Source organism: Paenibacillus sp. JT22N1, from assembly GCF_059692155.1.
This window is the reverse complement of the sequence record NZ_JCAUAW010000011.1, coordinates 56,796-287,481: the sequence shown is the minus strand read 5'-3', so window position 1 is coordinate 287,481 and position 230,686 is coordinate 56,796. Positions and strand designations below refer to the sequence as shown.

The 230,686-nt window shown below is 44.1% G+C and carries 228 protein-coding genes, 6 pseudogenes, 2 riboswitches and 1 other annotated feature (1 of these 237 running past the window's edge); of the genes and pseudogenes, 34 read left to right on the top strand and 200 right to left on the bottom strand.

Features of this window, described 5'->3' with window-relative positions:
- From AC58UU_RS22235 to AC58UU_RS22180, 12 genes are all read right to left on the bottom strand, one after another.
- A protein-coding gene (locus tag AC58UU_RS22235) for a M20 family metallopeptidase (RefSeq protein ID WP_497318925.1) crosses the window boundary here: on the bottom strand, positions 1 to 314 show its 5' end (the start). The gene continues 1,000 nt to the left of window position 1, outside the view; the window shows 314 of its 1,314 coding nt (coding positions 1-314); its start codon is at positions 312 to 314; the stop codon falls past the left edge of the window.
- Between the two features lie 26 nt (positions 315 to 340).
- Positions 341 to 733 carry a RidA family protein gene (locus tag AC58UU_RS22230; protein WP_497318924.1) on the bottom strand — a complete coding sequence of 131 codons (393 nt, stop codon included), beginning with the start codon at positions 731 to 733 and terminating at the stop codon, positions 341 to 343.
- 25 nt (positions 734 to 758) lie between these two features.
- Complete coding sequence (locus tag AC58UU_RS22225) at positions 759 to 1,781, bottom strand: alanine racemase (RefSeq protein ID WP_497318974.1); 1,023 nt, start codon at positions 1,779 to 1,781, stop codon at positions 759 to 761.
- A gap of 162 nt (positions 1,782 to 1,943) precedes the next feature.
- Positions 1,944 to 3,491 carry an FAD-dependent oxidoreductase gene (locus AC58UU_RS22220; RefSeq protein ID WP_497318922.1) on the bottom strand — a complete coding sequence of 516 codons (1,548 nt, stop codon included), beginning with the start codon at positions 3,489 to 3,491 and terminating at the stop codon, positions 1,944 to 1,946.
- Positions 3,492 to 3,544: 53 nt separating this feature from the next.
- Complete coding sequence (locus AC58UU_RS22215) at positions 3,545 to 4,597, bottom strand: alpha/beta hydrolase family protein (protein WP_497318920.1); 1,053 nt, start codon at positions 4,595 to 4,597, stop codon at positions 3,545 to 3,547.
- 39 nt (positions 4,598 to 4,636) lie between these two features.
- On the bottom strand, positions 4,637 to 6,289 hold the full coding sequence (locus tag AC58UU_RS22210) for a right-handed parallel beta-helix repeat-containing protein (protein ID WP_497318919.1): 1,653 nt from the start codon (positions 6,287 to 6,289) through the stop codon (positions 4,637 to 4,639).
- A 102-nt stretch (positions 6,290 to 6,391) separates the two neighbouring features.
- On the bottom strand, positions 6,392 to 8,125 hold the full coding sequence (locus tag AC58UU_RS22205; RefSeq protein WP_497318917.1) for an amylo-alpha-1,6-glucosidase: 1,734 nt from the start codon (positions 8,123 to 8,125) through the stop codon (positions 6,392 to 6,394).
- A gap of 108 nt (positions 8,126 to 8,233) precedes the next feature.
- Positions 8,234 to 9,064 carry a carbohydrate ABC transporter permease gene (locus tag AC58UU_RS22200; RefSeq protein ID WP_497318915.1) on the bottom strand — a complete coding sequence of 277 codons (831 nt, stop codon included), beginning with the start codon at positions 9,062 to 9,064 and terminating at the stop codon, positions 8,234 to 8,236.
- Entirely contained in the window at positions 9,057 to 9,944 is an 888-nt protein-coding gene (locus tag AC58UU_RS22195; protein WP_497318914.1) for a carbohydrate ABC transporter permease, read from the bottom strand. Before AC58UU_RS22195 ends, AC58UU_RS22200 begins: the two co-directional genes overlap by 8 nt.
- Before the next feature lie 36 nt (positions 9,945 to 9,980).
- Positions 9,981 to 11,303 (bottom strand): ABC transporter substrate-binding protein, encoded by a 1,323-nt coding sequence (locus tag AC58UU_RS22190; protein ID WP_497318912.1) that lies wholly within the window; start codon positions 11,301 to 11,303, stop codon positions 9,981 to 9,983.
- Positions 11,304 to 11,381: 78 nt separating this feature from the next.
- The gene (locus AC58UU_RS22185) at positions 11,382 to 12,356 is read right to left on the bottom strand and encodes a LacI family DNA-binding transcriptional regulator (RefSeq protein WP_497318911.1); all 975 of its coding nucleotides are present in this window, start codon (positions 12,354 to 12,356) and stop codon (positions 11,382 to 11,384) included.
- Between the two features lie 95 nt (positions 12,357 to 12,451).
- Positions 12,452 to 13,735 (bottom strand): Gfo/Idh/MocA family protein, encoded by a 1,284-nt coding sequence (locus AC58UU_RS22180; protein WP_497318973.1) that lies wholly within the window; start codon positions 13,733 to 13,735, stop codon positions 12,452 to 12,454.
- A 163-nt stretch (positions 13,736 to 13,898) separates the two neighbouring features.
- On the opposite strand from AC58UU_RS22180, the gene AC58UU_RS22175 reads away from it, so the two are divergent.
- Positions 13,899 to 14,729 (top strand): helix-turn-helix transcriptional regulator, encoded by an 831-nt coding sequence (locus AC58UU_RS22175; RefSeq protein WP_497318909.1) that lies wholly within the window; start codon positions 13,899 to 13,901, stop codon positions 14,727 to 14,729.
- A gap of 1,270 nt (positions 14,730 to 15,999) precedes the next feature.
- Here the strand turns inward: AC58UU_RS22175 and AC58UU_RS22170 are convergent.
- Complete coding sequence (locus AC58UU_RS22170) at positions 16,000 to 16,368, bottom strand: hypothetical protein (protein WP_497318907.1); 369 nt, start codon at positions 16,366 to 16,368, stop codon at positions 16,000 to 16,002.
- Positions 16,369 to 16,721: 353 nt separating this feature from the next.
- Between AC58UU_RS22170 and AC58UU_RS22165 the strand changes: the two genes are divergently transcribed.
- On the top strand, positions 16,722 to 18,008 hold the full coding sequence (locus AC58UU_RS22165) for a galactokinase (RefSeq protein WP_497318905.1): 1,287 nt from the start codon (positions 16,722 to 16,724) through the stop codon (positions 18,006 to 18,008).
- A gap of 157 nt (positions 18,009 to 18,165) precedes the next feature.
- Here AC58UU_RS22165 and AC58UU_RS22160 read toward each other — a convergent pair whose 3' ends face one another.
- The 14 genes and pseudogenes from AC58UU_RS22160 to AC58UU_RS22095 all read right to left on the bottom strand — a co-directional run bounded on the left by AC58UU_RS22160 (position 18,166) and on the right by AC58UU_RS22095 (position 30,688).
- On the bottom strand, positions 18,166 to 18,369 hold the full coding sequence (locus tag AC58UU_RS22160) for a DUF8617 domain-containing protein (RefSeq protein WP_497318972.1): 204 nt from the start codon (positions 18,367 to 18,369) through the stop codon (positions 18,166 to 18,168).
- A gap of 206 nt (positions 18,370 to 18,575) precedes the next feature.
- Positions 18,576 to 19,442: a DUF4846 domain-containing protein gene (locus AC58UU_RS22155; protein ID WP_497318903.1), complete on the bottom strand. Its 867-nt coding sequence runs from the start codon at positions 19,440 to 19,442 to the stop codon at positions 18,576 to 18,578.
- Between the two features lie 487 nt (positions 19,443 to 19,929).
- Positions 19,930 to 20,244 (bottom strand): annotated as a pseudogene (locus AC58UU_RS22150) (hypothetical protein); the annotation flags it as partial.
- Positions 20,245 to 20,256: 12 nt separating this feature from the next.
- Positions 20,257 to 20,706 (bottom strand): glyceraldehyde 3-phosphate dehydrogenase NAD-binding domain-containing protein, encoded by a 450-nt coding sequence (locus AC58UU_RS22145; RefSeq protein WP_497318971.1) that lies wholly within the window; start codon positions 20,704 to 20,706, stop codon positions 20,257 to 20,259.
- A 47-nt stretch (positions 20,707 to 20,753) separates the two neighbouring features.
- Positions 20,754 to 21,317: an NADPH-dependent FMN reductase gene (locus AC58UU_RS22140; protein ID WP_497318901.1), complete on the bottom strand. Its 564-nt coding sequence runs from the start codon at positions 21,315 to 21,317 to the stop codon at positions 20,754 to 20,756.
- Between the two features lie 172 nt (positions 21,318 to 21,489).
- The gene (locus tag AC58UU_RS22135; RefSeq protein WP_497318899.1) at positions 21,490 to 21,705 is read right to left on the bottom strand and encodes a DUF896 domain-containing protein; all 216 of its coding nucleotides are present in this window, start codon (positions 21,703 to 21,705) and stop codon (positions 21,490 to 21,492) included.
- A gap of 354 nt (positions 21,706 to 22,059) precedes the next feature.
- Positions 22,060 to 22,470 carry a hypothetical protein gene (locus AC58UU_RS22130; protein ID WP_497318897.1) on the bottom strand — a complete coding sequence of 137 codons (411 nt, stop codon included), beginning with the start codon at positions 22,468 to 22,470 and terminating at the stop codon, positions 22,060 to 22,062.
- 85 nt (positions 22,471 to 22,555) lie between these two features.
- Complete coding sequence (locus AC58UU_RS22125; RefSeq protein WP_497318896.1) at positions 22,556 to 23,080, bottom strand: hypothetical protein; 525 nt, start codon at positions 23,078 to 23,080, stop codon at positions 22,556 to 22,558.
- Between the two features lie 817 nt (positions 23,081 to 23,897).
- A complete protein-coding gene (locus AC58UU_RS22120) occupies positions 23,898 to 24,236 on the bottom strand; it encodes a hypothetical protein (protein ID WP_497318894.1) in 339 nt (112 codons plus the stop codon).
- 314 nt (positions 24,237 to 24,550) lie between these two features.
- A complete protein-coding gene (locus AC58UU_RS22115; protein WP_497318892.1) occupies positions 24,551 to 25,030 on the bottom strand; it encodes a DL-endopeptidase inhibitor IseA family protein in 480 nt (159 codons plus the stop codon).
- Positions 25,031 to 25,295: 265 nt separating this feature from the next.
- Positions 25,296 to 26,081 (bottom strand): DUF817 domain-containing protein, encoded by a 786-nt coding sequence (locus AC58UU_RS22110; RefSeq protein ID WP_497318890.1) that lies wholly within the window; start codon positions 26,079 to 26,081, stop codon positions 25,296 to 25,298.
- A 563-nt stretch (positions 26,082 to 26,644) separates the two neighbouring features.
- Complete coding sequence (locus AC58UU_RS22105) at positions 26,645 to 27,079, bottom strand: SRPBCC family protein (protein ID WP_497318888.1); 435 nt, start codon at positions 27,077 to 27,079, stop codon at positions 26,645 to 26,647.
- Between the two features lie 159 nt (positions 27,080 to 27,238).
- Positions 27,239 to 28,807, bottom strand: coding sequence for a Spo0E family sporulation regulatory protein-aspartic acid phosphatase (locus tag AC58UU_RS22100; protein ID WP_497318886.1), 1,569 nt, complete (start codon positions 28,805 to 28,807; stop codon positions 27,239 to 27,241).
- 978 nt (positions 28,808 to 29,785) lie between these two features.
- A complete protein-coding gene (locus tag AC58UU_RS22095) occupies positions 29,786 to 30,688 on the bottom strand; it encodes a LysR family transcriptional regulator (protein ID WP_497318885.1) in 903 nt (300 codons plus the stop codon).
- A 196-nt stretch (positions 30,689 to 30,884) separates the two neighbouring features.
- Here AC58UU_RS22095 and AC58UU_RS22090 point away from each other — a divergent pair, with 196 nt between their 5' ends.
- Entirely contained in the window at positions 30,885 to 31,358 is a 474-nt protein-coding gene (locus tag AC58UU_RS22090) for a DinB family protein (protein WP_497318884.1), read from the top strand.
- Between the two features lie 138 nt (positions 31,359 to 31,496).
- On the opposite strand, the gene AC58UU_RS22085 is transcribed toward AC58UU_RS22090, so the two are convergent.
- The 11 genes and pseudogenes from AC58UU_RS22085 to AC58UU_RS22035 form a co-directional block, all read right to left on the bottom strand.
- Positions 31,497 to 33,839 carry a glycoside hydrolase family 95 protein gene (locus tag AC58UU_RS22085; RefSeq protein WP_497318883.1) on the bottom strand — a complete coding sequence of 781 codons (2,343 nt, stop codon included), beginning with the start codon at positions 33,837 to 33,839 and terminating at the stop codon, positions 31,497 to 31,499.
- Between the two features lie 571 nt (positions 33,840 to 34,410).
- On the bottom strand, positions 34,411 to 34,869 hold the full coding sequence (locus AC58UU_RS22080; protein WP_497318882.1) for a type II toxin-antitoxin system VapC family toxin: 459 nt from the start codon (positions 34,867 to 34,869) through the stop codon (positions 34,411 to 34,413).
- Positions 34,870 to 34,882: 13 nt separating this feature from the next.
- On the bottom strand, positions 34,883 to 35,185 hold the full coding sequence (locus AC58UU_RS22075; RefSeq protein ID WP_497318880.1) for a hypothetical protein: 303 nt from the start codon (positions 35,183 to 35,185) through the stop codon (positions 34,883 to 34,885).
- Positions 35,186 to 36,033: 848 nt separating this feature from the next.
- Entirely contained in the window at positions 36,034 to 36,450 is a 417-nt protein-coding gene (locus tag AC58UU_RS22070; RefSeq protein ID WP_497318879.1) for a cupin domain-containing protein, read from the bottom strand.
- 24 nt (positions 36,451 to 36,474) lie between these two features.
- A complete protein-coding gene (locus tag AC58UU_RS22065; RefSeq protein WP_497318878.1) occupies positions 36,475 to 36,801 on the bottom strand; it encodes an MATE family efflux transporter in 327 nt (108 codons plus the stop codon).
- Between the two features lie 168 nt (positions 36,802 to 36,969).
- Positions 36,970 to 38,010: an NAD(P)-dependent alcohol dehydrogenase gene (locus AC58UU_RS22060; RefSeq protein ID WP_497318876.1), complete on the bottom strand. Its 1,041-nt coding sequence runs from the start codon at positions 38,008 to 38,010 to the stop codon at positions 36,970 to 36,972.
- A gap of 526 nt (positions 38,011 to 38,536) precedes the next feature.
- Entirely contained in the window at positions 38,537 to 39,523 is a 987-nt protein-coding gene (locus AC58UU_RS22055; protein ID WP_497318874.1) for an aldo/keto reductase, read from the bottom strand.
- Positions 39,524 to 39,961: 438 nt separating this feature from the next.
- Positions 39,962 to 40,066: pseudogene (locus tag AC58UU_RS22050) on the bottom strand (S-layer homology domain-containing protein); the annotation flags it as partial.
- A 186-nt stretch (positions 40,067 to 40,252) separates the two neighbouring features.
- A complete protein-coding gene (locus AC58UU_RS22045; RefSeq protein WP_497318873.1) occupies positions 40,253 to 41,389 on the bottom strand; it encodes an MFS transporter in 1,137 nt (378 codons plus the stop codon).
- Between the two features lie 61 nt (positions 41,390 to 41,450).
- On the bottom strand, positions 41,451 to 42,431 hold the full coding sequence (locus tag AC58UU_RS22040; RefSeq protein ID WP_497318872.1) for an aldo/keto reductase: 981 nt from the start codon (positions 42,429 to 42,431) through the stop codon (positions 41,451 to 41,453).
- A 51-nt stretch (positions 42,432 to 42,482) separates the two neighbouring features.
- The gene (locus AC58UU_RS22035) at positions 42,483 to 42,812 is read right to left on the bottom strand and encodes a carboxymuconolactone decarboxylase family protein (protein WP_497318870.1); all 330 of its coding nucleotides are present in this window, start codon (positions 42,810 to 42,812) and stop codon (positions 42,483 to 42,485) included.
- A 201-nt stretch (positions 42,813 to 43,013) separates the two neighbouring features.
- On the opposite strand from AC58UU_RS22035, the gene AC58UU_RS22030 reads away from it, so the two are divergent.
- Positions 43,014 to 43,559, top strand: coding sequence for a TetR/AcrR family transcriptional regulator (locus AC58UU_RS22030; RefSeq protein ID WP_497318868.1), 546 nt, complete (start codon positions 43,014 to 43,016; stop codon positions 43,557 to 43,559).
- 146 nt (positions 43,560 to 43,705) lie between these two features.
- On the opposite strand, the gene AC58UU_RS22025 is transcribed toward AC58UU_RS22030, so the two are convergent.
- Positions 43,706 to 44,224, bottom strand: a complete 519-nt coding sequence (locus tag AC58UU_RS22025) for a GyrI-like domain-containing protein (RefSeq protein WP_497318866.1) — start codon at positions 44,222 to 44,224, stop codon at positions 43,706 to 43,708.
- Between the two features lie 303 nt (positions 44,225 to 44,527).
- Here AC58UU_RS22025 and AC58UU_RS22020 point away from each other — a divergent pair, with 303 nt between their 5' ends.
- Positions 44,528 to 45,124 carry a hypothetical protein gene (locus AC58UU_RS22020; RefSeq protein ID WP_497318864.1) on the top strand — a complete coding sequence of 199 codons (597 nt, stop codon included), beginning with the start codon at positions 44,528 to 44,530 and terminating at the stop codon, positions 45,122 to 45,124.
- A gap of 235 nt (positions 45,125 to 45,359) precedes the next feature.
- On the opposite strand, the gene AC58UU_RS22015 is transcribed toward AC58UU_RS22020, so the two are convergent.
- Both AC58UU_RS22015 and AC58UU_RS22010 read right to left on the bottom strand, forming a co-directional pair.
- Positions 45,360 to 46,277 carry a DMT family transporter gene (locus tag AC58UU_RS22015; RefSeq protein ID WP_497318862.1) on the bottom strand — a complete coding sequence of 306 codons (918 nt, stop codon included), beginning with the start codon at positions 46,275 to 46,277 and terminating at the stop codon, positions 45,360 to 45,362.
- A gap of 353 nt (positions 46,278 to 46,630) precedes the next feature.
- Complete coding sequence (locus AC58UU_RS22010) at positions 46,631 to 48,130, bottom strand: malate:quinone oxidoreductase (protein ID WP_497318861.1); 1,500 nt, start codon at positions 48,128 to 48,130, stop codon at positions 46,631 to 46,633.
- A gap of 501 nt (positions 48,131 to 48,631) precedes the next feature.
- Here AC58UU_RS22010 and AC58UU_RS22005 point away from each other — a divergent pair.
- Positions 48,632 to 48,853, top strand: a complete 222-nt coding sequence (locus AC58UU_RS22005; RefSeq protein ID WP_497318860.1) for a PLDc N-terminal domain-containing protein — start codon at positions 48,632 to 48,634, stop codon at positions 48,851 to 48,853.
- Positions 48,854 to 48,889: 36 nt separating this feature from the next.
- Here AC58UU_RS22005 and AC58UU_RS22000 read toward each other — a convergent pair whose 3' ends face one another.
- The gene (locus tag AC58UU_RS22000; RefSeq protein ID WP_497318858.1) at positions 48,890 to 49,429 is read right to left on the bottom strand and encodes an RDD family protein; all 540 of its coding nucleotides are present in this window, start codon (positions 49,427 to 49,429) and stop codon (positions 48,890 to 48,892) included.
- Between the two features lie 181 nt (positions 49,430 to 49,610).
- On the opposite strand from AC58UU_RS22000, the gene AC58UU_RS21995 reads away from it, so the two are divergent.
- The 3 genes from AC58UU_RS21995 (at position 49,611) to AC58UU_RS21985 (ending at position 51,630) form a co-directional block, all read left to right on the top strand.
- On the top strand, positions 49,611 to 50,447 hold the full coding sequence (locus tag AC58UU_RS21995; RefSeq protein ID WP_497318856.1) for a sugar nucleotide-binding protein: 837 nt from the start codon (positions 49,611 to 49,613) through the stop codon (positions 50,445 to 50,447).
- 228 nt (positions 50,448 to 50,675) lie between these two features.
- Positions 50,676 to 50,981, top strand: a complete 306-nt coding sequence (locus AC58UU_RS21990) for a hypothetical protein (protein ID WP_497318854.1) — start codon at positions 50,676 to 50,678, stop codon at positions 50,979 to 50,981.
- On the top strand, positions 50,968 to 51,630 hold the full coding sequence (locus AC58UU_RS21985; RefSeq protein WP_497318853.1) for a PspA/IM30 family protein: 663 nt from the start codon (positions 50,968 to 50,970) through the stop codon (positions 51,628 to 51,630). Before AC58UU_RS21990 ends, AC58UU_RS21985 begins: the two co-directional genes overlap by 14 nt.
- Before the next feature lie 164 nt (positions 51,631 to 51,794).
- Here AC58UU_RS21985 and AC58UU_RS21980 read toward each other — a convergent pair whose 3' ends face one another.
- Together AC58UU_RS21980 and AC58UU_RS21975 are read right to left on the bottom strand one after the other, a co-directional pair.
- Positions 51,795 to 52,772: an aldo/keto reductase gene (locus tag AC58UU_RS21980; RefSeq protein ID WP_497318852.1), complete on the bottom strand. Its 978-nt coding sequence runs from the start codon at positions 52,770 to 52,772 to the stop codon at positions 51,795 to 51,797.
- A 79-nt stretch (positions 52,773 to 52,851) separates the two neighbouring features.
- Entirely contained in the window at positions 52,852 to 54,033 is a 1,182-nt protein-coding gene (locus tag AC58UU_RS21975; protein ID WP_497318850.1) for an MFS transporter, read from the bottom strand.
- 186 nt (positions 54,034 to 54,219) lie between these two features.
- On the opposite strand from AC58UU_RS21975, the gene AC58UU_RS21970 reads away from it, so the two are divergent.
- Positions 54,220 to 55,140 carry an AraC family transcriptional regulator gene (locus AC58UU_RS21970; RefSeq protein WP_497318849.1) on the top strand — a complete coding sequence of 307 codons (921 nt, stop codon included), beginning with the start codon at positions 54,220 to 54,222 and terminating at the stop codon, positions 55,138 to 55,140.
- 326 nt (positions 55,141 to 55,466) lie between these two features.
- Here AC58UU_RS21970 and AC58UU_RS21965 read toward each other — a convergent pair whose 3' ends face one another.
- From AC58UU_RS21965 to AC58UU_RS21940, 6 genes are all read right to left on the bottom strand, one after another.
- Positions 55,467 to 56,306, bottom strand: coding sequence for an SDR family oxidoreductase (locus tag AC58UU_RS21965; protein ID WP_497318847.1), 840 nt, complete (start codon positions 56,304 to 56,306; stop codon positions 55,467 to 55,469).
- A 28-nt stretch (positions 56,307 to 56,334) separates the two neighbouring features.
- Positions 56,335 to 56,814, bottom strand: a complete 480-nt coding sequence (locus AC58UU_RS21960) for a carboxymuconolactone decarboxylase family protein (protein ID WP_497318846.1) — start codon at positions 56,812 to 56,814, stop codon at positions 56,335 to 56,337.
- Between the two features lie 503 nt (positions 56,815 to 57,317).
- Positions 57,318 to 58,223, bottom strand: coding sequence for an RNA polymerase sigma-70 factor (locus AC58UU_RS21955; protein WP_497318844.1), 906 nt, complete (start codon positions 58,221 to 58,223; stop codon positions 57,318 to 57,320).
- Positions 58,224 to 58,745: 522 nt separating this feature from the next.
- On the bottom strand, positions 58,746 to 60,047 hold the full coding sequence (locus AC58UU_RS21950) for a hypothetical protein (protein ID WP_497318843.1): 1,302 nt from the start codon (positions 60,045 to 60,047) through the stop codon (positions 58,746 to 58,748).
- Between the two features lie 540 nt (positions 60,048 to 60,587).
- Positions 60,588 to 60,800, bottom strand: coding sequence for a hypothetical protein (locus tag AC58UU_RS21945; RefSeq protein WP_497318842.1), 213 nt, complete (start codon positions 60,798 to 60,800; stop codon positions 60,588 to 60,590).
- A 117-nt stretch (positions 60,801 to 60,917) separates the two neighbouring features.
- Positions 60,918 to 61,235, bottom strand: coding sequence for a hypothetical protein (locus AC58UU_RS21940; RefSeq protein ID WP_497318841.1), 318 nt, complete (start codon positions 61,233 to 61,235; stop codon positions 60,918 to 60,920).
- 151 nt (positions 61,236 to 61,386) lie between these two features.
- Between AC58UU_RS21940 and AC58UU_RS21935 the strand changes: the two genes are divergently transcribed.
- Together AC58UU_RS21935 and AC58UU_RS21930 are read left to right on the top strand one after the other, a co-directional pair.
- Positions 61,387 to 62,559 (top strand): CapA family protein, encoded by a 1,173-nt coding sequence (locus tag AC58UU_RS21935; RefSeq protein WP_497318840.1) that lies wholly within the window; start codon positions 61,387 to 61,389, stop codon positions 62,557 to 62,559.
- A 149-nt stretch (positions 62,560 to 62,708) separates the two neighbouring features.
- Positions 62,709 to 63,515, top strand: coding sequence for a hypothetical protein (locus AC58UU_RS21930; protein WP_497318839.1), 807 nt, complete (start codon positions 62,709 to 62,711; stop codon positions 63,513 to 63,515).
- A gap of 112 nt (positions 63,516 to 63,627) precedes the next feature.
- Here AC58UU_RS21930 and AC58UU_RS21925 read toward each other — a convergent pair whose 3' ends face one another.
- The 3 genes from AC58UU_RS21925 to AC58UU_RS21915 are packed head-to-tail and all read right to left on the bottom strand — an operon-like array spanning position 63,628 to position 64,952.
- Positions 63,628 to 64,014, bottom strand: coding sequence for a VOC family protein (locus AC58UU_RS21925; RefSeq protein WP_497318838.1), 387 nt, complete (start codon positions 64,012 to 64,014; stop codon positions 63,628 to 63,630).
- 18 nt (positions 64,015 to 64,032) lie between these two features.
- Positions 64,033 to 64,512 carry a DinB family protein gene (locus AC58UU_RS21920; RefSeq protein ID WP_497318969.1) on the bottom strand — a complete coding sequence of 160 codons (480 nt, stop codon included), beginning with the start codon at positions 64,510 to 64,512 and terminating at the stop codon, positions 64,033 to 64,035.
- A 50-nt stretch (positions 64,513 to 64,562) separates the two neighbouring features.
- A complete protein-coding gene (locus tag AC58UU_RS21915) occupies positions 64,563 to 64,952 on the bottom strand; it encodes a VOC family protein (protein WP_497318836.1) in 390 nt (129 codons plus the stop codon).
- 165 nt (positions 64,953 to 65,117) lie between these two features.
- Between AC58UU_RS21915 and AC58UU_RS21910 the strand changes: the two genes are divergently transcribed.
- Entirely contained in the window at positions 65,118 to 65,984 is an 867-nt protein-coding gene (locus AC58UU_RS21910) for an EcsC family protein (protein WP_497318835.1), read from the top strand.
- 280 nt (positions 65,985 to 66,264) lie between these two features.
- Here AC58UU_RS21910 and AC58UU_RS21905 read toward each other — a convergent pair whose 3' ends face one another.
- From AC58UU_RS21905 to AC58UU_RS21815, 19 genes are all read right to left on the bottom strand, one after another.
- Positions 66,265 to 67,068: a serine/threonine protein kinase gene (locus tag AC58UU_RS21905; RefSeq protein WP_497318833.1), complete on the bottom strand. Its 804-nt coding sequence runs from the start codon at positions 67,066 to 67,068 to the stop codon at positions 66,265 to 66,267.
- A 72-nt stretch (positions 67,069 to 67,140) separates the two neighbouring features.
- The gene (locus tag AC58UU_RS21900; RefSeq protein WP_497318832.1) at positions 67,141 to 67,746 is read right to left on the bottom strand and encodes a hypothetical protein; all 606 of its coding nucleotides are present in this window, start codon (positions 67,744 to 67,746) and stop codon (positions 67,141 to 67,143) included.
- A 29-nt stretch (positions 67,747 to 67,775) separates the two neighbouring features.
- Complete coding sequence (locus tag AC58UU_RS21895) at positions 67,776 to 68,360, bottom strand: TetR/AcrR family transcriptional regulator (protein ID WP_497318830.1); 585 nt, start codon at positions 68,358 to 68,360, stop codon at positions 67,776 to 67,778.
- A 318-nt stretch (positions 68,361 to 68,678) separates the two neighbouring features.
- On the bottom strand, positions 68,679 to 69,896 hold the full coding sequence (locus AC58UU_RS21890; RefSeq protein WP_497318829.1) for a M24 family metallopeptidase: 1,218 nt from the start codon (positions 69,894 to 69,896) through the stop codon (positions 68,679 to 68,681).
- Positions 69,897 to 69,937: 41 nt separating this feature from the next.
- Positions 69,938 to 70,690 (bottom strand): amino acid ABC transporter ATP-binding protein, encoded by a 753-nt coding sequence (locus tag AC58UU_RS21885; RefSeq protein ID WP_497318828.1) that lies wholly within the window; start codon positions 70,688 to 70,690, stop codon positions 69,938 to 69,940.
- A gap of 14 nt (positions 70,691 to 70,704) precedes the next feature.
- Positions 70,705 to 71,349, bottom strand: a complete 645-nt coding sequence (locus AC58UU_RS21880; protein ID WP_057302250.1) for an amino acid ABC transporter permease — start codon at positions 71,347 to 71,349, stop codon at positions 70,705 to 70,707.
- Positions 71,350 to 71,376: 27 nt separating this feature from the next.
- The gene (locus AC58UU_RS21875; protein WP_497318827.1) at positions 71,377 to 72,246 is read right to left on the bottom strand and encodes a transporter substrate-binding domain-containing protein; all 870 of its coding nucleotides are present in this window, start codon (positions 72,244 to 72,246) and stop codon (positions 71,377 to 71,379) included.
- A gap of 32 nt (positions 72,247 to 72,278) precedes the next feature.
- Positions 72,279 to 72,860, bottom strand: a complete 582-nt coding sequence (locus tag AC58UU_RS21870) for a TetR/AcrR family transcriptional regulator (RefSeq protein ID WP_497318967.1) — start codon at positions 72,858 to 72,860, stop codon at positions 72,279 to 72,281.
- A gap of 169 nt (positions 72,861 to 73,029) precedes the next feature.
- A complete protein-coding gene (locus AC58UU_RS21865) occupies positions 73,030 to 73,155 on the bottom strand; it encodes a hypothetical protein (protein WP_497318826.1) in 126 nt (41 codons plus the stop codon).
- A 208-nt stretch (positions 73,156 to 73,363) separates the two neighbouring features.
- The gene (locus tag AC58UU_RS21860) at positions 73,364 to 75,037 is read right to left on the bottom strand and encodes a response regulator transcription factor (protein WP_497318824.1); all 1,674 of its coding nucleotides are present in this window, start codon (positions 75,035 to 75,037) and stop codon (positions 73,364 to 73,366) included.
- A gap of 38 nt (positions 75,038 to 75,075) precedes the next feature.
- Positions 75,076 to 76,809, bottom strand: a complete 1,734-nt coding sequence (locus AC58UU_RS21855) for a sensor histidine kinase (RefSeq protein WP_497318966.1) — start codon at positions 76,807 to 76,809, stop codon at positions 75,076 to 75,078.
- 42 nt (positions 76,810 to 76,851) lie between these two features.
- Entirely contained in the window at positions 76,852 to 77,736 is an 885-nt protein-coding gene (locus AC58UU_RS21850; protein WP_497318823.1) for a carbohydrate ABC transporter permease, read from the bottom strand.
- Between the two features lie 31 nt (positions 77,737 to 77,767).
- Complete coding sequence (locus AC58UU_RS21845) at positions 77,768 to 78,673, bottom strand: ABC transporter permease (protein WP_497318965.1); 906 nt, start codon at positions 78,671 to 78,673, stop codon at positions 77,768 to 77,770.
- 82 nt (positions 78,674 to 78,755) lie between these two features.
- On the bottom strand, positions 78,756 to 80,444 hold the full coding sequence (locus AC58UU_RS21840) for an extracellular solute-binding protein (RefSeq protein ID WP_497318822.1): 1,689 nt from the start codon (positions 80,442 to 80,444) through the stop codon (positions 78,756 to 78,758).
- A 483-nt stretch (positions 80,445 to 80,927) separates the two neighbouring features.
- Positions 80,928 to 81,350, bottom strand: coding sequence for an SMI1/KNR4 family protein (locus tag AC58UU_RS21835; protein WP_497318821.1), 423 nt, complete (start codon positions 81,348 to 81,350; stop codon positions 80,928 to 80,930).
- Positions 81,351 to 81,398: 48 nt separating this feature from the next.
- On the bottom strand, positions 81,399 to 82,073 hold the full coding sequence (gene lepB / locus AC58UU_RS21830; protein WP_497318820.1) for a signal peptidase I: 675 nt from the start codon (positions 82,071 to 82,073) through the stop codon (positions 81,399 to 81,401).
- A 161-nt stretch (positions 82,074 to 82,234) separates the two neighbouring features.
- A complete protein-coding gene (locus AC58UU_RS21825; RefSeq protein ID WP_497318819.1) occupies positions 82,235 to 82,399 on the bottom strand; it encodes a DUF4037 domain-containing protein in 165 nt (54 codons plus the stop codon).
- Between the two features lie 782 nt (positions 82,400 to 83,181).
- Positions 83,182 to 83,289: a YjcZ family sporulation protein gene (locus AC58UU_RS21820; RefSeq protein WP_216628019.1), complete on the bottom strand. Its 108-nt coding sequence runs from the start codon at positions 83,287 to 83,289 to the stop codon at positions 83,182 to 83,184.
- A 37-nt stretch (positions 83,290 to 83,326) separates the two neighbouring features.
- Positions 83,327 to 83,590: a hypothetical protein gene (locus tag AC58UU_RS21815; protein WP_497318818.1), complete on the bottom strand. Its 264-nt coding sequence runs from the start codon at positions 83,588 to 83,590 to the stop codon at positions 83,327 to 83,329.
- Between the two features lie 337 nt (positions 83,591 to 83,927).
- On the opposite strand from AC58UU_RS21815, the gene AC58UU_RS21810 reads away from it, so the two are divergent.
- The gene (locus AC58UU_RS21810; RefSeq protein WP_497318817.1) at positions 83,928 to 84,125 is read left to right on the top strand and encodes a hypothetical protein; all 198 of its coding nucleotides are present in this window, start codon (positions 83,928 to 83,930) and stop codon (positions 84,123 to 84,125) included.
- A gap of 62 nt (positions 84,126 to 84,187) precedes the next feature.
- Here the strand turns inward: AC58UU_RS21810 and AC58UU_RS21805 are convergent, their stop codons facing one another.
- From AC58UU_RS21805 to AC58UU_RS21770, 8 genes are all read right to left on the bottom strand, one after another.
- Entirely contained in the window at positions 84,188 to 84,409 is a 222-nt protein-coding gene (locus AC58UU_RS21805; RefSeq protein ID WP_497318964.1) for a VOC family protein, read from the bottom strand.
- Positions 84,410 to 84,456: 47 nt separating this feature from the next.
- A complete protein-coding gene (locus tag AC58UU_RS21800) occupies positions 84,457 to 84,981 on the bottom strand; it encodes an NUDIX hydrolase (RefSeq protein ID WP_497318816.1) in 525 nt (174 codons plus the stop codon).
- Between the two features lie 261 nt (positions 84,982 to 85,242).
- Complete coding sequence (tsaA, locus tag AC58UU_RS21795) at positions 85,243 to 85,701, bottom strand: tRNA (N6-threonylcarbamoyladenosine(37)-N6)-methyltransferase TrmO (RefSeq protein ID WP_497318815.1); 459 nt, start codon at positions 85,699 to 85,701, stop codon at positions 85,243 to 85,245.
- Between the two features lie 246 nt (positions 85,702 to 85,947).
- Positions 85,948 to 86,613: an HAD family hydrolase gene (locus tag AC58UU_RS21790; protein WP_497318814.1), complete on the bottom strand. Its 666-nt coding sequence runs from the start codon at positions 86,611 to 86,613 to the stop codon at positions 85,948 to 85,950.
- Entirely contained in the window at positions 86,610 to 87,041 is a 432-nt protein-coding gene (locus AC58UU_RS21785) for a hypothetical protein (protein ID WP_497318812.1), read from the bottom strand. Before AC58UU_RS21785 ends, AC58UU_RS21790 begins: the two co-directional genes overlap by 4 nt.
- A 130-nt stretch (positions 87,042 to 87,171) precedes the next feature.
- Positions 87,172 to 87,624 carry a cupin domain-containing protein gene (locus AC58UU_RS21780; protein WP_497318962.1) on the bottom strand — a complete coding sequence of 151 codons (453 nt, stop codon included), beginning with the start codon at positions 87,622 to 87,624 and terminating at the stop codon, positions 87,172 to 87,174.
- 117 nt (positions 87,625 to 87,741) lie between these two features.
- Positions 87,742 to 88,188, bottom strand: a complete 447-nt coding sequence (locus tag AC58UU_RS21775) for a DUF2269 family protein (RefSeq protein ID WP_497318811.1) — start codon at positions 88,186 to 88,188, stop codon at positions 87,742 to 87,744.
- A gap of 45 nt (positions 88,189 to 88,233) precedes the next feature.
- Complete coding sequence (locus tag AC58UU_RS21770) at positions 88,234 to 88,629, bottom strand: DUF4267 domain-containing protein (protein ID WP_497318809.1); 396 nt, start codon at positions 88,627 to 88,629, stop codon at positions 88,234 to 88,236.
- Between the two features lie 117 nt (positions 88,630 to 88,746).
- On the opposite strand from AC58UU_RS21770, the gene AC58UU_RS21765 reads away from it, so the two are divergent.
- Positions 88,747 to 89,079 carry a winged helix-turn-helix transcriptional regulator gene (locus tag AC58UU_RS21765; protein ID WP_171647283.1) on the top strand — a complete coding sequence of 111 codons (333 nt, stop codon included), beginning with the start codon at positions 88,747 to 88,749 and terminating at the stop codon, positions 89,077 to 89,079.
- Between the two features lie 135 nt (positions 89,080 to 89,214).
- Here the strand turns inward: AC58UU_RS21765 and AC58UU_RS21760 are convergent, their stop codons facing one another.
- Positions 89,215 to 89,349, bottom strand: coding sequence for a hypothetical protein (locus AC58UU_RS21760; RefSeq protein WP_281367150.1), 135 nt, complete (start codon positions 89,347 to 89,349; stop codon positions 89,215 to 89,217).
- Between the two features lie 114 nt (positions 89,350 to 89,463).
- The gene (gene asd, locus AC58UU_RS21755; RefSeq protein WP_497318807.1) at positions 89,464 to 90,549 is read right to left on the bottom strand and encodes an aspartate-semialdehyde dehydrogenase; all 1,086 of its coding nucleotides are present in this window, start codon (positions 90,547 to 90,549) and stop codon (positions 89,464 to 89,466) included.
- 150 nt (positions 90,550 to 90,699) lie between these two features.
- Positions 90,700 to 90,966: a binding site (T-box leader), on the bottom strand.
- Positions 90,967 to 91,131: 165 nt separating this feature from the next.
- Between asd and AC58UU_RS21750 the strand changes: the two genes are divergently transcribed.
- Complete coding sequence (locus tag AC58UU_RS21750) at positions 91,132 to 91,296, top strand: hypothetical protein (RefSeq protein ID WP_171689317.1); 165 nt, start codon at positions 91,132 to 91,134, stop codon at positions 91,294 to 91,296.
- 79 nt (positions 91,297 to 91,375) lie between these two features.
- On the opposite strand, the gene AC58UU_RS21745 is transcribed toward AC58UU_RS21750, so the two are convergent.
- From AC58UU_RS21745 to AC58UU_RS21710, 8 genes are all read right to left on the bottom strand, one after another.
- Complete coding sequence (locus AC58UU_RS21745; RefSeq protein WP_497318805.1) at positions 91,376 to 92,878, bottom strand: MDR family MFS transporter; 1,503 nt, start codon at positions 92,876 to 92,878, stop codon at positions 91,376 to 91,378.
- A gap of 451 nt (positions 92,879 to 93,329) precedes the next feature.
- Entirely contained in the window at positions 93,330 to 93,752 is a 423-nt protein-coding gene (locus tag AC58UU_RS21740) for a GTP pyrophosphokinase (RefSeq protein WP_497318803.1), read from the bottom strand.
- A gap of 214 nt (positions 93,753 to 93,966) precedes the next feature.
- A complete protein-coding gene (coaW, locus tag AC58UU_RS21735) occupies positions 93,967 to 94,767 on the bottom strand; it encodes a type II pantothenate kinase (protein ID WP_497318961.1) in 801 nt (266 codons plus the stop codon).
- Positions 94,768 to 94,832: 65 nt separating this feature from the next.
- Positions 94,833 to 95,171 carry an HIT domain-containing protein gene (locus AC58UU_RS21730; RefSeq protein ID WP_497318801.1) on the bottom strand — a complete coding sequence of 113 codons (339 nt, stop codon included), beginning with the start codon at positions 95,169 to 95,171 and terminating at the stop codon, positions 94,833 to 94,835.
- Positions 95,172 to 95,335: 164 nt separating this feature from the next.
- Complete coding sequence (locus tag AC58UU_RS21725) at positions 95,336 to 96,310, bottom strand: NAD(P)-dependent alcohol dehydrogenase (protein WP_497318800.1); 975 nt, start codon at positions 96,308 to 96,310, stop codon at positions 95,336 to 95,338.
- 40 nt (positions 96,311 to 96,350) lie between these two features.
- Positions 96,351 to 97,025: a DUF4386 domain-containing protein gene (locus AC58UU_RS21720; protein WP_497318798.1), complete on the bottom strand. Its 675-nt coding sequence runs from the start codon at positions 97,023 to 97,025 to the stop codon at positions 96,351 to 96,353.
- 36 nt (positions 97,026 to 97,061) lie between these two features.
- The gene (locus AC58UU_RS21715) at positions 97,062 to 97,967 is read right to left on the bottom strand and encodes an NUDIX hydrolase (protein ID WP_497318796.1); all 906 of its coding nucleotides are present in this window, start codon (positions 97,965 to 97,967) and stop codon (positions 97,062 to 97,064) included.
- Positions 97,968 to 98,178: 211 nt separating this feature from the next.
- Positions 98,179 to 98,859, bottom strand: a complete 681-nt coding sequence (locus tag AC58UU_RS21710) for a DUF6022 family protein (protein WP_497318794.1) — start codon at positions 98,857 to 98,859, stop codon at positions 98,179 to 98,181.
- 113 nt (positions 98,860 to 98,972) lie between these two features.
- Here AC58UU_RS21710 and AC58UU_RS21705 point away from each other — a divergent pair, with 113 nt between their 5' ends.
- Entirely contained in the window at positions 98,973 to 99,689 is a 717-nt protein-coding gene (locus AC58UU_RS21705; RefSeq protein WP_497318792.1) for a TetR/AcrR family transcriptional regulator C-terminal domain-containing protein, read from the top strand.
- Positions 99,649 to 100,110: a lipocalin family protein gene (locus AC58UU_RS21700; protein WP_497318790.1), complete on the top strand. Its 462-nt coding sequence runs from the start codon at positions 99,649 to 99,651 to the stop codon at positions 100,108 to 100,110. Before AC58UU_RS21705 ends, AC58UU_RS21700 begins: the two co-directional genes overlap by 41 nt.
- 118 nt (positions 100,111 to 100,228) lie before the next feature.
- On the opposite strand, the gene AC58UU_RS21695 is transcribed toward AC58UU_RS21700, so the two are convergent.
- The 8 genes from AC58UU_RS21695 to AC58UU_RS21660 all read right to left on the bottom strand — a co-directional run bounded on the left by AC58UU_RS21695 (position 100,229) and on the right by AC58UU_RS21660 (position 105,775).
- Complete coding sequence (locus AC58UU_RS21695; protein ID WP_497318788.1) at positions 100,229 to 101,014, bottom strand: arylamine N-acetyltransferase family protein; 786 nt, start codon at positions 101,012 to 101,014, stop codon at positions 100,229 to 100,231.
- Positions 101,015 to 101,052: 38 nt separating this feature from the next.
- Positions 101,053 to 101,859, bottom strand: coding sequence for a phosphotransferase family protein (locus AC58UU_RS21690; protein WP_497318787.1), 807 nt, complete (start codon positions 101,857 to 101,859; stop codon positions 101,053 to 101,055).
- A 134-nt stretch (positions 101,860 to 101,993) separates the two neighbouring features.
- Positions 101,994 to 102,824 carry a GNAT family N-acetyltransferase gene (locus tag AC58UU_RS21685; RefSeq protein ID WP_497318785.1) on the bottom strand — a complete coding sequence of 277 codons (831 nt, stop codon included), beginning with the start codon at positions 102,822 to 102,824 and terminating at the stop codon, positions 101,994 to 101,996.
- A 91-nt stretch (positions 102,825 to 102,915) separates the two neighbouring features.
- Positions 102,916 to 103,746 (bottom strand): sugar phosphate isomerase/epimerase family protein, encoded by an 831-nt coding sequence (locus AC58UU_RS21680; RefSeq protein ID WP_497318783.1) that lies wholly within the window; start codon positions 103,744 to 103,746, stop codon positions 102,916 to 102,918.
- A 187-nt stretch (positions 103,747 to 103,933) separates the two neighbouring features.
- Complete coding sequence (locus tag AC58UU_RS21675; protein WP_497318782.1) at positions 103,934 to 104,227, bottom strand: DUF5316 domain-containing protein; 294 nt, start codon at positions 104,225 to 104,227, stop codon at positions 103,934 to 103,936.
- Between the two features lie 14 nt (positions 104,228 to 104,241).
- Complete coding sequence (locus tag AC58UU_RS21670; protein ID WP_497318780.1) at positions 104,242 to 104,748, bottom strand: DUF402 domain-containing protein; 507 nt, start codon at positions 104,746 to 104,748, stop codon at positions 104,242 to 104,244.
- A 33-nt stretch (positions 104,749 to 104,781) separates the two neighbouring features.
- Entirely contained in the window at positions 104,782 to 105,237 is a 456-nt protein-coding gene (locus AC58UU_RS21665; protein ID WP_497318779.1) for a GNAT family N-acetyltransferase, read from the bottom strand.
- 100 nt (positions 105,238 to 105,337) lie between these two features.
- Positions 105,338 to 105,775, bottom strand: coding sequence for an Lrp/AsnC family transcriptional regulator (locus tag AC58UU_RS21660; RefSeq protein WP_497318777.1), 438 nt, complete (start codon positions 105,773 to 105,775; stop codon positions 105,338 to 105,340).
- A 151-nt stretch (positions 105,776 to 105,926) separates the two neighbouring features.
- On the opposite strand from AC58UU_RS21660, the gene AC58UU_RS21655 reads away from it, so the two are divergent.
- Positions 105,927 to 106,934 carry an oxidoreductase gene (locus AC58UU_RS21655; protein WP_497318776.1) on the top strand — a complete coding sequence of 336 codons (1,008 nt, stop codon included), beginning with the start codon at positions 105,927 to 105,929 and terminating at the stop codon, positions 106,932 to 106,934.
- A gap of 67 nt (positions 106,935 to 107,001) precedes the next feature.
- Here the strand turns inward: AC58UU_RS21655 and AC58UU_RS21650 are convergent, their stop codons facing one another.
- The 17 genes and pseudogenes from AC58UU_RS21650 to AC58UU_RS21570 all read right to left on the bottom strand — a co-directional run bounded on the left by AC58UU_RS21650 (position 107,002) and on the right by AC58UU_RS21570 (position 120,008).
- Positions 107,002 to 107,484: a DinB family protein gene (locus AC58UU_RS21650; protein WP_497318774.1), complete on the bottom strand. Its 483-nt coding sequence runs from the start codon at positions 107,482 to 107,484 to the stop codon at positions 107,002 to 107,004.
- Positions 107,485 to 107,678: 194 nt separating this feature from the next.
- Positions 107,679 to 108,179: an LURP-one-related/scramblase family protein gene (locus AC58UU_RS21645; RefSeq protein WP_497318773.1), complete on the bottom strand. Its 501-nt coding sequence runs from the start codon at positions 108,177 to 108,179 to the stop codon at positions 107,679 to 107,681.
- A 266-nt stretch (positions 108,180 to 108,445) separates the two neighbouring features.
- On the bottom strand, positions 108,446 to 109,096 hold the full coding sequence (locus tag AC58UU_RS21640) for a CAP domain-containing protein (protein WP_497318771.1): 651 nt from the start codon (positions 109,094 to 109,096) through the stop codon (positions 108,446 to 108,448).
- Between the two features lie 4 nt (positions 109,097 to 109,100).
- A riboswitch (cyclic di-AMP (ydaO/yuaA leader) is annotated at positions 109,101 to 109,233 on the bottom strand.
- A 163-nt stretch (positions 109,234 to 109,396) separates the two neighbouring features.
- On the bottom strand, positions 109,397 to 109,867 hold the full coding sequence (locus AC58UU_RS21635; protein WP_497318960.1) for a DinB family protein: 471 nt from the start codon (positions 109,865 to 109,867) through the stop codon (positions 109,397 to 109,399).
- A 110-nt stretch (positions 109,868 to 109,977) separates the two neighbouring features.
- Positions 109,978 to 110,787: an RnfABCDGE type electron transport complex subunit D gene (locus AC58UU_RS21630; protein WP_497318769.1), complete on the bottom strand. Its 810-nt coding sequence runs from the start codon at positions 110,785 to 110,787 to the stop codon at positions 109,978 to 109,980.
- On the bottom strand, positions 110,777 to 111,670 hold the full coding sequence (locus AC58UU_RS21625; RefSeq protein ID WP_497318768.1) for an FAD:protein FMN transferase: 894 nt from the start codon (positions 111,668 to 111,670) through the stop codon (positions 110,777 to 110,779). Before AC58UU_RS21625 ends, AC58UU_RS21630 begins: the two co-directional genes overlap by 11 nt.
- A gap of 11 nt (positions 111,671 to 111,681) precedes the next feature.
- Entirely contained in the window at positions 111,682 to 112,110 is a 429-nt protein-coding gene (locus AC58UU_RS21620) for an FMN-binding protein (protein WP_497318767.1), read from the bottom strand.
- 236 nt (positions 112,111 to 112,346) lie between these two features.
- A pseudogene (locus tag AC58UU_RS21615) lies at positions 112,347 to 112,448 on the bottom strand (Gfo/Idh/MocA family protein); the annotation flags it as partial.
- Positions 112,449 to 112,556: 108 nt separating this feature from the next.
- Positions 112,557 to 112,715 carry a DUF1427 family protein gene (locus AC58UU_RS21610; protein ID WP_497318765.1) on the bottom strand — a complete coding sequence of 53 codons (159 nt, stop codon included), beginning with the start codon at positions 112,713 to 112,715 and terminating at the stop codon, positions 112,557 to 112,559.
- A 3-nt stretch (positions 112,716 to 112,718) separates the two neighbouring features.
- Positions 112,719 to 113,043 (bottom strand): annotated as a pseudogene (locus AC58UU_RS21605) (NAD-binding protein).
- Positions 113,044 to 113,739: 696 nt separating this feature from the next.
- Positions 113,740 to 114,579, bottom strand: coding sequence for an ABC transporter ATP-binding protein (locus AC58UU_RS21600; protein ID WP_497318764.1), 840 nt, complete (start codon positions 114,577 to 114,579; stop codon positions 113,740 to 113,742).
- A 42-nt stretch (positions 114,580 to 114,621) separates the two neighbouring features.
- Positions 114,622 to 115,410, bottom strand: coding sequence for an ABC transporter ATP-binding protein (locus AC58UU_RS21595; protein ID WP_497318762.1), 789 nt, complete (start codon positions 115,408 to 115,410; stop codon positions 114,622 to 114,624).
- Between the two features lie 4 nt (positions 115,411 to 115,414).
- Positions 115,415 to 116,260, bottom strand: a complete 846-nt coding sequence (locus AC58UU_RS21590) for an ABC transporter permease (protein ID WP_497318760.1) — start codon at positions 116,258 to 116,260, stop codon at positions 115,415 to 115,417.
- Positions 116,261 to 116,263: 3 nt separating this feature from the next.
- Positions 116,264 to 117,214: a nickel ABC transporter permease gene (gene nikB / locus AC58UU_RS21585; RefSeq protein ID WP_497318758.1), complete on the bottom strand. Its 951-nt coding sequence runs from the start codon at positions 117,212 to 117,214 to the stop codon at positions 116,264 to 116,266.
- Positions 117,211 to 118,845, bottom strand: a complete 1,635-nt coding sequence (gene nikA / locus AC58UU_RS21580) for a nickel ABC transporter substrate-binding protein (protein ID WP_497318756.1) — start codon at positions 118,843 to 118,845, stop codon at positions 117,211 to 117,213. The genes nikB and nikA overlap by 4 nt, the downstream gene beginning before the upstream one ends.
- A gap of 17 nt (positions 118,846 to 118,862) precedes the next feature.
- Entirely contained in the window at positions 118,863 to 119,558 is a 696-nt protein-coding gene (locus AC58UU_RS21575; protein ID WP_497318754.1) for a class I SAM-dependent methyltransferase, read from the bottom strand.
- 72 nt (positions 119,559 to 119,630) lie between these two features.
- Positions 119,631 to 120,008, bottom strand: coding sequence for a (2Fe-2S) ferredoxin domain-containing protein (locus tag AC58UU_RS21570; RefSeq protein WP_497318753.1), 378 nt, complete (start codon positions 120,006 to 120,008; stop codon positions 119,631 to 119,633).
- 324 nt (positions 120,009 to 120,332) lie between these two features.
- Here AC58UU_RS21570 and AC58UU_RS21565 point away from each other — a divergent pair, with 324 nt between their 5' ends.
- Positions 120,333 to 122,084 carry an ABC transporter ATP-binding protein gene (locus tag AC58UU_RS21565; protein ID WP_497318752.1) on the top strand — a complete coding sequence of 584 codons (1,752 nt, stop codon included), beginning with the start codon at positions 120,333 to 120,335 and terminating at the stop codon, positions 122,082 to 122,084.
- A gap of 300 nt (positions 122,085 to 122,384) precedes the next feature.
- On the opposite strand, the gene AC58UU_RS21560 is transcribed toward AC58UU_RS21565, so the two are convergent.
- The 9 genes and pseudogenes from AC58UU_RS21560 to AC58UU_RS21520 all read right to left on the bottom strand — a co-directional run bounded on the left by AC58UU_RS21560 (position 122,385) and on the right by AC58UU_RS21520 (position 132,666).
- Positions 122,385 to 124,610, bottom strand: a complete 2,226-nt coding sequence (locus tag AC58UU_RS21560; protein ID WP_497318751.1) for an FAD-dependent oxidoreductase — start codon at positions 124,608 to 124,610, stop codon at positions 122,385 to 122,387.
- 100 nt (positions 124,611 to 124,710) lie between these two features.
- Entirely contained in the window at positions 124,711 to 126,336 is a 1,626-nt protein-coding gene (locus AC58UU_RS21555; RefSeq protein ID WP_497318750.1) for a response regulator, read from the bottom strand.
- Positions 126,333 to 128,072, bottom strand: a complete 1,740-nt coding sequence (locus tag AC58UU_RS21550; RefSeq protein WP_497318749.1) for a sensor histidine kinase — start codon at positions 128,070 to 128,072, stop codon at positions 126,333 to 126,335. Before AC58UU_RS21550 ends, AC58UU_RS21555 begins: the two co-directional genes overlap by 4 nt.
- Positions 128,073 to 128,329: 257 nt before the next feature.
- The gene (locus AC58UU_RS21545; RefSeq protein ID WP_497318748.1) at positions 128,330 to 128,671 is read right to left on the bottom strand and encodes a DUF1801 domain-containing protein; all 342 of its coding nucleotides are present in this window, start codon (positions 128,669 to 128,671) and stop codon (positions 128,330 to 128,332) included.
- A 33-nt stretch (positions 128,672 to 128,704) separates the two neighbouring features.
- Positions 128,705 to 129,139 carry a YciI family protein gene (locus tag AC58UU_RS21540; protein WP_497318747.1) on the bottom strand — a complete coding sequence of 145 codons (435 nt, stop codon included), beginning with the start codon at positions 129,137 to 129,139 and terminating at the stop codon, positions 128,705 to 128,707.
- Between the two features lie 113 nt (positions 129,140 to 129,252).
- Positions 129,253 to 130,518 (bottom strand): RNA polymerase sigma factor, encoded by a 1,266-nt coding sequence (locus AC58UU_RS21535; RefSeq protein WP_497318746.1) that lies wholly within the window; start codon positions 130,516 to 130,518, stop codon positions 129,253 to 129,255.
- Positions 130,515 to 130,949, bottom strand: coding sequence for a YciI family protein (locus tag AC58UU_RS21530; RefSeq protein WP_497318745.1), 435 nt, complete (start codon positions 130,947 to 130,949; stop codon positions 130,515 to 130,517). The genes AC58UU_RS21535 and AC58UU_RS21530 overlap by 4 nt, the downstream gene beginning before the upstream one ends.
- A gap of 124 nt (positions 130,950 to 131,073) precedes the next feature.
- Positions 131,074 to 131,886 carry an alpha/beta fold hydrolase gene (locus AC58UU_RS21525; protein ID WP_497318744.1) on the bottom strand — a complete coding sequence of 271 codons (813 nt, stop codon included), beginning with the start codon at positions 131,884 to 131,886 and terminating at the stop codon, positions 131,074 to 131,076.
- Between the two features lie 259 nt (positions 131,887 to 132,145).
- Positions 132,146 to 132,666, bottom strand: a pseudogene (locus tag AC58UU_RS21520) (class I SAM-dependent methyltransferase).
- A 529-nt stretch (positions 132,667 to 133,195) separates the two neighbouring features.
- On the opposite strand from AC58UU_RS21520, the gene hflX reads away from it, so the two are divergent.
- A complete protein-coding gene (hflX, locus tag AC58UU_RS21515; protein ID WP_497318743.1) occupies positions 133,196 to 134,461 on the top strand; it encodes a GTPase HflX in 1,266 nt (421 codons plus the stop codon).
- Between the two features lie 218 nt (positions 134,462 to 134,679).
- On the opposite strand, the gene AC58UU_RS21510 is transcribed toward hflX, so the two are convergent.
- The 9 genes from AC58UU_RS21510 to AC58UU_RS21470 all read right to left on the bottom strand — a co-directional run bounded on the left by AC58UU_RS21510 (position 134,680) and on the right by AC58UU_RS21470 (position 145,465).
- Positions 134,680 to 135,153, bottom strand: a complete 474-nt coding sequence (locus tag AC58UU_RS21510) for a (2Fe-2S)-binding protein (protein WP_497318742.1) — start codon at positions 135,151 to 135,153, stop codon at positions 134,680 to 134,682.
- Positions 135,150 to 135,989, bottom strand: a complete 840-nt coding sequence (locus tag AC58UU_RS21505) for an FAD binding domain-containing protein (protein WP_497318741.1) — start codon at positions 135,987 to 135,989, stop codon at positions 135,150 to 135,152. The genes AC58UU_RS21510 and AC58UU_RS21505 overlap by 4 nt, the downstream gene beginning before the upstream one ends.
- Complete coding sequence (locus AC58UU_RS21500; protein ID WP_497318740.1) at positions 135,989 to 138,307, bottom strand: xanthine dehydrogenase family protein molybdopterin-binding subunit; 2,319 nt, start codon at positions 138,305 to 138,307, stop codon at positions 135,989 to 135,991. The genes AC58UU_RS21505 and AC58UU_RS21500 overlap by 1 nt, the downstream gene beginning before the upstream one ends.
- 245 nt (positions 138,308 to 138,552) lie before the next feature.
- On the bottom strand, positions 138,553 to 139,395 hold the full coding sequence (locus tag AC58UU_RS21495) for an RMD1 family protein (protein ID WP_497318959.1): 843 nt from the start codon (positions 139,393 to 139,395) through the stop codon (positions 138,553 to 138,555).
- 129 nt (positions 139,396 to 139,524) lie between these two features.
- The gene (locus tag AC58UU_RS21490; protein WP_497318739.1) at positions 139,525 to 140,673 is read right to left on the bottom strand and encodes a response regulator; all 1,149 of its coding nucleotides are present in this window, start codon (positions 140,671 to 140,673) and stop codon (positions 139,525 to 139,527) included.
- Positions 140,648 to 142,477 (bottom strand): sensor histidine kinase, encoded by a 1,830-nt coding sequence (locus AC58UU_RS21485; protein ID WP_497318738.1) that lies wholly within the window; start codon positions 142,475 to 142,477, stop codon positions 140,648 to 140,650. The genes AC58UU_RS21490 and AC58UU_RS21485 overlap by 26 nt, the downstream gene beginning before the upstream one ends.
- A 120-nt stretch (positions 142,478 to 142,597) precedes the next feature.
- Positions 142,598 to 143,560 carry an NAD(P)H-dependent glycerol-3-phosphate dehydrogenase gene (locus tag AC58UU_RS21480; RefSeq protein ID WP_497318737.1) on the bottom strand — a complete coding sequence of 321 codons (963 nt, stop codon included), beginning with the start codon at positions 143,558 to 143,560 and terminating at the stop codon, positions 142,598 to 142,600.
- 32 nt (positions 143,561 to 143,592) lie between these two features.
- Complete coding sequence (locus AC58UU_RS21475) at positions 143,593 to 144,288, bottom strand: aspartate/glutamate racemase family protein (protein ID WP_497318736.1); 696 nt, start codon at positions 144,286 to 144,288, stop codon at positions 143,593 to 143,595.
- A gap of 55 nt (positions 144,289 to 144,343) precedes the next feature.
- Complete coding sequence (locus AC58UU_RS21470; protein WP_497318735.1) at positions 144,344 to 145,465, bottom strand: amidohydrolase family protein; 1,122 nt, start codon at positions 145,463 to 145,465, stop codon at positions 144,344 to 144,346.
- Between the two features lie 433 nt (positions 145,466 to 145,898).
- Between AC58UU_RS21470 and AC58UU_RS21465 the strand changes: the two genes are divergently transcribed.
- Complete coding sequence (locus tag AC58UU_RS21465; protein ID WP_497318734.1) at positions 145,899 to 147,914, top strand: GxGYxYP domain-containing protein; 2,016 nt, start codon at positions 145,899 to 145,901, stop codon at positions 147,912 to 147,914.
- 128 nt (positions 147,915 to 148,042) lie between these two features.
- Here AC58UU_RS21465 and metE read toward each other — a convergent pair whose 3' ends face one another.
- The 5 genes from metE to AC58UU_RS21440 form a co-directional block, all read right to left on the bottom strand.
- The gene (gene metE / locus AC58UU_RS21460) at positions 148,043 to 150,346 is read right to left on the bottom strand and encodes a 5-methyltetrahydropteroyltriglutamate--homocysteine S-methyltransferase (RefSeq protein WP_497318733.1); all 2,304 of its coding nucleotides are present in this window, start codon (positions 150,344 to 150,346) and stop codon (positions 148,043 to 148,045) included.
- 108 nt (positions 150,347 to 150,454) lie between these two features.
- Entirely contained in the window at positions 150,455 to 151,357 is a 903-nt protein-coding gene (locus AC58UU_RS21455) for a LysR family transcriptional regulator (protein WP_497318732.1), read from the bottom strand.
- Between the two features lie 124 nt (positions 151,358 to 151,481).
- Positions 151,482 to 152,405, bottom strand: a complete 924-nt coding sequence (locus AC58UU_RS21450) for a hypothetical protein (protein WP_497318731.1) — start codon at positions 152,403 to 152,405, stop codon at positions 151,482 to 151,484.
- Between the two features lie 150 nt (positions 152,406 to 152,555).
- Positions 152,556 to 153,233 carry a sensor histidine kinase gene (locus AC58UU_RS21445; protein WP_497318730.1) on the bottom strand — a complete coding sequence of 226 codons (678 nt, stop codon included), beginning with the start codon at positions 153,231 to 153,233 and terminating at the stop codon, positions 152,556 to 152,558.
- Between the two features lie 35 nt (positions 153,234 to 153,268).
- Positions 153,269 to 153,886, bottom strand: coding sequence for a hypothetical protein (locus AC58UU_RS21440; protein ID WP_497318729.1), 618 nt, complete (start codon positions 153,884 to 153,886; stop codon positions 153,269 to 153,271).
- Between the two features lie 202 nt (positions 153,887 to 154,088).
- Here AC58UU_RS21440 and AC58UU_RS21435 point away from each other — a divergent pair, with 202 nt between their 5' ends.
- Positions 154,089 to 154,502, top strand: coding sequence for a hypothetical protein (locus AC58UU_RS21435; RefSeq protein WP_497318728.1), 414 nt, complete (start codon positions 154,089 to 154,091; stop codon positions 154,500 to 154,502).
- Positions 154,503 to 154,506: 4 nt separating this feature from the next.
- Positions 154,507 to 154,665: a hypothetical protein gene (locus AC58UU_RS21430; protein WP_497318727.1), complete on the top strand. Its 159-nt coding sequence runs from the start codon at positions 154,507 to 154,509 to the stop codon at positions 154,663 to 154,665.
- Positions 154,666 to 154,704: 39 nt separating this feature from the next.
- Here AC58UU_RS21430 and AC58UU_RS21425 read toward each other — a convergent pair whose 3' ends face one another.
- Positions 154,705 to 155,385, bottom strand: a complete 681-nt coding sequence (locus tag AC58UU_RS21425; RefSeq protein WP_497318726.1) for a response regulator — start codon at positions 155,383 to 155,385, stop codon at positions 154,705 to 154,707.
- Positions 155,386 to 155,502: 117 nt separating this feature from the next.
- Between AC58UU_RS21425 and AC58UU_RS21420 the strand changes: the two genes are divergently transcribed.
- On the top strand, positions 155,503 to 155,892 hold the full coding sequence (locus tag AC58UU_RS21420) for a group I truncated hemoglobin (RefSeq protein WP_497318725.1): 390 nt from the start codon (positions 155,503 to 155,505) through the stop codon (positions 155,890 to 155,892).
- Between the two features lie 88 nt (positions 155,893 to 155,980).
- Here the strand turns inward: AC58UU_RS21420 and AC58UU_RS21415 are convergent, their stop codons facing one another.
- From AC58UU_RS21415 to AC58UU_RS21405, 3 genes are all read right to left on the bottom strand, one after another.
- Positions 155,981 to 156,049 (bottom strand): hypothetical protein, encoded by a 69-nt coding sequence (locus AC58UU_RS21415; protein ID WP_497318958.1) that lies wholly within the window; start codon positions 156,047 to 156,049, stop codon positions 155,981 to 155,983.
- Positions 156,050 to 156,244 carry a tautomerase family protein gene (locus AC58UU_RS21410; RefSeq protein WP_497318724.1) on the bottom strand — a complete coding sequence of 65 codons (195 nt, stop codon included), beginning with the start codon at positions 156,242 to 156,244 and terminating at the stop codon, positions 156,050 to 156,052.
- A 154-nt stretch (positions 156,245 to 156,398) separates the two neighbouring features.
- Positions 156,399 to 157,025, bottom strand: coding sequence for a GrpB family protein (locus AC58UU_RS21405; RefSeq protein ID WP_497318723.1), 627 nt, complete (start codon positions 157,023 to 157,025; stop codon positions 156,399 to 156,401).
- Between the two features lie 488 nt (positions 157,026 to 157,513).
- On the opposite strand from AC58UU_RS21405, the gene AC58UU_RS21400 reads away from it, so the two are divergent.
- On the top strand, positions 157,514 to 157,963 hold the full coding sequence (locus tag AC58UU_RS21400) for a MarR family winged helix-turn-helix transcriptional regulator (RefSeq protein WP_497318722.1): 450 nt from the start codon (positions 157,514 to 157,516) through the stop codon (positions 157,961 to 157,963).
- A 2-nt stretch (positions 157,964 to 157,965) separates the two neighbouring features.
- Complete coding sequence (locus AC58UU_RS21395) at positions 157,966 to 159,156, top strand: MFS transporter (protein WP_497318721.1); 1,191 nt, start codon at positions 157,966 to 157,968, stop codon at positions 159,154 to 159,156.
- A 520-nt stretch (positions 159,157 to 159,676) separates the two neighbouring features.
- Here AC58UU_RS21395 and AC58UU_RS21390 read toward each other — a convergent pair.
- Positions 159,677 to 160,615, bottom strand: a complete 939-nt coding sequence (locus tag AC58UU_RS21390) for a DMT family transporter (protein ID WP_497318720.1) — start codon at positions 160,613 to 160,615, stop codon at positions 159,677 to 159,679.
- A gap of 116 nt (positions 160,616 to 160,731) precedes the next feature.
- On the opposite strand from AC58UU_RS21390, the gene AC58UU_RS21385 reads away from it, so the two are divergent.
- Positions 160,732 to 162,156, top strand: coding sequence for an aminotransferase-like domain-containing protein (locus AC58UU_RS21385; RefSeq protein WP_497318719.1), 1,425 nt, complete (start codon positions 160,732 to 160,734; stop codon positions 162,154 to 162,156).
- Between the two features lie 292 nt (positions 162,157 to 162,448).
- On the opposite strand, the gene AC58UU_RS21380 is transcribed toward AC58UU_RS21385, so the two are convergent.
- The 8 genes from AC58UU_RS21380 to AC58UU_RS21345 all read right to left on the bottom strand — a co-directional run bounded on the left by AC58UU_RS21380 (position 162,449) and on the right by AC58UU_RS21345 (position 168,716).
- Positions 162,449 to 163,507, bottom strand: a complete 1,059-nt coding sequence (locus AC58UU_RS21380) for an S-layer homology domain-containing protein (RefSeq protein ID WP_497318718.1) — start codon at positions 163,505 to 163,507, stop codon at positions 162,449 to 162,451.
- A gap of 115 nt (positions 163,508 to 163,622) precedes the next feature.
- Positions 163,623 to 163,850 carry a hypothetical protein gene (locus AC58UU_RS21375; RefSeq protein WP_497318717.1) on the bottom strand — a complete coding sequence of 76 codons (228 nt, stop codon included), beginning with the start codon at positions 163,848 to 163,850 and terminating at the stop codon, positions 163,623 to 163,625.
- Between the two features lie 572 nt (positions 163,851 to 164,422).
- Positions 164,423 to 164,998, bottom strand: a complete 576-nt coding sequence (locus AC58UU_RS21370; protein WP_497318716.1) for a hypothetical protein — start codon at positions 164,996 to 164,998, stop codon at positions 164,423 to 164,425.
- Positions 164,999 to 165,099: 101 nt separating this feature from the next.
- A riboswitch (SAM riboswitch) is annotated at positions 165,100 to 165,229 on the bottom strand.
- Between the two features lie 157 nt (positions 165,230 to 165,386).
- Positions 165,387 to 166,172, bottom strand: coding sequence for an alpha/beta fold hydrolase (locus AC58UU_RS21365; RefSeq protein WP_497318715.1), 786 nt, complete (start codon positions 166,170 to 166,172; stop codon positions 165,387 to 165,389).
- Between the two features lie 113 nt (positions 166,173 to 166,285).
- Positions 166,286 to 166,507 carry a hypothetical protein gene (locus AC58UU_RS21360; RefSeq protein ID WP_497318714.1) on the bottom strand — a complete coding sequence of 74 codons (222 nt, stop codon included), beginning with the start codon at positions 166,505 to 166,507 and terminating at the stop codon, positions 166,286 to 166,288.
- 134 nt (positions 166,508 to 166,641) lie between these two features.
- Entirely contained in the window at positions 166,642 to 167,010 is a 369-nt protein-coding gene (locus AC58UU_RS21355) for a VOC family protein (protein WP_497318713.1), read from the bottom strand.
- Positions 167,011 to 167,074: 64 nt separating this feature from the next.
- Complete coding sequence (locus AC58UU_RS21350) at positions 167,075 to 168,055, bottom strand: sigma-70 family RNA polymerase sigma factor (RefSeq protein WP_497318712.1); 981 nt, start codon at positions 168,053 to 168,055, stop codon at positions 167,075 to 167,077.
- Positions 168,056 to 168,233: 178 nt separating this feature from the next.
- The gene (locus AC58UU_RS21345) at positions 168,234 to 168,716 is read right to left on the bottom strand and encodes an NUDIX domain-containing protein (RefSeq protein WP_497318711.1); all 483 of its coding nucleotides are present in this window, start codon (positions 168,714 to 168,716) and stop codon (positions 168,234 to 168,236) included.
- 391 nt (positions 168,717 to 169,107) lie between these two features.
- Here AC58UU_RS21345 and AC58UU_RS21340 point away from each other — a divergent pair, with 391 nt between their 5' ends.
- Complete coding sequence (locus tag AC58UU_RS21340; RefSeq protein WP_497318710.1) at positions 169,108 to 170,526, top strand: SH3 domain-containing protein; 1,419 nt, start codon at positions 169,108 to 169,110, stop codon at positions 170,524 to 170,526.
- Entirely contained in the window at positions 170,504 to 170,983 is a 480-nt protein-coding gene (locus AC58UU_RS21335; RefSeq protein WP_497318709.1) for a hypothetical protein, read from the top strand. Before AC58UU_RS21340 ends, AC58UU_RS21335 begins: the two co-directional genes overlap by 23 nt.
- Before the next feature lie 163 nt (positions 170,984 to 171,146).
- On the opposite strand, the gene AC58UU_RS21330 is transcribed toward AC58UU_RS21335, so the two are convergent.
- The 16 genes from AC58UU_RS21330 to AC58UU_RS21255 form a co-directional block, all read right to left on the bottom strand.
- The gene (locus tag AC58UU_RS21330; protein WP_497318708.1) at positions 171,147 to 171,638 is read right to left on the bottom strand and encodes a hypothetical protein; all 492 of its coding nucleotides are present in this window, start codon (positions 171,636 to 171,638) and stop codon (positions 171,147 to 171,149) included.
- A gap of 232 nt (positions 171,639 to 171,870) precedes the next feature.
- Positions 171,871 to 172,152, bottom strand: coding sequence for a hypothetical protein (locus tag AC58UU_RS21325; protein WP_497318707.1), 282 nt, complete (start codon positions 172,150 to 172,152; stop codon positions 171,871 to 171,873).
- A 79-nt stretch (positions 172,153 to 172,231) separates the two neighbouring features.
- On the bottom strand, positions 172,232 to 172,444 hold the full coding sequence (locus AC58UU_RS21320; protein WP_497318706.1) for a hypothetical protein: 213 nt from the start codon (positions 172,442 to 172,444) through the stop codon (positions 172,232 to 172,234).
- 75 nt (positions 172,445 to 172,519) lie between these two features.
- Positions 172,520 to 173,620, bottom strand: a complete 1,101-nt coding sequence (locus AC58UU_RS21315) for a Ger(x)C family spore germination protein (protein ID WP_497318705.1) — start codon at positions 173,618 to 173,620, stop codon at positions 172,520 to 172,522.
- Positions 173,617 to 174,708, bottom strand: a complete 1,092-nt coding sequence (locus tag AC58UU_RS21310) for a GerAB/ArcD/ProY family transporter (RefSeq protein WP_497318704.1) — start codon at positions 174,706 to 174,708, stop codon at positions 173,617 to 173,619. Before AC58UU_RS21310 ends, AC58UU_RS21315 begins: the two co-directional genes overlap by 4 nt.
- Entirely contained in the window at positions 174,689 to 176,149 is a 1,461-nt protein-coding gene (locus AC58UU_RS21305) for a spore germination protein (RefSeq protein ID WP_497318957.1), read from the bottom strand. The genes AC58UU_RS21310 and AC58UU_RS21305 overlap by 20 nt, the downstream gene beginning before the upstream one ends.
- A 126-nt stretch (positions 176,150 to 176,275) precedes the next feature.
- Complete coding sequence (locus AC58UU_RS21300) at positions 176,276 to 177,367, bottom strand: Ger(x)C family spore germination protein (RefSeq protein ID WP_497318703.1); 1,092 nt, start codon at positions 177,365 to 177,367, stop codon at positions 176,276 to 176,278.
- Positions 177,364 to 178,470 (bottom strand): GerAB/ArcD/ProY family transporter, encoded by a 1,107-nt coding sequence (locus AC58UU_RS21295; RefSeq protein WP_497318702.1) that lies wholly within the window; start codon positions 178,468 to 178,470, stop codon positions 177,364 to 177,366. The genes AC58UU_RS21300 and AC58UU_RS21295 overlap by 4 nt, the downstream gene beginning before the upstream one ends.
- Complete coding sequence (locus AC58UU_RS21290) at positions 178,467 to 179,789, bottom strand: spore germination protein (protein ID WP_497318701.1); 1,323 nt, start codon at positions 179,787 to 179,789, stop codon at positions 178,467 to 178,469. The genes AC58UU_RS21295 and AC58UU_RS21290 overlap by 4 nt, the downstream gene beginning before the upstream one ends.
- Positions 179,790 to 180,100: 311 nt before the next feature.
- The gene (locus AC58UU_RS21285; RefSeq protein WP_497318700.1) at positions 180,101 to 181,333 is read right to left on the bottom strand and encodes a cytochrome P450; all 1,233 of its coding nucleotides are present in this window, start codon (positions 181,331 to 181,333) and stop codon (positions 180,101 to 180,103) included.
- Positions 181,334 to 181,611: 278 nt separating this feature from the next.
- Positions 181,612 to 182,265, bottom strand: a complete 654-nt coding sequence (locus AC58UU_RS21280; protein ID WP_497318955.1) for an alpha/beta hydrolase — start codon at positions 182,263 to 182,265, stop codon at positions 181,612 to 181,614.
- Between the two features lie 476 nt (positions 182,266 to 182,741).
- On the bottom strand, positions 182,742 to 183,287 hold the full coding sequence (locus AC58UU_RS21275) for a nucleoside/nucleotide kinase family protein (protein ID WP_497318699.1): 546 nt from the start codon (positions 183,285 to 183,287) through the stop codon (positions 182,742 to 182,744).
- A 284-nt stretch (positions 183,288 to 183,571) separates the two neighbouring features.
- On the bottom strand, positions 183,572 to 185,347 hold the full coding sequence (locus tag AC58UU_RS21270) for a Rieske (2Fe-2S) protein (RefSeq protein ID WP_497318698.1): 1,776 nt from the start codon (positions 185,345 to 185,347) through the stop codon (positions 183,572 to 183,574).
- 245 nt (positions 185,348 to 185,592) lie between these two features.
- The gene (locus AC58UU_RS21265; protein ID WP_497318697.1) at positions 185,593 to 185,817 is read right to left on the bottom strand and encodes a hypothetical protein; all 225 of its coding nucleotides are present in this window, start codon (positions 185,815 to 185,817) and stop codon (positions 185,593 to 185,595) included.
- Positions 185,818 to 185,934: 117 nt separating this feature from the next.
- Positions 185,935 to 186,600, bottom strand: coding sequence for a stalk domain-containing protein (locus AC58UU_RS21260; RefSeq protein ID WP_497318696.1), 666 nt, complete (start codon positions 186,598 to 186,600; stop codon positions 185,935 to 185,937).
- 191 nt (positions 186,601 to 186,791) lie between these two features.
- On the bottom strand, positions 186,792 to 186,983 hold the full coding sequence (locus AC58UU_RS21255; RefSeq protein ID WP_497318977.1) for a hypothetical protein: 192 nt from the start codon (positions 186,981 to 186,983) through the stop codon (positions 186,792 to 186,794).
- Positions 186,984 to 187,113: 130 nt separating this feature from the next.
- Here AC58UU_RS21255 and AC58UU_RS21250 point away from each other — a divergent pair, with 130 nt between their 5' ends.
- The gene (locus AC58UU_RS21250) at positions 187,114 to 188,553 is read left to right on the top strand and encodes an ABC transporter substrate-binding protein (RefSeq protein WP_497318695.1); all 1,440 of its coding nucleotides are present in this window, start codon (positions 187,114 to 187,116) and stop codon (positions 188,551 to 188,553) included.
- Between the two features lie 188 nt (positions 188,554 to 188,741).
- Here the strand turns inward: AC58UU_RS21250 and AC58UU_RS21245 are convergent, their stop codons facing one another.
- From AC58UU_RS21245 to AC58UU_RS21220, 6 genes are all read right to left on the bottom strand, one after another.
- Complete coding sequence (locus AC58UU_RS21245) at positions 188,742 to 189,713, bottom strand: proline dehydrogenase family protein (protein WP_497318694.1); 972 nt, start codon at positions 189,711 to 189,713, stop codon at positions 188,742 to 188,744.
- A 78-nt stretch (positions 189,714 to 189,791) separates the two neighbouring features.
- Entirely contained in the window at positions 189,792 to 190,598 is an 807-nt protein-coding gene (locus AC58UU_RS21240) for an AraC family transcriptional regulator (RefSeq protein WP_497318693.1), read from the bottom strand.
- A gap of 1,020 nt (positions 190,599 to 191,618) precedes the next feature.
- Positions 191,619 to 192,872, bottom strand: coding sequence for an ankyrin repeat domain-containing protein (locus AC58UU_RS21235; RefSeq protein WP_497318692.1), 1,254 nt, complete (start codon positions 192,870 to 192,872; stop codon positions 191,619 to 191,621).
- A gap of 247 nt (positions 192,873 to 193,119) precedes the next feature.
- Entirely contained in the window at positions 193,120 to 193,671 is a 552-nt protein-coding gene (locus AC58UU_RS21230; RefSeq protein ID WP_497318691.1) for a GNAT family N-acetyltransferase, read from the bottom strand.
- Between the two features lie 396 nt (positions 193,672 to 194,067).
- Positions 194,068 to 194,328 (bottom strand): hypothetical protein, encoded by a 261-nt coding sequence (locus tag AC58UU_RS21225; RefSeq protein ID WP_497318690.1) that lies wholly within the window; start codon positions 194,326 to 194,328, stop codon positions 194,068 to 194,070.
- Between the two features lie 26 nt (positions 194,329 to 194,354).
- A complete protein-coding gene (locus AC58UU_RS21220; protein WP_497318689.1) occupies positions 194,355 to 195,824 on the bottom strand; it encodes an MDR family MFS transporter in 1,470 nt (489 codons plus the stop codon).
- A gap of 62 nt (positions 195,825 to 195,886) precedes the next feature.
- Here AC58UU_RS21220 and AC58UU_RS21215 point away from each other — a divergent pair, with 62 nt between their 5' ends.
- Positions 195,887 to 196,141 carry a hypothetical protein gene (locus AC58UU_RS21215; RefSeq protein ID WP_497318688.1) on the top strand — a complete coding sequence of 85 codons (255 nt, stop codon included), beginning with the start codon at positions 195,887 to 195,889 and terminating at the stop codon, positions 196,139 to 196,141.
- Here AC58UU_RS21215 and helD read toward each other — a convergent pair.
- The 9 genes from helD to AC58UU_RS21170 form a co-directional block, all read right to left on the bottom strand.
- Positions 196,069 to 198,486 carry an RNA polymerase recycling motor HelD gene (gene helD, locus AC58UU_RS21210; protein WP_497318687.1) on the bottom strand — a complete coding sequence of 806 codons (2,418 nt, stop codon included), beginning with the start codon at positions 198,484 to 198,486 and terminating at the stop codon, positions 196,069 to 196,071. The genes AC58UU_RS21215 and helD overlap by 73 nt on opposite strands.
- Before the next feature lie 691 nt (positions 198,487 to 199,177).
- Positions 199,178 to 199,945, bottom strand: a complete 768-nt coding sequence (locus tag AC58UU_RS21205) for a sugar phosphate isomerase/epimerase family protein (RefSeq protein WP_497318686.1) — start codon at positions 199,943 to 199,945, stop codon at positions 199,178 to 199,180.
- Positions 199,946 to 200,031: 86 nt separating this feature from the next.
- On the bottom strand, positions 200,032 to 200,484 hold the full coding sequence (locus AC58UU_RS21200) for a GNAT family N-acetyltransferase (RefSeq protein WP_497318685.1): 453 nt from the start codon (positions 200,482 to 200,484) through the stop codon (positions 200,032 to 200,034).
- An 82-nt stretch (positions 200,485 to 200,566) separates the two neighbouring features.
- On the bottom strand, positions 200,567 to 201,094 hold the full coding sequence (locus AC58UU_RS21195) for a GNAT family N-acetyltransferase (RefSeq protein WP_497318684.1): 528 nt from the start codon (positions 201,092 to 201,094) through the stop codon (positions 200,567 to 200,569).
- Between the two features lie 166 nt (positions 201,095 to 201,260).
- Positions 201,261 to 201,773 (bottom strand): GNAT family N-acetyltransferase, encoded by a 513-nt coding sequence (locus tag AC58UU_RS21190; protein ID WP_497318683.1) that lies wholly within the window; start codon positions 201,771 to 201,773, stop codon positions 201,261 to 201,263.
- Positions 201,774 to 202,046: 273 nt separating this feature from the next.
- A complete protein-coding gene (locus AC58UU_RS21185; protein WP_497318682.1) occupies positions 202,047 to 202,763 on the bottom strand; it encodes a WecB/TagA/CpsF family glycosyltransferase in 717 nt (238 codons plus the stop codon).
- A gap of 188 nt (positions 202,764 to 202,951) precedes the next feature.
- Positions 202,952 to 203,515, bottom strand: a complete 564-nt coding sequence (locus tag AC58UU_RS21180; RefSeq protein WP_497318681.1) for a dihydrofolate reductase family protein — start codon at positions 203,513 to 203,515, stop codon at positions 202,952 to 202,954.
- A 76-nt stretch (positions 203,516 to 203,591) separates the two neighbouring features.
- Positions 203,592 to 203,780, bottom strand: coding sequence for a helix-turn-helix transcriptional regulator (locus tag AC58UU_RS21175; RefSeq protein ID WP_497318680.1), 189 nt, complete (start codon positions 203,778 to 203,780; stop codon positions 203,592 to 203,594).
- 264 nt (positions 203,781 to 204,044) lie between these two features.
- Positions 204,045 to 204,884 (bottom strand): helix-turn-helix transcriptional regulator, encoded by an 840-nt coding sequence (locus tag AC58UU_RS21170; RefSeq protein WP_497318679.1) that lies wholly within the window; start codon positions 204,882 to 204,884, stop codon positions 204,045 to 204,047.
- 117 nt (positions 204,885 to 205,001) lie between these two features.
- On the opposite strand from AC58UU_RS21170, the gene AC58UU_RS21165 reads away from it, so the two are divergent.
- Complete coding sequence (locus tag AC58UU_RS21165; protein ID WP_497318678.1) at positions 205,002 to 205,856, top strand: NAD-dependent epimerase/dehydratase family protein; 855 nt, start codon at positions 205,002 to 205,004, stop codon at positions 205,854 to 205,856.
- A 142-nt stretch (positions 205,857 to 205,998) separates the two neighbouring features.
- On the opposite strand, the gene AC58UU_RS21160 is transcribed toward AC58UU_RS21165, so the two are convergent.
- From AC58UU_RS21160 to AC58UU_RS21115, 10 genes are all read right to left on the bottom strand, one after another.
- Positions 205,999 to 208,998: a hypothetical protein gene (locus AC58UU_RS21160; protein WP_497318677.1), complete on the bottom strand. Its 3,000-nt coding sequence runs from the start codon at positions 208,996 to 208,998 to the stop codon at positions 205,999 to 206,001.
- Between the two features lie 334 nt (positions 208,999 to 209,332).
- Complete coding sequence (locus AC58UU_RS21155) at positions 209,333 to 210,076, bottom strand: PIG-L deacetylase family protein (protein ID WP_497318676.1); 744 nt, start codon at positions 210,074 to 210,076, stop codon at positions 209,333 to 209,335.
- Between the two features lie 21 nt (positions 210,077 to 210,097).
- On the bottom strand, positions 210,098 to 211,084 hold the full coding sequence (locus AC58UU_RS21150; protein WP_497318675.1) for an N-acetylglucosamine kinase: 987 nt from the start codon (positions 211,082 to 211,084) through the stop codon (positions 210,098 to 210,100).
- On the bottom strand, positions 211,084 to 212,592 hold the full coding sequence (gene argH, locus AC58UU_RS21145) for an argininosuccinate lyase (RefSeq protein WP_497318674.1): 1,509 nt from the start codon (positions 212,590 to 212,592) through the stop codon (positions 211,084 to 211,086). Before argH ends, AC58UU_RS21150 begins: the two co-directional genes overlap by 1 nt.
- Positions 212,579 to 213,358, bottom strand: a complete 780-nt coding sequence (locus tag AC58UU_RS21140) for a creatininase family protein (protein ID WP_497318673.1) — start codon at positions 213,356 to 213,358, stop codon at positions 212,579 to 212,581. The genes argH and AC58UU_RS21140 overlap by 14 nt, the downstream gene beginning before the upstream one ends.
- 62 nt (positions 213,359 to 213,420) lie before the next feature.
- The gene (locus AC58UU_RS21135) at positions 213,421 to 215,946 is read right to left on the bottom strand and encodes an NEW3 domain-containing protein (RefSeq protein ID WP_497318672.1); all 2,526 of its coding nucleotides are present in this window, start codon (positions 215,944 to 215,946) and stop codon (positions 213,421 to 213,423) included.
- Between the two features lie 77 nt (positions 215,947 to 216,023).
- Positions 216,024 to 217,754 (bottom strand): ABC transporter permease, encoded by a 1,731-nt coding sequence (locus tag AC58UU_RS21130; RefSeq protein ID WP_497318671.1) that lies wholly within the window; start codon positions 217,752 to 217,754, stop codon positions 216,024 to 216,026.
- A 15-nt stretch (positions 217,755 to 217,769) separates the two neighbouring features.
- A complete protein-coding gene (locus tag AC58UU_RS21125; RefSeq protein ID WP_497318670.1) occupies positions 217,770 to 218,852 on the bottom strand; it encodes an ABC transporter ATP-binding protein in 1,083 nt (360 codons plus the stop codon).
- A gap of 65 nt (positions 218,853 to 218,917) precedes the next feature.
- Positions 218,918 to 220,048 carry an extracellular solute-binding protein gene (locus tag AC58UU_RS21120; RefSeq protein WP_497318669.1) on the bottom strand — a complete coding sequence of 377 codons (1,131 nt, stop codon included), beginning with the start codon at positions 220,046 to 220,048 and terminating at the stop codon, positions 218,918 to 218,920.
- Positions 220,035 to 221,246 (bottom strand): ROK family transcriptional regulator, encoded by a 1,212-nt coding sequence (locus tag AC58UU_RS21115; RefSeq protein ID WP_497318668.1) that lies wholly within the window; start codon positions 221,244 to 221,246, stop codon positions 220,035 to 220,037. The genes AC58UU_RS21120 and AC58UU_RS21115 overlap by 14 nt, the downstream gene beginning before the upstream one ends.
- Before the next feature lie 254 nt (positions 221,247 to 221,500).
- On the opposite strand from AC58UU_RS21115, the gene AC58UU_RS21110 reads away from it, so the two are divergent.
- Positions 221,501 to 221,938: a DUF6376 family protein gene (locus AC58UU_RS21110; protein WP_497318667.1), complete on the top strand. Its 438-nt coding sequence runs from the start codon at positions 221,501 to 221,503 to the stop codon at positions 221,936 to 221,938.
- A 4-nt stretch (positions 221,939 to 221,942) separates the two neighbouring features.
- Here AC58UU_RS21110 and AC58UU_RS21105 read toward each other — a convergent pair whose 3' ends face one another.
- From AC58UU_RS21105 to AC58UU_RS21070, 8 genes and pseudogenes are all read right to left on the bottom strand, one after another.
- On the bottom strand, positions 221,943 to 222,821 hold the full coding sequence (locus tag AC58UU_RS21105; protein WP_497318666.1) for a GNAT family N-acetyltransferase: 879 nt from the start codon (positions 222,819 to 222,821) through the stop codon (positions 221,943 to 221,945).
- Positions 222,822 to 222,843: 22 nt separating this feature from the next.
- Complete coding sequence (locus tag AC58UU_RS21100; RefSeq protein ID WP_497318665.1) at positions 222,844 to 223,452, bottom strand: TetR/AcrR family transcriptional regulator; 609 nt, start codon at positions 223,450 to 223,452, stop codon at positions 222,844 to 222,846.
- Positions 223,453 to 223,480: 28 nt separating this feature from the next.
- On the bottom strand, positions 223,481 to 224,713 hold the full coding sequence (locus AC58UU_RS21095) for an aminopeptidase (RefSeq protein ID WP_497318664.1): 1,233 nt from the start codon (positions 224,711 to 224,713) through the stop codon (positions 223,481 to 223,483).
- 437 nt (positions 224,714 to 225,150) lie between these two features.
- Complete coding sequence (locus AC58UU_RS21090; protein WP_497318663.1) at positions 225,151 to 226,581, bottom strand: serine hydrolase domain-containing protein; 1,431 nt, start codon at positions 226,579 to 226,581, stop codon at positions 225,151 to 225,153.
- Between the two features lie 151 nt (positions 226,582 to 226,732).
- On the bottom strand, positions 226,733 to 228,355 hold the full coding sequence (locus tag AC58UU_RS21085) for a right-handed parallel beta-helix repeat-containing protein (RefSeq protein ID WP_497318662.1): 1,623 nt from the start codon (positions 228,353 to 228,355) through the stop codon (positions 226,733 to 226,735).
- A gap of 226 nt (positions 228,356 to 228,581) precedes the next feature.
- Positions 228,582 to 228,761 (bottom strand): annotated as a pseudogene (locus tag AC58UU_RS21080) (GH36 C-terminal domain-containing protein); the annotation flags it as partial.
- Between the two features lie 365 nt (positions 228,762 to 229,126).
- Complete coding sequence (locus AC58UU_RS21075; RefSeq protein WP_497318661.1) at positions 229,127 to 229,543, bottom strand: DoxX family protein; 417 nt, start codon at positions 229,541 to 229,543, stop codon at positions 229,127 to 229,129.
- An 864-nt stretch (positions 229,544 to 230,407) separates the two neighbouring features.
- Positions 230,408 to 230,581 carry a hypothetical protein gene (locus AC58UU_RS21070; protein WP_497318660.1) on the bottom strand — a complete coding sequence of 58 codons (174 nt, stop codon included), beginning with the start codon at positions 230,579 to 230,581 and terminating at the stop codon, positions 230,408 to 230,410.
- Positions 230,582 to 230,686 lie beyond the last annotated feature (105 nt).

Sequence of the window (230,686 nt, the reverse complement as noted above, 5' to 3'; positions counted from 1 at the left end):
CCGGAAAATAGAAGCGATCTGCCGGTACCGCCAAAAAAGCTCCCCGCTACATTGGGACGGTTCCTATACACCCTGCTGTCCATATAAGCGTGATGATCCTTTAAGTCGGGCACATCCGTAAGCTGGTACATATCTACCTCAGCCCCTGCTTCTTGTAACCACTGGGCCAGAAACCGCTGATATTCCGCTTCATCCCCATCAGGCGGGTGGTTGACGCTTGGTATTTGTACTAGTTTGGCCGCCAGTCCGACAGCCTCCTCCCGATGATCTTCCACCCATCGGCGGATCGCTTGCGACAACCGATCGCGTTCCATCCCGCATACCCTCCTTAGCTATCCTGTTATTCCTGCTTTCTTTTTGCCGGAGCATATGCGATTACATCGATTTCTATTAGATACGCTCCAATATCGACAGGCGCCGTTGTTCTTGCGGGATAAGGCTGCCGGAACACCTCGGCATAGGTCCGGTTATACCCGGGAAAATCTTCCGTTTTGCTGACAAAAGCGTTCGTTTTTACGACATGATCCAGTGTAAGGCCCACCTGCTCCAAGATGATCTCGATATTCCGCAGACACTGCCGGGTCTGATCTTCGATCGTAGGACCGACAACTTCACACGTAACGGGGTCCACACCAACCTGCCCGGAAACATAAACGAAATCTCCAGCGCGGACGGCATGAGAAAATGGCAGCGGAAACTGCGGAGCCTGAGGGACGTTATAAGCTTTAGACAAAGTAATCAACCTCTCTGCAAAATAATTATTGGATGCGGCCGCGAGCGTCGACGGCAATCAGCCTCTCAACCTTCCGATGACGTACGCCATGCAGGGTATCGTGCATATTGGTTACGGTACAGCAATGGTTGGGAATAAATTCGAGCCGGTCTCCGATAGATAACCGTACACCCTCGGGAACTTTGACGATGCCATGCTCTTCGCTAAGGCGTTCGATGTACACCGACGGATCACTTCGGAGAAAGCCGTAACCCGGACGGTGCGGATTCGTATCGCTACTGAACGTTTTGGAACCTGCATCGATAATGACGGTCCCGGATCGAGGCGTACCGACAACGGTCGCCAAGATGCTCATCGCAAGCTCATCCATGGTGATGGAACCGATCTCCAGCTGGGAGATGTCGCCGAATACGTAGGCGCCCGGTCTTGTTTCCGTCGCCCCTGTCTGTTCCGCAATAAACTTGGAGGTCGGTGTCGATCCTACGCTGATTTCGGGAATGTGGATGCCCGATTTCATAAGCAGCTCTTGCGTTCGGACAAGTCCGCCGACCTCGTCAGCGGCCGTTTGCCAGAGCTCGCTCAGGCTCTTCTTGCCGTAAGCATGACCGCCGTGGGTCATCAGCCCGCGTACCTCCACACCAGGCAGCACGGCAAGCTGCCGGATCAAAGCCGCGGTCTCCTCACCTGGCTCGCCGCCGCAGCGATTCAAGCCGGTGTTCACATCGACATACAGGGGAATACGGCGACTCAGCGATTCGCCCACCTGGGATATGCCTGCGGCTACAGCAGCGTGATCCGCCGATACGGTAACCTTAATTCCGCGTTCGATCAAAGCGCGCAGCCTGCCAAGCTTGGCTTCACCAACAAGCGGGAAAGCGATCAGCAGATCTTCAATTCCAGCATCGGTAAGCACTTCAGCTTCGCCAAGCTTGGCGACTGTCAAGCCGCAAGCCCCGTATTCGATCTGCTTGCGTGCGATCCATACGCTTTTGTGTGTTTTGAAATGCGGCCTCAATTTCACTCCGGCATGCTTGGCCAGTTCCGCCATCAGCTTGATATTTCTTTCGAGTACATCCAGATCGATAAGCACTGCCGGCGTTTCCAGCTCCGCTATGTCCAACGGTCGGGTTATGATAACCGCCTCCTTCGCGTTTCAACATAAAAAGCCTGACGAATTACCAGCGTCAGGCAGCTAACTCAAGACATAGAGCTATGCATCCAGCACCTGTCCGTCTAGCACAAGTCTTTCACGGAGCTTGGCGTAGTCGATCTCCTGCACGGCGCAGCCGGCTTCCATAGCGAGCGCCGCCGCCGTTGCCGCAGATTGCCCGAGTATCATGAATACGGGCTCCATGCGAATCGAACCATAGGCAATGTGCGAAGAGGACAGACAGACCGGCACGATCAGATTCGTGCATTCCTCGCCTTTGGGTACAATAGATCGATAGGAAATCGGATATGGACCGATAGGGCTTATTTCCACATTGCCTTCATTGACACACCGTCCGTCCAATACAAGCCTTCGGCAGTTATGAGAATCCATCGTGTAAGTAGCCAGACCGACAGAGTCCTCCGCTACGGTATACTTACGGCAGTGATGTTCGGTCATTACGACTTCGGCAATCATCCGGCGTCCTTCTCTGATATAAAGCTGATGCGGCCAACCGCCCGTCTCTTGGAACTCGTCGGCAGGCAGTCCCCACTGGCGCGCTTCCGCACGGACATAGGCGGGAAGCGATTCATCGTTGGCGAGAAAATACAGCATCCCCAGATTGTAATTCACATGGTCCTGAAATATAGCCTCACGAGCGGCATAACTCCCCTCCGGCCAATTGTAGTTGGCTCCGATATGATCGGTGCTGACCGCTCCTCGGTTATTGAGGTCGGATTTGCCCCTTGGCATAATTTTATTCAGCTGCATAGTATCCCATACACCGGATTGAATGTAGCGCGCTAGCAGTGCGAACCGGTCGGGGTTGTAATTCGGCGGCTCGGGGAAAGCGATCCGGTTGTCGGGAACATTCGTTAAGCATATACGGAAATTGTAAGCCTGAACGCTGCGGTCTCCCTGTCCCTGATAGCCCGGCGCTTCATCGCTGATGCCCGGAAGGAGTCCGCTGTCCGGTTTACCTTCGATCCGGTACGGATCGGTCCAGGCATAGAAATTATGCTTCGGATGCCCGAAGTGGATGCCGTTTAATGTTTCTTTGTAGACCGAGTTCGCTTCCCGGCCCACATGATAGGACACCCCTGCCCGAGCCAGCAAATCTCCCTCGTAGGTTGCGTCAATAAATACGGAGGCTGTGAAGGTATTGCCGTTTTCCATCCGAATAAGGACGATCCTGCCGTTCGCCATGTCGACCGAGTCCAGATGCTGCCGGTAATACACAGGCGTCTGCGCACGTTCCAACCAGTCGTGAAAAGTCGCTTCCGCGATATGCGGCTCAAACGCCCATGCGGCTCCATCCGGCTCATCGCTGCCGTAATGCTTGCCGATGGTCCGATAAAACTCGCGAGAGATTCCGCCGATTGCCTCCTTGTTTCCGACATCGGTGCGGCCGAGCCCGCTTGCCGTCATCCCTCCCAGATGGGTGCCGAACTCGGCAATGACGCAGCGCAGCCCCATCCGGCTTGCTTGAACGGCTGCGGCTATCCCGGCAGGAGTGGCTCCATAAATACATAAATCCGTTTCGATATTGTCCGGGGCTTCTGACGCTACCTGCGGTGCATAATACATTAATTTACTGAAATCAGCCATTTTGTCATATCTCCTTATTCCCTGGACTCTATCTCTATGAAAGGCAACTTGCTTCATTCCTTGACTTGTGCCATACCTTCAATCACCGCTCCATCCTCCGTCTCAATCCGATAAGCGCAAGGATGCTTAGCGGTAACCTCGAACGTTGACGTCTGCAGATCATATTCGACACATGCGGTGCGGTCGACGTTATCCAATCGAATCTTGAACCGCTTCGTATATAAATATCCGCCAACCAGAAACGATCCGTGATCGGGTATATGGATCGGAACAGTATGTGTGCATTCATGAGCAGCCTTGTCATGATCAAACTGCCTTAAGCTTACTTCCGGCAGGCGGTCCCTATGACCTTCACCGCCGACACACGGCCACTCCACATAGGTTAGCAAATCGTCTTTACCCGCCTGTTCCGCAGCCTTCAAGTACATTCGACTATGGCTGACAGGAACGCGCGCATCAAAGGTGCCGTGAGCGATCAACAGAGGCGTTAGCTGATTAGACGCCAGAAACGCGCCGCTTCTGGCTTCATACGGCTCCAACGACTCCCATGGTGGAACCCCGATCCAGACATCCATATCGTCACGGAATTCACCGATGCGATCGCAGGCATACCATTGCGCGTAATCCGCAATTCCATAAAGCGCGGTCGCCGCCGCAAACAGATCAGGAAATTTATTGACGGCAGCAAGCACATTGCCGCCTCCCCCGCTGCCTCCTTCCAGATACGCGACTTCGGGATCGAGCAGATGCTCCGCATACTGCTCTCTTACGAATTGCACCGCATCGTAGATATCGATCAGCTCCAAGCCGTTGCAATCGGCAGCGCCTTCCGAGTAAGCTCTGCCCCGCATATCAACCTGGATGATCAGATATCGTTGATCCGGCACCGGTATATACCGTTCCTGTGGCTTGGGCATACTCATATGCCAGCCGTGCAGCTGCACAAGCAGCCGGGATGGCTGCGCAGGCTTGATGACATTGACAGCAAGCCGCACACCCGGAGAAACGGAGGATTCATAGTATCGAAAATCCTGATACGGCGTGAGAAATTCCAGCTGCAGCTTAGCTGACTCCATACGAATCCGGTCTTCATACTGCTCGAACATGGGGCCTCTCCTCCATTCTACCGTCATACGAACCTAAGCTCATTCGGGTGTTGCAGCTTCAAACCATCTGCCGACGAATCCGATGATATCCCAATTGCCGTCCGCCCTTCCTCTTAAGGTGATGGTATCCCCTGGATTCGCGGATTGAAGTTCTCCCTTGAGGCCAGAGGGCGTTCTGACCGACGAGCCGGACTGAGGCGTCAGCTTAACCGCATAGGGAGACTCAACCGCAACTGTAATCTGCTGCCCCTTCCTTGACAGCGGCAGCGAGTACGCCGAAGCGCCTGATGCACCTGTATTGGTAACAAGATGTCCGTTGGCGCCAGGATCAATCGCTGCTGCGGATGTCAGCGCCAGCTCCGGCTGCGGGTACAGGTCTGCGAACACCCGGTCTGCGGCCGGATCTACATACAGCAGACGCTGTGCTCCCCCTCTAGCCGTACAGTTAATAAATCGGATGTCTCGAATGGCTTCCGAACTGTTTTTCTTCACCGAGAATCCACGCACAATCAAAGGTGTCGGCCGCTCTTCAATTGAAGCGCATTCCACGAATTCAACGTTCCCGATAGCGGTCCTTGGGAACTGCGGCACGGTCGTTACAATGAAAGATGAGCCGTAACCATAGGGATCTTCAGGCGCAGTCACTTGCTCGGTGATCGCTGGAGCACTGTTGCAGCGGAAGAAATAACGCGCTTTGCCTTTGTTCCCTGCAATGGTAATCCGCTTGTTCGAATAAGCCGTATTGGGATTGTAGGAGTTAATGAAATAAATTTCGCTGTAAAACTCATTTTTCTCGATCCAGATATCCTCTACGATATCCGAGCCCGTTGAGGAGCTGTTCGGCTCCAAATCAATCGTGGCCACATACGGAAAGGGGTCCTTGATCACGTTGCCTGTGATCCATACTTTGCGCCCCGATACAACGGCAACCGCGCATCTCCTTGGATTGCTGAGCACGTTGTCCAGAATATGCACATTCTCACTGGCTGCAATATAAACAGAGTCAACACTGGAGCCTATATAGACACAGTCTCCATAGGGAGCATGCAAAACATTGTTATGAACGAATACATTGACGGAATTGGCGATCCTGACCAGATGAGATTGCTCGTCGGCGGTGCCGGTCGTATAACCGCCATCCAGGTGCAGTCCCGTTACATGAAGTCCCCCGCCCTGATAATTATGAATTAGCAGCATGCGTTTCTGCTCGGACCCGTCGGATCCGCTCATACGGATTTCCGGCATGCCGATTCCGATCATGGATGCCGTGAGCGACACGCTGCCGCTCAGCTTATAGAAGGACGACGTCCTAGGAACAATGATCGGCTTACCCGTAGCGGCAGCATCCCGGAAGAAGGTCGTGTCATCCGTAACTCCGTCCCCGACAGCGCCGTAGTCAAGGACATTGACCCAGCCCGGGTCGTTCGCGTTCAACAGAGTTAACCCTTCCTGGCCGTACACATTTTCATTTACAGTGCTTCCTGCCGCCGCCGCTGCTGGCATTCCTATCAGGTTCATTAGAACCCCTCCGGCCGCTGCCGTTAATCCAGCCGCTCCAAGAACGGCAAGCAAATTTCTGCGAGTCATCGTACGGGCTTGGCTGCCCTCTTCTTCCTGAACAGCTTTGTCCAGCTGGTGCTGCGTGTCGATTTCTTGAAGTTTGACATCATGGAGCTCTGAATCCCTCATCATAATCCCTCCTACATCGTAGTTATTCGGATCTATGCGGTTCGAGTCATAGGTGTACAAAACTTCCCATTTCCGGCTTACATCTTCTTCCTCTTCTTCTTATCGCTAACCCGACTTTGCCTGCGAATCTAACAGCAGACAGGCCGTTAACGCTGCCGACCAGTGAAAATCACGGATCGTGTCGATCTTGCGGCGTAGATCGTATTGCTGCAGAGGTGGTCCCTTCCGGCAGCAGGCTGGCGGCGGTACCGTGTCATTCGCATCGAAATATTCAAATACGACGCCATGCCGCTCATACCAGAATTGCACGGCAGCAATTGTTCTCTCGGCGAGCTTGTTCGCTTCCTCCTCCTTCCCCTGCTTGCGCAGACCTGTGATCACCAAATAATTCGTGCTGATCCAAACAGGCCCGCGCCACATATCCGTGGAATAGGCAGACTCGGAGACGGCGGTGCTGGGAACAGGCAGCTGCGTACCGAAGTGCTGCGGATCGTGCAGCATCGCGAGCAGGCGCTCCGTCCGTGCTTCCTCTATATCCTCAAGCAGCAACGGCATAAAGCCGCTTACCGCCTTCACCTTCGACAACTTGCCGTTCATGGCAAGATCATAGTAGAATCCGTCTTCCTCGTCCCACAATTGACTATGTATATTAGCCGACATTTCCACTGAACGCCGGGACCATAGCAATGAACGCTCGCGGTCTCCCAACTCTTCGGCGATGAGTGACATATATCTCATATCGGCGGCTGCATACGAGGAGAAGTCCACAGCATCCAACTGAGCAGCCTCATCGAATCTCGGGGAATTATCCATGCCGGATTCGCCGGACCGGCAGAGCGGATTGCCTTCGATCATCCATTCCAGCAGACCGCTCTGGTTTGCGTCCCGGTGTTTGAGAATCCATTCCATATAACGTTCCAGACGAGGCAGCGCAACGCCCAGATTGGCCCTGCTCTTCATCACGCGGAAATTCTCCCAAACGCCCCATGCCAGTATAGGAGGTTGGGTAATGGAAGAAACCGTGCCGTCGGCTCGGCTCATATGCGGAATCATCCCGTCGTCGCGTTGGGTTTCGAGCACACTCTGGAGAAACATCCAAGAGGTTTCGGCATGAAGGCGGTTCATGGCGAAGGAGTGAAAGACAGAATCCCACAGCCACATGGCTCTGTGCGGTACCCGGTCAGGTGTCGACCAGATCTGGCCGATCGACGCCTCGGCTGAGAGTGTATTCACTTTCATGACACTCACGCATTTTTTTAGCAGCCTGGCTCTTGCAGGATCTTTAAGCTCGGGCAGCTTAGTGTAGATCGTCAGTCGTTCCTCCGCCACTTGCTGCCGATCCAGCTGGATAGCCTCGGCTGTGCGATCAATCGCTTCGGCCGAATGAGTCCCGAAGGCCAATGCCCAGGATCGTCCATCCGCTGCCACCAGCAGCGCAATGACGTCTCCAGTTCCGACATCCTCGGTGATCGTTAGCTTTCCTCCATCGGAGCGAATCTCATTCCGCTGTATCAGCTCGGACGTGTTCGCCACTCCGTCATCCACGAACTCAAGTGCCGCTTCTCCCTCTTCGGGCAGATGACCGATCAGCGTATGCCAGGCTGCATACGTCATCATAATCTCTCCCTTGGCGGTATCGGATAACAGCACGTCGCCCGTAGCGATCCTCACTTTGCCGAAATCCGAGGTCCGAAGCTTGAGCAGTCGGCGGGCAGATGTATGAATAAGCAGATCATAGCCTGTCGACCCTGCAGCAGCGACGAACTGCGACCGAGTGTCGGTAGCTCCGTCAAGCCCTGAGAAAGCAAACAGAGCGCCTTCTCCCCAAATATCAGGCATATTCGTCCAGCGAGATGCTAGCGATTTAGCCACCATCGCAGTTTCACCCTTTCTATCCCCATATCCGTGCCTCGGCTGACCAAGCCGCTGAAGCACGAAGTACAATAATCATCCTTTTAACCCTGATGACGCTACACCTTGCACGAACTGCTTCTGGGCAAAGAGAAATACGATCAGAACGGGAAGAAGTGTAATCACAGAACCAGCCATAATAATCGTTGTCTTGTTGTCTACTTCGTTGCGCAGAAAAAGAAGTCCGAGCGGCAGCGTGTACAGCTTTTTATCTTGTAAATAAATAAGCGGCTCCAGCGTGCTGTTCCATGAACTAATGAAAGTAAATACAGCCAGGGCTGATAAAGCAGGCTTCGTTAGCGGCAGGTATATTTTATAAAAGATGGTCCAAGGATTCGCCCCGTCCACCCATGCCGCATCATACAGCTCCCTCGGAAGCGTCTTGTAGAACTGATGCAGCAGAAAGATGCCGAACGCTCCTCCCAGAAAGCTGCGCAGGTAAAGCGGATAATACGTGTTCAACATATCGAGTTCTTTCCATATAAAATAAGTCGGGATCATCGTGACTTGCGACGGAAGCATCATCGTTCCCAGCATTGCCAGAAAAATAAGGTTGCGGCCTTTAAATTCGAAAAACGCAAGCCCATAGGCCACTAATGCGCATGATACGACCATGCCAACCATATCAAGCACGGTGACAAACACACTGTTCATCGAGTACCGCACAAAATTAACTTCGACCCAAACCTTATAGTAATTGCTCCATTCGATCGGTTCGGGCAATAATTTCGGCGGCAGCGTCAACTCATCACCCGGCTTCATCAGTGACGTAGAGAGCATCTGCAGGAACGGCACCAGCATGAACAGCATGCCGCCAATCAAGATGATATAGGCAGCCCACTTCAGACCAACGGACGGTTTACTCATAGTGGACCCACCTCTTCTCCAATTTTTTCTGAAACAGGGTGACCAGCAGAATGATCGCGAATAATCCCCAAGCCCAAGCCGATGCAGCCCCCATCTTCGCGTTCAGGAACGCGTCACGGTAAATCAGAATGTTCGGCACCATATTCCTGTCATGAATGGAGTTGATGTCGCCTTTCTCACCAAGCATAACCAGAAACACGTCAAATGCGTGAAACGCTGAAATCGTCGAAAGGATCATGACCATATACACCATCGGAGATACGATAGGTATCGTGATTTTCGTGAAATATTTCCAGCCGTTGGCACCGTCGATCCGTGCTGCCTCCATGATGTCTTTGGAGATGTTTTGCATCCCAGCGAGAAGCAGCACCATCGAATACCCGGCACCCTTCCAAATGTTGACGATGGCGATCGACCCGATAACGAGCCACCACTTCTCGCTGCGCACCCAATTCACCCTGTCTAGCCCCAGCGTATCCAGCATCCAATTCAGAATTCCGAATTCGTTATTGTAAATCCAGAGCCACACCAGCCCTCCGGCGACCCATGGGGTAATGACCGGTAAAAAGTAGACGAGGCGAAAAAACGTTTTTCCGCGAATTTGCAAATTCAGCATGTAAGCCAGCAGCAAGGAGACCAACGTCTGGCCTGGCACGAACAGCAGAGCGAAATAGAACACGTTGCGCAGCGCCAGCCAGAACACATCATTTTGCACCATTAACGACCAATTCCTCAGTCCGATCCAATGCGGCGCGTTGAACAGATCCCATTTCGTGAACGTAAGATAAAACGAGAAGAAGAACGGGAACAGGAAGAAAACGGCCAACTGTAAGAGAAAAGGAAGGGTAAAGCAGAAGCCCCACCAGCCTTGTTTGCGCATCGAAACACCTCATTCGACCGGACCTGGGGCCCGTACTTATTTATTCTCGTCCAGAACGGACTGCACTTTTTGCTGGATTTCCTTCGCGCCATCCGTAGGTGCTTTCTTCCCGTCAAGGATATCGTTCAATATCGGTGTCGCCGCAGCGCGCCATTGATTCCAGGACGGATTCTCATCCAGCGTGCCTCCCGCCTCTTCAACGCCTTTGGTAAAAGCTTTCTTATTGGCCGGCTTACTGGTCGACTTCTCAAGAGTTTCAAGTACCGTTTTCTTCACAGGCAGGCTGGCGCCGCTTTCGGACAGAAATGTCTGTGCTTCGTCGCTTAAATAGTAATGGAGGAACGTCCATGCCGCTTCTTTGGCTTCCGGCTTCGCCTTCGAGTAGATCAGCCATTGATTGACGACCGTGGGGACGAACCTTTTGCCGTTAAAGCCAATAGGCACCTTGACGACATCCCAGTCCAGATCGGGTTTATTTTTGTTCAAGCTGACTTGACCGGAATATTGCAGGAACGTCATCGCCGTTTTCTCACTTTGAAAATAGTTCTGGTTCGTCTGCATCTCACGGGTCGGGCTGATTTTATCCTTATGTATCGTATCGGCCCAACGCGTCAAGCCTTCAATCGTTTTGGGATCTGTGAAAGTTGCCTTCGTCAAGCCCGCATCAAGCGCCGAGCCCCCGGACGATTTGATCCAAGGAATCCACCCTTGTGCGATGGAGCTGGCCGTCTGGAAACCGAAGACATCCGTCTTCCCGTCTCCGTCCGTATCCTTCGTCAATTTCTTAGCCGCATCGATCATATCCTGGAATGTCCAGTCGTCAGTAGGGAACGGAATATTGTTCTGCTGGAAGATTTTCTTGTTATACACAAGCGCATTCGGGTTGACGCCGTGCGGAATGCCGTATATTTTACCGTCTGGCGTCTTGGCGGACAGCAGGGAATCGATATAATCCGCTGTTTTCAAGTCCCGCTTGATGTAGGGCTCAAGATTCTCGGCAACGCCTCGTGTTCCGTAACCGAGGATGACGGCATTCTCCTGAAACCAGATGTCAGGGGCATTATTGCCTGCGATATTCGTTACGATTTTGGTTGTAAAATCAGCCCAAGGAGCTTCTTCGATCTGCAGCTTGATGTTGGGATATTTCGCTTGGAAGCCGTCGATAATCTTTTTGCTAGTGATATCATAGCTTCCGGGTAAGCCGATCTTTAAAGTGACTTCTTTCGGGGCGGCTGAAGGTGCGCTGGACGTTACGCCGGATGGACTTGCAGCCGGGGTATTCGTAGTCGTTTCTGAGGAGCAGGCTGCTGTGGCAAACACAATCAAAACGGATGTGGAGATAAGGTTGAACTTTTTCATAGTAGAACCTCCCTTTTGAATGGACAAAAGAAATTGGTTATGAGCAATCTTATTACACGTGTTCGTAAAAAGGCACACTTAGATGCTTCTCGTTGACTTGCGCACATTCAGCTCGCATTTGATCTCAATATCCTCCATGCGATCTTGGCTCTGCCTCTCTTTGTCGGCAATGATTCCCAAGGCAAGCGCAGCCAGCTTCCCAATCGGGGGTCCGACCGTCGTGACGGGAATCTCCAGCCTTTCCATTTCCGGAATCTCGTCATAAACGATTAGCGAGTAGTCGTCGGGAACACGAATCTCTCTGTCTCTGAACAGCTTGATCAGCCCGAAGGCGAAGGATTGGCTGTCGACAATGAAAGCCGTCGGCTTATCGGAACTGTCCAGCAGCTCCGCAACCCGCTGCTCTGGAAAGGGTTCCCCTTCCTTGACGGCAATCACGTAATGCTCATGGTACTCCAGCCGCTGTTCCAGAACACCTCTAGTGAAGCCCAGCTGCTTGTCGGAGGAATCCCCGACGAAGGTGATTCTGCGGTGACCGTTAGCCGCCAAATAGCGTACAGCTTCATAAATCGCCCCGCTGCGGTCCACGCTGATCCGGTGCGCGCCCTTCAAGGCGCCGCCGCCCATCAGCAGCATTCGTCCGTGGAAGTGCTCCTTCTGCTTGATGAAATCCATTTCCGGCTGCCAGCCCGGAGGGCTCCAGAAGATAATCCGATCGACAAAATGCTCGTTGAATGCACGCAGTCCGCGAGGCGCATCGGCGAGTGAGATCATCACGTCCAGCCCCCGCTTGGCGGCTTCCTGCTGAATCTGCAGGCTGAGGTGATGAAAGAACAACGCTTCCGACTTCGGCCACAGCAAACCAATGGTCTGCGTCTGCTTGTCGGCCAGCCTTCGGGCGGCCTGATTCGGGATATAATTCATCTGTTCGGCGATACTGACGATTCTTTGGCGGACTTCCTTGCTGACTCCCGGAGAGCCGTTAAGCGCTTTCGATACCGTAGGGTGACTCACTCCTGCTGCACGTGCAATATCCTTAATGGTTACTTTCATCGATTTGATTTGCTTCCTTTCAACCTACACATGTCTATTATGCTTCTAAGTATATTACACGTGTTCGTAAATAGGAATACAAAATTTTCAAAAAATTAAAATTTCACCAAACCCTCAATCCCGACCTGACGCCCGGTTCGCATCGAGACGTTGCCGGCGATTCCGGTCAATATCGATATGGCCCCGTCGATATGCGAGGCAGCCCGCTTCAAGCGGTCTGGCTCCGGCTCTCCGAACAAATCGTTTAACAGAATCGGATCTCCTCCGCCATGGCCTCCGCTTCTTTCCTCAATCTCGACCTCATACGCCTTTTTGAACATTGGCTGCACGGTCAGCTGCTTGTAGGAAAGAGCGCCTTCATCCTCCTTGGCCCCCGCCGAGTTGATGTACGAACGTTCCACGACCTTCAGCTCCATTCTTCCTTTGCTGCCATTGAATACGACATTGAACCCTTCCCATGGCTGGTAAGCGTTCAGCGAATAAGTGAGCACCGCCCGGTTCTCGTAACGCACCATGACGCCCAGCGTATCTTCGATGCTGATCCCGTCGCCGAATACGCTTTGGTCCCGCTGGTAGCCGTCTGCGATCTCCGCATCCAGATACAGCGCTTTTAAATGCTCGTTGTCAGTCAGATGAAGCGCGAACGGGTCATTTCTAGCCGCCTCGCTGCCGAGTGCACGTTGGTAAAATTGCGTGACACCCCTGCTTTCCGCATTCTCGCGTCCATAATACATCAGACCGCCCATGGCAAATACCGATTGCGGTCGGGTACCCAGCCAGAAATTAACCAGATCGAAATGATGCGTCGACTTGTGGACGAGCAAGCCTCCACTGTTGCGCTTATCCCTGTGCCAGCGGCGGAAGTAGTCCGCTCCATGCTCGGTGCTGAGCAGCCATTCGAAATGCACGGAATTCACATCGCCGATAACGCCATCCATAATCAGCTCGCGTACTCTGCTATTATGCGGTGCATAACGGTAATTGAAAGTAACTCTGAGGCTGCGTCCGGTCCGCTTCACCGCATCGAGAATTTCTTGACACTTGTCCTCGTCAACCGTCATCGGCTTCTCGGTAATGACGTTGCAGCCAAGCTCCATGGCACGGATAATGTATTTATGGTGCGTTCTGTCGATGGTCGTTACGATGACGGTGTCGGGCTTCTCTTTCTCAATCATGGCATCGAACTCATCTGCGCCGTAGACCGCGATCTCCGGGTGGGCGTACTTTTCCCTAAGCAGCCGGTTCGCATAAGATAACCTTACAGGGTTGATGTCGCAGAAGGCAACGAGCTCGGTACGGTCCCGATACCCACCAGCAAGTGCTCCATAAAAAAATTCGGCGCGTCCGCCTGTACCAACCAGTGCATATTTTTTTTTCATCCCAGCATCCCTTCCCCTTTTCGCTTGATATGACGCTTTCATTGTAACGCAATAATTCATCCTTTTCTACTGAAAATTTGCGAATATATCCGACTTTCTTTGCATTTCTTGCGCATTTATATGGAGATCGTGCTATAGTGAGAAAAAAGGAGGGGACAACCGAATGCAGAAGGAAATGTTCATCCACCATCACAAACGGAACGGCTTCTACACGATGCAAAAGAACCACTTTCACGATCAATATGAGATTTATTATTTAATCAATGGGGAACGGACTTATTTCATCAAAGATCTGACCTATCGTATTCGCGAGGGCGATCTTGTTTTCATTGACAAATACGAGCTGCACAAAACAGGCGACACGCGTTTGCCGAATCACGAGCGTATTCTAATCAATTTCGCCGACGGCTTTCTGCGCCATTTCAACCAGCCGCTGCTGTTCGAGCCGTTCCGGATGAAAATCAGGCTGCTTTCGGTCCCCCCTCAGGAACGGGAATGGGTCCATTCGCTGTTGTTTGAGATGCTGAAGGAATCCAGCGATGCTCTGCCAGGTTCCGAAACAGCGCTTCAGGCACAATTGGCCAGACTGCTCATTTGGTGCGCACGCCGGATGAACCGCGGAAGCGGAGCGGATTTCGAACATGAGAGCCCTACACATGCCAAAATTGCCGACATCGTCGCCAACATCAACGGCAGCTTCGATGAGCCTTTATCCTTGGAATCCGTCGCCAAGGAGCATTACATCAGCCCCTATCATCTAAGCCGCATGTTCAAGCGCGTGACCGGATTTTCCTTCGTCGAGTATGTCAACAGCATCCGGATCAATGAGGCACAGCGGCTGCTCCGGGAGACCGATTGGAAGGTTACGTTGATCGCCCAACGCGTCGGTTACGAGAACATCGGCCACTTCGGACGCGTCTTCAAAGAAATAGCCAAAACAAACCCGCTTGAATATAGGAAAACGGCCAAGCGAGCTGGTCATTCGTTAGATTGAACAAGATTCACCAGTAGTGACTCTTCACTTTTCATGGTTTTCCGCGCGCTGCCCATTTTGCTTCAAAGGACTCTAATGTATCCTTTGCCAGCTTTCGCTTTTAAATGAGAAGGAAGATGATTAAAGCAATATATCATCTTTTCTCGATTCAGACCGGGAACTCTTCCAAGTAGGTCCCATTCTTCCAGGGTTAGATTTTCGCCACAGTTTGTAAAAATACATTTGTGTTGGATTTTTGCATATGGTTGCAATATAACGCTTTTTACTGAAGAGGGATCTGGAGGAGGTCCGTCTTGTAGTAAGTGCTTGAGAGCTGGATTACTACCCCAATCTTTTTCGTTTTGTTTGTGAGGTGCAAGATCCTTCCACCCCATCTCATAACTATCAGTAAACGGTAAACCTATAAGCCCATAAAGGTGAAGTGGCGCGCTGCGGGAAGGGAGTCGGAGGGGCCATATTACTGTGGATCCGGCGGACAACATAACCCCGGGGAGGGCAGGGCAATACCCCACTTCGTTCATGGGAATTTGAGGAGGTAAGAGTAAGTGAATGCCGAACATACGGCTAACGCCACCAATGAAAACGCTCGACGACTCCAAAATACCCTCTATCTTGCGGCTAAGGCCAACCCTAAGCGCAAGTTTCATGCTCTGTACGATACAATATTCCGGAAAGACGTCCGAAAAAAAACTTCGTGCGGGGGACGGTCTCCCTAGTTCCAGACACAACTGTCTCTGCATGCCGCTCCCTTTACACCGGAGGGTTCTTCTGCGCTGCGGCTCCAAGTTCTTCGCGCGTTCCATGGCCATCGCCGGGGCAGTCGTGGCTCGGCTCCCTCTTGTCCCTTTCGGGTTCAGTTTCACGATGCGGTAGGATTCACTTCATTACGGCCTCCAGATTTGCTTCATCACATCATTTCGTGACTTTTCACAGGGCTTCAGCCGTTGGATTTCGCCAACGTCTGCCTGCTAGCTACGGGGCTGCTTGGTCCTTACCCCGACTGAACTTGCATCAGTTAGTTGTACCTAGCTTGGCTAGGCGCGCACCGCCCATTACTTCAATGAAACAAGGGACAGCTGCCTGCCGCGGCGATCTGTCCCTTGTTTTTCTGATTTCTGCAGTTTTCTCAAACTAACCCCAATATTTATAAGCTAAAAATGATGATGCTAAATAAAATATCTCGCTCCATGATGAATGTGGTTGTGGGAGATCATCAATACTTAAAAGCTTGATTAGCTGTATTTTCTTCTCCATTTAACTTTAACCTCCGTCATACGTCACATGAGTTTATCGGTCGGGTCCTGCTATTGTAATCAAACCGTGGATTTATCCCATCATTCCAAGAACCATAATCATTTGGAGTGATGTTTAATTCAACTTTAAACAATCTGGTCGGGGTATTATCGTTTAAATCAAGCCCGTGATACGGTTTTAAATTGCTAATTTCCAGGCTCTTAATACCCATTTGTTTTTCCTTCAAATTATCTAATGAATCGTACTTTTTTTGATTACTTTCTGTTAAGTCATACACTGTCTCAAAATTTTTGTTGATAACGGCTTCTAAATATTTAGTAATAGTTTCTTTAACTTCCTCTTGCTCATCTGCAGTAATGTTATTCTTATTAAGACAGGCTGACAAAAATAAGAATATGAGCAAAATTAATGAGCAAATTTTCAAGAATATTTGACATTTTTCACCTCATATCATTTGGAAAGCTCTAAAATTTACCCTTTTCGCTATCTACCTGAATATCCATTTTTAATGTAGAAATTGTACAATTCTGCCCGTTAAGGATACTTTCGCAGCCTACTGATGAACTTAAATCGAATGATTTCTGGTTGCCGGGCGTGGCGCGGCACGCCTTCTATGCTGCGAATAACCCCGCAGTACCCGATTTCTTTCATAAATATCCTATCTGTGAGCGCTGCCTTTCGGTACAATGGACATGATAACTACTACTCAAACAGTTAGAACCAGGAGGAACATTCAAGATGAACGATCAATTCGAGCAGCTTTTTGATTCGGCTCAGGCACAACAGCTATTGGACCAGATGTACGGCAGCGAAGAACGAGAGCGACAGATCGACAGGTACCGAAGGTGTATGGAAGGATACAGTGCACAATATGGAAATACAGAGTCGTTGAAATACTTCAGTGCTCCGGGTCGCACAGAGATAGGCGGCAATCATACGGACCATAACAATGGAAAGGTGCTTGCGGCTAGTATTCAGTTAGATACGATTGCGGCCGCAGCAGCCGTGGACACCGGAGTTATTTCCGTAATTTCCGAAGGGTATCCAGGCATGTCAGTCATCAATCTAGATGATCTAGAACTTCAGTCAGGCGAGGGCGGGACGGCTGCTTTGATCCGCGGTATTGCACACGGTTTCCAGCAGCACGGGTACCGAATCGGCGGATTCAATGCTAACGTCAGCAGTAACGTGCTTCCGGCGTCAGGACTCAGCTCCTCTGCATCTTTCGAAGTTCTGATCTGCCAGATTCTAAGTACTTTTTATAACAACGGAGAGATGGATGCGGTCATGATGTCGCGCATTGGCAAGTATGCCGAAAATCTTTATTGGAACAAGCCATCAGGAATGCTAGACCAGATGGCCTGCTCGCACGGCGGTATGATCACTATCGACTTTAAGGAGCCGGCAGAGCCTCAGATCGAGCGTATTCCAGGTACCTTTGAAGCAGCAGGTTACAGCCTTGTCATCGTCAGCACCGGAGGTAACCATGCTGACCTGACGAAGGATTATGCATCAATTCCGAACGAGATGCGGACGGTGGCACAAGCCTTCGGTGTAGAGGTATGTCGCGATTTGACGGCAGAGATGATCTACGGCCGGCTCGCGGAACTCCGCGAAACTACCGGAGATCGAGCGGTGCTGCGGGCCCTCCATTACCTGGATGAAAATGACCGCGTCGGGCGGCAGGTAGAGGCAATTAAGGCGGGCGAGTGGCAGAACGTGCTGAAGTATATTACCGCTTCAGGTAATTCCTCGTGGAAATGGCTGCAGAACATCTACCAAGAATCGGTGTCACGTGAACAGGGGATTGCGCTTACACTCGCCATTACCGAACGTTTCATCGACCGGTTAGGCGACGGTGCCTGCAGAGTACACGGCGGCGGTTTCGCCGGCGTCATTCTCGCCGTTCTGCCACATACGGCGGTAGCGGAATACCGGGAACTAATCGGGCGTACGACTGGCACGGAACTGTTCAAGATCCGCGTACGCGAAATCGGAGCGGTTTGCTTGAATACGCTCTTGTAGGTTCGATGGTTTAATCGTCAATTGTATGCTTCCCTTATACTGAAGGTTATTTATAATTCGCCTGTCTATCGTAAGGGGAGCATATCAGCGGCAAACTGCTCCTCCTGATCGCTCAACTATCGTTTCCGTTAGCTTAATCAGCGACCTCAAGGACATACTATTTAACCAAATTACCATTCAAGAAGAAATATAATCTCTCGCAGGTTGGACAGCACCACACTTTGTATTTCGGCTCAGGGATTTCTTCAACATAGGTAAGTTCATTGATCAAATCCCATTCCATATCAGTATATATTTTCATCTCAATATTATTTGGTACTCTATGATTTGACATGATCTCTCCACATTTACATTTGTTCAATGTCAAAATTAACAGTAGGATTTAACAGAAAGAAGCACTATCGATTTATCGACTCAGTTCTAGGATAGAAACGGGAACCCGACATAAGCCAAGGGGCGACGCTGGCCGCCTCTTTTCCATCTTGTAAGTTCCACTTTCAGTCTATCCCTTCGCTGCAAGATGCTCTCTTATTCCGTTTAATATGTACGTCATTCTCCCTTTAGGCATCAATCATAAAATCGGAACAGCTGCTCATTCGTAAATTTCCACTCCGGTGTTTGCAATTTATCACCAAAGGAGATATTGTACCAGGGATTTCCCTTACCATTAGCAGGGTTCTCCAGAATGTGGATCTCTTGTGCAGGCGTATATCCCTGAGCCAGGAGAAAGAGCTTCTCGCCGTTTTTTGGATTTTGGGCCATATCCATTACTACAATCGCATGTCCTGGTGATCCCCCTTCGAGGAAAACATCTCCGGGTCGCATATCCGATAGAGTTATATGCTGCATCTCCTTTGCCAAGGATAGAGTACCTGCATACGCAAACACCATGTTCAGATAGCTGCGGAAGCCCTCATAGCTATTGGAGCTGGCTCCATTTTTCACCCAGGAAACCTTATTCCCTGAAACCTCAATCCGATTTCCTTTCGTCCACATAGCATAATCAGCTTTGAAGCCATTGGTAAAGTCAAAATGTATCTTGTCATACCATCCATTACCGTATAAATATTCCGCCCTCAGTCTCATCACCGAATCGGCACATTGCTGGAGATCCCGCTCCCCCACATCCACATCCAATACCGCTTCGTAAACCTCTTTCGCCTTTAACTCACCGTTAAATAAATGAACCTTTGAGCCATGAGGCCTAAGCGGAATCTGACGTAAATATTCTTCATATGATCCGGTATCAACAGGCATCCGTTCGAAACCTTTGGGCACAGCAATGCGTTCTGCCACATTTGTCCCATTTGGTTGAATCAGATCGGCCTTCAACGGCTTAACCGCAGACACAGGAGAATTGCCGCCCTCCAGTCCTTGACCCAGATTTCCTTGACAGGAAACAAGCATGAATGCAAAGGATATGAATATAAGCATACCTCTTTTGTTCAACAATAGCAGCACTCCGTTCATTTGGAAGTCATTAATTAGACGATGCAGGCCTTATAATAGTTTATATCACCAAGCAATATCATACCACTTAACCCCATAGCCGCCGCAATGAACAACACTTAAATGAAGAAACCTAAGGTGCTTGTATATAATCAATCAATGGCAAGTCGAGCGTTCAGCAATATATTTAAACACTATTTGGAGAATAACATTTATCCTTCCGAAGGTGGCTATTATGCTTAAAATAAAAGAGAAGTTCTATTAAAGAAACCACTCCGTTGTCAGGAGTGGCTTTATCTCTATATACTAATGTAAATCTTATGGTCAAACAGAACTTTGTGTTTAGTTACACTACAGTGACCCGTATCACTAATTCTCGATAATAAATAGCCATTCCACCACGCACTACTGCCCGTTTCATCAATGATCAAGGGAGCAGCTGCCGTAGTAGTCGGCTTCACTAATCATTCCACTATCGTACCTCTTTAGCAGAACGCGACGTTACAGCCAAGCATTCCGGCATAAAAAATCTTGCCTTTTTAAGGCTAGACGAAAAAGATGCACCCGAGGCTTTGCCTGTGATTTGCAGGTCATTCCAAATGAATTTCAGAGCTTTGGCTGCACCTGAGGATGACGGAATGATGTTTTCGGCTGCTGCCCATGAATCCCGTCGGTCCTTCATCGGCTGATCCGTCAACGATTGCGTGTTCGTATACGAGTCTACCGTGGAGAATAATCCGTATTGAATGCCATAGTTTTCTCTGACCAATTTGACTACCGGAGCAAGCGCATTGGTCGTTCAACTCGCCATGCTAATGATTTTTCGCTTTTCCGGATCGAAGCTTTCTAAGTTAATTCCTTTAAGAAGTACTGCGTCGCAATCTTCTAAGGTTTTGCTCGGGCCGCTGACAAGCACCCTTTTGGCGCCTCGCTCCAAGTGCAGTTCAGCTACTGATCGCGTAACGGCTCGTCCGGTACAATCAATGACCAATTCAACGCCTAACTCACCCCAATTCGGCAATTCAGCGGCCGAATTCAAATAACGAATCTCCCGGTCGCCGATTACGATTGCGCCTTCTTGAGCAGATACTTTCTCATGCCAACGCTTGTAATTTGTATCCACTTCAAAAAGTGCGGCAAGCGTAGCTTCGTCTTTAATATCCCAGATGGAGAAGGGGACAAACAAATTTTGTTGCAACGCCGCCCGAAGGAGCTGTCTTCCGATACGTCCAAATCCAAAAAGCGCAATTTTACCAATAATAGCCTACATATATATTAGATTAGTTATTATCTTTACTACTCATTAAGCCGTTGTACCTGATTAATCCATTGCACAAATGATTGAACATAACGCTTCAAATATTTGCGAGTCGTCTCATCCGTGAGCTTACGAGTATTTGAATCAATCTTGTCCGTGATTTGAGAAATATACATTTTTTGAGCCGGCATCACATAGGACTGGGTGGCATCCAACGTTTGCCTGATTTGCTGCTGCGAAAGAATCGTCCCTTTTGCGCCAGGAGTTGCACCTATCACACCTGCAGGCTTATGAATTAAGACGGCTGTTTTGGTAGGTGTCGATGCCCAGTCCAGTGCATTTTTCAGTACTCCCGGTATACCTGAGTTGTACTCCGGGCTAACTATAAGAATGCCATCCGTCTTTTGAATCGCCTCGCGATAATGCTTAACCGGATCTGGTCCTTCTTCATGATCCAAATCCGCGTTATAGAGGGGAAGATTAGCAATCGATATGTATTCATATTCCGCGGAATCTACAAGTTCTGGAATCGAATTCGCAATCATTTGATTAAAAGAGTTTTCCCTCAAACTTCCTACAATAATCCCTATTCTTTTTGACATCAGCCAACCTCCGGAATTCATTCTCATATAATCATACAATACTTTCCATATTATGTGTGGGATAACTTTAGTTTAGGTGCCACGGCTATTAACCTGGCTGCTTGCCAACCGGCAGAACTATCTTAATCTGTACATTCTTAAATTTAAGATATGTGACAAAAATTATTGATCATTAGCTGCATTTTTTATCAATAAGCTTTTTTGGCGTAACATCGTTCCCTAATTCATCCATAACAGACACGTTCAGAAGCGTTGTTAATAGCTGCCCGCGTAAAATCTGTAAATACTGCTTCCGAAGTGCTACCTGTTCCGCTCTCTCAGTATCAGATAGACCTATGCTGCGTTCTATTCTGCTCAGTTCATTAATACAGATCAAAATCGGAATCATTCCCTTTACCTATTTGAAGTCATCTTAACACTATCTTAAAATCATTTATCTTAACTTTAAGATAGATGATTTTAAGATAGTTGTCAATAGCTTCTTTTCACTTTATTTTCCCTTATACTCATGTTTCAACGGAAACGACAACGACTTTGGAAATTTCTTAGTTACCCAAGTCAAAATTTCTTCCGTTCGGGCCCGATGTTGCGGGTTATCAATATGTGCTAAATATCTTCCATGTTGTTCCCTCCAAAAATAAAAAATATGTCGTTCAGAGAAGTCGCTCAAACCCCTTCGTCGTTAAAACTCCTCACAGAACCGCTCAGACACGTTGAACTATCGTTTCCGTTAGTTCAATGCTCACTTATATCGTCCTTCATTAATTCTTTTCTTTGCCGATGTTCGTATATCTTCATCCAGATCGTTTAGTAATAAACTTATAACTTGATATGTCGCTTTTTTGTTATAGACAATTCGTTGTCTAACTGAGCAATCTGAATCTTTCGCTAATTTTAATTGTAAGTGTTCAGGCAGTCGATTTTTTGTTGCAACATTAAATCTAACCCTTTCATTTGTATCGTCAGCGAGAATTTCCATTATCTCAACAGGAATTGATTTATTATGTGCTACCCATTCGCTCATTTCAGGGTACTTCCTAATCACTTCTAACCAAACCTCAAAGGGAGCATCATCCCATGCAGCTTTCAGGTATTCATCCATATTTTCACTAAGTCTTAGTCTAACAAATTCTTCAGCAGAATTAATCATCATGAAACTCCAATTACAGATTTTTTTCCAGTTTAGAAGTCTGCCGATCCATTGCTGGCGACAGACTTCTGCGAAACAGCTTATTTCTTTACTTTTCGGGTAACGGACTTAAATCATTTGCCATGAAACTTTGGCTGTAATACTGATTTGGCAAATGTCCTTGAACCTGATGCCATCCTTTTGAGTCCTCCCATACGAACCGTAACTGTACAGTTTGTTCCATCATAGAGCGCCATGACGGATCAAGGTGTGTGTCCCAACCATGTGACCATTCCCAAATATTGAATTGATTTGGCTGTAATTCTGAACATGCCAATTCCGATTTAGAATCAAAACCCATACGTTCCCAACCAAACAGTTGGTTCCCAATATATACATGTATATTTCTTGCCGCGTCCGTACCGAGATTTTTTAAAATCACCTCATAAGAAACAATAGATAACGGCTTCGGGTCATTTATAGGCTTGGCCTCGTAAAGCAGCATATTTGGTCTTATTTCCCACTCTGGAACTGTAGGACTTAAAGTAATTGGCGGCTCAACATTGTTACAATCAACAATTTGTTTGGTATGAACTTTCTCACATGCAACTAAAAATATTAACAGTACAATCATGAAGCAAAGATAAACAACCTTCCTCACTAAAATCCTCCAGAACTAAACGTTATTCATATATGTAGTAACTTTGGTGCAGTTTACAGATTAACACAACTGAGGATTAGTTTGTTACTTGGTAAATTTAAGCATTAAGCTATCCTGCTCGACGTTTTCGTGAAAAAGGCAGTCATTTAATGTCTTAATGTAACGATACTTTTCAAGTGAAGAATCTAATTCATTTTTTAATGTCCTTAATAAGGGAGACTATTACCATAAAAAATAAAACAACAATTATGGTAAGAACCACACCACCTAACAGAACAAAACCTATTTTTCTAATTAATAATTCAACTACAACATCAAGCATTCTGCCCACTGCCTTTTTGGTAATAAATTTATCATTCATTTGTACTTATGTGTAAGTACTAAATATTTATAGTACTAGAAGATAGAAAAAACGAGCGGTGGAACACAAAATCCTACCACGCTCTTCTGCCCTTTAGTTCACTGAAAAAAAGCAGGTTGCTTCAGCTTCCTGCCGTAATTCAAGTATCGTTATCCATTAGCTTAGGGCTTTGTAGCTGAGAAGACCATCGATCCAATTCGTCTGTAGACTTCTCAATGTTGATTGTTAAGTTCTTGTTTCCCGTTAGTCTTATTTGTAAGCCCAACTTTTTATAATATTATATGTATACTTTGAATAATTCTCATAAGTTACATGGCCATAATTCACAGATACCTTCAACTTCTTTGTTATTAACTCCCCTTGCTTTATCCTCCTGGTAATTGTTCATTAGTGAAGTATGATTTTATCCTGCTCAAAATCTTCTTTCCCTTATTTGAATGGTCCAAGTTTGGACGCTCTGAAATACTTATCATTTACTTTAACCGCTATTACGTCTTGAGCATCTGTCCCTTTAACTTCAAATAATAGACATCCCACTGGTTTATCATTTGAGTCTCCGTTCTGCTTCGGCATCGGAGCTGTTCTTCTTTCAATTTTCCCAATCTCCTTGCCAATTTCTTTGACGGGGACCTCCGTTGCGGAAAGCCCATAAAGGATGTTGTTCCAGGCAACAGCACTTGGATAGCTACTGGATGTTTTCTCTGCTGTATTTTGTGAGCAACTTGTTAAAACGGCGATAGAGAACAAAATGAAAGTTAAATACTTCATTAAGAATCCCCCCCAATTATTTATTATAGTAAGACGCATAGTATAAATTAAAGGTTTCATTTTATATGGAAAGTTTATCCACGAGTTTCTCTAACCATACTGAATCATGTTTCATAATATCTATACCCAACCTGCTCGTTACTAATAGCAAAACTTAGACCCACAGTAAAGGGCTGCGGGTCTAAGTTTTTTATTGAAATAAATAGTTATTTATTATGGGAGAAGGTACGATATATCAAAAAGCTGTCTCTCAGTTTATCAGTGTTATTCATCATTTAATCTCGGTTACCTAAGCAGGGTCATTATTATGCGTTTTAATCCAGCCTGTATTTACACGTTTTATAACGACAGTCGTCTTTTGTCCCAGTTCTCGAGACGATGCTGATCCTCCCGTCATGTACTGATTTCCGAATAGTGTAATGGATAACGCGGTTTCTTTCAGTTTCACCTGATAGAACGCATCGAATTTCACACTGATCAGGTGTAGATTCTATAATACGCAAGGATACCACATTACAGGGAAGATCTGGTGGATCTCCTAATAAGGTTGCAGTTTCCCCGTTAATTGAGAGCACCTTTAAATTGCTCATCATCGTTTTGGTGAATTTATCACTCCAATACTGGTTGAAAAATAGTTTGACCTTATCAACAGTATCAAAACGTTTATCATCTACAACCTGAAAAGCATATCCGTTCAGGTTCAGCTCCTCTCCCTTTCGATCTGAATAGCAGACTTCAAACCAGACCTGTTCAGCTTCATCGATAAATTTTTTCAGCTTGCTTTCACTCCACATGATCTTCACCTCATCAATAAAGTATGATGATGATGCTTTTACCGTTCAAGTGAGAATCTGTATTTTACAATATAGAAAATTTTACAACCTCAGGACAAGTCACAACGGCCTTTATGCAACAAAAACAGCAGTCCATTGAAGCCTTTGAACTGCTGTTTTTATTTTACTCCGTTTAATAACTTCAGCACTTTCATCATAGTGGAGATGGTACCCGTATGATTGCCTCACGCAAAAGCAAAAACATACTCATTTTTTATTGCCCCTCTTAGCAGGAGAATGAATCGCTCCTTGTTCGACTAGCTTTAACATTTTTAAGTTGGGCAACGATGATGACGCTAATGATTACAAGAAGGAACCATGAGCTGATCTTGCTGAAACTAACCAGTTGCCAGGTTTGGTGCTGATCAGGGTATTTCCAAGCATCAAAAAATGTGGCTATATTTTCTGCTAACCAGATGAAAAAACCTACAATTAAAAAAGCGAGAGTTAAGGGCATTCGATAAGTTATAGTCCGTACCCGATAAATGATCCGTGTTTTCCAGAAGATAATAAACACAAGTGCCGTCAACCACCAACGAATATCGGGAATATAATGATGTGTGAAAAAGTTGAAATAGATGGCTCCTCCTAACAGCATCGAAGACCTAAGCCCAGGCCAGCCGGTCATGTCCATCCGCAGTCTCCGCCACACCTGACACATAAAGCTTGCTACACTTGCATACATAAATCCGCTATAGAGCGGGACACCGAGCAACTTCGTATACCCAGGCTCAGGATATGACCATGATCCCATCCATACCTTATATAACTCCAGCAACAATCCAATAAAGTGAAAAATACAGATTACTTTGATTTCATCACGTGTCTCTAATCCGCTGCGGTACATGAAGTATTGCACTCCAAGCAGTATAAGTAAAATGGCATCATAACGATGAATGAAAGGTACCGCTATTACGTTAGAGAGAGCTAAAGTTCCAAAGATCGCAACAGGAAATATACAGCTCATCGTCTGATGATAGCCAAAATGCAGTAGTTGAATGATTGGTTTCAATTATGTATATCTCCTCCCATGCCCATTTAATCGTACGATTCATCATTTTAAATTCTAGTCATCGATATTATCCTATCCATTAGCAGGGAAATCGTGATATAGAGTGAGTATATGATATATTGGTTACTTATTATATTTTTTGCTCTTTTGTCTTAGATCAAGAATAAAGGCAAAATTCCTATTTAAAAAGAGAATTTTTTTTCGTTTAATATTTCTTATTTTTGCTTACTCCACATTGTCTAGAAAAATCATTTCTTTAAATTCTTAGCATCCTAATTATTTTCTTTCTAGGAAAAGTTAATGATCTTCTCACCACGTTAGCCTGCCCGTTCGTAATAGCGGAATAGGCCACCGGGCGATACACCGGTGGCCTAGATTGAAGGAGCTGCCATGCAAGCCCCTCAACTATAGTTTTTCGCTAGGTTTATCTCACTTAAACTCAATCTTTTGCAGGATTTCATCACTTCGGAATGACTTTCAACGTAGAGATGACGCCCGTGCAGGGTGTACATAGCAAAGCGCATGCCAATGTCGGCATGCGCTTTTATGGCTGCGAAAGTTTTTTATTCTTCTTTAGCCGTTTCTACATATTTTTTGAAATTATCTAAAATCGCCTGCCATCCGGCTTGCTGCATCTCGATGGCGTTGGTTTCTTCCGCTTCGAACGATTCGATGATTTGCGTGTCGTTGTCTTGGCCAATAAAAGTGATCTTCACTTTTCTACCATCGCCAAGCGTATAGGAGATGCTCTCGTTCATGCTCACTTCGTCGTATACGCCGCCGAAATCAAATCCCATGCTGCCGTCCTTGGCTTCCATTCTCGAGACGAATTTACCGCCGGCCCTCAGATCATTCTCAGCGAATGGAGTATGCCAGTCATCGGAAGCCTTACTCCATTGCATAATATGCTTCGGCTCCGTCCAATATTTCCACACGCTATCGACGGGAGAATGAACGATCGTTTCTACCGTTATCATTGACTGATTACTTGTTCCCATTATATAACCTCCTGAGATGAATCTATTATTCTCAAATATTACCATAATCATTCACTGCTGTCGATATGTCTGAAGTGCCATGACTCTAAAGGTTTCTTCGAAAATTAAACTGTTATGTTGTTAGCCGCCAATCTTGTGGAACAAGAATGCAAATGAGTCCTACAAAGGTTTAATAAATGTTTTATTGATCTTATTGAAAGCATTAATTAATTCATCGAGTTCCATCGAACAATGAAGACATCTAGGGTCTGAAAGACCATATGTTCTAGCGTATTTATTTAATTGTTGCCGTTTCTCGTAAATGGCCTGATCGATTGCTGAAAGGTTGTCCACAGCTTGTTCATGCAGCGCCTTTGATAGCTCCCGCTTCAAAGGAATCTTTCCCATGGATTTGTATTTTTCATTTGATATACACTCCTTCTCAACTTGTTTAACGATGAGTGAGAAGAAGGTATATCGAGGCGGTTGAGCTGGTGGCGGCTTCGACCATTGATTTCCACTAAAAAGCCGGGAGTGTTCATAGTTTTGGTTCTTTATTTTCGGCGGAGGCAGAAGAATATCAGGAAAAAGAAAACCAAGACTTCCAAAGAACGCACTGCTTCCAGTAACGAATGATGCGCCCCCTCCCGTTGAACCGTTCCCTGTATAAAGAGTCAACGGGGCGGAAAACCAAACACTCGCGGGATCCGTATGAATCGGAATTGCTTCTGATGTTCCTGTCTGTTTCTTCGCGGCCTTCTGTGACTCGATCAGAGCATTTACTTCCGTCGGAACGGACAATGCTAATCCGAGCTTCAGCCTCGGTAAGGCCGTGGAAGGATCAGGAGCTCTGGTCGCGGGAGTCGGAGATGATTTACTTCCCGAGCTGTCTTTCCACTGATCCGCTTCCGGAGCTAACTTGACCGGTGCATCGGAAACGTTACCTTTCACTGGAAACGGTCTAGCGGTAGGACTTTCATTCCCACTCGTATTGACGTGCAGATTCTGGGCTCCGTCTGTTCCGGTAAGGGGTTCTTTCTTTCCTACGTCATCCTTTCCTCCCTCGATCAGAGGGAGATTCGACTGGCTCGTACTCGGCACTGGGTTATCCGTCACAGACGCTTTCACTTGAACGGTCGGGGTTACCACCTTGATTTGGGGTGCTGGTATCGGCGTCAATGGAACTTCAGCCTGAACAGCAGGCGTCTTTATTTGAACGATTGGCGTGTCCACTTTTGCGGCAGGCAAGTTTACCGACACCAACGGTATCCGATCAGTGGATACTTCCACCTTCGCTGATGGAACGTCCACATTAACCAAAGGCGTGTCAACTGAAATGGAAGGCGTTATCACCTGCAGATCGGGAAGCAGACCGTGTCCGGAAGTTTTCTCCGCAGACGGAGTCGAAACAGGTGGCAAAGACGCACGCGAATCTTTCACCTGGTTAGTGGAAGGTGAAGTCGTATTTCCGATGTCGGGCAGAACGTCGGATAAAATTGGAAGATTCGATACCACTGACGTCAAATTTATTTGTCCGGAATCCACTTTCAGTGAATTCTCAGACCCGGAGTTTTCACTAGCATGCTTGGCTGAGTAGACTGGGTCCCCTGTTAGGTTCTTCAGCGACTCCAATAGAGCGGCCTCCGCTATGTGGGGATACGCATACTGCTGTATAAACGCCAGAACGAATACGATGCACAAACTCCCAAACCATATCGTTCCTTTTGTTCCTGAATGCTTTGTAAACATACTGTTTCTCACCTCCTTCCCGGCCAAATCAGGTGGGGATACGGATTCCTAACATCGTCCACGAGATAACCCTTTCAGATCTATTGACACTAGAAAGCGGGCTTTTGTTACAGACATGCACACAAAACTGGTTCCAAAAGTTTATTTCAACCCCGAAAGATACTGCCTATTTTGTTGCTCTTTCTATTTGATACTGGACTTAAATCAGTACCAGTTACTTTAAATCCGTCATTAGCCTACCCTATTGCTTGTGTGCCGATACCGTAGGAACGGTCTAAAATTGAAACACCCACTTTGCTCGAATTAGTGAGTTTTGAATGAATGATTTTGCTTAAAACGCTTAACTCCGCTGTCAGTCTACAACTTTATTTTCACGGTCTAATACTTTATTTTTTCAGTCTAAATCTTTATTTTCTCAATACAGTATTAGCAATCCTGCCTCTTAGAGGATCCAATTATTCCCACAATCAATACTTTGTATCCATTAAATGGATTATGTATATAGTTCGATTCATTAAGAATTTTTATTAGGGTACAGGGCAATCAACAAGTGATTGACTGCCTTCTCTTCATTGAACTGTCTCTACACGTTAGCGGAATGGGAGAAGTATTATACGGTTCCAAAAACACCATCGTAAGCATCACTTAGCTTTGGAAAAATAAGTTTTAGACTTATGGCATGTCGAACAAAAAAAGCAGTCTAAAACTTAAATAATAAAGTTCTAGACTGCCATTATTTTGTTGAACTTACGTTTCCGGAAGGCTATGCTGAACCTTCACTTTTTTGAGGATACCATTTTTATGGTGTATGCAGAATTTTTTACAAATGTTATTCGAAGTATTCGCGAGTTGATTAAGCTACTCGTTTAGGTTTTCAGGACTTTTTCAGTGACTTCCTTTAAAAGGCAGTCCTTTTTTGTTTTATTAATCACATCACTGATTCAATTAAAATTGAACAATTCCAAAATTTCGTGTTATCTATGAAGATTTCGCATGATTGATGACGGTTTCGATATAGGCTTTAAGAGTTTTAATGAAGGTGCGCATGGCGTATCCGACATATCTGTCACTGCGGTAGATTAAACAAATGTCCTGAGAAGGAGTAGGATTCCGCAGGTGCAGTACCTTTATGTCTTTATTTTGAAGAGTATCCAGTAGCAATCGTGGCAGTACACAAGCGCCAACTCCACTCTGTACCATCTGGAGGAGGGAGGATAACGTTGTTGTCACCATATGTGGTTGCAGAGTAAACCCCTTATCCATGCAGTAGTGGTCGATCAGCTTGCGACATTGATGGTCGGGCGGGAACATGACCATGTTTAAGGCATTCAGCCTACTCAATGGGATGAAATTCTCCGTGGCAAGGGGATCATTTGTACTGACGGCCAATGAAAACTCTTCGTGAAATAGAGGAATTGATGTGAGCCGTTCATCGCTAACTGGTCCGATCGTTACACCAACATCGATGCTTCGGTCCAGAACTTGTTCCGTTATTTTCGTGGTTTCCAAAAGAGAGAGAGAAATGGTGGGATAGGTCTGATGGAAGTTCAGCAATAAGGCATTAAACATGAGATCCGCATCACCGGGCAAAACACCGATGGATAGCGATCCGCCTTGCATTTGCTTCAGGTCAGCAATGGCGTCGCTTGCTTGCTGCAGATGCCCAAACACGGCCGCACCATGTTCTTGTAGAATCGCTCCGGCTTCTGTGAGGACAATTGTTCTTCCAACTCGATCGAACAGGAGAACGCCTAATTCTTCTTCCAATCTCCTTATCTGTTGGCTGATGTTGGGAGCGCTGACTCCCATCTTATCGGCGGCTCTCGTGAAGTGAAGTTCTTCACAAATCGCCATAAAATACTGTAGTTGCTTTAACTCCATAGCTCACACTCGCTTTCAAAAGCATCGCTGAACGCATGTTCAATAATTATTGTTGCTTCATCTTCGTTCACTGTCAATGCATAATCGTTAACTTATACTTAACGTTCCGGTAATTCGTACTGCATTGATGGAACAAACCATGAAACCTATACTAAGTACATATCAAACGCTTCTCAATTCAAAGGAGGAAAACAACATGTCAGAAATGATTATCAATACGACAAAAACAGTACGTCAAGTGGCGCTTCACCAGGTGCAGGCGATTCCAGAGGAACTATTCGACATTCAAACTGCTTCCTATAATAACACGATTCGCTGGAACGTTGGACACATGATTTATTGGATGGATGCCTACATGATGCTTGGTTTCTCGAAAAAATCAGCCATTCCCGCAAGCTACGCATCGTTCTTCAACTCCGGAACCGCGCCGGCAAACTGGACCAACACGCCTCCATCGAAGGAAGAGCTCATCCAGCAGCTGTCAGCTCAACTTAGCCAACTATCTGAGTTATCCCCCGAGAGTCTGGAGCTACCGTTCGAAAAGCCGCTGCAATTTGGACCACTCACGTTTAATAGAGTGGGAGAGTTGCTCAACTTTGGAATAGTCCATGAAGGGATGCATCTTGCAACCTGCGATTGCTTACTTAAGGTCATTCAAGGTAAGCATTAATACGAGTGCAAACGTGAACTAAATAAGCCGGAGCGTGGTTGAGCCATGCTTCGGCTTATTGCTGCGAAATAGCTGATTTGGATGATTACTAGTTCGCGTTGTTGCCCTTCTATACAGGTTATTGTTCAAAGGAATCATTCAATGTTCTTGAATGTTCAATGGATTCAATGAAAGAGTATACCGTTTTCCTATCACCGTTAGAAATTCACTCCTAACCAAAGCATTGATATGAACACTGCAAAGTCCTCCAGAATGAGAATAAATCTCCGCTTGAACAATTTCGCCATTATTCCAACTTATGTTCACCTCGAATCCTCCGCGTGCCCTTAAGCCTTTAACGAAGCCTGTCGGCCAAGCATCAGGTAGAGCGGGAAGCAAGTGAAGATAACCTTGATGGGATTGCAGCAGCAGTTCAGCTATTCCTGATGCTGCGGCAAAATTGCCATCAATTTGAAACGGGGGGTGAGCATCAAACAGATTCGCATAAATGCCCCCAGTTTGATAATTTTCCGTATCATCTTTAACAAGCCTAAGCAGATTGGCTATTAGGTCATGCGCTCGGTTTCCATCTCCAAATCGGGCCCATAATCCCACTTTCCAGCCAAGACTCCATCCCGTCCCCTCATCTCCGCGCCTATTCAGGGATTGCTGCGCTGCAGCATATAGCTCCGGTGTTGTATGCTGTGTCAACTGACGGCCAGGATAAACACCGAATAAATGAGAGATATGCCTGTGGTGCTTATCTTCGTCCTCGAAATCCTGGGACCACTCCTGAAGCTGGCCATATTTGCCGATTTGCATCGGAAATAAGCGACTTCGTGCATCGTCCAATTCTTGATGGAAGTCAGCATCCATTTGCAAAATTTCTGATGCTTCCATACAGTTCGTAAACAAATCCCAAATGATTGACAGATCCATGGTGGCTGCCACGCTAACGCCGGCTTTTCCTTCTGCGGTCACAAATTTGTGTTCCGGAGAAGTCGATGGCATGGTAATCAATCGGCCAGAACCGTCATCTACCAACCAATCCAGGCAAAAAAGCGCCGCTTCTTTCATAATAGGATAAGCATAATTGCGCAAGAAAGTGTCATTTTTGCCAAATGCATAGTGCTCCCATAAATGCTGTGTTGACCAGGGTCCCCCCATCGGCCATAATGCCCAAACGGGATCACCTTGACCATAATCACCTACAGGTGAGGCTTGGCACCAAATATCCGTATTGTGATGTGCCGTCCAGCCACGAGCCCCATAATGTACATCTGCCGTTTTCTTTCCGTTCTGCGACAATCTTCCGATAAAACTAAGAAAAGGCTCATGGCATTCCGCAAGATTGCAGGTTTCTACCATCCAATAATTCATTTGTGCATTAATGTTAAGCGTATAGTTGCTGCTCCACGGCGGCCGTATTTCTTTATTCCAGATGCCCTGCAAATTAGCCGGTTGCGTGCCTGGACGAGAGCTAGCAATCATCAGATAACGGCCGTAATGAAATAAGAGCTCGATCAGTCCGGGATCCTTGGCCCCATATTCGGATATCCGCTTCTCCGTCGATAAATCGGCTGGCGCAATGGTTTCACCCAAGCTAAGTTCTACCCGATTAAATAGAGCTTGATAATCCTCAATGTGTTTGCGTCGAAGTGAATCATACGATTGCGCCTTCACTAACTCTAGCGCTCTGGCTGCAAGAGGCTCGGGATTCTTCCCCTGCTTGCCGGGGGATTTGTCATAACCGTTAAAGCTAGTCTCTGCCACGAAATAGAGAGTGACTCCCGTAGCTCCAAGAATATGCATGCCGTCATGATCGACTTGCAGCTTACCATCATCCAGGACTGCCCCTAGACGAGCTTCAAAACGTATAGCTTCTGTAGTTATAGGATCACCGAATACAACCGGATTGTCGGTGGCATAGTAATTCGGATCCACGTGTTCGGGTGCAGTTCCCTTAAGCAGCAGATCATTTCCAAATGTATCCGTTTGATAATGGAGCTGACTATCCAGCCTAGCATGCAGGTTCAACATACCCGTTTTACTTGATTGCAAACGAAGTACAATCACTTGGTCCGGATGGGAAGCAAATATTTCCCTGCTGTATGTAACATTGCCAATCCGATACTCCACACGCGATATTCCTTCTTGAAGAGATAGGCTCCGGTGATAAGTTTGATAAAGATCTCCGTGATCAAACTTAAGGTGCAAGTCGCCAAGCGGCATATAGGATTGCGTGTACGGACCCAGCATTTCCTTACTCAGCTTATCTGCTTCTATGAATTTACCATCCATGAGAAGACGGCGGACTTCTGGAAGTACTTCTTTGGCTCTGGGATTGTTGCCGTCCTTTGGGGAACCGGACCACAACGTGTCTTCATTGAATTGCAAATGTTCGTTCATCACCCCGCCAAATATCATGGCACCGAGTCGGCCATTACCAATGGGCAGCGCCTCTGTCCACTTTTCAGCTGCAGAGAAATATTGAATTTTCATTTTTCTATCTCCTCACATTACTTTTTTCGATCAAAATACAATTATTCGAATATATTGTATTCATTTAAATTAATTCAATTTAATTGGTATTCAACATGATTCTCCTTCTGCTCAATGCGCTAGTTGCCCCCCCTCTGATAGCGCTTTCTATATTTATACTACAGGATTCAATTTTCTAATAGATACACTTCGGAATTATACGTACATATTTCCGTTTTAAGGATATTTATGCTCTATAAATTTAGTATCGCTCAAGACCTGAGCAGCTGATTCTTTTGGATTCTGTCCCGCGTTTTAAGAGCCGTGAGCGACACGCCGGAAGGCCCATATCAATTCGAGGAGGTTATCTTCGAGAAACGGGATCGTTCTTACTTTGATGCACTTAAACAGCATAACCCATCTATTAAATATTATCAGTAGGGTCCACTTTCGCTTCGGCGTTATGGGAGGGTTTCATTCGTCGTTAATGAGGGTGTTATAAAGAAGCGACGGAAAAAGCAATTTACGGCATGGCAACGAAACAAATACAGCCGGCCTCTCAAGAGGGCAGGCTGTATTTGTTTAAAGGCTTTTAATTGGATGGAATGATTCGAATATCCTTATCCAAATTGGCAAGCATCATGAAATTGCGATTGAAAGTAAAGATGCGTTTAACCTGATAATAGGACATGGTCACAGCTGTGAATGCTTCGCTAAGTGAGAAACGGAGCTCGGGCCTGTCCATAAGCAATCTGCGCGATTCCCCCTCTAATTCGGGGCCGCTGGAGATGAGCGCCAACTTGCCTTTACTCACTGCTTTATCAATTGCATTCAGAAAATATTCCGCCTGTTGATAGCTGTATTCATTGCGAAGCCATTCGTGAAGGTCAAATATAATGGAGTTTGTCGTTACGTAATTACGTTCAAGATCATGCAAATCCAGAATCAGGGAACGAGCTTTCGCATAGCGGGGGTCTTCAGGGTTCATTAAAGCGGCTAAAGCTGTTTCATCTAGAAAAATTGCATCCTGAATATTCAAGTAGTTATCCATATGTCAGCACTCCTTAATCCTCTAATTTGCAAATACCAACCAAATACAGAAGCGGGTTATCTTCCTTTAGATCCACTGAAATGGGGGTTGATTCGTATTTGGCGCTTGCCAGGTGTTGGACAATGATTCCATTGACGATCGCTTGCACGGTCGTATGCTGCATATCGGCGATTGCTTTCAGCTCAACATAATATTGCGGATTGAGTTCTATAGTGCCTTCTTCTTGTTCTTCACTTCTTGTAGAAATGAATTCGGAAGCGGTTGACTTCGCTTTTTCGAATTGATTTTGAATGAAGCGTTTGTAATTATTCGCCATCGTGATTCACTCCTTTTGCATAGCTTTTATAACGATTCGTCGAATTCTGTCGATTTCAGGGGGTAATGTAGGGCGGAAAGCCATCTTCTACTTCCAGCAAGGTGATGGGTGTCTTTGGAAAATAAAGTATTAGACTGGATGTGTTGATCCCACACGGCTTTTCGAATTACAAGACCATCAGACTCCGTAAAATAATATTATTAGACTGACTCGAAAAATAGAAGCAACGGCTGTCATGGACGAGAACCTAAGGGGCTAGATATCCAAGATCAACACTCCATATAAAGAAAAGACCCTTCTTATTGCAACCTCTTCTCTGCGTATTCCCAGCGTTCTTCTTGTTCAAAAGCGACCAACAGTGCTGACATGATCCGGCTTGATCCGTTCCCGGCGGGATTTTAAAAAGTCTCCGAGTATATTGATTTTTTGGTTTTCTGAAGACATTCCACAACCTCTTTCTTCGCAAAAAATTCAATTTATCAGCTTGAGCTTTTTGAATTACTCCCACTTACCATCTCTACGTGCCAGCTTCTATTATACTGATAATAATAAAAAACGACATCTCTGTCGTTTCGCTTGGTGATATGGTAGAGCAAGCCTGCTATTCGATGGATCAATAACTTTTTGGGGTAAGCACTTTCCTTACAAAATATGAGATGCTGAATCGCGGGTATCAGACAAACCGGCTGCTCCGGCAGGACACACAGCCAATGCGCAGTATGGCTTGGGATATAAACGACTCCTATAGAAATAGCCCCGAAGGGCTCACCGACTCTTCTTAACGTAGTCCTTCAGAAATATCACGTACAGCAAACTTAGTTGCAGCATAGACAGAACTTCCAGCCCCGTTATTTTAAATTGTTATATTCATCATCCGTTACGGGTTCCAACCATTCGTTGCCCCCCATTTGAACATTAGTACTTATCGCGATATGTGTAAACCAACTATTCGGTGTAGCACCATGCCAATGTTTCACATCCGGATGGATCTTTACTACATCCCCTTCATGAAGCACCTGTACCGGTTTGCCTTCTTCCTGATAATATCCTTTGCCCCCGGTAACAAGCAGAATCTGGCCCCCTGCATGCTTATGCCAGTTATTTCTTGCGCCTGGTTCAAAAGTTACATTACCTATCGGGCAATTAAAAGTGCTGTCAGTAGAAACTAGCATTTCAAGCCATGCTGTCCCTATGAAATAGTCATTCGTAATTTTTTCACCTTTCGGGAAGATTACACTTTCATTCAAATGATTTGATTTATTCATTTTTATTCTCCTCGTATACTAAATTTAGATTATGATGGAAACTGCACCTACAAACCATACCAGTTGATTCGCTGCTTCTCTTGATTCTTCTATCTGATTCCTGCCCATATACTGTCCTGCAATGACAGCACCACCAGTAGCTAGAGCTGCGAACAAACTAATGAGCAATGCCATGACAAAATCCACCAAAGACACTCCAGGCACGGCTGATTCACCCACATAGGCTACCATAATTGAGTCTGCCAATCCCACCAGAAACCCTAAAAACTGCTCTATCATAAGTGGTATAAATAATGTGAATAAATCCCAATTCGTAAAAAACTTTTGTGTCTCTAAAGCTTTCTGCTCCAATAATAGTCCTTCGATGAATTCGTTTCCTACATTTCATATGCTTTTGCAAAGCATGGCTATCTTTAATGTCTCCCTTATTCGAGGCTCCAATTCGGAAATACGATTTCAATAAACAAAAGAATGGGTTTAACCAATTGAATTGGCCAACCCATCTTTCACCAGAGCCGATTACAAGGTAGATATGTCAATTACGAATCGATAACGCACATCACTACGGAGAATACGCTCAAACGCTTCGCCTACTTGATCAGCACTGATCACCTCAATTTTAGGGGCAATGCCGTGTTGAGCGGAGAAATCGAGCATCTCTTGCGTTTCCCGGATTCCGCCAACGAGTGAGCCTGCAATGCTGCAACGCTTCATGATTAATGAAAATACATTGTATTTGTCTGGCTGGTTCGGTGCACCAACATTAACTAGCGCTCCATCTACACGAAGCATGGATAAATACGCATCAACATCGAGATTTGCAGACACTGTGTTTAAGATGATGTCAAAACGACCAGCCAACTCGGCAAATGTAGCGGGATCGCTGGTTGCAAAGTAATGATCCGCGCCCAAACTCAGGGCTTCGTCTTTCTTATTTAAAGACTGACTCAGGACCGTTACTTCAGCACCCATGGCATGCGCATATTGGACCGCTAGGTGGCCAAGACCTCCCATTCCCACAATGGCAACCTTCTTACCCGGGCCAGCGTTCCATTTTTTCAAAGGAGAATACGTGGTGATACCTGCACACAATAGTGGGCTTGCAACATCCAAATCCAGAACGTCTGGAATACGGACAACGAAATCTTCCTTTACAACGATTTTCTGGCTATATCCACCGTATGTTTGATTGCCATCATAATCTAATGAATTATATGAGTTGATAACGCCTTTCGTACAAAATTGCTCCTCGTCGCTGAGGCAGTATTCGCATTGTCCGCAGGAGTCAACAAAGCAACCAACACCAACGTGATCGCCAACGGCTAATTTCGTAACTTCTGATCCAACTGCTGTTACGACTCCGGCCATTTCGTGACCAGGAACCATCGGGTACATTCCACCTCCCCATTCACCGTAAGCATTGTGAATGTCGGAGTGGCAAATACCACAAAACTTTATATCGATTAAGACGTCATCCTGTCGTAATTCTCTCCGCTCAATCGTGGTCTTTTCAAATGGTGCTTTTGCACTTGGGACACTTAGAACATTAGTCTTACACATGTTTTTCTCTACTCCTTTGCTCCTTGAAAAGTGAGACGCTGCTAAAATAAGCCGCCTGCATATAATGAACAATAATACATTAATGATCAGATGTATATTATTATACATGGACATATGATGCTTGCAATTGTCAAATCAACACGATTTGTTCATTAGTGAACAAATCAATATAAATGTTTTATTATCTGCAGCACCCCGGATCAGCGATTTGGCGAGTTTTGGCGGGTAACTATTAAACTAATCATCAATAATAAACTTTGAATTATTAATGTACATTTGTATATAAATTTAAATAAATACAGAATATTTTCAATTGTTAGATGGGTGCAATTTGTCAATTAGTGAACAAACATTTGAAAATTGTTTATTATTATACGAAAGAGTCTGGTGACCTCAATGTCTAAAGTCGATAGAAGAATACTCAAAACACAAGAAGCGTTAAAAAAAGCCGATCTTCCTGTAGCGGAATCTCGGCTATTTATTATTTTATAACCATCCTAATTAAGTCTATGCTATTGCCTAATTTTCAGAGGCCAGTCCTTTTTTCTAGCTCCTCCGTATACCGCGCTCCCATCAAAGTAATCTTCGAGGCCGCGGAATTTATATCAAGTAAATCCTCAGGTGTCAGTTCAATGTTAGCCGCTCCCAAGTTTTCATCCAGACGATTCAATTTCCGCGTACCTGGGATCGGGACAATCCACGGTTTTTGAGCAAGCAGCCACGCGAGTGCAATTTGAGCAGGTGTCGCTTTCTTCTGTTCGGCTACTTCTTTAAGCAAGTCTACCATAACCTGATTTGCTTCAAGAGCCTCAGGTGTAAAGCGCGGAAGTATACTACGTATATCGCCATTGTCAAATGTCGCATTTGCATTATAACTTCCCGTTAGGTATCCCTTACCCAAAGGACTGAACGGAACAAAGCCTATGCCGAGCTCCTCCAGGGTAGGCAACAATTCCTCTTCGGGACGTCTCCACCACAGTGAGTATTCGCTCTGGACTGCGGCGAGCGGCTGGACTGCGTGTGCACGACGGATCGTCTTCACTCCTGCCTCAGAAAGCCCCCAATACTTAACCTTACCTTCCTGAATCAGTTCTTTCATTGCTCCCGCTACTTCCTCGATTGGCACATCCGGATCAACCCGATGCTGATAGTAGAGGTCAATGGCTTCGACTTTAAGCCGTTTAAGCGAGTCTTCGACAACTTTCCTGATATGCCCAGGCCGACTATTCATCCCAGTCTGTTTACCATCTTGAATATTAAAGCCGAACTTAGTGGCAATCACCACTTTATCCTTAAAGGGAAGGAGCGCTTCTCCTACAAGCTCTTCGTTCATGTATGGTCCGTACACTTCGGCTGTGTCAAAGAAAGTAACGCCACGTTCAACAGCATCTCGAATTACAGAGATCATTTCCTGCTTGTCGGAAGCTGGACCAAAACCGTAGCTCATTCCCATGCAACCGAGCCCGATAGCAGAAACTTCCAGGCCACTTTTTCCCAATTTACGCTTTTGCATAATTTATCTTCCTTTCTTTATACAGTTTTAGATTATCTTATTGTTAAAGGGCGTAACCTTATTATGCAGTAAATGAAAAAAGGACCGGTATCTCATTTGTCTTAAATGATTGCCTAATTCTCTCACTACCACTAACGTTACATACGAAAGATAAAACAACAATGAGAAGCCTATCTGAGGAAATACTAAACAGTAGGGTGAACTCGCCAAACTGATTGAGTGGAATAGTAGCTAAATTGAACAGGAAGCAGCTGTCTTAGACAAACTGCTCCGTTTTACGTGGATAAGAAATCACATGACGATCGCGGTATGCAAGAGCAATAAGATGGTTTCGCATACCTTCAGTGAGCATGAGACATAGACCTCGATAAAGTCCCCTCGTAGAACAGGTGCCTACAACTACTCGCTTTCACGGAACATACGCTAATCTGAGTAAACCTACTTCTTATGCTGCAGCGCTCTTATAATAATAGCCACCGCTTCTGCGCGTGTGGTATTCGCTTTCGGCTTCACCGTGCCGTCCTCATATCCGTTAAATAAGGCTTTAGCCGTTGCATGAGTAGCTTAAATACCAATTGACATATTCAAAGATTTTATAATGCAGGAGTAACGATTCATGCAGAAGGAGTGATATTATATGTCCCGAGCTTAAAACAAAAAAACCGCTATTTAAGCGGTAATTAAAAATGTCCTTTGATGTATTAATGAACATTTGTTAATAATATAAAATCAGAGCCCATTCGAATTCAACTGCGTGAGTGACTGTTTGTTTTTCAACAAACGTTTCACAAAAAAAGTGAAAAGTGTTAAGGAAAACGCTACGGACACGGCGCTGACCGCGAACAATAATTGGTAGCTTGTGTACTGGGAGATCCAGCCTAGCATGATCGCACCTAGTCCGATGCCAAGGTCATTAGCAGTCGTTATAGTGGCGTTAGCAACCCCTTTACGGTCCGAACGGGCCAGACGTATCGTTACCGCTTGAAGAGCCGGCTGCGCAGAACCGAAGCCGATACCATATAGAACCGCCGATACTAGCACTCTGATCAAACCGGTCGAGAGGCTTAAGACAATCAATGCACAAATCGTAATCACAAGTGCCGGTACTATGACAAGCATCTCTCCGTACCGATCAGAAAGTTTTCCAGAAATGGGACGGCTGAGCGCAAGCGATGCAGCAAAAGCCAGAAAGAACGCGCCGGAATTGACCTGAATCGAGTCAGCGAACAGCGGAACAAAGGTGGTAATGCCGCCATAAGCAATAAACAGAAAAAAGACCGATGCCGCAACGGGCAAGACCGATTTTTCGAACAATTCGATTCTTCTTGCGCCCGTTTGCGGCCGGAAAGGCATTTTTGTACCAAGCGTTAGGAGAAGCGCTGCCGCAGAGAGGACGACGGCGAATAAAAACAAAGCGCTATACGATAGGTTCTGTGCAACCCAAATGCCGAACATCGGGCCGATTGCCATAGCCAGGGTCATGGACGTACTAAACCACCCCATTCCCTCGCCGCGGCGGGTGGACGGGATCATATCCGTGATCGCCGTGATCGTGGCGGTTGTGGAAACGGCCCAACTCATCCCGTGCAAGATTCTGAGCCCTATCAGAACGACAATTCCTCCGACCCAGTTATACATATACATCGCCAAGGTGAAAAGAAGCAGCCCCCAGACGATAAAGGGACGTCTACCGAACCGGTCTAGGAGGCCGCCGACGATCGGCCGAAAAATAACGGCCGACAGCGCAAACGCGCCCATCGCCAGACCGACCTGCGATTGGTTGCCTCCCATCTGTTTGATGAACGGCGGCAACGTCGGATACAGCATATAAAACGCGTTAAATAGAAATAGGTTTCCTATAGTCATGAGAGAAAACTGCTTCGTCCCATAGGAGTTCCACTGTCCACTCCTCCCTTTCGCACTACTATTATTGAAAACCAATTATTGGGTGAGGGACATACGGTTCTTCCAGCGACGCTATTTCTTCAGATGTTAATTTAATTGAGAGAGCAGCTATCGCATCTTCGAGATGAGACACTTTCGTCGCACCGATAATAGGAGCCGTTACCGGTTCTTTCTGCAGCAACCAGGCAAGTGCGATTTGAACGCGTGGAACGCCATGTTTTTCTGCAATTGCCGCAACCCGCTCTATGACAAATCGGTCGGTATTTGCTGTCGCATCGTATTTAGCTTTCGCAATTTGATCGGTTTCGGAACGATGTGTTGTTTCCTGCGTATCACGCGTCAATCTTCCACCTGCAAGCGGGCTATATGGAATCACACCGATTTTTTCTACCTTGCAAAGCGGCAGCATCTCCCTCTCCTCTTCACGGTATATAAGGTTCAAATGATTCTGCATCGATACGAACCGGGTCCATCCATTTTTCTCGGCTGCATGCAAAGCCTTCAGAAACTGCCATGCATACATGGCAGAAGCGCCTATGTATCTTGCCTTTCCTGCCTTTACCACATCATGCAAGGCTTCCATTGTCTCTTCGATAGGCGTATTGTAATCCCAGCGGTGAATTTGGTACAGATCTACATAATCTGTTCCCAGTCTCTTAAGACTTTTATCAATCTCACTCATGATTGCCTTTCGGGAAAGTCCGGCACCATTGGGACCTTCATGCATGCGGCCATTAACTTTTGATGCGATGACAATTTCATCCCGATTTGCAAAGTCATTTAAAGCTCGACCAATAATCTCCTCACTTGATCCGGATGAATATACATTCGCCGTATCAAAAAAATTGATACCAAGCTCCAAAGCTTTCTTAATGATTGGACGACTGCGTTCCTCATCAAGTACCCACTGATGAATCCACCGCCCTGCTTCACCAAAGCCCATACAGCCAAGACAAATCCGGGATACATCCAAGCCTGTATTTCCAAGTTTCACATATTCCATTCGTCTGTACACTCCTTTTTCATATCAAGTAAGAAGTCTCGCCGGCACTCTTTATTGCCCTTCTGAAAACACTTTTTTGGCAACCACAATGGCAGACATCGATTTCGGCCAACCGGCATAAAAAGCGAGATGAATAATCACTTCTTTGAGTTCTTCTTCTGAAATCCCATTTTCCTTCGCTTTATTCAAATGAAATGTCAGTTGCTCCGTATTTCCTCCGGTGATCAGACTTGCTACGGTAATCAGGCTGCGGTCTCGCGGAGACAACTCCTTGCGTTCCCAAACATCGCCAAACAAAACGTCGTCAGTAAGCTCCACGAGTTTCGGGGCGAAATCTCCGATCATTTTTTGTGCGCCTGTCAGTTCTTTTTCCTTTGACATTTTTATACCTCCTTCTAATTATTTTCAGGTCGTAATAAACAAACATTAAATCAATAATAATTCTTGATGTATTAATGTACACGTGTCTATAATTATAAGCAGATACAGTACATCTGCAATTGTTAAATGAGCGAGTTTTGTTAAGAAATGAACAACTAATTAATAATTGTTAATTATTTACGAAAGCTTGGTGACCACCAATTGGCTAAAGTGGATCGAAGAATACTCAAAACGCAGGAAGCGTTAAAAAAAGCTGTTATTGAACTAATGTCAGAGAAAAATTTTGATGATATTACGATACAGGATCTTTCCGACAGGGCGAATGTGAGCCGCGGGACCATCTATCTACATTATTTGGATAAATTTGATCTGCTGGATAAGCTCATTGAAGAACATATTAACATTCTAAGGGATTTGTGCAGAGGGGCATCAGAATTGGATTTTACCGAATCGACTCTGATCTGGACCGAATACTTTGAGCGCAATTATTCATTCTTTTCAATGATGTTAGCGAGTAAAGGCGCTCCTTATTTTCGTGGTCGGTTTCTTGACTTTCTGATCGAAGAATTTACGAATGAGGTTGATGTAACCCAAGGAAAAAACGGTGGGTTAAATGAAGATCTTGTCGTTAGGTTTGTTGCATCTGCTTTCGTAGGGATAGTGGAATGGTGGTTTACTCATGAAAAGCCTGTCCCCCATCCTGTCTTGGCAGAACAACTGGGGACTTTGTTAGAGAGAAATGTGTAATCGATATCTGACTGTAGCATTTTTAGCCCTTTGCGGGGAAAAGGCAACCGATTTGAACCGGCTGCCTTCATAGTAGTTTATTTAACTCTCGTTTTCCGATAGCGTAAAGCCACTCTAGAAATGGAATGACTTCGTTTACTTGAACATTAAAGCCCCGACTTCTTGCGCACCGGGTATAGCATCGTAAAGTCGAATGTTTCAATTTCCGCATAGGGGATTGTGAGAGCGTTCAATGGTTCAAGCGGAACCGTCTCCATCCCGAGTACTCCTTCACGCCGATCGAGCTCATACTCGGGCGACTGCTCTAGCCACGCAAACATTGCATCATATACGCGCCACATGTGCGCCTCATTCCCGTATACGCGGGCGCTAGCACAGAGCCCTCCGCGTACCACCAGAGACTCAATGCCATCCGGTACATCTCCGAACTCGCTAACCGCCAGTCCGACCCAGAGCGTATCGACTTGCTTGCTCCATTGATCCTGCGGAATGAACACATATGCAGAGGGCCCATCTGTCAGTCGCGCATCCTTAAGGGGAACCTGCGCTGTAAGGTTGCTCCACGCCACCCGCGTCCCGCTCTTGTCAGGTGTCATCCCCGTCCGTATTGCCAAGGCTTTGAAAGGCGCCACTTCAATTAACTCAACCGCTATCGTCTTTTGCAAAATACCCTCTCCTCACTTCACGATTATCCATGATGAAGACATCCCGTTAAATATATTCGTCTTTTTCCAGAAAAATCCTTTTTATAAATTTGATAAGGCTATCCTGCCCATTCGTGAGCGTAAGTGAAAATCCTCGCATTCCGTCGAACTCCTCAATCTCTCCAACATCGGCTCCTCGTTGCCGCAACTGTTTATATGCCGACTCAACATAGTGCGTATGAAAGTTCTAAAGAGAAACATTATGGTAAATTCTACGTATATAAAAATGAACGTACAAAACACCAGGATGAACGGGGGACAAACATGAAGGCAAGCTTAAAAATGAATCTAATTGCCGCGGTTGTTACCGTCGTACTTATCGGATCGGTAATCGCTTGGGGATACGATAAAGTTACTGCAATCGAGGGAAAGTCGCCGAAGACGCCCGAAATCGCCGAACAAGTTAAGGCGCCCACAATCGACGAGTTATCGCCAGAAGGTCCCGCGATCGAAACGTTGAAGATCTATCACGAACAAATGAATATGTTGGTCGGATACGGGAATGACGATAATTTTACGAAGGCGACCGAGTGGGATACCGCGCGTACTATTGACGTATTGAACTCGGAAGCATATCGTCAGCTTGCTGCGATGCTTTCGAACTTTCAAGGCGCCGAAATCGACCTTTACCGCGCCGCCGACCTTGCGATGATCGCCCGCGAAAAGCACGACGTTCAAGCCCTTATATACTTGCACCGCATCCTTCACGACTTAGACTTAAACTATTTCAATAAAACGCCGGGTAGTGATTATTGGGGCGTTACGGAAACTATTCGCCATACGTCGGAAGCGGCGGAGGTTGTTCCCGATAATCGCGACAAAATCAAGACGTACATCGAAAAGAATAGGCGTAATTTTTGAATTTGAACGACAAAAATGAACGATAAAAGGCTCCAGACTCGTTTTTCAAAGACCATCAGCGGCAGCTGCGATCTATAGGGAGTTTGAGTTGATTAACCTATGTCCCAGGCATTTCAGCTTCTCTTATTATTTATGCGCACCTCCGTTAATCTGCCCGTTTGATGAGCAAAGGCTGCCGATCATGCCGGCAGCCTTTTAAGGTATGTATTGAGCAAACATTCCTCGTTGAATTTTATCAGGATGAGATCTTCTCCTCCTTTGAGTGCTTTGCAAAAAACTGCGCACCCCGCTTCGGCAGCAATTCTGTTGCTACCATAACCCCAAAAATAATAAGCACCGAGCCGCCAATTTGTGGCCAAGTCACAGGTGTCCCGAGCAAAGCAAACCCGACGAGCATCGCAACGAAGGGCTGCAAATTCAAAAAGACAGCCGCTTTGGCTGCACCGACCTCTTTGATTTGACGATTCCAAAGAAGTCCACACAACCCTTGCATCAGCAGTGCGGTTGCGATGGCAAGGAACCACGCCCATAGCGGTGCCTGCCATATGGCATTTACCGGCTCCACCAACGAAGCAGCTATGATTTGCATAGCACAACCAATGAGAGTCGAGTACATGGTTGCGCTGAACGGATCGATACGCTCAATCAGCTTCCGCATCATAATAATTGAAGCGGCAAAGGTCAACATAGCGATAAAGATTAGCCACATCCCAGGTGTAATCTGGAACGGCTTACCTACTCCAACCACGCAATAAACCCCTAGTACCGCAATGATGGCACCACCGGCTACCCTTTGGGTTAGCGGCTCCCTAAGAAATAACCATGCGAGAATGGCTGTTGTAATAGGCGCAAGTGATAAGATTAGGGCGGCTGTTGTCCCATCCACTGTTTTTATCCCGGTAAAAAAAGCGGTTTGGTTTGCAAGCGTTCCTATCAGGCTTAGCGGAATTAAGAGCTTCCAATCCGACAGCTGCAGGCGAACGGAATTTCTCGTAAGCAGTGCGTATCCTATAAAAAATAAGGATGTAAAGGAAAGCCGGATAGCCGAAAGGAGCATTGGCGAAAACTGCTTCACTAATATAGCCCCGAATACAAAGTTGCTGCCCCAGAACAAAATACAAACAGAGAGCAACAAATACGATTTCATTTTCATATGGAGGTCCCTTCCTTCCCGTTCAAGAAACACTATCCCCCAGTTTACGACGATTGGGCCAAAGGTTCAATTGGTGGTAACAAATAAAAAAAGAGGAGTGCCGTGAAGCAAGCCCCTCATTGCGTATCCGCGGCCGTACTCTTCAATCAACGCTTCCACTTTTGTCCCCTCCTAATAACGTTAACCGTTTTGTTCGACTCCTTATAGCCTTACTTAAATTTAAAAAGCGCGATGCTAAAATGACATCGCGCTTTTAATGCTTGGGCCAGTTCCTGTTCAATCCTAGAATGCCGCCTTTTGAAAAGTGTTGCATAACCTTTTCATTAAATACCTTTGTTTCTACAGCCAAAGAATTAACTAGAGACTAACTCTTTTTCGATTAGACCAAGAGCCTTTGCTGATGAAGTATGAATTTCATGCAGAAGCTCTTGATTTTCCATTAGTGACACGCCATAAGAAGGAATCATTTCTTTAATTTTCTGTTCCCACTCTTTTATATGTTGCGGGAAGCATTTTTTAATTACCTCAAGCATAACGTGAACAGCAGTAGAAGCACCTGGAGAAGCACCCAGTAATGCTGCAATCGAGCCATCAGCGGCACTAATAACTTCCGTACCAAATTGAAGTGTACCTTTGCCGCCAGCTTCAGTATCTTTGATAACTTGCACACGTTGGCCCGCTGCTACTGAATCCCAATCATCGCTTTTGGCGTTCGGGATAAACTCTCGTAACTCTTCCATGCGCTTTTCTTTCGATAACATTACTTGCTCGATCAGGTATTTTGTCAATGACATGTTTTTGGCACCTGCCGACAACATAGTTACGAGATTATTCGGTTTTACTGAAGTTACCAAATCAAACATTGAACCGGTTTTTAAAAACTTTGGTGAGAAGCCGGCAAACGGTCCAAATAGCAACGATTTTTTATTGTCGATAAATCTTGTGTCAAGATGCGGAACAGACATTGGAGGAGCTCCAACCTTAGCTTTGCCGTATACTTTTGCATGATGCTGCGCTACAACTTCCGGATTATTACACACCATAAATATTCCGCTTACCGGGAAACCACCAATATGTTTTCCTTCAGGAATACCGGATTTTTGCAGTAAATGCAGGCTTCCTCCTCCGCCTCCGATAAAGACGAATTTTGCAGTATGGCGTTCGACGTTACCGCTATCGTTTCGTACTTTCAATTCCCACGAGCCGTCGCTAGTACGTTTGATATTATCAACGCTATGTTTGTATTTGATATCGACGTTTTTACTCTTTAAGTGGTCAAACAAAATGCGCGTTAAAGCACCAAAGTTGACATCTGTTCCAGAGTCGATTTTTGTTGCCGCTATAGGTTCATTCGATGAACGATCTTGTATAATAAGCGGAATCCATTCCATCAGTTTTTCAGGGTCATCGGAAAATTCCATCCCTTGAAACAGAGGATTTTTTGACATCGCTTCAAAACGTTTCTTTAAAAACGATACATTTTGTTCCCCTTGTACCATACTCATATGAGGTAAGGGCATGATAAAGTCCTGCGGATTACGTATCAGCTTGCTGTTTACAAGATAAGACCAAAACTGCATGGAAAGCTGAAACTGTTCATTAATTTTTATAGCTTTGCTAATATCTACAGATCCGTCTGGTTTTTCGACAGTGTAGTTAAGCTCGCACAGTGCCGCATGCCCTGTTCCTGCATTATTCCATTCGTTTGTGCTTTCCTCACCTGCATTTTCGAGCTTCTCAAACACTGTAATTTCCCATTCCGGTACTAATTCTTTCAGAAGTGTCCCTAAGGTCGCACTCATGATTCCGGCACCAATTAAGATGACATCTGTTTTAGTTTCTCTGTTGCTCATTTTAACCATCCTTATACCCTAAAGTTTGCAGAAAGGATGTAGGCGCTCCTGCTAAGGCGTCACACCAAAACAAGGCGCGAACTAGTCACACACCTTTTCTGTTTCAATTATAAACATATCATCGTGTATTACAATTTTTTACAGATTAAAATATCTACTATTATCTGATAATTATAAGCTATTTAAAAGCTGGTAACAAGTCAGAAATCCGTCCACAAAGTCTAATGAACACACAAAAACCAAGGTCTTAACCCAGCTTCTTGCAAGGATTAAGGCTTTGGTTTGCCGTTACCAGTGAACCTTTCGAAAGACTCCCCCCATACTTTTATTTAAATAAACTCAGTATTTATTAATGATGCAAACACTATTATGATAAGTAGGGTATAACCATCCATGGTATTTTTTACAACAATATTACTCAGTATCCAACCTTGAAAATAACTTGGTACTTTCTCACTGTGGTTTCGCACAAACTAATAATTCTAAAAAGGGGGGTCAAACTTGCATAGTAACGTTGGTTTTGCATTTAGCTCCGGTATTATTTTATTATTTTTTTTAATATCCTTTGCGTTATTTTTGGTACATATAGTTTTATGCGTTTGGGCATATCGAGATAGCATAAGGAGAGGTAAAAGCACGGAATTTGCAATAATTATTTTATTAGCAATGTTGTTTTTCCCAATCATAGGACTGATCGTTTATTTAATTATTCGTAATGATTAGTTCCAGATCGAATCACCGAAATTTCCCAATGAATCCTTAATCCTTATACCTTATAACAATCCCCACGATAGAGTCGTAAACCGTTTGTTTATTTTTGCTCCATAATGGACTTATCAAGTAAATAAGTACCAGACCGTAGACTGTCCCCAATAATGAATAAATTAAATAATTGGGATACTCAGAAGGAATCACCATGTGCCATATCGTGAAATGGGCGAGCTCCCAAGGGATGAATTTAAGGGTAGAACGAAAAAGCGAGGATCTAAATCCGATTGGTTGACCGTAAATGCCAGCCACCACAATCCTCATTTTTCGTTTACCCCATGTTGCATGCGATTTCGACCCCTCACATATGGCAAAATAAAGATATACAGGCAGTGTAATGAATAGAAACCCAGTGAACTCCGCCAACAAGGGGCTTGTCGTAAACAGCGGAGTCACCTGCGGTCTTGCAAGAAAAGATACTCCGATCAACAGGATGATGTAGCCCAAAATGATAAGATAATCCCAAAAAAAGGCGATTATGCGGGTACCAAACGATACGCTCTTTAGATTTTCATGTATCCGATCGTCCACTGATTGTCAGCTCCCATATAATTAACTTTCTCATGCTCCTAGCATCATCACCTCAAAATAATATTTTTAAAAAGTCCCCTAAAGAACTTATGTGCCCAATTAATTATATTCCACCCCCCCATATCGGCTTGATTAATCTTGTGACATTACTACCCTAAATCCTCAAAGGAGATAAGACTAAATGAAAATAATTATTTTCGGAGTAAGCGGAACAGTCGGAAAAGCATTAACTAAAACTCTTACAGTTAATCATCATGATGTTTATGGAAGTTATAATTTGAGTAAACCATCATTTTTACCTTCAGATCGTACTATTCAGCTTCCGATTGACGAACTTGATTTACTGGACAAGTTTTTATCGCAAGTCAATCCCGACTTCGTAGTTATGGCTTTGCGCGGAGATTTTGTAAAGCAGCTTAAGTTCCATATTAAAACTGCTGAATACTTAAGAAATACAGGGGGCCGAATGATTTTTTGTTCCACCTCTAATGTATTTGATGCAAGTACCAACTCGCCGCATTTCGAAGAGGATCCCCCCTCCGCTGCCAGTGATTATGGACAATTTAAAGCGGAATGTGAAAGGATATTGGCTGAAATACTTTTAGATAAACTTATCATTGTTAGGATCCCAGCCCTTTTTGGTCATGATACACCTCGAACCAACGAGTTGAGACAACAGCTTCAATACGGAGAGTCAATAAAGATCTATACCAATTTGTATTCCACCAGGAACACCGATCAGTTATTATCGATGCAGCTTACATATTTGATGGAACAAGGGCTAATGGGCATTTACCACCTTGGGACTACCGATATCATGAATCATTCAGAATTCACAAAAAAACTTTTGACACGTTGGGGTTATACAGATGTTGCATTCGAAGTATTAAAGCAGGATACTTTTTCCTCAGTCATCCCCGAAAGATACGATAACTCTCTTTTAACCAATAATCCCTTGCCGAATAAACTCCAAATGAACCACGAGCAGTTGATCGAATATTTATCAATTTTCAAGTGAGCCCGTTAGCACAGCAGGCCACCGAGTTTACAATTGGTAGCCTGCTTGAACTCTGTTCTATTGATTTAAGTATACCTCGTCCAAGACCTCAGTGTCTCGGATGGAGCGCACATTCAGCGTATTTTCAGCAACCTTTCAATTAAGATTCAGTTGGCTTTCACTTTTCCTTAAGAAACCAAGCCTATACTTCTAAATGTAAGTAAAACAATAGAGAGGAAGGAATGAGAGATGAGAGAAAGGCATATAAGAGGATCGGAAAATTGGCACCAATTCAAAGATAACTCCTATGATGGCATTCACCATGGATTTCATGGATCGCCACTTCTGAGCATCGTACTGTTGCTTGTCGTCGTTTTAATTGGCTATTTGTTGTGGAGAAGATTTCGAACACATAAGCAGAACAACCAGTTTACAAATATCGATGCTGCCATGCCGTCGGTTTACTATCAAATGCCCTTAAGTCACAGGGCGAACATGTTAGACGAATGGGAGCGCAACATTCACAAGGAGGAGAAACCAAATGGGAATTTTTAAAAGAGTAAAAGACATTGCATTGGCCGATATCAACGAGATGCTAGATAAAATGGAAAATCCGATCTACATGATCAAGCAATACCTTAGAGAGCTGGAGGAACAAATCGCTACCGCCAAGAACGCGCTTGCGAATCAATTGATCGCAGAGCGCAAGTTTGAAGCGTTGATCAGCGAGCTTGAGAAGGTAATCGGAAATCGTGTCCGACAAGCAAATCTCGCGCTCGATCGGGATGATGAAACGATCGCACAGCTCGCAATAGAAGAAAAGCTCATTTGCGAAAAGAGGCTCCACGTGTATCGAGAGCAGTATCAGACTGTGAAACAGCATATCGCAATGCTGCAAGAAACGCTTCATACTTCGAACGCGCTGTACGACGAGCTGCAAAGCCAAAAGTGGTTTCTAATGTCCAGAGCAAATAGCGCTCGAGCTATGCAAGACCTGAACCGTGCCGTTTCTTCCGTTGATACGGATACCGTTCGAAAAGGTTTTTCCAGAATGGAGGAGCAGGTGTGGCAGATGGAAGCTAGAGCCGCCGCAGACGCTCAGGTCGATCGTTTTTTTCACAATCCCGCCTCGGCTGGAACGAATACCCTTATCAAAAACGAGGTGCAGCAGGAGCTGGAGCGGCTTAAAGCTGAGAGAAAGTAGGTTATTTTACCTACAATTCAACAATAGTACCAAAAAAAGACGACCTCTTAAGAGTGTCGTCTTTTTTACATTTGAAACCGAAAAGTTTATAATATTCCAGTTTTCTGACTTTCTATGCTCACATAAAAATAGAGGCTATCCCCCTTTTGATGAAGCATCTAGTTTTAGTTGCCGTATATCTGATGCGGTACATAAGGCTCCTCTAGACTCGCAATTTCGTTTGAATCCAGCTTCACCGATAACGCTGCAACTGAATCCTCCAGATGATTAAGCTTTGTTGCGCCTATGATCGGCGCTGTTACCTGCTCTTTTTGCAGTACCCATGCAAGCGCGACTTGCGCGCGAGGAATGCCCCGCGTGGCGGCAATTTCAGCAACTCTCTCCACGATCTTGCGATCTGCGTCTACCATTGCCGCAACTAGCCTTTGACCGGCTTCGTCTATCTCTGAACGGGCTGTCTTTTCATCCCATTCTCGGGTTAACCGTCCTTTAGCAAGCGGACTCCATGGAATTATCCCGATTCCCTCTGAGCGGCAAAGCGGCAGCATCTCCCTCTCTTCTTCCCTATACAGTAAATTCAATAAATTCTGCATGGAGACAAACCGGGTCCAACCATTACGTTCGGCGACATGCTGCGCTTTCAAGAACTGCCAAGCATACATCGAGGATGCTCCTATATACCTTGCCTTACCTGCCTTTACTACGTCATGGAGTGCCTCCATCGTCTCTTCAATAGGCGTCGTGTTATCGAAGCGGTGGATCTGATACAAATCGACGTAATCCGTACCCAGCCGTTTTAGGCTGTTATCAATTTCGCTCATGATTGCCTTACGGGAAAGTCCCGCACCATTCGGACCCGGACGCATGCGGAAGTATACCTTTGTCGCAATGACGACCTCATTACGACGGGCGAATTCCTTCAATGCACGTCCGACAATTTCCTCGCTTGTCCCGTCAGAGTAAACATTCGCAGTATCGAAGAAGTTAATACCTAGTTCTAGCGCTTTTTTAATGAATGGTCTGCTTTCCTCTTCATTCAGCGACCAAGGAGCTATTCCGCGTTCGGGTACCCCATAACTCATGCAACCAAGGCAAATTCGGGAAACTTCCAAACCGGTGCGGCCAAGCTTTACATACTCCATTTAATCGATACACTCCTTAGTTTTATTTTTCACTGGTTCATGTATTCTGACCGAAAGAAGCGCGCCGCAGCGAGCTGCGTCAATTTGTTTCCGAGGGAATAGAACCGGTGTTCATAGGGCGAAGCCCTTTGTTTTTCAACAAACGTTTCGCAAAGTACGTGAACAGCAACAAGGAAAACGCGACCGACACGGCGCTGACCGTAAACATTAGCTGGTAGCTCGTATACTGGGAGACCCAGCCTAGCATGATCGCACCTAGCCCGATACCGAGGTCGGTAGAAGTCAATAAAGAAGCAGTGGCAACTCCTTTACGATCCGGGTGGGCAAGACGTATCGTTGCCGCTTGAAGAGCCGGATTCACGGAACCGAAACCGATACCGTACAGTACCGCTGAAACGAGCACGCCAAACAATCCAGTTGAAAAGCTCAAGGTAATCAAAGCCGAAATCGTAATCACAAGGGCCGGTACAATGACTAACGTCTCGCCGTGCCGGTCCGAAAGTTTTCCCGCAATGGGACGGATCAGGGCAAGCGTTGCGGCATAGGCCAGAAAGAACGCGCCGGGATTGACCTTGATCGAGTTAGCGAACAGTGGGACAAAGGTGGTAATGCCGCCATAAGCGATAGCATGAAAAAAGCTTGATGCCGTGACGGGCAAGACCGATTTTTCAAAAAATTCGATTCTCCTTGCGACAGATTTTGGCCGGAAAGGCATTTTTGCACCAAACGTCAAGAGCAGCGCTGCGGAAGAAAGGCCTACGGCGAATAGAAACAGAGCGTGGTACGATAGGTTCTGTGTAACCCAGATGCCGAATATCGGGCCGACAGCCATAGCCATGGTCGTGGCCGTGCCAAACCAACCCATTCCTTCTCCGCGACGGGCCGACGGGATCATATCCGCAATCGCCGTGTAAACAGCTGTTGTGGAAACGGCCCAGCTCATCCCGTGCAATATTCTGAGCCCCATCAAAACGACAATTCCGCCGATCCAGTCATACATATACATCGCTAACGTAAAAAGAAGCAGCCCCCACACGATAAACGGACGCCTGCCAAAACGGTCCAGCAGCACGCCGACGATCGGGCGAAAAATAACGGCAGACAGCATAAACGCGCCCGCCGCTAGACCAACCTGCGCTTCGTTGCCGCCCAACTGTTTGATGAACAGCGGCAGCGTCGGATACAGCGAATAAAATCCGGTGAATAGGAAAAACATCCCTACCGTCATGAGAATAAACGGCTTCGTCCATAGGCGTTCCACTTTCATTCCTCCTCAAGTTCTGTCAAGAACTCTTATGTGTTAAAGGCGTAACCTTATTATGCAATAAATGAAAAACAGACCGTTATCTCATTTGTCTTAAATGATTGCCTAATCCTCTCACTACCACTAACGCTACAGACGTATATGCCTTATAATTGAAAAAGATAAAACCACAAGGAGGAGCCTATGTCGGAGGAAATACTAAAACAGCAATATGAACTCGCCAAACTGATTGAATGTCACTCGGGTCAGGACGGAGTTTATAAGACCGCAATCCCATCTTTACTTCTTATTCGCTACTCTAATGTGACCGAGCCAGTCTACAGAGTTTACAAGCCTTCCTTATGTTTCATAGCTCAAGGTTTGAAAGAGATATTGCTAGCACAGGAGCGTTTTGAATATGGTCCTGCCGACTACCTTATTTCATCCATGAACTTGCCGGTGATCGGCCAGGTCATAAAAGCTTCTTTCGACGCCCCGTATTTGAGTTTCAAACTTGAATTTACACAGAGTCAAATTTTGGAGGTTTTAAATAACTCTGACATTCAAATCACCCCGAAAGAAAATGCTAAGCGAGCTATGTTTGTCGGTCAGATAGAGTTACCTATACTGGATGCGATACTCAGATTAGCTCGTTTGCTAGACAATCCCAAAGACATTCCGTTCCTCGCTCCCATCTACACAAGGGAAATTCTATACAGGCTTCTGCAAGGGCAGTATGGAGTTGCGCTGGCACAAATCGCAATGGAAGGAAGCAGCATCTATCGAATCAGGGAAGCTATCGAACAAATTATCAATGACTGTGATAAGCCTTTGCGAATTGAAGAGCTTGCAGAAATAGCTAGTATGAGTATTTCTTCGTTTCACAGACACTTCAAAGAAGTAACCGCTATGAGCCCTATTCAGTTTCAAAAACAGCTGCGATTGCAGGAAGCTCGGCGCCTATTATTATCCGAGTCAGCGGATGCCGCTGATGTCGCATTCCGGGTAGGTTATGAAAGTGCATCCCAATTCAGCCGCGAATATTCTCGTATGTTTGGTTCTCCTCCCAGAGCGGACATTAAGCGTCTGAAGGAAAAATATGACCAAAGACTAAACGTAAGATGATCCTCTTGACTTGTCACCCGACATTGGCCATTTGAATGAAAAAAACACCGCCTTTTTCGTTACATGCTTCATCATCTTTCTCAGCAGAGAGTTTCAAATATTCTTGAACCTTTTTCAATGGCATATGGGTTCTTTTGCCCCTTCTTCAGAAATAGTGAAATAGATTCAAATGCCCGGTATATCCGGCTAACGCATCCCTCCAGAAAAGCTGAAACAATGAAAAGGAGACCCGTAAACGACCGGATCTCCTTTTCATTTACACCTTGATTCTCGTGGGCAACTGCTTCGCTACATGACACTCTGGGCGTCGAACATGCATTGCTGAATTACCCCTGAGATGCTGAGCGGCTGAGCCAATCCTGAAAACGTGTCGTAGTGATGCGCGCGTTGCTATCGCTGGGAACGAGGGATTGATCATTTACTTCTACTGATCCGAAGTAGAGCGCGTTGGCGTCTGTGACAACCTGACGTGTGTCTTGATTTGCGCTCAAGAATTGCCGAACGAGTTCGTCGAGACGAATCTGTTCTGGGCCAGCCACCTCGACAATGCCATTCACTGGCGCCCCAAGTGTGAAATCGACCAACACGGCTGCAACATCATCCGAAACGATAGGCTGCATTAGGGCGGAAGGCAAACGAACGGTTTCCCCTTCTGTAGCCACATAGGCGATGCTGCCGACGAACTCGAAGAACTGCGTTGCGCGGACGATCGTATAGGGAATCTTGGAAGTCTTGATTAGCTCTTCTTGGGCCATTTTCGCGCGGAAATAACCACTTTGGAGAAGGCGTTCAGTACCAACGACCGACAGCGCAACGTGATGACTTACTCCAGCGGCTGCTTCAGCAGCAAGAAGGTTCTTATTCGATGTCTCGAAGAACTCCATAACTGCCTGGTCCTCAAACGAAGGCGAGTTTGTAACGTCGACGACAACCTGAGCGCCGCTAAGCGCTTCAGCGAGCCCCTCGCCAGTGATCGTGTTGACGCCTAAAGAAGGTGATGCCGCCACTGCCTCATGACCAAGCTCACGAAGGTTGTTTACAAGTTTTGATCCAATGAGTCCACTTCCACCAATAACTACAATTTTCATATTAATTCCTCCTAGTTTATAACTTGAAATATAAGTGCTAGAGATGAAGATCCGGTTAATAAGCGCGCGGCAAGGCACGCGAATTATACGTTGCTTTTGTAACTGATTAGCTCAGGCCAGCTTTCGTCAATCCAAATGCTGCGTCAGCCGAACCCGGTACAGTCTTGAAGGCTACATTTATGCGATTCCAAGCATTAATCGCCATGATTGAGAAAGTCAGATCCGAGATTTCTTTTTCAGACAACTGTCTGCGAACACGATCGTACAATTCGTCGGGTACGCCTTGTTCAGGCGACTTAGTCAGGATCTCAGTCCATGCCAGTGCAGCCCGTTCGCGTGGAACAAACAGCGTCGATTCACGCCAAATCGAGATGTGGTAGAGGCGAAGTTCGCTCTCGCCATTGATTTTTGCTTGCTTGACGTGCATATCCAGACAGAACCCGCACCCATTCATTTGCGAAGCCCTGATGTGAACGAGATCAAGGATCTTCTCTTCAATTGCGCTTTCCTTCTCGGCATTGCTGAATTCCATCATTTTTTTGAAAAGCTCTGGTGATTGCTGCATATAGTTTACCCGTTGTGTCATAACTGTGTACCTCCTGTTTTTTTGACACTATAAAGACAATTGGCGACTTCAATGTGTGACATAAAAACCTAAATTAATCATTCAATCGGAACCCGAGCGAAATATATCAAAGCGATTACTGCTGGTATAGAAATTAGCTGATGCTGCTATAGAGGTTAATTTTTGTCAAGAAGAAATAGAACAAATTAGCAAGCAAGAAGTACAAGATGGTTGAATGATGCTGTTGCCAGTCTCTCCAAACTCCCCAATGCCACACCGGAATTAAAAAAACTACACATCATCTTTTCATTATTTAACAAGTCGATCTGAGCAATTCAAATGTATAAAAAAACTGACCAAACCTCTAGCAAAATGTCAGAGTTGGGTCAGCTTTTTATGTTGTGAATATTCGCTATAATAGCCGATATCTCACCGACGAATCTTATTTTTTGCATTGTGCTTATTAGCCCCAGCAACTTAGTTCCACTGCTCATGCGAAGAAATTGCAAGAAACCACAAGGAATTCAGTTTAAGTGTTGTAATTTATCTGGATTCACAATAAAGTAAATTCGTTGAATAGTCATCGTTTGGGCATCCCACTCAAAACAAATAACCCCGGTTGGAATGCCTTCTTTTGTTAACAAAATCCCTGGTTGATCATTGACCTCGACCAGCTGTGCCTTTGATTCGGGAAATCGAGTCGACGAAAGGGCGTTCAATATCGCGAGCACGCGTTCTCTACTATATATAGGATTGATTGCGGCGGACACTTTTCCTCCACCGTCGGCAATCAATATGACATCCTCTGTTAACATGTCCACCAGTGATTGAATGTTACCATTCGAAAGGGCAGAAATGAAGCGAGTCACCAATTCCTTCTCTTCTGTAAGATGCGATGATAGTATTTCATCTTTTTCGGAGGACAAATCTACTTTTTTCTTGACACGACTGAAGATCTTACGGCAATTGACTTCAGATTTGTTGAACATTTCACCAATTTCACTATGTTCAAATGCAAAGACCTCTCTTAAGATAAACACAGCTCGTTCCAATGGCGAAAGTTTGTCCATAAGAATAAGAAAGGCATAAGAAATCGTATCATGACGCTCAACGCTATCTAACGGACTATGATCGTTTAATTGCACTGTTGGTTCTGGAAGCCAATTACCTACGTAGCTTATTCTTTTTTTTCGTGCAGATTTTATTTCGTTCAAACATCGATTGATCATCATTTTGCTTAAGTACGATTTGATATTATTAATATTGTCATTTAGAAATCCATGTATGCTTATAAACAAATCTTGAACCATATCCTCAGCATCTGATCTAGAGCCAAGCATACGGTAAGCAATTGAAAATAAATGAGGTTTGTAGGTTTTATACAAATCTTCAATGTTATTAGTTGATGGATCAATTGTATAACTTTGCATATTATCCGCCTTTCTTTAATTCGAAAAGTCTCGCCCATATCTACTTATTATTTAACAAATCGAAATGGTCCATTCTATGAAATAAATGATCTAGGTAAAATAAAAGCTTTCGGATTTGCAGTTTGGAAATCATTATTTAACTTCATCGTAGTTATCACTGATAAGACAATTGGCGATGTCAATGTGTGACATAATCTCAAAAATTCTGAATTCATCAGAAGATACGAAAATCTATTCATCATAAACTCAATAACTAGTGGAAAAGACAGCCAATTCAACTGGCTGCCTTTTCCACTAGTTATTGCTCTTTTTTTTAATATTCGCATTCTATAATCAAGAGATTACGAGTCCGCCGATATCTCCGATGATTTGTCCTGTGATCCAACCCGAACCCGACCGCTTGAAGCATTCCATGTCATTTACCTCAACCAGGGCGGCTCATCAGCATTCCTGATGCGCGGCGCGACGCCCGTTTAGCCCGCGGCATCGCGCTGCGCCCAGCCTTATCCGCTCTACTGCGGCTTATTGCCGCTCGAATTTTTTGATCCCGGGCGGCAGCGACACGTTCGCCGGATTCGGCTCCTCCCGCTTGTCAGGCACGATTCGGCCGTCCACCAAAATCGCCATATAGACGAATTGCGGGCTAAGCTGATCTGGAGCTTCCATGGTCTTGTTGAAAAACATCGTTTGGTCGTTTATCAAAAGCGGAAGGCCGCTACCTTGCACAGCACTGCCGACGTATTGCTTGTACGGGCCGATGCTGCCCTCTTCTCTCACATCGAGCCCTGTAAGCATGTCGAGCGTAAGCGGCGTGTTCTGACCGTGACGCATATTCACCTTGCCGGTTTCGCCAACCGGCATATCGCCAGAGACGTCGACTGTGGCGTAGCTACCCACCGCCGTCTCCAGAATGTTCACGAGTAACTCCCAATCTTCCTCAGCGTCCGGAGGATACACGGTCAGGAATTTGTCGATGGGCTTCTGAGTGTTGGTGAAGTCGAACTTATGGGATACCTTCCAAGACATCAGCAACGGACTGACCGCCTGCGCAATCGCCAGCCGCTGTGTGGCATCGCCGGAGCCTACATGTGCCTTCCAGCTCACGTGCGCCATTTCCCGCATGCCCCATGATAAATAGTTGCGGTCGAGCTTGTACCCCTGCCCTTGCAAATAATCCTTCAGGGTGATGGCAGCTTTCACTTCCTTCTTCTCCACGTCCTTTCGCACAGTAGCAAGCCTCTCGCCGCCGCGGAACGCCTCTGCGTGCCGGCGGCCCTCCCGTCCGACGGTGGAAGGGACCTCCACCTCTTGAATTACGCCCCGCCTCTTACGGATGTCGGCCAGAATTTGCTCTACCTTGGCCAGCTTGGCCGGGTCTTTCTTCTTCAGCTTCTCCTTGCTTGCTCTCAGGTCGTAGCTTGCCCGCCAATCGCCAATAATAGCTTCAATCTTCTGCATCCGCTCTTCCTGCGCCCGATAATCCGTGTCGCCCAGCTTCTCATAGGCGACAAGCGCGTCATCCAGATTGCCCCACGACGTCTTGCCGAACACCTTCGTGCCGGCCTTCAGACCTTCATCGTGCAGTTCCTTGCTCGTTGGCAGCCCTGGCGCTCTTTGAGCGCCTACTGCCGGCGGAGCGGCGGAAATCCGCATGCCTCTCTGCAGCAGCTCCCCCACCATCCGGTTACCCACCGTCCGCTGCAACTGCATCCAGTCGCCATAGGTTGCGGCCTGCTGCGCCGTCCCGCCGGCCGTTCGTTCACTGCCCGTGCTTTCACTCTTCCCCGCGCCCCGTTCGGGAGGCTGATGCCGCACCCCTGCCATGCCAAAGCCCCTCCTTCAAAATGGTAATTACCTTACTATTATAATTCTTTATTTGTTTATATTTTCCTTTTTATGTAACTATCCTGCCCAGTGATTACTACCTTTTTTTTCAACTTAAAAAAACCGCTTTTAAACAAGCGATTTTCGAAGGATATATTTGTGTTATCTGCAACTTCTTAGTTTGTTCCTTTTAATCTATATAGGTTGTTTCCAAGCTTATTTAAAGCATCTTAATTTCATTGTTAAGCGATTTATAAATCTCATTCAAAACATTTCCCATTGCGTCCCCTGCTCAGAATGGATAGTTATGTTTTATTATAAGTACATTTTCCAATTAATTTGTCTTCAATTTAGCTGTCGACTGTGTATCCTTCAGCTCGATACTGAGTTTGAATATGTCATAAGGTGAAATTTTAAATGGAGTCACTTCAACTGTATAGGTATCCCCTTCGGGCTTTGTTTGAATAGCAAAATTTTTCCCGGAATTTACCTCAAAAGAACCTAACGTCTTATTAGTTTCTCCGCTAGTTTAACGTTCATCTATGGTTTGTCTTGTTGATATTTTTCAAAGTCTTTTTCTGGCAAGTTTGTGTTAAGGGACGCATACTGAATCGCAGATGTTTTTGTTTTCGCGTGAAAGGTCAATGTATTATAGCCGATAAGATATACAATATAACGGTTTCCATCAGTATCTGATTTGTCTGTATTTGGTTTACCTTGCATAGCAATTACATCTGGTAGTGAATAGGGCAAAACATTTCCCGAGATTTCTATTCTATAAGCTCGTTCATTTTGATTATCCTGTTTTAGGTAGTGGTACTGGTAACTTTGCCAGCGGTAAGCCTTGTCATTAGGTTCAAAATCTAAAGCTCATCCGGTACATCTCATTAGGAATGCTGCAATCCCCACCACCATGATCAACAGGTCTTCAATGGTTTTGGCTTTATGGTTTTCTGTAACTTGATATACTTTACCCCCTGCCATCACACGAAACTTCTCTGAATATCCCTGGATTTCATAAATTTCCGTTCCTTCCTGTAAAAATGCAGCGTCCCCATTCTTAGTCAGGTAGTCGGTGCACGTTACATTATCGGCCACACGGTATTGAACTTCACCCAGCTTCTTCCCCTTTTGCGTTGACTGATTTCCGATCTGCTGTTCGGCACCATAATGAATATCGTTGATCACTAAAAAATCAACCCAATCAATAATCGCGCCGCACTTTACGCCGATTTTTATTTTTCACCAATTCATCGTTCGATAACATCTGCATTTACTAATTATTAATATATAAGAAATAACAGTAAATGTATCGATTCGTTTGAAGGAGTGGGTTTAAATGTCCCGAAAGCATATGCCTTTCCTTTTAGCCGCGTTAACTGCATTTTTGCTGTACGGTTGTGAAATTGAATTGTCTCCCGAACAGTCTACTGCTGACCAATTATTAACAACACCTGCTGAATCACAAGTGCCGGTGTCTACTCCAATTCCAACTTTATTTCCAGTTTCAATTGCTTCGCCAGAGCCTCAACCCCTTTTGCAAGAACCAATAACGATCCTATATGCGGGAGACGCTATGTTTGACTGGTCTGTTAAAGAAGCAATCGCCCAGTACGGCCCTGATTTTCCATTTGTGCATATTAAAGAAGAAGTAGAGAAAAGCGACTTCGCATTCGTCAATCTGGAAAGCGCAGTTACGCTTGAGAATGACAAAGATAGCAATCAGATTTATAATTTCAAATCCAATCCGGAATCACTTATAGGGCTAAAAAATGCAGGATTTGACATGGTTTCAGTCGCCAATAATCATTCGATGGATTTTTTACAGAAAGGTTTCCTGGATACACTCGATAACCTGGACAAGGCGGGATTGCTCTATGTGGGGGGCGGTCTTAATGCCAAAGAAGCATACAGCGCGAAGAGCATCATTCTAAAAGGGAAAAAGGTGAAATTCCTAGCGTTCTCTCGCTTCATACCAACAGGAGATTGGTTTGCTGGGACGAATAAGCCGGGGATCGCTCAAGCCTACGATAGGAAACCGGTGCTGGATGCCATAGCCCATGAACGTGAGGACGCCGATTATGTGTTGACTTACATCCACTGGGGGGTGGAAATGAAAAACCAACCGGAAAAGTGGCAGCGCGACTTCGCTCGCCAAATGATCGATGCTGGAGCTGATGCGATCGTTGGCAGTCATGTGCATGTGCTGCAAGGGTTTGAGTTTTACAAAGGGAAGCCTATTGCTTATTCCATTGGCAATTTCCTCTTTCCTGACTATGTAAGCGGTCCGAAGGCGGATACGGGACTACTCTACCTAACGCTGAATGGCGACCGTATCGATATGTCCTTTCACCCTTATTACATCGAGAAAAATCAAATTGTTCCTAAGGGAGATGCGTATGTAAAAAAGCAGCAAACATATCTGGAGTCGATTTCCTACGGTGTGACCTTGGATGGACCGAATGTGCTAATGCAAGAAGGAATGGCAAGCCTACAATCAAATAATAAATAAAGTTCTTTTTAAACATGTAGTTATAAAAAGGAATAAAAGGAATTTAGAGGGATTTAGAGAATAGCTTATCCTAGTCTTCCTTTACGCATTATCTCCACAGCATATTACGTTGTAAAATATATCACACAAAATCGACAAGGAGTGTACTTGTGAATTATTCAACATTAACGAAATTCTTACCTTCTAGATTCAATCGCTTCCATGTAATTCTTATTTTCATTACCACCGCATTGCTTGTCTCGTTAATTGGATATATTCAAAAGGATATTGCGAATCCCCGTAATTATCACTATGAAAAACAGAAGGCTTCCAATGGCGTCGTCTTGCATACAATTCAGACTACTCCGGATAATGTTCGACTGCAGGCGATCGATATGAATGTAACGAAAACTCCTTATTACGGTATTAATGGGGGCTTTTTCTGGGAAGGAGCTCTGCTAAGTATTGCAGTTATCAATGACCAACCTTTGAAAGGAATGCCTGGCGATTACGGATCTGGCTGGTACAACACGGGCATTGACACTAACTTAAAGCGTGGAACACTTGTTTGGGATGACGTCACTAAACACTTCTCGATTCAAGTAGTCACACATGCCGGTGAGCTGACCGTAACAGATAAGCGGCGTTATTGGGCACAGGGTGGTGTCAGCATGAAGCTTAACGATAGCTTCGGCTGGGAGAGTGATATGATTTTAGAGCAAATGCCAGCCTATAACGAAGGTCATATGCGTACAGCAGTTGTTTATGATAGTCAAGAGAACATTTATATGATTGTAACACCTTCGTACTGTACGATTGGAGAATTCCGAGCAGCCATTCTCGAAAGCTTCAGTGATCGAAGGCTGGTAGACGGTATCTATTTGGACGGAGATGGTTCCTCTCAATTGCAATGTCGCTATGTCCGTTTGAAAGGTGATCAACGCCAAGTCTATCAGATGCTAACTTTAATCAAATAAGATGACCTCAATTACTGTCAAAAAGAAGTGAAAAGGCTACTGATACACAGGCAGCCTTGTTCTCGGTCATTATTAAGTTAAAGCTTTTCGTTAGTTAAAGTCCTTTTTGTCTTTATGCACCGAATGCGATGCAATAACCATTAATATCACGGATAGTCATTTCACTCCATCCTTCGGACCAATGAGGTCCATTAACAATTTCCACACCTTTTGATAGAAATTCCTCATATAAATGTTTCAATCCCACTGGGCTCGTATAGCAGAAGGCATCAAAATATAGTCCTCCTTCAACGGTCGAATTTGGTCGAACATCGCTGATCTGTTTTGCTTCGTGTAGAATAAATGTCACGGTTCCATGGTTCATATGTATATGACCACCAACATTTTCTTCAGTGAAGCCTATTCCTTTGTAATAATTAATTGAATCCTGTAGATTAGCAACAAGCAAAACAATAGACGGTCCTTTCAAGTTAACCGAAACTACACCATTTTCTCGCACGTATATCCCCACTCCCATTTACGATCGATATTTCTGAACTTGCTTTTTCAATAGCATCATCTGCCCAATATGGTATGCGTTATGGATACACAAATTTGATATCACACCCCACCACTGAGCATTGGAGTAGGTTGGCACTCTTTTTTCCAGCTTAGTATCGTCACAGTTCGTAATAACTTCTCGCCAGTGTACAAATCCATTGCTTAACTTCTGAATGGTCTCATTCCAACTTGCTTCATTCTGCTTCAGGTGATCCAATTCAAAAGTTTCATCGTTCGTTGTATTACTTTCAAGCAAATCATCATTAATAAACCGATTTAGCCACATTTCATTCCAGAAAATGAGATGGTTCGCAATCTCCCAGATGGAATGCGGATGGTCTTCTGCTTTCCAGACGGCATCATTTACAGATACATCATTTAAAATCGTTTTAGATGGTTTAAACCAACTTTCATCATTATGACAAGCAGCTAATTGATCAAGTAATACTTCCTTCACACTGGTCAATACTACCACCTCCAAAGGTATAATGTGCTGCAACAGACGTATTAAAGCTCCCTTTTGTCTTCACATATCATTAGTATATTGTCGTCAGGATCTCTGAAGGTGAAGAACGATATGTTATCATGTACTTCAATTTCTGTTATGATTTCAATTCCCTTTTCCTTAGCAAAAATATATGATTCCTCTAGGTTTTTCGTTTCAAAGAACAATTGAGTCTTAGAAGAATTTTTTTTGTCTTCTTTATGATTACTGTCTAATAACAAGGATGAACCGCCATCCATTTGTAAGCTATAAATTGTCCCTTCATGACTAGCTGATTGTGCTGGCAATCCAAATAACTCACTATACCATTTGATCGCTTTCGGCATATCACTAACATGAATAAACACAGCACCAATTCGATTTGTTATCGGACTACTGGTTATTTGACTCATACAACCTCTCCCTCATGGTTTTGTATTATTGAATAATTCTGACTTCATGTGAATTCAATGTTACCATAATATGGATTATAGATGAAGTGCCATTAAAATATTTCAGAACCCTTGCATCCAAAAGCGATTCTAAACGTATACGATCAAGAAAGGAGTTGTGAATGCATGAAAAACCCTGAGCATGTTCACCTTCCGGAAACAAGAAATGAGCTGCTTCAAGCAATTCATGAGATAGAATCATGGGAAGCTGAACAAAAAGACCTATGGTTTTGGGAAAAAATCGGAAGATTTCCTTTCCAAGTGTTGGACCGATTAACGCCGAAGTTTTTGAATAAAAAAATAGGTGAAGCACTGGACGAGCTTGGGAATTATTTGCAGGCAGGAGGCAGCTATCTTATTTCTGAAAAAGGAACATTGCGGGACATTGAAGATGTGCATCTTCGCAATAGGGTCGAGGGAGACCTAACAGATCTTACAGAGGGGCTTACGATAGAAAAGGTAGGAACATTACCTCTTCTTGTGATGGATCAAACGGCTAATGAAATTGTCCAAAATCGATCAAATCTGGCTACCATTCAAGGTGCAACAACTGGTATTGGCGGGATTCTGACACTCGCCATCGATATTCCGGCCATTCTTGGCCTGTCTTTGAAAACCATTCAAGAAATTGCGATCTGCTATGGTTATGATCCCAAAGAAAAGCAGGAGCGGATATTCACGATCAAATGCCTGCAATTCTCGTCCTCCGACATTGTCGGAAAAAAAGCCATTCTCGAAGAGCTTGCGGACTACGCCTCCACGGATAAGAAGAATGTACAAATAATCTCTCAGCTTCAGGGATGGCGCGAGGTATTCGCCACTTACCGCGATAATTGGGGTTGGAAAAAGCTGTTCCAACTCATTCCTATTGCCGGAATCCTCTTTGGCGCTTGGATCAATCGCGGAACGCTGAAGGACGTTGGCGATGCTGCGAAAATGCTGTATCGCAAGCGACGTATTCTTGAACGTTTACACGCCCAAGGGGATGGCTAGCTGAAACCATCGGAGTACCTTTTCGTACTAATAAGAAAAAGTCGAAGGAGGAATGAAAGTTGCTCAAATATTTATTTAGCAAACTATTAGGATCTTTTTTCCATTCCAAACGACGCAGACATTATCAGCATAGTAGCTCTAATTACAATGCCTATAATAATCGCCGATACTCCTCAAGTGACCATGCGGGGTACGGAAACAATCATCAAGGACATCGCTACTATAAAAATAGTCATCGAAGCTCCAGCTAATCCAAGCCGCGAAAGTGGCTTTTTTGTTTTTAATCCTTTAATAGCACGTCCAGATCCTCGATACATGACTGCGCGTTAACATACGGCGGATCGATTTGCAGTAATTTACGAATCACTTGCTTCGTCTGCCTTGTTACCGACAGTTCCTCCTCCCATCCAATTGTGGAGTCCTCCTGACCATCGTTCGATTCAAATGTCGAATAGAGCATAAATAGTAAAAAGTGACCGATTGCATACAGATCTAAAGTGATTGCTACGGTTCTTCTCCGTATTAGCTCTTCACTCGGTCCAATTTCTAACAGAGATGGCTCGCCTAAGCGGGCGGCTAAACCAAAATCAATCAGGGTCATACGTTCCCCGTATAAAAGGACATTAGGAATTCGAATATCCAAATGAACGATGCCTTTCTCGTGGATGAAGCGCACGATATCCAGTAAACTGCGTATAAGGCAAAGCGCATCCCTCTCTCCAAATTGAGCTCCCCGTTCAAAAATTAAATCCTCCACTGTCCGACCTTTTATATATTCGGTTATCATGTACAATCGATTAGATTCTTCGAAAGATGTGTAGCACCTTGGAATAGAGGGATGTTCTAACTGACTCATAATCTCTATTTCCCGGCGCAAAAGGTTTTGACCCAAGCGACCCTTACTCGGTTTTGCTAGCTTAGCGACGACTTCCTGACCGGACTTCCTATCCTGACATAAGTATGTTAAACCATAGCTTCCCATCCCCAGGAAACGTTCAATCTGATATTGATCTCGAATCACCTTACCTAAGCTTAAAGGATAGTCGATCCATGCTTCATATACTCGTTTCAAATAGGCCAACACGGTTAAGAACCCTCCTTCCTGCTACATTTTTTTTGAGCAATTTTGGAATGCCGTGTAGGCCATCAAACAAATTCATTCCACCCGAAAAACTATTTCTATACCTGTCGGTCTGTTCTTAAAGGGAGCACTATATTCCTTGAACATTAATTCAATTCCTGAAATATCGTCAGTTAGCGGCGGAGATACTACGTAGTTATAGGACGAATGTCCTGATGTACTTCCACCATTAGCCATTCGGCAGTCGTATTTTTCTCCTAAATACAACTCAAAATGACTGTGTTTATGCGGATTTGCTGGAAGGTCAGTTGTCATGTCCCAATCTATACTAAAAGTTATTACACTTGCATTGTTATATTGTCGTATAGAGGTTACCGAATAAAAAATAGCACCTTTTTCAATTGATTTTAATACAGGAATATGCTTTCTGAATCCAGATGGTTCAACCATAGGTTTAAAATGTTCTTCACTTCTCAAAGATCCAAATACTGCTTCCAAGAAATCCTCGTAGAGTCCAAAAGAACTTGCCCATTTAGAGATATACTCAAAAGGTGGAAAACCTGGATTATTCCCCGAAATTTCCTTCCGTTGTTTTAGCAACGCACAAATTTGCTCATCAATATTAAAAATTCGTTTATCATAATGTTCGGTTGGACGTTCAAATGGCATCCGTTTCATCATTGTCCTCCTTATACATGTTTTTCACTTTATTATTTATAAGAACGAAGCAAAGTGAATTGCTTGGCAAGATAAAGGGGCGTATACGGCATGTCCTTACGAAGCCAAGAAACGATCGTACCGATCAAGGCTGAAGATCCGTACCAAATGGCAATATCCTTTTGAATACCTGCCGTAGAAAGGAAGGATTCGTCCCCCATTCTCTCTACTCTTGCGGTTATCATTTCCGTCAGCAGGTTTAACAATCGATCCGTAAAGATCGGGGTACGTTTCGACGCAAGAATGATTTTATAAAATTTAGCATGTTCGGCAATATGTTCTAGCAAGTTCATCAGTATCGGCCAATCTTCTTCTTTTGTGGAATTCTGATTCCCAGGCGCGCATTCCAAAATTCCTTTAATGTCCTCGATCATATCATCCGCCATTTTCTCCAGCATATCCGGAATATCCCGATAATGAAGATAAAAGGTAACACGGTTGATGGTGGCGCGCTCTGCAATGCGATTTACCGAAATTTTCTCGATATCCATTTCCTGAAGCAATTCCACAAAAGCGTGTTTAAGCAATTGACGCGTACGGAGTATGCGTGGATCGGTGCGGGACGTTTTATTATCCATATATCCCTTTTTTTCCTTTTATTTGTTATCTAATTTATATTATGTAAATTATACTACTTACTGTAAATTTAGTCCACGATAGACTTGATAGGATCAAGGATGTTAGTACAAGTATGAGGCGTATAAATTGCATTGTACCGTATGAGTTCAATAAACAGCAGCAGTCTAGGACTTTAATTTTAAGCCCTGGTTGCCGCTGTTTATTTTATTTGGATCAGAGCTTTTCTAAAAAAAAAACAGGTTCATGCCCAATATAAGGGCACAAACCGGGTTATAGATCGTCTTATTCAGGCTTTGCTAAGAAAGCTTCTTAATATTTTAAAGCGAAATAAGATCCGTAGTTAGTTGGTTAAGACGCTCACAGCCATTATCTGTGACAAGGACCATATCCTCGATCATGATCGAGCCTAAACCGTGCCCATAGTATGGCGTCTCCAAGCAAATCACCATGCCTGGAAGAAACACAGCAGCCTCGGATGGACTAATGAAAGGTGCTTCTTCTGCGGCGAGGCTTAGACCCGCGCTGTGGCCGAGATGGCCGCGGTTGTAATTCGTAAGCCCCGAGGAGCGAATCAGTTTCATGACCTCTTCAAAGGCATTCTTCATTGGCATCCCTGGCTCGATGATCTGCAGTAAACGGTCGTGTCCCACCCTTAGTGCGCTGTGAATACGCTTCGCCAAATCCGAAGGGGGACCCAGCACGAAGGTGCGGGCGATGTCGGAGCCATATCCGGACACATCAACACCTACATCAAATTTAATCAAATCCCCAACTTCACTTGGACGTGTGTCAAATACATGCGCAGGAGCAAAATTGGCTCCTACGGAAACCATATGAAAACGTGCGGTTGAACCATCCGGATGTCTCATCAAAGCTTTGCGGAAGGCTTCAACGATCTCCGCGGCTGAGGTTCCTACCTCAATTTCACGTACCGCGGAAACGATGCCTTCCTCTGCATAAGTGCAAGCTTTACGCAGCTGCTCTATCTCCCACGGGGTTTTTATCGCACGCAGCTTGATAAAGATTGGGCTAGCTTCTACCAGCTCGGCTATTCCGGGGCAGGCTTGCCGTAACGCCATGACGGACGGGTATCGCATCGAGCTTAGCTCGACAGCGATTTTCCCATGGGAAGCTCCATTCTCTGCGAGCACCTGACTGAGCACCCCGAACATTTCCTCCGCTTGGGGGGATACCGGCCGCTTTCCTTGGAATTTGTCGCCGATCAAACCCAGCGGGTCATCAACATCCACCCAGGTGGGATACGTTCGCACCTCATACCCTGAAGGATGGTTCACGACACCGGCCGCTTCAAAATCATTCATGATCAAGATCGTCTTACGGGTAGGATCACGAAACAGGACGACGAGTGCAACTTCACTCATACGCAGGGTATACATGAATGCGCTTTGGTAACCGGAAAGGTAATAAAAGTTTTCACAGCTAGAGGAAACTAGAGCGTCGATCTGTTCGTTCTCCATGATCAATCTGGCTCGCTCTGAAATGGTTTGTAAATGATCCTGATCAATATGGACCACAATCTCAACTCCTTCGGATTAGGCTTTCCTATCTCCGTATGTTAAACAGGCTCCTGTGCCATCTGTCGCAAAAATTTGCGAGCCCGCTCGGTTTGCGGCTGAACAAAAAATTGCTCTGGGGATCCTTCCTCCTGAATGACGCCTTCGCTCATAAAGATAACTCGATTTGCCACCTCTTGCGCAAATTTCATTTCATGAGTGACCACGATCATCGTCATGCCCTCGTTAGCCAGCTGCCTCATAACCGACAAAACTTCGCCGGTCAATTCCGGGTCAAGTGCCGAGGTCGGCTCGTCAAACAGCATAATTTGAGGCTGCATCGCCAAAGCACGGGCAATCGCAACCCGCTGCTGCTGACCGCCGGAGAGCCGGGAAGGATATTCATGCTTCTTCTCGGCCAAGCCCACTTTATTCAGTAATGACTCGGCTAGTTCAATTGCCTGCTCCTTAGGCATGTTTTTCACGGTCACTGGAGCCGTGATCACATTTTCCAGGACAGTCAAGTGCGGAAATAGATTAAAAGATTGAAAAACCATACCGGTTAAGTTACGAAGTTCCCGGATGGCTTTTTTCTTCGTCTGAGCATTCATCGAGTCATCCCACAGGATGTTGTCCACACGAATCGATCCCGCGTTAGGCTCTTCAAGGCCGTTAAGGCATCGAAGCAGCGTACTTTTCCCTGAACCACTAGGACCTAAGAGGACCACAATTTCTTGTGAATTAATGCGGAGGTTAATATCCTGCAGCACAGTCAAAGCATCGAATCGTTTACTAAGATGGTTTACTTCTATCAAGCCCACTCACACCCTTAATAAGCCTTTGATAATTTTTTCTCGATGCGGTTAAGAATATTAGAGAAGAACATGCTCATTAGCCAGTACATGAGAGCAATGGAAATATAAAATGGCATGGCAATATAATATTGCGCGATAAGCAGTTGGGCTGAGCGCAGCAGCTCAGTTACTGTCACAATAGAAACGAGCGAAGTCTCTTTCAGCATGCCTATAAATGTATTGCCCATAGGGGGAATTGCCACTCGGGCTGCCTGCGGAAGAATAATCTTGCGCATCGTTTGCCAAGGGGACATGTTCAGGGATAAAGCCGCTTCCGTCTGACCCTTAGGCACAGACAGGATAGCGCCCCGAAATGTTTCAGATAAATAGGCGCCGATATTAATACTAAGTGAAATATAGGCCGCTGTGAGCGGCCCCAGTGTAATACCGTAATCAGGTAAACCATAATAAATAATGAAGATCTGCACAATGATCGGGGTTCCGCGGATGATGGAAACATACCCTCTGGCCAAATTGCTGATCAGCCGATTTCCTTTTAACCGGGCAATGGCTACGAACAGAGCGATAAAAAATCCAAAGAACATCGAGACGATTGTGATAAGTAAGGTATAGTATGCGCCTTTGAAAAGAAAGCCTAAGTTATCTAAAACGAGTTCCATTCTTGCGGCCTCCCAAGGCTTTAGTACTTAAAAATTAGGATCGACACCAAACCATTTTTGGTGAATTTCCTTCAGCGTTCCGTCCGTTTTCATCTCGCTTAAGGCTTTATTGATGGCTTCCACCAGCTCTGGATTGTTTTTGCGGGTAGCTACGCCTGCGAAGTCTTCCTTGATCGGCGCTCCTACCGCTTTAATATTAAGCTTGTTTTTATCCATTAGAGGTTTCAGTGCAAAGATATTGTTGATGGTCGCGTCAATTCTTCCAACGTTCAGGTCCATCAAGGATGAAATGACATCGTTGTACGTGGCGATTTCAAAATTTCCGACCTTCGGCATAGCCACATCACGCAAATATTTCTCATCGTTCGTACCGAGACCGATTCCGATCTTCTTGCCTTTGAAATCCTCAACCGCTTTGATTGTGTTGTTATCACCCTTTACAACGACATTCACCGAGTTCTTAATATAAGGATTGGAGAAATCCATTGTTTTCTTACGGTCTTCAGTAATGGTCACCTGGCTTATCAATACATCGTATTTCTCTTTTTGTAAACCTTCAATTAAGCCAGAAAATTCACCGGTAATGAAATCGGCCTGTACACCAAGCTTCTTCGCAACATTCTTAGCGATGTCGGCATCGTAGCCGTCTACTTCTTTCTTGTCATTCAAAAAGTTGTAGGGAGCATAGGTACCCATTAAGCCCACTTTGATTTTGCCGTTTTTCTTGATTTGCTCAAGCAGGTTTGCTGATGCCGGAGACACGGCTGGTGTGTTTTTAGTATCGGTTGTGGGACTTGTCGCCGGCTGTTGTGTTGTTTTTCCGCACCCGACTAACGCTAAACCAACGATAGAAAGTAACGATGCCGCTTTGAATACTTGTATAACCTTGAATGTCATTTTCAATACACCCCTATATGATTTTTTACTTGTTAACCTAACAATCCCCGGAATTCGAACCGTGCCGTTTCCTCGGCTATTTCCGAGGGCGTGTATGCGGATGTATAATCAACATCCTGCATAGGTCCGAACAACCATTTGGTAAGGACTCCTGTAATTAACGAGACGAGTATGTTTACACGAAGAGTTACGTCTGAGAAATGCGGAAGCATCTCCAACTCGATGGCTCGGTTTACATTGTTCTTGAAGGCTTCCTCGAATGCGATCCACGTTTCCGAAACAGCTTCCCTGACCAAGGGGTCTGCGCCCTGGCCTTTGATAAGTAAAAATGCCATCAAATTCCGGTTATAATTGGCGAACTCGAACAAATCCGTCAGCAATTTTGCAGACGAGCTAACCATATCGTCTACAGAGCCTGCATGCTTGCGATAGCCTTGTTCAATCACTTGTGTTAGCTTCTCTTTACCGTTCTCGATCAGACGGACCGCGAGCTGCTCTTTGCTTTTAAAGTACCAGTAAAACGTTCCCTGAGAAACGCCCGCTGCTTTGACAACGTCAGAAATCTTCGTATTGTGATATCCTTTGCGTGCAAATAGCTCTAATGCAGTGTTCATCAGAACCTGCTCTCGCTGCTGTTCGTCATTCAATATTGATGCCAGTTTCAAGAACCCCTTTCCACTGACTGACGAGTCAGTTAAGTTAATTCCGATTGGTTTACTATAGTATAAGAAACTCCTGTAGTCAAGTCGTAAATATATACTCATTCAACTTTTTTGAATATTTTTATGATGCGTTCGGGAATGAGATAATATTCTTGTCAAAATCGGCAATGAAAAAAATCCGCAATTTAGGCGGATTGTAATGGCATAATATTCTTGTCACCCGATAAGTCACCTTATCAGTCAGCATTCGGTCACCTCCATACAAAGAGATAACTTCTTACTTTTATATATACTTTTTTACTTTATCCTTCCATGGATGAAAACACCCGTTTGGCTGCTCCTATCGCCCCCGCCAGATTGCCAAGTTCCGCCGATTTTACCTCGATGCCAAGCTGTAACTGCTTTACTTTGGTCGTGAGCAATCCCCACCAGTACTCCCGGGAATCGACAAGTTCCTATATTTTCAACCGCTGCATTCTGAATTCTTGAGGCGTCGTTTCATTCTGCTTCTTGAAGAAGCGGATGAAGGCTAGTGCAGAGTTGTAGCCGAGTTCGGCGGCGATTTCGTTCACTTTCATAGCGCTGCCAATGAGCAGCTCCTTCGCTTTCAAATTCCGATAATCGATGATGTAGTCAGATAACCCGATACCGGTCATTTGCTTATACAGTCTAGAAAAATACGACGGATTCAGTCCGACGTGGTCCGCGATCGCATTAAGAGAAATATCCTTGGAAATATGGGCATCGATGTACCGATGAGCTTTTTGCACAACTTCCGCGGGAAGCATCGCGCCTTGGACTGCGTTCCAGTCGAACAGGCAATCTGCCGTTTGCATAAAATATTGCCTTAAGAAAAGCCATGAGTTTTTATCGCCGTACTGTAACAGCGGGGACAAATCATGAACCGCGTTCAAATATGCGCGCAACTCTGAGCTTTTATTGATGTATGCCAGAAATACAGCGGCCATGGAGTGATAAAGCTCCTTTTTCCGCTCGTACGGGCAGTTTTCCTCGCCCCAAATCTCCGTCAATTCCAGATAAAGTTTGTAAAATTCTTCACGGTGGCAGTTCTCCAGGGATTTGGTGAGAAGCTGCACGCGGGTATAATGGAAAAAATCGTTCTGCTTATCTGCTGCCGTACCTTCCTCCACCCGTCTGATGTCGGAATCGCTCAAAATAACCTCGCTGGACAATCCCATTCCGTAGACGAATCCATATTTCAAACTATGAAACCTTTCGAAAACACCGCTCCATGCCGTATGCTCACTGCTTAGAATAAAAGAGACTGGCAGCTGCAGCAGCTTCTTGCACGTTCGCTGAATCTTCTCGAGCATGCCGCTTACATACGTGGATGTTTGTTTCCATATCAAGTCGGATGAAACCTGTTGCGTTGACGCATCGTTCACGCCTAATGGTTGGATGAACCATACGATTTTGGACTGGTCGTACACATAAGAATAACTACGCACGTATGGCGACAAAAACTCCTCGGTAACATTTTGCACGGCGTAAATAAGCAGCGCTTTATCCGGAGCCGTTATCATGTCCTTCCAATCATCGACCCGTCCAAGCAGCAAAATAATCGGCATGTCCGCCCGCAGCGGCATATCGATATCTTTGAAGTGGTTCTCTATTTGGCTTCTAGTTACAGATTTGCCCTGAAGAAGTCCTGAAATGTAATCTTTCTGCAGCGATGGCAGAGCCAACCGCATCCGGTTATTCGCTCTCTCAAACATTCGCAGCTGATCGTATTCCTCTTCGAACTTCTCGATCGCCCGTTCAACCGAACGGATGATTTTCTCATCGCTTTCGATCTTCAATATATATTCGAAGCTGCCGTATTTGACGGCGTTCTGCACATAATGGAAATCGTTATAGCCGGTTAAAAAAATGACTTTACAAGCCGGCCACTGGGCTTTAATTTCCTGCAGCAGCTCGATCCCTTCAAGACCGGGCATTTTAATGTCGGAAATGACGATATCGACCCGGTTGTTCTGAAGTACCTCCAACGCCTCCTCGCCGGAATAAGCCTTTAGGATGTCGAGATCCAGATCATCCGATTGTTCAAAAAGCTCAATCAGGCCATCAACGATGATCGGAAGATCGTCGACGATAAGCAATCGGTACATACATTCCCCTCCTCAAGCATTTCTGGAAGATCAGCGGCTTAACTGCTGCCGAAATAAATCCTCACTTTCAAGCCGCCAAGCGCGGAACGCGCCATCGTGATGCCAAATTCGGCACCGTAGCGAAGCTGGATTCTGCGATGAACGTTGACAAGGCCTGTCGTCTCTTCGAGACGGCCTTCAGACAGCTGCAAACGGCAGTTCAGCCGGGCGATCTCTTCATCCGTTACGGCGCTCCCGTTATCCTCGACATAGAAAGAGTACCCGTCTTCATTCTTCTCGCTGTGTACCCAAAGTTCGCCATCAGTTCGCATGTTACCCAGCGCATGCTTGTAAGCGTTCTCGATAATCGGCTGCAGCACTAGGCGAGGAACGGAGAGCTCCGGTACATCGTTGTCAAACCTCACTTGGATGCGATCCCCGTAGCAGACCGTCTGCATGTCTACATACGTGCGGGAATGCTTCACTTCCAGTGCTAGCGGGATTTCGTCCTCGCCGTCCCTCGTAATGAAATGAAAATATTCGCCGATGTACAAGCAAAACTGGTACGCTTTCTCCTTCTGGCGCTCGGATTTGATCAACCGGCATAGGACAAAGAAGCAGTTGTATAAGAAATGCGGATTGATTTGCGATTGCAGCCGCTTCAGCTCCGACCGCTGATTGCGGATTTGCTGCTCGTAGTTTTCTTCGATTAATGTTCGCAGCGACCGAATCGTATCATTAAAGGCCTGGTACAAATACCCGAATTCGTCATGCCCTCGGTCGATGGTGATCGGTATCAGCCGGTTTTGCTGGACGTGGCGGAACGAATAAACAAGCCGCATGAGCGGTTTATAAATGAGCCTGAACAGAAAGTATGAGAAAAATAAGCCGACAACAACGGCGAGCAAGCAAGCCCACCAAAACCATACGCGGTAGGTTTGAATCGGACCGAGCACGTTCGCTTCGGGAATCAAGCTTATCGAGTAAGAGTTCCAGAGCGGAGAGTACTTAAACACCGACAAATAGCTCTTTCCCCCGTATTGGAGCGTTTCGTAGCCTTCCTTCTTACCTTCTGCCTGTTTATCCTTGATAAAAGCCTCGACTGTCTCCTGCAGGGCTGGATCGTCGTCGCTCTGGATATGCCAGCCACGGTCCACGTTCAGCAGGATGCTTCGGCCATCGAGCGAGCTGCCGATTTGAGCTAGCGATTCCTTGATTTTATGGGCGGACAATTCGACCCCGACGACGAAAAGCGGCTCACGCCGCGTATTTGCCGGGTACTGCATGGAGATGAACAGCCGATCGTTCCAATAAATGAAAGGTTCCTCGTATGGCCTGTTTTTTGGCTGTATCGCTGCGTATTCCTGCCTGTCAATGGACGTGTCGTATTTGATGCTCATCAGCGTTCGATCGATGGAAGGAACGTACGCTTTCGCTTCCTGAATAAACGGGCTAGAGTCTTTCATCAACACAAGCCGCTTCTGAATGTCCAATATTTTCTCCGCCCGTTCGTAGTGAGACAATTCATTACCGGCAGCAGCTAATTCGATCAAGTCGTCGTCCGTCACGTATTTGGGCAAATATCGCACGATCCGGTCCGCTTCCTTTTCGAGCGAGTCCAGGTAATACCCCGTCGTATTAAGAGTCGACTGAGATATTTCCTTGCGGATGCTTTCCACGCCTTTCTCGTTGATCAGCCATGTAATGGCCATAAGAGGAAGCAGCACGACCATGAATGCGGCCATGATTTTTTTGAATATGGAAGAGTCCCTCAGTCGGAAAAAGCGTTTCATCATTCGTTCACCTGCTAAGTTTTGGTAGAGAATCCTGATTGTTTATTCTTTGACACTCCCCATCACAATTCCTTTAATGAAGAAACGCTGCAGGAACGGGTAAACGATCAATATGGGAAAAGCCGCAACGAATATTTGCGCCGCCTTGCTAGTCCGGTCGGACAACTTGCTGATCAACTCCGCGTCCTGTGTCTTGAGGAAGCGGAAATCGAGTTTGATAATGATGGTTTGCAGGAACGTTTGCAGCGGGTATTTGTCGGGATGGTTCATCAAAATCATGCCGTCGAACCAACTGTTCCAGTGCCATACCATCGTAAACAGACCGGTCGTCGCGAGCGCAGGAAGAGCTAATGGAACATAGATTTTCCATAGTGTCGCAAAATGTCCGGCACCGTCAATCCGTGCTGATTCTTCCAGTTCTTTGGGCAGGTTCCTGTAAAAGTTAAGCAGCAAAATAATGTTGAACACCTGCAGCGCGCCTGGCAGCACGAGCGCCCATATCGTATCGATCAATCCGAGCGATTTCACCGTCAAATACCATGGGATGAGGCCACCGCTGAATAAAATCGTGAACACGAACACCCATACGTAAAATGTCCTTAGCCGAAACTGCCTCTCATCTTTCGATAACGGATATGCAGTCAGAATCGTCAGAAACATACTGATGGACGTTCCGAGAATGAGCCGTTCGAATGAAACCCGGAAAGCGCGCAAATATTCAGGCTTACCGAATACGTTATTGTACGCTGCTGTTGTAAAGTCGACAGGCCACAGCATGACCTTGCCGGCGGATGCCGCTGTCCCGGAGCTAAACGATAAGGCCAATATATGAATAATGGGCATCAGGCAGGCAAATGAGATCGCCGCCAAAAAAATGACGTTAGCGCTCAAGAAAAGCTGACGGCCGAGTGACATTTTGTAACCCATGTTGAGTCCCCTCTCTTCCTTATAACTCTACTCAAAAAATGCGATAATTCGCAAAACGATAAGCGAGAACATACGAAACTGAGATGAAAATAAACGAAACGATCGATTTCAACAGTCCGACCGCCGTAGCGAACCCGAACTGAGACTGCTCGACACCCATCCGATACACGAACGTATCGATAATATCGGCGCTTTCGTATACTTGCGGACTGTACAAGTTGAATATTTGATCGAAGCCAGCATTGAGGACGTTGCCAATGTTTAACGTAAACATCAGCACAATAATCGGCATCATGCCTGGAATCGTAATGTTCAGCGTCTGCTTCCAACGTCCTGCACCGTCAATCTCCGCAGCTTCGTAAAGGGACGGATTAATGCTGGTTAATGCTGCCAAATAAACGATCGTACCGTACCCGAACTCCTTCCAAACGTCAGAAACGACCATTACATAAGGGAACCAACGATTATTACCCAGAAAGTAGATCGGGTCGATCCCAAGCAAGCTTATCGCTTGATTGAAAACCCCAGTTGTCGGGGAAAGCACATCGATTAATATGCCGCTCAGCAGCACCCAGGACATGAAGTGCGGCAAGTAAACGAGCGTTTGGAACGTTCGTTTGATCCACTGCTTGCTCAGTTCATTTAACAGAATGGCAATCGTAATCGGTACAAATAAGCCTGCCGTGATTTTCATGACGGCAATATAGATCGTATTGAAAAAAACGCGGCCGATGTCGGGATAGACGAACATATAATTGAAGTTTTTCAACCCGACGAACGGAGAACCGAACAGACCTCTGGTCGGAATATATTTTTGAAACGCCATGATAATGCCCGCCATTGGGATGTAGCTGAAAACGATGACAAAAATCAGTCCCGGGATCAGCATCAAATGTAACGGCCATTCACGTTTCCACATGCGCGAGATCGATTTCATCATGCACCACCACCTGCTTATATTACCCCGCCGAGTTTGAATAGAAAGAGGGATCGTACCTGATCCCTCTCCCTGAGAAGAACTATTTGTTCTTCGCGTACCAGTCATTCACTTCTTTGGTGATTTGGTCTCCGCCAAGCTTCTTCCAATCGGCGACAAATTTATCGAACTCATCAACCGATACCTGGTTCATAATAATTTTGAAAAATACTTCGTCGCGCTTCTTCTCTAGGATCGCGTTCTTCTCTACCATCGTTGGCGTAGGGGCGCCGTAAAACTTCGTTTGTTCGAACTGATTGTTCTTTTTCATATCCGGAATAAGGGAGTAGGAGCCCTTCGGACCTGAAATCCAATATTCCCACCACATGCTCGTATCGCCATTTACATATTTCATAGCCCGCTCGTATCGGGTCTTCTGATCTTTTGTCTTCGCCAAACTCGCGTCTTTGGCTGCGATCGCCCTCGGCAGCACTTCGCCGTTATTGTTCGATAAACTGCCAACCCTGAGTGGATTAAGCAACCAGTAGTTATTCTTCTTTTCGACGCGGTCTTTGCCAAACTCGTAAACTTTGTTATCTTCCGTCTGATTGTTGTCGACTACGATCCATTGATTAAGCAGCCTGATAACAGCTTCCGGATTTTTCGCCTTCTTGGATACGACGTAATATCTGTCGACGCCTATCCCGATTTGTGCCTTAGCTGGCTTATTGTCCACGGAAGGAATCGGATAAACGCCCCATTCCTGCACTTGTTTGCCGTCTTTGATCGCACCGGTTGCAAGGTGCGCAGGCACCCATTCGGCTCCGTAAACAAGGCCGATGTTGTTACCGAAAATGAGTTCCGACTCCTTTTGCGTGTCCTTCACGGCGAATTCCGGATCGATCAGACCCTTTTTGAACATGTCTTGCAGCGCCTTGAGCGCTTCTTTCATTTGCGGCTGCACGTAGCCCATAGCGAGTTTGCCTGTGCCGTCATCAACCCAATGATTGGAGTCAGCATTCGAATCCAAATAGGCATGGTAGCCATTCATGAAACCGATGAGGCCTGTTACTCCGTCTTCTTTGAGATCTTTGTTCAACGCGAGACCATAAGCTCTTCCGGTGCCGCCGGGATCCTTCGTTTTAAACGCCTCCGCAATAGTCATTAGATCCTGCATCGTCTTCGGCTCCGGCAAATTCAGCTTTTTGAGCCAGTCGGTGCGTACATATAGAAACTGCGAGTAGAACGGATTGGACGTTCTCGGAATGGCCATCAGCTTACTGCCAAACGTGGCCGATTTCATTTGGATACCGCCGTCCGTTATCATGAACTTTTTGGTCTCAGGCGTAGCTGCCTTATCGTAAACGCTGGTGAGGTCCATAATCATATCCGCTTCAATCAGCTGCTGCAGCTGAGTAGCATCGACCAACATAAAGTCAGGAATATCGTTTGATGCAATGGCAATCTTCAGCTTTTCCTTGTATTGGTTGGTATCGGCGGCAACCCATTGATTCGTAATTTTGACCCCAATGTCTTTTTCGTAGGCTGCGTATACGGAATTGTTGTCGAAGGTTTCGCCCGCGTCGAATTTCAAATACGGATCGCCTTCTCTGATCGTGGATACTTCAAGCACTTTTTTCGAGTCCGGTGTTTGTGCTGCTGTTGCAGATGCTGTCGCGGACGCGGACGGTTGCGGGCTATTCTCAGTTTTGCTGCTGCATGCGGTTGCGGCGATAAGACTTGTAATCAAAGCAGTTGTGAGAACGTCCTTCCCTCTCAGTTTCATTTTCATACGACCCCTCCAATTTGGCTCAATATGTTCCTCAGGATGCTGTACGCGTTTCAACTTCCTTTGATAGTTTAAGTATAAGAAAAGAAACGCTCCCCTTCCATATACCAGTGTTTACTTTGATATACACCTCTTGACGGCGATTAAAAATCCCAATCTCTCTAAACATGAAATTAGAAATTGGGATTTATTGTGTATTCTGGTGAAATAACAGTCGTCGTGGATTGAATCCATTATGTACAACATCCGCAAGGTCTTCTGCATCACCAAGCACCTGAGTTTCGGCGGCAGTCCGCACTCATCGCCATATATCCAAAGCCTGTAGTTATTAACGGCAATACGTATCCTTACTTCATCCTCTGGGCGGATCAAGATCATATTAACGTGATAGTGAACGGATTGCGTTTTCTTTACTAGGCAGCATGTTTCACAAATCGAAGGAGCCAGCCCTATAAAACAGCGGCAGGCTCCTAATGATCAGCACCTTCATTCGCAATTGTAATTAAGTGAGTTCAATGTGTTCCAATCCCAAAAAAACGACCCTTGTGACACAACCAAACGTTCAAACCAGAGCTCAAAGTTCAAAACAATGTCTTCCGCATCATGCACATAAGCTGATCCAACAAAAATATAATTTTCTCTTCCTGCTTTCACCCGTGAGGAATCGATATAGATCAGAGTAGAATCATACTTTGCAATAACATATAAATTGTCAGGGGCTTCTTTCTTATCAATAAAATCCAAGATATCCTCTAAACCGAAAATAGCCCAAGCACCATTAGCGTACTCAGAAATATCATTGAAGAGGATAGCACCATCATTCAGCATTAGAAAATCTTTGTAACTTTCAGGTATATGGAAGCCTGTTTCCTCAAAGAAGGTTAAAATATTTTCTTCTATATGATTCATCTAAACACCTACTTGATCAAGATTTTAGTAATTACTAGCCGCAGGTCATCAAGGTTTCCTTTCACGACCAATAATTACCCTCTCAATTTGATCAATTGCAATTGGACCGTAGGTTTGACTATCCACGCTCCTAGCCCATGTATCTCCCAGCAGGAATACATGACCCGTCGGTATTTTTATTTCTGGCATGTCCATGTGGAAATATTTCGTCATACTCTTTTGACAGTCGGAGTCACAGACACCAGAGCCAGGTTTATTCAAACTATTGAAGTACGATTCTTCGCCCTGACCCCACATGAGCGCTTTCCCATAAAAGGTGTCTAATTTTTTCTCGTCGATATAAACCTGCCCGTCTCGGATCATGATTGACTCTTCCGGAAGAGCGACAATGCGAGCAATATCGTAAGTCGGTGGTTTCCAACCCGGATTTGCATTTGGGAAGACGTGTTCCACGTTAAGAGGTGGCGTCTTATAATACACGACATCTCCTCGTTTCGGAGGTTCATTCAATTCACTTAATACTAATTTGCCACCTAATTTCGTATTAAAAGTTTCGTCCATACCATCCAGTTGGTAGGTTATCGTTTCCATTCCTTGCTTAACCTCGACCTCGGGCAAAATAAGAGTGGTTTTTGAATCCACAATGCGTTCTTCATTACATGCCGTTAATGAAATTAGTAGCAAGCAACACGCCGTAGCCACATTAAACACTCTCATAACCATTAGCTCACTAGCCCTCCTCAGAAGATAAGCTCAGTACTTCATTTTAATTTATAATGAACCACCCATATAATACCATTTTTTCGATTCGTTTTCTCTTTTATTGCGACCAACCTGAACCATTCATTACTTTAAAGGGCCGATCAAAAAAGAATGAAACTTCTTTAGGAATCCTTTCCGTTATACCAAGTCCATTGTGTAAAACAGAGATTCATGATATCTCGGATAAGGCGTGAAGCGATAATACTAGAGCCGAGTTCATCACCAATAAAACCAGAATGCAGCATCAGATGCTCTTCTTGACCGATTCGCTGCCAAATGGATGCCATTATGTACAACCAAATATCCTGAGGGTAATATTCGATGAAACTAGATCGGGAAGCCATATGGGTGGATTATTTAGATCAGACTTGTTGTTTGTTGATCGACTGACTTCTTCATCGTCTTAGGCACCTGTACAGTCAAATAGTTATTAACCCACATAGCATGAAATACGATTAAATTTAAACTCTTTAAAAGGAAGTGGAATTCAATGTTTTCTATCCCACAACCGCAGGTGTACATGAGACAACCGCAATCTCCTCCACCTGCATTCATCCCTCCAAAACCTGAGCTATCCTATGTGGTTGACTGTTTATATGAATACACATATGTCTGGCTTCTGAATGGAGACAATTTCTGGTTTTATCCTACTCGTGTAGAGTACGGTGAAGTTTCAGGTTATAGGTGGAATGGAGCGTTTTGGATGTTTTATGGCATTGATCCAAGAATTATTGATGTCGTTGCATGCCCCCCAATTCCTACCCTTTACTGAAGTTGATTATTAGATAGTTACTGTTCATTATATTTACTTTTGCACGACCTCCTACTTGAGCAGGAAAAGGCAGCAGTTTCCCAGCCATCAAAATCTCCATTATATTCTAGTGCCACATTTAGAGCATGTTTGGAGAAAGAAATGATTCATTGTAAAAACTAATTGTATTTTCCCGGTGATGCTTAATGCCCCACTGAAAAGTTTCCCAAAGCTCATCAAAGATACGTTCGAGCACAGAAATAGATCCACAGCAACGAGCTGTGGATCTAAATTTAATATATTACCTATTGCTTCGTATCATATTGCAAAAGTCATAGTAATAATAACCAACAAAATAAAGAGAACCAATACTGCTGCTGAACTACTGCCGCCATATCCTGCTCCTGTTCCTGCTGCATATCCCATAAATTAGTCACTCCTTTCAAGTGATTCAGTCTCGGTACTACCAGAAAAACGGAGACCTACGGAAGAAAAATGGGGACTCCTCAATGGCTAACAAATCAAAAAGGACAAGTGGAGTGACTGGGTTAAAGAATGGGCTGAACGGTGTAAATGCGCTTGTTCTTACGGATTTGGCATTTGAACGAAGATAGATTTTGTCACGCGTGCTCTTATCCAAAATTCCCTCTAAAACTTCCCCTTTGCGTGTCATAACGTAAACATGTTTGCCCATGAGGGATTTTAGCTGATTATTGTTGATCGACATTACTACAACCTCCAATTGGTGCATTTTATTAAAAAGCTTGAGGTGTGCTACGAATTACCACACAAATGTGCTGGTAATAATAACCAAAAGAATGAAGAGAACCAAGACAACAGCCGTACTTGTACCCAAACCACCGCTATAACAACTTCCTGCAGCATAACCCATTCCATCTCGCTCCCTTCTGCTATCAGATGGATTATTGTATTTCAACGGCATTTGAAGTGCATGGACAAAAGTCAGACATCAAAAGCCTGTTTTGAAGTTTTAATTTGTAAGAAGATGAGGACTCAAGTACTGTCGGTCTACTGTTTACGAAAAAAAACTTCGTGCGGGTTTCATGACTTTTCACAGGGCTTCAGCCGTTGGATTTCGCCAACGTCTGCCTGCTAGCAACGTGGCGGCTTGGTCCTTACCCCAACTGAACTTGCATCAGTTAGTTGTACCTAGCTTGGCTAGGCGCGCCCTGCCCGTTACTTTAATAAACAAAAGAGGAGCTGCCGCGAAGCAAGCCCCTCAAACTATTGTTCCTCATTAGATGAACAGCATCTCCATGAGTGTGATACTTTTGTTAAATGAACCAAACCCAAGCCAGGGCCGTTAAAGCGGGTGTTTGTATAGTTCGATCACATTGCCATCAGGATCACGCAAATGGGCAACCCTGGCATTCCAGGCCAGCCTATCATGAGGCTCGTTAAGGAGTACCACCCCTTTATCTTTCAAACGGGCACAAAACTCATCGACTTGATCCACTTCAAAATTGAGTAAGAATTTCGATTTTGATTCTTCCTCGGTGGATTTATCGTCTTCGTGATTTCTAATTATATCAGAGAGCTCCGATTATAATAACAGTTGAAGTAACCTGCCCTTTAGGTGAGTGAAAGGCTTCCGATCGTGCCTGCAGCCTCGCATTGTTGTTGATTGAACAAACGTTTCCCGTTACGAAGTAAATCAGATTCTAAATACTTTGCAAGGTAAATAGTATTGGCAGGATTTAAACTCGGAAGATTGTCCACATCACAAAAACTTACCTCATGTGATTCGGTTGAATCGCTCACCAATTCTCCTTTGTAATCATTGCAAAGATACAGTGCTGTTACTGAATAAAGTTCATCTCCATTTTTTAGTTTTAAATAAAGATCTGGACCAGAAAATAGCTCCAACAAGGTTAAACGCTGTAAGGTTAACCCCGTTTCCTCATATACTTCCCTAGTTGCTGTCTCCTCCAATGACTCCCCTGGCTCCATAAGACCGCCTGGCAATCCCCAATAACCATCTTTGCGATGTTGTAAAAGAATTTGGTTGTTATCATTTTGAATGATAACCACTGCACCAACTAGAATTAAAGGTCTTGTTCCAACTAATGAACGTAATTCTCGAATATATTCGCTCATTCTGTCGCCCCCAATTGATTTCACATAAATATCTCATCATCTAATATTATGAACAAAGGGCTACCACGAGGCAGGACTTTTAATATTGAACAATTGATTGCTTATGTATCCTGCTTTTAACAGAGCTTGCAGATTTATTTGGTATTTTCAACTCTTTATATTTCTCATATAGTTCTTGCATAAAGGAATACAATATTGTCTCCATTCATAATTCTCCTCATAAAAATTTTTATTCTTTTAACCGCTCCCGTTATAAGTTGATTATTCCCAGTATTCTTTCATAAGGTCTGATACCCAGTATGGCTGTTTAGTCTCTCCTTGCGGGGCAAATTCCTTCATTACAGGCTTCAAGTCCAACACTGGTGTCCCGTTTATTGCATCAAGACCTTTTATGTAAATAATTTTTCCCTCACGCTTTAAGACCTCTACTGTAGTTAACCCCAGTTTGTTCGGCCTGTTTTTACCTCGCTGCGCAAAAATCCCTACCTTAGGGTACTCTTTATTGTTTCGTGGGTGTCTGGCATCGAATTGAATATTATCATCTTTCACTTGATTAAAGTAGAAAATGACTTCTAGATGGGAAAAATCCTCGATCCCCTGTACGCTTTCTTCGCTAAATTCGCTTGTGAGTTCAATAGTGGATACAATATTGCCCCAATAATCATCTTCTATTACTTCTCTACTGTTTCTGACATATGCGATGGGTTTAACACTGAACATAGGTTACCTCCTATATATTGGATAATTTTATTATGATTATTAAAGGTTAATAGTTCAATATCTGTAAAACAATTATTTCGCTAATCTGCCCATTCGTTGAATGGCACAAAGAGACCCACAGCAACGGGCTGCGGGTCTGAGTATATATTTAAAAGGGGTCGAGTTTTATTATAGGCTTGATTCATTAATGCCACATGAATATATGATTTCAATTTTGTTACAATTACTTAACTCTCGTCAAAGTAATCATCTATTTTTTTGATTTAGTTCACTCTCAAGCATCTTTAGAAACTGATCAATTCTAGTGAAGACATAATCTGGCTCAATTTCAAAATGGGTGCTTTGATAGGTAGATAGCCACTGTACTCCAAAAGTCCGCAATCCTGCAGCTTTGCCCGCCTTTATATCAGCATTGCTGTCTCCAATAAAAACAGCTTCATCTTTTGAAATTCCAAGAAAATCCAATACTGTAAAAATACCTTCTGGATTAGGTTTGGGTTTCTGTACATCATCTCCAGTAATCACAATGTCGAAGAAATGTGATAAGTTCAACGAGTCTGAGGATATTTGAAATGCTTCTCTACTTTTCCCTGTGATTACTCCCATTTTTATGTTATTCAATTTTATATACATTAATAGCTTTAGCATTTCGTCAGTCATCTGTACTTGAGAGGCATGGTCCTTTTGATAAATTTGATAATATTCAGAGATTGCTTCTGCAACATATTCTTTTTTTAAAAGGTTATTAGAAATTATATCGTCTTCTGTTGGCCCAAACATAGAGATTAGTTCTTCTGTAGTTACATCCCTATTATCGTACTTTTTAAAGATAAATTTAAAAGCATAAAAAGACAGCGGCAACGTATCGGCCAGAGTCCCATCAAAGTCGAATAATACTGCTTTAATAGTCACATGTTCACTCCCTTAGGTATATTTCTAATATGGTTATCATACCATTCCCTACCAGTAGCCCACTTTTTAGAAGCAGGATTCTCTTGTAGTATTTCAGAACAGGCGATTGCCATAATATATTCTTCTAATCCATTATTATCACTATTAGCAAACTTGTTGAGCATATAATTTAAAGACTTTTCTCCTTGCAAAACAATATATTTGTAATCCATATTACTATCTACACCCTTAATATAGTCATACGGATTAGAGGAAAGTGATACAGAATAATCTTTTGGATTAGTAATATTGTTAAGTTTTCCATCGATTGTTTGCTCAAGGGTTATATCCGTTGAAACTTTCTTTACAGTATTATTGCAACCAATCAAACTAAATACAAATAAAAAAGCGAGACATATAATCATCATGTTCATTAATCTTTTTCTCATAAATTTCTCCTTTCTATTAATACGTCAATATCTGGTCTTAGTTCCATTCTCTATTGTGTTAAACTGCCAGTTAGCAGAAAAGGCTGCCGATTCATTGTTGTCGGCAGCCTTCTCTTGATGTCTATTTAGCTTATTTATTAATTAACATAAAATCATCATAATGAAACCCCGGCGCTACAACACAGGAGACAAAAACAGGCTCGTTTCCTAGCGGTTTTGCCATCTGCCAAACGTTTGCCGGAACTAAGGCTTGTGGACACTGTCCATTGATGACATCTGGTCCGAGAATAATCGATTGTGTTTCCTCAGGCTTGTCCTTTGTACCCCCAAGTGTTAGCAACAGTGGACTACCTGAATGCCAGAGCCAAAGTTCATCCGATAAAACCTTATGCCACTCTGAAAACTCTTCTGGATGAAGCACGAAATAAATGGAAGTAGCCGCGTATCTGGAACCTGTGTACGCTTCACTAAGCACTTCTTTTGGAATTTCGAAGGAAGCTTTCCAAAGCTCCTTGTACCAACCGCCTTCACGATGAGGCTTTAAATCTAGTGCTGCAACTAAGGGTGATAAGGATTTTGTAATCATATGGTTTCTCACTCTCTTTCTATTTCTTTCTCTATAAAAACACCTATTATATTATACACTTATAACGGGTGGGTAGCGCCAGCAAAAATGCGGAACCGAAACTTGCATGTAATACTAGAAAGGTTTGAACACCATCAGAAGAATCGAGATGAAAGCGGCAAGATTCGCGATCCTTTCCAGCCAAGCAGAGCGTCTGCGGCTCAGTCGGTACGCGTCAGGCAGATCATCACCCTGCGTTTGCTGCAGTAGCGCAAGCTGCTGTTTGATGCCAGCGGGATGCAGGCCAGCCAAAATGACCAGAATGACAAAGAAGATGGCAATCGAGATCACATACCACAGTTCACGGAACAAGTCGGTCTGCAGGAAGCCAAGCGCAAGACCCGTAAGAAATAGCAGTATACCGCCGAATTTCGGCAAGTTCGCCGTCTTCTGCAGCAGCACAAGCGCGAACTTGGCCTGACCCACTGTCCGGGCGCTGCTCATGATCAAGGGATAGCAGATGATTGCGCCAATCGCCGTCACGGCAGCGATGATATGGATGAACAACAGATAAATATACATGTAATGCCCCCCTAATTTGTAAATATCAGAATGATACTCTTCTATTTATTCGCTGTTTTGGCTCGCTGTTCTTCTCGATACAACAAGTAGGTATACCGCAGTAATAATATGAATCCAAGAAGGTGTTTTATCTACAACATTCGTTAATACCAATATTGCATCTACGATAGGCATTAAAATAGAAGTTAACATAAGGACAAGTAATGCTTTTCTCATACGAAGTACCATCAAGGCTAGTAGGAAGATACCAATAAACAGATCACGATCTGCTTTAATATGAACAAGATATCTATCAGCGGTGTCATGCAGTGGTATACCAAAATCTCGAATCGCAGCTTCTGGCTGGATAAAACCTCTTACTCCTATAAACAACATCAACAGCGTAACAACACCCACTAACCAAAATGTTACTGACTTTGGTCCCCAATAAGATTTACTCATTTGTCTGTCTCCTTTTTCCATTTATTTGATTGACTTTATTGTATATCGGTAATAATATCTTGTTAAGAACGCACTTTAAAGTACGGCACTTACTTAATGTAAGGGGATGATTTATCAATGATTCATCAGCGCGAATGTCCAATCGAGACTGTCATTCATGTTTTAGGTGGAAAATGGAAGCCGATGATTTTATGGCATTTGATCGAATCAACCAAGCGGTACAACGATCTGGAAAAGCTAATACCTAACGTCTCCCAAAAAATGCTCACGCAACATCTTCGAGACTTAGAACAAGAAGGCGTGATCGAAAGAACGGTATACCCCACCGTCCCTCCAAAAGTAGAATATTCGCTTAGTGAATATGGCAGAACATTGATACCTGTAGCAGAAGTAATGTGTGCTTGGGGAGAAAATCATAATGAGCGAAAAAAAGAAGAACCAGCGTCTTAAGCTGGTTCTTCTTTTTTTCGTAAACTTTGATGGAAATTCAGAGAAATTAAACAAAAAAAGCGCCCCCGGATCTCTCCGATGACACTTCGTTTTAAATCAGTGAGTGGTAAAGGAGGCGGTTTCCCGCCCCCTTCCTTAGGTCAATCTGTTTTTTATCCGCTCAAGAATGTTGCTGTTTCTTGCTCTGTAAACGCCAAAAATAACAGATCCCATGACTGCTGCCGCGGCTGCAGTTGATGCAACGATCTTTGTTTTATTTACCTGACGCATTACGAACACCTCCACAATTTTTTGAGCGAACAATGCTTAGTATGCCTTAGAAGATGAATAAAAATTCAAGGTTTGGATTTTTAAATCTATCTAATAGAATCAATTTGAATGCTTCTACTTTGCCTGAATGTACCCTTCCGCTTTAAGCAGTTCGGCGATCAGAACAGCACCGCCCGCTGCTCCGCGTAATGTATTATGTGATAGTCCTACAAATTTAAAATCGTATATTGAATCCTCGCGCAATCTCCCCGCCGAAACACCCATACCTCGCTCAATTTCACGATCAAGCTTAGTCTGTGGCCTGTTCTCTTCTTCAAAATAAGTAATGAACTGTTTGGGTGCGCTTGGCAGACCAAGCTCCTGCGGTCGTCCTTTGAATTGCAACCAGCGATCAAGAATTTCTTCCTTCGAAGGTTTTTTCTCAAACGATACAAATACGGTAGCCAAATGCCCATCCGTTACTGGAACGCGAATACACTGCGTTGTAATTAATGGCGCACTTGCTTTAATAATTTCATCATTTATAATGCTGCCCCATATACGAAGTGGCTCCTGCTCGCTTTTTTCTTCCTCGCCGCCAATATAAGGGATGACATTATCCAACATATCGGGCCAATCGGTAAAGTTTTTACCGGCTCCGGAAATCGCCTGATACGTCGACGCAACCACTTTTGTCGGTTTGTAATCCAGCAGTGCATGAAGGGCTGGCACATAGCTCTGGATTGAACAATTCGGCTTAACGGCAATAAAGCCGGTTGAGGTTCTAAGCCGCTTTCTCTGTGCAGCAATCACTTCAATATGCCCTGGATTAACTTCTGGAATGACCATCGGGATGTCAGGCGTCCAGCGGTGAGCCGAGTTATTGGAAATAACGGGTGTGCCCGTTTTGGCGTATGCCTCTTCCAACGTTTGAATTTCATTCTTTTTCATATCCACCGCACAAAAAATAAAATCGACCTGACCGGCAACTTCCTCCACTTTCGATGCATCCTGAATGACGATATTTTTCACTTCTTCAGGTATTGGGCCAGACAACTTCCATCTTCCTTGCACAGATTCTTCATATGTTTTACCTGCTGAACTGCTACTAGCGGCGATGGCCGTTACTTTAAACCAAGGATGCTGATCCAGCAACTGAACAAACCGCTGACCAACCATTCCTGTTCCTCCGACAATACCAACCTTCAATTTTTCTGACATAAGATATTCAAATCCTTTCAAAATAGCATGATTAAGGGGAACCCCTAAATATATATTCAAACAGTCTGATTCGGTGTACCGCATGTTGCACGTGAGCTGATCTTTTAAAGCACCAATAAAAAAAATCCCACCCCCAAGACTATAGTCAGTCTTAGGGACGAGATTGTATTTACTCGTGGTACCACCCCAAATTCGCTCATATGTCGCCATATCAGCCTCTTCAAGTACGACATTACCATGTAATGCGTATACTTTAGCTCTGTAACAGGAGCTCCTGACACATCATCACCCTTTTCAGTAGGATCCGATGTGCTGCTCTGAGGCTTTTTTCAATAAAATATTCTTTACTCCTTTTCAGCAAACCGGAGCTCTCTGTGAAAGAATTCATTTATTTACTCTTCTCTTCACCGCATTTGATTATTGCGATTATATTATCAAAAAACCATTGTAAGGTAAACATAAATTTTGAAAATTCGAATTCGTCTACACTTAGTAGAAAATTCATAGCCTTTTTCAGTGTATAAAAATTTACATACGGTGGAAAACTATTCCTTGTTGTTATTCTAATAAAGGAGGTGTCACATGCCCAATCAAGATAATAATCAGGCAACAAAGGCAGAAGTACAGTCTACGGAGTTAAACAAAATGCCTGTCCCAGGTAAAGATGATACGGAATTTTCCGCAGAGGAAGCAGCAGAGGCATTTAAAGAAAATCAATCCTCCAGCAGCAGATCACAAAATCAATGATCTTCATATGCGAAAAAGCCCGGTTCCACTTGGACCGGGCTTTTCGTTTTTCTATAAGATTAATGTTAATTCAACTTAATTAATGACCAACCATAACTGGAATTTCGGCACCGTCCGTGGACTCGCCTTCCACCCTCTTTGGCTTTTGTAGCATAAGACCAAGCAAACCGCCGACAACCGCGATACCCAGCAGAACTAAGAAAGTGTACCCAAAGGAAGAAGCATACAAGTCTAAATCCGGCTTCTGCTTACCTGATTCAACCATTAAATTTTTCATCTTCGTTGTAAAGATCGTCATCAAAATGGCGATAGCGAAGGACATCATAACTTGCTGTGCAGCGTTCGTGAGCGACGTTACACGTCCAACCAAATTCTGTGGAGCGGATTGGATCAAATGATTATTGAGAGGCATCATAAACAGTCCCATTCCCGCGCCTAGCAGTGCAAGCGGCAGGATCACAGTACCGACACCTGAATCGCCAGAAATATTGGACAGTAACAAGGCTGAAATCGATGTAAGTACCATCCCCGCCAAGACGAGCGGACGCGCTCCGAAACGATCTGACAATTTACCGCCAATTGGCATAAATAAACCGGATGCCAGAGCTTGCGGAAGCATGATGAGCCCCGTTTTCAATGGACTATAACCATGAGCTTGTTGTAAATATAGAGGGACGAGGAACATGGTTCCGAACATCGCAATCTGTGAAATCCATTGCACGATAATCCCTTTTGTAAAATTACCTGAGCGGAAAACGCGAAGCTCGAGCAGCGGATTCTTACGTCTTAACTCCACAATAACGAATAAAATAAGCGCCACAATACCGATTCCTGAGCCAATCAACGTATCAGCATCCATCCATGTGGATTTCCCAGTGATCGGGTCAATACCACCATTAGAAACACCGTACACTAGCGCCGCAAAGGCAATTGGCCCTAAAAGCATGCCAAGTAAATCCAAGGATGCAACCGACTGCCGCCCAATATTCGGTAATGTACGGATTCCGAGAATAATACCGATTACCCCGATAGGTAGGTTAATCAGGAATATCCACTGCCAGCTGTGATATTCAACTAACCAGCCTGCAACGACAGGTCCAAGCGCCGGACCCAGCAAGATCGGAATACCCATCATGCCCATGACTGCCCCTACTTTTCCTGGCGGCGACAGACGATAGATGAACGCCATAGCAATCGGTACAACAACACCGCCACCCAAACCTTGGATGATACGGAAAGTAATCAGCATTTCAACCGAATTAGCCAGCGCACATAGACCAGAACCAATAGTGAATAGACCTACCGAGATCAAGAATATTTTCTTGGCGCCAAATCTGTCGGATAACCAGCCCGCTAAAGGAATGACCGCTGCTTGTGCCAGCGCATATCCGATCACGGTCCATTGTACTAAGGACAAGTTCAATAGATTAAATTCTTCCTGCAGCTTGGGAAGAGCAACGTTTACCGCCGTTCCGTCCAAAATTACCATGAAAATCCCAACCACAATTGCCACCAACGGCCCTAATATGCTTCGCATTGAAAACGGGGCTTCTGTTGCTGCAATGTTTTTACCTGAAGACATGTATTCCCTCCATCCGATTCAGCATCCTCTGCTGACTCTCTCTTGTCTAACACCAAATTTTACGGACAATTGTCCGATTCACAATGATGCTAACGAAATATTGTTTATTTGTCAATAGGCTGGAAGAAGTTCTAAATTGTCCATTAACTGAAAAAGCTGCCCAATTTAATTGCGGCAGCCTAGTCAGGATATCACCTCTTCGATTATTTGTTTCATTCAGTTATTGTCTTTAAATCACTTACTTTTAATAGTGCCTCTCTATTCGTATCATGATATACAACCCTAACTTCTAGTTCATAATCATCAGTCAACTCGAAAGAAAGGATTGTGCATTTCCTACCACGATTCTTCGTCTTTCTTGGATTGTCTGGAGCAAAAACATAGGAGCCTCCAATAGTAAGATTAACCGTATCACTCATTACATCCGCAATCCTCTCATGTTGTATTTACGTTATTCGAATTTCAGTTCTGCAATTGCCTTCTTGTACTTATCAATCCTTGCATAGTCTTTATCAGTTGGGTTAGGAATACGGCTAATATCACTGTTATCCTCTAGATCCAAAAGCTTCACTTTCGTCGCTAGGGGGTTTAATTTGATCCTCTTGATAAAGCCTTCATATGATTCATCTGCTCTTTTTGTAAGGCAATCTAGAGCTTCTATAATTTCTACGCTAAATCCTGCATTCTTTAAATCAAATAGAGTAATATCTGAATCTTCTACAACATCATGTAAAATTGCTACAATTGATTCTTCTTCACTGCTGGCTTTAGTTGCTAATCTTGCAGGATGTAATATGTATGGATTTCCACCTTTATCTGTTTGACCATCATGAGCTTTTGCGGCTATTAGTATTGCTTTCGTTAAAGTACTCATTTTCACAACTCCTTAATTATAAAAATTCCAGCTGCATCATCTATTGTATCATACCTCGATTTCCTTATTAACTATGTGTTTACTTCAAATTCCTTCCAATTAGAAGACGAAATGGCAGCCGATCAATTAGACCGGCTGCCGTTTTCTTGTGTTGAATGTTCCATACATCCCGCCCCTTCACTCAATGAACAAAGCAGGTTGCCTAAATGTGTAACTAAGGAGTAACGCCATAGAGTAAAGCACCAATGGCTCCGGAATATTCCCCATTTTCAACAAATACCGGTAAAGCTCCTCTTAAAATAGTATAACTTTGAACTGTTTCTTTAAGTAGATCATTTTGAATAAACGAGGATCCGATATAAACAACCGATGAAACACCACAACTCTTAGCCGCAAGAACGCTGGTAGTTGCTACTGTTTCACCTACGAGTCCGACTATCGAAGCCAGAAGTTCATCTTTGGCAAACTCTTGATTAGAAAATGATTGTAAAACCCTACCAAAGTTACTGGCCGTTAAATCGCCTGAGATAGGAGGTTCTGCTCCCTCATAAATGTGACTCACTTTCAAATCGATTCGATCTCGTATTCCCTTAGCAGCTAATTTAACGATAACTTCATAATCCGTTAAACCAGTCAACAATTTAGACAAACCCAACAATGTTCCACCACCAACACCTGTTCCTCCAACACGTTCATGTTTGCTATTTCCAACGTAGTGAATTGAAGTCCCTGTACCAACATTAGTTAATACATACTCTTGCATTTTTGGATCGTATTTATTAAGAAGATACTGCACTCCCCGACATGTTGCCTCAAATTCAATAATACGTAATGGTTTTTGAATCATTAACGTTTCAAATAATGATGCCTTGCCGCCGGTAAGACATATTTGGGCACCATCAATTTTATTCATTTTTGAAGCAACGTATTCAATTTGGGCCACAGGGTATTTGCTAAAAGTAAAGGAGTTATTTTCCTCACAAACAACTTTGATTAGCGTACCGCCAGCATCAATTCCAATATTCTTAATTACTGAGCACTCCTCTCAACGAAAAGCCAAAATCTATCTGTTCTTATTATTTAATCAGCTCCGTTTAGGGGCTGCCCATAAACCACGTGGAAATGAAGATGTTTCGAATCTTGATATTTCCCAAGATTCGTTATTACTCTACACGCACCATATTCGGATACCACTCCAGAAGCTACCTTTTTGACAATATCCATTAATTCAATTAGCAGGTCATTATCGGCATATTCTAAAGTAATGAGTGAAGAAATGTGCTTTTTCGGAATAGTCACAATGTGCACTGGGTAAAAAGGGCGGGTGTGGTGATAGGCAAGTACATTATCGGTCTCCATTACTTTCTGTACAGGAGTTCGATCACTTAAAACCTCTTCACAATAGAAATCTTCAGACATGTCTCATCACCCTCCACATAATAAATTACCTTTTATGAACGCAGCCTTTGGTTTTTCTTATCCTTAAATAAGAATCTACCCCACGTTATATCCATCTGGTCCATATGCGTTGTCTAAATATTGCTTTACTTCATACATTGATTAACACCTCGCTGGGCTTTGTTTTAATGTTCCATACGGATGACGACTTTTCCTTTGGGGTGTCCTTCTCCAAGATATCGGAGAGCTTCTGCAGTCTCACTTAATGGGTAACGTCTATCTATAACAGGTACTACTTTGCCAGCCTCAAAAAGCTCCTTCATAAAATTTTGATCATTTTTGTTTGGCTTGTGCATAAGTAATCCCAATTTCTTACTCCCTGTCATTGAAATCCATGGTCCTAGGAACATGACTTGGAAGATTCGAGACATGGAACCTCCTACCATGACATAAGTGCCGTTGGGACTTAATGCACGTTTGTAATCGAAAATCGATCGATATCCCGCAACATCAAGAATTAGGTCATAACACTGCCCATTTTGTGTGAAATCCTCTTGAGTGTAATCAATAACCTGGTCTGCACCTATCGATTTCAGCATATCCAATTTCTTCGTGCTGTCTACGCCTACCACTTCAGCCCCAAATGATTTGGCAATCTGCACTGCAAACGTACCCACACCTCCACCTGCACCATTAATTAAAACCTTTTGACCTTTCTGAATCTGTCCTTTATCGCGAAGTCCCTGCAAGGCGAGGACTGCTGCTTGTGGTATGGCCGCTGCTTCCTCGAATGTCATACTCGCAGGTTTCAGCGTTAATGCATTCTCACGAGCACATACATACTCCGCAAACCCGCCCCAGCTACAACCGGAAATGTCCCCGAATACCTCATCACCTGGAACAACCTGTTTTACGTCTCTGCCAACCGCTTCAACCCGCCCCGCTATGTCAGCTCCGAGTATGTTGAATTTTGGTTTTAGAATCCCCCCATCAAGGCGGACTAAGAATGGTGTACCTCTCAAGAGATCCCAGTCCCATGAATTTACGGATGCAGCATATACTTTTATCAGTACTTCATTGTCCTTTGGAGTAGGTTTTTCTACCTCTTTGAGTTTAAGAACGCCAGTAGTTCCGTATTTTGTGTATACAATCGCCTTCATGAAGATTGCTCCTTATCACCAATTTGTGTTTTGGTTTTCTTTATTGATTGGGTTTGATTGCAGATGAGTTAAATCCTTTAACTATCAGCCATATCGGTAGTATTATTTCAAATAAGGCTCCTGGAAGAAATAAATACATTCCTGGACTATAGCCGAAAATTTCTAACAAGGCGCTTGTTAACAACGATGCGTAGCCAATAAGCCCAAAGACTGAAATTAAACGCGGAATGAGTTTTGATTGATATAATAAATAACAAAACAACAGGCTAACTAGACTAAGAACGATCATTGCCACCTGAAAGGCCAAATACTTCCCTTTTATTGCTAACGTGCCTATCGTTTGAAAATAGGCAGTATCCGGAGCTCCTGCTTCTATATATTCCTGACTTAATGTAATTAGTAATAATGGGCTGATTGCACCAACAATAAGGATTATGGCCTCAATAACCCTGAAAGCAACGTAACCAAGTGCGATAGTTTCATTATACTTTTTTAAGATTGGAAACAGTATGATTGCAATACCAACAACTGCAGCGGAATTAATTAACTCAAGGAGCATTCCTATTATCACTGTGGTTTTATTTGGATAAACATGAATAAGATAATCCGGATCTTTGAGAATGGATTCAATAAGTCCATTACCTAGTATATACGCAGCCGTTGCAGCTAGAAATAATACTCCAACAATTCTTGCCGTTTTTTTGTTTGAATTCATTTCTTACCTCCAACTATCATTTAATGTTTACTCGCTTTATAAATATCGCCAATTCGGATTGAATCTGAACAGTTTTGCAGGCCTATGCCCTGCATCCTTAGTAAATTGATTGGTTTCCATAACCATGTCAGCTATCTTTCTTCTGAACGCTGCAGAAAGCAGCTCTTTTCCCAAAGTAACCTCATAGACCTGCTGGAGCTCTGATAATGTAAAAAGTTCCGGCATCAGATTGAAAGCTAAATCTGTGTACTCAATCTTATTCCTTAGCCTCTCCACTGCATATTGGATCATTTCCGCATGATCAAATGCAATTCCATTCGAAACGATAACCTCTCTTTCTACCCTTGCTGTTTTTCCAGAATATTTTTCGACAACTTTAATAATAGCCTCCAGGATGTCCTCATCGTTTGAAAGAGTAATTTTTACGACTTTTTCAAATATCAAGTCCTTCTCCAGCATGGTTTTCTTCTCTTCAAGCACACTGTACCTAACGTTGAACCACCTAGCATCATCGGCATCATCCCCAGCCTTCACTTCGAGTGATCTGCAATCAACAAGTGCCATATACGAACAGCTGATAACTCGTGTACGAGGATCCCTATTTACATCACCCCATGTATAAAGCTGTTCCATATAAACATCATCAATATTAGTTTCGGTTTTTAGCTCCCGTAAAGCAGCTTCATCAATACTCTCGTTCTCTGTTACAAAGCCTCCGGGTAAAGCCCATTGCCCTATATAAGGATGAACCCCCCTTTTAACCATGAGAAGTTTCAGTGACTTTTCCGGCAGCTTTCTATAGTTTTCTTTTTCCTCATCAACTACAGTGAAAATTAACATATCTACGGTAACAGACGGGCTTTGATAAATACTGGCATCATACTTCTGTAAAAACTCCACTTCAGTAAGTCCCTGCTTATCTCTAAGTTGCTCTTTATTCATGTGTAGTTCACCCATTCTTTGATTTCAACATTGTGTTACAAACAAGTTGTTATTATCAATACGTTAATATCATTTAAACTTTAATTCCAATCATTGTCAATACCTTTTAAAAAAAAGAGTTATCCTCAAGTAGCTTACCTACTTAGGGACAACCCTCTATCTCCGTCAGCTTTTAATTTATTATGAGCTCCCCCCGTTGTTACAGGTTGGTTTAGTCCATCAGCGGGCGTTTGAAGTACGCAATCACTTTGCCTCCAGCTGGAACGACGGACACAAGTTCCCATCCGTACCGACCCCAATGGCCTAGCGCATTGTCCAAATTCCAGCTGTACAGCTGACCGTCTGCTGCGGGCTTTAGTCCATCTCCGATTGAAGTATCTGTCGCGTACTCAAACCGCTGACTCGGGATGGATTGTAATTGCGGCTGAGGCATTCGTTCCTCCCTTAAATCCCAGCGGATTCGGGTTGAAGCATCTGAGAGTGCGGCGATAATGGCTTCCCGATCCGTAACTTCAAGTGCCAAAATCCGCGGTGCTCTTGGCATGAAGAACGAGCGGTGCGAATGATAGGCCTGCAGCACCAACGTACCCAGCTCTTCACCTTCCGATGACTTTACGACATACCATACACACCGTTCCCGTTCTTCAGGCGGACCCCAGTTCTCAATGGAATCTTTTAAGTTAAATCCGCCCCTGATGATGAAACCATCAGCGGCAAGCCGCTCTGCGACCGGCGTCATAAATTGTTGAATCCACGCACCATAGGCGCGATCGCCGAACTTCTTGAACATCTCGGTCAGTTCATCCCTCTCCTCGTCGTAGACTGCTTTCCAAGCATGGGATAAAATATCTCCGGCAGTACGGGCAATGTTTTCTATTGTGGTTGTTTGCATGTATATACACTCCTCTTTTTGGTTAATCTAACAGTGATAAATAATAATATAATACCGTTAGATTAAACTGTTGTGCTATACTTGTCAAGAGATAAAATGGAAGGTGACACCATATGGCAAGAAGACGAATTCATCCCTTAACGACAGATAAGGACACAAATCGGAGTGAGCCGCTTCACACGCCACTCGATCGGGCCCGAATTGTCGGGATCATGCTGGAACTGCTGCAAGCTGAGGGCTTAGATGGCATCAGCATGCGCAAAATCGCCGATTCACTTGGCGTGAAAGCCTCATCTTTGTATTACCATGTGAAGGACAAAGAACAGCTGCTTCATCTCTTGGCAGAAGAGATCAGCACGAAGATTGATTTTCCCGATACCGCTTTGGATTGGAAAATGCAGCTGCGGCTATGGTCGATGAGCTTCCGCATAAGTCTGCTGCAATACCCGGACGCTGTACACATCATGAACGCGACGCATGCGGCAAGCCCTAACCGTTTGGCACATATCGAATTTCTGTTTAGGGCGCTCGTCGAAGCCGGATTTAAGGATGTCCAAGTGCCGTGGCTTGCTTCTATGCTCAAAAACTTCATCTACGGCTTTGTCGATGAAGAATGTCGATTGCGTGATCGCGTGAAGCTTTCTCAGGAAAGCCGAGAAGAATCGGAGACAAGATACAAAGAGATTGAGGCATTGCCTAAGGAGCGATATCCCCACTTTATCCGGCTAGCCGCTTACACGACTTCTGTGAATTGGGAGGAAGAGTTTTCGTTCGGGTTGGATGTTCTGCTTGCTGGTTTCGTTGATAAACTTGCAAGCGGTCAACACTAGTTATTGTATACAGGAGCGGCTGTTCCTGACGTTGAAGTCCGGGTGTTTTCATGACCCTGTTGTTCCGGTTAAGAATGGATTGACGTTAGATGGAACGTACAAATATATCAGCTATAGCGGCCTTGTTGGCATCAATGCTTTTTCCACATCATCGACCGAATACCTTTCCTTTGCAAGCGACGGCACTTTCGAGAGCACTGACCTAAGCATAGCCAGCCTGGATGTTATCGAATCCGGTACCCAATCGTCCACTTCTAAGAGCGATACTGGAACATACACCCTTTCGGGTAACACAATAACTCTCAAGTATAAGGACGGTACCACGGCACGTATGCTTTTCTTCGACCATGACGTCGACGGGATTGATACTCTTCAGGACATACAGTTAGGGAATAATCGCTTTTATATACCAAAAGATTAGGTTTTTTCTTGTAGGCTGCCATCGTCCAATTGGACATTTGGTAGCCTTTTTGTCTACTCTATCATCGAATTTTCGTGAGCAGGAAAATCAAAAAAAGAAGCCGCGTCAATACAGCTTCTCATAGTTCTTGAAATCCAAAATGCTGTTTTGCTAGCTCTTTGAATTTAATGTTGTCAATTTGTTCTTTTTCCGATTTACCGTTAATCCATTGTGTGAAAGAAGTATCGGTTAACGTTACATTTCCATCGTTTGTAAGTTGGGTAATCAGTGGGGTTTTGTTGAATCGTGATTCTTTGTGCTGAACTATGATTCCTTGGACTTCGTTCAATTCAGATAAATTCTCTAATGGTCGTTTTGTATCAAAAGCATACCCTATTTTCCAATCTGTATCTTTATATTTTAGTTTCATTTCAAGTATATAGTCGCCATAATCACTTTCCATTGCTTTGACTCGAAATTCTCCATTCACAGAGGAGGTAGTTTCTCCATTTAGCGGCACAGGTTTTAGTGGTAGGTTTCCACCAAATCCGGTATCGACCAAGTACGTTTGACCTTTATGCTGCAAAAGAATAGTAACATGAGTTCTCCCAAGTTTTGAAAAGTCCTTCATTGCATAATTATATACTTCTCCACGAACTAAAGCTGCATTAAACCCATTTTCAACTAAGAAAAAATAAAGCAGTGGATTCAATTGATAGCATAGACCACCTTCATTTTTTACGAGCATTTTGGTAATCAAACTCTCTTTTGTTATAGCACTTGTTTTATTTGAAATGATGCTTAAATTTTCAAAAGGAAGGGATGTTGCTGTTTTCCTAAGAATGTTATCTAATGTTTCAAATGTAATTTTTTGATTCTCTGGAATGCCAATTCTTTTACGAAATAGTCCATTCAACTCAACCATTATGAAGATTCCCTCCATGTTTTTGACTCAAAGATTAATTATTGCGTACGTATGTAGGTCATCAATTGCTTGGCGTGGCGCCTCATATCCTCTGTACGTTGCCTGAAAGCGCTGTAGGCGATGTGGTCGAGGCTGATGTGGATGAGACAGCAGAGAAGACGTTCCTCTGATTGTTTGGGCCATCCTCCATGTTTGTCCCAGTGATTATCTAGAATTTCCTGCAAGTCAATCTCTTGCCATTGCGGAAACCAAGGCCACCAATAAAGAAACAAAGCGTTATCGTAAAGAGGATCACCATAGAACGCATTTCCCCAGTCGATTACCCCCGTAAGCCTCCCTTCGTCCACCAGCACATTTCGGTTCAAGAGGTCGTTATGGACGATTCCTCGGTACTCTGGAAGCATTGCTACGAGCTGACGCAGCCTTTCTACCCCAGCATCGAAGACCCGTGCCTCCTGAGGTGAGGCGTCAAGCCGCTCGCGCCAGCCCGCGAGTCGATCCCTGGGCTCAGCTACTGAGAGTAGCTCGGCCCCCCAGCTCGAACCAGCCCCGTCTGGACGCCAAAGACCAATTCCCTCTGTGTCTGTGAGGTCAAGTTTTTGAAGTTCGTAGAGAGCGTCTAGCAATTGCGGCAGGACAATTCGTATCTCAAGCCCATTCAGCTCATCGAGATGCTTTCCAGAGACTCGCTCGGATACGGCGTAGAAGCCGCTCTCCGTCTCGCCTACTTCAAGAACCTTCGGAATCGGAAGTGTGTCCGAGGAAAGTGTGCCCATCACACGATCCTTTTGAAAGTCGTCCAGATAAGTGCCGAAGCGGATAACCATTGCATGCCCGTCGAGCATGAAGGAATAGGCTTTCGACCAATCACCGGCAGCAAGGGACACAAGATTTTGGGCACGGTCACCGAAATGTGCCTTCACAAAACGGTCAGCCATTTGATTGAAATCCTCCATAGGTTCCTCCCTGTATATGTCGATTATTTTAAAAGAATAACGATTGAATCCATTATCGCATGATATCCAATTTGAGTATAAATTTTATTCGAAGTAGGATTACTAAAATCAGTGTATAAACTTGTTGTTTGATAACCACGATCTAACAAGATTTGAGTGAAAGCTGAAACACAATCAGAGGCATATCCCTTTTTTCTTTCGCTAATTGGTGTGTAAACATAGCTGATAGTTATATTATTTGGGGTTGGTCGTGTAGAAGCAGCCATGGAAACCATTTCTCCGTTCACTTCCCATGCTACTAAACTTCCTTTATTTATCATTCTTGTAGCTCTTTTATCTGCTTCTTCTAAACTTATAGGTTGGTTAGTTTCATTACAAAACTGATACACCCACTCTTTAATTGTGTGATGATCATTTTCTATAATTCTCCGAAGTTTTCCATTTGTACTTGGTTTCTTCATAACTTTTTCTAGTTTATAAATTTTTTGGTCCATTTGGACAATTGCTTGAATCCCTTTAACGTTCGAAATATACATAGCTAGTTCAGTAGTTAATTTCTTTTCACCTATAAATCCAGGTATATCTTGCGTTGCGATAATCAGCTTTTCTCCTATATCGTGAATTTCCTTTGATGTAAAGGAAACAGATTTTGATAAAATAATTTGACTAGGATGTGTTTGTAGTAAGACCAACCCGATTTCGTTGTCTTTTATTACAGTAGCCATAAAAAGAGGACTTTCATCTTTTTCACTTAAAGATTGCAAGACACCTAATACTAAATTGTTTTCAGCTTCATATTGTTCTAAGAAAGGGATAACATCTTCCTTAAATAAGGTAAGATCATCATATTTCATGAGTCTTATCAAACAAACCATCCCCTTTGGTCAGTTAAGTTAATTTGGAAATGTTAAAAAAACCGCAATATACGCGGCTTGTAATGTTGATTTAATTCAAATAAGGTGTTGCAAGCTTCCTTACACGCTCAATACCTTCCCACATATCGCCAGGTCCGTCATATACAAGAGTTATGGGACCTTCATACCCAGCTTGCTTGGCAACTTCCATACAGCGATTAAAATCAACTTCATCCGGATATCCATCCGCATTCGTTTGTGCTTTGGCATGGATCGACTCACTGTGCGGAATCGTTTTGACAAGTTCACCATATTTCTCTATTCCTTTAAAATTGCCAAAATCCGAGGTTAACCCAAGGAGCTCCCCGCATCCTTCCAATAAAGCAAGGCAATTATCCGCGATTGATGTTAGTGAGTGAAAGTTTTCTGTAACAACGCGTACTCCCTGCGCAGCAGCATAACTACTTAGTTCTCTAAGTGCATCAACTGATCTCTTCAAAGCTTCTTGATCCGAAGGTTCCGCATCACCGGCTATCACGCGTACCCTTTCAGCTCCTGCTCGTGCAGCAATATCGATCCATCCTTTGATCCACGCAATGTCCGATTGTCTGCGCAAATCATCCGAACTGGAAATATCACCGTATTCAATTAGCAGCGTGTAAAACTGGAGACCCGCTTCTTTGAATGCGTGTTTCAATCCTTGCAAATAGGCTTCACTTGTATGAGGGAAATGAAAATGACACACTTCCAGTGATCTAAACCCTTTCTTCGCAAGAACCGCTGGTAATTCAAGCAGAGAGATGAGTTCAGGTTGGTCTTGGGTATCCGTTATTTGAGTACACGTGTTTTCATCCCAGCGGGTCCACCGCAAAGCCCCCAAATTCCGATGTAAGCTCCAACTCGTTAATGATAAAAATGGCATATTTTCCACCCTTTCGTCGCTACTGTTTGGTAGTATCTTATCAGAGCGTTAGGGTGACGACAATATACGAAATCACAGATATATCTCTTATTGTGCTGCTTTTGTTCTAAATTATGGCATGCTTAATAAGGCAAGTACGTCGAACCTACTTCCCTTAATTCTTTTTTATAATTCAAAGAGAATTTCCTCACTTGATCAAATATACAATGAAGGCTAATACAGTATATGGGGAAACAAAGATTAACATTCTGCTTATTAATCTGTTTCTCTCATTTCTGTCTTTGGCATCTTCTGTATGATAATTCGCTCTTATTCTATCCCCACTTAATAAAGCCCCAGATAATATTGCGGATAAGACTAACGTACCCAGTACGATATACATTAATAATGTAAATAGCTTATTTACGTCAAGTATTCTCCAAGTAATTAAACTGATTATTGTGGCGGAGATACCACCCCATAGAAGTGTTTTTTTCACCATTACCCTCCATAATTTTATCTTGGAATACGGTCAATAAACATTTCGATTGATCCATCAAAAGGAAACGTTTTATTTCTAATAAGTTCCTTTAGGCCCAGTAACTCTTTCCTAGCTTTATGAATTAGAGCTTCTGGATATGCAAATTTAAATGCATTGCTCTCAAACTCATCTTCGTCAACAACTTTCCATTCACCGTTTCTTTGTACATAATCTAGGTCTAAATCCACAAAAGAAACAATGTTACCATTAATCTTCGCAGGTTGGTTTATGTTGCAATAATATTGTTGAATTTTACCGCCAACTACATCGGCGCTAACAGTAAACCATGAATGAAATGAGAAAAATTCTATAGTCCAAGCCTCTATGGTAAATACCTTTTGCTTCGTGTAATGATTTAATTTTCTTCCGTACTCGCCTAAGACAAAAATGTGTGAATCGGTCTTCTCTAATAAAGTTGTGTTCCATTCATAATGTAGTAAATCTCCATATTTTAAAGCCTGAATGGTTATATGATTATCCATTGTATCATCCTTAAGATTCGAATATTCATGAACTCATAACTCTTTTGTCATAAATACACTATTTGGGTCTTCTATGTAATCCGAAAATGGCTTGCAATATTGGAATCCAAAACTTTCATACAGTTGTTTAGCTGGTTCGAAAGCATCCATTGAGCCCGTTTCCAAACTTAGCCGTTGATAGCCACGTCGCTTGGCTTCTTCAATGATATGTTCAAGGATTCGTCTTGCAACGCCCTTTCTTAAATGTGATGAAGAAGTTCGCATTGATTTTATCTCACCGTGTTGACTATCAAGTTCCTTAATTGCCCCACAACCAACTAATTCATCTTGTTCCCAACCACTCCAGAAGGTGATTTCTGGTTTTTTCAATTTATCAATATTTAGGGCATGTGTACTTTCTGGCGGAGATAGAGCTGCCATATTCTGAAGATGTTCCCCGATTAATGCAACCACTTTAGATCCCGTTAAATCATCTATTTTAATATCCATTAAAATCACTCCTCTAATTAACTCTTCTTTCCATTAGTTTAATTAATGTTTGGACAACTTTCAATACTCGGCAAGGTGATGAAACCTCGGGGGAAGCCCTTTATTCGCCATTGTCAGCGATCAAACGCTTATTTTCAATCGCCGCCGAAAGTACGATAAGCGTTGAAGAGAAACCGTGTGGGCTGCACGAATCGAGAAAAACGGTAAACGATTCCATCGATGCGGTAATTATTTTCATCATAAAATTATACTCCCCGCTAATGCGATACAATTCGATGACGTCCGGGGATTGCGAGCAGAATTCCTGGAAATCCAGACAATTGCTCGTCTTGAACAGCACGAACGCCGTGACGTCTTTGCCGAGCTTCTTGGGTGAGAGAACCGCCTTGTAGCCGGCGATGATCCCTTGTTCCTCAAGCTTGCGTATCCGTTCCGTAACGGCAGGCTGTGTCATAGCGATCGTCCGGCCAATTTCGGCAACCGGCATTCGTGCGTTTTCATGCAGCAATGATAGTATTTTACTATCGATTCCGTCCAAAGTGATTCCTCCTTCATTTTATATGCTCAGATCGTATTTTTAACTTTAATATGAAGGACAGCGGTTATTATTAACATGTTTTATGTATGTAAATTATAACTCTAACTTTATACAATGTCATTATAAGATAATTTGAAGGAGTGGATAACAAATGATCACGACAAAATCACTTACCCTCGACACCTCTCTCACCATTGGCAGCGTCGAGCTTCGTAACCGGTTAATCATGGCGCCTATGCAGCAATACAAAGGTTCGCCGGAAGGTTATGCGACAGAGCATCATGTTCAGCATTACGCTAGAAGGGCGAATGCAGTCGGATTAATTATCGTGGAGTCGACGGCTGTGTCCAATAACGGCAGACTGGTACCTAACGACATTGGCATTTATTCGGATCGACACACCGACGCGCTAAAAAGAGTAACTGATGCCGTTCACACCCAACATACACCGATATTCGTTCAATTGTCTCATGGGGGAAGAAAGTCGGATCCGGAAGTAACGAAGCGGCTCATTGCGCCTAGTGCGATTCCTTATGACGACTCGTACGGAAAGCCTGCGGAATTGTCTGTCTCCGAGATTGAGTCCCTCATTGAGGATTACCGATTGGCTGCCCGACGCAGCATCGAGGCGGGTTTTGATGGAATTGAGGTACATGCAGCTCACGGATTTTTGATTCACCAGTTCTTGTCGCCGATTTCCAATCTCCGCAACGACGCGTATGGTGGATCGCCTCTAGGCAGGGCGAAATTTTTGCAAGACACACTTGCCGCAATCCGCTCCGAAACCGGCCGTAATTATCCGGTTATCGTGCGGATCTCCTCGACAGATTACGTCGATGGCGGCCTAAATCCACAGGATCTTGCGCTGATGCTCAAACCACTCGCCGCGGACAATCTTCTTGACGCGATTGACGTATCATCTGGCGGCCTGCTGCCCATCCAGCCAACGGATACACATCCAGGCTACCAACTGCCTGACGCAGCCGTCATTAAGCAGCATTTAGACGTTCCAGTCATCGCCGTCGGCAAAATCTATACCCGCAGCTTTGCGGACCGCATCATCGGGGACGGGCTAGCGGATGCCGTAGCAATAGGGCGACCGCTGCTGGAGGACCCCGATTTCGCGCTGAAAATGATTGGCCGAATGGACTTTTTTTAACAAGCCCATTTAATAGAAAAGAGGAGCTGCTGAGAAGCAAGCTCCTTTACTAACGTTGCATGCTATCTCAATCAAGAATACTCATAATTTGCTTTTTGTGGTGATCATCGTGCTCAGTAAATTCTTGAATTATGTATACCAGTGAATATGGCGTACCTGTTCTAGGACAATTTGACACACCGTTTGCTGATACTTCTAACAGTAATTCCTCTGATTTCATGCTCTTTAATATATCGATCAGTTTCATTCTGTCGCTTGAGAATTCTTGAAGAAGTTGATCTTTCGAAATACCCGAATTTGCGTATTGATATGCTTTACTGTTGAATGAGTTGAAATCGGGAAACTCCATTCCTTTGCCCTCCCTGATGGAAGGAATGACAACATTCATTAAATGAAGATCCCAATTTCTAAGATGTGCGATGATTCCGGCTATCGATGCTTTTCCTACTGTAATTGGGCTGTGCCAATCTTTATCACTTAGTTGATGCAAAATATTTGTCCATTTACAAAACTGTTCGTATTCACTAATTGTGCTGCTGCGTAAATCCATGAGATCACCTCTTAGTCATAATGGATAGATCATAGCACACATCTACGAACTAGAACACACATTCGCACTATTGCTCACCTGTTAATGGAAACATTCATTTACCATTACATAAAAAATGATCAGACAGCCATGGCCATCTGCTCATTTTAGTATTCAACTATAGTTCTCAGATGAACATCTATTTTGGTCTTCACTCAATAGATTGCGTTTGCCCCAGAGTTCTGCCTTTTCTGAATCGCGTGCATTCCCATGATCACCGCGACAAGTTCGTAAGTATCCAAATTTTCGCATTGATTCTTCAGAAGAAAAGCGCCTGAAGAAAACCATCCGTTTACTTGTTCGAAACGGGCAACAAGCGCGCCGGATTCATCAGATATCTCATATTCTTTTGAAAATACTGGGGATATAATCTCGTAGTTACCCCGCCCTTTGGTTTCATATGTGAATTTTTTGGTGAAAAACGCAATTCTGCTTCTCAACACACCTAATTGTCCACCATCTGCACCCGTAACCTCCCATTTGCTTGAGAAGATCGGAAAACTTCCTTTGCACAACAGTTGGCCATTCTGCCCATACACCTCGATCGCAGATCCAAAAGAGCTTTTCAAATCAAGATGACCGACGGTTTCTTCCTGTTCACCTAGAATCTCAGTAACACCGGTATTAAAAAAATTATCCCGAAAATATAGATTCATTCACTCGCCTCCCTTTGATATTTATACGATGCAGAGGATGTAGAGTTACACATATTCCCAGTTATTTTCCAAATATCGTTCGGTCATTCCCTTTTGTGATCAATTGACTTCAATATGTTCGAGATGATTGTTCCCCATCCAAGACTGAGGATAGCATAGTGTTTTATTAGCAAAATAAAGCGCAGTTGCACGCCTTGCAACAAAAAAACCAGCAACAAAAAGTTGCTGGTTTTTCTTGAAATATTCTGCAGACATACGTTAGTGCGTTAATTGCTAATGAATTCCTGTACCCATTCGCCGTTAAAATAGGCAACACCAATTTGGGTGAAGTTGGGGCTAAGAATGTTTTGACGATGACCCGTGCTGTTCATCCAAGCTTCCATGACAGCTTCAGGCGTTTGTTGACCTTTTGCAATGTTTTCACCTGCGTATGAATAGCGAATGCCGTATGTGCTCATCATATCAAAAGGCGACCCATAAGTCGGCGAGGTATGATCGAAATAACCATTGTTGTACATATCCTTCGCTTTGTCCAAAGCCATGGCGGTAAGTGCGCTATTGCTGGTTAATGGACGCAATCCAGCCTTTGATCGTTCTTGGTTAACTAAGTTAACGACTTGGTTAGCAAAAGTTGTTTGAGATGGCGCAGTCGTAACTGGCGTTTTAGTACCAGCATTTGTGTTCGTGCTGCCAGGAATGTTGAGGCTCATACCAGACCAAATCACGTTCGGATTGGCAACTTGAGGGTTTGCCTTAATAAGCGAAGATAGGCTTATGCCATACTTCTGGGATATTAACCACATTGTATCATTACCTGATACCGTATGGGTTGCTGGTGCGGCCATTGCCGCACTCGAACCTACGAGAACGCTCAAACCTATTGCGCCGGTAACCACAAGCTTTTTGTAACGTTTCAAAATAAACCTCTCCTTTTGCGGCCTGCGAGGTTAGCTGTCGGATTCGGATCAAAGAGTAATCACCCGGCCGCTGACGCGGCTTCACCCCAAATAATGGGTCCCCCGTGCTTCACATGAAGCTTCGGCCTTCTGAGTTATTTGATCCATATGGATCTCACAAATTGTAACATGTGAAATCATAGAGAACATGACTCAAAATTTTCCAGAAATATTTTGCAAGCGGTATCAGCCGTCACTTCTTGACCAAAATATTAACTAAGAAAATATCTCAATTCCTTGAAATTCCGTTGAAAACCACATTCAATCCCAAATTCGTGGCCGATCGATTCCAGCCGTTCGCATATAATCTAGCAGTTGCCCGGTGTGAACGGATTCGTGGTATGCGATCCTCATTAACATATCTCCTAAAGTTCGAACATACCCTACGTCACTTCGATTAATTTTAATATTTGACAAATCCTCAGGGGTGAACGTTTTAACGGTATTCAAGAATTGTTCTCTGTACACTTGTGCGAATATCAGTTCATCTTCCACCGAAGAAAATTCCCGATTGTCAAAAGGAGAATCGTATGAAGATAGACTTCCTCTGTTCAGTATTGCAAGATGATAATAATGCTCGCCGTCCAATATGTGCCGGATCATTTCTTTAATGTTTAAGGCTTGTGCATCAGGCCTCCAATCCAGCATAGTTAGAGGAATAACGTTCCAAACTTTAATACTTCTACGTCGGACTTCTTCCAAGTTCAATATAACAAGATCTGTTCCGTTAATGATTAACACTCCTTTAAACTTCTCAATAATTCATGCCTAGTTGTTTTATAATTGTCTGTATTTCCTTACGAACAAATATACAGTACATTTGTTCGTATGTAAATAATCCCTCATTTAATTAGTCTGCCAGGCTTTATGATAGTGGCGTTCCTAAGCTTCGGTACAAGTAAGTGGTATAAGTTCCCGATAAGCAATCCTATAAATAAGTACATCAAACCTCCAAAAATGCCATAAATAACTGCACCCACGATCGCACTAAGGAAGCCAAAAATAACTTGATCCTTATATTTAGCTGGTGAAGTAGGCGGATCTGTTAGCATAAAAAGAGCAAAGAAAAGAGAAGCATTGATAAAAGGTGATCGAAGTGCGTCAGTGGCGTCTCCGACATCAATAATCCCCATAATAAATAATAAGATGAAATACGTTCCTAGAAATGAAAAAACTTGTGGGAATTTGTTCACCCGGTTCGTCACAATGTATCCGCCAATTAATAGAAACACGACTGTCCATGTGGGAAGATCCCCGAATGCGCCCCACCAGCTTTGTCCTGTTCGAAAGAATAGGATGGACAGAAGCAGTCCGAAAGCCGCTGGATTGAAGATTGGTTTTTTCTTATGAACAAGTAAATGTTTGGACAAAATAGCGATAATGGAAGTTGCAGCAACAATATACCATGAGGAAGTTGTGCTTAAGATTAAAGCAATGATTAACCCTGTTATCACTGCACCATCCGGCATCATTCGCTTCTTTTTGGCAATGCGGGAACAAAGGATATCCACGGCTGTAGAAATTCCGACGGCAATAATGCCATTATAAATGCCCGTGAAATCTAATGACCATATGGCGGCAATTATTAGAAAGGCAACCATGGAAACTACGACATATCCCTTTGGTGTTTTAATCCATTGGTTAGCTGTCATTATAATTACCCCCTACACTATAAATTTGTAAATCGGATGTAATCAAGATTCCCTTGAGATCAAGTTGTTCTATTAACGTTCTCCCGCGGTCCAACCCCAATAAAAAGAAGGCCGTCGAAAAGGCGTCCGCCATCATAGCGTAAGGGGCGAAGACGCTGCAGCTGACCAATTCGCCCGGTGATTGTTTAGTTCTGGGGTCGATGATATGATGCATACCAACTTTTAATGCACACTTGCGCTCGTAACTTCCAGAGGTACAGACCGACTCATTCGATATTTCAACTGTGTGTATGATTTGTTCTTTATACTCGGGGTGCTGAATGCCAATTCTCCACTTGCTGCCGCTTTCGTCTACTCCCCCAGCATAGAGATCACCTCCGGCATTGACAACAAATCCTTCAAATTCTTTCAACTCATGAGCAGCCAAGTCGATGGCGAATCCCTTAGCCGCGGCACCTAAATCAATCACCAGCGGCTTCCGCAAATACAACGTACGATCCTGTTCATTTAAGATGATATCCCGATAGGTAGCGGAACCCGAAGAGGAACTTTGGATGGTCTCCCCAGTTAAATAATGCTGATTGAATCCCAGTTCTTCCATTGCTTTTCCCACCGTAGGATCAAATATGCCATTCGTCCATTTCGCCACCTCCAAAGCAAACTTCAAAGGCTCAAATAAAAACGGACTAATCCGAACTGGAGTTTTTATTACTCGGCATGCCTCCATCAATTCACTGTCCAGGCTGAAACGACTGCAGGCTTGTTCGACTTTCCGAAATGCCTCGAAAGCCCGATCAATGGCTGCTTCTGTCAGGTCCTTTGATTTCCGAGAAACGACCTGTATATCTACAACAGTATCCATAAATAATTTCGTTTTTTTCATGATTTTGCCCATTATGAGTTTCTCGCCTGAGAGAGCGCATCTTGTACGGCATCTTTAAATGCTTGTGTACTGTAAGTTGCACCCGAAACATTCCGTACTTGCGCACTTTGTTTTTGTACCACTTCTTTAGGCAGCCCTACAACGTCATCAATTGTATAATGCATGGCAAAATGACTGATTTCAACATCTGTAATTTTATCGCTTTTTATGGTGACTGCCACCTGAATTGATCCTCGTCGATTACTTCCTGTACCCATATAGGTACCCTCTTTATAAAGTTTATTTGTTTGACTGCTTTTAGTCTGTGTAACTTGGGCTTGTTGTGGTGGTGGTGGTTGCTGTATCGTTGCCTGAGTTTCCGTTGCGAAATATCCTGCGGCATAAATAGCTCCAATGGCTGTTGAGCACAGAGCGACCCACTTTTTGTTCATTTTTGCCATGTGAATCCCTCCCAAATAATGCTTCATCGATAATTTCATTATATGGAGAGATCATTAAAATTTTCTTAAGCGTAGCTGAATGTATTCGGAATCTATTGTTTGCTTGGAAAACTAAATAAACTCCCATCCCTAAAGAGGGCCGAGAGTAAAATCTCCGTGCTTCCACCCAAGTTCATCCATGCATAGCGCAGTGCTCTCATTAATAAGCCTACATCTGACATGGGGATTCACTGTTTAGCAATTCCTACTATTTCCGCTCCGGCTTCGATGGCTGAAGGGAAAATGTTCGTTGATGCATGAAAACCGGCACCTATAAAACAAAGTCTGGATTTGTTCACTTTTATCGCTTCCTTTTATCCTAAGTTTATCTTTGCAGCACTAATAAGATAGAAAAAGAAGGATGAAACCGTAAAAACTCTTCCTCCTTTTTCATTTTGTCCTGCTTCCTATTTCAGAAACAATTCCAGTAACTTGCCGCCTGCATAAATACCTACAATTCCTAGAATACCCGACAGTACTGGCGGTGCGGGCAAAGGCAGCTTCAACAGCTTGAATAAAATACCAATAATTAAACCTGCTCCTAATGACAACAGAAGCTCCTTCATATTTTAGACACCTCGATTGTTAGACTGCATCCTTAAATTCGATGGCTTAATGTCTGGGCTTAGCCTTTCGATCGAAATGGCATCCGTTGATAACGCATCCAATTCAATTTCCCTTGAAAAGTGACCCGCATTTGCCAGAATCGTTCCATCCTTCATTTTAGCCAGATACTCCTCTGAATCCATCCAGTGCTGTCTCCAGGCCAGCGATTGGATGGTTGTCGACCACAATAACTTGGCCTCCCAAATTACGTAAATATCGAGCTACACCTCGGCCGCACGTTCCATATCCGATAATAACAAACCGTCGGGTAGGTACTATCAAATTCATCGTACGCATAAAACCTTCGACAATCGTCTGTCCTACACCGTGCTTGTTCTCAATAATTTGCTTCAAAGGGCTGTCATTTATTACAATAATCGGAACTGGATATTGGGACTTTAAATCTTCTCTTATCAGGTTCGCACCTGTTGTAGTTTCCTCCGTGCAACCGATCAAGACTTCAACACCATAATGTTGAATCAGCGTCCTTGTTAAATCAGCACCATTATCCAATAATAGCTGCGGTTTATGCTGTAATACACTGTGAATATTGCGCTCATGCTCTTCGCGGCCATCGGATCTTTGACCATATACAGTAATCCCTTCCTCTTGCAAAGCTGGCTTATGTCTAAGATAAAAGATTTGTAAAACAAAAAAAAAGGACACATGTCCTTTTTCGAATAATATTTTCTATTAGGTTGGCTGACCCATCAGATCATGCTTTTATCATGGATAGTTCCCGTTCCATAAGCAGCCGATTTCTGTTCGGTGAAAGTTTCTCGATAAATTTTTTGGAGGAATCATAGAGCTTGCTGGCTAGCACTTTATTTAAAAAAACCGAAAATCGGACATCCTGCTCTATCCATTTTTGATACATATCCGCCTTCAATCTAACCCACCCATCTTGATGCGAATCCTGTTCTGTGAATTATGATACTTTAAACTCATAATAGCATAGTTGAACCCACATACTCCCAACTCGTCCTAAATGATTGCCTGCCTTTCGATATTTCTTATCTCTACTCGTCTTGTCCTCTGATCTGGGTGTGAAGGAAGCTGTGAATCCAGCAGCTTTCTGGAAGCAGAATGTTGTAATTGCTCTAAACGGTCTGGACTATCTGCCCAATCAACAATCTCCCCACGATCCATAACCGCCACACGATCAGATAAATAACGGGTCGCTTTGACATCATGAGAAATAAAGAGATAGGATAATCTATACTTCATCTTGAAGTGTTGCAGAAGCTCAAGAATTTGTGCCTGTAGTATCCTGTCGAGACTACTAACCGCTTCGTCTAATACGATTAACTTTGGGCGCAGAACCAACGCGCGTGCAATGCATAACCGCTGCTGCTGCCCCCCGCTAAACTGATGCGGTAATTTGTCCGCATCTGATGCTCCCAGACCTACTGCGTCCAGCCATTCTAAGCAAACAAGATCCAGCCTCCGAGCCGTATATCGCTCATAGTTGAGCAACGGTTCAGCAATGATTTGTCGAGCAGTCATCCGGGGATTCAAAGCATCCGAGCAGTTTTGAAACACCGCCTGCAGATTCCGACGAAGCGTATGGGCATCCCTTGCAGATTCATTCAGCCAATCCCTATTTTGAAATAGGATTCGCCCTTTGTCAGGTCGTACCAAGCCGAGCACAAGCTTGCCTAATGTGCTCTTGCCTGATCCACTTTCCCCGACGATTCCGAGACATTCGCCGTCCTGCATTTCAAATGAAATATCGTGAATGACCATTGAGCGGGTTGTTTTTCCCCAAAAGGTTCGTTCTGACTGATAAGATTTTGAAATTCCAGCTACCTCTAGCAACTTCACTCTTTTCCCCTCCCAACTCTTTGACGTTTTTACAGCGAATTATCAGAATCTAGTATTTACGAGTAAATGGGCATAAGGATGTACAGGATTGTTGAATAACTGATGAACCGGTGCTGTTTCAACAATCTCGCCTTGGTACATGACCGCAACATCATCTGCTAGCTCTGCGATAACGTCTAAATCGTGTGTCACGATGATCAGCGCAGTACCGGCATTCCGGCACAACTCTCCGAGTTCTCGCAATACGAGCAGTTGACTCCCCGTATCTAGGGCAGTTGTGGGTTCGTCTGCAATTAAAACATCAGGTCGAACAACCATCGCTATAGCAATCATTACTCGTTGAAGCATGCCTCCACTCAATTGGAAAGGGTATTGATTCATCAATACTGCAGGTCTAGGCAGATTCATCTGCTCTAATGCGGCTATTGCCAGCTCCCATGCTTCCTTCCGCCCCATCTTCCCTTGGCCCCTTAACGTTTCGACAAAGTGGTCGCTAATTCGGCGTATTGGATTAAACGCGGCCATCGGATTCTGCATGATCATGGACAAACGTGATCTTCGCAACGTGCGCCACTCTTCCTGTGTGAGCATTGTCAACTCCCGTCCATGTAGAGTGATACTTCCACTGTTTATTAGCGCATTCGTTGGCAATAAACCCATACAAGCAATACACGTTATCGATTTGCCGCTTCCGCTCTCCCCGACGATTCCTAGCACTGCTCCTGGTCGCAACTCCAGACTTACCCCATTAATCAAACGTGTTATGCCTTCCGGTTTTCTGAGATCTATTGTTAAATTATGGACTGAAAAAACAGATTGGTTCGCTTCCACACGTTCACCTTCCCTTAGGATCGAAATAGTCTCGGAGCGACTCGCCAAGTACATTGCAAACGATCACGACAAACATGACAGCTAGACCGGGAATCCACATCATTTCAGGATGTTGACGAAGCTGCTGACGCGCTTCGTTCATCATCATCCCCCACTCCGGCGTCGGAGCCTGAACGCCTAAACCGAGAAATGAAAATCCGGTTACTTCGAGGATCACTGTACCGATTTCAAGCGAGGCCAATAATAGAATCTGTGGAGATATGTTAGGAAAAATATGACGCCATACAAGCATCCATCGACGTGTACCATTTACTGCTGCCGCCTGAATAAAACTTCGTGTATTTACAGAGAGTACCATACCTCGTATCATGCGAGCGTAAAATACCCATTGTGACAATACAAGCGCCAAGATCAGACTCATAACCCCCGTTCCAAAAATGCCAAGCAGCGCAAACGAAAGCACGAGCGTTGGAAAGGCAAGCAACAAATCACACAGCCTCATGAATGTCGCATCAACTAAACCACCTTTGAGCGCAGAGAAAGTTCCTATCACCATACCAATCAAGAGGGTAAATACCATCACAGCAATGGAAATGCCGAGCGAGGTCCTAATCCCCATAAGAAGTCTAGACAGCACACATCGACCGAGGTGATCTGTTCCAAATGGATATTCGAGAGATGGCGAGGCAAACTTATGAAGCAGTTCTACGTGGTTCGAATCATGCGGGGCGAGCCAAGGAGCGGCTATGCCTGCTACTGCAATTCCTGCTAACAAGACTCCGCAGCCAATTTGGAGTCCCCTATTTCTAATTCCAGGGAGAGCGCGGTTGCTTCGAAACGCTCCTATCATCTGTTACACCCCTTCCTTGATGTTCAATCGTGGATCCAGGATCCTGTACAAGATATCAACTATAAAATTAATCGTAACAATCACGACAGCCATCAGAAGTACATAACATTGAATGACCGGATAATCCCGGTTCAAGATGGACTCTATCAGAAACCGTCCAAGCCCTGGCAGGCTAAAAATTTGCTCGACAATGACCGTTCCGCCCAACAAATGGCCAAACATTACTCCAGTTGCTGTGATTATGGGTAGTAGAGAATTGGGAAGAATATGTCGAAATAAGATGACTGATTCTCGGATTCCCCGTATTCGTGCGTATTGTACGTAAGGTTCTTTAATGTTCTCAAGTATACTGGCGCGAAGCATACGGGAGAGGAAAGCAACCTGTGAAAAAGCAAGTGTGAGAGTAGGTAAAACGAGATGTTTCCAGCTTTGATTCCCTTGTGTTGGCAGCCAGTCTAATTTCAGAGCAAACCAATAAACTAGAAAAAAACCTAACCAATATCGCGGCATCGATATCCCAATAAAAGAAAGAACTCTGCAGAGCTGGTCAAACCACCTACCTTTGTACAAAGCGGAAAAGGCACCGAGCGGAATACTAAAGAGCAGTGACAGTCCAATGACTGTCACTGCAAGCTCCAATGTGGCTGGAAATTTACCTATAACATCGCTCCAAACCGGTGTTTTACTGACAAACGAATTTCCAAAATCAAGGTGGCAAGCCTTCCATAACCAATTGACGAATTGCGCCGGTAGAGGACGGTCCATCCCCAGTTCCTTCCGCATGGAGGCAATCGCTTCCTCAGTAGGTGTCAAATTCGACATTCGAAGTATCACCTCGGCTGGTTCAACCGGTACGAGCCGTACCAGGATGAAGGCCAGCAGTGAAATGCAGAACAGCTGAATTGGCAGTCCCGCCAGACGTCTTAGCATATATCCTAGTACTGAAGCGCTCATTTAGATGTAACATCCAACGTACCAAACGGGAAATCATATTTGGTCGCGTTGAATTTAAGTCCTGTTAAGTTTTTATGATAAACAGCTATCATGGATTCGTAAGCAGTTGGATAGAATACGGCTCCATCGTGAATCTGAGTCAAAATAGAGCGATAAAGCTCTTCTCGCTTTTTCTCATCCGTACTTGCGAGCACTTCCTTGCTCTGGGCATCGATTTGCGGTTTCGTCGAAAGTCCCAGAAGCGCTTCGTGTATGCCTGTTTTCGCTTGTGTACTTGTTGTAACAAAATTATGCGGGTCATTAGGTACCCCGTAGGTGTTCCAGAAGTTCAAGTGGTAATCGCCTGACTTCAATCTTCCATTTCCAACCATCAGTTCTTCGCCTTTGACTTGCACTTGAACACCAATCTTTGCTAGCTCAGCTTGTATAATTTCAGCCATTGGCTTTTGGATCGCATCGGTACTGACATACACGAGGTCAAGCATTAGTGGTTTACCATCCTTCTCTCGTACCGACTTACCAGCAGGAAGCTTCCATCCTGCTTCATCTAGCAGCTGCTCAGATTTCTTCGGATCATAGGCATAAGGCTTTATATCAATATTCGAGTAAGGGAAATTGCTAGCCATGATCGTATCTGCCTTTTTTTCCAAACCTAAGGTGACGCTTTGGATCATCTTCGCTTTATCAATACCGTGCTGAATAGCCAGTCGGACATTCATCTCCGAAGTAGGAGCTTTAGCACTATTCAGGATGACTGACCTTGTGGTTAGCGGATCTGAAGTGCCTGTGTTGTATTTGCTTGAATCTCTCAAGTATTTAAAGTTGTCCATGCTAATGATGCCAGCACCAACTATCAAATCAATTTCATGTTTCTCAAATGCAGTTACAATCGTTTCGGAGTCCGGAATGATGAGTACTTTTACTGAACCCAGCTTGGGCTTCATTCCCCAATAGTTCTCATTCCGACTAAATACTGCATACCCATCTTTCTTATATTCAGTTAGCACCCAAGGTCCGGTACCAATCGGCTTCACAATCGCCTCCGAAGTCTTGCCATCCGTAGGAAATCCTGCATCCGCCAAAAATCGAAATGGGCGAGCAAATGCTAGTTCCTGAAGCAAAGGATAGTAAGGCTTCGTTAGAATCAGACGAATCGTATAATCGTCGATTTTTTCCGTTCTATCGAGCACAGTGACAATTCCCATCCAGCTATGCCGCTGTTTATTAGCCATAATGGCATCTATATTTTTCTTTGCATTATCTGCGTTAAAAACGGAACCATCGGAATATTTTACATCTTTCCGAAGGTGGAACGTATAGATGACTCCGTCATCTGAAACCTCCCACTTTTCGGCTAAACGCGGAACGATTTTGCCACCTTCCACATAGTCAACAAGTGGCTCATACACCATAGCTTGGGCAAACACTTGACTCGGACCGTATAAATGGGGATTAAGAGGTCCAACATCTGCATTCCAAGCCATCGTAATCATCTTTGGGGTCGTCTTCGATTGTTTCTCTGTATCCATTCCGCCTGCTTTCTTGTCAGCGCTTTCTGAACAAGCTGTTAGACTCAGGGCTAAGATCAGCATAAGAATAGACGATAATTTCAATTTTTTGTATGAAAACATAGGATAAGGTCTCCTTTTTAATTTTGGTTAATCGGAGCAACGAAACGGAATATGTAGGCTTGCTCGTATTCGTACAACATGCGATCTTCAATGCGACGGAACCAACGATCATTTGAAGACAGTTCGATATACTCAGTTGGAACCATACGTTGGATACCCACTTGGAATCCTTCAATCCAGAACGCTCCAGCAATATCATTCAGCGAATGCAAGTTCATCGGGACGGCACCACTGCTATTGATCTTATCCTGAATGTCCGGCAAGCTTGGATTCCCTCTATAATCGGTGTATGTAGCGTAATAAATGCCCCCAGGCTTCAAAGCTTTTTTTATTTTCCTGGCGTGCTCTTTCAATTCGGAGATCAAATAGATCACAGAAATGCTGAAGGCAAGATCAAAGCGATGATTGAACTTCTCTGGAGTGGATGTCGCTTCATAATGCAGCGGTAAGCTGCCTTTGCGTGAATTAGCTACATCTACCGACTGACGTGCAAGATCAATACCTACTCCTTCCCTGAATGGCCGCTGCTCGTAGAGAAAACGCAGGAATCCCCCTTGATTACATCCAAAATCAAGCACATCGTTTCGCTGCAAATCTTCCTCTTCCACAAATCCAAGCACTTTCTTCCAATGGCGAAGATGTTCTTCCTCCATCTTTTGTTCGCCTTCAGCCTTTTCCAGCCACCAAACGTCGTACAATTGATCCTTGCTCATTCCGATCTCTTCTCCTTTTTATGCTGTATCAGTAAATTTTACGATTATTAGATACATCTACGCCTTTCCAACTCATATCTTTTGCTTCACTTCTCCCTTAGCAACATTCGGCGAACGTACAAAGCTGCCTTTGTTGTTTGCGTCGTAGGTATGTGTATGTTGTTCCCGAATTGGCTCCCCATCAAGTAGATGTTGGTTAACAAGAAGCCGTCCTATCTCAGGTGTAACGTCCTTGTACCAAACCCCTTCGGGGTATACAATGACCACGCAGGCATCTTGACACCGTCCGTTGCAGTGAGTCCTGCTCGTATGGATGAGCACGTCCGCCTTACTACGCGTAATTTCATCCCGAATTGCCTGTGTAACCTCTTCCCCTTGCTTGCGCATACAGCTGGCGCCGTTGCAAATTAGTACATGATGGCGCGTTTCTGATAAGTCCCATGTTGACATGTGTATTCAACCCCTAAGCTCTTAATTTATTGTAATAATTACGATTAAACACCATATGAAACCAAACACCCCTATTAAGATCGGCTATTATCTCGTTTCATTGAGGATTGCGCTTTGTTGCTTAGGAAGTCTATACTTATTAGTAATATTTACTATTAACAAATTCGATTTTACTTATATTAACGTATATTGTCAACACCGATGATTCCTTCGTTTAGGAAAATATCTTTTTGGTGGCATGTCTTTGAATATCCTATAAGGATTGCTATAATAGGTCTGGTTTAAAGAGTTCTCTATCATCAGTCTAAAGAGGAGTATGTCTAAATGACTAGTTTCAAGTTATATTTCAAATTTGTCAAACCGTATTGGAAACTTGTTCTTGTCACCATATTGATTGGTATGGTCAAATTCGCAATTCCTTTAACCTTACCTTTAATTATGAAATATATCATCGATGATTTGTTGTTGAGTACCATTTCAATAGCAGAAAAAACGCAAAAGCTGATTGAGGTGATGATTTTTGCTTTTGTACTTTTTGTTATTATTAGGGCTCCAATTGAATACCTTCGACAGTATTTCGCTCAATTAACAACAAGCCGTATTCTTTACGATTTACGAAATCAGCTTTATGCTCATATTCAAAAGCTGTCCTTACGTTATTATCAGAATCATAGAACAGGCGAAATTATATCTCGAATGATAAATGATGCTGAGCAAACAAAAAGTATCGTTGAAACAGGATTAATGAATGTGTGGCTCGATTTATTCACCCTTACAATCGCTATCGCATTTATGATTCATATGGATTTTGGTCTAACCATGGTTGCTATAGCCGTATTTCCCTTATACGCCTTTTCTGTCAAAACGTTATATAAAAAGCTAAGAAATTTAACCAAATCTCGCTCTCAAGCCCTTGCGGAAATGCAAGGCTATTTACATGAAAAGGTAAGTGGAATTCCGGTTATTAAAAGCTTCACTTTAGAAGATTATGAAAAAGAAAATTTCGGTCTAAAAAACAATAAATTTCTAAATCGTGCATTGGCACTGACGAAATGGAATGCTATAACCAACTCCATCATTAATACAATAACGGATACTGCCCCTTTGTTAGTTTTAGCCTATGGCGGATATCAAGTTATTCAAGGTAATCTAACAATAGGAGCATTTGTAGCCTTTTTTGCCTATTTAGATCGCTTGTACAGTCCGCTCCGGCGTTTGGTTAACTCCTCAACTGAATTAACTCAAGCAAGTGCTTCTTTAGATCGAGTAATTGAACTTATGAATGAGCCCTACGACATTGTTGATTCTTCACAAGCAAAAATAGTCCAAAAAATAAAAGGGAAAATTGATTTTCAAGATGTTAGTTTTCGTTATGATAACTCATCGGATTGGGTGTTGAAAAACATTCAGCTTACTATTCAACCTGGTGAAACGATTGCGTTTGTAGGAATGAGCGGCGGAGGGAAATCTTCACTCATCAGCTTGCTCCCTCGGTTTTACGATATTCAGCAAGGGAACATTTTATTGGATGATAGGAATGTTAAAGACATCACAATAAAGAGCCTGCGTTCTCATATAGGAATGGTTTTACAAGATAATATTTTGTTTAGTGGAACTGTTCGTGAAAATATACTTTTGGGTCAAACAAGAGCTGCCGAAGAAGAGATTATATATGCAGCTAAAGCAGCAAATGCACATGATTTTATTGTGAATCTGCCCAACGGATATGATACGGAAATTGGAGAACGGGGAATGAAGTTATCTGGTGGTCAGAAGCAAAGGGTTGCCATAGCCAGAGTCTTTCTTAAAAATCCGAGTATATTGGTTTTGGATGAAGCTACTTCCGCTCTTGACTTAGAATCAGAACATTTAATTCAAGAATCTCTCAGTAAATTAGTAAAAGATAGAACAACTTTGATTGTTGCACATCGACTATCTACAATTACTCACGCCGATCAGATTGTTCTCATTGAAAATGGTGAAATAAAAGAAATAGGAACTCATGAACAATTGATGAAAGAAGGCGGAGCTTATTTCCGCTTGTTCAATGTGCAAAATTTAAATGGAGTCGAGTGACCGTACTCTATCTGGCAGTAGTAGAAGGCAGCCGATCTAATCTGATCGGCTGCCTTCTACAATTTATTGACTCAAACGCTTTCTAATGGCGGCTGCACCAGCAGAAGCCTCCCAAGCTGAATCACCGTTAATTCATACCATTCCTGATGCTCTCTATAATGCTTCAAACTTTTCTGCTGTTTACGAGCCTCAAATACGCTCGAGTAATACTTCCGCCCAAGTAAGCTACTGTCACTTCTTCTCCATTTTTAAGCTTATGAAATACATTAGGAAGCCCTTCATGAGGGAAACATTGCTTCATCACCGCTTCACCTCTATTCCATTAGGCGCGAACAATTTGACTGCAAACACTTCAAAGTAAGGCGAACCATAAGTAGCTATGAAATCAAACCGGATTCGAGCTACACCTTTCGCATTCACCTTATGTTTATTCAATGTGAGACAATTCCCACTGACCTTAATTTCCCTCTCGGTTCCGTCTCCAAAGATTAATGTAACAGCGTAATCCCTAATCAGCGGTCCAATCGGATCATCGAAATGCTCCAAATCCAGTTGGGAATTGAAAACAAGATGAATTTCCTCTAGATTCTTTGGTTCAGCAAAAGTGAATTCCAACCATTCATGTCCTTCTGTACGTTCAGAAATCCACCCGTTTGGCAAACCATAGGGTCTGGAGTAACCATTGACAACATTTATAGGAGAATACATATTTTGTGAAGGCAGGAGGTCCTTAAAGCAAATGCTCTTATTGAATTTCTTCAGTTTGGATGGTTCTTCCGATCTATAATGGAAGCTGACCGCTCCTGTGATTTTCTCTTCATTACCGTACACGGCAAGGTTCGCAGAGCCTTCCAACACGATGTAAATTTTATCATCCGCAGGCTTCTTGCAGCCCAAGTCCAAAGTAATCCAATCGTCATGACCGGCCAAAATATCCACGCTGTAGCTTTTCAACTCATTCACAGGAATATAGTTTTCCTTCCGTTCCCCGCCAAAGAGCTTCACTCTCAATGTTTCCAACCGCTCGGAATCATTCTTGACTTTGATCCGTACACTCTCACTAAAGCCCGTTTGCATCGGTAAAACCAAACACAATCCTTTATCCAGAGGAATGGCTTCTGTTGGATGCTCATTGACAAAGCTGCGCTGAGACGAAGCCCGAACGATTAACCCGTCAGCGAAGTAAGGGTCCAATTCTTCTTTAAGCCCTACAATCGTTTGTCCGTCTCGAAGCAGCAGCGTTTGAAGCTCTCCGATATATTCTTCACCTATCGCAGTCGGGTCCACGCCGTATTTGACGCATAAAGAAGCAGCCGTTCCAACCGCCTGTCCCATGCATCCGCACGTTGCCATTACCCTAGTTGATCCGAATGCGACATGAGTAGCACTGATATTGCGGCCAGCGAACATCAGATTGGGAATGTTACAGGAATACAAACTGCGGAAAGGTATGTTATACAAGCCCGGTACAAAATTCCATGCTGTAGCCGGTCCGTCATCATAAATGCCCTTGGCAGCGTGCAAGTCCATATACCAGCCCCCAACGGATACGGCATCTTCGAAATGGGGCTTTGTGGTGAGATCGTTCTGCGACAACATATAATCCCCGATAAAACGTCTCGATTCCCGTTTCCCCGGAATTGGGCATACGTAATCCAAGATCAGCTGATCGACGTCGTCGAATTGGCCGCTGTTTTTGATATAATCCCAAATCCCGTAAACCAGTTTCCGAAGCTCCAAAGCGATATCTTCATTGTTTTTGATAATATCCAAATGACCGCCGTATTCCAGCCACCATAAACCGCCTAATCCATTGATTTTCCTGGGAATAGCTCGATGGTTTAAACCTTTCCTAATACTCTCGAAAAAGCTTAATTTCGTAATATCGTAGGCAAATTCAGGCCTCTTATAAGGAACTGGATACCCCACATCACGAGCTTGAAAAAGAATCGTATCTCCCATGGTGTAATGGTCCGCCACTTCAGGAGCCAAATCTTCATTGAATTCGTGCTTCGCTTCTCTCCCCCATCTGAAGAGAGCGCCTGCTTGAAAACCGACTACCCCGTCACCAGAACAATCGATATAGGTTGGGCTTTCAAAGCGAAATTTTCTTTCAGAAGCCAATTGCAGACCATCCACCCATTTGATTCTGCCGTTCTCCATCCCCGTTTCATGCACGCATGTATTCAGAAAGAGTGAAATGTTAGGCTCTCCATAGACCATATCCAGCAAGGCCATATCTGAAATCGAAAACATAAGCTTCTTGTTATATAAAGGGTTATAATGGAAAATCTTCAGCTTAAGTTCATCCACCAACCCGCCTTCGCGAGCATAATAAGATGGACTGTTTCCAAGATAAGCCGATCCATTGATATGAACCCTAACCTCGCTGCTGGCATTCCCTCCAAGAACGGGCCGATCATTAATGAGTGAAACTTGCAACCCATGCCGTGCGGCAGCAATGGCAGCGCAAACACCAGCAATTCCCCCGCCTACAACAGTTACATCCGATTTGATAATCTCCATTTTGATAACCTCCATGATTAGATACTCTCATCATGTTAGTCCATTTCATAACCGGTTTTTTACAACATTTCGAGAAAAATTCATACGATTTTTTGCTGCTTCATTTCAATTCATATCGAGTCATTTTTATGCGATATTGCTTTGGCGTATCCCCCGTAAATTCTTTGAAAAGTTTACAGAAGTAACCTTCATTCACAATCCCTACTTCCTCGCACAATTCCAAAATGGAATAATCCTTAACCTTTAACAGCTCAAGGGACAATTGAATTTTTTTACGATTGATGTAGCTAATCACGCCTTCGTTCATTGTTTTTTTAAATAGACTGCTGAAATACGATGGAGCCAAATTCACATCTTCCGCAATGGCTTCCAACGTTAATCGTTGCTTCAGATTTTGCTCGATAAACCGCATGGCTCTCATGATTTCTACACGATGCAAAGGTTTTCCGGCCTGTAAATATTCGAAAGTGAAGTCGCAAATATAAGTGAGCTGCTCCCTGAATGTCATGAAATGGATAGGGAACTCTTCTAGTTCTGCCGCTAAAGCGCTTCCTGATTTAAATTTCGCTGCAATGTCCCTGTACAATTCACGCAGTAAAGGTGCCATGATCGACTTCTGAATTTTGTTAGCCGTGACAAAATCGTATAAAGATGAAATTTTCTGCTCGAGTTCTTCCTTGGTAACCTCCCTCTGCATCCATGCAAGTAACTCAGTCAGCTTTTGTTGAAATTCCACCTTTTTCTCATCGTGATAATGGAAACGATGTGCAGGTGTTTTGACTATTTTCACAGTCGAATAATACAAGTCCTTACTCACATTTGTGGCTTCCGTGTATGCTTTTTTGATAGATTCCCAGCCTCGGTGCGTCCCGCCAAAAGCTACGGATACCGTTTGATTCAAGTATTGATTTAAATGGCTTACGATCTGGATGCCCAACGTCTGGCAAGCATCTTCCGTATCCATATCACTGCGGTTATTTTCCCAAGAAAGAAAACCAATAAACTGATTATCATATAAATCTGTAGCTACACCCATTCCAAAACTCAACACGGTTTCTTCAATGACATTGGCAATCGCATATTTCAAAATACTCTGGTCTGCCGCCGAATATTCATGCCGAAAGCTTTCATAATGGTTCATTTCAACAATAAAACAACAGTAGTAGGATTGAAAAAAATGAAATTGCATGCGATTTGCAAAATCTGATGCCCGATGAGATGGAATCTCACCACGGATCAGCTCGTTAAAAAATTGCTTGCGTGCTCTGTATTTATTTTCTAGGACGGAAACATGTAAAGATTGAAATTCCTCTTCCTTTTTCTTCATCTCATCCAGAACCCCAGCTGCTTTATCCAGAGCCCGCTCTACATCCGCTTCCCTCAAGGGAACTTTAACAATGTATTCCAATATGTTGGCATGGATAGCTCTCTGTGCATATTCGAAAGAAGAATAAGCTGTCAAAAGGATAAATTGCGTATGCGGAAGCTTCGGTTTCAGCTGCTCGATCATGGAAATTCCGTCCATTTTCGGCATGACAATATCAGATATAAGGATATCAGGCTTAAGCCTCAGAGCCTCTTCTATTCCTTGCAACCCGCTATTGGCTTTTCCAACTAAACGGAATCGTTGATCCTTATTTGTAAGCTCTCGAAAGAACAGCTCTAATCTTTGAATAATCAGATCTTCATCGTCAACAATGAAGCAGGTATACGTTCTCACCATCATGCATCTCCTTTCAAAATACTTGCCGGGAATATCGCACGGATACAAGTTTCCATCTTCGGTATGCTGATGATCTGCAGGCCATACTCTTCACCGTAATGAAGCTTTATTCGGCCATGAATATTATTCAGCCCAATTCTTTTCCTTTTTACTTCCAAATCACTCGACTCGGCATTTAAAATAGATGTTGTCTGTTCAGTCGGAATTCCCTCGCCATGATCAATGACTTCAACCATGACAAAATTTCCGTCCCGATAGGCTTGAATGGTGATGGAACCTTCAATTTGCCCCCCATTATAACCATGAAAGATACTATTCTCGACCATGGGCTGCAAGAGCATTCGAAAAACTGGAAAATCCAATAAACCCTCTTCGATCTTCACTATTAGCATAAAGTTCCGATTATAACGGATGTTCTGGATCTCGATGTAATCCGATACATTCTGTAGTTCTTGGCGCAGTGAAACTTTCTCCGAAGCGTCGGATATTCCGTATTCCAATATAGAAATAAGTGACCCGATCACAACATCCACTTTATCGATTTGCCCAAGATGTATGACATTGCTGATGGAGCCGAGCGTATTATACAGAAAATGAGGATTAATTTGCGATTGCAGCACTTGGATTTCCAGCTTTCGTTCAAGCTCGTTATGAAGCTCCGACCGTCGAATCAGCTCCACAATTTGCAGCAGCATCCGATCGAATGCTCTGGAAAGATCGCCAAACTCATCATTACGATTAATGGAAATTGTGGTTTCGAGATCACCTTGCTCCACCCGTTTCATTTTCGTTTTGAGCGAATACAGCGGAGTCCGTATGTATTTGGCAATAATGAAGGAAATGAATAAACTTAATAAGAGACCGGCAAGCAGTAGCCAAATATAATAGGTTTCTAGTCTAGTCAAAGCCGCCGCCATACGTGATTCATCGTTGATCGAGATGATGAACCAATTGAATTTCTCCGTAGGCTGTTTCAGAATAGATACCGGTACCCCTTCCCGGGTATGCAATTGAAAGCTTGTTCCGTTGGCATCAAGAATTTGTTCACCCGACGTTTCCCCGATTGAAAAAGAATGGTCTTGCACATCTAGAGGTCCTATATTTTCAGAAAACCCGGCAATGATTTTACCAGCAGCAGTAATTAGCGCGAGATTCATATGCTCTTGTTTATTAATTTTGAATAGTGTTTCCTCAATCGCTTTTAGGTCCAAATCTACCGCAATAGCCATTGGAGACGGCGAACCGTTCAAATACCGGACCATCGTCACCGTCCAGCCGGAATACTTGGACTTATACGGTTCACTGACAATTGTAGTCCCTCTATTCTTGTCTGCCGCATCAAACAGAGGTAATCTGTCAGGAAGCGGTTCATCGAAAATTCGGGTTGGCGTGCTGCCCCCGATGATGGATAAATCATCCTTGATCAAGTAAATGTTACTGACATAATTGCTGTTAAGTTCATACAGTTCCCTTAATTGTTTTTGGATCACTTCTTTATTGTTAATGTTGGCTTTCACCGATGTTTCGAACGAGAAAAGAATCGTCTGAAACGATGAAAAGTTAACGGTTAAATATTGGTCTACCTTAGCCAGAATTTGTTTCGTGTAATAGGCGTCGTTGGTTCTTATTTCCTTTTGGACATATCGGTAGGACAATTGGCTTATCAAAATAATACAGCTTAAAACAAACGCAAAACATATGAGAAATAATTTCAGAGGTAAGCTAATTCTTCTCCGCATGGGCCATCTTCCCTTTAAGTCTGTATTTATCACAAGAATAGCATAGTGCAACAAAGAGAGGGACATAAATTTTACATTCGTATCTGATTTATCTGGTCATTTGGAGACATTCCTCCGATTGTTCCTATCATAGCGTGTCAAACGATGTTAAATTTCTTATATTTTAAGAATTTCTTATAAGATCTTTATCTGAATACAAAAAAGACCACTGCATGGACATGCAACGGTCTTCCCAAACAAATAAAAAAGAACAGCGATTAAAGTGAGCCTGAAGCTTGACGTACCAATGACACCAGCTGCCCGGAATCAAATGAATCACCTTTACGCAGCTTCAGTGTTTTTCTTTCTGGGGGACCAGCGAACATGTCTTCCGGAAGCTCCAGTGCAGCAGCATTAAAAATCGTAAAACTGACCGCGTCTTTTGACGTGGAGATGACAGCAGCGTATTTTCCGTTTTTCAAAAAATGGGGCTTCTTGTACTGAATACGTTCTTGCACATCAGGTATGGCCTGGTGAACAACTTCACGCAGATTATTGGACTGTTCCCCTTGCCATGGTTCTTTTAACGCTACAATAAAATCGGTTACTTCTTGATTCATACTGATACACTCCTTTATGTTCGTAATGGTATATTATAATCTTTTCAACATGTTGATTTGGTCCTCTAAATCAGCTTCCATGGCCAGTATTCTAGGATCTCGCGTGGAATCCATATTCTCTTTGAGCTCCCGCATCTCGATATTAAATGTCCTGCATCCTCTTGGAAACGGCATTCGGAGCGCCCAATCTACAGCCTCATCTTCTGAATTCACATCGATCAAAGTATATCCTGCAATGAGCGCTTGATCTACCGGAAAAGGGCCGGCCGTCACCTCGAGCTCTCCCCCATGTAATGGATACAATATCCTGATCCCGCTGGAGCTAGGCTGAAGCTCTTCTGCAGCCAAGAGCGCACCGGCTCTGGCCAAAGACTTCTTGTACGCAACCATAGCATCGTTGTGTTCCCGGCTGAACTTTACCCCTGCCTCCGAATACCCTGTCGCCTTGATAATCAACATAAATCGCACAATCGTTTCCCTCCTTGTGGGGAAGATGACTTGAGGCAGCAGCTAGCTGCCCTAACCCTTCCCTTACTATGACGACGAACGGGAAACCCTGTAATCGACAAGGCGCTGAAAAATTATTTCGATGCTTCAGATTTACATTCAGCAGCACGATTCATTAAAAGCTCCTGCTCACGAGCATTTTGGGTCATCGACACAGCCCTTTCAAATTCTGTACGTGCTTCATCGAACCTCCCCAGCTTCACTAGGAGATCACCGCGAACGCTCGGCAGCAGATGGTATCCCTTCAGGGAAGGTTCGGCACGCAGCTCGTCGACAATCTGCAGCCCGAAGGCAGGACCAAACGCCATAGATATGGCGACCGCCCGGTTCAATTCGACGATCGGCGATGGCGTTACCCTAGAGAGCGCTTCGTAAAGCGCTGCAATACGGATCCAATCGGTCTCAGCAGCGGTAGGAGCCTGTGCATGGCAAGCAGAAATCGCAGCCTGCAGCGAATATGAACCGAGCGAACGTCCAAGCTTTTGGCTGTGCTCAAGTGCCGCCAAACCGCGGCGGATCAGCAATCGATCCCACTGCGCCCGGTTTTGGTCCATCAAAAGTACGGGTTCCCCCGAGGGGCTTACCCTGGTTTTAAAACGCGAAGATTGAATCTCCATTAAGGCAACTAGTCCGTGAACTTCAGGTTCATGAGGTGTAATTTCGGCAAGTACGCGTCCCAGTCTGAGCGCCTCCTGACATAGCAGCGGACGTAACCAGTGTCCACCGGAGGTTGCCGCATAACCTTCATTGAACATAAGGTAAATTACCTCGAGCACAGCGGACAGGCGTTCTTTGAGTTCTTCTCCTACAGGCACCTCGAAAGGAACCTTTTCGGCGCTGAGCGTTCTCTTAGCCCGGACAATCCGCTGGGCAATCGTTGATTCGGCTGCAAGGAAAGAACGTGCGATTTCATCAGTGGTAAGCCCGCATAACAGGCGCAGCGTCAAGGCAACTCTGGCATCCTGTGATAACACGGGATGGCAGGTCAAAAAGATCAGACGAAGGAGATCGTCACCGATCTCCCCGTCCAAATTACCATCCATGTCTTCCTCTGTATACAAATCAATGCCGTGGGCAATCTCTACGTACTTTTGGTCGCGCAGTTTGGTCCTGCGCATAAAATCAATCGCGCGCCGCTTGGCCGTCGTCATCAGCCAGGCACCCGGATTATCTGGAATTCCGATTTCCGGCCATCGTTCAAGGGCAATCACCAGTGCATCCTGGGCAAGATCCTCTGCGAGACCCACATCCCTTACCATTCGTGTCAATCCTGCGATAAGCTTTGCTGATTCAATTCGCCATATTGCATCAATGGTCCGCTGTGTATTGGACAACGTCACGCTTTCTTCTGCTCCTGAGCCTGTTTGCGAAGGATTGCTTCTTTCTCCTGCGATTCGGTATCGTCCGTTAACTCCTCAAACTCGAATACCTGTCTGAGCTCAATCTCGCCCTGTCCATATCCGTGGGGATCCGGCATGCGCAGAGCCCATTCAATTGCTTCTTCCCTGGATTTGACTTCGATCAAGGTATATCCCGCGATCATTTCTTTCGCCTCCGTGAACGGACCATCTATCACCTTTGGTTTGCCTCCGGGCTCCGGATAAGAAATCCGGATTCCGCTTGAGCTGGGTTGCAATCCATCGGCAGCGAGCAAAACACCGGCTTTCACCAATTCCTCGTTATACTTTTGCATGGCATCAATTAGCTCTTGGCTAGGCATAGTTCCTGCCTCTGAATCTGTTGTAGCTTTTACAATCATCATAAATCTCATATGTGTTTACCTCCTATTTTTTGTGAAGCTTTTTGTACCGGAGTTTTGTATTCACTATTTTTTCGGCGGCAGGAAGTAAAATTCCTGCCGCCATTGTTGACGCTTTGAAATGCTATGCCGCAACTTAGAGATTGCCCATAAAGAATGCTGCAAGTTCCGATGAAATCATTTTTATATCTAGTTTCTTTGTATGTCCGAGTCCCTTCTTACTCAGCAGTTGTGCATTGGGCAGCACATTCGCCAGTGCATGGGCACCATGACGCAGCGCAGCCGGGCTTTCAGTTCCTTCGAGTACCAGTGTTGGCGTTGTGACTGAGCTCCATAATTTGGTAGGCAGCGACTTTCCGTCCATATATCCATCCAACAAAGCCGCATCGTAGGGGAGTGTGTGAGCAACGGCCATGAGCTTAGACCACACACCTGGCATAATACGCATCAAGCTGACAACGAATGAAGGGGCACCCATACCCTTGGTCATAAAATACTTGATGGCCTCGGCCCGGCGATTAGCTGTAATAAGTTCAGTAACATGCATGACGAAATTTTCCGGCGGCTTGCGATCGGCAGCATCGACCACGAATGGTGGTTCATGCAGGGCCAGTTTCGTGATATTTACCCCTCTCGATGCTGCCTGCAGGGAAAGAGCCGCCCCGGATGACAACCCCCAAACATTTGCCGAGCCGCCAGCTTCATCAATCATTGCCTGAAGATCTTCAATCTCGCGCGCTGTGTCATAAGGCTGTGTGTCTCCGCTATCGCCGCGACCGCGGCGGTCGTAATTGTAGACCGTGAATTGCTCTGACAACAGATTAGCCAGCTGCACCAGCCCCGGAAATTTCCGGTAGCTGAACGCACCTGCTACCAGTATGAGTGCCGGCCCTTGACCAACTTTGTCATAGACGATCTTGGTACCGTCTCTTGAAATTATTGCGTACATGGTATGTCTCCTTTGCTGTTAAAACGAATTGTTTTTGTTTTAGAACGGATTCAATTTTTCACCAAATATCCGAGCCTCTATTAAGACGACGAACCGCTGATAACAAATTCGACACATCTGCAAAAAAAAATTTAAATAAAAAGATCTGTATCCCATTCTCATAAATCTGCCGATAATTCAACAGGCTGCCAAAAGATGCTGGCAGCCTGTTGTTATGATGCTATCGTTTTCCGTCATAGTAGTAAAACTACTGAAATGTTTAATTCTTGACCGCTGCGATCAAGAGGAAAATGGGACGATGGGTTTCGTCTTTCATTTCTGGATACTTGTCCAATGTTTCTTGTGTTGGTTGAGGTTCGGAAAGTTTCATAATACTAAATCCTGAGTCAATTAACGCATTCACATAGGTAGCGATAGTTCGATGATATTTGACGACATCATTGTCCAGAAATCTCGCCTGCCGTAGACCTTCTTTCTGGTAGTCATCAACAGGCCAGTGCAATCGCTCGCCCTCAGAACCATAGTACCAGTCTTGTGCAGCAAGTGCGGTAAAGACCGGATGTTCAACCGAAAGTATAAAAGTTCCTCCTGATACAAGACAATGATTTATTTTACGACAAACGATTTCAAAGTGCTCCACATAATGAAGGGCAAGCGAGCTTATCACAACGTCAAATTCCCCTGCTTCAAAGCCCCAGCAGCATTTAGTCCACCAACCGAGCGAGGCATCTCACTGTATTTTTCGAAGAATCCCAGATCATCATATTTATTCTGTTTCATATTAAGCCAAAACTCCCAACTTGAACTTATTTTCTCACTTTGCCAAATGTTAATTATATTGTTTTTTTGATTAACGGTATCTAGAGTTTATCATCAAACGTTGAAAATCTTTATTGAAAATTTTATTTAAATGAAACAATCCTGTAGGTAAAAAATGATTATACTTATTCTTAGAGATGCAAGAAAGCTATTCATTGTGGTACTCTTAAAGTACTTTAACGAAACGGAGGGGTTACGTGTGGTACATTTTATCCGAGTTAGATCTTTGCGCGGCTAATTGCAAAGCGCTCAAGATTCTGTCTGTGTACAGAGGACTCAGGATAAGTTTGTCCATTTATAACCCTGAATTGATACTTCTATCGGTGATCAAACAACGCGGCTTGAAGTAAGGTGAAACATCCTTATCGACCAAATCGTGGATTGTTTTCTTTCGTCCGATACGATAGTCATTGTCCTCAACTACAGACAACACAAGCACCTTGCTTGTGTTGTTTCTTTTTTACTCCTTAACTTGAAAGGATGATGAACGATGGAACAACTGAAAGAGAAAGCGATTATCGTCGGGGTCCATATTAAGAACCACCCTAATTTTGCATACTCGATGGGAGAACTGAAGAACCTGGCCGCAGCATGCCATATCGAGGTGGTTGGTGAGCTAAGTCAAAAGGTCACCCGTGTGATTCCCTCCCATTACATCGGAACGGGTAAAATCCAAGAATTATCGCAGCTAATTACTGAGCGGAACGCAACCGTCGTCATTTGTAACGATGAGCTGTCTCCTTCTCAGATACGAAACCTGGAATCAGCTCTTGCATGCAAAGTCATTGACAGGACGATCCTAATTTTAGACATTTTTGCGGAACGCGCACAAACTACGGAAGCCCAGCTCCAAGTTGAGGTCGCTCGACTCCAATACATGCTTCCCAGACTTGTAGGACTTCGTGAATCGTTAGGTCGTCAAGGAGGTGGAGCTGGCCTTAAAAACCGAGGATCTGGTGAGACAAAGCTTGAACTCGACCGCCGTAAAATCGAAGACCGAATCACGGCTTTGCAATCCGAACTGGAGAAACTCGTAGCCCGTCGTCAAACTCAAAGAAAGCAGCGCCATAAGAATGAGGTCCCTGTAATTTGTCTGGTCGGTTATACGAACGCGGGCAAATCAAGCTTAATGAACGCCATGATCGAGTTGTATAATCCGCAGGCGCATAAGCAGGTCTTTGTCAAAGACATGTTGTTCGCCACATTGGAGACATCCGTTCGAAACGTCAACTTACCAGACCGTAAATCATTCTTATTAACTGACACGGTAGGATTCGTAAGCCAGCTTCCCCACCATTTGGTTAAAGCTTTCCGATCTACGTTGGAAGAAGTCGCAGAAGCCGATTTGCTGATTCACGTCGTAGACTTTGCCAACCCGGAATACGAACAGCACATTAACGTTACAAATGAAACGTTGAAGGAACTGGGAGCGGATCATATTCCGATGATTTTTGCTTATAACAAATCCGACTTGACTGAACATCCTTACCCTCTGTTAAAGGATGATTTCGTCTACCTCTCTGCCCAACAGAAGCGCGGAATCGAGGAGCTTACTCAACTGATTCGCGAACGCGTTTTCCAGAATTACATGCAATGTGAAATCGTGATTCCTTATGAACAAGGCCGATTAGTGGCCTACTTCAATGAACATGCCCATGTTCATTCAACGAACTATGAGCCGAATGGTACCCGTCTTAAGTTGGAGTGCCGCGTTTCCGATTTTGAACAGTACCGAGATGACTTCCTCCAGCTTTAATTTAGGAAATTAAATTCTAGTCTTCCGAGACAATGTTGCAATTACAACTTGGTTACTTTCGTGGAACAATGAAAAAACGACTCTAGTTCGCATCTATTTCGCGATAGGGGTCGTTTTTATTTTTCTCGATATACTTTGTTTTGGATGAAGGAATATTAAATTACAAAAGCTGATGTGATGATGACCAAAAGATCATTTTCTGAAGCCATCGCTAACCATCATTCATGGTTAATAACTGACCTGACAGCAGCATGAATCTCTTCATAGCTCGTGCAGCGGCAAATATTGGATTGCAGCCACTCCTGAATCACTTCTTCGCCCGCATTCGGGTAACTGTTAACTAAGGCGTGACATACCATAATAAATCCAGGCGTACAAAACCCACATTGAAAGGCAAATTTGTCAACAAATGCTCGTTGGATCGGCGCATCTCCCCCCAAACCTTCGACCGTTGTGATGCTGCCACCCTGAACCTCTATCGCTAGCATCAAACAAGATTTGATGGGCACCCCGTCGACGATGACCGTACATGCGCCGCAGTCACCGTTTTCGCAGCCGACTTTGGCGCCAGTGAGCCCTAGTTGTTCGCGCAGCACACGCAATAAAGTATCCGATGAACGGATTACCGCATGTTGTCGCTTCCCATTGACAAGCAGCTCAATTTCGCTTTTGACTGTTCCGTGTGCTTTCATACACGCCTCCGTTCCAAAGCCGTCATAGTATCCGATAATGTGTTGCGCAGCACAAACGTCCTATATGCAGAGGAGCCTAAGATGTCGTTCAAAATCGGCACTGGCCATAATCGGATGACCTTCTCTATACGTTCTTCCAAAGGGAGCGAAGCATCGTTCAGAACCTCCTCAAGCTTCCACGAACGGAAAGGGATGGCACTAACTCCGCTAAAGGCAACTCGAATACCCTCCTTTGTTTTTAGAGCGGAAATGCGGACGATCGGATAATCTATTTTTTCCATCTTGGTCTTCTTCACAGTGACAAAAGGTAAATCGAGGTATCTTTTGTCGCTTAGAATCTGCACAAGGAGATCCCCTTTTTCCAAACGCGGTTCACCGTTCAATATCTGGTGAATCGGAACATGGCGAATCCCTTTGGTACCTGCCAGAACAACCTGGCTGTCGGCTAGGAGAAAAGGCAGCAATGCTTCCCGGTAAATGAATTTCCCGCAGAGATTGCCGCCAACGGTAATTTTGTTGCGATTGGTATGGTCGGCTGCGTCTCGAACCGTCTCGCCCAGAAGCGGGAACAGATTGGCCTCCGATAGAGCAGTGAGCGAAATAGCTGCGCCAATGACAAGTTGCTCCTGATGAAGTTGCAGCACGTTGCATTCGGGAATCCCTTTAATGTCGATGACAGCTCCTGTGCGAAGTTGGTTCAGACGCGCCATCGAGATAATCTCCGTACCACCGGAATAGTAAAGCGGCTCTTTGCCGTTTGAATCCGCCTGCTGAAAAACGTGAACCGCTTCTTCGACAGTCGTTGGAGTGTAGTATTCGAAATCGAAAGAGATCATTAGTAGCCTCCCTTATAACGCCAGATAAGCTCCGGGGTCAGTGGCAGCTGGTTCAGTTCTACATCGGCGGCGAGTGATAATGCATTTGCGAGAGCAGCAGCCATTCCGATCGTACCGTGCTCTCCAACGCCACGTGCGCCGTAAGGGCCATCCAAAAACGGCGTTTCCACAAAGTCCACCAAATAGTGGGGATTCTCCCCGAAGCGAATCAGTTTGTAAGAGCGCAATTGGGGATTGAGCACGAGGCCAGCATTGTTGTACAGAAATCCCTCCCGGCTGGCAAAGCTGAGTCCCATGTTCATGCCGCCCATGACTTGGCCTCGTGCCGTGCCTTCGTTGATTACCTTTCCAGCGTCGAAAACAGAGGCCGCTTTAAGAATTCGATACGTGCACTCACGGGTATCGAATTCGACTTCGACCGCTTGCGCACCAACAGTCCATTGCGGGCCCGGAATACCTTTGCCCGTTTCAGGGTCAAGGGTAGTCAACTGATGGACTCTGTATCGTCCGCGACCGATGACCGGCTCGCCGGCCGCGCTGCCATCCGGATATATATAACCACTAGCGACCTCATGGATCTCCAAGCTAATGTTCGGATTGTCTTTGATATAGACCTTTCCGTGACCGACTTCCAGTTCCTCTTGAGGTCTTTTCAGAACGAGAGAAGCGTTTTGCTTTAACTGGGCAATGACATCCTCCGCTGCATCAAGTACGGCGCGTCCGACCATCATCGTACTACTGCTTGCCACTGTTTTCCAATGTTCCGGGGTGATTTGCGTATCGACATCCATTTTAATGTGGACCTGGTTCATAGGCATATTCATTCGTTCGGCGAGGATTTGCGTCATAATGGTGCGGTTTCCTTGACCTATCTCTATGGCGCCTACACTTAGGTTCAAAGTGCCGTCGTGATTGATCGTGATTGTCGCGCCGGAACCGGTATCTATCGTGGAGCTGGAGTTTTTCATGACACAAGCCATTCCCTTGGCCCTGACTTTAATGCGATCATCGACGATCCGCTTTCCTTCATCCCACTGAATGAGCCCTTTTAATTTGACGATACATTGTGCCAAATCGCCGATGTTACTGCTATTCAGTGGCGCTTGGGTTGGCGTCGAGTCGCCTGGCTTGATGGCGTTGCGAAGCCGCAACTCCAAAGGGTCCATTTGCAGCTTCTTCGCAAGTAAGTCCATGGTGCGCTCCATGCAAAAAGTCGCTTCCGTATGGCCAAACCCCCGGAAAGCGTTAGCATAAGGATGGTTTGTGTAGACGCATAATGCGTCGCACCATACGTTGTCGATCCGATAAGGTCCTGTGCAATCGATTGCAGCTGCTTGAGTCACGGCTGCCCCCCCATCGGTGTAGCCGCCGGTATCAAACAAAAAAGTGACCTCTAAGGCTGTCAGTTTTCCTTCTCTGCTCGCACCGAGCTTCACTTTCGCTTCCAGCCCTATGTGGCAGGGCGAGCTGACCATGTCCGATTCACGGGAATTATTGACTTTGACAGGTCGACCGCCACACGCTTTCGATGCCAAATAGGCGATGTACTCCAGCTGTGCGGAGCCTTTCCCCCCAAACCCTCCTCCTACAAACGGCACATGCACAATAACTTTTGACTCGTCGACATGGAAGAAGCGATGAAACAAACGTTTTATAATAAACGGATCCTGCGTCGAAGTTTGGATATCAATCAGGCCGCTAGGCATCACTTCTACGATCGAGCAGCGCGGTTCCATAGCGCAATGATCGGATGTGTTGAAAGCATAAGAGCCTTCAACCACCACCTCACTTGTAGTCCAGCCTGTCTGCATGTCGCCTTTTCGAATTTTCACATGGTTTCCGATGTTGGTATGTGGAACGGGATACACGGGGCCATATCTCTGGTAGCTCCCCAAGTCCTCGTGAATTAATGGCGCCTTCGCATGCAAGGCAGTGCTAGGGGAATGAACGACCGGAAGCTGTACGAATTCGGCTCGAATAAGCTCTGCCGCCCGCTTCGCAATCTGTTCCGTCTCCGCCACCACAACGGCAATCGGTTCGCCGAAATAGCGCACTTTCTTGACCGCAAGGGGTGGACGATCGGCGAGAAGGCCTCCTGTCAGCACAGGAGCATAATCTCCCGTTATAACCGTTTGCACACCGCTTACTTCTAATACTTTCGAGAAATCGATTGATGAAATGTTGGCATGCGAATAAGGGCTGGTTACAAGCCAGCCATGCAGAAGATTAGGGGATTGCGTATCGTTTGTATACTTGGCGAATCCGGTTACTTTATCTTTCGATTCAATTCTCGGAATAGCCTTTCCGATTATCGACAATCTCAACACACTCCCTCTATGTTTCAAAAGGCCATTTAGACATCCAAAACGATTCCTCGAAGCGTTATTCTACATCATATAGTGAAAAATCTTGTCCTATTCTACTCACAGCATTTTCGCTTCGTTTAGCATTACATGAAAGAAGTTAGTGCAGTACAAAGCAAAAAAGCACAATGAATCAGGAACTATAATCTCCTGGTTCATTGTGCTTTTTTGTTAAGCCGATGCTGTCCTCATTCATCTTTCTAATGCGAGGGAATCCAACCTACGATTTGTAATATCGTTAATACAACCTCAATCACAATAAGTATCACAACAATCCATTCGACGAATAGCCCTCGGATGGAATGACTGATATTTGAAAAACCTTCCAAAATATGATACAAAATATCCGTTTTGCTTTTCAGTATTTTAAATCGATCGTTCAATTCAAAAAAAACCATCATCCCATCGTAAAATTGGCTAGCCGTACTGTTAGTCCAAGTCAAATCAGGTTTATCCAAGATCATGATGTAGGCAAGGGTGTTGTACTCGTGACGTACGATTTTTGCTGTTGTTCTTGCCAATTCTTTGTTGCCAACACGAAGATTTCCTTTTTCTAGTCTTTCAATCATAATTTCGAGGCTATCATGAATTTCCCCAAGCTGTTCCTCTATCTTCTCAAGAGCTACCGATTTGGCAAGGACAGTGGAGATTAATTCAGGGTAAAAGGACTCATACTCAGTTACCACTACATACTTGTCAGTTAACTCCATGCTATCGATTTCTTCGATGTGAAGGCTATAATCGTCCGTGTATCTGTCAGCAGGCTGAAGCTCAATATCTGGCTCAAAGGATTGGATGAATTTCAAAAAGCCAGTGATCTCATCCTTGTGTGTGTGATTTACAAAAACTACACTGCCAAAAGAAAACACCAGCACTTGTTGAAAGGCGTCAATATCTTTTCTAAGGATCGATTTAAGTATATCGCCTCTTAGGATTAAAGGCTGCTCCCATGTGTATTTTTTGGGTATGCCGCAGTGGATGGCGATTTTGTTCAGATCAATTTCATTTGTGACGGCCATAGCCTTAAAAGTAATATCTTTCATTTTCACCACTCATCTGCTTTATAAAAGTCATGCTAACTAGTCTTGACAGAAAAAGAGGGCTTCAATCCATTACTAATTCATTTCTGCTCTTCAATGTCTAAAATATAAAACCCAAATCTACACAAATAGTTATTTTTTGTTGGTTAATCGGCTTATCAGATTGTCATATAAATGTATCAGTTCATCGGACGGACGAATGCCAAGTTCCCTGCTGAGAAGCCGAACATAGTCTGTATACAGAGCGGTCAAACCTTTTTTGTCCCCGGTCATCTCGCGTATTGTCATAAGATGGCGTATGACTGATTCGTCTAGATGATTGCGCTCGTTTAGCTTGAGCAGCAGCTTCGACGCGGAAGTCGTATCCTGCAACGAAATAAGCACTACGGCAAGCCGCTTTACGAAAGATGTGTACAATTCCGCATAGCGTACCATTTCGTGAATGGCCCACACATACGCCTTGTCCCCGAACAGATCGCCCGTATACAGCCGTTCTATGTGCAGCGCTCTCTCCACATTTCCGACGTCTATGGATGGCATCTCTTCCACTTGCTTTTCGAATTCCACGTAATCAATAACGGAATCCTTTAATTCAAGCGCATAGCCATCGTTCTCCGATCGTATGAACTCGCGCATGCCAAGTGGTTCCAAAGACTTTCGCAATTGATAGACGGTCGTATTTAAGTAGTTCTCCGCATTGGTTTGGTGCATCCCTCCAAAAATATCCATAACCAGCCTAGAACGGGGAATTCGTTTGCCACGATAAAACAGTAAATACGCGAACAGCTCCGCACATTTCCTCGAGATCCACTTGACACGGCCCGCATCGTTACTCACGACGACATCACCCAGCATTGTTAGGACGATCCTCCCCGAATTTTCGGAAATGGGATCAGATAGCGACGGTGAATGGATGCCCCGCTGGCTTGCCAGTGCACGATTTACCGTTCGCTGAAGCCGTTCCTGGGAAACGGGTTTGACCAGGTAATCCACCACAGATAGTTCATATGCTTTCAAGGCAAATTCTTTGTGCGACGTGACGAAGACGATTTGCAGCGGTGAAGCCAAAGCTTCCATCTTAGCGGCGAAGTCCATTCCACTCCCGCCCGGCATGGAGATGTCAACGAAAGCCAGACCGATGTCGGTGTTCTCACTTAGAAAGGAGGCTGCGGACTTCGTATCCGTAAAAGCGCCAGCTACGTGAACCCCTGGCAGCTTGACCAGCATTTTACGCAGAATCAAATGCATCGTCGGCTCATCGTCCACCAAAATCACTTTCATAAACTTCTTCCTCCATTCTCCCGTCATCGTACTCTTCCCGCACACCAGCCGAGCCGGGTAAGGTGAATGAGAAGGTCGTCCCGACCCCTGGCTCGCTCTCGAACCAAAGGCTGCCACCATGGATACGAACGAATTCGCGGATCAACGCCAGTCCGAATCTCATATCCTCCGAATCGTCCCCGTTAACCATTACCTTTAAGAACGGCTCCTCTAGTCGCAGTAGTTCCGATGTCTGATCGTCGATTCCCGCACCATTATCGCTTACGGAAACGATGATCTGATCGCCTTCCAGAACGGCTCTGATCTCAATCACCCCGCCAATTCCAGTAAACTTGATCGCGTTCGAAAGCAAATTTCGCAGAATAAGATCCAACATCTCTTTATCGGCTCTTACTGTTAGCTTCTCGTTGATCCGCTCAGTCATCCGAATTTGCTTCATGCCAGCCTTCGTGCCTGAAAGCAATAAAGCCTGCCGGACAACCTGCTGCAAATTCCAGCCTAACGGACGAAACACGACTTTCCCTTTCTGGCTGCGATACCAATCCAATAAATTTTCGACGAGATTGAACGTGCTTTGCACTTGTCCTTTAAGTTCCCTCACCAATTCGGCATGCTCAAAGTCGGCGGCGGTCAGTTCATCGCCCAGCAGCTCGGTCAAACTCACGAGGAGTGCGATCGGATCGCGAATGTCGTGCGCCACGACAGTGAATAGCTTGTCCTTGAACGCATTTAGCTCAGACAGTTGCCGGGCGTTCTCACGCAACCTGGCTTCGCTCTCCTTCATCTCCGTAATATCGTTGAACATCAGAATCTTGCCGATTAAGACACTGCCCGAATCATAAATCAGTGACAAACTGCAGTTATAATGCTTGTTACGATTCGCTTGGAATCTGTGAAACGGGAAGCGTTCGTCCCCATCACTTGCGGCACGAATACGTTCAAGCAGTTCCGGACTTTCCGACAAAACCACCCCCATTTCGACGGGGTATCGTTTCGGCAAGCCGAGTTCGGGAAGGACCTTTTCGGCTGCTTTGTTGTAACTAACGATTTGGTCCTCATAATCAAACAGGACGACCCCGTCCCGGATCGTTTCGAATACTTTAGCCATCGCAAGAGGCGTTAAGCGGAGTAAATTAAACCGCAAAATCCCCCACACGTACGCAATACCCGATACGGCGAATCCGAACGGCGTCAAATCAACGTCCATTCCGGACCAAAAGAACAAATTGAACACCATAGGCGCGACTGCGCCCAAAAGGAGGACGATGATTTGCTTTCGCACGATCGGTAAAGCCCGCCAATACATGGGGATAAACAGCAACATTCCGCACAGAAGTACGGAATAATTATAGATGGTGTGCACCTTATACCAAGGTCCCTTGACCGTCGTGTACAAAGGAACCAAATTGCTCTCATTCAGAATATATCGCTCATAGATAAGGTGATGCCAATCGTTGGTCAAATGGAGAAAAAATACCGCTGCGGGGATTACGAACAGCAATAGGGCGAGACGCTTACGGTAGCGAGCCGCCGTCCCAGTAAATTGGATGACCTGAAAGAGCCAGAGCGTAGTAACAAATGGAATGCCCAAGTACTCGATTTGAAGCGACAGCTTCACATCGTTCAGGCTTCGGCTCAACACTTCAAACGCATAGCCGAGCGCATAGCAAGCCGCTGCCAGCATGATCAGAACCATCGTTTTGGCAACAGGCAGATGGCGTTTCCGGTAAGACAAGAAAGAGACGAACACCATCAGCGCCGTTGCGAGAATAAGCGTTACCGACATCCATTGTCTTGTGTCCACGGCTGCATCTCCCTTATATCAATTGACTTTCGAACCGCCATTCGGGCCAATTCGACAAAAGTCTACCTAAATAAGGATATCATCTTCTCTAATTTGTGTCTTTATAATTATGCCAGTTCATTAAATACCTTCAAATTTCACGGGTCTCATAAATAATCTTATTAGTTGCTCTTTTGGATCATTACCTTCAGAGAGTACTGAATGAACAGCCTGACAGATGGGTAGCTCCACATCATAGTTAGTGGACAATTGCAATAATGCTTTTACGGTTGCGACTCCTTCAGCTAATTTCTCGAATGGTTCCTTTTTTACAAATGCTTCACCAAAACGTCGATTATGACTATGATTAGAGAACACGGTTGCTTCGTAATCACCAAGATGTCCTAAACCATAAATGGTTAATTCGTTCCCTCCCATTGCCTTAACTAATCTCGCAATTTCTTTTGTTCCTCTAGCCATCAAGGCTCCTTTCAAACTTGTATAACATAATCCATCCAGCATACCTGCTGCGATTCCAATTACATTTTTCGCTGCAGCACCTATCTCATTGCCTAACAAATCTTGCCCATAATAAAATCTTATAATCTCACTTCCGAAACTGTCTACAAGCAATTGAGTTATTTTCATGTGATCTGAATCAATAACCATACAGTTTGGAATGTCCTTAACAAAATCTTGAACATGCCCAGGTCCAACCCAAATCGCTAAATTTACAGGTGATTTTATTTCTTCCATAAAAACTTGTGAGAGTCTTTCTCCAGACTCCATTTCAAGTCCTTTCATACATAAAACAAAAATCTTATTTGTAATTCCCATGGTATTTAACAGCTTTGCAAAACCTCTAAGTTCCTGGGCGCTAATAGCGATAAATATGATTTCGGCAAACTCAATTGCTTCAGCAATTGAGTCCGTTAAATGTATGTTTTGGGGTAATTGTAAATATTCATTTGTTCTATTATGAACTAATCTTTGATAATTTTTCGATTCTTCTCTTCCCCATAAAATCACGTCATGACCTATTTTATTTGCATACCAAGCTAAAAAAGACCCCCATCTTCCACAACCTAAAACAGTAACCTTCATTAAGTAGACCAACTCCTTTTCGTACTGTCTATTTAATCTTTCAAAGCAAAATCAACTGCATATTCAGCATGGATTTTCGTTGTATCGAATATAGGAACCCTGCAATCTAGTTGAGATATTAATAAAGTGATTTCTGTGCAGCCAAGGATAACGGCTTCTACCCCATCTTGGATAAGACTATCAATTATCTCTAAGTAGGATTGTTTAGAATTTTCATTAATAATTCCGAGACAAAGTTCCTGATAGATGATATCATGTACAATCTTCCTTGCGACTTCATTGGGAACGATAACATCAAGACCAAAATTCTCAATAAGTTTACCCTTGTAAAAATCTTGTTCCATTGTAAAAGCAGTACCGAGTAAAGCGACTTTTTTAAGTCCACATTTAACAACTTCATTTGCCGTTGCATCAGCTATATGCAGTAATGGTATTGAGACTGATTCTTCTACTTCTTTTGCCATCTTGTGCATCGTATTCGTGCATATGACAATGAAATCTGAACCACCAGATTCGAGTTTTTGTGCGGAATCAATCATGATTTTGGTGGCTTCATCCCATTTCCCTTCATGTTGAAGAGTCTTGATCTCATGAAAATCCACCGAATACATAAGACTTTTTGCGGAATGGTGCCCGCCTAATTTTTCCTTTATACGTTGATTGATGATTTGGTAATAAAGCAAGGATGACTCCCAGCTCATTCCACCTATTAATCCAATTGTTTTCATAGATAAACACCTCAGAAATAACTATTTACTACATAATAACAGAAAATCGAAATCTTTATTTACTCCAAAGAATTTGTCCGGCCTCTACCTTAGATAGATGACTCCATTCATAACTTTGTCCGGTTTCTTTGGATTTCTTACGGATTTCCGCAATCTGAGTCTCAGTAGCTGGTTGGTTACGAATAATGGCGTCTAGGTTATCATGTGCAATTTTTCTTGCCAACTTAGGGTCGTCAAGCTTATCTAATAACTGATACATCGCACCAATTGCAGCCTCTTCACCAATATCAAATCCAGAGTCCGTACTCAACATAAACTGATCAGGAAACTGCTTCATCACAGGTACGAAATCCTCCAACTTATTGGTACTAGCAGGATTGAGAGCGGTGAAACCCGCATAAAAATCCGCGTACAAATTGGGGTGCTTTTCGAGTAGTTTTCTGATATTTTCCGGTGAATTAAACGCGTTGGCGTGTGCGAATATGATTATTGTGTTTGGATGTTTGTCAAGCGCCTCTTCTAACTTATCTATAACCATTCCGTTTGGTGGGTCAATATGCAACAGGATGGGGACTTTGTATTTTGCACATATTTCGTATATATCCGGTAAATAACCGTCCATTGGGCTTTCACCCTTCCAAGCCACTTTTGATACCACAGGTGAATACAAAGAAGCAGCTGCAATTTCACCTAAACCAAAATATCCTTGTTCCAGGTTATGTGTCACTACATCGATACTCGATTTATCATGCATATCAAAGCCAGAAAAGTAAGGAATAATTACATGAGGGTTATCTTTGTAAGCCATCCATGACATCTGGTCGGTCATTACTGCGCTTGGCTCTGATACATCTCCAAAGAGAACAACTTGATTGACGGCATTACGCTTCCAAACTTCCAGCATATTTATATACTTTGAATCAGAAGCATCATGATTGTGGGAATCGATGACTTTTAAAAGACGGTATTGCTCAACTAACTCTTTAACCGTTTTCTGAGTCCCCTTATCAATCTTTGTTTCATTTACGATTAAAGGTATGTTTGAGGTGGGTGAAGCTTTTGTTACGGCGGAATCTTTTACTTGGTCAAACGGGAATAGACCCAAAACAGAAATTAGCCATATCCCTATGGCTGTACTCACTGTCACTATTAATGTAATAATAATCCGGTTTTTCATTCGTATGACCAACTTTCTTTCTTGAAATGTATGAGCCTTCAAATCGTAAAACCAAATAATATTAATTCGGGGAACCCAACTAATTATCCTTTATTTTCCATCTAAAAATTAAGAGCTTAGCCTGCATTATATAATATATCAAATAAGGTTTACTTCCATCCATTAAGCAGTCTCCTCCAACTGCAAAATATGTCATTACTTAGGTTTTATTCATGTAGAATAAGACAATATTTTGTATTTCCTTAAGATTGTTTATCGAAACACTTGATTTATCATATACAACATGTTAAATATATCCATGCAGATATGTCATGACATTACATTGCACGCTACTCTTCAAAGAAGGAGGTTAAATCGAAACTAAGACAGCTTGTTGTATTTAAAATTCCTAAATGAGGTGAGCAGATTGATAGGGAAATTAAGAATTTTATGCTTGGTATTACTATGTGTGACAATGCTGCCTTTCAGCATTTCTGCGGCACAGGCTGATGTTGTGACTCCTGATGGGATTAAATGGCCAAAAAATCAAGCGCTTCCAACGTTTAATCAACCCAAGCATTTGGACGTTGTCAATGTCTCTAATGCACCTGGAGACGTCAAACTGCTGATGACTACTCTTCAGGGCATTGTGAATCGAGAGCGCCCACGTATCTATCTGATTCAGAACAAGGTGGACCCTTGGTATAACGAAATGGCCATACCGTATAAGCTCCACGATAACAGCATGGATGTCTTCGATTTGTATAAAAATGAAGTAAAAGGAATCATCATCTACGATCCGAAAACTCCGGATTCCATCAACGTCGCGACCACGTTGGCGGGACTGAAGAATGCTGTTGTCATCAGCCCTGAACTGGCAGGCAAACTAACTGCAGCTCCCTACAAATTGAAAGTGATTGAAGATTTCCGGGGCAAATTCAAAAATAAAATTGACGCATACACCTGGCAGTACGAACACTTATGGAATCAAACGACCCACCGGATGTTGATTGGGCTAAGTCCGGACACATCGATCTCGCTCCCTCCCGGTCTACCCGAATCCTTCATGACGATCGCAGAAGAGAAAAGGCAAATAAGGGATGCCAGTAACCGTGGAACGTATGAATATGACCTTTCATCGTTTTTAGGGAAAGAGGCGGTATACGTTCGTTTCGACGACTCTTTCACGCAGGACGGATGGGGACCGGCCGTTCATGCTATCACCGTAAAGGCAGACGGGAACGTCATCGCTCAATTTGAGGCTGGTACGCCCGAGGAAGAATTGTACTTGTATGACAGGCAAAATTCCAAGTATTTACAGGGTGCAGACCACCGATTCGCAGATAATGGAAGTTACTTCATGTATGAATTTAAACCTACTGCTGGCACTAAACAGTTGACGATCTCTGTGGAGATGTGGAATCAGTACAAAGTTTCGGTCGGTAACATTCGCCCTCTCTCTTCCGAGCAGAAAGAGCCTTACGGATATTTACGAGACTATGCGGTCGCTAACAAAGCAATGGTTTTCTGGCTTTCGACGGATGTGCCGGATCAACGGGCACTCTTAGAGAAGATTCTGTCCGATGTCGAGCCAGGGACACCTTATCTGGGCTGGTTCAGCAATGACTTCGAAGGCGAAGCCGCCTCCGTCGACCTACTCTCTAGGCATAGCGTCTTTGTATTGGCAGCTGATTGGTTCCACAACATGACCGTCTTCTCGGGAACAAAGGTGGAAGCAGTCCCTAAGATCAAGCCCAATCCGCTCAAGCTGGAAAACAAAATCTATGTGACGTTCACGTTCGGTGAAGGCGATAATTTGCAATACGATTTGAACCATATGCGCGAGATCCTATGGGAAGATCCTGCACGCGGCAAAGTACCCATTAATTGGACTTCCAGTCCATTACTCTACGATGCCGCTCCAATGGTTCTTAATTATTACCGGAAAACGGCGACAGAGAATGACCTGTTAGTTGCCGGACCGTCCGGTGCTGGTTATTTCAACCCTCATCCATGGCCGGAAGAAACCCTCCCGGATTTCCTGAGGGATAACTACCGATATCTCAAACAGACCGGTATGACCATTCCGATGGTGATAAACCGGGATGTTACCAAAGACATACCAATAAGCTCATCCGAAGCGGCCGCATACGAGCAAAATTATAAAGTTCCCGGCATTCTGCTTGTAGGAGATAAATTCGGCATCGAAATCATGAATGGTACGCTTCCCGTATCGATGATGCCAGGAATTGGAACGGCTCAGGATGGAATCAATATTCTAGCCGAGGCCAAGAAAGGCTGGGATGGTAAATCGCCGTTATTCCTTTCCGTCGGGGTTAACGCGTGGGGGATGAGACCACATGATATTCAGGCCATTGCTGAATCACTTGGTGAGGAATATAAGATCGTAAACGCCGAACAATATTTCACACTTATTCGTGAAGCTTATGGATTGTCCAAAAAAGAATAAATCCATGTAAAAAGAATCGGATAGCGAGCAGTTTTAAACTGCCGCTGTCCGATTCTTTTTTTACGACCTATGCATTCCTTTTAACGAAGTCCGAAGTCCAAATCTTAGTCCCTACAGGAATGTTTTGTTTAGAGATTATTGGCTATAGGTTCTTGGGCATGCCTCGAACGCGCGATCTGCGTCGCTTCAACCATGTTGCGCAAGGAATCGACTGTTTCTTCGAATCCACGAGTCTTAAGTCCGCAATCCGGATTGATCCAGAATAACTTCGGATCCAGCACACGCAAGGCGCGTTCGATCATGCTGGTCATTTCCTCCACACGCGGAATACGAGGACTGTGGATATCGTAAACGCCTAATCCTATGCCAAGTTTGTATGTGTTCAATTCGAAACTATGAATCAGTTCACCATGACTGCGAGATGTCTCGATCGAAATCACATCGGCATCCATCGCTTCGATCGAATGGATCATGTCATGGAACTCGCAATAGCACATATGGGTGTGAATTTGCGTCGTATCCTGTACCGTGCAGGTGGCCATGCGGAATGCATTGACAGCCCATGCCAGATACTTCGCTTGGTCATCCTCCTTGAGGGGTAGCCCTTCGCGAACCGCAGGCTCGTCGACCTGAATCATGCCAATTCCTGCCTGTTCAAGCGCTTCCACCTCTTGTCTAAGTGCATAGGCCAGTTGATAGGCAATTTGTTCACGCGAGATGTCCTCGCGAACGAACGACCAATTCATTATCGTAATCGGACCAGTCAGCATTCCTTTTACTGGGCGTTTGGTCTGTGTCTGTGCATACTTTGTTTCTTCGACAGTCATCGGCCCCTTGAATGCTACGTCCCCAAATATAATTGGCGGTTTAACACAGCGAGAACCGTACGACTGCACCCATCCGTTCTGCGTGAACGCGAAGCCCGCGAGCTTCTCACCAAAGAACTCGACCATGTCGGTTCGCTCAAATTCGCCATGCACGAGAACATCCAATCCGATCTCCTCCTGAAGCTTGATCCAGATATCGATCTGTTCTCGGATGAAGTTAGCATACTGCTCATTATTCCATTCACCCTTGCGCCACTGTTGACGGGCCTTACGCACCTCTGGGGATTGCGGAAAGCTGCCAATTGTCGTCGTCGGAAAAATCGGCAATTGCCACTTCTTCTGTTGAGCAATATGACGCTCAGAAAAAGGTCGACTGCGCACTGGACTTTGAGCACTGATGGCAGCGACAGCATGCTGAATGTCGCTACGGTTGCGCTCACCTGACAGCTTGATCGCCTGTAAAGCAAGATCGCGTTCTTCTAGTTCGCCTGCGATTGCGGCGGGGCCTCGAGAGACTGCTTTCGCCAGAAGTACAATCTCGTGCAGCTTCTCATCTGCAAATGCTAAAGCATCCTTCAGTTCAGCTCCGAGCTTCGTCTCATGATTTACCGATACCGGAACATGAAGCAAACTGCACGACGTCTGCACGATGAATCGCTCAGTCGTTACGATTTCAGCGAGTTCTTCTACGAGTGCCAATTTCTCACGCAGTGACGCCTTCCAAATGCCACGACCGTCAATAACCCCTGCACCTAAAACCTTGTCCGCCGGAAAACCTAGCGCTTTTATCGACGACATATTGCCAGATAATCCATGAACGAAATCCAACCCTATTCCCTTGACGGGAAGCGCGACGATATCACTATAGTGCTCTACCGATTCAAAGTAGGTTTGAAGCATGATGTTCAGGTTCGGCACTGAAGCGGCAAACGTCTCATAAATTGTCTTTAATCGCTGCACGTCCTCTGCACTTAACTTCGTTACGAGAATCGGTTCGTCTATCTGTACCCATTGAACCCCTTCTCTCGCAAGCTCCTGAAGTATCTGCACATAGAGCGGAAGCAAACGTCCCAGCCAGTCGTCGGTCTCCGAAATACGGTATCCTTTTGACAGCTTCAAGAATGTAAATGGTCCAACGATAACCGGCTTGCCCTCGATACCTAGCTTCTCTTTAGCCTCCCGATAAGCCTTAAGAGGTCTATTTTCGGTAAGCACCGGCGATGTCTCGCCTAGTTCCGGTACTATATAATGGTAGTTGGTATTGAACCACTTGGTCATTTCGCTAGCCGTTGCATCCTTCGTCCCACGCGCAATACCGTAATAAACCGATAATGGTACCGTGCCGCCCTCATACGGAAAGCGTTTCGGAATAATGCCGAACATCGTGGATGTATCTAGAATATGATCGTAATAGCTGAAATCATTGACAGCGATGAAGTCAATGCCTTTCTCCTGCTGCTTACGCAAATGATTCAAGCGGATCTCCTGCAATTGACGGTGAAACTCCGATTCTTCGAGTTTACCTGACCAGAAAGCTTCGAGCGCTTTCTTCCATTCTCGATCTGCACCAATACGCGGATATCCCAACACACTGCTTTTCACCATCTGTAAAACTCCTCTACAATTTGTTACAAGAAAGATATCACGGATTGGTTGGTATAGTGTAACTGGAATAAACTATATCTAGTCATAGCTAATGGCTATAGCAAGGTTTTATTGGGATATCGCCTGCATGAGTGCTTGTATATATGCCGCTCCTAGCTTGGATAGTGAAGCATTTTTATGAGAAATCCAACCAACATTGATAGTTTCCTCACAATCCAAAGGTACAGGAATAATTTCATTTCCATTCAAATCAGCGCTTAATACTCCTGTTGATATGGTATATCCGTTCAATCCGATCAATAAATTGAAAAGCGTCGCCCTGTCATTAACACGAATGCTTTTCTTATGTGACATCGTGCTGAGAATCTCTTCTGAAAAATGAAAAGAATTATACTCCCCTTGATCAAAGGACAGGTATGGATAATTCTGAAGCTGGTCAATAGTCACGATCGATTGCTTTGCCAGCGGGTTCTTACTACTGATGAAAATATGCGGCTTAGCTATTAATAAGCTGTTAAATTGCAAATTCGCGCTTTTGAGCAACTTGTTGATAACTTTCCCATTAAACTCATTCAGATATAAGATGCCGATCTCGCTGCGTAAATTTTTGACATCTTCAATAATTTCATAAGTTTTGGTCTCTCTCAAAGCTAGCTCATATTCATCTTGGCCATACTCCTGGACTAGACTCACAAATGCATTCACCGCGAAAGCGTAATGCTGAGTGGAAACCGAAAAATGCTGCGGGGAAGGCTTGGCATTGAGGTAGCGGCTTTCCAATAATTCCGCCTGCTCGACTACCTGTCTCGCGTAGCTTAAGAATTCAACACCCTCTTTTGAAAGTGAGATCCCTTTATTAGATCTTTCGAAAATCGCAAGCTGCATTTCTTCTTCTAAGTCCTTAATCGCATTTGAAAGGCTAGGCTGAGAAATAAACAACCGCTTGGCTGCTTCGTTAATGGAGCCGCGATTCGCAACCTCAATAACGTACTTTAATTGTTGTAGAGTCACCGAAATACTCCCCTCAAAAATTTTGATCCATAATTAACATAACTTAAGAATATCATTTGCCAGCAAAAAAAGCGCACCCTCCATCAAGAGTGTACGCTTCTTTTGAATTTAGTTTAATAAAATTCTAACTGAACAGTTTTCGAGATAGGCCAACGAAAAGATCCGGTACAATAGCACGGGTTTTTATGGTGAAAGGACCAATGATTCTTGTTTCTACTACAGGGAACCGCAGTTTTTCGAACGTCAGAGTCACTTTGCTGTTTGTATTCTTTTCAAGTTGAGTGATCAACATGCCAAAGTCCTTTTGAACTCTGTCAATAATTTGTTTATTCAACGAAGGCATCATATTATGAATACCTTGCCGGAATTGCTTCGCTATTTCGTCCTTGCTTACAAAGAGTCCGACGATAAAATCAGGTCCAGGCAAATCAATATCGATATTTTCGACTTTTTCGCTAATAAAACTATTCAGATCTGGACCTGTAAACGGACTTAGAAATAGGTCTGCTTTAAGTGTTGCTCCTTGGTCATGACCCGTGATGCCGATTGACCCATCATTAATAAAAGCAGAAAGGCTATCCAGATGCATTTGTTGCTGTATGTCGGTAGTCATTGCGTTAATCTGTGCCTGCGAGAAGCTTTGTTGCGTCGTTCCATCCGTTCGAATAACATAATTATCCTGTACTTTGGAATTGATTTGACTGAATTGGAACGTTTCTGATCTGTACACCGGCGCGAAAATGGGAACATTAAATGGCGGGAGCACTTTCATGATCGTATGCGTTGCCAGTAAGAATGCCTTGATCGTAGCAGGAAATCCATCCGGTACGAATATTGTGAATGCGCCAGTTGCATCGGTTTTCGCCTGAAAAGAAAAACCAGGTATAAAACTGTTTGTAAAGCCCGCAGGAAAGTCGGTTCCCAGAAATATCTGAGCCTCAGCCATAGGTTTGAACGATGCCGGATTCGGATGCGCGGGATTAGCTGAGTAGCTGGAGATAAATTGTGGTATATTCGTGATTTCGTGTAACTTTCCATTCACATTCATTATTGTATTCCTCCTTCATTGGTTGGTTCGATCCTTATCGTAGTCGAATTCCACTCGCAGAAATATACTTGAAATAGTGATGATTGACAGCTCAGATAAGAAATGGATTATAAACAAAAAAAGTCCTAGTGGTCACTCCACTACGGACTTTTATAAAGAATGTTTTTGATCTCTTTGACCTTGATCTAAGCTGTTGCTACGTTGTATTTTGCGACTTTTAGGCAAATGAATGGTGAAAGTCACTCCGGTCTGTTCGCTTACTACTTCAATACTTCCTCCATGCTTCTGCAGGATCAGATAACAATAAGTCAGACCCAGCCCGAAATTATTCTCCTGATGTTTAGTTGTAAAGAACGGCTCGAACAGCTGGGTAATAGTCTCTTTTTTCATACCCTTTCCATTGTTGGAGAACTCGATCAAAATATGCTTTTTGCTCTCATGAATTCTTATTTCAATCTTTCCGTTTTCCGAATCCACAGCATCGATCGCATTGCGAATCAAGTTAACGAATACTTCTTGCATGTGAAGCTTATCGCACATCAAATGGTAAGAAGGTGGATAATCTGTAACAAGTGTAATCCCTTTATCGTCAAGCAAATAGCGATTGGATTGAATCGCCTGAGCCACAATATCGGACAAGTTGCTTGGACCTTCTACAATCTCTATATCTTCGATATGCTTCTTGATCCGATTTACCATGAACATCATTTGTCTCGTCTCCGCCTGGATATTCGCAATGTCTTGCTCCGTTTGTTCATGCAGTCGGAATTGTAAGTTTTCCTTCATACGGCCCGTCAGCAGATCAATATTGGTAATGTGATTTTTCATCGCATGATTAAGCATGGCCGCACCAGATACAATCCCTATAATCGTAATTTAATTCTTACGCCAAGTACTCCGAATCGGATCGCGGATACAATAAAAATAACAAAAGCCATCCATACGAACATACTGATGTACCGATACCCGTCAAATGTACGAATCGCTCTTTCCATATGATTTAGCACAATAATAACAAGAACAGGAGGGACAACAAAAAAGACTGTAATAAGACGATTTCTTTTTCTTACCAAATTTGTTTCCTTGCTATAAGAATAAATAACCAATAAACATCCAACGAGGTAATAGGGAACCGACCAGTAGAACAAAATGACAAAATCTAACTGAATACTTTGCTTCATCGGAGTAATAAGGAGTGTAATGATAACCGGAAGTACAAGTGCGCAAGCGAGCATATTTTTGACTCGGCGAGTCGTGGTTACGGAATATACGATCGAGAACATGAGGAAACCGTAAGGGGTACAAGCTTGGAGAATAAAGAAAAAAATGCTTCGCCATACAGGTTCAACAACTACTTCGGAAAGGCTTCCCACACCTGCGAAAATCAAAAATAATACCAACCACTTCGTCGCTTCCTGTTTTCGTCCGTAAAAATAAAGCAAAACTGCAAGTAAAAGATCAATAATGGCTGAAAAGATCATTGTTTTCCCACCTATCAACTACCTGATCGACTATTCCGTCTCAAACAGCTTTTTCACAAGACTACCTAGTTCGCTAAGGGATGGTTAATTCCTGACTTAATTTATACTCTGATTTACGAGTATATTTCCCTCTTTGAAAATGGCTTATGATGAATTTGTAGCAAATAACCCCCTAGAGGGAAAAAACAGGAGGCGTTTTATAATGAGAAAGACAATCAAATTAGGTTTACTAGGTGCTGTAGCTTCTGCTATCTTGGCTTTACCAGTGGCGGCGAGTGCCCAAACTTCTTCGCCAATGGAGTTCTTGTCCACTACTCCGCAAACCACGGTGATCCGCCAGTTGCCACCCATTTTCATCCATAACTTGGGTACGGTGTATCTGCACCCAGGTGCTAGCGGTCCAGTTGAACAGTATTTGCCAACAAGCTTTATGTATGATGTGCAATCCATTGAAATCACGGGTCCGTTGAGCCAATTCGTTCATGCACAAATTACAAATTTCGGATCCAAAATCTTGTTCAGCTCTGACGGGGCCAAAACAACGGTAACTGTGAAAATCACGAATAGTACCGGCTTGTGGGGCTATTATACAGTCATTGTTCAGCCTGTAGGTTAACCCGATGAAAAAAATAACTTTTCTGTGTACCTTACTAGTTGCTGCTGCAGGGGTCATGCTTTCTCCATCATTTAATCCACAGCCAGACCCCCCGGGAATCACAACCTCCCCTTCTGCCTTACTTGCCTTCAATCCGCAGCCAGATCCTCCAGGCTTTGTTTAAAGAAATAAATCGGACGTTTCCTGCGTCCGGTTTATTTCTTTATTCCAACAACCGCAGTTGAATCGTCATTTCCAAGAGTTGTTGCCGGTTGTGTTTTTTGATTCGAAGCCACTCCAAATAGGGGAACTTACCTTTTATTATTTTGGTAATCTTGCATAGCTCGTTATTGATGGACTGTTCGTTGTAGAACAAGAGCTCCGCAATTTCGCTGCTGCTTTTGCCTTGTTGAAGATAGCGTAAAATCTCTTTTTGGAGCGTGGTTAATTTTCTTTTAAGCTCCTCTTCATAAGAAGAAGCCACCCGTCTCATTAATTTGCCGGCAGAAGAGTGATGCAGGTTTCCCTTACCTGCTACAACGCCACGAATGGCATCGGGGATATCTCGGTAATGTGCCTTAGTAATATAATTGCTAACACGTCCGTATGCGATGGCATGAGTCATGACTTCCTCCTCATCCAGTGAGGAGAGTACGATTATCTTCAGGTTAGGTTCTGTTGATTGTAATTCAATGGCCGCTTCGAGTCCATCATAATTATTTCCCGTTAAATTGATATCTAGGAGCAATATATCAATAGGTATTTCTTCAATAGCTTTTAACAGTTGGTACTTATAAGCGGCAGATCCGGATATAAACAGGTCGGGCTCACGTGATAAATAATCGACGATTAGTTCACGAAATAACGGATCATCGTCGCACACGAAAACTTGAATCGGCTGCATGGTATTCCCCTTTTCTGAAAATACACTCCTTGGATTCGAGATGAAATTTCATTTGCCTTTAGGCAGGAGATTTTCTTACAATGGATAAATAAGGAAATTATAATAAGGGGGTAGGCTATGGAGAACAGGAACGAACCGAACCTATCATTGTATGACCGTCTTGGAGGAAAAAATGGTATTCAGTCGGCAGTAGAACTTTTCTATGACAAAATTAAAGATGATTCGAGAGTGTCACATTACTTCCAACATGTTGATTTTACAAAACTTATGGAGCATCAAACGATATTCCTCTCATTTGCATCCGGTGGTCCGAATTACTACACAGGCAAAAGCTTGACGCAATCACATGAACACCTGAACATTACATCTGCGCATTTCGATGATGTATTGGGCCATTTGACAGATTCTCTTATCGAATTAAGTGTAACTGGAAGGGATATAGTTCAAGTACTTACCTTGCTGCTCCCTCTGAGAGCTCAAATCATCATGGATCCTAAAAAACGCTAAAGACATGTCATCGTGCGATTCTCTTGTTCAATTTTAGCGAATATTTTCCAAATGGGATAGGGACTTTTGAACCCATCTCAGTTCTCCTTCAAAGTCTGATCACGCCGTGTGCAGGTATAATGTATTTGCAGTGTCGTTTCTCGTTTTTTGTGAAAATTTATTGCTTTCTGAAATCATCGGTTAGAATACCCGAAAATCCCCAGTTTTCATCTTCAATTTCTTGGATGACGATATGAGTATGTTCAGGTTTTTTACCAAGTACACTAACAAGTGTCTCTGTAAATTCTTTTTCTATTTGGGCTTTTTGTTCACGAGTAGCCCCCTTTGTTATTTGAAGATTGATATAAGGCATTTTTCTTCCTCCATTTTATAAGTGATAAATTCTTTTTCTACAAATCGAAGATTTCAAATGAGGAGTTGCCTGAAGCAAGCTCCTCTACTATAGTTTATCGTCATCTCATTGTAATAAATACCTCATGTGCAACATAACACAGTCTGAATTCAAGTTATTGCCATCCAGCATGTTTCAATATCCCTTTTACGAAATCACTCTTAGCATTAGAGTATGCCAAACGATCATTTTGGAATCGAAGCGCAAGTTCCATCTTCAAATCGCCGTACATTTTAGCGTCATCTGGATGACTTCTCATATAATCTCTAAAAAGGATATGACGCTTATATTCGGCGTTTTCAACAGTACATACGTAAAGGTGATGCCAAGTCATGCCATCGGGAGGAATAAAAGCCTCTCGCCCTGTAGCTCCTAAATCACCTTCATGAACGTACCCTAGAGTGGCGAGCCTTTGTATGGCTTTATGGACATCTGCTTGCTTAGATACCACCACGTCAATATCAACAATTGGTTTAGCTGCTAGTCCAGGAACGGATGTGCTCCCGACGTGTTCTATCCTGACTTCTAGGTCGCTTAATACCGGGAGAACGAAGTCTCGCAACTGCTCAAACAACTGAACCCAACTAGGATCGTATTCTACAACTACTACACGGGACCCCATAGAAACCCTCCTTACAACATACTCACAATATAATTCGCAGGCTTTATTGTGTATTCCTGCCTTTAACACTAATTGGTCACCGAGCCATGCCTGGGCAGCTCCTCCGATAAAAATGCTCATTTCCAATTCCCTCCTGTTACTCAAATAAATTTCAAAAATAAAAAAAGCCCCGTCCTCAAAAAGGACGAAGCTATCGCTCACATGTTCCACCTAAATTTACCGACTCTTCATGTTCCCGCCTTCTACAGGTACTAATCCCTATTTCAAAGAAAAAAAAGACCCCTTTCAGGGTCCTTTTCGACGGTGATAGGATGGATGGTACTTTTGCCTTGAACCTTACTTAGCTGGGTCTCTACCTCATCACATTCCTGTAGTACATGACTACATTAATGAATCTGCGGCACATCTCCTCGCTTCTATATAGATTCAATAACAACTTCCCTGGTAGTTAGCTGCATAATATGCGACACAACACCTCGCTGAATCACCGTCATAAAGTAATATGTCCGTTCTCGAAAATGTTATACATCTTGGGATTCATTTTATTGACGAATTTATTTGCTAGGAATATAATTGCTATAGCAACTAATTTTGCAGGGGGAATAATTTTGGGATTGGATAACTCATTTGGATTTATTTTGAACCATGCCGGAAGACGATTGACGCAGTTATTGAACAGCCATTTTCAGCCCTATGATATGACAACAGAGCAATGGGCTGTACTTAATCGTTTGGCTGATGAGGATGGCATTACGCAGAAGTTGCTGGCGGTCCGAGCTGAAAAGGATCAGACGAATATCACTCGAATCCTCGATCAATTGGAGCGCAAAGGCTTTGTGGAACGACGGGCCAATGAGACGGATCGAAGATCGTTTCTGACCTTTATCACAAAGCAAGGCAAAGCTTTGAATGATGTTTTGACACCAATTGAGCAGAAGGTAATCGACTCGGTGCTTAGCGGTTTTACGGAGGAACAAGCATCTGTTTTGCGGGGAATGCTCATCCAATTGACCAACCGAGCCAATGCATGCATTAAGGAAGTGGAGGATTCACAGTGAATATGAATCAGAAATTGTGGAATCGTAATTTTGTTGCTGTCTGTTTCAGCAGCTTTTTTTTATTCATGACTTTTTACATCCTCGCCGTTACGCTGCCAATCTTCGTTACGGATACGCTGCATGGCGGACAACAGCAGATTGGTCTAGTCATGACCGTCTTTATTATTTCAACCGTTATTTTACGGCCTTTAACTGGTAAGTGGATGGATGAATTGAACAGGAAGAAGATCATACTTTTCTCGCTGGCGCTATTTATGGTTTGTACGGCGTTGTACCCACTTGTTCATCAATATTCTTTATTGCTTGGCTTAAGGTTTCTTCATGGCATAGGTTTCGGGATGGCGACAACGGCTGCCGGTGCAATTGCCATCGAGCTTGTTCCTGATCGGCGCAAAGGTGAGGGAATTGGGTATTTCAGCCTCTTCATGAGCTTGGCTATGGTTGTTGGTCCCTTTTTAGGGCTAACCATTATGCAGACTCACAATAATAGTCTTCTATTTGGTGTGTGCATTGTGTTCGCGCTTCTTGCTTTCTTGTTGGGATTGACCATTCGTATTCCTCAAGCTATCTCTAGAGTGGCCGTGAAATCAGAGTCTGGTTGGAGAAAGTTCATTGAGCCGCGGGCATTGCCAATTTCTTTGGCCGGTAGTGTATTGGCCTTTTCTTATGGAGCTATCACTACGTTTCTTTCCGTGTATGCCAAAGCCATCGGGTTGGATACATATGCGAGTTACTTCTTCATGGTGTTCGCTTTGATGATTGTTATATCCAGACCCTTTACAGGCAAATGGTTTGATCGTTCAGGCCCTCATTTATTAGTATATCCTGGAGTCATCCTTTTCACATTAGGGATGATAACCCTAAGCATAGCGGCTTCCCCTATCATATTTTTAGTAGCAGGAGGTATGCTGGGCCTTGGATTCGGGGCGATGCTTCCCAGCTTTCAGACCATCGCTATTCAAGCCGCGCCTGCTCACCGCAGAGGGCTTGCGACAGGCACGTATTTCTTACTTTTCGACTCCGGATATGGGATTGGTTCCTATGTGCTTGGCGCTGTCGCTTCGAGAACGAATTATCATACGATGTACTTCATAGCTGGTATGGTTGTCGCGTGCTCTGCCATTCTGTATTACGGGCTTTATCATCGAAAAACAGCTTCCTCCCTCAAGACAAGCCTAACCGCAATTAAATAAAAATCTACGCAAATTTATCTGGCTCCTTTGATGGATAAAAAAAATGAGGCTGACTCAAAAGGTTAATAACCTAGCGAGCAGCCTCTATTTTGTTTCGATACGGAGCGAAATCTAACAGGAATTCCTCCCGTTAATTTGGCGTTAATTGTTCTAAACGGTCATCTAACTGGAAAACCTCCCTCTAATTTTTTGGGGAATCGCTATTCCGCGAGAAAACATCAGAAATAACGGGAGATTTTCCATGTAAACTAGCTTTTTGTGAAAAAAAACCTAAATTAACGGTAGGTTTTCCATGTAGTGCAACAGTGAAAACAGAGGCAGCCTAAAGATGAACGCCTTATGGGACAATCCCTTAGTTATTCAGATGCTTTAGAAATCTTGCTTATGATTGGACGCTTTGTCATTGTCTCCTTTGAACAGCTTCCCGAACGAAGAAGAATATATGGAAGAACCTTAATTCGTTAACCACCAAATATGGTGGTTTTTTTCTATTTGTATCAGAGAAAACTAACCAATATATTCAGTCTAATACTTTAGCCTTTCTAACGGGTATTGAGTCTATTCTCCTCTTATTGATCAATTGTCTCAAGCTGTCCAGATTGGCAAAAACTGTTCCAGTGATAATTGTTATCACCCCTATTGCCGATACCCAAGTGATCGTTTCGCCATAAAATAACACTCCGAATGTGAGAGCAATCGTCGGCGAAATATAGAGCCATGTAGTCGGAAAGACTGGATTCGTTTTGGAGACGAGCCAATAGAAAAGACTATGTCCTACCATCGAGCCGATAACGATTAAGTATAAAAGTGACCCGATCGCTTTTGTTGTCAACATGCTCTTGATGTCAACATGTTCAGTAAATAAAGACAGAAAAAGAAGCAGCAAACCTCCATAAATCATCTGAGCCGCGTTAAGCGCAATAGGCGATGCTTGTGGGAATCGCTGAATAACCCGTTTGGAATATAATGCACCTGAGGAATAGAAGATCTGTCCGACCAAAATTGCGACGCATCCGATAATCCACCTTATATTAGCGGTTATTGTAAGATGTGGAAGCAATAACAATACGATTCCAACGAATCCGAGGATGCAACCGAAAACAGATCGTGACGTTGTCTTCTGCCGCAGGACAATTGTTTGCAGCACAAGCATCATCATTGGAGCCGTAGCTGATAAAACGGCAGCGAAACCTGAGGAGACATATTGCTCAGCCCAGTACAACGTAGAGAATGTACCGAAAGTCAGGCCAATTCCCGTAAGCAGCATTTCTTTGTGAATTAAAAGCGATAAGTTGGCTTTTTTCTTCCATACCATCCAAAAGAACAATATCAGACCTGCAAGGAAGAACCTTATTCCCGCGGAGAAGAAAGGCGGCGTTGAAGCGTCGACACCTACCTTTATCGCTAAAAACGTGGTGCCAAAAATGAGACATACGAGCAAGTAATTGAAAATAATCATGGATGTTCCCCCTCTTGATATGTATTATACAAGGGAGGCAATAGAACAGATGCAAGATAGCAGAACAGATTACGGAGGCTTGGTATATAATAAGTGAAATAGGGAGTGAACAAGGTATGAAGAATATGCACACATCGACGAATGATACAAAACTTCTTTTTAGACAAACATACGATTATATCATTACCAGGATCGAGCGTGGAGAGTTAAAAGCACATGACAAGCTCCCTTCGATTAGGCTGCTCGCCCAAGAGCTTCGGGTACACCGGCTAACGGTGTTTCGAGCGTATCAGTTGCTTAAACAAAACGATAAGGTCTATGTAAAAGAGAAATCGGGTTATTATGTAAGTCCTGACTTCACGGAACATGTTATTTCCGAGTATACGGATAGAAGCCCTATCACCTCTTCCGGCCACTTGAAAAACTCTTTATCTGAAATTCAACAGGTGCCAGTTATTTATCAATTTTCCCAATCATTGATTGATCCGAATTTACTGCCGAATCTTTACCTATCTGAATATGTTAAGAAAGTTTTCGACATCTATCCGAAATTAATGGGAACCTACTCCAGTGTACAAGGAGATGAAGAACTGCGTGAATTCCTTTGCCAGTACATGAAGCGCCATCACAGTATTCAACTGACTGTAAGCGATCTATTGATAACGACCGGGGGTCAGCAGGCAATTGACTTAATTTCTCGGGTATACATCAGACCGATGGATTTCATCTTGGTAGAAAGGCCAACATATAGTGCCGCGCTTGATATTTTCCGCCAACAGGGTGCACGGTTTATTCCTGTCGACATTTCTCCCGAAGGCTATGATCTGGAGAAAGTCGAGATGCTAATGAAACAGCACCGACCCCGTATTTTTTATATGAATCCTACCTTTCATAATCCTACAGGGTATACGGTTCCTCCAGATCAACGCAAGCAGCTTGTCGAACTAGCTGAACGATATCGCTGTTTACTAATAGAAGATGATGCCATACACGAGATGTATTTTGATCAGCCGCCTCCTCAGCCCATTTTTTCTTACGATACAGATGGTTGGGTTGTATATCTCCGCAGCTTCAGTAAATATGTGGCACCTGGACTGCGTATTTGCGCCGTCATCGGTCGTCCATCCGTGATAAAACCACTCATTACTGCAAAATCGTTGGCTGATAACGGAACTCCTCTGGTCAACCAGAAAATTTTTCTACACTACTTCGAGTCAGAACGGATTAGACAACATTTGGAGAAGCTGCGAATCGCCCTTCAAATAAGAAAAGAAATTGTGGAGGAGGAATTATCCGCTACCGGATGGAGTTGGGTCAGTCCAAAAGGAGGTTTCAATTTGTGGCTTAAGCTTCCCGAAGCACTTCCTGTCGAAGAGCTTTTGAAAGAAAGCGTTCGGCATTCGGTCTCTTTTGTTCCGGGTATGATTTGTGATCCGCTCAGAGAGATGCGATCTTGGATTCGTTTAAGTTATTCATTCGTCAATGAGGGACAATTGCGGGATGGAGTCAGGCTTCTTGCAGATATCGCACGACGTTTTTGATCCCAAAACGGCAAAACATCCCATCCCCAAGGCTGAGCTTGAGGGTGGGATTCAACGTCGTGGGTGTATCGTAATTTCATCATATAAGTGGCTTACTTGGACTCACAAGAACTTATATCTAATCTATCAACTTCGTATGGTCGTAAATCGGTCAACGATGCAGAATGAACGTCAAAATATAATGCCAGTTCCCAGGCGTTTTCAGGATGGATGCCGAAATGCTTGGATTAACACCGTTAGCCAGTGTGGAACGCAGGAAATGATGATTTTACTCAAGTACGGCTCATTTCCGTCAATTCGCCGACTTATCGATCTCTACAAGCTTTATGAATTTCGTATTGTCTCTGTAATCATCCTTCGGCCAGTAGTGGAACGAGAAGCCAGAGATAATGATCTTGGCGCGACCTGTAGACCCTTGCGGTAGGAAACTCGCCTCTGCTTCCGGCGAACGGAAAATAATCCGGTTGCCCGTAGATTGCCCCCCTGCCTTGATCTTCGGAATCAGCTTCTCCGAAGCTTCATCCAATGTAAACACGATTCCGTTGAAGAATTCGCTGTCATCCTGTAAATTCTGATAGGTTCCGTTAACTTCGATTTCTTTATCTTCGAATTCAACAATGGCAGACATGAGCTCCCCGTTCTCCCAGAGCTTCGTGTCCAGACTGGTAATCTTCCAGCCAGCGACGACATCGCCAACTTTTGCTATGCGGGGGTCGAACTCATTAGGCTGCGACTGGTCGGATTCAATTGGCAACAGACGGTCCTTCTTGAACTTGAACCTCTGAATGAGCGTCACGGCCTCAGCTCTCGTTACCTCGTCGTCCTTCTGGTATCCTTCTACGGACTTCGCCGTCTTTCCTTCGATCAGTCCGAGCCCGAGTAAGTATTCAATGGACTGGTCCACCGTGAACTTCTTACCAGCTGCATTGGCCAGATATTGTGCGGCCTTGCCTCTTGTCAGATATACAGAGCTAGTATGACCGTCTAAGGATGAAGGAGTAATGACCTCCCAGCCCATCTTTGCCGCGAAGCTGATAAACGGAACGGTCCAGTCAGCCGCTTTCGGGTCAGTCGTTATCGCCGCATGCTGGTAAGCGCGGATCAACATAGCCAGGAACTCGGCCTGCTCAACGTGCCGATCGGGTTTGAACGTGCCGTCCTCATAACCTTCGACGATATGATTTTCAACTGCCCACTGAATGTTCGCTGCCCCCCAGAACGTGGTAGGTACAGCTAGAAACGGCACATCCTTGGAATAATCTGATGCAGCTGAGGTATTTGACTGTGGAAATATTACAGCTCCTAACAATGTAACCAAGGTTACTACTGATACAAGTTTCTGTTTTACCATATCTAACATAATCCTTTCATCTGTTAAGTTTCGTCTTTAACAGCAACAGGCTCGCCGATACACTGATTCAATCAATAACCTGCTTTGTTTTGTTCTCATTTATGGAGCTATTAATCTAAACGTAATGCTCCGGTAAAGCCTTAATAATCTCTTCATATTTTAGAGCGATAGCGATTTCCAAAATATGAACCGGATTTTGATGAGCGTAGGCTAAAAGCAGTTCTTTATTGAACTCGTCATCGTTCATTTTCATGCTTTTTCGGATTAACTCCATCATTGCTTTTTGAGTTCGCGTATTCAGTTGCTGAATTTTCTCCACAGCCAAATCAATTTCACTCTCCATAACTACACTCCTATGTAAGATTCGTTTAAGTACTAACATAGTAATTCGGCGTTATTCCACGATTTGTGGCTTGCAGCGGAACGAGGTTGCCGAGCAATTCACCGGTTGCCTAGAGAATACAATATTATGGAACTATAGTTTTTCATTACTCAGCATTCGAGTGCAGCCAATTGGCAGTATGTGCATAAGCAGTAGGGCTTCCTAGCAATCCGTCATGACTCGATCCAGGAACGATATGAACCTGTACTTTGAAAACGTGGGCGAACCCAGTTGATGAAATCTTTTGAGAGTACGGGTATGAGTATTTGCTGTCTTCAGATATTCCATGAAGAAGAATAATCGCCATCGCCGTTTTAGCGGCGCTAGGATAGTATCGATAGTAAAGTTCGCTCTCGTTGCGGGTCACGTAAGGCTGCAGCTCGGGAACGGGATATTGGGATGGATTTACCAGATGGGTCTCCTCCTGGACAGCAGTTTATTGTATGGGACTACTTTAATGTCATTTACCGAGAATGGTACCAACTTCGATGCTAATCAAGTCTTCCTAATCTTCACCTGGTTTGTCGAATTTTTTAGAATAAGACGTACGCTTGCGTATGGTCAAATAAGTATGCTCGATCCCAGAAGTATCTTTGATCCTTGTTGTTTTTTGATGCTCGTCCAAGTTTTCCATTTAGATCCATTAATGCAGACTCAATTAATTCGGATCTTACGGGTCCCCATGCCTCTTGTTTTTGTCGAACGTAGTTCAAGCTCTCAACCAAGGTCAGACCTTTTATTCGCTGAAAAGGAGCAGCCCACAAAACTGTATCACACTTCATGCTTTTACATGGGATCGCAAATTCCCTTAACCCACATGCTCCCGTATTTGTAGAGATAGCAATTAGCCCACAGACATAATCTGTGCTGTGTTCAATGAAGAGCTTTTTTGTAAGCTCACTGTCAAATCGAAAACATTCTATATGGGTAATCTTACAATGCTGCAAACCTTCAAACGAAAGACCTTTAAACGAATTTTTCAAATTTAGCGAAGAAATACGCAGGGTACGAGTATCCTCGTGATAATCAATTGTTTCATTCATCGTAACAGTGTTCCCTTGGTTTAAAATCTCTTTGGCCGGCAGATTGTCAGGTATCGTGATCGCCATCCTGTCCCTCCTATTACACTAGTTTACTTTGTTAATGTAAAACAAAAATGACCTTCCCTGGAATTAGAGAAAGGTCATAAAAATTCAAAGTCATATCCTCACTCTTATCTCCCAGATTCGCTTAAGTACAGCGTTTCCGCAAGAATTAGCACCGTGCATTCCTTGTTTAACAAAGGTTTGTCGGTTGCCGGGTTTCATCGGGCTAGTCCCTCCACCTGCTCTTGATAAGAAAATTCAACATATTCAATTATTTCTATAATACTATAAAGTTCTCTGATGTCAAGGGATTTAACACTCCTTGATCAATCCGCAATAAATGATAAATCTTATGTGATTTTCGCCTCATCTTTGGTGTTTAACACTCTCGTTTTCCGTTAGCTGAATAGAGCTATGAGCCAGTAAATTGCACCAATAGCTGATTAAACTTATCACGTTCTTCCCAAAATGGGCCATGACCGCTGTATTGAAACGGGACAAGCTGTGAATTTCTTATTTTTTGATTTAGTTCCTGTGCTTGTGCAAATGGAATTACTTTGTCGTGAATCCCGTGAACAATTAAAGTAGGGACCGATATTTTTGGCAGATCGGTATATAATTTCTCATCTCTTAGCATAACTACGACTGATGCGGTTGACCAACCTGCTGCCTGTAATCCCAATTGAAAAAACCAGTCTGAGAATGGGCCTGATATATACTGAAAGAAAAAGGTGTCTGTTACTTCACGCATCATTTTAGGGCGGTCGTTTAATGTTTCATTAAGAAATTTGTTGGCAGTCTCTGTTGTAAAGCCTATAGGAGCGGCAGCGTCTACAAGAACAAGTCTAGAAACTCCGTAACCATTGTATCGGGACATATACCTAATTGCGATCGATCCGCCCGTGGAGTGACCAACGAGTGTGAAGTTGTTTAATTGAAGTACACCAACTACAGTGCGGATGTCATCCGCCAATCGGTCATAATTGTAGCCACTTATTGGCTTATCCGAATTACCGAAACCTCTCCAGTCAATTCCTATACAGCGGTATCCCTTTGCGGGAAGAACATCAAACTGATACTCAAACTGTTTATGATTTAACGGCCAACCATGTATAAAAACTATGGTCTTGCTGCCCTCAGGATTGATATCTTCGACATATAAATTTACACCTGGTTCTATATTAACAAAGTATCCCACACCGATTCCCCCAAATAACTAAAGTGGCTTTAAGAATAAGATACTCACTTAGCAAATATGTGTGAATACCTATTCCCTTGATTGCACGCCATGTCGGTTGAAAGGGACGGTGTTTACAGCTTGCCTTGCTTTACCCAAGTCCAAATCCGATAAGAGCCGAACAGTGCAATAAATATCAAAAAAATAAGGGTAATAAGCCATACGCCAAGCCGATTAATATCATTTAGCCGTTCTGCATTCGCAAACACAAATACAGAAAGACCTAAGAAAAAAATATACATTAAGACATTTGGAATAATCCAAGCAATTCTTAGTCCCCTATTGGGCTTAATCATGCTGTCGCCTCCTTTGTCGTTAGTCGATATTTTATACGTTTCTGTGTATTGGAAAGTTACGCTAACCTGCTCGTTACTTCAATAAACAAAAGAGGAGCTGCCGCCAAGCAGACTCCTCAATAGTTACCGTTTGCTTATAAATGTTGAAGGCCTATGCGATTGCCTTCACTGTCTAAAAACATCCCCAAATATCCTGCGTTATTGCCCGCATTGGTTTTCTCCATGATCACTTGTCCACCCGCTTCAGGGACCCTTGAAAGAATGTTGGCCAGGTCTGGACTTCCGTCAAGGTATATCGTGACGCCATCGACAGAGGGCTTACGATGGGGACCCTTCACTAACGCCCCTCCGTTGCACTGTTCCTGAACCGGAAAAAACGCGTATTCATCATCCCCTATGGGCATCGACTGCATATCCATTCGAAAAATCCACTCATAGAACGTTTTGGCCCGTTCCATATTCGACACCGGAATCTCCACCCAAATAAACAAACGTTGCAACATTTTAAAACCTCCACTTTCATTCAATTTGCCGTTCAGAAATATAGACGAACGAGCGGCCGCAAAATCATCGGTACGCCGTAAAATCCATACTCGCGTCCAAACAGGTCGGCAAACCAAACCGGGCAAATAAATCGGTGTCAATGAAATGATGGATATGCGCGATCTTTCCATTTTGAATCTCAAGGATATGTATGCCCCATGGGACCAAGACCCCATCGCGTCCGACTGGAACATACTGTGCATAGGCGGGGCAATTGCCGTTAGCGCGTACAGATACCAAACGGGAACCTGTGCAATGGCTGCGTGTTATTTGGTAAAATGACGTCATTTTCATTTTGCCGTACACCCACATCACAAAAGGTGGCATCGACAAGCTGCCACTCTCGTGGAACAGCGCCAACAACTTTTCGATGTTGTATTGTTCGAATGCTTCTACATAACAGGCAAGAAGTCGTTGGTCTGCATCGACGTCCATCTCTCGCAGCGAATCAGACCGAAGATTCGCTTGCGTTAGCGTCGCCCGCGCTCGTTGCAAAGCGCTGTTGACGGCCGCTACGGTCATACCCATCGCATCCGCCGTTTGTTTGGCCGACCATCGGAATACATCGTGCAGAATAAAAACGGCGCGTTGCCGAGGCGGCAATGTTTGCAGAATCGCGATAAACGATAATCGAATGGTTTCCCTGCTAACCGCGATATCAGCTGGGTCGCCAGCGGTATCGGGAGCCGGCCATATCCAAGCAGTTCGAGGTAAGTTGTCCCTGGGTTCCACGATAATAGAAGCAGGATCGGACAAGTCCATCGGAAGCGCCCGACGCTTTGCATACCTGAGCTTGTCTAAACAAACATTCGTAGCAATGCGATAAATCCAGGATCTGCGAGAAGAGTCCTGTCGAATCTGGTCCCAGCTCTGCCATACACGGAGCATGGTATCCTGTACCGCGTCTTCCGCCTCAAAAATGGACCCCATCATCCTGTAACAGTATCCAATTAATTCGGAACGCAAGTCCTCAGCTATGTCTAACTCCCCATGCTTTTCGCTCATTCTAGTATCCCCTACCTTTCTAGCCTCACCAAAATCGGGGTGGAATGGGTTACAATAACTCGTTCCATTATTATCATTCTAGCACATTGTATGAAAATCAATTTTTGCGCTTTTGCTAAAAAACTTGCCGTTTCGCGTGGTACGGTTCTCCGTACATGCTATTAAACTATGCTGCCCGTTAGCGTAACAGCTTTTGTTGTATCTCTTGTTCTTCAACATAATTGCGATACTTATTACCGCTGTAATAATCAACAATATCTTGGTTAATTTCTGGGTACAGTTGAATCGAATTCAACTCCGAAATCGGGATCCATTTAACATCTGTTTGTTTAGGATCTGGCTTTTGTGGAAGTTTGGGATATGACCCTAATTTTAATTCACATTCAAATGTAATCCCCACAGAATGGGTGTCGCCATAAATATAATTGCTTTTAGTTGGTTGATATTCATAAACAAAGGTAACAGGACCGACTTCCACGTCGACACACGCCTCTTCTTTTGCTTCCCTTTTCACAGCTTCAACAAAGGTTTCACCTGGCTCAACACCACCTGCGGGAAGATTGTAATGGACACCGTCACCATTATCATTCTCGTACTCGATAAGTAAAATGGCTCCATCCTTAATAATCAATGCACACGCACGAAGTCGTAATTTTTCCATCCAGTTCACTTCCGTTCTCATTTTGTATCAACGTGGAATATTATACCATTTTAGTTTGACATTTAGGAGATTCATTGCATTAAACTGCCCGTCCCTCGGTTGAACGATCAGAAGGAATATTCAGCGAATACTTTAATTCACTTCGTTCAATGATAGCCCTCTGTTGAGAATGTGATAAAGTTCTTGTCACCCGACAAACGAGCAAAATAAAAACGACAATAAATCCCCCAATATATTCATAAAATTTGTGCAAATTATTTAGTTATATTTTCCTTTTTTTAACTGCCATTCTTAAACTCCTGGTGACTTGAATCCTCCTCCGCAACTTCCAATCCATTTCTTAGTAGAATATACTAGACGATTGAAATTAAAGCGCAAAGGAGACCTCCTTATGTGGAAAAAAGTTGTATTACTCGCTTTATCAGGCGCCGCAATCCAAATCGCGCTGCTGGCCTCCGCCGGTAACGCCTATGATTACGCAGATACGCCAACGGAGCCGGCAGACGGCTTTTTTATTCCCAAGAAACTTACATTTGTAGAAAAGATGCCGTACTACGTCATTCCAAATACGCTGAAAAATGCGCCGGAAGGCTCCTTCTCCCCGCAAACAGTCGAAGTGATCGAAGCGGAAGTGCATTGGGCTACCTCGGGGAACTGGTGGAAAATACATACCGATTTCGGGGATCGTTGGATCAAAACCGCTCCATGGCAAATCGAAGTGCCTCCCCCGGCGACCATTCGATTAATGTCGGAAACCCCTTTATATGCGCGGGCATCAGAAGCTGGCGGATCAACGGCAGCTCTCTCCACTCAGGAAGTGACGGTTGTGGACGCAGAGAAAAGCTGGTTCCGTCAAGCGGAGATGGATTACAATCCGAAGCGCTGGATCAAAATCCACACAACCTGGCTCGGTGATCAATGGGTTCACCTGCACCTGGATGAGATCGGCGCTTTACAGCCGCTGGATCGTACCGTTTATTACCCGAGCGTTTATTACAGAAGTTCCCCGCACATGGACTACATTACGTATCAATATGAAGGGCTTCTTACCAAAATGTTCGTCCATCAGACCGCAAAATACCGCACCTTGCTTGGGAGCTCTTATCTATTTGATACGGAGTATGGTCCAAAATGGTCTTTTGCCTCAGGCATGCCGATCACATCAGACAAGAAGACCATCAAGCGTACGCAGCCTAGCCCGTTATTCGCGTATCCGGATTCGAATGCCGAGATTGTTACAGAGCTGCCTCCGGGCGATTTGAACGTGGTCGAAACGACCCTTAATGATGACGGCTACTCGATTCATGAAGAATGGTTTCACGTCAAAAACGAGCAAGCGGAGGGCTGGTATAGCCCGACCTATGCCGAGCCTGACGGTACGGTGGATGATACGACGACCATTCAACTTCGCGGCTATGTAACAGGTATCTTGCGGTACCCAAATACAAGGATTTCGCTGAATAATGGCCAAATTGGGCCTCAAACACTCCATCCGTTAGCGGCATGGACCGCGCCAGACGGCATGCGCTGGTACAAAATCGATTCTTTTGTCGGCCAAGGTTGGATTCAACTGGACCCTTATCAAGACAGCGTACTATTGAAAGGCCGCGAAGATGATGCGCAAATTCGATCTACGATGCTGTATCAAGGCGCTTTTTATCAAAATGACTCAGGTATATTCACCTTCGGCTCCGAATCCGTCGGCAAAATTCTGAACGGAGAGCCGCATTTCAGTACCAGTTTTTTGGCAAGGCAGTATCATTATGATCTGACTGGTCCGGATACGGATGTCACCGGTTGCGACTTCTGAAGCCAAGCTCCCGCCGCTCTTAAGCTTATCTGATGTGAGAAAGCTCTTAGGCGCTACGACGACCTACAATGACAAGGTTGTATATGGTGATAAAAATGTAACGCTAAGTTCCCGCGAATATGAGATAGCCGGTTTTAACTTGACTGCAGCCGCGGACGGAAATGAACTTCATCTCTCCGGACTTCTCTATGAAAACAGCTATCTGGATAACGGCGCGATTTCCACTGATCTGCAAATTTTAGTTAAAAGCCAAGACACCGATGACAACGATCCGGCGAATATACAGCTGGCGAAAGTAAAACAGCTTTACAAGCTGGGCTACAACTTCGGCGTGTATGATGTTACGCTGCAGTTTCCCTTGAAGCCGGGGATTAATCACTTATCCCTCGTGTTCAAGGTTGGTGAACGCATACTCGATAAAAAAGATTGGGATGTAACCGCTCCGCCTCAAAAATAATAACAAAACGCTTAAAGAATAAAAAGATCGTCTCTCTTTATAGGAGAACGATCTTTTTTTATTAATTAACCCCACTAATTAACTCTGATAGTTAGCTTACTGTAACGGCGATTATGTACCTATGTTTGTGTCGCAAAACTATTTTGGTTGGGTGTGTGAACGTTTATCTTCTCGTAAACTCCATAATCCAATTGGTATCCCAGTTTTTGCCGCCATCAAACGAAAAGGCCTGTTGCCAGCGAGCGGTATTCTCCGTGATCTCATCCCAAGTGAATCTCATGTGCAGCGGCTTTCCGTCTGGTGTTTCTACCACTTGATTAAACACACCAATTCCATTTTCAAACTTTCCGATCAGCGGTCTAAAATCATGAGGGTTGCAATTATCCAGCCATACCAACGACCAATGCTGCGTTTCCTCGTCATAAGCGCGTATCGTCATCCCTTTTCTGACTTCACCATTCGGGAATATTCCTTCAAAATGGTCAATGATGACCTTCCCATCGAGATATTTCTCACCTGTATGACTAGCTTCAAACTCTTCCCAGACGCCTTCCTTTTCCGGATACATCGCATTCGTCCGACGTCTATTGCGATTTATCATCGGTTTAAGCGTAAAATCAAAATCATGCATGCCAGAACGGATTATATTCTCCATAAGTCGTTCACTCCTTAATGAGATGTATTCTCTATTCCCAACATAACATAAGAACGTTTGTTTGTATATTACTCATTTTTCTTATTTCTTATAGTCTTGAAGCAATTCTTTTGGCTTTTCACCACATTAAACTGCCCTTCGCTGAATAGACTGCCGGATTTATTGGCGGCTGCCCATCTGTGTTGTTTGTTCAATTATCGATCTGTTAGTTTATTGTTTAGAGTCGCTTGTTTTATAAACGTACCATACTGCTTTCACCTGAAAATAGCTCTAATTCTTTTGTAACTGTTTCTTTCATCTTAGTCGCACAGTTCTCAGTACAAAGTGCAAAGATCCCATCCTGTCCATTTCTTTTTGCTTCTGAATCATCGGCCACAACTATTAAAGGAACACTTGTTTTTCTAGTTTTTAAATATAATGAAATTATTCTTCCATCTTTCTCGTCAAAATCAACTCCTGAAGCAAACTTGACATTTAGACCGTAGCAAGGCCTATCTTCTTTGATTTTCTTCATACACCATGAGCATCTTAACATCACTAATGCCTCCTAGTTTATTAAGAGAGTAGTAAATTATATCTCATCAATATGTAATTCATGGGTTTTCAGATTCAGCCACTTGCTTAACTCTCTCTACAAATTCAACTACCACCTTTTCGGTAGCAAATAGTAACATCAATTTAACAAACCATTTCAAAGCACGATTAGTGACCTTATATTTAAAGAGTGTCTTATTATCGTTAATTCGAATCAATTCATAATCGGCGGTAATCTCAAACATATTTGAAAGTGTAAAACCGACTTTCATCTTTTTATTACGGATCCTTTTATACCTCTATTCTCAAATCTATCTAACAGTGTTAACCACTCCGTCCTGTAAGGTCTAATAAACAATTCCGGGTCTTGCTATTTCTACCTTTACGTTAGGTTGAATCGTAATAAGCGGGTAGGTGCTGTTCCAATCGATAGTCTTCCAGTAATCAGGATGGAAGGCGATGATCCGTCTGCCGATTCCAAAGACGTCGCAATTGGCCTTCTGCAGCTTCTGAACGACCTTCTGAGCTTCCTGTGTTAGCTCTTTTGAAAAAAACTCGTTCATTTTGGATACCTGCCCGGCTTCATCTAGATGATCGGGGGAGAATTCTTCCGCTTCTGTCTTCAGCAGCAGATCTATAGTGACCACAACCTTACCATTATTTACATGAACATCTAATTTCCGTTTTGTTTGAAATACACGGAATGTCATTTTACTGCCTATTTTCTTCGATTTATTAGGAATTGGTAATGTCAGGCTTGCCTTTTTACCCATTCGATCAGCCATTAATAAACAGAGTTTTGACTCTTTAGCGTCTAGAGTCCCTGTGAAGGATTTACTGTTAAACAATGCAATTCCGTTAATATGAGGGGTACTTTCCCCCATTGTCAGATACGGCAAAATCACATCTTGTCCAGGGTCAAATAAAATTGTACAAATCGATTGTATATTTTCTTCTGGAACGATCGTAAAAGTTTCTGCACTGAGAATTTGCTTATCTAGGTTCAAGATGAAATTTGGCTTTCTCATATAACCTGTTTGCAAAAGTGATTCGGCGCGACCTTCGACAATCCCTATTTTGGCGTTTAATGCACTTTTCGGATCACGGTAAAAAACATCCAGAACCGCATAGATATCAACCTTCGCCAGCTGTTCTCCAATCATAAGAAACCGGTTCTTGGCTCCGTCCGGAACCAAGGTTAGTTTTTTCCCCAAGTTACCTCTTGCTTCTCGAGCAGTTTCACCAGTAACTGATATGATTTCGGGTGCATTCCTCTTCTTATCCGAGACATCCGGTAAGACAAAGGTGACTAAGACATTTTCACCTTCTGCTTTGTCAATGCCTATCCCTAGAATTAAACGAACGTTTTTTAATAACATTTGATCCCAACAACCGCTTAAGAGACTCATGGAAAGTATGCCGAGCAATACAAGCCGGATTCTTTTCATTCCGCTGCTTTCCTCCTTCCTCTTAGGATGGTCAATAGTAATAACGGTATGGGTAGCAAATAGATCATGACCAAAGCGAAATAAGAAAACCATTTATTGAGCTTGCTGATAAACAAAAAATTATGCGGTAACAGCGCAATTAGTAAGCAAGCGGCAATGACCAGTAAAGTCACCATTGAACTGTTACCTTTTTTCAATATTTGGGCAATCCCCGTTGAAGCAAGAAAAACATAATTGGCAATAGACGTCATGACGATCACAACCCAAAGCGATAGAAATAGTAAGTCCGATCTTTCTACGATCCTAAAAGAAAAAGCTTTTAGCATATATAAAACAGGTTCTGGTATGATATTAAGTTCTACAGGACTGAAAAACATAAAGCATGACAGGATAATTAATACGTAAAATAGTGTGACAAAAATGTATGATATCAACATCGTTTTTAATATTTCTCTTTCTTTCCCCTTGACTTGAGGGTAAACCATGAGCAGCAACTCGAAACCGGCTAGCGTAATGACAGACTCTCTCATACCTCTTATCATATTACCAATCCCAGATTGACCGATGGGGAAAATATACAAAGGATTTCCTTTGCTTAAAGGGAAAATGATCAAAATGATAATAATGATTAGTAGTATAGAAATCAGCGTTTCAAATCGGACAATTATTTTCAATCTTTCTTTCGCTAGATAATAACTGGTAACCATCATCAATGTCATAATGACCCATTTTGGTGTCGTCGGAAAAATCCAGGCATTAATAATTCGGCAGTAATTCATAAGGATCACGCTTGCTATTCCAATAAAATAAATAATATAAAGAATACTAATAAGATGACCTGCAAATTTCCCTGCCATCTGAGGGAGAAATTCGATCATCGTCATCTTTGGATATTTCCTACAGATCATCCATATCAAGATAATGACCAGATGGGTTGCAAATCCCGCCAGCAGCATGGAGATCCATCCGTCCGTAGAAGCTTCAGAGTGAACACTAAAAGGAACGGTTAACGCTCCCTCACCTACCGCTGTTTGTATAGTGAAAAAAGCCAACTGCTTTTTGGAGATACTATCTTTTTCTGCGTTCATGCTTCACCCATCCCCTAGAAAATAATTCCCGCAGCTTTTTTTGGGGAAGACTGTCCGCAGGACGCTGGTTCATTTTCCATATTGGCAACCGGACCAGAGAGTCTTTCAAATCCCTCCATCTGAATGGAGAAAAGGGGTAAAAATAAGGCGTTCCAAACCCCTCTAATTTACACAAGTGGATCAAAATACATGTAAATCCGAACGTAATTCCCAAAAAGCCGAAAGTAGCAGCCAAAATCATCATAGGAAAACGCAGAAAACGCACCGTCTCTCTGAACTCATGGGATGGCACAACAAATGAGGCAAGGGCCGTTGATGCTACCACAATTATCATGATATTGGACACCAGCCCCGCCTTCACGATGGCATCTCCAATAACAAGTCCTCCAACAATACCGATTGTTTGCCCTACGGCAGTATGTAATCGCAATCCGGCTTCTCTTAACATTTCAATGGTTATTTCCATCAACAGAGCTTCAATAATCGGAGGAAACGGAATTTCCAGAACGGCGCTTTGCATGAGAAGCACCAGTTCATTAGGGATTGTCTCAAAATGAAAAGTGACAACTGAAATGTATCCAGCTGGTAGTGTAATGGCAATGAAGAAACTGGAAACCCTTAACAAACGGAAGAAGCTTCCGTTAATCCAACGGGCATTGTAATCATCAGGTGACTGATAAAAAGCAAAGAAATTGATTGGTAAAATTATCGCTTTCGCTGAACCTTCCGATAATACGGCAATTCTTCCCTCCATCAAATTGGCTGCTACTCTGTCCACTCTTTCGGTACTTAATATTTGCGGAAATGGAGAGAAGGGGGCATCTTCAATTAGCTGCTCCACAAAACCAAATGAAGCAATATAATCGATACGGATCGATGTAATTCGCTTTTCCAACTCGGTCACAATTTCTGGATTTGCCAATGACTCGATGTATACCATCGCCAGACGCGTGTTCGTTTCCATGCCTACCATCAGATAACGAATCATTAAATCCTTGTTAACCACTTTTCTTCTGATCAGATGAAGGTTCGTACTTAATCTTTCAATAAACCCTTCATGCGAATCTCCGAACACCTTCTCATTGATCGGCTCTGTGATGCTTCGTCCAATCGAAGAGGATGTATCAAAGATGTAAAAATCAGTCTCACTTTCACAATCGACAACACAGCCGCCATTCAAAATGGCTTCAACCGCTTGTTCGATCAAGCAAGTAATTTGCAGCTGTTCCAGAGGGATGACGTTGAGAAACTCGCCTTCCTTGATTCGTTTCAATGGAAAGATGATCTTATCTAGGATCGCTTTTTGATCGGTTAATGTTGCCAAATAAATCAAATTGACTTGTCGTTGATTCCAATTCAATGATTGTATTACCAGATCTTCCGTATTGTTTAACAGTGTTTGAAAATAATTTTTTCTTTCTTGTATCGACGAAAGCTCCATATCCTTAATTTCTGGATTATTACCCAATATTTAATCACGCTGCCCCTCATTTCAAAGGTTATTTTATCCAGTTGGATAGAGGAGTATTCACGGGGTCTTAATAATGAGAAAACCTCTATTTAAGTGCTATTTAATTCCCCCAGATCCTAAAAGGTTAATTTTTACATTGACATAAAAGACTAGTTGAGGATAAACGGCTTTCCATTGTTCCCATTCTTTTTCACGGTGATGGTGAGTTGCACGGTATCTTAAGCCCAAACCGATAGGATCGACCCCGATAGACTGAAATTTCTTTAGTACATCTTCGTAACGCTTAGCCGCCTCTTTTTCGGCTTCATGCTCATATTGCTTCCATTTCGAATAATCAAGCGACTGACTAGACTCTGCTGCTTGCCCTCTTATTTTAATATTCATCGTAAGCTCAGGTGTAGAGTCGTTTGCTTCATCTAAGGTGTATGTATATCCGAAATTTGTCACACTCAAAGCAAATTGAACGGTATCTGTTCGGGTTTCAATTTCGAACTTACTAATTTTTTTGGATAATTCATTGAAAACACGAGTCTCATCTGGATTTAATACTTCTTTCACTTTCTCTTTATCAAAGACGGCTACTTGATCGATTAAGTACGTTTCGTTGAGTGGTCTTATGACAGGTAAATAGGGATCTAATCCTTTTTCGCTTAACCTCCTATGAAAATCAAACAAATACTCGGTCACAATAAATGACGATTCCGTACCTTCTTGATCAAAACTTAAAAACAAACTGTCTCCTGGCAACCGTTCGGACCTGGGTCTTACTTTCAGCACTTGCTCTGCCGATGGATCCCCTAATGCCATAAAAGTCGTCCCCTGGATTTCTCGTCGCCGCAAAAACCAGTCGATTGTTTCCCGATTCAGACGTTCTTCAGCCAAGTCCTTTCCGAAAATGATGATTTTGGATTGTGAAAAATCCAGTTCTTTATCCACTTTTGACTTGAGATGTTGAACAGCTTCCGTGATTGTTTTGGCGTCATCACTTACGATTTGGAACGTATTCGTCTGGCCTGGTTTGATTTGCGAAGATGGAATGGCGAGTTTTAAAGAAACATGCAAGGGCAGATCTTTATCATTTGACTTATCTATGCCAATGGCCTTAACAATAAATCGTTTGTCCATATCTTTGAAACCGCAGCTGGATAACAAAGGAACTACTAACAGGAATAACAACATCGTTTTCATAAGCTTGGCCTCCGCTTACTCAAGAAATAAACAGTTAAGACAAGGAATACGTCCATGGGTAAACGGATCATCATCCAAAAGGAGGACACTCGGAACAAATCATCTTCACCTAAAAGACTTCCAGTTACAATTGTAGCAATACCCATCAATCCACAGCTTATCGCATTCGGAAGTACAGTGTTTACAGAAGATGTATTCGGTTTACTTCGAGGAAAACAGCTGCTAATGGCTTCAGATGCGATATGCCATGTCACCATCGTGTATAGAAAGGTAATACTTAAAAAGACGAGCAAAAAAATATAAACAACATGATCAATAAATGCATATTTCATTTGTATCGCCTCTGCCGTAGAAACCCAAGTGAAAATATAGTCATTAACACCATCTGTGCCTAAAGTTCCAATTGGAATAATAAATGTCGACAACAGCATGCCGAAACCGAAAATAGGAATCAGCCATCTGTATTTAATGGATTTTGAGTTAGAAAATGTGCGATTAAATATAGACAAACTCAGGTAACCCACGAATGCATAGGTAGAGACAGATAAACTCTTCCAACTAGGAAACATCCATGTGTAGTCAAGTATAATTTTTACTGAATCATAGCTCATGTGTTTATTTGTTAGCGCTTTTATTATCAAGAACAAGAGTAAAGGCACACTGAGAATCAGTACAATTTCCGCACAATATAACACTGTTTTTGAGGATTGCATTGCGCCAAAACAAACAACGGTTACAAAAAGCAAAAGCAAAATATACGACGGCGTTTCCGGATTCAGATATCTGGATATGATGAAAGTGAAATTGATTAATACAAGCCCGCCCGCGGTGAAACAAAATGCACCAAAGAAAAGCAATAAAGGAATATAGATGCTTTTGTGCAGAGAAAGCTTATAGATTTCGGGTAGACCCTTCCCTGGAAACTTTAAGAGGGAGCCGGTAAAAATGTACAAGAGAATGCTCCCAATCAAGGTTCCAAGAATTAGCGACATGATTGCACCCTCATACCGCTCGTTAATGAGAATTCGTGGAACGTACAGAATGGAGTTAATCATCATGGTTAGTATCAGAGTGTAAAAAAAATACCGTGACAATGATTTCACCTAGTTTTTTTGTCCTCTCCTATAAAAAGCTTCAAATATGGTCGACCAAAGCTTCTCAAACTCGCCGTGTATACAAGGAAACAAAATAACCCTGCTAGCACACCGACCAACCCAAAGAATATGGCTAATAGAACAAGTGGAAATTTGATGACCCTCAGCGAATAACCCAACGTATTCATTGGAATCACAAAATTCGAAATGGCTACTGCCGAAGCGATAATAATCATAATACTGCTGACTAGCCCTGCCTGTTGAGCCGCTTGTCCTAAGATTAGACCACCTACGGTTGTCGCTGTAGAGCCAATAAACTTAGGAAGACGAATACTTGCTTCGGTTAGCGCTTCAATTAAGAAAAGCATGAGAAAAACTTCGTAAAAAGATGGATAAGGTACCGCCGCACGACTACCTGCAATTTCAATGGCTATTTGCGATCGGAAAAATTCAGGATTATAAGAAACCGTTGCTACGTATAAAGCCGGCAGTGTAGTCGTAATAAACATGCCTATATATCTCAATATCTGTAGAGGTCTAACGATCCATGGTAATTCATAGACATCATCCATCGAGGCCATGAAGTCAAAAAATACCGCTGGCAAATTGACCGAGAATGGAGTTCCATTGAGGAGTAAAGCGATTTTTCCTTTGCTTAGATTTAATACGGTTCTATCGGGCCTTTCTGTGACCATTAAAGTTGGTAAAAATTGATGTCGTTTCGTGAGCAGCATTTGGAGCTGATTGGCAGCTTGGATGACTTCCGCATCGATTTGCATAAGCTTATTCTCAAGCTGCAAAAGAACGTCCTCATCCACTCTCGTCTTATCGTAAATGATCGCTAATTCAGTTTGACTTTGTGTGCCAATTTTCATAAATTCAATATGCAAATCCTGCGAGGGGTATCGTGTTCGTAAGATTTGTATATTCGTTGCGAGATCCTCGGAGAAAGCAAATTGGGGCCCTTGAAGAATGTTTTCAATTGATGTTTCTTGTGGCTGAGACGTTGGGTCTTTTTTTGCTTCAATTGCACAGGTCATCTGTGGGAAAAACAACAATGTATAGCCGCCAATTAGCTTCTCGATCATTTGATCTTCGCTCTGAATGAACTCAAATCCCGGCAGCATTTTTATGGCTAATTCAAACTCCGATAAGCTACTTCTATCAAAAAAAGTCTTAATGATCGTGGTATGAATATATTTTTTATCACACATGGTTGAGAAATAAACGAGGTCAACTGTTTCGTCACTTAAATTGAGCTTTCTGATTTCAAGGTCATCGGCTCGAACCATACCATGAATTAATGTATCTAGTTCAAATGCCTGCATGAGGAAGATCATCCCTTTTGTTTTTCACTATGTACACCTAATTTCCCACTGTGCTGGAAAAACTATTCATTACAGTGAATTATGTGTCATATTCGGATTGTTAATCAAATAAATTAGAGGATTACCTGCTGCTGTCGGTAGCCTTCTCCTGATGTCTATTGAGCTATAGTTCTCCGTCCCTCGGTTTTAAGGGTTTATCTCACGTAATTAATTAAAATTTGTGAAACATAGTCTTCTGGAGTTAGTGTGGAAACGGCAGCCGATTGTTCTGACCGGCTGCCGTTATGTCTTAATTCAGCTATCGTTTCCCATTACTTCAATGACTTATTGATTATCTTTGCTGGAAGAAATGTAATTGGATATTGTTTTACGCCAAATACGAACGGGCTTTGAATATATGAAAGCGGAGTTCCAGTTAAATATCGAATATCCTGCATCCGTTCCATAATCGTACGTAAAGCAATTTGGCCTTCTAGCCTAGCAAGAGGGGCACCCAAGCAAAAGTGTATGCCAAAACCAAACGAAAGGTGAGCGTTCGGTCGTCGATCAGCTATAAAAACATCGGGTTCTGAAAATTTCGTTTCGTCACGATTGGCTGATGCAACCCAGGAAACCACCTGATCCCCTTTTTTTATTTGTTTACCACTAATTTCGATGTCACTGGTTGCAACACGTCCTATTGCCTGAATGGGTGGATAGAAACGAAGTACCTCTTCGATAAAGCTGGATATGAGTTCAGGGTTCTCCCTTAACTGTTGCTGTAATGCAGTATCTTCTGTAAGGATACGTACCGCGTTAGCGATCAGATTTGTAGTTGTTTCGTTTCCGGCTGCTAAGAGTAAAATTGAAAAACCGAGTATTTCCTTTTCGTTCAATTTCTCTCCTTCAATCTCGGCTGACAGAAGTAACGAGATCAGGTCTTTTTTTGGATCAGTCCGACGCTGCTCGATAATCTGCGCAAAGTAGGAATTCAACTCTTGTATTGCTTGTGTTTTCTCCTCCATCACTTGGCGCAATGCCTCGTCTGTATTCTCATCCGGTCCTTTAACAAGGATATCGGACCATTCTTTAAACAACTTCCGATCTTTGGGGGAAACACCGAGCAGTTCTGCTATGACTATTACTGGTAGTGGAACCGCAAGATCATGTACAATATCCATTTTATCGCTCTCTTTAATCGAATCAATCAGGTCGTTTGTAATAATTTCGATGTGGGGTGCCAGATTAGAAATAACCTTCGCAGTAAATGCTTTGTTAACCAGGGCCCGCAACTGTGAATGCCGTGGGGGATCCATAGTTAAAATGGTTTCTGTTCCTTTACCCGATAGGTCCCGATTTGAAGAAAAGGTTACTGGATCCTTTAAAATTCGATGAACATCCTCATAACGAAGCACATCCCAGCAGTCGCGACTTACGTCATAACGAACCGGTGTTGTTTGACGTAGTTTGTTGTAAATAGGGAATGGTTGCAGCCTCTTTTCTATTGTATCTAATTCAGCTATGGGGATAATGTTAGCATATCGTTCCGTTTTTTTAGATTCCATCTATATGTCTCCTTAATTATTTCTCGTTCTTAAATTGCCCAATAATTGGAATAAAATCCCTCAAAAAAAATGATTTTCAATAATGACTATCGTTAGCCTGCCCGTTCGGAGAAAAGGACTATACTGAACAATCCTCCCGTTAGATATTCTTTACATTGAGAAATGACAAGAATATGATCCGATAAAATAAAAAAGCCGCCATTTAGGCGGATATTAATCGGACTATGTTCTTGTCATCCGACAATTCTCATGTAAAACAACTGTTATATGCATAGTCTCTAATTTGAAAAACCTTGTTTTACCAGCCACTTCTGACAGAGATGCGTCCAATATTTGACGCTGGGGTGAGCTGCTGCAAGCGCTAACCCGTGTCTTCCACTCTCAAAGATGTGCATCTCATGCGGTACCCTATGTTCTTTAAGAACAGAGGCAAAACGCAAATTGTGCTTGACCGGAACCTTATCATCATTTGCAGTCATCCATAGGAATACCGGAGGTGTTTCCGAAGTGACATGCTTTTCGTTCGATAAGAGCATCACCGCGTAGCAAAGAATCATTAGATTGGGCTTCGAGCTTTCTCTCTCAACGGGATCATTAGCATCGGGTATACCAGCATCGTAGTGGGTCCCAACCATAGCGGCCAAATGGCCACCTGCGGAAAAACCCATGATGCCTATTCTCAATGGATCAATGTTCCATTCTTGCGCTTTGTTACGAAGAAGCCGGATGGCCCGTTGCGCATCCAACAGAGGGCATGGATGTTTATAAGGAGCCACGCGATAATGGAGGACAACGGCCGAAACACCTATCTCATTCAGCCATTTCGCAACGTCCTTCCCTTCTTTTGGCTCTGCCAAATGTTTATAGCCTCCACCCGGACACACGATGATACAGGAGCTCGGTCTATCTCTTTTCAAGAAGTATGTAGTCATTGACGGACAATCTGCGGGTTCATTCCTTTTCGCCAACGGCGCACCATTGGGCCATAAAAGGATAGACATCGAATCACTCTCCGTTTCATTCATACATGTACACCAAATCATGAAGTCCTTTAACGAAGTTCCCCCTTTTCTGGAACTAATATTCGTTATTTTATACCATTCTCATTTGTATGTATAAAGCATCTAGTGTTATTCCACTAAACCTGCCCGTTTGAAGCCTACGGTAAATTTATTATGTGACTGTGTCGGCAATCAGATCATATTCTTGTAATGGACTAGGATAAAGTTTAACTATCCTGCCCTTTTGTTGAATAGCAAAAAAGGACCCACAGCAACGGGCTGAGGGTCTAAGTTTTATATTTTAAAGGGGGGTCGACTTTTATTATAGGCTTGAATAATTAATGCCACATGAAACTAAAATTTCAATCATGTTACATTTACTTAACTCTTGTTATCCGTTAGTTGAGTCAAGACAACCTAATTGTAACTTCTTCCAATATTCGATTCACAATGAAGGACGTATCTAAATAACCCTCAATGACAACGTCCGAACTGGGTTTAACTGTCCTTTCCATTTCCAAATAAGCTGCCCTTCCCCTAACTAAATAGTTTGATAAATCATTTCGTATAACTTCAATTGGATTCTCTTTGTAGTTTCTTAGGAGTCGTCTAGCCATAGCGATATCTAAAGGAGTGTCAATATAAATAGCCAAATCAATATAATCACGCATTTCATTATTCAAATAAGCAAAAGGATAATCAAGAACAATATAATTGAGTGATTGGTCTTTAAAAAGTATCTGAATATCATTAATCAATGGGAGCAGGCTCCATTCATTATAATCTGCCCCTTTCTCGACCCATTCACAAATGTCATCTGGACCTTCGAAATCGTAGTCATCAAAATATAGAGCCTTAGTTTTATCTAAAATACTAATCAATTGGTTTGTTGTCGTCGTCTTTCCTCCGCCAGATACAGCAGCAATTGAAATCACTCTTGGTTTTTGCTTCATGATATTATCACACTCCCAGGTATTGAACACTTCAGCCCAATTGCTCAACACGTTGCCGATGTGATGCCCGCTGCCTGCGTCATGAGCTATCGTTTCTCTTTAGTTCAACGATTAACTGATATTAACATCCCCGTTGATCCCAATTGACGACGACAAAATGCTCCTTCAGCAGCGACAAATATTTACGGCAAAGCGGAATGGAAGAGACTCATGGACCGCCGAGCAAATAAAGAAGCAGCGGATTGCTCGCATTGCTGCCCCGAATCAGCTGATGTGTCTATCTGTTATTCTTCTTCAAATAACCGTTCACCTTTATGCAGCCTCCAGGCAATTTTAGCCGTATGCGGGAGCTCGCGCGCGGTTGGCGCGTGCGCCGCCAAATATCGGGTGCAGGCGAGCAGCATCGTTTCTTTGGCCTTCTCCGCAAAAGAGCCAGTCGCCTCTTGCCAGCGGTCGTATTCGGCCACTGCGGCCTCATACATTTGGAAAGAATGGAATTCCGCATCCTCCCGCAACAACGCATGGCCAAGCGTGTTAAGCAGCGCTCCCGGCTCACCACCGCCATGAATGTAGTCCATCACCCATTGCGCGGCCGGTCCGACTTGCTGGCGCAGATCGAGCAAATCGAGCAGCTCCTGATGGTCGGCCGGCGCGGCGGAGCCGGACGGCTTCGGACGTGCGGCTGTCGGCACGTTTAAGAAACGGTCAAGATATACGCTGGCGGCTCCGTGAAAAATCGCCCGCTGCAGCATCGGCTCATCCGATTGCAGTAGCCTTTCATGCACGGCGTGAGCATAAGTGAACGTATGGAGCACTGCAATCCAATCGCCGAAATCGTTCTGCGTATGGAAACGAACGATCCGTTCCGCGGCGGCCAAAGCAACGAGCTGCGCCAATTGCGCCGGAGCCGTTCCCGCGATGAGCAGGTCGCGCAGCAAAGCAATCGTCTGCTCAGGCGTATCGCTCAGCAACTGCTGCAGCAATTGCTCTTCCGTATCAGCAGACAGAGCTGTCTGCTGCCGCGCATCCGTTGACCCACCGGCGAGCTTCGCCTGCGCTGCATTCTGCTCCAGCTCGTTGACCGCTTGCTTAATCGGCTCTACGAGGTTCAGCGGCGCCTGCCACTGGTGCAGCTCCTCGCTCCGTGTCGGACGAGCCATCATCGGCACGAGCGAAGTTAAAATCCGCTCCTTTTGCGACACCTCCGCCCACTCCAGCGCCTCAAAAGCTTTGTTGTGGAAATCGAACACATGGCCGCCGTCCAAGTAAAAGTGATCTGTTGCGGCGACAAGCATCATTTCCGACAGACGCTTCGTGTCAATGCCTTTCAAAATGGCGGTGATCAGCACTTTCTCAGCGCCCTGCGTATCCCGCACCTCTATGCAGCTGCGATACCACTCGGTCAACCGTTCGAACGGCACGTCCGTCGACGGCAGCGCCGACAGCAAGTGGCGGGTTCCTCTGCCCGAGCTGCCTCGAGCGACATGGACAAGGCCTTGGTACAAGGCGAGTATTTTGCCGTTCTTGTCCAGCTTGTCGACGCTTTGCGCCATCGCGGTAAGAATCGTAAGTCCGGCGTTCCAGCCCGTTCCATATGTCGTGCCGAATTCGATGCCAATGCGGGCGATGTCCTGCTCCGGCACTCCCGCTTCGATCAGTCCGACGACCGCTTTCGAGATAACGATGCCGATATTTTGCTCGAGTCCTTCTTTCAGTCTATGCTTATATTTTTCTGCGCCTTCCGCTCTTCTGGAAACCGGATTTACCCACACTTCGCCGCCGTCGACCCGCACTTCATACGACGGAACATCGTCCGCCCACGGATCAAGCGTACCGCCGCTGCAGACGTCAAACCGGGCATGATGCCAATGGCACGTCAAAATCCCGTCGCACAAGCTCCCCATATGGAGCGGAAAGCCTAAATGCGGGCAGCGGTTGTCCACCGCATATACTTGGTCTCCATGATAAAAAACAGCGATACCGCCTCGTATAACCTTTGCGCCCTTTTGTTTAAGCGCTTCCAAATTGCCTGCTGAAATCCAGTTTAAATTGACACTCATCGATACAGCCTCCTTTATTTTTTCAAGCTGCACTCCAAACTACAACAATCATATCCGGTCAGAACCCTCTGCGTTCTTCTCCGTAGTTTTATTATACCTTAGTGTCCTGGCCATGGCTTCAGCAAAGAGTAAGGAAATCGGCACGACAAAAACATTCTTATTTCATTTTTGTTGCATTTATCGATAAACCGATTATTAATAATTACATTATCCTGCCCGTTCAATGAAAACAAAAGAAGAGCCGCTTAAAGTGCAGCTCCACTATCGTTTTCCGTTAGTTTAGGATTAGGTTTAAGTATATGTAATAACAAGCTTTTTTGAACATGCATCCTAAGCTTAAACGTCAATTTCATATGTTCATGTGAGACTGATAATATCTTCATTTCTAGTTCTTTACCCATTTCGCTGGAAAGTTCAGCCGCCCTAACAATAGCTTTAATGATGGTTTCCTTTAAGCTGAACTTCACCATAAGCTCGACGGACACTTAAAGGAATTATGAGTTGATTTTTTTCAACGAATATCGATCCGGGTAGGTAAACCGCTATTCAAATAATTAACCGATTTTTCAAGTGCTCTTATTCATTCATTACTTATAATATGAGGTCGTTAGTGGTATAAAAATACCTGTATCGTCTGTATGCTTATCGATTGAATAGAACACGGTAACTTCATCTAGACCTGCGATACTAACTTCAATCACTTTTAAACCATCATCAACCGTTACGGTATCTTGTTTTAATAACCTTGAGTTTTTATCCTTAATATTAATTTTGACATCAGTTCCAATAGCAGCCACTTGTAAATAAAGGGTTTGGAACTTTTTCTTTGGTTCTAATGTGAAGTTAGAATCTGAAGTGCCCATTTGTCTGAAAACTTCGACATAATCCTTGTTTTTGTATTGAGTTAATTTAGGATCTTTAATAGCTTGATAAAAGACTTGATTCGCGTTAATAGCAGTGCCTTCTACTTTCTCACCAAATAAAACACTATTAGATGAAGTATCATAATCAACAGCCACATTCAAGGAATTTGCGATGGCTCTTGCTGGCAAATATGTGTTTCCGTTAAATGTAATTGGTGTAACTACATTTCCTTCTGCATCTAACAATTGTATTTGTTTCCCATTTACCTTTACTTTTATGTCATTGTTTAAATACGCTTGGATTTCCTCCAAGTTGGCACCTGCATAAACTCCTGCGGTAGCACTGAGTAGAAGGGACGCTCCAATCAGAGTTACAATTGTTTTTTTCAAAATAATTTCAATCCTCCTTAGTTTTCAACAAAATGAAAGCACTTTTTGATAATACCATAATTTTCCACTAGTTGAAACGCTTGCTTTTATAATCTTTGTTTGGAAAAGTAGCAGGTTCACATTTGCTCAAAAAGGACTATAAAACTCCCTGTTAGCGTAACTAAGGCAGTCGGTCAATTGAGCCGATTGCCTTAGTTTTTTAAACATTCAACTCTCCTGCCCATTAGTTGAACAGGCTGCCAGTTATGCTGGCAGCCTGTTGTTGTATGTGGATCATCGACATCTGCGGCTTCATGCTCGCCGGGTTCTTGATCATAATGGACGCTGGGAGATCGGATAGGCCACCGCAAACTGCTGTTGATTGGTGGGGCAGCATTCGTCATAGCCTTTCGCGACACAATATTCTTCAACTCTATTGAATTTGGTATAATTTGTGGTTTTATTCCAATATGTGTATGATAGTGAAAGAATTATTACTATATTTGGTAATAGAAACAATGTGGAGGGAATCAAATGAAACGTTGGATGTGTACACTCGCTGCCATTGGAGTAACTGCCTCGCTGACAGGGTGTAATTTTTCGGAGAAAGCTAGCGGTACTTCGAGAGAAGCCGGATCGCTTAAGAAGCTGGGGAAAGATGAGAAAGCAACGATTAAAGTGATGTATTATGACAAGAATTCCTTTTACCAACAATACGGTAATCTATTCATGGCCAAAAATCCGAATATTGAAGTTGAAGTCATCTCGAATCAAGGCATTTACGGAGCAGGCAAAGATCCTGAGGTAGCGCTTGATAAACTCATCGAAGAAGAAAAGCCGGATATTCTCGTTGTCAACGGTACCGACCAGCTTGAAAAGTTCGTACAAAAAGGACGCCTGTATGCGCTGGACGATGTCATCAAGCAGGATAAATTCGATGTGGAGAATATCCTTCAAGCTACACTGGAAACGATTAAGCTCAAAGGCGAAGGCAAGTTATATGGACTTTCACCAGATTTCTACAGTCAGGCTCTTTACTATAACAAGGATCTATTCGAGCAGTATGCCATAGAGCTTCCGAAAAATAAAATGAGCTGGGAAGATGTCATTAATCTGGCCAAACGATTCCCGACCGACGGTCAGGGAGATCAGCGAATTTACGGATTTTCCGCTTATTCTTACATGCGTGAAGGAGTCGCCTATCAATATATGAGCAGCATCGGCACAACGCTGGGTCTGTCTTACATCGATCCTGAGCAGATGAAGCTGACGATCCAGACAGATGCCTGGAAGAAGGCTTTGCAGCTTACCGTCGACTCTTTGAAATCCGGTGCGTTGTATATGCCAAAAAATCAAAACGCCGATTCTAATGCGCCTCGCATGTACGAGGATTATCTCAAAGAGAATTTGTTCGCCATGGGCAAGGTTGCGATGACGATTGACGGCAGTTATATGATGCAAAATCTGCAAGAGGCCAAAGACCGCCTGAAAGATGTTAAGCCTATCAATTGGGATATCGTCACGGTTCCCGTTGATCCGCAAAATCCGGACTTTTCTAACTCTGTTTCCGTATCCAATGTATTCGGTATCAATGCACAATCGCCCAATACGCGGGCAGCCTGGGAATTCATTAAATATATCAACAGCGATGAATTCGCTAGAGTCATGTCCAAATCTTCGAACAGCCTGATGACCCGCATCACTTACTCCAAAGAGAGGGACGGCCATAATCTAGAGCCATTTTATCTCCTGAAACCTAATCCTGACAAGAGCTATAAAGGTTACGAGAAAATCCCAGTCGGCTTCTACCAGCCGTTCAGTACGGTTGCCAATCAAGAAATTCAGGCCGTCATCGATGGGAAGAAATCAGCTGATGAGGCACTTAAGATGATTCAAGATAAAGGACAAGAACAATTACTGCAAACCAAACAAGCGGATGATGCCCAGAAAGAGGCTCAGTCCAAGCAGAAATAAAGCCAAGAGGAGCTGCCACGAAGCAAGCCCCTCAATAGTTCTGCGTTAGTTGAATATAAAGTGTGAATTCCTGAGTAATACTTTTTAATCATTTGTATCGAACTCACCCGACATCGGTTGACTATTAAATACTTATAAATCCTGTTAGATCACTCTTAGAGACTGCATTTGAGGTTCAAGACTTAGGCTTAATCATAATCCAACACAGTGTCTGCCGTTCCGGCGCTCGTGATGTCGAGGACTGCTTGAAAAAGATTTGGCGGATACTCTGCGATCCGGTGGCATAGGTATAAATACCATTCGTGGCCATACGTCAAATAAATGCGAACAGGATAACCCTCATTCTTCAATTGGCTACTCAAATCCGGTCGAATCCCATATAATAACTCGAACTCAACACCCGGTTCATTGATCCACTGCCGCTTGATGACCTCCTTTATAATCGACTCATCATGGGTGGCAATTGACACGCGGTGTCCTTTGCGAATGCCATGCTCCACGAGCTGCAAATATCGTTCGTTTAGGGCAGATGAGCGCGGTATCGAAAGCTTCCCCGGCTCCTGGTACGCCCCTTTCACGATGCGGATCCGGCCAGGGTTGGACGGCAGACCGTTCAAGTCCTGAGCTGTACGGTTTAATTGAGCTTGCAGCGTAATGCCGATGTTCTCATATGTGGCTGCCGCTCGTTCGTACACAGAAAGTATGGCATCGGTCTTGGCTGATTCCTCCATACTAATAAATAGTTCGGTGCCGGCCTGATGGGCTTGTGAAGCCAGTGTCGTTAGTTGCATATACACCTGCTCTTTGTCTATCGATAAACCGATGTGCGAAAGATCGAAAGAAACGCGAGCCGGTGTTTCACACTCTGCCACATCTTGAATAAGCTGCGACAACTCAAGTGTCGCAGCTTCACAAGTTTGGACATCTGTCGTATTTTCACCGATATACTCGAGCGAGATAGCGTACCCAATATCAGTCAACCTACGGCCAGCCTTAAGACCATCTTGCCGCATCTCCCCCGTCACGTACCTTGCTGCAGCAAGGCGCAGCAGTTGGTAGATAGTCGGCGTCCGTTCGACATAAGCCTTTAAATCGGCTCGGCGCGCAATGGATTTCATCGCTTCGGAAAATTTTGCCTCCAAATTAATCTCTGTCACCATTAAGTGATCCCTCCTCATGTCTTATATATCCAGAATACTGCTAGACTAGAGGAGTGGATTGTAAAAAATTGCGCTAATCTATACAGACATGGTATAGGCTTGAGGTGTTGCCCCGACTATTCTGGAAAAGACCTTCGCAAAGTGGCTCTGGTCGTAGAATCCAACGTCCACGGCAATTTCGGCAATAGACCGCCGATTTTTCAATTCCTTCTTGGCATGATTGATACGCAGAAGATTTTGATAAGCGTGAGGCGGAAGATGTGCGCTTTTCTTAAACACGCGTATGAGATGATATCGGCTGATCCCTGTCTCCTGTTCCAGCATTTCCAATGTTATTCGCTCAGTGTAATTCGCATGAAGATATTCCTTTATCCGCTTGACGTACTTCTGTTCTTGCATGCAATAAGGCTCATGATTCAGATCAGATGCATGCTTGTTGACGAGCGTGTGCACCAGTTCGATTAACGCAGTTTCAATTTCGAGTGGCGAGCTGTTTTGAGTCAACGCCTCCATGGTACGATTGAACAGCTTGCTACAGACCTTATTCTTACCGTCTTCAAGCAGGAAAGGAATCTGAAGCTGTTCGATATCAGGCATCTCAAGATGAGTAAACCACTCCGGTTTAATAAACAGCATTTTATATTTCCATTTTGTATCCTCATCAGGCTGGCAAGCGTGGAGTAAGAGTGGCGGAAAGCTGATCATTCGTCCCGCCTCTACCCTCCATAAGACGCCATCACACCATGCCTGCGTCTCGCCTTCATCGATTAAACCTATGGAGTACTCCTCGTGAAAATGCTTCTTAAACGCAAGGTCGCTCTTCTGGCAACGTTTCGCTTCAACAAAAGGCAGCGCCTCGTCTCGGTAAAAGGTTACATCCACCATTTACAAACCTCCAATTATTATAAGCCGGATCTTGCCACTCCAAAATGTTTAGCAAGTGGTATGACTATTATCCACAAACACTGATATATGCGTTGAACGTTTTATTAATCCCCCCATGAAGATACCTTATTATTATGCCATCCGTCAAAGTCTCCTCTCTTTCAAAAAAACAGAACGAAGAGATTCTCGGTTCATTACCTCCATCGGGAATGAGATAATGTAAATGGAAGTAATATTATCATAAGATCAACCTTTCTTTGAAAACTTGAATCTTGAATATAATCCTGTTAAGAAAATACTAACTGAAAATAACATTCCAAGAAAATATAAACTTAAATTATTAACTTTAACTGCATATCCGACCCTAAAGGATTGACGTAATGGAAAATAATCCATAATCTCCGAGTACAGATGACTTACAAATAACGACAATAAGGAAAACAGAGTACCACTTACGATGGATATTATGAATATTCTTCCAATCTTCCCTACCTTTAATCTTTGGTAAAAAACAGATGGCATAATCAAAACGATTGGGAGGGCACACCAGAAGTAATAAAAAACCGCACCAATATATGGGTTGCCTGAAAATTTATCAGAAAATATAAAGACACCAATAATAAATGATAGTATGAACGATATCAATACTGAGAAACAGCTTAAAAGTAAAACAAACATTGTAACATGAATAAATTTATTTTTTTCAAAACTCATCGGTTTTCACCTCCTTATACAATTGTTGGGTGACAATAAAGTTTTGAAGTGCAAGAAAGCAGCAAACATAAGGGTTTGCTGCTTTCTTTATGAAATTTAAAAGACAAATAAAGTTCTGAAGTGGTTGTGTTTTAGTTTGTTAGTTAGTTATTTCCTTAATATCTAGTCTTTCGATGTCGAACGGTTAGAATTTCTCCAACGAGCGGATAGCTTTCCCCATGTCGATGGTTGAGTAGGGAGACGAACATTTAGCCGAGCCGATTATGCTTATTATTCTTTTGTAACGTGCCTAGAGAGATCAAATCATCACTCCGTGGATTGCCCTTCTAAAAGCTTAACGATTTCAGCCCTTTTTTTCTCGTCTACAATGTTCTTAGCTTTATCAAGCGGTGTAACTCCATTCTTGTCTTTCACCTGCGTCTTCGCTCCTTTACTCAACAACAATCGGATTACCTCGGCGTTGCCTTTAATAGCGTACTGATTGAACTCCACGGCAAAGGAGAGCACTGTATTGCCCTTCTCGTCGGCTGCATTGACATCCGCATGGGCATTGATCAACATTTCGACCATCGTATAAACACCCTGAACGGAGTCATAGCCGTAAGGATTAACCGCCCTCATTAGTGGAGTCGTTCCTGACCAATTACTTTTCGGCATCTGAATGGGATCAGCCCCGTGCTCGAGCAGCAGCTGAACAATTTGCCGAGATTGTGGCATACTCATACTTACAGCTGCTAACAACGGCGTTTCGCCATCCGCGTTTGCAGCGTTCACATCAGCTTTATACGCTATAAGATTTTTTACAATCTGGACGCTCTCATCGGTTAATCCAGAATTGGCAAATGGATGAAGCGCCGAAAGCAGTGCCCCCCCGCCTAAATTCGGATCGGCTCCCATCGCAAGCATCTTGTTAACCAAACCAAGCTGCTTTTTACTCGATACCTGCATTAGCGGAGTCATTCCATTTGCACTTACATTCACCTTGGCTTTAGCATCCAGAAGACTTCCCGTTAAATCCATGGCTCGTTCCGCAGCATAATGCAGCGGTGTGTAACCATTGGAGTCATCGACGATATTGAGATCAACTTGCTTTTGAATCAATAGTTCAACCAAATTGGCAACGTGCGGCTTCCCTTGAAACATATGCGCTATTCTGAAAATTTGAATAAAAACTGGGTTGAGATCGGCTGGTGCTATTACATCGACTTGCCCTTTAGTTTCATTAAGATCCCCACGCCCTGCCGTTTCAAATAATTGGAGGGCAGTCATTTCAACTCGCGATTTGAGCTGCTCTGTTGGCGTACCGTACTTTATGGATATTTGCTGTTCAGTCTCATTGAACTCTACTTGGGCTCTCATACCTTCAGCTATGAAGCGGATAGGCACGTAGGCATGTCCGTTATAGTTCAAAACAGTGTACTCACTATCCAACTGCTTAGCAACCCCATTAAAAAGAATCTTCACCTGGTACTTAATAGTTTGAATAGCATCAGATGCATATACAGCCGTAGAAAAGGTAATACCGGCACCCAAAACCATTCCAATCACTATTTTTTTCAATGTATACTTCTCCCTTCTAAATAAACTAAAGTCCGACGTGAGCCTTAAGCGTACTCATCATTCATTTGTTGCGATCAGTGTCATCAAATTGAAAGCCTTTCTACGATAGAGAGATCAGTCCTTTTCATCGACTTTTCATACACAACCCCCGATTCCAAATCAGACATTTGATAAGTTGAGAAAACGGTAACCGATTAACTAGATCGGCTGCCACGAATAAGGCTGCCCATGGCAGCCTATAATTCTACTACTTATATAATTTCTCGAACTCATTTTTAGTTAAGCCATAAACATATTCGTCATAGCGTTGACCCTTAGTAAAAACCATATCTCTAATTCTTCCTTCTTGAACGAAGCCAAGATGCTCCTGCAGTGCAATAGAACTTTCATTAAAGGCATAGACATGTGCATTAACCTTAAGGTATCGTAATTCCTCAAAGTAATAACGAAGTAATATCCTTATGGCATCTGAAGCATATCCATTACGCCAATGTTCACGAAATATCGAAACTCCGTATTTAAAAGTTCCATGCCGAGAGTTACAACTATTTGTGGATATGCTTCCGACGAGAGTTCCCTCAAGCGATTCAATAGCCAGGAATACCTTATCCCCATTTGATGTGTTAGAGGCTTGGTGTTCCGCCCACAGCCTTGTTCCTTCTTCTGATCTTGGAAAATGTATTTCATCACATAGCCTAGCGTTATCGGAATCCAAATCGTTTTTATGAAACTTATCCCAATCCATTGGCAGGATCGGACGCAACCTAACTTTTAAACCTGCCCAAACATAATTATGCAAAATATATCCTCCTCAATTAAATTCTTTAAGACCCATACATTTATAAAAAGGGGGGAGATATTGCTCGAGGATCTGCTTTATATTTGACTGCATTGTTCTCATTACCTCCAATATATGGAAAATTGTAGCATGAACATAATCTCTTGTATATGGCTGCTTTCTGGTACGTGAGGGATTAGCGAAAATAGAGTAAAGGGCTGGAGATCCCAGCCCCTCCTCATCAAACCGTACGTGCAGTTTTCCCGCATACGGCTTTCCGAGATTGCAGAGGATTAACCACATAATGCTTATATTCCCCTCGCGTAAGAAAGGCGACCACGCTGGATACTTTTGATACATCTAATCCTACAACTGGCTCCATAACACTCTCCCTAATTCATTAAATTACTGGCAAGTTCACGTTCTCCCGGCTACCGACATCATATGACGCCAAAGAAAAAAGGAATGTATGTGATTGCGCCGAACATGCCCATCCCCATCAAGAAGCCCGATCCCCTGGATGGCGCGGAAGACGATAAGCTTGTCAAGTCCCGTGACAAGCCACACAGCGCTGAGCCAGCGAGGAACAGTCCCATGCCCTTGTAAAGACATACTGTACAGACTAACATGATCAGCAAAAAATAGCCTTGGCCGACTAACGGCCAAGGCTATTTGCATACGAGCGAATCGAAGCCGATTCGCGATTAGTGATCCATCATCATCGCCGGGTTCGGATTGTCCCCACCGACGGTTCCGCCTTCTTCCTGCAGCTTCGGTTTACGCAGAAGGAGCGACAGTGCGATACCCACGCTCACGAGGCACGTGGACAGGAAGAAAGTGTCGCCGTAACCCGCGACGACGGCATTCAGCGGATTCGCGTCCGCTGCCGCGCTTGCGGCGTGGGAAGTAATTTGCGACGTGAGATAACCCGTCAGGCCCGCGACCGCGAACGAGAGGACGACTTGCGAAGCTGCTGTTGTCAGAGGTGTGACGCGGCTCACCAGACGGCGAGGCGCAGAGTTCAAGACATGCGTGTTGAGCGGCATCATGGTGAAGCCCATGCCGAGACCCAAGATGCAGATGCACAGAATGATAACCCACAGCGAGGTATCCACCGATATGCCGGACAAGATGAACAGGGAAATGGTTATGACGGTAAGACCGGCGAAGGCGAGTGGACGCGCGCCGATCTTATCGAACAACCGACCGCTGATTGGCATGCCGATTCCCGCGCATAGTGCATAAGGCATCAGGATCCAGCCCGTTTCAAGCGCGGTGTAGTGCATGACACCTTGCAGATACAGCGGCACGATTAGCATTGTGCCGAACAACGGGAGCTGTACGATCCACGTCATGATGATGCTGCGTGTAAAGTCGGACGACTTGAACACTTTCAGCTCCAGCAGCGGCTGCTTCTGTGCCAGTTCCACGAAGATGAAGAGGATGAGTGCAATGCCGCCGACGGTTAAGCCCGTGATCGTCGAAGTCGAGAACCAGCTGGTGCCGCCTTCGCTCACGCCGTACGCCAGCATGGAGAAGGCGATCGGCGCGAGGCACATGCCGATGACGTCCAGATGCGGCGCAGCATGGCGGTCGGATTTCGGCAAATATTTATACCCGAGAATGAAGGCGATAATGCCGATCGGCAGATTGATGATGAAAATCCAGTGCCAGCTGACAGAATCGACCAGCCAGCCGGATAGCACCGGACCGAAAGCCGGTGCAATCAGCATTGGGACGCCGAGTACACCCATGATGGATCCGCGGCGTTCTGGAGGCGCGAGCTTGAACACCATGGCCATCCCGATCGGGCCCACCATGCCGCCGCCCAAGCCTTGAATGATGCGGTAAATGATCAGCTGTTCCGGCGTTTGCGCAATGCCGCACAGCACGGAGCCGATCGTGAACAGGGCGATCGTAATCATGAAAATTTGCTTGGAGCCGAATTTATCGGCCATCCAGCCTGCAAGCGGGATAACGGCGGATAAGGCCAGCGTATAGCCGGTGACGGTCCATTGGATCGTCTTCAGATCGGTGTCGAAGTATTCAACGAGTTTCGGAATGGCATTATTGACGACGGTACTGTCCAGAATAACCATGATCATGCCGACAATAATTGCTATAAGCGGCGGCAAAATGGCTTTCAACGAGAAGTCGTCCCCGCTGGCTGCCATCGGTTTTGTTTCTGTAGGAGCTGACATAGGTCCCTGCTTTCTGCTCATTGAGCTGAGTATGAATGAAAATAATGGTCGAGGAACAAATTGATCTGTTCTTCGATGGAAGCCGACACGCGGAAATAGGAGTCATCGTGGGATTCTTGCTTACAACCGGCCTTGATGACGGGCTACAGGATGGCGCCGAAGATTTGCTGAATCATGAGCAGCAGCTTATCGTGGCCGACGTCCCCCCCCCGATCCGTCAATATGTTGCTTTCTCGTACAAATTCGCAGGCAATGCTTGCACGAACGGCGACCAATCGCCCGTCGTGTAAAGATGAAGCTGATGCATGGCCCGCGTACACGCCGTATAAAGAAGCTTGCGTTCGTTGTCCCGGCCGTAAGCTTCGGGCGAAGCATCATAGACCAAGACTGCATCGAACTCGACACCCTTGGCGAGATACACAGGAATGACCATCACTCCTTTTTCAAAGCCCCGCGTCTCCTTCGTAATTAGCCGCAGAGCTTCGCCTCCTTGAATCCGTAACGATTCATGGGCCTCCCGGCTTTGGGCTGCGGTCTGCGTAATGACAGCGATGGAATCGAAGCCCTCGGCCCTGAGCGCCGCGATGTCTGCCAGAATTTGCGCATCACGCTTCTCCCCGCCATCCAGTCTCGTCAGAAGGGGCTTTTGGCCTCCCCTTTCAAACGGTGCAATTTCTTCTCCGCCTGGAAGCATCGATTTCGTAAATTCAACAATCTCCCTGGTTGAACGATAACTGCGTACAAGGCAGACAAGGCTTGTTTCGGCTTCACCGAAAAGGCGGACCAGCGGCGAGTCGGATGCGTCCAAACTTGTAGCCTGTGTGAAGATCGCTTGCCCGAAATCGCCGAGCACCGTCATCCGGGCACGGGGAAACAACTTTTTTAGATATTCATATTGAAACGGCGAATAATCCTGACCCTCATCAACGAAGACATATCGGATTTCCGTGTTCGTCCGGACGCCTTCGATCAGTTCTTTTACATACAAATACGGAGTCGCATCCTCGTGGAACAACTCGTTCCGGAGCAGCTTTTCCTTGGTTTGCCTGCATATTTCAGGCCACAGCGGAGGGATGATGGCCCCAATCGTTTTCTCCCGATAAGCGGCTTCATCGACAAACAATTGGCCATATATGCCTTTGACATCTACAAACGAGAGTTTCTTCACACTTTTCCTTAGCGGTTTAAAGATTTCTTTCACGATCCTTCGGCGGAGCAGATCTTCCTCCCTTTGGGCGAAGTCAAAGTCGCCTTCATCTTCCCGGCGCTTGTTGTTAATTTTCTCGCGAACTGTGGCGTATTGTTCCGCAACGTCGAATACTTCCTTCTCTTTATGCAGCATTCCGAAGACTTCCACGTACAGCTCGGTGTCGAGATAATTCAACTCTTCCTGTACCCAAGGCGCTTCCCGTTCCATGCGTTCCAGCGAAGCCAGTTCATTCAGCAGCCATTCCTGCAAGAGAACGACACGATTGAGCAACGGCAGCGAACGGTCATAACCGTAAAATTTCGCTCTCATTCGCTCCGCGGTAATCAAATCGCGGTCCCGAATACGAATACCGTTGAATCGCATGCCTTCCCGTCCCAACCACATTCCATAGTTCTGCAGGGCTTGCAGGAAAGCCTCGGAAGCTTTATACTCGATCCCCTGAAGACGAGCCTCATACCCCGGCGTTCCTTGTGCGGTCAGTACATATTCGATCTGATCAAAGGGGTCCTCCGGCCGTAACGAGGAACCTAGCCAATAGTCGAGATATTCTTGAAAAGTCGTCTGCTGCATATTCTCTTCACCGAGCTCCGGAAGGACGGTGGAGATATAACTGGTAAACATCGGATTCGGTGAGAAAAGAACGATCTGATCAGCCCTGATCGTCTGGCGGTATTTGTACAGCAAGTACGCCACCCGCTGCAATGCCGCGGAAGTCTTACCGCTGCCGGCCGCCCCTTGTACGATAAGCATCCGGCTTTTGTCATTGCGGATGATAGCGTTTTGTTCCTTCTGGATGGTTGCCACGATACTCTTCATTTGCGAGTCCGCACCTTTGCCGAGCACTTGCTGCAGCAATTCGTCTCCGATCGTTTCGCTCGCGTCAAACATGTTGCGGATTTGCCCGTTTTGAATCTGAAACTGCCGTTTTAGCTCCATCGTCCCTTCGATTCGTCCGGCCGGCGTGACATAAGACGCCGGGCCTGGGGAGTAGTCGTAGTACAGGCTAGCGATTGGCGTACGCCAGTCATAGATCAGAAAGCTCAATCCGTCTTCGTCGACGAATGAAGATACGCCGATATAGATCTGCTCACTGAGGTCCAGGCCATCCTCCTGAAAGTCGATGCGTCCGAAATAAGGAGACGGGAGCAGACGGTTCATGCTTTTCCATTGCTGCGTCAATAGCTTGTGGCCGCGCTCCCGTTCGGCCAATACCGCGGACTGCTGGTTAATCGTGTAGAAGGTCTCTTCGAAATCTTCGTACGTGCTTGTGTTGATCGTAACTTCTTCCCAAAACCGCTTGCGGATGTCCGTAGCCTGCTCATGCAGTCCGGCAACCTCCGGCTCCAGTTCGGCGATTCTCGCCTGCAGTTTGTTCCTGACTCGTTCCAGCCGCTCCTGTTCCAGCCGCCAATCCTTCGCTTCCATATCTCCTGAACACACTCCTTTTTTCCATTTTTTTGGGATAAAAAAAGAGCATTGACAAATCAAAGTTCCAGATGTACAATTAAAGTGGGAATAAAAATGGATATACTCTTTACTTTAATTTGTCAATAACGCTATCGATTATATCATAGCGTTATTTCGTGTTCAATCTTTTTTTGTTGTTACCTCCGGCAGAGCTGAACACTGACCCGGATTGTGGACAGTTTAAACAAACCACCGTGGAGTTAAGCTGCCAATAGATGACCCTCGAATTCATTGAATTCATCAGGAGTCATCTTTTTTATGTCCACTGGTTCTGAATTGTAATAGGTTATGTTGTAAGCGGAGACGCGTGCTCGAACTTCTTCAGGAGTACCCTTAACTTAATTTGATGTGGTATTATTGGTTTTATTGCTACTAAAAGCAACCATTACTGACACTAATATGTCAGTAATGGTTGCTTTTATTCAAACGGATAAAGTAATCTGAATGTTTTAGACACATGTCGTATTGATGTCTGTGGACATGAAGAAACTTTTTCATTCAATCCCTCACCTATTTCAGTCAATTTTTAATAATATTTCTCTAGTAAACTCATTCCCTTCTTTATCTATCCTGCCCGTGAGAAAAGGCTACCGATCCACCGGCAGCCTTTTCTGGTCGTTTATTGAGCTATAGTTCTCCGTAAGTTCATCTATGCTTTTAACCCTAATTTTGCAAGATTGGCAAAGCTGATCTTCAAACTTTCGAAAGGATTGCGGTCATAACAGTCGTCCTGCTCGACCGCGGCCCACTCCACTCCGATCTCTTCGCATGCTTGAATAATCCCTTTGAAATTCATATTACCTTCGCCGACTTCCGAAAAACGCTGTTTCCGATCTGGTGTCACAATCATGTCCTTGAAATGAACAACCTTCATTCTTCCTTCCATCTTGCGAATCCACTCGATTGGATCGGCCCCACCAGCTTGCACCCAATAAACGTCCAGCTCGAAATTCACGCTATCTGGGTCCGACTCCTCAAATAAAATCTCCATGCCTGTTTTTCCGTCATATTTCGCGAACTCAAAGTCGTGGTTATGATAGATGAACTTTAACCCGGCACTTTTCAGCTGTCTCCCAAATTCCGAGGCTTGCTTTGCGAAAGTGGCGTAGCCTTGGCTGTTTTCGCGAAATTCCGGCGGGAGGCCGCCTAAACCGACATATTTGCAATTCCATGCTATATGCTTCTCGATGACGGTATCCATATCGTTCAACAGCTCGTTGTATCCGATGTGCGTCGCGCAGATCGTCAAGCCTTCCTGATCAGCAAGCGCTTTAAATTCTTGAATGTCGATCGGTCCGACACCGGAAGCTTGTACGGCCCGGTACCCCATTTGCTTTACTTTTTTCAAGCTTTCGCTGATGTCCTTTGGGGTTTTCAGAAAGCTGCGAAGAGTATACAATTGCGCGGCGATTTTCATTCATCTCACTCCATTCGTCAAATTTGAGTCATTTCATATATATCATGGAATTGGGCGCAGAGCCACAATAAATTGAGAAAAACGAATTATAAGTCTTGAGATAAACGTATCATATCCCTGCATTGTATACCGTTTTCAAAAATTTCATCAGAGTAATGTTTTACAAAGAAGTCCCTATCAATCCCAACAATTCTAAAACCACATTTTTGATATAGAGCGAGTTGTCCCATTCCTGAGTTCCCAGTGCCAATTTCAATTGTTTTATAACCCTGAAACTTAGCATTTTTAATTGCATGCTGTACTATCTTCTTTCCTATCCCTTTACCTTGGTGGGTCTCGTTGACAGCAATATTCACCAACTCAACTGTCTTAGGTCTTGTAGGCAATAATACATAAACTGCTAAAATAGTGTTATTCATCTCTGCTATGTAGCACTGCCCTCGTTTGAGATATTCTTTGACAATCTGTTCTGAAGGGTCAGCTAACAGTAACAGCTCCATTGGAGGCGACTCGTAAGTATCTAACTTGCGTATTTCCATTTTAACCCTCCTTTGTTGAACCATCATTACCCGTAATCAAGTATAGTTTATCTTAGTTGAACAACCAATTATAGCAAAAAAACTATAACGTCCTTATCATATGGATGTCATCAGGTTCTTTTTCAAACAGGTCTTTATCTATTTCTGTTGTAGTTGTGGAACCGCAACTTGAATAAAATTTTACAGCAGATTCTGTTTCTGTTGAAGAAATGTATAAATACTTCGCCCCTTCTGCAATAGCAACTTTACTTAGTGCATGTAATATTTGACTGCCAATTCCTTGTCTTCGATACTGACGAGTAACATACATGAGGTCTATCTGAAGTTGATTATTTTCTCTTCCTCTAAACTTGTGAGCCAATACTCCAAATCCGACTAATTTGTCTTCGTCAAAAGCTCCATAAGCTGTCCCGCCGTTATTTATTTCATACTCATATCTAGAAATAATCGCACGATAATTCTCTTCGTTCCAATTTGGGCATTCACGCCCCGCCTTTACCTCTTCAAGAGATCCATTATTCATCTTGTAAATCAGATTAATAGTTCCAGAACGGTCGATTTCCCGAATTTTATGCGAATCGGCATGACCCATTTGAATTATTTTAATCATAATTTATAATCCCTTTCTATTATAGTGCAACAGTCCGTCTTCCCTGTTCATTTGAATTGTGGTTTCCCTAGCAAGTCCATCCCTTCCAAATTCAATAAAATCATCTGTAAGCAAGATTTCTAGAATCTTTTCGGTTTTCGAGCTTCAGGCTGTAACACCCTTCACATTAACTCTTCTCATATAAATTGATTTTCCATCCATTAGCCCAGTGTAGTAATCTTATATGTTGAAATCCGCTCTCCAAATAATATTGATTTAATCTATAATTTTCAGCCATACAATCAAGTCTTATTCGATTCTTCCCTTTATTCTTTATATAGTTTTCAGCCCATTTTAATAATAATTGACCTATGCCAATTCCTAAATGACTTCTACTTACAGCAAATCTATGAATATATCCTGATTCATTATTATCAAGTTCTGCCCAAATTAAAGGGTCCGACCAACAAATGAAAAGTGTTCCCACAACTTCTTCGCTCAACCTAGCCAAATATATCTCATAACCATTACTAAAACATTCATGAATTTGATCAATATTGAAATGTTCTGAATTCCATTGATTTATCCCTTTAGATTGGAGCCACCTTGCAGACCCTTTCCAAAGCTCAAGTACAATATGACTTTCATCAATAGATGCAGGTTGTACATCTATTATAATATTTTCATTAATTTGCTTCATAGAATTCACCTCAAAGATAATTAAGCTCGCATTCCAGCTAACTGCTATACAATTTATATTACCACATTTATACAATTAAGTAGTTCTCATTAAATACAGTGAGCCTGCTATAGAAAGGTTACTACTGGAATGCCCAATTTATATCAAATATCCTATATATCTATATGGTGATTCTGATCATGGGGCGCATTCGCGGCAAATCGCTGCCAGCATCCTGACGTCAAAAACTCCGAACACGGCTCATAGGCCGACATCCGGAGTTTTTTCATTGTCTTAGCTTTCTTCTTTAAAAAACACCGCTCTAATAGCAAAACGAGGTAAAATCAATTGTCTCCGCCATCTTGAGGGTTGATTTATTAATCGAAACAGCCATTCCACTTTTAGCTTTTGCCAAATGGCCGGTGCTCGTTTCACTTTTCCAGCGATGATATCAAGACTTCCTCCAACGCCAATAGCTACTCTAACATTGAGCTTATCCTTATACTTATAGATCCAACGTTCAGCTTTTGGAGCACCAAGTGCTACAACTAAGACATCGGGACTCAAAATTTCTATTTCTTCTACAATTCGTGCCTCTTCCATCTGGTCATAAAACCCGTGTTGTCTTCCCAGTACCGATACATTCGGGTATGTCTTATTGATATTTTCGACAGCTTTTTTACTAGTAGCTTCATCCGCACCCAGAAGGTAAAAAGACCAATTGTTTCGGTTTCCGGTCTCAAGTAACTTGACTAGAAGATCACAACCGGTAACACGCTCGGGCAGTGGATTCCCTTTTAAATGCGATACCATGACGATTCCGATACCGTCAGCTGTGAGGTGACCCGCCTCGTCAATAATGGAACGCAGCTGTTGGTCGTGTTGACAAGACATGGTGATTTCCGGATTGAGCGTAACAACATGAAACAGTTCTGTTTTTTTCTCAGTTATTACATCGCTAATCAAATCAACGGTATCATCCATTGTTATTTTAGGAACCGGGATTCCCATGATTTTCGAACAGTTCTCCATTTAGCACGCATCCACCTTCGAATAATAATATCCACATTTTAACATAAAGGCTAGGTTCATAAAATAAATAAAAGCCGCAATATTAGCGGCTTATAATGGGATATTGTTTTTAAGTCATCTCACAAATATTTACTTTCAATCTCAGCAAAAAAGCATTGGATAATCGTTCATTGAATTACTCTATAGTGAAGCATAACGATTCCAGACCTAAAATTCCTTGTTTCTAACAGTTCAAGTTTAATTTCTTTGACATCTTTAAAAAGCGATTTTCCAGCTCCAACAATAACCGGAGTTACCACGAGCAAATACTCGTCAATCAATCCTTCATTGGCAAGCTGCTGCACAATCGTACCGCTCCCGAAAATAGTAATATCAGAACCTTGGTCCTCTTTCAATTTTCTTACTTCATCAGCAAGATTACCATTAAACAACTTGGAATTCTCCCAGGTAACTTCCATCTGGGTTTCTGAAAACACTACTTTAGTCATCTGATTTAATTCGTTGGCCATTCTCCGAGCACCTTCGGGAGCATTTGGATTCTTCGCAACAAGCGGCCAATAACTTTCGAACATCTGATAGGTTACCTTGCCAAATAGTACCGTGTCAGGATTCATCATCTCATGCGCGGCTTTATCGACTTCGGGATCATGTATAAACCAATCGATTTCTCCGTTCGGGCCCGCATAATAACCATCAATTGAAACATTGTTAAACATGACAACTTTTCTCATAAAAATCACCCTTTCTATATTTGCTTAAATCAATAGTAGCCCGATCGAAAAGCAAAGTCTTGTATAGAAACGACAGCTATTGAGAATGACTCAATCGAACGATTTGAACAGGAGTCAATCCAATAAAATGTTTCAGTGATCGGGTTAAATGCGCCTGGTCGTAGTAGCCAGCTTGATCAATCGTATCGAATATAGAAGTGCCGTGCAGCAGGAGGTCCCTCGCGAATCTAGCACGTTCCATTCGGCGAACGGTGTTGTGAGTCATCTCAGTTTCCCTGGGACAAGGCGCTGGGGCTGCTTTCGTTCCTGGCCCCCACAAAGTTAGGGTTATCTTACCATCAAGTTTGGCGACGACCAAACCCCAATGACGAACTGCAGGAAAGATATACGGACCGGAGTTTATTATAGCTCTTGCTTCTGTATGTAATTTCAGACAAAGCCTCAGTTGTATCACTGAGTGGTTTACGAATTTGCGGTCCCACTTTTGCAAATGGTAGGTGTTCGGATTGAAGCTTGTTCATTTGATCCCTCATTCTTTTGGAATGTTCTGACCCAGTAACGTTTTCAATCGCTCAGCCGTAGACGGTGATGCGGTATAGATCATAATCTTAAGTTCCGAATTGGTCGGTGGCTGTAAGGTCACATGTTCAAATTCCATCTCTCCAATAAAGTGATCGTTCCATCGTTTGTGGCAGTCAGCGACGGTCTGAACATCATGTTTTGGCCAAAAAGAACGAAATAATCCACTTACCTCCATAAACTCCTCTATTAATCCCTTAAGCTTTTCGTCGTTCAAGAAAAGTGGGTAATCCGCACGAAACCGCGCAATCATGACCTTTGCTTTAGCTTCCCAATCCACATTATTCGTTTTTAGAGATGAATCCGTCAGAAAACGTCTCAACCAATTAGGGCGCTGCTGTAATTCCTTTGAGAATGTTGGTAGTCGAAATACAAGCTCTGACGCTCGATTCCACATCAATAAATCCCAACCTCTTCCCAAAATGAAAGCAGGATTAGGTTCAAGAGCCCTCACCGTTTGCTCCAACCCGCTACTCACTTCTTGTTCCTCTTCTACCTCCAGTTTTGCTGGCATTGCAAGCATATGGAGATGGCGGCATTCATCAGCGGATAATCGTAACGCTTCCGCCAAACTATCTAATACTTCCACTGATGGATTTACATCTCTACCCTGTTCCAATGAGGTATACCATGAAACACCAATATGGGCAAGTTGGGCCACCTCTTCTCGTCGAAGTCCGGGCGTTCGACGCCGCCCATAAGACGGCAACCCAACTTCCTCTGGAGTAAGGCGCTCTCTGCGTGCCCGCAAAAATTCACCCAACGATAAGCTGGAAGAAAACTCATTCATAGGCTGCTCCCCTTATCCTGACACTGCCAATCCTATGTTAAACACAGGAAGGCAGCAGATTCCAGTTTCTGTAATACTGTTAGTATAGCATTGACAAAACCGAGGAGGTAATCAAAAATGAATGTTTTTTTGACTGGGGCAACAGGAAAACTAGGAAGCCGCTTTGTACCACGTTTGCTGCAGCACGGGCATAACGTTAAAGCAATGATCCGAGATGCTTCAAAGACGAGTACGTTTCAACAGCTAGGTATTGAGGTTATCGAAGGTGATCTGTTGCACACGGAAAGTCTCGCAACTGCTTTACAAGGGACTGACGTCGTAGTGCACCTGGCCGCTCAGTTTCGCGGAGTAGATGAAGCTGCGGCGAAACTGTCAAACATCGATGCCAGCATTGCTTTAGCAAGTGCTGCCTTAGATGCAGAAGTTCCAAGATTTGTGTTTGCGAGCACCAATTTAGTGTATGGTTCTGGAGCTGGAGCTCCTAACAGACCGAGCCGAGAAGAAGACGAATTACGACCTGGATTCCCTTATCCTCAAACCAAAGTGGCAGCAGAAGAAGCCTTGCTCCGTCTGCATCGTGAGAAGGGATTGGGGCTTCGCATTCTACGGTTTGGTTTTGTCTATGGTGAACATGATCCCCATGTCACAGAATTTCTTCCATTAATGAGCAAATGGAACCTCGCCAAACGGCTTCATATGGTACACCATGCGGATGTAAGTCAAGCTTTGCTGCTTGCTTCCTGCATGCATGGAATAGATGGCCACATTTATAACGTTGCTGATGATTCCCCCATAACTGTTGAAGAACTGTTTCGACTTCATGGTCTTACTGACCACCACTTAACAGAAGCCATGCAGCAAGAGTTCAACCCATGGGATATGATCGTAGATACAACACGCATCAGGGAAGAATTAAACTATCGACCAATCTTCCCTTCGTTTTATTCAGCAAGAGATGCAGGAGCTTTGTAATCTTAGTATCATGTCCAACCATTTACTCTCAGCATCCTGATATCGGTGATGTCAAGATCATCCAGATGATACGGCTAGCCTCACTCATGAAAAAAGGACCATGTCGAAGACATGGTCGAATGAACCAGAACTGAAGAATCCTTTATTTATCGTACTTGTAGAGATTAATTTCGTGCTTCACGTAATAAAGATCTCCGTACTTATCCGTTGTCAGCAGCGTCACACCCGCCCCGATTAAAGAAACTGCGTCTTTGTTGGCAGAATTGGCGTCAACTGCGTACAATTTCGCACCGATGCTCACATAGACGTTACCGTCGTTGCCGACAACCATCTTGCCTCCTTGCCAAGACACGGGTATTGAGCTGAATTTGTCGGGATATACTGTCGTATGAGCAGCATCCGGATTATTCGGATCGATAATAAACAAATCAGCGGTCGTGTCGTGGGACGAATTACCTGACGAGTTCCCTTCCGCAAGTCCCCATATTTTCCCATCCGGACCCACGATGAGATTAGAGATGACTTTTCTTCCTGGGGCTGGGACAAATTGAGGAACAGGTGTCGAGTTGGCGCCCGTTGTATTCCAAACGAACACTTTTCCTTCCGTCGCATCAACAGGGCTGCTGATTCCCCCGTAAACGGATGTGCCGCCAAAAACTTTATTGTTCTTGTATGCAAGTGAAATAACACTTTGATGGTAGACAATATCGTTAATGGTCGTGACTTGTTGGGAAGTAGACAAGTCATAGACGGTGAAGGAGCCTTTATTATTCCCGGAACTCGCTACTGAACCGACATAAAGCCGATTCATTGAGGGTTCTGCCAACATGCCAAACGGACGATCCTGTTTGTAAGGGGCGTCGTCGATATCCTGGAACAGGAGCGAAGGATTCGTAGTATCATTCCATGTCGACGTTGTATCATATTTTTTGATCCACGCACCGGGATATATGCCTAGATACAGATTGTTGCCCAATGTCGTCATATTTTCCGCTTGGCCTGCGCCTTTATAGCGCTTTTCTTCGGATGTGTCCGGATTATAGACGCCCATCCCTCCAAGCAAATAGCCGCTTGTGTAAATATTGTCGGCTGGTCCCTTGACTAGTGATCGGATTTTGGTCACAGATTCTGGAATTATAAACGATGTCGTCGTATCAATTGTAGGCGTTGCTGCGAGCTTATATTTCAAAATTTTTCCTGATTTAAGCGCAGCATACAGATAAGTGTTGCCTGCATCGGTCAAATAAGTATAACCAGCTGCGCTTCCTCCTACATCGCCCAAATTTGATTCTGCTGCCGATGAAATATCGTAGCTGTAAAGATTATTCCCTTTCGTGTAGAACACTTTGTCATCCGAAGGGTGTTTCATCGATACGCCACGTGAATCTACATCGCTTAACGAAGAGGCAATCGTACCCGTTGTGTTATCCAATACCAGCGTTGGCCCCGCCGATAGCTGGGCGAACACCCTCGACGCCGCTCCGTTCGAAATATAATCAAGTCCAAGCACAAACTTGCTGCCATAATTTGGCGGTGAAATGGTGGTTTGAGTGCCATTCGTCGGATTAAATCGAATGATTGTCGCATTCGAGGTCGGTCCCATGCCCATATAAACCTCAGTATCGCTCGCATAAGCGATCGACCTCACGAAATCAAGGCCACTGACGATGGGTTGGCCACTGTTTAAGACGACAGTCCCTCCGGTCGGATCGTACTGGTACGCTTTGCCGCCGGTGGAAGTTCCGCCGTAGACTTTTCCGCTGCTTCCCGCCGTTACATCCCAAATAACGTCCATTCCGTTTGGTAGGGTAATTGGCAGTAACGAGCTGCCTGTTATTACTTTATTCCCATTAACCGTGCTAACTGTGCCGGGGAGATACCGAAACATCGTTTTCTTGTTAGCCGTTCCCAAATAGACGGACTTATCCGTAGCCACCGTCATTCCCCAGACTGCTTCTATCTTAGTGTTATTCGGATCAACCAAGAGATCTCGATCATCCAACAGCTCACCCGTTCGGGCATCGTATACCACCAACTTGGACGGAAACCCGCTGGAGCCGACATACATCAGATCCGTGTTACCGCTTGCATCTTTGCCGAATACAGCGACGTCAAGAGGATTGTTCATAATTTGAGTGCCGAGATTGTATTCAATCGGGCGATCAAGCGTCACATCATCAACGTAAGCGACCATCGAAGTTGTCGTCCCAGTCGTTAGATATACGGAGACGGATGCTGTGCCTGTAGGGGCGGTAGCGGATACAGAAACCGGAGTCCATTGTGACGCAGTGCCGGTGAAATCGTTTGCAGAATCTTTAATTACCGTTCCAGCGGAATTCTTGAACAGAAGGTGGATGCTCAGCCCGGAGCCGCTGGACGGGTAGATTTTGGCCGTAGCTCCGACTCTTGAGCCAGTAAAAACCGTTACATTCGAGCTTTCCGCAGTGCTAGCAGTGGTTGGGCTGGAATCGTCCAGTTTAAGACTGTAGGTTCCCCCCGCCTTCTGCACCGTCGAAACGGCTGCACCAGAGGACACTGTCCAAGTACCGCTAAACGGGTCTTCGAAGCCTGCATTTTTAACGGTTTGACCGATTGAAACATCGTCAACATAGGCAGTAGTAACAGCCGCTAATGAGCTGTAAACCATGACAGCTACTTGAGTTGTACCAGCTGGAGCTTTTGCTGTAATAGATCTCTTTGTCCATTGATTGAGCGTAGGCGTAACGCCAGTGGGCGCAATAATCGTTTCCGTGGTACCGTTATAGAAGATCAGCCAAACATCAATCGATCCTTCCACAATATAAGCAAAAGAAGAAGCGGTATACTCTTCATTCTGCGTAATACTAACCTTTTCGCTAATCCGAGCAAGTGAACCCGAAGTACTGGTGTCCACCATTTTCATACTGTTCAAGCCAGTGTAGGCTCTCTCACTCGAGACGGTTGCTGTATTTTGTCCGTACGTGGGGTGTGTGGTCCAAAGCGGTATGCCGGTTCCGGCATCTTCGAAAGAAGAGTTGGGGATAGCTATCGTGATGCCAGATGCGCGAGCATCGAGGTTCTGGAAACAGCTGATGATAAGCAAACAACTAAACACCATACAAACGAGGCGAATCCACCTGGGGCGAAACGTAATTGCTTTCATAATTACCACTCCTCACACAAAGTTTGGCTGCGGTCAATCGTGAAGCTGTCGTTACCGATCTGCGTTTACGAACTCCTTTCCTACCCAATGGGGCCTAGTTTCTACTCTCATTTTAAGCCCACACGTGCGTTTAAAATATGTCATCATTTCTAGAAAGTGTGGACAATTTCAAGAAAAAGTGTATAAAATTTCAAGATATACTTTACCGTTCGGTCAATAATTGTTCAAAAAAAAACCCTCTGATTTTCATAGAGGGGGTTGATCCAAGCGATAAATTCCTCAAAATTTCGAATAAGCCAACCTCGCTCCACTTTTTGTATCATCTGCTCACTAGTTAACAAAGCTCTATCTCTGGAATTCCTTCCGTGCTTTCCTGAATGTCTTCAAACAGTCCGTCTGCCCGCACCTTTGTGTAATACTCATATTGTCCGATAACCCCATAGTCTCCTTGCATGACACCTGGATAGGCTCGGTTTACCGAATAGATTTGACTTCGATGTGCGTGAAGCGCACGCCCTTTTGTTTCACGCTGATTCACTATGTTCACTTTTCCAGTTATGGGGACTGCACCGATTGGTGCTGAATCTGCGCAATAATCATAATAATGAGGAATCGAAGCGAAAAACAAGGTGCAATAATGAGAAGGCATCAATTTCTCCTCGGATTGAAGAACCGCTTGTTCTGTAGCCCGGGATATGGCTATATGATCTCGATGTCCCGTCACTCCGTTTGGAGGAAACGTAACGATGACGTGCGGCAGCAGCTGCACGATAAGGGATTCAATTTTTGCGGCCATTTCGTTAATATCCTGGTTAATCAAACTGCCGTCCGCGTAATGAAGCAAGTACAAGTTAGTTACGCCTATGACGTCGCAAGCCTGTGACAATTCCTGCTCCCGGAGTGTGGCGAGTTCATGCTTGCAGGTTACAAAATACTCACCAGACTTTCCCCCACAACCAGAGGTTGCGCAAATCAAATTGACGTCGTGACCGGCTTCCCTATATTTGGCCATGGTGCCGGCACAAGCGAATGACTCATCATCAGGATGGGCAAAAACGAACAACAGCCTTTTTTTCATAGGATCCCTCCATTAGACTAATCATCCATCATAAAATTTCTGATAGTGATCTAGAGCCAGAGCCATCATTCCGTATATAGGCTCCTTATTCTTGTTTTCGATTTGTCCGGATGGCGCAAAGTTGTTGAATTGATTCGTTACATATTCCCTCACAAACGCATTGTTTTGTAGGACGCCGCCTTGCAAAATGATTTGAAAAGGTTGTCTATATAAATTTATTCGCTCAATGACGGCCTTAGCACAAGTAAATAATTGTTCGGCTGCCTGGATTATAATGGATTGAGCCACTTGATCGCCATGCATATGAGCTTGTGAGACAAGACTGGACAATTCAGCTACTTTCTCCACAGAATAGCTTGAGTTATATGTCCAATTAAACAAATCCTCGGGATCTTTCAGATCCAAATAAGGAAGAATATACTCAGCCAACTTGTTGGGGGCCACCCGTCCATCCATGGTTTTCAAAATGTGAATGATCGCTTGTTTACCGATCCAATACCCGCTTCCCTCATCCCCAACTCGGTGCCCCCACCCTCCTGCTCTGGCAACCACCCCTTGATCATTAACGCCATAAACGATGGATCCCGTTCCAGCAATCATAAGAATACCTGGCTGACCATTGGTTGCCCCAAGTAATGCTGCTAAGCCGTCATTTTCAATAATTAAACGTTTGGCACGTATACGTAAATGCTGCAGCGCCTCTTCGACCAACGCTAGGATGATCCTGCGGTCATATTCGGTATCCAAACCAGCGATCCCCAATGCGGCACAATCCGTTTCTAATTCTGTTTCGCCAACCTCCCCATTCCCTACTAATTTACCGTCCTCCAAAGCATTTCGAATCGCATGGATAAGCTCCCTCACGGCTGCTTCTTTACCGACCCCCTGATAATTACAAGATCCTGATCTACCTTGTCCTCGAATCTGACCATGCATATCGAAGAAGTAGCACAGGCTTTTTGTTCCTCCTCCGTCCACAGCAAGAAATGGAATCTTTTTTGCTGACATTATGGGTTCCCCCACTCCCTCATGACTTCATCCAAAATCTGCAGCGCAGTTCGGCTTTTATGATCCGACTCCATTAACCATTGATCCAGAGCTAGCTGATCCTTACAACGTATCTGAATCATTCTAATCATCTCTTGGGGGCTTGGTCCTCCTGGCAAGGAGCGTATTTGAATAAAGTTCTCTGGGTCTAAGGCTAGTGCCAAGGTGGCTTTATCCATCATCAAATTACGACCTATGATCTCTTTAGCTGCTTCATTGACGAGTTCCCATGTAACTTCGTTCGCTGCTAACCCTTCCGACATCGCTCTCTTTACGACTGAACTAACGATATGGTGGGAAGTTCGGAAGGAGAGTTTGTCCGTTCTAACCAAGGTATCCGCCAGCTCGGTAACGGTAGCGAAGCTGCTTTCTGTCCGTTTACGAAGTACCTCTTTATTAACATCCATAGTCCCCACTACGACGGTTAGAAGTCGATAGATCTTGTCCATGAGTTCAAGAGATTTCCATGCATAAGGCTGCATATCGTCTTCGGTATCAACAATATCTCCGAAAGGCGTATTATGCATCATCGCAAGCACTGAATCCGCATTGCCTACGCAGCTAGAAAGAAGCGCGCGCATGTGTTCTAGCGAAACTGGATTTCGCTTTTGCGGCATGATGGAACTGATCTGTACATAAGGACTTGCTACCTTGATAGCGGCGAACTCTTGTGTACACCAGAGCAATAAATCCTGAACGACTCGACCAAGGTTGATAGCTGCAAGTTTGATAGAAGTAGCAACCTCTCCCAAATAATCCGCTCCGCCAATCGCATCATAGGAATTCTCTACAAGCTCGTCGAAGGCTAGAAGCTCTTTCACTCGGTTCCGATCAATAGGAAAGCCCGACGTTGTAAGTGCAGCAGCTCCCATACTACTGCGATTGCAATTATTGTAAGCGGCCGTCATCCGGCGGATGTCTCTCGTAAGCGAGTCAGCAACAGCCATGATGTAGTGAGCCATGGTTGTTGGCTGCGCCTGTTGGGTATGTGTGTAGCCAATCATCAACGTATGGATATGCTCTTCTGCGAATTGCAGAAGTTGTTTACGTAACTGCAAGCCGGATTGCATCGTGACCAGAAGCTTCTCTCTAAGTACCATCCGGTAAATAGTAACGCCCATATCATTACGACTCTTCGCTAGATGCAAATTTCCCGCAACGTCGCCTGCGTACTGCTGCAGCTGGCTTTCCACCTGAAAGAATAAATCCTCAAACTCACCCGAATAATTAGAGTGGCGTAGAAGATCAAGGTCAAGATGTACAATGGCTTTCGCAATCTGGCTAGCCTCATCTTGTGAAATCAATTGCTGCTCCTTCAACATGATCAAATGAGCTTTATTGATGGCCATCATGGCATCCAATAGATGCTGTTTGGCTTCATTGTAAGCAGGTTCTAGAACGGCTTCCGTATACGTTTTACCTGGAAATACCTTACCTTCAACTTCCATAATAGACTCACGATTTCCCATCTAATTGTTCACCTCCGTCTTTCATTACTGGTTTCTGTAACCAGTTTTCAAGTAATTGATTTAAATTGGTGACTGCTTCCGCTATAATCCATTCCCCTGCTTCTAATGACGTCTGCCCGACATGCCCCGTGTAGCCATCCCAACCTGCTGGACTGCCTTCCACCAATACATAAGGTAGATTCGAAAGTGAATGATTTGCTATTAGGTCTACATCACTGTCACTTACATGAACCAAATCCGGACGAAATGCTTTGACAACCGACATTTCATAGGGGCCTCCATGACCTCTGCCAGTTGTTCCTGTAAAGATTCCAGCTTCTTCAGCACATTGTATGGTTACCATTTGCCACCAATTCACTAAAAGAACACGAGCGTCCTTATAGGTTGCTGTAATGGCTTCTGCTACTGTTCTAGAAACACCCATATTCCCATCATGCGCGTTTAACAAAAGCACATTTCGGATACCCGTCTGACAGATCCCGTCAACAATTTCATATAAATAATCGGTGATGACAGACGGACTCACTGAGATTGTTCCTGGATAATGACGGGTCTTTCCCGGACAAGCTGTATAAGGGATGACGGGATAAATGAGTGGCTTTAATGCAGGATGGAGACGCTCAGCGAAACCATTCGCTAGAATGACATCAGTACCGAGCGGTGAATGCGGCCCGTGATATTCGATTGATCCGAGAGGCACCACTGCAAACCGGACTTCTTCTAATACAGTCTGTAGATCACGACCGTGTACTTCTTTAATATCCATGGGCTTGATTCCCCCGTTTGGTAAATCGGGAGGCCCGCTCAGGCCTCCCTCTGTTGTTATTACTATTGCTTTGAGCTGATCATGTTCACGAAGAGGCGAATAGAACCAGGGACAAGATTCGGAATTTCACGGTACCATACAAGCGAACTGTAGGTGTAGGTTCCCTTACCGTATTTAGCGCTTAGGAACGTTCCGGTAAATTCCTTCTCCCCTGCATCGCCGTTAGATATCAGCTGCGTGTACTCTTCGCCCCACACAGACGGGTTGTAAGCCGAACGATCTTGAATCCAATTGTTCCAATCTGCATCTGTAATCTTATTTGGCGTCGTAAAGATCGGATGATCAGGCGCAAGCATTGTTACTTTGGAATTCTCATCCGTGACACGCCATTGAATTAACGGCTCTCCAATTTTTATCGGATAAGGGGCAAGTTCAGGTTTCCATTTATCTTCCGGCTTATGATATTGAACGACCAGATTTCCGCCATTTTCCACATAAGAGAGAAGTCTTTGATTGCTCGATAACAGCTCAGGACGGAAACCATATGCCCGAATGCCCAATACAATCGTGTCATATTGAGATAAGTCAGCTGATTGGATCGCTTTCTCGTCGAGTTTCGTAACGTTCACGCCAAATTGGGTTAAGTACTGATCAATATTATCGAATCCACTGGATACATATCCCACTTTCAGACCTGTAGGCACCTTCAAATCAAATGCCTGAATCTTTAATTCTGCTGGCTGAATCAAATAGGTTTTTCCAATATGTGGATAATCGATAATTTGTACGTTTTCCTTGCTGGTAACATCACCGCTTGTTGCTACCGCTGTTACTGTATATTTGCCAACTGCTGTTCCAGCAGGAGCTTTGACTTGGAACGTAACCGGCTTCGTTTCACCTTTTGCAGCGAAATTTACTTCTTGAGATGCAGGTGTTACATTCCAATCCTTAGGGACGTTCAAGGAAACGGACGTTTTGGCAGCGCCTGGCGAGTAGTTGCGAACCGTAACCTTGACCGGAAGAGGCTCTTCGGTCTTCAAGGTATTAAGTACAGTAGCCTCAGGGCTCAATGACATCGCAAAAGCCGGGAGCACAGCCACTTGATTCGATGGGGTAACACGTATTTTTCCAGAAACACCATTTAACTGATACAAGACATCTGCACTTACTACAGATGGTTGATACACCTGGAACTCTACAGCATCCTTAGGGACTTGAACCTCAAAAGTGGCAGAAACCGTCTGATTGTAGCTAAGTTGGTCAAATTTTGTGTTTCCGACTGCTTTTGTCGTCCACCCCTCAGGCACATTCAGCCCGAGCCCAACGTTCTTCAGGTTGGTCTTGCCACCATTGTAAGCGGAAACTACCATTTTGACCGTTTGACCTGCAACGATTTCGCCGGTTTCCGGTTTTACCTTCACAACCAACGACGAGGCTTCCATACCTGCTTTATTCAGTTGAGCATCCTTCACTTGAAGGCGATACAGCAAATCGGTCTTGACGCTTGCATCTAGTGTCGATGCCTTCACATCGCTCACGGCTGTTTCTACATCCGCCTTCATTTCTTGAACCTCTCGCGCCACATCAGAGAACACGGGGTATGCTTTAACGACTTCTTCCGCATCCTTATGGAGGGCTCGTAAATCTTTGATCACTTTGTTATCTTTGCCCTTCGCTTCTATCTCTTTAGCCAAATCGTCGAAGGAGAAAGCAATGCCGTCGAAGAAGTCATTTTCCTTTTCGGATTTAACCGATGAATTTAATTTGTAGTAGTTGAAGCTCGAACCTTCATCAACATGTCTTCCCATCCCTTGACTCTTATGCATAAAACGGGATTCTTCTCCCAATTGGACATAAGAAGCGCCGTAAATTTCATCGTAATCTCCTACAGGTACAGCCACGTTGTAATCCTTATCATTGGCAGGAAGGTACAGCTTCTTTATTTGCCAAGGCTGCAGCCCCTTTTTCAAATGTTCTGGAAACACCTCAGGGTTAGCTGCATCCTTGAACGCACGAACGGTTATGACGTTAATGGCCCGGTGATGACCATGTGTCGATTCTTCATTAAGGAAAGAAGGAATGACTACGTCAGGCCGCAGCTCCCGGATCTTCCGAATAAGTCTTTCATAGACCACCGAATCTCCCCACTTTTGCAGTGTTTCATCGGGGCTTTTGGAAAAACCGAAGTCAAAGATAGGATCATTAATTTGCTCGCTTAACATACCCAAAGTGACATTCGTGATTTTGGAAGCTTCCTGCAGTTCGCGAGAACGAATAATGCCTAGCGCATTACCTAGTTCACTACCGATCTCATTTTGTCCACCTTCCCCACGGTTTGCAATAACACTTAACGTATTAACCCCTCTTCCTAATGAGAGATAGGCAAGCATAGCGCTATGTTCATCGTCAGGGTGAGCTCCTGTGTTCATAGCACTCGCGATGGTCGTGAGTGGTTTAATCGATTTCCAGAGATCAATAACGCCTCTGTCGGCGCTGACCGGCTGCGCCATGCTAGGAAGCAGCAAGGAACCTACTACGGCAACGCTAGTAATACTCGTAAACACTTTCTTCCATGTACCTTTCTTCACTTTAACTCCTCCTTATTCACCTTTTATCATCAAGCAGCGGTCTTGAACTCTAGAAGTTCCCGCAGAATGATCAACCTTTACACAGCTGTACCCGCTTTGTCACCGGTTAATTTTTTAGATATAAAGAGAACAATGATTATGAGGATGATTTGAAGGACGCCATAGGCGCAAGCGGTTCCGAATTCAAACGCATACATTCTTTGGAAAATTTCCACCGAAATCGGGGCTGTTCTAGATGTAAACAACAGAATCGATGATACGAATTCACCAATACCTGTTACGAAGGCCAATAAAGTTCCCGCTAGAATCCCACTAAGCGACAAGGGGAATACGATTCGACGAAAGCTATACCACCAGGAAGCTCCCAGATTACGGGCTGCCTCTTCGATCGAAGGATCCATCTGCATAAGCGTAGCCGACGTTGAACGGAACACAAGCGGTAAATGACGCACAAAGTAGGCTAGTGGTAAAATCCAGAACGTCCCCACAAGAACTTGCCCAAAACTGTAGGCAGACGGTGTACTGAAAGCTGTAATTAAATTAATCCCTACAACCGTTCCTGGTAATGCCCAAGGGAGCATAATAAACACATCAAGCAATGTCTTCCCTTTAAATTTGAGGCGAACGATCGCATAGGCAGCAGCAACACCGAATATCACATTGCCAACCGTTGCAACGAAGCTCATTTTGAAGCTATTCGCAATAGGTCGCCATGTTTTGCTGTCAGTAAACAATTCCGCATAATGACTAAATGTATATTGAGGCGGTAGTATTTGTGTCGTCCATGTACCATCAGTGGAAAAGGATATGAGAATCAATACCAGAATAGGCAGGAGCAGAATGACGACGCCTATCGTGGAGAGGATCATAGCTGTATATTTTCCCCATGCACTCTTGACCTCTGTCCGATGTACACTAACTCCTTTGCTCAAGTTCTGGTAATTTCGCAAGCCTTGATACCAGCGCATAATGATGAGAAAAAGGATGGAAACAATGGATAATAAGGTAGACTGCGTAGCTGCCATATCCAAATTTCCATTTGTTCGGGACAAATAAATTTGCATCGTCATCGTTCTATCAATTCCGAAGATGAGAGGTGCCGTATAAGAAGCCATGGCAATCATGAAGACAAGCAAGGACGAAGCCACGATAGCTGGAGTGAGCATGGGTAATATGATTCTCCGCCAGATATAAAGACGTCCGGCTCCAAGGCTTGCAGCTGCTTCCTCCAGGGAGGGGTCGAGCCCCTTGATCGCAGCGGAAGCGGTCATATAGAAATAGGTGTACATCGTAAAGGTGTGAACCATGAGAACGCCCCATACACCTTTTAGCGAGAACGGCACGTGGTCCATCTCAAACCAAAGCTTGAGCGTCCGCGGAATAATACCGCTTTCTCCATATAGAAAAGTGAATGAAAGTACGCCAACCAGCGGTGGCAGCGCCATCGGCACCATGGCAAGCACTGTCAAAGCCTTGCGGCCTGGAAACTCATAGCGTTCCAATAGAAAAGCCATGGTAACTCCGACTATCGCGCATGTCACTACACTAAGAACGGAGATATATACACTGGTCCAGAGGGCTTCCAAATTGGCGGTATGCTCCAAGCTGAAGAACCGTGCATAGTTTTTAAAAGTAAAATTCCCTTCCATTTGAATGCTCTGAATAAAGGTTTGATACAGCGGAAAGAGTACATAGGCCAGCAGTACCAGAAACAAGGGAGCAATTAATACGTATACGAAATGTGGCGAAGAGGTGATGGATGGCCGTTTGATCACTGGTTGATGAGATACTGGTTTCTTGAAGGTCATATTCTCATCCTCCGCCTATTCTAAAAAGTAAATGCTTTCCTTTGGTATATGCATCGCAAGTGTGTCGTCACGCTGTCGTACTTGATGACCTTGATTGACGAACATCGCTTTCAAGGGCTTATTGGATACGTCCGTCAAATAATTAACATTCACCCCGGTGAATTCTGCGATGACAACTTTTGCCAGGAAAGTGTTCTCCGATTGTGAAGATTCTGATTGTGCCTCGCGTACCGCCTCAGGACGAATAGACAGCGTGGTTTGTTCGCCCACTACCAGGTGACAATTAGGTGCCGTATGTCTCACCAACCCGCATAGAACTAGATCAGGAGAAACTCTCACATAGACCTGATCTCCTTCTATCCGCTCCACGGTTCCATTCCACAAATTAGACTCGCCTATAAAGGAAGCGACAAAACGATTAATAGGTCGGTTGTAGATTTCCTCTGGCTTTCCAACCTGCTGTACAACGCCGCCTTGCATGACCATGATCCGATCCGACATCGCCATGGCCTCAGCTTGATCATGCGTCACGTAAATGGTTGTAATGCCAGATTCTAACTGCAGCCTTTTAATTTCCAAGCGTGTTTCTTCTCTCAGTTTGGCATCTAAGTTGGATAAAGGCTCATCTAGAAGTAAAATATTCGGCTCAATCACTAGTGCTCTGGCTAGCGCAACACGCTGCTGCTGACCGCCTGATAATTGGTCAATACGCCGATTTCCGTAACCTTGTAAGTGTACTTGCTGTAATGCACGTTCTACCCTTTGGAGCCGTTCGTCCTTCGGCCGTTTTCTAACTTGAAGACCAAAGGCCACATTCTCAAATACCGTCAGATGAGGAAATAAGGCATAGTTCTGAAACACCATACCCGTATTACGTTTGTGGGGCGGCACTGTCGTTACGTCTTGATTGCCAAATACAATACGCCCAGAGGTTGGATAGTAAAAGCCGGCAATCATTCTCAAAGTTGTTGTTTTTCCGCATCCGCTAGGACCAAGGAAAGTAAAGAATTCACCGGGCTTAATCCGGATATGCACATCCTGGACGCCCGATACTTTCCCAAATTGCTTGGTTACATGTTCTAGAGCGACTTCGATCACGTACAGTACCTCCCTCACTTTGAGTTCGGGCAGAGGAGCTATCTCTACCCGAACGGATGTTGAACTTATTTCGCGCCTTTTCCTTTAATGCTCTCATCCCAATACTGCATCCAATCTTTCTCTTTTTCAGCCATAACCGTCCAATCGAGATTCATTGGTTTAAGTTCAATACCTTTCAACCAAGCTGGAAGTGAGTCTTTGCTAATATCCGTACGAGTAGGAATCTGGAACAATTTTTCGGCAAGTTCTACACGAAGCTTGGAGTCGAAAAGAAATTCATAAAACTTCTTCGCCGCTTCTTTGTTCTTAGCATTTTTCACCATACCTACGCCGTCTACAAGGATAGGTGCCCCGCTAGCTGGGTAAATAAAATCAAATGGCTGACTTTTCAAATGCTTCTGAATCATAATGTCCTGTAAATTCCAGAGCGAAAGTGTTCCTTCTTCACGGGCTAATTTTAAGTAAAGGTTAGTAGGATCCTGTGCATATTCCTTCGTATTGGCATCCAGCTTCTTCAGCCAGTCATACCCTTTCTTAGGATCGGCAGCACCTTCTTTGAAAATCATAGCGGAATAAATCGTTCTCATCGTTCCCGAAGCAAGTACGCCCCGAATGATGATCTTCCCTTTGTATTTCGGATCAAGAAGTGCGTCCCAATCTTTAGGAGCGTCCTCCTGCTTAAGTGCTTTGGAGTTGTACATGATCACTTCGGGCAGCAGCATTTCACCATACCAACGATCCTTAGCATCTTTGTACAAAGCTGGTATGCTGTCTGCGAAACTTGGCTTGAAGCTTTCCAAGAGATCTTCGTTCGCTGCAGTCATCAGACCGGATTGGGTACCGCCCCACCAGAAATCTGCTTGAGGGTTAGCCTTTTCTCCCCGCACACGCTCCAGAATCTGCTGTGCACCCATCGTTAATACCTCGACCTCAACTTCCGGATGCTTCGCATTGAATTTTGGAATAATTTCATCAACAACACTTTTATCCCTAGCTGTATAAATAACAAGCTTTTGCTTCTCTGCAGGTTTAGGTGCCTCCGTAGCAGCCGGTTTGTCAGAAGGCTTCACCGTGGGTGCTGGACTAGCATTTCCAGAGCTCGGCGTGGAGCCTCCGCAAGCTGTAATCACAACCATCATGATGCTCACTAGAGTGCCTACGAGCATTCTGGACACATTCCACTTACTTGTTTTCATTCACATAACCTCCCGAAAGGTATATTTTGTTGGAATTTACTACGGGGAAAGCTTCTAGGACACTGTGAATCGCCCCGATGATGCCCGCTTTGTAGCCTAGAGCCGCCAGCTTGATTTGGGGTACGTACGGAACCCATTCCGTCAGCATACCTTGGATCTTCTCAACACCGCTTTCCTCGATGTCAATCATCTCCCCGCTTAAAATCAACAAATCTGGATCGAGTATACTGACCATATTCGCGATTCCGTAAGCCCAATGTCTGTAGATGTCATTTAATAATCGGCCTGCCTCTATATGGCCATCTTCCGTATGGCGAATTAGTTGTTTAATCACACCCGGCTCTTCCACAAGGGAATGCAGCACTTTTCTGGCCTTTTCTTGGATGACTGGTACCGAGTAATTCCCTTCAAAAACGCCATATTCACCCCGGTTAAGCTTCTTTACCTGACCCACCATCATATATCCGATCTCTCCGGATGCTTCACGCGAGCCTCTATAAAATTGCCCATCCAGGATGATTCCCGCGCCGATTCCCGTCCCTACATACATATAAACCTGATTCTTAACTCCGTTGCCGACACCCTTATGAAACTCCCCTAATGTCATCAAGTTAACGTCATTATCAATCACAACAGGTAGACCTAATCGCTCTTCGATCTCCTGTTTCACCGGTAACCCCATCCATCCTGTGCTTGGCGCATAACTCACGGTTCCATCGCGACGCTGTGTAATTCCGGGTAAGCCTAAGCCAACACCTAGTAAGCGAGATTTCTCGAACCCACTCTTGCTAAGCAAAGTCTGCAGACCCAATTCCAGACAACGAATGGCCATATCTCCATTAGTTGGTTGTTGCAAGCGAAAGTTGTAATCAACTAACAAATCTCCACTTAGATCAGCGATAGACATATACAGCGTACTACCCTCAAAAATCGCCCCAACTACGCCATAAGCTTGAAAATTATATTCAAGCAGAATCGGCTTCCTTCCGCCTTTGGACTCACCTACACCAACTTCATGGATTAGCCCTTCCTTCATCATTTCATCGACCAACGCAGAAACGCATGGACGGCTTAGCTCTGTTAACTTCGCCAAATCTGCTCTAGAAACTCGCTTATTTTCCCGAAGCTTACGCAGAATCTCTTGTCTGTTCAATTGTTTAACGAGCTTGCTATTTCCGGTTTGATTGCGACCAAGCACCTTGTTCACCCCCTTTGATAGTTAGAATGACTAACAAAGTTTTCTAATACGATACTTATTAAGAACTTTCTGAATTAAGTACAACTTCAATAAAAAAGTAAGAGCGTAATCATCTATTCGCGCATGAATGAAAAAAAAAACTGCCATGTGGCAGCCCTTCTGAATTTGAAACCCTATTTCCAGAAAAACGTAATAAACCAATAATAAATATTATTTACTGCCAGCAAAATAACAGGTAAAGGAGAGATACTAACATGAAAAAATGGATGTTACTATTATTCATTCTTTCAACCATGATGTTGAGTGCGTGTTCACTATTAGAAGGAGCAAATAACTCGATAGACTATGTAAATCAAGCTACGCAGCACATAAATAAATTGAGTAATTTTGCAGAACAAGCACCGCAAATGATAAAAGATGCCGCGTTGAATCCCGAAACAAAACAGGAACTTGAAAATCAATTGAACGGATTAAAAAAGGAAATAGAACAATTTAATCTGAAAAGTGTTCCTTCATTTGCAAAGGATATTCATCAACAATTGGTAGATAAAAACGAAGTATTGTTAAAAGAGATAAATAAAGTGGTAGAGAATGGTCATTTGGCACTGGATAAACTTCAAAATTCACAAATCTTAACTACCATCAATGATATAACAAGCTTAATCAATCGAATTAATAATTTAGGCTCATAGTTTCTTATAAATGACGAATCATGTGAACTTGTTCCACAAATGTAGTAAATCCTAAACGCTCTAATAGCCCAATGAGCTCCTTGTTGGAATCTCTTATGTTCATAGTCATACGCTTACAAGAGGAAGAAAGAGGTGCGTATACTTCACTTAATACCGCCTTGACGATATCTTCAGCGTCTGCTCGGCCTGGAATCGATTCACATTGGTAAAGAGCGATGGTTGCCAGGTTACCGTCTTCTCCGAAAATACGCTTAAAAAGTGCGTAGCCAACCACCTCATTTCCTTCATCGGAGACGATTAAACATTCCCCATCTTTCATACTGGACCATTGTGTTTGCCACGCTGACAAATGTCTGTAGAAAGACAGCCCTTTGACTTCCACAGGCAGTCCTCGTTTCGTAACATATCGGCTAGGAGAGTTTGGCTGCAAGAGACTTGCGTCCAGAGTTTCTGTATGTTGGAAGCAGATTAACTGCTCGGTAATACCATAGCCGACACTTTGATAGAGCTTTATCGCAGCTTTGTTTTGAATGAGTGCCTCCAGTAAGGCGATATCCACACCTTGTTCACGATACAACTGGAGGTTTCTTTCCATCAGTATTTTTCCGATCCCTTTGCCCCTATGGTCAGGCGCAATGCCAGTCCCCCCGTTCCATGCTACTCTCTTTCCTTCTATGACACGGAACCCATTCATCACGAAACCAATAGGGTCACTATTTTCATACACGACTAGGGAATGCTCCAGTGAGAGCCCTTCGTTGACAGTTCTTGCAAGAAATTTGTCCAAGCTCAATGTACTATTTAAGAAATATCCTTCGAACCCCTCATTCCACAACGACACCATGTCCTCAGCCGACAATTCGCTCATTTTTTTGAAAATCAAATGCCTCTACCTCCATAGTGAATTATCCCCTGATATAGCGAAATACCTTCTTTTCCATCTCATTAATCATGGACTTATAGTCGGTTTCCTCACCGCAAAGCATAAATTGCAAAGCAAGGCCATCCCTAACTGACCAGAATAAACGGGAAGCTGCCGCAATATCAAGGTCGGAACGGAACTCACCTGTCTTAATGCCACCCTCCATAATTTCCTGCATGAACAATAAAGCTTTACTCGCATACTGGTTCCATCGTTCCGTTAATTCCGGTTGGCGTGCTGCATACAGCATAAACTCCAAATGAAAGGCTAGCCATTTGCGAAGTTCACCAAGCGATTGTCGACGGAATCGGTCAAACATATAACGTATTTGATCGGCCGCGCTTGGCATATTTTTGAAATCTTCACTGGAGTTCTCCACCATCGCATTCATTTTATCGTCGGCCATTTGGATATACATCTCTTCTTTGCTGGAAAAGTAACTGTAAATAGCGCCTTTGCTCATCCCCAAATGACGTACGATATCATCAATAGTCGTAGCTTGAAATCCTTTTTCTATAAAACAATGCAGCGCTCCCTCAAGGATAATCGCCCTTTTTTCTTCTTTATAAGCTTGCGTAACTTTAGGTGACATACAGCACCTCCTTTTTTCTGTTATTACGTCAAAACGCCCAATCTCCATTCCGGAACAACGGCTCTTTTTCCCCATTCTCCAAGATCCCATCAATATTCATGTCTGCTGAACCCATCATAAAATCTACATGCGTCAAGCTTTCGTTTAGCCCATGATTTTGAAGATCTTGTTGGCTCATCTCTTTTCCGCCATTCAGGCAGAACGGAAAAGCTCTGCCGATGGCAAAATGGCATGAAGCATTCTCGTCGTAAAGCGTGTTGTAGAAAATAAGATTTGTGTTAGAAATAGGCGAATGATACGGAACTAAAGCAATTTCACCCAAATAGTGCGAACCCTCATCAATCTCAATGAGACTTCTCAAATTTTCTTCCCCCTTCTCGGCTTTAAAATCAATAATTCGCCCTTCTTTGAATGTTAATGAAAAGTTTTCAATGAGATTGCCATTGTAACTAAGCGGCTTGGTACTTTTCACGGTTCCGTTTACGCCATTTTTTAAAGGAGATGTAAATACTTCTTCAGTAGGAAGGTTTGCTATAAAGGAGATGCCATTGCTGTTGGTATTACCGGCCGAAACCCAAATATGCTCAGGCGGCAAACTTACTGTAATGTCAGTACCATCAGCGCGGTAATGAAGCGCTTTATATTGGCGTTCATTAAGCCAATTTGCTTTAGTGTCTAAAGTGCTTGAATGTTCTTTCCAATCATGCACCGGATCCTCCCGGTCTACTCTTGTTGCTTCGAAGATGGCATTCCATAGGGCGTCAACCCGCGCTTCTTCGGGAAGTGATGGAAATACCTTATCCGCCCATGAAGGTGAAGGAACGGCGATAATCGACCAACTGACTTTGTTGGTTAACCTAGCGGCAGACAGTTCCCGCAAAGCAGTGTTGGATGTTTTACTAGCTGTTTGAATGCGTTTGGGGTCAATACCATTCATAAGATCGGGGTTATTGGCCACGACATATAGAAATGCAGCATCATTTTCTGCTAATTCCTCATACCCTTTTGCCCGCCACATCGGGTACTCAAGCAATGCTTCATGGGGCGCTAGTTCATACTTTAACCGAGTAATTTCATCGTCGAACCACTCGACATAAACGTGCTTTGCGCCGACCCCATAGGCTTGTTTTACCAATCTTCGTACGAAATCCACCGATATTAAAGGAGCGAAGACGACCAATGTTTGTCCCGGTTGTACGTTGACCCCTAATTGTATGGCTAGTGATGCATATTTATCTAAATTGCCTTGGAAAGAATTCATTTAAATCCTCCTTCGTGCTAAAATATGAAATAATAAAGACTGACCAGTCGTTTTATTGTTTTTATTATTATTCCATATCATGCCAACTGTCAAGAAATAAAAAAGGAGCCTTTCGGCTCCGATAGGTTTACGTTTGTTTTTAGTACGTATTATAAATGTTTTATCGGCCTAGTATAAAAGCGCTTTCATTTAACGTAAACAAAGCGTTTTCAGATGTCTTTTATTTTTCATAGGCATTCACCCCTATTTTCAAAAAAAGCTTATACATAGCGGGTTTTCAGCGTGTGGAAAATCATAATATTGTAGAAAATGATAACATTTGAGCTGCGCTCCATCACAGCATTATGGCGATCCGCATAATCGGTATCATCTGGTGCCTTAATAGTAAAAGGTCAGTCTGCTGCGGCAGACCGACCTTTTTATTATTCAACCATCGTTCATCTAACTTTTCCTAGAATCAACTTAGGTTCCTCATTGCCGAACGAAACGTTCTGTAGAAACTGTAGTTGTATGCTACCATCATGAAACGTGCATTTTATAGTCACGCAAAATGGCGCTTCCACGTATCTTAACGTTAACAAGAGCGTATTTGTATCCTGCCATGTTACTGAGCCTACTGCTACATTTTTCTGTCTCATATGCAGCGTATACGTTCCCTCATACCATTGGTTCCTACCAAAGTAAACCGTATGTTTTCCGGTGTTATTTTCAATTGATACGTTGGCGGAATCCTCTGTAAAATCAATAGATAATGTTTTAATTTGTTCATCATTTTCTTCTAACTCGAACTCGATTCCCGATATATCGGTCTCCAGCGTTGAGCTTGAAAGAACTCGTGGCGGCTCCAATTTCAGTCCATGCAGTACATGGGTTAGCGACTCAGAGGCTTCCTTGTCCACAGGCAGCTCTTCGGATTTCATGGCAGGCAGCAGATGCTCCCAAATCGCATCAAGAACGTCCTGCATGTTATTCACTCCGGACGTTATCGCGATGACGGCATCCTGCTCCGGGAGGACAACGCAGAACTGCCCGAAAGCTCCGTCGCCTCGATAAGCGCCGTGACGGCATCTCCAGAATTGATACCCATACCCTTGAGACCAATCATTCTTGGTGCTGGAGTCATTGGAAATTTGCTTCGTTGTCGCTTCTTCTATCCAAATCTCAGAGATGAGCTGGTTCCCATTCCATTGACCTTTTTGTAGATATAGCTGTCCAAACTTGGCAATATCCTCGGTTTTGATCTTCATTCCCCAGCCACCAATGTTGATGCTGCGGGGGCAGCTTTCCGAAGTGGCTCCTTGGATGTCCAGCGGTTCCAACAGTCGTGGCTGCAGATATTCCAGTAACGTTTGATCGGTTACCTTTTGCAGGATGGCCGAAAGCATATAAGTAGCTCCACTGTTATACACGAAGTGCGTACCTGGCTCATGTTCCACGGGCAAATTCAAGAAATTGTTGACCCAATTATCGGTTGACTGCATCTTTCCGCTCGTATCTTCTGCATGACCTGTACCCATCATGAGTAAATGTCGGATGGTCATCGCAGCTAAATTCGGTGTAACTTCTGGCGGCGTATCCTCAGGGAAAAAGGAAACAACCTGGTCATCGAGCGAGACTCGCCCTTCTCCCACTAACAATCCGATGGCTGTTGACGTAAAGCTTTTAGTTAAAGAAAACAGCATATGCGGACGTTCAGGCAAATAAGGAGTCCACCATCCTTCCGAAACAACGTGCCCGTGTCGGACGATCATGAAGCTGTGAAGCTCTAGACTGCGGTCTTGAACCTCTTGTAGAAATCTCTTAATCGAGGAAGACGCGATACCTTGACGCTCAGGCTGACTTCTTGGTAGGGATCGAATAGCACTCATTCTTGTCTCTCCTTCTACACACCAGAATATGTAAATCAACAAGACTATTATATCACTTGCAACGTCTACTTTTACAAAAAATAGATTACAAGACTACTATCAACATGCTTATCGACAGGAATATATTACCTGCTAAGGTCGTCTTTCGCAGTTATTCGTAATCAATCCTACCCGTAATGCCCGGTGCAACAACCAAGGGTTGATCCACATTTTCGAATCGGTTATTCTTCACCACGACTTCATCAGCATCAATGGCATGAACGCCGATCGCCGAATTCTTAAAGAGATTCCCCGTAATCGTAATATTTCGATTATGTTTCCCATCGAAGCCTGCGGATTTGATGCCAATGCAGCCCTCAGCGCCATATCGCGGATGAAACCCGCAATGATCGAATTCGCAATCCACGATTTGAATGTTCGTTGCATGTCCTCCCTCGGCATGAATCGGCAGCTCAGCACCAAGCAGAATCCCAGGATTCATCGTGTTTCGGTATGTGCAATTCGCAATCGTAACATGATCATTCCTGACAAGATGCCCAGCTCCAGCAATGTTGACAAACACAGAGTGGGTACACGAATAGCTGTCAGCCTCCCAATAATCAGCCGCACATAGGCTTCCCTCGGCCGCAAATTCAGGAATATCTTGTGTGAATTGAACGCGATATAGATGGCCGCTCTCCTGTTTCCCTTCATGAGACCAACCAGCAATCACCTTTTTCTCCATATGTTCACCATTGTAAAACTCTATATGGCTGCCTGCGAGCAAAGCGGCAAACGTATATTTCCCGAAGAACAGCGCTTCGCGCTGTGAAAGCCTGCTGCCAAAGAATAGCCAATTGCTTTGAATATTTTGCCCGTCCATTCTGACGCCTTCCACATACATCCAGCTGATCTCAATTCGCCCGCCGCACTTAAACAGCTTCCATGCGTCTCGTGGTGCAGTAAATAATCTGTTCCCATCAGGCTTGAAAACGACCCGATCGGCTGTAATATGGCGGCAGCTCTCTGCTAGCATTGAAAAACCGTTGGCATTCATCATACGTAAATTGTTCAGTTCGAGATGATTGCATCTAACAAAATAAGTTTGGAAATCCGTTTGTGCTCCTTGATGCCATGAAAGATGTTCGCCTAGCCGAACTTTGGAAGCCACGCTCTCGCTGTTCAAAATAAGCGTCCTTTCATCTATCATCTTCCAAGCAGCGTCTGCGCCGCCACCATAAGTGACACTTTCCCCAATCAGCGCCCCCGTAACGGGGTCCAATCGGTTCATGCAGTAAGTCCCCATTCCCTCATAGCATGGATTGTCATCGAAGACATTCACTGTAATCGACGTATCTGTACGTGCTATGACCACTCCAGCAGATGCGAATTCAGGCTCTCTCGTAAACGCGAGATTCAGCAGCGACAGGTTCTCATTGTCCTCACACCATAAGATCGATGGCAAATATCCATGAATAGCCTCGTCATTGTAACCGACCAGTACAGTTGCTGGTTCACTGTCTTTTCCGACAGCGCCTTGCAGTGTTAATCCGTTAGAATCGTTAATTGGCAGATGGCATTCTTTCGATTGTTGATTGCCGCTTCCTGCATCATGTACCATTCCCTCGGTCTCTAACAGCTTAACGGAAACCAACCTATATCTACCTGGTTCAAATATGACTCTTTCCGCACCCACCTCAGTAGCTCTGTTAATTGCTTCTCGGATTCCTGCTGCGCTGTCCTCTTCAGAAGGACGTGTATAATCTTTGACATAGATACTTTTATCAGTAAACAAAAAAGTTCCTCCTTCAACCATTTCTCGGCATAATGTCATCATTATAAAGCTTCCTTGGCTCACCGAATATGAAGGATCTAACGAAATGTTTAGAAATCTAACAATCTTCAATCTTGCCGAAAAAAACCGCTCCTTTCCCAGTTAAGGAAATGAAGCGGCTTCAACCTTCTTCAAACTCTTTTCAATCGAATCAATTTACTGTCAAAATCACCTGTTAGTCTAACCTTCAAGCCGCATGCATTAAATTTTTACCTTTGAATTGTAGGGGTTCGTTTTCAATCCCCATTACTTGATAGTCAACATCATGTTCTAGTCCTTGAAGTTGTATTCGTGGTAATTCAGATGCAAATTGCTGAGCATGCAAATAGATAAAAACAACGGCCTCGCTACCGTCCGTACTTATATACTGGACTGCTGCGAAATTGGAATCTCGAAGTTAGTGCAGCCGATATAGATTTCCCGCGCTAATAAGCGGCCTGATTTGCTTACGACCAAATCCCTAAACCCACCCATCATTGCACTATGAAAACGAAATGATAATGAATTCTAATGGACTTGCGGCGACGCACTCGCTGTAAGTGCCTTTTCGGCGCTTATCGAGCAGCCTTCGCACGGCGTGACAGACTGTAAGCGCCTCTTCTGCGCTTATCGAATGGGCTTCGCGCGGCGCGGCAGGCTGTAAGCGCCTTTTCGGCGCTTATCGAGCGGGCTTCGCGTGACAGCAGTCAATATCTGACTAGCTGTCACTTCTTATTTTCATTAATTAACTAGTTAGGGCTGTGTTGGATTTTGACCTTTTTTGAACAAAGAATCAATTGAGATTACATAACTGCCATTCAGAAGAAGATAGATGGCAACTCCAATCATCGAAAGATCCAGCTCGTATCCGGCCATTTGACCGTTTCCGAAGAATCCGACGGCTAATTTTACTTTAAAAGTAGCGACTAGAAGTATGATAACCATAAGTGCGGATACAACACGTGTACCGAATCCTAGAATCAGTGCAAGGCCCCCTATTAGTTCGATCGTTGCCACGACATAGGCCATAAAACCCGGAATACCGATACTGTCGAACCAACCTGCAATATTGCCAATACCTCCTTGATACTTAGCAACACCATGAGCAAAAAAGGTAATTCCTAACAGCACTCTTAATATCAATGCGCCAATCTGATAATTATTTTTCACTTTAGCTCCGCTCCCCCCCATCACTAACTTTTTTAAAGTCATAAACTTTATGTTCGTATCATACTGTACTTAACTTACTTATGTCAAGCAACTATAAATAATTTATTATTGTACTTATTTTGTAATAACGCAAATAATCACGCCTGCTCTCTGCAGCCGTGATTGATATTACCAACGATCATTTTATTAAACCTTGCCAATCAAGCTTCTTTACTAATGCTCCACCAATTACTTTGATTTTTTCTTTGCTGCCGATCTTCCCTGTTTTCCCGGATCATTTGATTTCTCAGCATGTTGAGACCCATTTGGTTTGATTGGACCGTTGTCACCCATGTTCATTGCTCCTTTCCTTAGCGTCTTATTTAATTATGTACTAACAGGTAACGAATTATTATCATTCGCCAAATCTCATAAATTGCTTAATTGGATGTAATGATAAGCAAATCTTGTATAGAAGTGCTCATATGTCTTTTCGTCTGTTCATAGTGAGAACTAGCATTATTTAGCTGTTCATTAGTTAAGCGGTCCATTGATATAATCTTGAATTGCCGCCAATTAAGATAATAGTTGTAAGTTGGATGAAAACTCGGCTTGCTCAATTTAATAGTGGATTTATCTTACATTTTGGTTTTGACAACATCAATGGATGCCATCTCTCCAATTCTTGTATGCAACTCACTCTGAGCGGATAGAAAATTTCCGAGTGAATAAAGAACTAAGGTTTCATTTCCACTGATTGCCTCGTTAGTATTCCCCTGCTGCGACGTAGTCCATGTTCCTACCTCGATGAGAAAATAAAAAAGCTTATCCCATTTGGAATAAGCCCTCAATTCCCCAGCATGTTATCGCCCTGAGCATCCATATTTAGAGAGGTTTTTGATGGTTGGTGTAAACCCCGAATACAGTTAAGACAGCCGCTACGCCATTAGCAATCGCATTCATCTCATCGTCTTTAATAATATCTAATCCGTAAGCGTTTAATATCAGTTTGGCTGCTCCTAATAAACCCAAAGTTAACGTAAAATAGTTCACTTTCATTTCTCTCACCTCCATAAAAATAGGATGATATATCCTATGTGAGAGATTAAGAGTCGGACATATCCAAATGGTATGGTTCCAAAAGCACAAAAAAAGTGCTGCCAC

Bases quoted from the DNA above. Each gene is read 5' to 3' on its own strand.
- AC58UU_RS22225 (WP_497318974.1), bottom strand. From the start codon at position 1,781: ATGGCGGAACTGGCCAAGCATGCCGGAGTGAAATTGAGGCCGCATTTC.
- AC58UU_RS22220 (WP_497318922.1), bottom strand. From the start codon at position 3,491: ATGGCTGATTTCAGTAAATTAATGTATTATGCACCGCAGGTAGCGTCA.
- AC58UU_RS22215 (WP_497318920.1), bottom strand. From the start codon at position 4,597: ATGTTCGAGCAGTATGAAGACCGGATTCGTATGGAGTCAGCTAAGCTG.
- AC58UU_RS22210 (WP_497318919.1), bottom strand. From the start codon at position 6,289: ATGATGAGGGATTCAGAGCTCCATGATGTCAAACTTCAAGAAATCGAC.
- AC58UU_RS22205 (WP_497318917.1), bottom strand. From the start codon at position 8,125: ATGCCTGATATTTGGGGAGAAGGCGCTCTGTTTGCTTTCTCAGGGCTT.
- AC58UU_RS22200 (WP_497318915.1), bottom strand. From the start codon at position 9,064: ATGAGTAAACCGTCCGTTGGTCTGAAGTGGGCTGCCTATATCATCTTG.
- AC58UU_RS22195 (WP_497318914.1), bottom strand. From the start codon at position 9,944: ATGCGCAAACAAGGCTGGTGGGGCTTCTGCTTTACCCTTCCTTTTCTC.
- AC58UU_RS22190 (WP_497318912.1), bottom strand. From the start codon at position 11,303: ATGAAAAAGTTCAACCTTATCTCCACATCCGTTTTGATTGTGTTTGCC.
- AC58UU_RS22185 (WP_497318911.1), bottom strand. From the start codon at position 12,356: ATGAAAGTAACCATTAAGGATATTGCACGTGCAGCAGGAGTGAGTCAC.
- AC58UU_RS22180 (WP_497318973.1), bottom strand. From the start codon at position 13,735: ATGAAAAAAAAATATGCACTGGTTGGTACAGGCGGACGCGCCGAATTT.
- AC58UU_RS22175 (WP_497318909.1), top strand. From the start codon at position 13,899: ATGCAGAAGGAAATGTTCATCCACCATCACAAACGGAACGGCTTCTAC.
- AC58UU_RS22165 (WP_497318905.1), top strand. From the start codon at position 16,722: ATGAACGATCAATTCGAGCAGCTTTTTGATTCGGCTCAGGCACAACAG.
- AC58UU_RS22155 (WP_497318903.1), bottom strand. From the start codon at position 19,442: ATGCTTATATTCATATCCTTTGCATTCATGCTTGTTTCCTGTCAAGGA.
- AC58UU_RS22140 (WP_497318901.1), bottom strand. From the start codon at position 21,317: ATGTCAAAAAGAATAGGGATTATTGTAGGAAGTTTGAGGGAAAACTCT.
- AC58UU_RS22135 (WP_497318899.1), bottom strand. From the start codon at position 21,705: ATGATTCCGATTTTGATCTGTATTAATGAACTGAGCAGAATAGAACGC.
- AC58UU_RS22130 (WP_497318897.1), bottom strand. From the start codon at position 22,470: ATGATGATTAATTCTGCTGAAGAATTTGTTAGACTAAGACTTAGTGAA.
- AC58UU_RS22125 (WP_497318896.1), bottom strand. From the start codon at position 23,080: ATGATTGTACTGTTAATATTTTTAGTTGCATGTGAGAAAGTTCATACC.
- AC58UU_RS22120 (WP_497318894.1), bottom strand. From the start codon at position 24,236: ATGAAGTATTTAACTTTCATTTTGTTCTCTATCGCCGTTTTAACAAGT.
- AC58UU_RS22115 (WP_497318892.1), bottom strand. From the start codon at position 25,030: ATGTGGAGTGAAAGCAAGCTGAAAAAATTTATCGATGAAGCTGAACAG.
- AC58UU_RS22105 (WP_497318888.1), bottom strand. From the start codon at position 27,079: ATGGGAACAAGTAATCAGTCAATGATAACGGTAGAAACGATCGTTCAT.
- AC58UU_RS22100 (WP_497318886.1), bottom strand. From the start codon at position 28,807: ATGTTTACAAAGCATTCAGGAACAAAAGGAACGATATGGTTTGGGAGT.
- AC58UU_RS22095 (WP_497318885.1), bottom strand. From the start codon at position 30,688: ATGGAGTTAAAGCAACTACAGTATTTTATGGCGATTTGTGAAGAACTT.
- AC58UU_RS22090 (WP_497318884.1), top strand. From the start codon at position 30,885: ATGTCAGAAATGATTATCAATACGACAAAAACAGTACGTCAAGTGGCG.
- AC58UU_RS22085 (WP_497318883.1), bottom strand. From the start codon at position 33,839: ATGAAAATTCAATATTTCTCTGCAGCTGAAAAGTGGACAGAGGCGCTG.
- AC58UU_RS22080 (WP_497318882.1), bottom strand. From the start codon at position 34,869: ATGGATAACTACTTGAATATTCAGGATGCAATTTTTCTAGATGAAACA.
- AC58UU_RS22075 (WP_497318880.1), bottom strand. From the start codon at position 35,185: ATGGCGAATAATTACAAACGCTTCATTCAAAATCAATTCGAAAAAGCG.
- AC58UU_RS22070 (WP_497318879.1), bottom strand. From the start codon at position 36,450: ATGAATAAATCAAATCATTTGAATGAAAGTGTAATCTTCCCGAAAGGT.
- AC58UU_RS22060 (WP_497318876.1), bottom strand. From the start codon at position 38,010: ATGTGTAAGACTAATGTTCTAAGTGTCCCAAGTGCAAAAGCACCATTT.
- AC58UU_RS22055 (WP_497318874.1), bottom strand. From the start codon at position 39,523: ATGCAAAAGCGTAAATTGGGAAAAAGTGGCCTGGAAGTTTCTGCTATC.
- AC58UU_RS22045 (WP_497318873.1), bottom strand. From the start codon at position 41,389: ATGACTATAGGAAACCTATTTCTATTTAACGCGTTTTATATGCTGTAT.
- AC58UU_RS22040 (WP_497318872.1), bottom strand. From the start codon at position 42,431: ATGGAATATGTGAAACTTGGAAATACAGGCTTGGATGTATCCCGGATT.
- AC58UU_RS22035 (WP_497318870.1), bottom strand. From the start codon at position 42,812: ATGTCAAAGGAAAAAGAACTGACAGGCGCACAAAAAATGATCGGAGAT.
- AC58UU_RS22020 (WP_497318864.1), top strand. From the start codon at position 44,528: ATGAAGGCAAGCTTAAAAATGAATCTAATTGCCGCGGTTGTTACCGTC.
- AC58UU_RS22015 (WP_497318862.1), bottom strand. From the start codon at position 46,277: ATGAAAATGAAATCGTATTTGTTGCTCTCTGTTTGTATTTTGTTCTGG.
- AC58UU_RS22010 (WP_497318861.1), bottom strand. From the start codon at position 48,130: ATGAGCAACAGAGAAACTAAAACAGATGTCATCTTAATTGGTGCCGGA.
- AC58UU_RS21995 (WP_497318856.1), top strand. From the start codon at position 49,611: ATGAAAATAATTATTTTCGGAGTAAGCGGAACAGTCGGAAAAGCATTA.
- AC58UU_RS21990 (WP_497318854.1), top strand. From the start codon at position 50,676: ATGAGAGAAAGGCATATAAGAGGATCGGAAAATTGGCACCAATTCAAA.
- AC58UU_RS21985 (WP_497318853.1), top strand. From the start codon at position 50,968: ATGGGAATTTTTAAAAGAGTAAAAGACATTGCATTGGCCGATATCAAC.
- AC58UU_RS21980 (WP_497318852.1), bottom strand. From the start codon at position 52,772: ATGGAGTATGTAAAGCTTGGCCGCACCGGTTTGGAAGTTTCCCGAATT.
- AC58UU_RS21970 (WP_497318849.1), top strand. From the start codon at position 54,220: ATGTCGGAGGAAATACTAAAACAGCAATATGAACTCGCCAAACTGATT.
- AC58UU_RS21960 (WP_497318846.1), bottom strand. From the start codon at position 56,814: ATGACACAACGGGTAAACTATATGCAGCAATCACCAGAGCTTTTCAAA.
- AC58UU_RS21955 (WP_497318844.1), bottom strand. From the start codon at position 58,223: ATGCAAAGTTATACAATTGATCCATCAACTAATAACATTGAAGATTTG.
- AC58UU_RS21950 (WP_497318843.1), bottom strand. From the start codon at position 60,047: ATGGCAGGGGTGCGGCATCAGCCTCCCGAACGGGGCGCGGGGAAGAGT.
- AC58UU_RS21935 (WP_497318840.1), top strand. From the start codon at position 61,387: ATGTCCCGAAAGCATATGCCTTTCCTTTTAGCCGCGTTAACTGCATTT.
- AC58UU_RS21915 (WP_497318836.1), bottom strand. From the start codon at position 64,952: ATGAGTCAAATAACCAGTAGTCCGATAACAAATCGAATTGGTGCTGTG.
- AC58UU_RS21910 (WP_497318835.1), top strand. From the start codon at position 65,118: ATGAAAAACCCTGAGCATGTTCACCTTCCGGAAACAAGAAATGAGCTG.
- AC58UU_RS21900 (WP_497318832.1), bottom strand. From the start codon at position 67,746: ATGATGAAACGGATGCCATTTGAACGTCCAACCGAACATTATGATAAA.
- AC58UU_RS21895 (WP_497318830.1), bottom strand. From the start codon at position 68,360: ATGGATAATAAAACGTCCCGCACCGATCCACGCATACTCCGTACGCGT.
- AC58UU_RS21880 (WP_057302250.1), bottom strand. From the start codon at position 71,349: ATGGAACTCGTTTTAGATAACTTAGGCTTTCTTTTCAAAGGCGCATAC.
- AC58UU_RS21875 (WP_497318827.1), bottom strand. From the start codon at position 72,246: ATGACATTCAAGGTTATACAAGTATTCAAAGCGGCATCGTTACTTTCT.
- AC58UU_RS21870 (WP_497318967.1), bottom strand. From the start codon at position 72,860: ATGAACACTGCATTAGAGCTATTTGCACGCAAAGGATATCACAATACG.
- AC58UU_RS21865 (WP_497318826.1), bottom strand. From the start codon at position 73,155: ATGCTGACTGATAAGGTGACTTATCGGGTGACAAGAATATTATGCCAT.
- AC58UU_RS21860 (WP_497318824.1), bottom strand. From the start codon at position 75,037: ATGTACCGATTGCTTATCGTCGACGATCTTCCGATCATCGTTGATGGC.
- AC58UU_RS21855 (WP_497318966.1), bottom strand. From the start codon at position 76,809: ATGAAACGCTTTTTCCGACTGAGGGACTCTTCCATATTCAAAAAAATC.
- AC58UU_RS21850 (WP_497318823.1), bottom strand. From the start codon at position 77,736: ATGGGTTACAAAATGTCACTCGGCCGTCAGCTTTTCTTGAGCGCTAAC.
- AC58UU_RS21845 (WP_497318965.1), bottom strand. From the start codon at position 78,673: ATGAAATCGATCTCGCGCATGTGGAAACGTGAATGGCCGTTACATTTG.
- AC58UU_RS21840 (WP_497318822.1), bottom strand. From the start codon at position 80,444: ATGAAAATGAAACTGAGAGGGAAGGACGTTCTCACAACTGCTTTGATT.
- AC58UU_RS21835 (WP_497318821.1), bottom strand. From the start codon at position 81,350: ATGAATCATATAGAAGAAAATATTTTAACCTTCTTTGAGGAAACAGGC.
- lepB (WP_497318820.1), bottom strand. From the start codon at position 82,073: ATGGTTATGAGAGTGTTTAATGTGGCTACGGCGTGTTGCTTGCTACTA.
- AC58UU_RS21825 (WP_497318819.1), bottom strand. From the start codon at position 82,399: ATGGCATCCATTTGGCAGCGAATCGGTCAAGAAGAGCATCTGATGCTG.
- AC58UU_RS21820 (WP_216628019.1), bottom strand. From the start codon at position 83,289: ATGGGATATGCAGCAGGAACAGGAGCAGGATATGGCGGCAGTAGTTCA.
- AC58UU_RS21815 (WP_497318818.1), bottom strand. From the start codon at position 83,590: ATGTCGATCAACAATAATCAGCTAAAATCCCTCATGGGCAAACATGTT.
- AC58UU_RS21810 (WP_497318817.1), top strand. From the start codon at position 83,928: ATGACTTTTCACAGGGCTTCAGCCGTTGGATTTCGCCAACGTCTGCCT.
- AC58UU_RS21800 (WP_497318816.1), bottom strand. From the start codon at position 84,981: ATGAGCGAATATATTCGAGAATTACGTTCATTAGTTGGAACAAGACCT.
- tsaA (WP_497318815.1), bottom strand. From the start codon at position 85,701: ATGTTCAGTGTTAAACCCATCGCATATGTCAGAAACAGTAGAGAAGTA.
- AC58UU_RS21785 (WP_497318812.1), bottom strand. From the start codon at position 87,041: ATGAGAAAAAGATTAATGAACATGATGATTATATGTCTCGCTTTTTTA.
- AC58UU_RS21775 (WP_497318811.1), bottom strand. From the start codon at position 88,188: ATGTATATTTATCTGTTGTTCATCCATATCATCGCTGCCGTGACGGCG.
- AC58UU_RS21770 (WP_497318809.1), bottom strand. From the start codon at position 88,629: ATGAGTAAATCTTATTGGGGACCAAAGTCAGTAACATTTTGGTTAGTG.
- AC58UU_RS21765 (WP_171647283.1), top strand. From the start codon at position 88,747: ATGATTCATCAGCGCGAATGTCCAATCGAGACTGTCATTCATGTTTTA.
- AC58UU_RS21760 (WP_281367150.1), bottom strand. From the start codon at position 89,349: ATGCGTCAGGTAAATAAAACAAAGATCGTTGCATCAACTGCAGCCGCG.
- asd (WP_497318807.1), bottom strand. From the start codon at position 90,549: ATGTCAGAAAAATTGAAGGTTGGTATTGTCGGAGGAACAGGAATGGTT.
- AC58UU_RS21750 (WP_171689317.1), top strand. From the start codon at position 91,132: ATGCCCAATCAAGATAATAATCAGGCAACAAAGGCAGAAGTACAGTCT.
- AC58UU_RS21745 (WP_497318805.1), bottom strand. From the start codon at position 92,878: ATGTCTTCAGGTAAAAACATTGCAGCAACAGAAGCCCCGTTTTCAATG.
- AC58UU_RS21740 (WP_497318803.1), bottom strand. From the start codon at position 93,752: ATGAGTACTTTAACGAAAGCAATACTAATAGCCGCAAAAGCTCATGAT.
- AC58UU_RS21730 (WP_497318801.1), bottom strand. From the start codon at position 95,171: ATGTCTGAAGATTTCTATTGTGAAGAGGTTTTAAGTGATCGAACTCCT.
- AC58UU_RS21725 (WP_497318800.1), bottom strand. From the start codon at position 96,310: ATGAAGGCGATTGTATACACAAAATACGGAACTACTGGCGTTCTTAAA.
- AC58UU_RS21720 (WP_497318798.1), bottom strand. From the start codon at position 97,025: ATGAATTCAAACAAAAAAACGGCAAGAATTGTTGGAGTATTATTTCTA.
- AC58UU_RS21715 (WP_497318796.1), bottom strand. From the start codon at position 97,967: ATGAATAAAGAGCAACTTAGAGATAAGCAGGGACTTACTGAAGTGGAG.
- AC58UU_RS21710 (WP_497318794.1), bottom strand. From the start codon at position 98,859: ATGCAAACAACCACAATAGAAAACATTGCCCGTACTGCCGGAGATATT.
- AC58UU_RS21705 (WP_497318792.1), top strand. From the start codon at position 98,973: ATGGCAAGAAGACGAATTCATCCCTTAACGACAGATAAGGACACAAAT.
- AC58UU_RS21695 (WP_497318788.1), bottom strand. From the start codon at position 101,014: ATGGTTGAGTTGAATGGACTATTTCGTAAAAGAATTGGCATTCCAGAG.
- AC58UU_RS21690 (WP_497318787.1), bottom strand. From the start codon at position 101,859: ATGCTCGACGGGCATGCAATGGTTATCCGCTTCGGCACTTATCTGGAC.
- AC58UU_RS21685 (WP_497318785.1), bottom strand. From the start codon at position 102,824: ATGAAATATGATGATCTTACCTTATTTAAGGAAGATGTTATCCCTTTC.
- AC58UU_RS21680 (WP_497318783.1), bottom strand. From the start codon at position 103,746: ATGCCATTTTTATCATTAACGAGTTGGAGCTTACATCGGAATTTGGGG.
- AC58UU_RS21675 (WP_497318782.1), bottom strand. From the start codon at position 104,227: ATGGTGAAAAAAACACTTCTATGGGGTGGTATCTCCGCCACAATAATC.
- AC58UU_RS21670 (WP_497318780.1), bottom strand. From the start codon at position 104,748: ATGGATAATCATATAACCATTCAGGCTTTAAAATATGGAGATTTACTA.
- AC58UU_RS21665 (WP_497318779.1), bottom strand. From the start codon at position 105,237: ATGGATATTAAAATAGATGATTTAACGGGATCTAAAGTGGTTGCATTA.
- AC58UU_RS21655 (WP_497318776.1), top strand. From the start codon at position 105,927: ATGATCACGACAAAATCACTTACCCTCGACACCTCTCTCACCATTGGC.
- AC58UU_RS21650 (WP_497318774.1), bottom strand. From the start codon at position 107,484: ATGGATTTACGCAGCAGCACAATTAGTGAATACGAACAGTTTTGTAAA.
- AC58UU_RS21645 (WP_497318773.1), bottom strand. From the start codon at position 108,179: ATGAATCTATATTTTCGGGATAATTTTTTTAATACCGGTGTTACTGAG.
- AC58UU_RS21630 (WP_497318769.1), bottom strand. From the start codon at position 110,787: ATGACAGCTAACCAATGGATTAAAACACCAAAGGGATATGTCGTAGTT.
- AC58UU_RS21625 (WP_497318768.1), bottom strand. From the start codon at position 111,670: ATGAAAAAAACGAAATTATTTATGGATACTGTTGTAGATATACAGGTC.
- AC58UU_RS21620 (WP_497318767.1), bottom strand. From the start codon at position 112,110: ATGGCAAAAATGAACAAAAAGTGGGTCGCTCTGTGCTCAACAGCCATT.
- AC58UU_RS21610 (WP_497318765.1), bottom strand. From the start codon at position 112,715: ATGAAGGAGCTTCTGTTGTCATTAGGAGCAGGTTTAATTATTGGTATT.
- AC58UU_RS21590 (WP_497318760.1), bottom strand. From the start codon at position 116,260: ATGATAGGAGCGTTTCGAAGCAACCGCGCTCTCCCTGGAATTAGAAAT.
- nikB (WP_497318758.1), bottom strand. From the start codon at position 117,214: ATGAGCGCTTCAGTACTAGGATATATGCTAAGACGTCTGGCGGGACTG.
- nikA (WP_497318756.1), bottom strand. From the start codon at position 118,845: ATGTTTTCATACAAAAAATTGAAATTATCGTCTATTCTTATGCTGATC.
- AC58UU_RS21575 (WP_497318754.1), bottom strand. From the start codon at position 119,558: ATGAGCAAGGATCAATTGTACGACGTTTGGTGGCTGGAAAAGGCTGAA.
- AC58UU_RS21570 (WP_497318753.1), bottom strand. From the start codon at position 120,008: ATGTCAACATGGGACTTATCAGAAACGCGCCATCATGTACTAATTTGC.
- AC58UU_RS21565 (WP_497318752.1), top strand. From the start codon at position 120,333: ATGACTAGTTTCAAGTTATATTTCAAATTTGTCAAACCGTATTGGAAA.
- AC58UU_RS21560 (WP_497318751.1), bottom strand. From the start codon at position 124,610: ATGGAGATTATCAAATCGGATGTAACTGTTGTAGGCGGGGGAATTGCT.
- AC58UU_RS21555 (WP_497318750.1), bottom strand. From the start codon at position 126,336: ATGATGGTGAGAACGTATACCTGCTTCATTGTTGACGATGAAGATCTG.
- AC58UU_RS21550 (WP_497318749.1), bottom strand. From the start codon at position 128,072: ATGCGGAGAAGAATTAGCTTACCTCTGAAATTATTTCTCATATGTTTT.
- AC58UU_RS21545 (WP_497318748.1), bottom strand. From the start codon at position 128,671: ATGAATCAAGAAGTAACCGATTTTATTGTAGCGTTAAAAGAACCATGG.
- AC58UU_RS21530 (WP_497318745.1), bottom strand. From the start codon at position 130,949: ATGAGATTTATGATGATTGTAAAAGCTACAACAGATTCAGAGGCAGGA.
- AC58UU_RS21525 (WP_497318744.1), bottom strand. From the start codon at position 131,886: ATGTACGCAATAATTTCAAGAGACGGTACCAAGATCGTCTATGACAAA.
- hflX (WP_497318743.1), top strand. From the start codon at position 133,196: ATGGAACAACTGAAAGAGAAAGCGATTATCGTCGGGGTCCATATTAAG.
- AC58UU_RS21510 (WP_497318742.1), bottom strand. From the start codon at position 135,153: ATGAAAGCACACGGAACAGTCAAAAGCGAAATTGAGCTGCTTGTCAAT.
- AC58UU_RS21505 (WP_497318741.1), bottom strand. From the start codon at position 135,989: ATGATCTCTTTCGATTTCGAATACTACACTCCAACGACTGTCGAAGAA.
- AC58UU_RS21495 (WP_497318959.1), bottom strand. From the start codon at position 139,395: ATGAAAGATATTACTTTTAAGGCTATGGCCGTCACAAATGAAATTGAT.
- AC58UU_RS21490 (WP_497318739.1), bottom strand. From the start codon at position 140,673: ATGAAAGTGATTTTGGTGGACGATGAGCCGACGATGCATTTGATTCTG.
- AC58UU_RS21480 (WP_497318737.1), bottom strand. From the start codon at position 143,560: ATGAAGGTTACTGTTTTAGGTTGTGGAAGATGGGGGTCTTTTTTAGCT.
- AC58UU_RS21475 (WP_497318736.1), bottom strand. From the start codon at position 144,288: ATGAAAACAATTGGATTAATAGGTGGAATGAGCTGGGAGTCATCCTTG.
- AC58UU_RS21470 (WP_497318735.1), bottom strand. From the start codon at position 145,465: ATGAAAAACCGGATTATTATTACATTAATAGTGACAGTGAGTACAGCC.
- metE (WP_497318733.1), bottom strand. From the start codon at position 150,346: ATGGTGAAAAGCAGTGTGTTGGGATATCCGCGTATTGGTGCAGATCGA.
- AC58UU_RS21450 (WP_497318731.1), bottom strand. From the start codon at position 152,405: ATGAATGTGAATGGAAAGTTACACGAAATCACGAATATACCACAATTT.
- AC58UU_RS21445 (WP_497318730.1), bottom strand. From the start codon at position 153,233: ATGAAAAATCACATTACCAATATTGATCTGCTGACGGGCCGTATGAAG.
- AC58UU_RS21440 (WP_497318729.1), bottom strand. From the start codon at position 153,886: ATGATCTTTTCAGCCATTATTGATCTTTTACTTGCAGTTTTGCTTTAT.
- AC58UU_RS21435 (WP_497318728.1), top strand. From the start codon at position 154,089: ATGAGAAAGACAATCAAATTAGGTTTACTAGGTGCTGTAGCTTCTGCT.
- AC58UU_RS21430 (WP_497318727.1), top strand. From the start codon at position 154,507: ATGAAAAAAATAACTTTTCTGTGTACCTTACTAGTTGCTGCTGCAGGG.
- AC58UU_RS21425 (WP_497318726.1), bottom strand. From the start codon at position 155,385: ATGCAGCCGATTCAAGTTTTCGTGTGCGACGATGATCCGTTATTTCGT.
- AC58UU_RS21420 (WP_497318725.1), top strand. From the start codon at position 155,503: ATGGAGAACAGGAACGAACCGAACCTATCATTGTATGACCGTCTTGGA.
- AC58UU_RS21410 (WP_497318724.1), bottom strand. From the start codon at position 156,244: ATGCCTTATATCAATCTTCAAATAACAAAGGGGGCTACTCGTGAACAA.
- AC58UU_RS21405 (WP_497318723.1), bottom strand. From the start codon at position 157,025: ATGAGCATTTTTATCGGAGGAGCTGCCCAGGCATGGCTCGGTGACCAA.
- AC58UU_RS21395 (WP_497318721.1), top strand. From the start codon at position 157,966: ATGAATCAGAAATTGTGGAATCGTAATTTTGTTGCTGTCTGTTTCAGC.
- AC58UU_RS21390 (WP_497318720.1), bottom strand. From the start codon at position 160,615: ATGATTATTTTCAATTACTTGCTCGTATGTCTCATTTTTGGCACCACG.
- AC58UU_RS21385 (WP_497318719.1), top strand. From the start codon at position 160,732: ATGAAGAATATGCACACATCGACGAATGATACAAAACTTCTTTTTAGA.
- AC58UU_RS21380 (WP_497318718.1), bottom strand. From the start codon at position 163,507: ATGGTAAAACAGAAACTTGTATCAGTAGTAACCTTGGTTACATTGTTA.
- AC58UU_RS21375 (WP_497318717.1), bottom strand. From the start codon at position 163,850: ATGGAGAGTGAAATTGATTTGGCTGTGGAGAAAATTCAGCAACTGAAT.
- AC58UU_RS21370 (WP_497318716.1), bottom strand. From the start codon at position 164,998: ATGGCGATCACGATACCTGACAATCTGCCGGCCAAAGAGATTTTAAAC.
- AC58UU_RS21360 (WP_497318714.1), bottom strand. From the start codon at position 166,507: ATGATTAAGCCCAATAGGGGACTAAGAATTGCTTGGATTATTCCAAAT.
- AC58UU_RS21355 (WP_497318713.1), bottom strand. From the start codon at position 167,010: ATGTTGCAACGTTTGTTTATTTGGGTGGAGATTCCGGTGTCGAATATG.
- AC58UU_RS21350 (WP_497318712.1), bottom strand. From the start codon at position 168,055: ATGAGCGAAAAGCATGGGGAGTTAGACATAGCTGAGGACTTGCGTTCC.
- AC58UU_RS21345 (WP_497318711.1), bottom strand. From the start codon at position 168,716: ATGGAAAAATTACGACTTCGTGCGTGTGCATTGATTATTAAGGATGGA.
- AC58UU_RS21340 (WP_497318710.1), top strand. From the start codon at position 169,108: ATGTGGAAAAAAGTTGTATTACTCGCTTTATCAGGCGCCGCAATCCAA.
- AC58UU_RS21335 (WP_497318709.1), top strand. From the start codon at position 170,504: ATGTCACCGGTTGCGACTTCTGAAGCCAAGCTCCCGCCGCTCTTAAGC.
- AC58UU_RS21330 (WP_497318708.1), bottom strand. From the start codon at position 171,638: ATGGAGAATATAATCCGTTCTGGCATGCATGATTTTGATTTTACGCTT.
- AC58UU_RS21325 (WP_497318707.1), bottom strand. From the start codon at position 172,152: ATGAAGAAAATCAAAGAAGATAGGCCTTGCTACGGTCTAAATGTCAAG.
- AC58UU_RS21320 (WP_497318706.1), bottom strand. From the start codon at position 172,444: ATGAAAGTCGGTTTTACACTTTCAAATATGTTTGAGATTACCGCCGAT.
- AC58UU_RS21315 (WP_497318705.1), bottom strand. From the start codon at position 173,620: ATGAAAAGAATCCGGCTTGTATTGCTCGGCATACTTTCCATGAGTCTC.
- AC58UU_RS21310 (WP_497318704.1), bottom strand. From the start codon at position 174,708: ATGAACGCAGAAAAAGATAGTATCTCCAAAAAGCAGTTGGCTTTTTTC.
- AC58UU_RS21305 (WP_497318957.1), bottom strand. From the start codon at position 176,149: ATGGAGCTTTCGTCGATACAAGAAAGAAAAAATTATTTTCAAACACTG.
- AC58UU_RS21300 (WP_497318703.1), bottom strand. From the start codon at position 177,367: ATGAAAACGATGTTGTTATTCCTGTTAGTAGTTCCTTTGTTATCCAGC.
- AC58UU_RS21290 (WP_497318701.1), bottom strand. From the start codon at position 179,789: ATGCAGGCATTTGAACTAGATACATTAATTCATGGTATGGTTCGAGCC.
- AC58UU_RS21285 (WP_497318700.1), bottom strand. From the start codon at position 181,333: ATGGAATCTAAAAAAACGGAACGATATGCTAACATTATCCCCATAGCT.
- AC58UU_RS21280 (WP_497318955.1), bottom strand. From the start codon at position 182,265: ATGACTACATACTTCTTGAAAAGAGATAGACCGAGCTCCTGTATCATC.
- AC58UU_RS21275 (WP_497318699.1), bottom strand. From the start codon at position 183,287: ATGAAGCAAAAACCAAGAGTGATTTCAATTGCTGCTGTATCTGGCGGA.
- AC58UU_RS21270 (WP_497318698.1), bottom strand. From the start codon at position 185,347: ATGAGTGTCAATTTAAACTGGATTTCAGCAGGCAATTTGGAAGCGCTT.
- AC58UU_RS21265 (WP_497318697.1), bottom strand. From the start codon at position 185,817: ATGGTGAAGTTCAGCTTAAAGGAAACCATCATTAAAGCTATTGTTAGG.
- AC58UU_RS21255 (WP_497318977.1), bottom strand. From the start codon at position 186,983: ATGACGAATGCTGCCCCACCAATCAACAGCAGTTTGCGGTGGCCTATC.
- AC58UU_RS21250 (WP_497318695.1), top strand. From the start codon at position 187,114: ATGAAACGTTGGATGTGTACACTCGCTGCCATTGGAGTAACTGCCTCG.
- AC58UU_RS21245 (WP_497318694.1), bottom strand. From the start codon at position 189,713: ATGGTGACAGAGATTAATTTGGAGGCAAAATTTTCCGAAGCGATGAAA.
- AC58UU_RS21240 (WP_497318693.1), bottom strand. From the start codon at position 190,598: ATGGTGGATGTAACCTTTTACCGAGACGAGGCGCTGCCTTTTGTTGAA.
- AC58UU_RS21225 (WP_497318690.1), bottom strand. From the start codon at position 194,328: ATGCAAATAGCCTTGGCCGTTAGTCGGCCAAGGCTATTTTTTGCTGAT.
- AC58UU_RS21220 (WP_497318689.1), bottom strand. From the start codon at position 195,824: ATGGCAGCCAGCGGGGACGACTTCTCGTTGAAAGCCATTTTGCCGCCG.
- AC58UU_RS21215 (WP_497318688.1), top strand. From the start codon at position 195,887: ATGAAAATAATGGTCGAGGAACAAATTGATCTGTTCTTCGATGGAAGC.
- helD (WP_497318687.1), bottom strand. From the start codon at position 198,486: ATGGAAGCGAAGGATTGGCGGCTGGAACAGGAGCGGCTGGAACGAGTC.
- AC58UU_RS21205 (WP_497318686.1), bottom strand. From the start codon at position 199,945: ATGAAAATCGCCGCGCAATTGTATACTCTTCGCAGCTTTCTGAAAACC.
- AC58UU_RS21200 (WP_497318685.1), bottom strand. From the start codon at position 200,484: ATGGAAATACGCAAGTTAGATACTTACGAGTCGCCTCCAATGGAGCTG.
- AC58UU_RS21195 (WP_497318684.1), bottom strand. From the start codon at position 201,094: ATGATTAAAATAATTCAAATGGGTCATGCCGATTCGCATAAAATTCGG.
- AC58UU_RS21190 (WP_497318683.1), bottom strand. From the start codon at position 201,773: ATGAAGCAAATTAATGAAAATATTATAATAGATGTACAACCTGCATCT.
- AC58UU_RS21185 (WP_497318682.1), bottom strand. From the start codon at position 202,763: ATGGGAATCCCGGTTCCTAAAATAACAATGGATGATACCGTTGATTTG.
- AC58UU_RS21180 (WP_497318681.1), bottom strand. From the start codon at position 203,515: ATGAGAAAAGTTGTCATGTTTAACAATGTTTCAATTGATGGTTATTAT.
- AC58UU_RS21175 (WP_497318680.1), bottom strand. From the start codon at position 203,780: ATGACTCACAACACCGTTCGCCGAATGGAACGTGCTAGATTCGCGAGG.
- AC58UU_RS21170 (WP_497318679.1), bottom strand. From the start codon at position 204,884: ATGAATGAGTTTTCTTCCAGCTTATCGTTGGGTGAATTTTTGCGGGCA.
- AC58UU_RS21165 (WP_497318678.1), top strand. From the start codon at position 205,002: ATGAATGTTTTTTTGACTGGGGCAACAGGAAAACTAGGAAGCCGCTTT.
- AC58UU_RS21160 (WP_497318677.1), bottom strand. From the start codon at position 208,998: ATGAAAGCAATTACGTTTCGCCCCAGGTGGATTCGCCTCGTTTGTATG.
- AC58UU_RS21155 (WP_497318676.1), bottom strand. From the start codon at position 210,076: ATGAAAAAAAGGCTGTTGTTCGTTTTTGCCCATCCTGATGATGAGTCA.
- AC58UU_RS21150 (WP_497318675.1), bottom strand. From the start codon at position 211,084: ATGTCAGCAAAAAAGATTCCATTTCTTGCTGTGGACGGAGGAGGAACA.
- argH (WP_497318674.1), bottom strand. From the start codon at position 212,592: ATGGGAAATCGTGAGTCTATTATGGAAGTTGAAGGTAAGGTATTTCCA.
- AC58UU_RS21140 (WP_497318673.1), bottom strand. From the start codon at position 213,358: ATGGATATTAAAGAAGTACACGGTCGTGATCTACAGACTGTATTAGAA.
- AC58UU_RS21130 (WP_497318671.1), bottom strand. From the start codon at position 217,754: ATGACCTTCAAGAAACCAGTATCTCATCAACCAGTGATCAAACGGCCA.
- AC58UU_RS21120 (WP_497318669.1), bottom strand. From the start codon at position 220,048: ATGAAAACAAGTAAGTGGAATGTGTCCAGAATGCTCGTAGGCACTCTA.
- AC58UU_RS21110 (WP_497318667.1), top strand. From the start codon at position 221,501: ATGAAAAAATGGATGTTACTATTATTCATTCTTTCAACCATGATGTTG.
- AC58UU_RS21100 (WP_497318665.1), bottom strand. From the start codon at position 223,452: ATGTCACCTAAAGTTACGCAAGCTTATAAAGAAGAAAAAAGGGCGATT.
- AC58UU_RS21095 (WP_497318664.1), bottom strand. From the start codon at position 224,713: ATGAATTCTTTCCAAGGCAATTTAGATAAATATGCATCACTAGCCATA.
- AC58UU_RS21090 (WP_497318663.1), bottom strand. From the start codon at position 226,581: ATGAGTGCTATTCGATCCCTACCAAGAAGTCAGCCTGAGCGTCAAGGT.
- AC58UU_RS21070 (WP_497318660.1), bottom strand. From the start codon at position 230,581: ATGAAAGTGAACTATTTTACGTTAACTTTGGGTTTATTAGGAGCAGCC.